Below are 229,891 nucleotides of genomic sequence, written 5' to 3'. Positions count from 1 at the left end.
GCTTCTGTTTTGGTGTATACATCCGTTTTCTCTGCTTTTAGGTCAATACGATTAGATTGCTGATTGATTGTAGTTTCCATTTTAGAAAATTTACTATCAAAATCAGCAGTCGCTACTTTCTTGGCAATCTCACCAACAAGCTGATCATAGTTGGAATAGTCTTTCGGATTCTCCATGAAACTAGAAGGTGTAATACCTTGTTGTAATTGCGGTTGAGAAACCCAAAGTCTACCGTTTTTTCTAATAACCACTACGAAACGTATCGTAGTAACACCGGATACGGGAGCTGGCATAGTTACACTAATAAATTTCCATGATCCATTAGTCAGTAACGGTACAAGTTGTATAACTTTATTCGTAACCCAAGTAGAACCATTGTAAAATTCAATCATTACAAATGCTGTATTATCTATGGTAGCAACTGCATCTGTGTAGAACCATGCAGATAACACATAATCACCGGAGTTAGGAGATACAGGTAATGATTGATAGAAAGCTGCATTTCTGTCTACTGTCTGCCCGGACGATTCTAATTTAACGGAATTCATACCGTCATGGTTTCTCGCTGTTTCTGGCACAGCTGTAAAGTTACTGCCGTTTGGACCAACACTCCATTTAGAAATACTTGGTTTTCTGCTTGTTACAACTCCTGTAGTAGCGTTTATTACTCGGTCTTCAAATGCAGCATTAAACAGTAAGTTCGTACTTCCTAATCCACCTATATATTCTTGCATTTGAGTATCTGTTACTTTGGATTTGATTTGATTATTCAACTGTGTGATATCACTCGTGTTTTGTTGTATAATTTCTCCTTGTTTGCCTTGCGTCTGAGATAGGGTTGTAATGGTTTGTGAATTAGAATCCGTTGTTTGTTTAACTTGATTCAAGGTAGTTTGCATTGCACCTTGGTCTTTTTGAACAGTTGATACAGTGGTTTTTACACCGTCCACACTTTTTTCAATCTCGGTTGTTTTCTTGGTGAATTCATCGGTTGTTACTTGATCTTGATAAGCTCGTTTGTATCCTGTCGCAATATTACCTCTTTCTATCTGTACGTTTTTGAAGTTAAGCCACGTGCCATTTGATGTTACTACGCGTCCGAAATAAATACGAAACATAATAGAAGTGGTGTCATTAGGGATTTTGAATGTGAAACTTCTTCTCTTCCAAATCTTCAATTCTTTGTAAAGTTCGCCAACAAATGCTCTCCAGTTATTACCCTCTGTATTTGTTGCGTAGAACATTTCAAAGTGATAATCGACTGACTCACAATTGATATCAGCAGAGATGGTTACTTCTTTACCAGGTTCTAAACCGTGTAATGATTTCTCATAACCTCCAATTTGGTAAAATGCATCTGTATGTCTGTTACATTTAATAGCAAGATGTTTTTCGTAGTATCGAATATCATCAACACCACCAACTTGACTTTCGCCTGGTTGGTCAAACATTCGAGGTTTTTCGTTATCACAAGATGAATTGATAACAAGGTTGTTAACTCCAATATCAATATTCTCAACTTTACTATTAATTTGTTCCATTCGTTCTTTGGTACGTCCAGCTTCTTCTTTAATTTCAGTTGTTGTTTTCTTAAGCTCACTTGTTGTTTGCTGCACATCAGAAATAGTCTTCTTTGTACCTTCTACAGTTTGTTCTACTGTATTTAATTTATTGCTAATATCATTATCTTTTTTAGTTAACGATTCAATAGAAATTTTAAATCCATTAGAATCCTGTTCAACCTGGGTTACTTTTTTATCAATTTCACCTTGTTTGTTCTCAATACTGGAAATCGTACGGCTCACACCTTGTAAGCTTTCCTTCACCTCGTTAAACTGTCCTGTTGCTTGATTCTGTGCTTCTTGAACCTTTTGATTTAGCTCCGTTTTAGCTGTTTCAATATCTTTCTTAACATCTTTAATACTTTGCTGTAATGGTCCTGTATCAGGGACGACAGGTTCCCACATTGTGCCTGTCCATATTTTTAAAATACCCGGCTTACCATTACTAATATCACGCCATAGCGTTTTATTAGGTTTAAGGCCAGTAGTAGGTGGATTAGCACCTTCTATAATATCTACAAGGTTTTGATCCATATAATATTTAGTCTTTTCTGCTATATCCTTTGCCGCTTTACTTTCTTTTTGAGCTTGTTCGGCTGTATCCTTCGCTTCTTCTGCTAACTTTTCTAGTTGTTCTAATAGTTCTTTATTGGCTTTATTACCTAAAGAAGCAAGTACTCTATTGTATAGTTTTCGCATTTCTTCATTCGGATCGGTAATTTCACGATAGTCGCCAAATATATATTTATCTTGTGAAGGGTCTGTAAATGACTCATCACCAGCAATTGCACGGGCTTCTAAATACAGTTTAGGAGTAAATCCAGTATCTTTAATTCGAATTGTATCTCCTTCATTAATTAGCTCGTGAGATAGTCCAAATACACGCCCTATAGCTGCTGCTTCTACATCGTAAACAACAGAAGTATTAACGCGTTTTGCGAACTCTGTTTTCATAAGAGTTAAAAGACGTTGCGGTGTCATATTTTGTTCTTCTGTCTCTGGAGAATAGAAGCCGAATTTATGTTTCCCCTTCTCATTCCAACGTTGAAAAGCATCGCTATCAGTAATATAAGGTAAACCATCGTTAATTTTTTCAACTGTGATAATAGTATCTCCTTCACCTTTGACGAATCCAACAAGGGCGGTGCAAACATCTCTAGAATGCTCGATACGTCTAACACCGACTAAATCCTTCCCTAAAGTTACTTCCTTGCCAGTGTCTCTACCGCGTTTTTTCACCATATCCACGTACCAGCCAACAATCTGTGAACCGACTACTTCTACACGGTATTGAATCTCTAATTCAAATAAAGAAGCTATTTTCTTTAAAAAGGTAAGAGGATCTATAATCGTATCGATGGTCATTGTATGGAAACCAGCATACTCTGTTTTGCCACGTTTCCATTTCATACCTGCAAGGGCCATATCCATAAACTGATTTACGGTTTTACCTTCTATACGTTGCGGCATGATATAACCGTCTTTTGCTATCTGAATCCATGCTCCAGAAGCACGTACAGTAAGTGATCTATCTCTTGAATCCTTTTCAGCTTCATTATTTATAACGTAAGGAACAATCCGTCCATCACGCACTTCTTTTAATACTAAATTTTGTTGCATGAGTGTAGCTGCATGCTCTGTATTATCAAACACTTTAAATTCTAAAGTATCAATATTGTTCTTAATCTCCCAATGACGTATATCATCCCAATAATCTTGCGGCTGGATATTAGCAACAATTTGATCTGTTTTAAAATCAATGACATGAAGTGTGCCGCTAGGTGCTCTCATCGATATCTCTCCCTATACGTTACTTTGGCTATTCCTACATCGGAAGGCATAATTTCAAGTTTGTTCGACCCCTTGTTAATAACTGGATAATCACTGAATATATCTTTTAGATTAATAGCTTTTTTACCATTGATTGATACAAGACTTCGCTCGGTATCAATAACTACTTTATCTCCAACATCAAAAATATAAGGCGGATTATCTTGGGTATTCATATTGACTTTCCAAATTTTCAAATCATCAATGCTCATATCTGTACAAAACATGTTATCCGAAAATTGACTAATGCTAATTTGAACTTGCGCTACCTTATCCATGTTCACATTGTTTTCGTCTTCCCACACGACAAAGCGTTCCGAATCATCCTTTTCGGTATTCCATAAAAACTTAGAAATATAAGCTTCCCACCTATTACCGGTGCGAGCTAACCATAATCGGCCGCGATATTGATTCCATGTAGTAGGATGGTCTCCTGGTTCATTTATAAGTACTCGCTCGCTGACAGGTTTCTTTTTGTTGCCGAGTTTAGCAAAACCTGTATTTTGTTCAGCTTGCCAATGGACATCATTCATAGAAATACGAGCTACATAGTCGCTATTTTCATCCAACAAACCAATCTCAACACGTCCCATTTGATCGGGATGCGAGCTTCTTACCCCAACATAAGCCTGCATAATAAAATCCTGTAATGGTCCTTGTGGGATGTTCTTTTTAGCTATGCAACCATGCCATCCTTTTATGTTTGTTTCACCTAAATAAACCGGAACTAGGCGTGAGCCTGCATCCACTTTGAACGCTCCGCCCCCTACCATATCTTCTGCATTCGGAACATTCGTCCAACCTACAGTTGTAGACATTTCATCCCACATAACACGCTGGTTCCTTTCAACGGGTACCTGATCCATTCTAAGTGGCCATCCGATACGAAAATAATTATCTCCATTCCAAACATCAAGAAAAGTGGAAGGTTTCGTTACTTCAATTTCAATAATCGGGTTAGATTCGACACTCCCTTTGTTTTGAATATTTGCCACTAGTTCATGCTCATCCGCTTGAAATTCTACGGTTCTTGTAGGACCTAATTTATAAGGCATTGGACAAATAAACTTCAAAACACCTTTTCCAATATCTACAAATTCATCAATATTGAATTCTTCATCCACAACAGCTAAATAGGTCCTTTCATTTTCTATATCGAAAATAAGCTCTGCCGGTTGTTCTGTAATTAACCAGGATGCTATTTCTTCTTTTAATCTTTCTAAACCAATGCCATTTGGCGCTATAATTCCAACAGGTACAGATAAAACACGCATATCAGTATCTGTACTTAATAGTCTCGCTCCTTGATAGCTTGGAGCATTTAACAAATTTCTTCTTAATGGTGCCCATGCTGGTCTTTTCCATCCTCTTTCTATGTGAATGTAACTTTTTCGTTCCCCATTAAATGAAAAAGAGCTCATTATTTACCTCCTTTTATAAAAAAGAAACTCAAATCTAAAAGACTGAGTTTCTTTCTTTTTCTCTATTCTGATATTCAGTTACGTAAGGATGGCTTACGCGAGCTATTTCTCTTCCATCTAGTACGACTGGAATTTCAATATATGTTGGGCCTGATTTTGTATATGGTTGTTTATCTGGATTATCATTATCAGGTCTATATTGAACGACATTAGGATTGTCAGATAGCACTTCTCTCCATCTAGAAAGGTTCCCGACATCATAAATGGAGAGCCCTTCGAACCGTTCCATTTGACGACCTATTTCTCTAACCATATCACGCATGCTTTCAGGAATATGTGTAATCCAATCATTTTGCCAATCTCCATCTACAAAGATTGCATTAAAATATTTAGTTAATGGATCATCACCTTGAAAACTAAATATTTCTTCGGGTTTTAAAGAACGTATACTATTAACAGCTCCTGATACTGTATCTTGTAATGCATCTCGTACGACAGAATATTGCGTTTTAATCCCTTCTGCAATTCCGTTTGCCATTTGAACGCCTGTAAATAGCATTTTATTCGAACTACTCCCTAATGCCAATTCATTTACTAAAGCATTATTTGCCTTTGAACCAAGCGTACGACTCTCACGTTCAGCCATATAAGATCCCTTTTGAATACCTAGAGCAAACCCTTCACTAAAAGGTTTTCCCCCTTGATCCCTAGTTAGCTTTGACGGAGAGTTCACATTTAATGTAGCTTTTAAAGCTTCAAATGCACCTCGTGCTAAACTTGACGCTACATTTTGTACATTCCATTCACCATTAGAAATACCTTTAGCAAATCCACTAGAAAATGCTTCACCAGGACTAACTGAACTAACGCTTTTCAGACCAGAATTACCGCTTTCCGCTACATTAGAACCGCTCGATCTCGCTTGCCCTTTTGTATTTTCCATACCTTGTGCAAACTGACTGCCACCTTTTTGACCTTGTGGAGTACCATTGATTGTATTAAAACCAGCATGAGCTGAGGTAACAGCTTCTAAAGCGCTGCCTCTGATATAGCCTTTTTGATTAACAATACCACTTCCAACACCTTGTCCACCTTGATTACCTGCTGGGTTTCCATTAATAGTACTAAAAGCATTATGAGCACTAGCAACAACCTGTAATGCGCTTCCTCTAATGTAACCATCTTGACTTACTATCCCTTGCCCTAGTTCACTGCCACTCTTACTTCCACCGCCACCATCTGTAGTACTTCCCATAATCCCTTCTACAGCTTGTTTCTTTCCTGTTGCCGCATTCTCAGGAGCCATATTACCAGAAATACCATTAGCCTGCGTTTGACTAATATCAAATCCAACTTGCGTTAAATCTAACTTCGCTCCATTTTCAACTAGTAAAGCAATTGCTTTCGCTGCTAGTTCAGCGTTAATGGATCCATTTTGCATACCTTGAACGAGTGTCTGTACATTAAATTGTCCTGCTTCACCAAGATCCACTTGAACATTACTTTTAATATCTAGCCCCATAGTCTGTGCGACTTGTGGTAAAGATAATGCCCCAATTTGCATTCCATTAATTAAAGTTTGAATGTTATTCTGACCTTCTTGAGTAGCGTCGACATTCATTCCGTTTTTAACGTTTTGTTGAAAGAATTGAAATACAGTATCAAAAGATAAAGTCCCTGTTTGAAGTCCTGTAATCCACGAGTCCATTGTCATTTTCCCGTAGATTCCTAAATCAATTGTGGTATTACCTTGCATATTTTTACTTAGGAATTCTCTTACTTCACCAGTATCTTTTGTTTTAATACCATCGATCCATTTTTGCATGGATTCAATACCACTTTGTGATAAATCCACTTTATAAACTTCTTTTAATTTATTAGCATTTGCGGTTGCTACAGCTGAAGAATCTAATTCACCCTTTTGAAGCTTCTGTAAGAATGTATCAATTGTGAATTGTCCAGCTGGCCCTAAATCAATTTTCATTTTGCCATCAATTTCTTTTGCCATTGATTCGGCTAATAATCTAGATGATTCTGTACCCTTTTGTAATTCAGAAAGATACATTCCTATACTTTCAATTTTAGATTTGCCATATTGCAACTCGTATCGAAGTAATTTATCTTGATAATCTTTTTCAGCTTTCTCTTGATCACTTCTAAAGCGTTGTTCCAAATCAGCCGATTTTTCACGGAATCCATATGCCGCTTTGAACCTTGCGCCCCATCCCTTATCTTCCGCTTCTATCCTTTTAGCTTGTGATGCCAAAACTTCTGAATCTTCTTCCTTCATATGTTGCTGTAACACTTTAAATCCATCATTTCTAATTGTCTGCAAGTCATTTACATGCTTCGATTCATAAAGTGCAATAGCATCTAATGTCGCTTTTCTTTCTTCCGGTTTAATTTCGCCTAATTTAAACGCTTTTTCTACATTTTCGCGCCAACCTTTGGTTTGCTTTTCTAAAGATTTAACACCATCTTCATATACCTTTATGATGCTTTCAAACCGTTTTTTGCCAGCATCTAAAGATAGCATCCCTCCAGCTTCAATTTCTTTCGAAATAGACGTGATTTCCTTTGCTTTTGTGTAGAATTGTTGAACGTTTTTATCAGCAACCTGTAATGCTTGTTCGAATTTTTGAGCGAAATCTTTTGGCATTTTCATGGTATCTCCTTGATACCTTTTAATACCCTCTTCCAAAATCTTTTCCGCTTGTGTAGCAACTTCAATCTCTTTATTAATAGATTCAATGACATTATTTTTCACTTGTTCTAGGGTTTGTTTAGCACCCTCAGGAACAGTTCCCATCAACTGACTAAACATTTTATTGAATTCGCTTTTCTTTCCTTCTAACTCTTTAATAACTTCATTTGTCATTCTTTGAAAAGCTTTAATAGTTTCGTCCGCTGCTTTATTCGCTTCTTCACCTGTTTTAAGTTTTAAATCCATCATGTTATTGATAGCTTTATCTTTTAAGTCCACATAAGCACCAGCTGCTTTACTCGTTGCGTCACTTACTCTTTGACCAAACTTATCCATATCATTTTGTGCCTGTTTGGATTTTTCGTTCAGATCGACTATTGCTATACCTAGCGCCCCTACAGCAAGAACAGCTCCAGTAATAGCTAAAGCAATCGGGTTTGCTAATAAAGCACCTATCCCCATTGCTAAAAATCCTACAGCTGTTGTTACCCCTGCTATCCCGAAAGCCAATAAAGCACTTTTTGCAATCATTTGTTGTGTCGATTCATCTAAATTGTTAAACCAATCTACGACACCCTGAACACCAGATACTACATCAACTAAAATAGGTAATAACGCATCACCAAATGACTTTTTAAGAGTGTCTACAGCACCACTTAATTCTTCAATTTTTCCTTTTGTTGTATTCATCTTTGTCTCAGCAACTTCTAACGCTGTTACCTTTGACATTTCCGTATACATATTTTTCACACCATCTGAGCCCTCTTTATAAAGAATATTAGCGGCACGAATGGCATCAGAACCAAACAATGTATACATGTACGACTGTCTTTGCTCAGCCGTTAATCCTTGCATTGCCATTTGAAGAATTTCAGCAATATCAGACATTTCTTTCAAATTACCATTTGAATCGAAAAAGGCATTTGTCATAATACCCGTTTCAAAAGTTAATTTTTGAAACGCCTTCTCCGCTTTTTCAGATCCAACCTTCACACCGGCTTGTTTTGCTGCGAACTCAGATAAAGCACCAGTTACATCTTTAAATGAATTTGAAGTTGGTTTAATCCCTCTTTCTCCAAGAAACTGCATTGCTTTGCCAGTATCGATTGTTATTAATCCCAAATCACTAAACATATCGTAAGCTTCATTAGATTTTGGAATTAAGTTTGCTAGCATTGTCTTCAATGACGTACCTGCATCAGAACCTTTTAAGCCGTTCTGTGCAAATAAAGCTAATGCTGTTGTTGTATCTTTAAAACTAAGTCCCACACCAGCTGCAACCGCTGAAACCATTGATAACCCAAACTTCATTTCTCCAACACTAGTTGCTGAAGCATTTGCTGCACCAGCTAATAGATCAGCCGCTTGTGCTACTGATAAGTTATCATCCTTAAATGCATTTAAAGCTGTAGAAGCAATTTCTGCTGCATCCCCCAATTCTAATTCCCCAGCTGTCGCTAAGTTCAAGGCACCCTCTAAACCACCGTTAATAATGTCAGTTAGGCTTACCCCTGCTTTAATTAGCTCTTCAATACCTTGCCCTGCTTCCACAGATGAATATTTTGTTTTTTCTCCCATCTGTACTGCAAGTTCGCTAATTTTCTTCATTTCATCGCCAGTTGCACCAGAAACTGCTTGAATATCAGCCATTTTCTGCTCGAAATTCATAGATTCCTTTACAGCCATCGCAAGTCCAGCACCAATAACCCCAGTCATGGCTGCAAAGGTAGTACCAACCTGTCCACCTACATCTTGCATTTTATTTCCTGTATCGCGCATCCGTTCTCCGGTACGATGAAGACGATTTTGTTGCTCGGCTAATTCACGGTTCGTTTCTCTTATTTCATTTTGAATTCGCTCTTGAGCTGTTTCAGCACGATTCATAGCAATCGTATTGTTATCGATTTGCGTATTTAATCGTTGAAGCGCTTGACCGTTAGATGTGTATTCAGCTTGAAGTTGTTTTAATTCTTGCTTTAATTGTTTGGCTTCTTGGGAATTACGTCCGAAATTTTGTACAGCCTGATCATACTGTGTTTCAAGACGTTCCATAGATGCCGCCAATGTTAAATTTGAAGCTTGTAATTGTTCTTGTTTTTGTCTTGCTTGTTCAATCTTTTGGCGGTAATGTTCTACCTTTTGTCCTTGTAATGTGAATTTTTCATTTAAATGAGTTAACTTATTTTGTAACTGTTCAACAGAATTACCAAGTAATCTAGCTCTTTCACTCGTTAAATTGAACTCTGAATCTAATAAACGTAAACCACGATTAATTCCTGCTACTCCATTTTCAAAACGTTGGGTATCCAACGTGACTCGCGCGCCAATTTCCATATCTCCAGCCATTTATCTCACCTACCTTTACAACCAATCTGGTGCTTGATTTGCTGTACGGACTACATTTTTATCTTCTTGTTTTTTCTTATAAGCTAACGTTTTAAAGAAAAGTACTAGATCCATCTGATTAATATCCGCTTGGGACATGCCAGAATCTTGTAACATACTATATATCCCTAACATCATTTCTGTAGGTTTGAACGGTTCTTTCTGTTCCTCTGTCTCTTTTTTTTTGCTACATTTGTCTTTGAGTCAATAGCATTAATAACTGCCACAGCCTCAGCAATACGACCTACAATTGCTAAACAAATTGCATAAATAGTTGATGTTAAAAACCAAATGTGTACTCCCTCAAGAAACTCTTCCACTGTAAAGCGATTTCCAAACACTTTAACAACAAAATGAGTAGCTTCTTTTAGTACATCAAAACGAACATTTTCAACATTTAATTTTTCTGTCCATTCAGCTGCTTCAAATCCGTCAGTAGATGAAATGTATGTTGGTAAAAAGAAAGTTTTTTTACCAGCGGGTAGATTTAAAACCAATTTAAACGATTCTGTTTTTTGATTTTCTTGCATAATTGAATCTCCTTTCATAAATAAAGGGCACAGCATTAAGCTGTACCCTTTTTATAATTTTATCTGCTAAGTGATGGTGCTGTTTCTGTTGGTGGTGTTGGAACTGTTTTAAACCAGTTCGATGCAACAGTTGCATCGTATCCTGTTTCTTCTTCATCTAAACGATGTCTCCAGTTTCCATCTGAACGTTGGATCGCTTTGCATTTAATTTTAGCTGATTGGAAAGTCGGTTTGTCTTCAGCTGTCTTGTGTTCATCTTCAGGAATTTCAAACTTCGTTTTGTAGTAGCAATAAAAACGATTTTTCCCATTGTCTTTTGGTAAACGATATAATAACGCTACATATGGAGCAACATCATTTACATTATCAATTACCTGACCTTTAATTAGTTTCTTCCCTAATAATTCAGCGTAAGTAGATAATGAAATATCCGCTGTTTCTAGTTCAATCTCCACACCACCAAAGGCACTTGCTGTTGCTAGCGGCCCTCCTTCTGCATAGAACGTTACGGATTCATTTTTAGGTGAAGCCTTGCCACTTACTGCATCTCCAATTTTCTTAGGTGCTGCATACGTAAACTTACCATCTGGTGTTTCTGTCAAAATCGCATAATGTAAATCTCTAAAATCGACTGCAATTGCCATATTTGTTTTCCTCCTAAATTTTTAATTCTGTACGAAACCTCATACCATAATGATAGATTTTCGTATCTGGTTCATATAAATTTGCTGTTGTAATACGCTGAAATCCTATATTTTTCATAGAAGTGTTTACCGCTTCTTTTAAATCACCCTTTACAGGGCTAAAGGACCAAATATCTACTTGAAATAAAATAGTGCTAGTAGATTCCGCACCCTCCGCGTATCTGCTAGCACTATTATCTAACTCAGAATAAGTAATCCATGTTTTTCCGTTATCGTCACCACGAACCATATTGTAGATATATTCTCCACCAATTTTTTCTACAATAAAAGGCGTTGTAAGTGCACGTAACACATCTTTTTCTAAAAATCTCATACACTATGCAACGCTACTGCAAAGACATTTCGCATCTCATGAACTGCCTTTACTTCCGTGTGAGTTACTGTCTTCTCTATAAACCCTTTATGTGGTGGATGTGGCATTTTACTGGTTCCCCAGTTTTGGAATTTCATATAAAAGTGTGGGGAATTATCATCTCTTTCCCACCCCACACTAATTGATTTGACTCCATTCCGAGTTTTTATTTTTCCGACAAGCACCTCGTCCTTTGCATGTTTACCTGTTCTCCATGATTCTTTTGGTGAAGGTGGTTTCGGATGTGCACTTACTGGACTTTCTACCTCTAGAGCATCCCTTACTACCTCAGCACCTTTCTTTAATGCTGAGTTTTCAATTGTTTTTACACTTCTTCCTAAAGCTTCAAAACGTTGAATAGCTTCTTGTATCCCAAAGGTTGTTACTTCTGCCATATAGATCGCTCCTCGCACACCAAGCATGTCTCTTTATGTTGTTCATCAACATCTACAACAGCTTTTATTTCAAAGAGTCGGTCATCATACAAAACTCGCATTTTCGAATCAATTCCCCTACGAAATCGCATAAAAAAATTCACTGTACGTACCGCATTTTCGGTATTTCCAGCGAATATTTCATAGTTAAATCCCTTTCCAAATGGTGTTTTTGCTCTTGCCCAAACAGTGACAACATCTTTCCATTCTGGTGGAATTGGATTCCCTTCTTCATCTTTTTTATTTGTAATTTCCTGTTGAATTGTTATTCGTTTATTTAATTTACTTGGATTCATGATTACCACCGTTATTATAGTCCCTTAATTGTAATATAGTAGTTTCTAATGACTGTTTTAACGCAAGGACATTTAATGATTTATCTTGATTCTCATAGTTTAATAAAACATGTGTAATTACCGCTATTTTGTAAAGGGCCTTTTCACTTTCAGGAACACCAGAACCTAGTAAGGCTTCTTTTGCTCCATCAATTAGAAGTTGGATAACTGTATCCTCTTCATTCCCATCAATTTTTAATTTTCCTTTTATAAGCTCCAGCATGCTATCACCTACGATCCTGAAGCGCTTGTTTTCGCTGATAATTCAACGCTTAATGTTGAACTTAATCCGTTATTTCCAACAGCTTTCACTTGATAAGAATATGTTGTATCACCTGTTAATCCTGTATCTTTATAAGTTGTTGCTACTGACGTTCCTACTTGTTTGCCATTACGTAATATTTGATATTCTCTAATGCCCCCATCATACACAACAGGAGACCAACTAATGTTGGCCGTTGTTACTGTTGTAGAATCAACTTTTAATCCTGTTGGTTCTTGGGGAGGATTAGGGTGTAGTCTGTACTTCAGCAATACGGAATGCTGATTTCAGTTTGATTTTATGATCAACCCAAGCTGTTAAAACAAACAATTCAATGCCTGTTTTCACATCTTTGTCACGATCATAAATCATATTTGGATCGTAGTTGAAGTGAGAATACCTAAAATCACCCACAATAGGGTTCACTGCTGAATCACAGAACTTAACTGGTTTCCCTAAAACTTGTTCTGGTTGAGCATTATATAAAGTAGCACTACCATTAGCCAGTGTTTCAATTATTTCTAAATAATCCGCGTAACGCATTTCAATAGTTGCATTTGCACGGAAATCTTCATGTAAATCTGCAACTGCCGACTTAATAGCTTTATATAAAGTAGCACCTTTAACACTTTTAATGCCAGCTTTATAGAATGACATGGATTCTTCTCCAGCTTTAGGAGTTGTTGTAAATGCCACTTTCTTTTCTTTTGCTGCTAAACCACTTTCTAACGCCTGATCTACAACTTGTACTAAGTTTGTATCTGTTGACGCTAAAATAGTTTCTGAGATAGGTACAAAAACCTTGAATTTGTGACGTCCGAATATTACAACATCACCTTCTGCTTTTAGTTCCTTCGCTGTATCTGTATCAGCAATAAAATCATCATCATCTAATGTAAATGTAACTTTAGGAATTTCAAGATTCGTTACACTTGTAAATGTAGATACTTCCCTTAATGGATTTTTAACGAATGGTTCATGTAATAATTCATTCGTCATTGTGCTTGGGAGAATTTTTTCTCCACCTGTTGAGTTCTTATCACCAAGAGCTGCCCGTGCTTCTTGCGATAAAGTACCACCGCGAATTGTAGCGCGAACTAACTCTGCTTTCGCTGCAATTACCTTTTGCTTTGGATCTTCAATAGATTGTAAACCAGTTTGAGTTTGAAATTGTGCTTTTTGTTCAGCTTCCATCGTGTCATGTTGTTCTTTAATTACATTGAAGCGCATTTGAAGATCTTTCTTAGATTGTTGTAACGTTTGTAGACTTTCCATGGTTGCGGATGGATCAATTGCCTTCTGAGAAAGTTCACTCTCTACTTTTTGGAGCTGTTGACCAATAGTAGATAAATTTTGTTTTAATTCAAATAATGTATTTTTTGAAAAGTATTGAAAGTTACCAAGGGATAATCGAAATTTATTTTTCATTTTCATGAATGAATTCCTCCTAAAATTGTTTTTATATAGTCCGCATTAGCTTTCGCTTCTTCGGCAATTTTTTGTCGTTCTAACATTTCGTTTGATGATATGTTAGCTTGTGCATTAACTAATTGTTGTGGAATATTTTTGTATTCCTTCATCCACTTTTCATCTAGACATGCTGCTGCGTTATTTGCTGAGATAATTTCATCACAAAGTCCATACCCCATTGCTTCTTCAGCTGATAACCATGTCTCTGCATCTAGTAATTGTTTTAATGTATCTTCATCTAACTTGTCACCAGCACGGGTTAGATAGTGTTGTACCATCGATTGGTTAATACGTTCAATATCATCTGCTGCTTTACGTAACTGATCGGCATTTCCTGATGCATATGTCCATGCATTGTGTATCATCATCATTGAATTAGCATACATAATAATTTTGTCTGAAATCATTGGTAATACTGACGCACATGAAGCGCCTATTCCATCAATATAAGAGATAACCTTCGCCTGATGCCTTTGTAACATTGCGATAATAGCCATCGTTTCAAAGACAGATCCACCTGGACTATTGATGTAAAGGTTAATCGTTTCAATATCGTCACCTAATTCATCAAGTTCATTTTTGAACGTAATAGAAGATACTTCTCCATACTCTTCCCATGCATACTTTGTAATTTCTCCATAAATAAAAACATCGGCCGTTTTACCATTGGTGGATGCTTTCATTTGAAAAAACTTATTCTGTTTGTTCTTTGCCACCGTTTTTCACCCCCTTCCGTTGAGTTGGGTCCATATCAATCGGATATAAATCACCACTTACCCAAAGTTTTGAAGCATTACCACCCACAGGCGGTTCATCTTCTTTTTGACGAACATCATCTTGTGATAACCATCCACTCCTAATTGCTGCTTGGTAATAAGCTGTTCTTGAAGCTGTATCACCTCTTAACAGCCCTCCAAGGTTGAATTTAAAGTAATGGCCTTCTTGCCGTTCTTTTTTATTCAGCAACTTACGATTCATTTCTTGCTCATACTGACGAACAATAGGAGTCAAAGTCATTTGAACAAACTGAATCATCAACTGTTCATTACTGCTATAACTTTGCCCTTCCGTGTCATTTAAAAATGTAACCGGAACATTAAAAACGTTAGCAACCCGTGAACGTGTAATTCGTTCGGATGCTAACGTGTCTGAAGCGAAGTATTTCCGCTCCATCTCTTCTATATTGACACCTGGTTCCCTGAATAAAATACCACCATTCTCTTGATAAAACCGTCTAAAATCATCAATGATTTTTTGTCTCTTTTCATTATCTACCTGCGTCGCATAATCCAAAATAAAACTATCTTTTTTCTGCATTTCTGACAAACTAAATTCTTGTACTGCCTTATCATATTCAAGAGTATTTCTCAAAACATCAATGGGACAAATACCTTTCCATCTTGAAATACCTGTGATGTGTTTGACATGAAACATGTTCATATTGTGGATATAATACGTTCCTTCAATTCCACGTACCTCATACCACAAATTATTATCATCCGTATTTAAAAAAGGCGTTACATAAGCAGACTCAATAGGGATTAATGATTCTACTTGAAATCTAATATCACGAATAATAGCTGCATATCCATTTCCAGTTTCATTTCTTGAAACTTCAATTTTATTTATCCATTCAAATCCGGTCATGTTTGGATTAGGTTCATTCATCACAACATCAGACACTTGATTAACAACAGTGTCATAATCCTTATAGAGCTTTAATGGCAAAGATGCTACCGTATTAGATAATCTGCTAATCACACTAAAAATCGTCTCATTTGTAGCTAACTTCGCATTATCAATACCCCAAAACTTCCTTCCAAACCATGAAGTGAAGTCATATCCAGCACCTTTCCATCCCAATGAAGCTCCTTTGATTGCTCCCTTAACACGATTAATCAGTTTCAATTTCTCACCGCCTTTCTATTTAAAAAGATCGTTAACTGATATAAATTCAATATTTCCATCACCTTGTAATTGAGATAACATAGGGATTACTTCCGTATGAGCGTTTAAAAACGCTGCAAATCCATCAATCTTTCGATATTTACTCTGTTTAGATGGTAAAAAGTTCCCATTTCTGTCTTCCACAAGCTTTACATTATTCATATACCAACGAAAAAGACGGTTTTTATTACTGATTATTTTTCCATCCAACAACAATTCTTTTACATCCTTTAATGCTGGGCTTAAAGTTAAATGCCCTTGTCGAACTGGTTCGGTTTTAAATCCATATGCTTTCAAATCTTCATTTAAACGGTAAGCATTGGCTGGATCATAAGTGATTTTCTTTATAAAATATTGTTCAGATTGCTCGACAAACCAATCATACACATACTCATATTTCACATACTCACCAGGGATAATAGTGAGCCAACCTTTGTCTTTAAATTCTTTGAAACTAATATTCTCGTTATCACGATCAACTTTAGCCTGCGGAACCCAACTATGAGATAGCACAAAAACATTTCCATCATCTAAAGGGAACTCTAAACAAGCGCTTGTAAAATCTTCTGTTGCGGATAAATCATAACCTGCAACACATTCTTTACCAGCTAATGTCTTTATATCAATAACTTCTTCATTTCTTTTTAATATCTCAATACCTACAAAGGACATTTCATCATTATCAACAAAGATGTTAAATTGTTTTGTAATCCAGTCATTCTTTTCCGCATCTGTATGCTTGTCTGTATTCCAGTCATCAATAAGCGATGGAAGATCTAGCGAAACTCCCATATTAGGATTTGCTTTAATCCATAGTTCAGGATTCTCAATTTCATCCACACTATCCATTTCGGCCATGAAATAAAACTTTCTATCTTGGTCGATAACTCCTTCCAAAACATCAGTTGCAATTTCATAGTATTGAACAAGTGGTCCTTCAAGCTGATATCCTGCCGTAGTGATATAAACAATCATTGGTTGTTTACGTGCACCACGTGATTTTTTTATAACATTAATTAACTTAAAGTTTTTGAATTCATGTATTTCATCAAAAATACCAAGATGTGTATTTAATCCGTCTAGTTTCTTACTATCTGATGCACGAGGTTCAATTTTAGAATGCGTTTTATCATGGAAAATACCTTTCTGATTTTCGCGTAAATGTTTCCGAAGAAGGGGTGATTTTTGAACCATTGCACGACTTTCATCAAATAACTCCCCAGCTTGTTGTTTTGTATTTGCTAAAACATAAACACGAGCACCTGGTTCATTATCTTTAGCAACAGCATAATTAGATAAGCCAGAAATCATTGTAGTTTTTCCATTTTTACGTCCAATAAAAATAAGGCCCTCACGAAAGCGCCTATAACCTGTATCTTTATGAATCCATCCATACAAAGAACCTATAACAAAGTGTTGCCACGGTTGAAGAACCAACCTTTTATAATCACCTTTTGATGGACGACAAAACTTTTCTATATATCGTATAGGTCGATGCGCTTTTTCTTCATCAAAAACCCAGGGGAACTCCTCAGTCCCCTGTCTCCTCAAATCGTTTAGATGACGTTGACAAGACAAGACATTTTTCTTACTAGCTATTATGTTTCCTTTCACAACTTGTTCTGCATACCAAGTTGTTCTTAGTTCAGGAGATGGATCTACCAAAATATTAAAGTGCTGTATCTGCTCATTTCGCCAATTTTTATACCACTTAGCTATTTCAGAGGGCTTAGAAGTTGTCGTAATCATCATCAGAATCTCCAGTTAGCTCTTCCTGAAGCTTTTTTCGACTTGCCCCAGTCAACCCTAGCTCCCCTAAATATTGTCGAATCTGTTGTAAATATTTAGGTATCTCTGGTATCAAAGTGTGCTTAGTCAGATTTGTAGCACCAGCTTTATTTGTATACTCCATCGTCAGGCCTTCTTTTTTAACATTAGCTGCCATCTCTCTAAACATTTGATAACTGAAGGCAATCGCTTCAACTACAATAGGATCATTGATATCAGCCTTTCCTTCAACTTCTAAAACAGACCAAATACGAATCCAAGTATCTTTTCCTACCTTTTTTAAATGCGTAGGCGGTTTCCTCTCAATCAATCCTTTATCCACGATATCACCTCACTTACATTTTATGGATAAAAAGTACCAATTCAGAAATAAAAAGCTCTTATTTTCAGGCTTTACCCCCCTTTAGAAACATCACTTGCGCTACCCACGAAGGAGGCGTCCGGTCTGGGCGGAAACGGCTCTCAACAATAAAAGGAGGGGGGCTATATGAATTCTTTGTTTGCTTTTACTTTTACGAATTGAATCTTCCTTTTACTTTTCTTTTTTCCTCCACCCTTTTCAGGATGTTCTTTGTTGTGACATGCATTACATAAACTAATTAAATTATCTAATGTTAATGCAAGTTCAGGATACTCATTTCTTTCTTTGATATGATGAACCATATCAGCAGGTATTGGCATCAATGGATCGTGCTTCATGCACTCTTGGCAACGGTAGTTGTCTCGTATCAATGCTAACTCTCTACACCTTCGCCATGCTGTGCTGTCGTAGAATTTCTTCGCTTCTTTATCCCTTTTATACTTATCGTAGAACTTTCGTTGTTGTGTTGTTTTATTTTCAGTCATCACTTTGAACTATCGTTTGAGCTACAGCTTTACCATCAAGATATAATTCAACGGTTTCAGCTTCACCTGTATACTTGTTCATAACCTTTTCTAACCTCTCAAACGCACTTACACATTCGTTGATAGCTAATGTAAGTTCTTCGATATTCGCCTTCGCTTCTGTCGTATCAATATCGATTTGAGCTGAAACAATATTTTGTTTTTCCATCCTTCATCCCTCCAAAAATAAAAAGCACCCGAATGGATGCTTTTTTCTCAATTATTCATTTATATTTCAATTGTGGTACGTGAAGTTTTATTCTTTTTCCAATCACCTAATGTTGTTACATTCATCTGCTTCAACATTATTAAGTAACTGGAAGAAGAGCAAAAGCTCTCCTTATTAACGGTAACATTCAATCAGTACCATCTGCTGGTTTCGGATTTTATGTGCCGTCATTATGAAGCCGTTTAGAAATTTAGAAACAACATAGTGAGTTGTGTTTTCCGCCACTTCTCACAATACAAATATATCATGTTAAAAACCAAAACGTGTCCGTAAATAGTTCGCAGATTGTCCGCGAATAGTTCGCGTTTTTAGTTGAACTTTAATAACTGTTTGATATCTTTCTCATTTAATATCTTAACTATCTGGACCTCTCCATCTATAAGATATTCTATCTTACTATTATCTAAAGATTCTCCATTCCAATACCTCTCAGCTTTTTGCTTAACTGTATTTAAAGATAAACCTTGTCCATTCACAAATGATGCGTCTCCTTTGAACACCTCACCTGCTACTTGAATCTCAGCAACTTGATATTTCGGATGATTAAATTCTTCAATCCAATATCTCAATCCTTCCTCTGAAGTAGCAAATAAACATTTATGTCTTGATGGTAAAGAAGGGAAACTTTCTTTTCTCACCTCTTCAAAAGCAGTCTCCCTTGCAAAATGCCAATAATATCCCAACAATCGAATTAAATGAGCTTGATTACTCGAAAAATACATATCATCTTTATAATATGGTGCCATGAATGGATTCAATTCTTGGCCACATTGAATTATTTCTCCTTGTTTCATCTCATTATGTATTGCTGTATTCCTTATATGATATATTTTATCCACTATTATCATCTCCTTTATATCTCACATTTTACCAAAAAAAATCATACATTTTCCTCACCTTTTTCCATGGTTTTTAGTATTTATGATTCATAATCTATAAAAATGAATTAGCTATAAACTAGATTGTGTTGAGTTAGCCTATCCTGTTTTTTCTTAGAGCTATCAAGCTTTCTGGCATTTCATCAAAATGAATTTGACACTTTCAGTTTAAAGCTAATTCAATAAGTGATAAAAAAATACAAGAATTAGATTCTAAATTTCCTTTGATAATCATTTAATGTATCTTGTTGGATTCCTATATATCTTAATGTCTCTTTCTGATCTGTGTGATTTAACATTTGTTGTAAAGCAACTACATCTTTAAACTGTTTATAATGATGATACCCATATGTCTTTCTAAGTGAATGAGTCCCAATACGTTCTAATCCAAACTCCTGCGCTGCTTGATTCAATATGACGTATGCCATCGATCTCGTAATTGGCTTGTTCTTACCATTCCTACTTTTGATGAGAAATTCATTCTTTAGTTTTCCTTTTGTATAATCTCTTAATGCTTTCTTTAAATCAGATGGCATCTTTACATCTTTAATCTTATTCGTTTTCTTTTCACGAATAAAAATATTCCATCCTTCAACGTCACGTACTCGCAAGCGTAGAATATCTGAAATACGTAATCCTGTATTAATACCAAGAAGAAACAGAATGTAATTACGTTCATTCTGTTCCTTGAAATATTCTTTTAGTTCTTTAATCATTTCTTTGTCTCTTATCGGCTGTACAATGTTCATACTACTTCTACCTCTTCAGTTTGTGCCTTCTGTTTATACACTTCTTTTCGCAAACTGAAAGCTAAACGTAATAAAGCTTTCCCTTTCACTTTATAATACGTAGTTCTACCTAATCTCACTTCATCCATTATGTCCGGATTATAGCCCTTCTCTTCTTCCATATAATACATATGAATGATCTGTCTTTCTCTTTTTGGTAATCTGTTTACAGCTCTATGAACCCAATTCATAAATTTATTTCTAGCCATTTCATATTTTAACCTTTCAATCGCTATGTTTTCTGTAGAACTGTTGAATTCATTTGTTACGGATGGAGGAACAATTGAATACGATGCAGTTACTTTTGGTAAAATGTCACTTGGCATTTGAGATAAATACATACGATACTCCTCAAATACTTTTTCAACTTCATTTTTTGTCTCTTCTTCATCTAAAACAGGCATTTTAAATGATAATTGTTTATTCATATTAAATTCCTCCATTGTTATTATTTTTGTCTTACTGCTCCACGTCTGTGTTCATAACGTGGCCCATGAACTCCCATTAACTCTTCAATTTCACGAGTACTAAATTTCTCTTTTCGCTTTTTCTTGCATTTCTTCTTTGCTGATTTGGATTGCTTTTTCCACTCACGTGACTAATCCTTTAACACCTTCATTTCCCCATCTCCCTTTTCAAAATAAAAAGGACACCCATTCTAAAACAGCTTTAATTGCTGCTTTAATGAATTGGTGTCCTCTAGTTTTCTAGCCGAACTTTATTCTTTTTTATATTTATTCCTTATTTTCTTTGACTAAGTAAATTCATAATATAAAACTTTCTTCAACATAATTATTATACATTTAATCTTACTTTTCAAGCTGTTTAATTGATTTACTAAGTATACAAATTAACAAAAATTCATACAGCTAAATATAGAATTCATATAAAAAGAGATTGCCTTTAAAAGTAATTCTATAAATACTTTTTGACAACCTCTTTTTACAACTATTTTTTAACCAAGACATATATTAAATACTATTCGAATGTAATACCTGCACTCACAAATCCTGCAATAACAGAGGCTAAACTTAAACCGAGTGTATTTGTAGAAACAACTAATAATATTTTGTCTTGTGCAGCTACCGGAATCGCTTGTGCACTTATACCTGTCGAAGTAGTACCAATATTAATAATATTCAATGCTGGAGCTAATAACAACGGTGTACCTACTGGAGTAAAGGTATTGCTTGTCGCTGGTGCGCTGTACAATTGCAATTCAATTTGCACGTTACCTAGTAAAGATATTGCTGCTGTTGCACTGAAGAAGCCAGCTAATGAAGTAATTGTACCCGCTCGAGGTGCCACAAATGCAAAATCAGTAATTAATGGACTTAAGTTGATTGAGCCACCACCTACTTGAACACCAACAAACGAGTTTCCAAACCCTAGAACTGTCCCTGTATCAGCTAGCCCTCCAAGAACCGTTACTAGTACTGCTGGAATTCCAGATGCGTAAGGAATGATGGACCCTGCTCCCGCACCTCCTGTTGCTCCTGTTGGACCTGTCGGGCCTGCTAAACCTGTGTCTCCTGTTGGACCTGTCGGGCCTGCTAGACCTGTGTCTCCTGTTGGACCTGTCGGGCCTGCTAGACCTGTGTCTCCTGTTGGACCCGTCGGACCTGCTGGACCTGTGTCTCCTGTTGGACCTGCTCCACCACCAGTCCCTGCTGGACCTGTCGGGCCTGTCGCTCCCGTTGCTCCTGTTGGACCTGTCGCTCCTGCTCCTGGAGTAGCACCAATTAATTGAGTTAATAAGTTTAATAGGAGTTGTAAACTTGCAGGGTCAAGAATTAATGAGAAGAAGAATGGTGCAAGTGCACTATAAAATTGTTGTAACAACGATGCTAATTGACCTAGGTCTGGGTTTGGAGATTGTAGTAAAGTTATTATACTTTGAATTAATTGTTTTAAATAATTACCTTCTGGAGATGGTGCTAACGAATTGAGTAAATCTAGTAGTTGAGTAAATAAATTGAGTAATGTTAATCTATTTGCATCACTTGGATCTGCAAAGAATGCAGCGATAGCTGTTATTAATGAGTTTAATAATGTTATTAGTTGTCCCAATTGCTGACTAGTAATTGGTACTGTTTGCGGATTATCACAACAGTCTGATGTAAAAACGATTGGATTACAATTATTGTGACCAAAACAATTATTACTATTCATTTGTTTCCTCCTTATTTAATATTTTGAGAGATTATTTTTAAACTAAGAATTATTTTTTAATACCAATAAATATCTAGGCACCTGAATTTTCCTTAGAATAAAAATAGCTACTAATAATCAAATTGGAAATTCAAGTTGATTACGTTCACAGCTCACATATTATAATTATACGTACGAATATATTTAATGCTTAGATTAATCCCCTAATATAAACGTGTATTTTTCCAAAAATCACTTTAACTCCGCCAACTAATTATTTTTCATTTTCTACAATATTTTTAAAAAATATCGTATATAGTACATAGAATCCTTACTTGTTGAAACATTCATTTGTTCATGACTCACAAACATTAACATTATATGAATGTTATAGTGATTCATCAAAGAGCGCCTTTAAAAGGCGTTCTTTTCATTTTTCCAATCTAAAATTATGTGAATAATACAAACACACTCTATTTGTTTATCATAATTTAAGGGAATAGATACTTCTCACTAATTATTTTTCTATTTTTCCACACCAATTTTTAAAACATTGCATATAGTACATAGAATCCTTACTTGTTGAAACATTCATTTGTTCATGACTCACAAACATTAACATTATATGAATGTTATAGTGATTCATCAAAGAGCGCCTTTAAAAGGCGTTCTTTTCATTTTTCCAATCTAAAATTATGTGAATAATACAAGCACACTCTATTTGTTTATCATAATTTAAGGGAATAGATACTTCTCACTAATTATTTTTCTATTTTTCCACACCAATTTTTAAAACATTGCATATAGTACATAGAATCCTTACTTGTTGAAGCATTCATTTGTTCATGACTCACAAACATTAACATTATATGAATGTTATAGTGATTCATCAAAGAGCGCCTTTAAAAGGCGCTCTTTTTTTATTTTCTCTTATCTACAAAAGGATTATTTTGTTTGAATTTATCTTGTAGCACCATCAAGAAAGACAAGTGCTGAAATAAAACAAGATGCTATTAGTAACCCTAGCGCTGGCTCATATCCGAAAAACATCATAATTCCAGTAATGGACCAGTAAATAAAGGCTAACCACTGTACTACTTTCATTTTTCTCTACCTCCTTTTTAGTATCGAAAAGAAATATAACTCGGATTTACCACAATAGTTACAAATGATTCGCTATAAAAATACTTTGGTTTAACATGAAACCTCTTGCAAAGCACTTGTATTTGATTAAACGATGGAATGATTCTCGATCGCTCTATCTCAATCAACTTATTAATATCAACACTTAACAATTCAGAAACTTGTCCTTGGGTCATTCCGAATAAATGCCGAAGTTCCGTTAACTTCTCCCCGTTAAAATTACTCACAATATTTTGGTCCCTTCTGAATAAAACTCAATATTTCGTTAACACTATAGGTGAGGAATTTTTATATACCCATTAATTCCTTCCTTTCTTTAAGGGTTGGACAGTTAGCTTGCGCTAACTGTCCTTTATTCATTTGAATAATTACCATAACTTTGTACATACTATTCATAAGCTGCTTTCTTAACAGTGTTTGCAGCCTGGAACCTTTTCTTTTGGAATGGAGCAGTTGGCTTTTACTAGCTGCTCGTTTTTTGGCGGTACCTTTTTATATAAACACGCATATTTTAGATAGAGTAAATTTTGATACACCTCCATTTATAAGTTTACTTGACTATTCACTCCGAGAAAGAGCACTGTTCGAAGGTGCTCTTTTTTTGATTTTTATACATCTGAATATTCCTTAATATTAAACACATACTATATATGGGCGATAGGCCAGAATTCATTTAACCGTCCATGTATTCCTTCACTTCTTCTTTGTATCCAGCAGTTAGCTTTTGCTAGCTGCTCTTTTATTTGTGACTGTTATAAGTAGGATTTTATAAAAAATATAGTCAATCCTTTCTTGTACCAACCTGAGCTCGTCACTTTCATTATAAAAATAGATTATATCCTATAACCTGTTTCAGGAATCGTTCATATTTTATTTATGAAAAAGTTGCTCTGTTTTATAAAAAGGTAGTTGCGGAAACAACCGCCTTTTTATTTATGGCAAAATGAATTTTTTGTTTAGTTGAATAAACATCTACCTAGCCACATAAAATACCCAAAAATCAGGAGTTAAGTAATGAAAACATCCCTCAAAATTCTTAAATATTTTTTATTTATGCTTTTAGTTATATTCTCACTTTTTTTAGGCTACGTATGGTATTTTTAATCTCCAACCAGATAGCATTTTTATTAAATTTTTTCACCCTTATAAAAATCTCACATATAATACCATGTACCTCTACCAGCAAGAGGGATAGCTTTTATCCAGAGCACTTCTATAAGTGCTCTTTTGTACTTCATGATTAAATAACGTCTTTATATAAAAACTTTTCACCTTTTAATCAGACAAGCATATAATATTGTGTAGGGCACTCCAGTCCATACGTTCAAACCTTTTAGTCTAGAAGCACACTTATATGTGTGCTCTTTTTTTATTTACTTTCAAATAACTATTTTGTTGTAAATCACTCGAATTCGTACGCTATTAACTCATCTATCTCTTCCTTGAAAATTGGTATCTCAAAGTAATTGCCATTCTCAATGTTATTAAACTTATTTGGATCAAAAACAAACCACTCTTCATCCTGATCTGTTTGTTTTTCTAGAATTCCCTCATCTTCTAGATGTTTATATAGAAATGGACAAAGTAGGACATTTGTTAAAAATGCATAAGCATCATTTCCCTGTTGCTGCCATTCTGCATTGATTTGACTTAATACATGATTTGTAACTGTAGCCATTTCTCATTCCCCTTTATCGTTTTAATAATGACAAATCATAATTTGTTTCAATGAATTTGATGCATAGTGGTCTAGCAACGTCATTACCTAGCCTGTCATAAATAAGTTCCATATCAGCTTTACTGAAGTTTGTCCCTAACAACTCATTGAATCTTTTTAATATGATTCTAGCTTTGTAGTCACTCAAGCTCTTCGTAATTGGTCTCGATAACCAAGCCATCATCTTGCATTTAAACTCTAAAACTGTTTCTACATCATCTAATCTGAAATAAAGGTTAGAACGTCTGTCGAATATCAATTCATTGTTTCTGTTAATAAACGCACCTTTGAATACTTCTTTTGTGATATCTATAAATTTCATTAAATCATTGATTGGTTTTACTTCTTTTTCAACACTATCTAAATGAACTATCTGAAGATACTCCGCTAGAAAATAACCACTGAAACCTTCTAAAAACACAACTTGAGATCCGCTACTCGCTTCATATTGATCTGTTTTACAAGTCCAAATCTTACCGTTGTAATGCCCCGCTTCTCCGCATGTATGCATTACAACTTTATCGCCCTTTTTCAACATGATTCATTCCCCTTTTCGATTAAAATAACGCTTTTGTTTAGTTATGTTAATGATTCAGTTGCTATTCTGTTCACATTTTTAACAATGGCATTGTCTACTCCATTCGTTATTCCTTTTATCAAATTTAACGATTCCTGATATTTTTCATTGCGCATTTCGTACTCTTTACATCCCTTTGATGCTTGCTCTAAATTCCACACGCAATTTAAACGATAATTATTTATGTCATAAGCTAAACTGAGTAATTCATTTAAGTCAGATAAGCTTACCTCGACTATGGTTTTTCCACCCTCAAAGCGAGCTTTCCCAGTAGACAGTTTCTCTTTGATTAAATCAATCTTTTTCTCCATTTCACACAGCCCCATTTCTTAATAAAATTCAAATTTTGTCTTACTTTACATCTACACGTGCTTGGCTTGCTTCTCTACTAAAACCATCCGGATATCTTTTAGCTAATTTTGCAATATTCATTTGAGCGATATCTTCTAAGGTATATCCCATTTCGTGAGACATAATCGAAATGTAGTATAAGATGTCTCCCAGCTCTAAAGCGATTTTATGCGTATTCCCTTCTTCTTCTCCTGGACAATGAGCCGGATCAAATCCATGACCGTGGAAAATAGCTTTTTTTACAATATCAGCAACCTCACCAGCTTCTCCCGAAATGCCTAATGCTGCATTTAAAACACGTCCACCAAAATCCTGATTTGTATTCCATGTACGTAATGCCGCTTCTTGATATTGATCTAATTCAGAAATTTGATTGTTGTTCATTAAGGCTTGTCCTTCCTTTGCTTTGCTCATTAATTTCGTTGCTTCTAATACACCGTTTCCCATTATTTTCATTTTCATCTACTCCTCTTAAATAATATTTTTCTTTTTCGCCTTAGCTGGTGTTGTAGCTGCTTTTATCGGTTCCCATCCATAACTCAATCTAGATCTGAAAGTACTTACGCTGATGCCATGGGATTCGGCAATCTTAACAAGTTCCTTCCTGTCCATTTGTTTACGCGTCGGAATACTTGCTGCATCTTTAGGATCCCAACCATTATTTACCCTGCTATAAAAAGTACTTGAATTGATTCCGTTTTCCGTTGCCAATTCCAACCACTTATTGCTTTTCCCTTCGTTCATATGCCAATATGTTCTTGGTGGTGTGGTCAATGCTTCTTGTAGTTCCCAACCGTATCTGTACATTCTCATGTAAAGAACCCTTCTGCTAATACCGTTTGATTCAGCTTGCTGATATTCCTCATCAGTTAACCAACGATTGAAAGCCATCACTTTTCCTCCTAATCCAGTGCCAGAAATTCAGCTCTGGTACGATTCGAATGAGTTATCCTAATCTTCTGAATACCTTTTCCATGCTCTTCTATTGTTGCATTCCAAGCGTCAGTTTCAGTTTTAGCATCAAAACAATCCATCTTTTGCCGTTCCTCTTTATCGTAAAAATGGACCTCATAGCTTGGATTCAAAAACTTTTCACTGGTGCTTATCGCGTTGTAATTGAAACTACCTATAACATCATCGATTGTTAATTGCTTCATAATCGCATCCCCAGTTATTTAATTTTTTCTGTGATCGTAGTTGAAACACGATCAACTTTTCCGCCTTGCCAAGTGATTACTTGTTCCCCGAACCCTGTTACTGGAGGATTCAGTGGCGTAACCTCACCATTCTTGACCACATAAATTTTATTATCAGTAACATCGATTTCAACTTTCGTAGGCTTCATACGACTGAAATCCCCCTTTTCTTGTTAGCTAACTTTTTGTTGCTGTTTACGTTGTAATTCTTGTTTCATTGACTCGAATTTAATTAAGTACGCTTTCCAACGCTTATCGTTTTCCGCTTGCTGTCGCTTTGCCACTTCACAATTACAACCGTTCGTTTCAATTACACCTGGATAAGTTTCTTTACGAATAATCCCTGTATCATGACATAATACGCACATTTTTATTTCCTCCTTTTATACTTCAATAAACCTTTGTAAACGTTGCTTTGCTATCTCTCTTCTATAACTCGCCGCTTCATTTTTTACAGTTAGACTTGTTTCAACCATTCGGTCATATGAACGTTTTCCAACTTGATTTTTCAACTCTTTTGGTTCCAAATTACTCGTATATAAAGTAGGGAGTTCTTTTCTATACCGACCATCAATAATATTAAACAATTTTTCTTCTACCCATTCCGTAGTTTTTTCCGCTCCAATATCATCTAATATAAGTAAGTCGCATTCTAAAAGAGCTCTCATAATTTGTGTTTCATTTTCTTTGTTTTCGCTGTTAAACGTGCTGCGAATACGTTGTAATAATTCTGGAACGCTTTGAAATACGACAATGTATCCTTTTTTAGAAAGCTCATTTACAATCGCGGCTGCTAAGTGTGTTTTACCATTACCAGGTTCTCCCCAAAGCATTAATGATTCCCCGTTCCACTCTTTAAAAGTCTTCATGTATTTCACTGCTACTTTATAAGCTGTCTCTGATCCATTTCTATCTAGAAACGATTCAAATGTACTTTTGGAGAACCTTTCTCCTAAGTTACTAATGCTGAACAACTTTTCTATTTCTCTCTTCTTAGCAAAATTTTGAGCTTCACGTATTTTAGCTTCTTCACGTTCTACAACACACTCACATGTAGGAAGTATTTTATTTTTAATACGTAACTGCGGAACTTCTACAGTAATTGCTGCGATATATTTATTACAGTGTTCGCATGTATATCCTTCCGTTTCTTCACTACAAGCCGATGTATTCACTATCCGAGTCATCACTCTTCCGATTGATTCCGACACGCTTTTTCACTCCTTTATTTCGTTGATATTCCGCTTCTAAAGCTTCAACATCTTTTAAAGTCTTCACGTTATTGTTAATCCACTGTTTTAAAATACCCTCAGCATAGTTCCATTTCTTCTGCTGTTTCAAAGTACGCTCCATAGCTGCTTGTACAAGTTCTTCACTTGTATCGTTTATCCATTGCGAAATACTCTCGGCTATGAATGAATTTAAAATACCGAAATTATTTTCGTAGAAAGAGAATATACTACTACTTACATTCTCTGTAGTATTCTTTGTAGTAATCTCTGTATTTGTCTTACGTTTCAATGTAGGAGGCTCTTCCGTTTTATCGTAAGAGGGTTGTACATTTGGTTGTAATACCCTCTTACGTTCTAATGTAGGAGGGGTGCCATTCTCCCAATATAAAATTGATATTTTTTGTATTTCTTCAGGAATGGGCTCTATAAACATTACATTGTTACATCTAGTTCCATTTACAAATACCGTACGAAACTCGATACGGACTAACCTTCTGTCCTTCAAATAATCACATGCATCTTTTACTTGTCTTTTTGTAAAACCAAATGAATCTGCAAATTGCTGATAACTCTTTTGAAGCGTATCCGCTTTAAACTTTTGTTTATATCTCACATTATTTGAATGCTCATCTCTTACTTCTGTAGGTTTGTACCAATAAACAACCTCTCCTAATATGGAAATCGCGACCATATTTGGTTTTCCGTTATCTAGTGTGAGTGTTTTAAACCAACCATGATCTATGACATTTCCACGGAAGTTCATCTGTCCTATTTGTAAAACTACGTTGTTCAAATCAGCCACTTCCTTTCACAAATCGCTATGTACGATTCGCCACTTCTAATAATTTTCTTTATTTTGTAATGCGGATAACCGACCTTGAAATACTGTTCAATCATTTGCTTTAATTCATCCTTGCTCTCTGCTAAGTTCCAGAACTTATTAGGTAATAGTACTTGATATTCGATTAAATCCATGTACTATTCCCCTACTTTCCGTGGTATACTTATAACAGATTGTTTTTCTTAAAGGACCCACTGCCATGGGTCTTTTTATTTTGTTTCACGTCACTCCAAGCCCATCGTTTTATTGGTTCGTAAGTAATATAAAGCAACAATGCACTGCATACGATAAACATTGCGAATATAACTAACGATATTGTATCTTCCACAAAATCACCTCCTTATTTATCAAACGGTAATTTTGTTAAAAATCCGAAATTCAATTTTAACTAGCATTTGCTCCCACCTTTTGTGCTTCTACCCATTTAAGAAAATCTTCCGCTTTAACCCGTTTACTTTTTCCAATCACAATTGTTGGGAAATCCTTTCTCTTCATAAGTGCATATGCTGCTGATCGAGAAATATTTAAGAATTCTTGGACATCCTCTGCTTTCAGTGAGAATGGTAATTGTTTTATTTGGTACATGTTTTTAGCTCCTTTTCATTTTTTATTTAAGCCATCCTACAATTGAACTTTTCAAAATAAAGTTTGATTTTCTTGAACTTCAACACCTAAAAAAAGATTATATATGTCTTCTTCTAATATTTGCGCTATTTGCATTGCATCATCTAATGTTGGAGTTGCGTAGCCAGTTTCCCAATTACTGATTACCGTTTTTTGTTTATTTATCAATGCTCCTAGTTGTTCCTGGGTAAAATTTTTACGTTTGCGAGCTTTAATTAAATTATGTCGTTTCTTTCCCATGATGACACCTCCTAAAATCCAACTTTCTTGAACTTGTTACACTCATTATATATCCAAGTTTTTTGTACTGTCAATAATAATATTTGAGTTTTTTGGATTTTTAAACAAAATTTTAAAAAACTAATGCAAAACTTTTACAAACAAAGTACAATTTAATTGTACTTTCAAATTAGAAAAACAGTTTACGGTTTTGGATATAATATATATGGGGTGAATTTATGACTATTTTAGGGCAGAGAATAAAACTTTCTAGAAAGAAACGTGGATTAACACAAGATGCATTAGCATTAAAAATAAAAGAAAAGTTGGATACGGAAACTAAAGTAACAAAAACTACAATTTCTAATTATGAAACAGGCTATAGTTCACCATCTAATGAAACTTTAGTTATCATTTCAGATGTATTAAACGTATCTGTCGATTATTTATTAGGCCGATCTGATGATCCAGAATTAAATGCAGTTCAGTTCACTGAATTAAGAAAAGAATTTAACGAACTAATTGACATGTTAGAAAAAATGCCAAAAGAAAAACAAGATATGTTACTGGATATGATGAAGGCTGCTGTAGGCCATAATAAAAAATGATTGTCAGCAATTGGGCTAACAATCATTTTTTTCTTTTTTTACTATATTTTTTATATTCTCTACCAATTTTTTTTCATTCTCATCTGTAGTTAATGCTCCTAATTTTAACATTTCCCATAAAGTGCTCTCTAGTACATTTTCCATCTTCGGTTCCCCCATCATCCTTAATTATTCAAAAATATCAAATTGTAGAAAATGAATAACCCCTTAAACGTACGAAATGCCATTGCACCCTTAGATGCAATGGCATTTTAATTTATTTGTTATCCTAAAGTACCTGGATCCATTTTCATTAGTTGTACTTCTTTTACTTTTCCTGTTGCTTGATTATCTTTAGTTGGTACCGAACTAATCGATAACACTGATAATGCGAGCGTACATGCAATAACTACACTAGCAATTATTTTTTTCATTCTCACTGTCCCTCACTTTAAGATATCAAAAATTTTTATGTAGAATAAGTTTCCGTCCTTTAAGAACCGGTGATATGCCTTTTTTCTCAATTCTTCATCATTCATCGCAATCGATAAATAAAAATCTTGAGTTGCAGTTCGATTGTTGATTTGATTTAATATCTTGCAAGCTTCACTGTTCTTGTTTTGACGAATACACTGTAACGCAATTTCAGCGTCGTCATGTATATATTCTAATTTTACAGGAATATTATGAATAATACAACAGAAAGCGGTTGTATTTTCCACTAATTTTCTTTTTAGTAATGATTTGTTATTCTTAATCTTTCTTAATTCTAAAAGCGATAATTCAAAAAAATACAATGCTTTATCAGGATTACTGAAAATATAACTCTCAGCAAAAATACTAAGTGCTGTAGCTTTCAATAAACGCGGAATCTCTTGTTTCTCTAGTACATGCTGTAATAATTCCCTTGCCGTTTTTACTTCGTCTTGCATTAAACGTGCATATGCACAGATTATATTTAATTCCACTTCGTTTAATGTCTTTTCTAAGCCTTTTGGCATTTCATCAATTTTCTCCTGAATAATTCCTTGGAGAACAGTTAATACATTATATGCCCCTAAATCAAAATAACCATATACACTTAAGGTATTCACAAGAATATTCACACCTGTTTTATTTAAATTCACTTTTGTACGTAATGTTTCAATTTCTTTAAGAAACGCTCCCGATCTCAATGATTGAGTTTGTCTATCCAAACAAACTCGGAATATATCTCTATAATTATTAGTTACAGATTGTTTATAATCGTTCTCAACAAGATTATGAAGTAATTCTGTATAACCTGACTGATATAAATAATACATTGCAGTTCTTATATCAGCTTCTTTATCTGTATACTTTAAAAATTCTTGAACCACTGCCATCTTCTGTTCTTCAGAGTCAAGACCACTCAATATCTTAACTAATTTTGCGAAAGTCATAGGTACTTTTCCATTCAATGTTTTCCATAAATTTGACTGTGATAAATTTGTGATTTTTGAAAGCTTTACTGAATTCAATTCATCATCTAAAACAATACCACTTAAACTAGATACTTTATTCATAACGAAGCCTCCTTGAACGCGAGACACCTTCCCTGAACTTTCTCAATAGAAAACCTATACCATTCAAGTTTTTTTTAAGTTTATATGTTATACTTGTGCTGACTCATGGCAAGTATTTTCCCTACCGTATTAGGGGAACAGCATAAGAGTGGCTGCACACTACTTTTGCTGCGCTATGGGTCTTTTTTGTTCTTATTTTTATACTTAAAATCAGTTTATCACAAGATTTAGAATCTTCCATTCGGTTTATTATCAAATCATGTTGAGAAAGTTTTTTTCGAAAATTCCTTTTTCACTAAGAATATTTTACTATTAAAAGAACACTTGTTCTAGTGTATTTTAAAATACAGTCCAAAAAATTAAGCAAATATAATATTTAAGGCAAATTATTTGGTATATATAGTCTAAAAATAATGCCTTATTTATAATAAAGGCATGAATACATTTGGAGAAAATTTAAAAAAATTTAGGAATGCCCGCACTTTAACACAAGCCGAATTCGGCGATAAAGTCCAATTAAGCCGTAGTCAGATTAGTAATTTGGAAACTAATTTTAATGAGCCGGATTTGGATTCGCTAGATCGTATCGCGTCATTTTTTGATATCTCTGTCGATACACTAATGGGCCGAAAATTCACGACAAGTGAAAAGCACTTAAAAAATGTTCTCGATGAAATTCAAACGGTTTTCGCAGGCCTAGATGAATCCCAACGAGAACAATTCTGTAAACAACTCAAGTTTTACACGCAATTCTTAAACGAGAAAAAAGAATTGTTATGAGTCGATTGTAGTAGAAAACATTTCCAATCGCAACGGTAAAAATTAACAAAATTTCATCAACAAAAAAAGAGAGCACTTAGCTCTCTTTTTTTATATTCCTGTGCCTGGATCTTTTATGTATCCTCCACCTGCCCCAGGATCATACATCCCCATTCCGCCACCTGGATCTTTCCAATACCCTCCACCCGGATTTGGATCATACTTCAATTGACTTCTACCTAAACCGCCTGGATCAAAGTTATCTCGTTTCATTTTCTTAAGCCTCCCGGTTCTTTTCGCCATCCACCACCTGGATCAGTTGTATATCCCCCGCCTGGTCCTGGATCGAAAATCCCCACACCCACTCCTGTCCCCGGATCGTATAACTTCCATCCTGTACCAGGTTCCTGTGATTCTTTAGAGCGTAACAACATAATTACCATCCTCCTGGATCAGTATTATTTTTTAAGCCTCCACCACCTGGCTCATTCATCCTATGGCCACCTGGTTCTATTTTTAATCCTGCGCCCCCATTACCTGTATCAAGTACTAATGGACTTCCACCTGTTCCTCCTGGATCAGAAATTACCTTTGAACCTCCTGGGTCTTGTATGTAGCTTTTCATAATCTCACTCTCTCCTTTCTTTTATATACCTGTCCCTGGACCATAAATTGGTTTCCATCCTGTTCCTGGATCTTCGTCATATTTCCAACCACCACCGCCTGGCTCGTTATGCCAACCTACACCAGGATCAACTACTCTGTGACCACCAGGGTCCTTTGTGAATTCTCTCATCTCTTTACCCACCTTTCTATGTATATTGTAGCTCTATTCTCATATAAATTCACTTTTTACAATCTATAATCATCCGACAAATAGCGACAAAATATACGTGGTATTTCAAATATAATAATTATGTATTTCAAATAAACAGATAATTAGGAGGAAACTATGAAAGAAATAATTTATTTAGACACAGATTTAACAAACTCATTACTCGCACAACTAGATCAAGGTCTTATCACTAGCTTCTCTGCTGAACAAAACTCGCAAGAAGGTTTAACAGAGGGGCAACAATCTAGTTTTGCGAAGCAAGGAACTGTAAAGGGAGGCATTCACCTAGGAGGACTTCTTTTTGGCAAAACTGGAATAGACGGGCAAGTCACTACAACCTCTACCGAAACAACCAGTGATTCTAGAACATTTCTAGAAGGGGAAAAAGACATTTTGAATAAAGCTTTTCATGACTATTCATTAAATATTCTAGAAAACAAATTAGTGGAACAAGAGCATCTTAAACATGGACCAGATTTTAATGTGGGTGATTTACACTTAGGAGAAGCAACGTACCAATACTACGATTTTGATCTTATTAATAAAATTTCTAATGTTGAGGCATTAGGGGAAATTATGTCATTTGGAACACCTGGTCATGTTCTTAGTATGGAGGAAGCTTTTCAACTTCATAACAAAAAGATCACTAAACAGACCAGTAACTTAGAACTCCAAAAGATTAACGAGGCAAAATCAATGGTAGAAAATTACGAATCTTTAAGACCTTTCCTTAGAACTCTTAAACAAATGGAAGTCTACAGCTCGTATACAAATACTGTATTTGGGGGCGCATCGGTAATTAAAATGGGGAATAAACTCGGATTACTTAAGAAAAAATATCTTAGAGAAGGTTCCGAATCTTTATCTCTACGTACAGATGACAACCGAAAGTTAAAATTTTTAGTACGAATTATTGGCTTAAAAGAAGACGTACAAATTGGAGACCCTTCCAAATTAGTGGACCCAAGTCAAATGAATGTAATTCCTAGTATAATTTTTGACGTTGTATTAGGTTCTATGAACATAATAAAAGAGGGTGATGTTCTAGTTACACCTTTAGCTATTTACTACGAATAAAACTAAACATTCCATTTTTACCTTGTTTATTCGAATGAAATTTTTTAGATTTCATTTGAATAGCGGATCTAATTTCAGATGACTTAGTACTATTTTGAGCTTTCATTTTTTCGTATTCGTCGTTCATTTCATTAATTTCATTTAATGCCTTATTGAATATATTATTAGCTTTTTTAGTAAGCATGCTAAAACACCTCCAGTAATATTATTATCTTATTACTTTATAAATTATTCAAGCACTAAAGAATCGGTGTTAACACAAATACATTTTTCAATATTTTTTATAAAGGGGGATCAAAGATAATCCCTCTTTATAATACATACGCCATTTTATATTATATTTCCTTTTACATAAATTAGACTCACATGCTATCATTTCTTATACCACTACCACATATCACAGCTTGTATCTGGAAAACGACTATGACGAGGTGAAAAATCATGGCATACTTTCGTAAACGTGGTGAGAAGTGGTCTTTTACTATGGATGTCGGCAAAGACCCTATCACAGGTAAACGGAAACAAATCACTAAAGGTGGTTTTAAAACAAAGAAAGCTGCTCAAGAAGAAGTAGCTAAAGTAACAAATGATTTAGCAAATGGGGATTATGAGAATAGTGATATTCGCTTTTCTCAGCTCGTAGAAATCTGGATGCAAGAAAAAGAATCATCATGTAGACCATCAACATTGTATCAATACAAACGCATTCTACGCTCCCGTGTTATGCCTGAATTTGGTGAAAAGAGGTTATCAGATATAAAACCTCTAACTGTTCATAATTTTCATCAGAAGCTACTTAAAGAGGGTCTTACTACGAAATACATTTCATCCGTTGATGTTATGTTAAAACAAATCCTTGATAAAGGCGTCGAGCTAGAAATGATTAATTCTAATCCAGCTAAGAAAGCAAAGCGGCCAAAGGTTAAAAAGAAAGCGCAAGCTAGTTGGACAGTTGAAGAAGCGATGAAGTTTATGGAGTATGCAAAAATACAAGGAAGCTACTATATTGCGTTTGTTTTAGCTTTGCATACAGGTATGCGTATCGGTGAGGTATTAGCTTTACAGTGGAAGGATATTAATTTCGAAAGCAAGGTCATTCATGTACAAAGAACATTAACGCTTGTGGATGGTAAGTATGAACTAGGTGAAACAAAAACCGAAGCATCTAATCGAATGATTCCAATGACTGAAGAATTAATGGGAGAGCTGTTAGAATATCAAAGTCATAAAAAAGATAATTCTTTCGACCTATTAATTTGTACAAGAAATAAAAAAATCGTGCATCCATATACGATACGTTACCAAATGAAAGCTTTGTGCGAAGCAATTGCCGTACCGTATATTAGATTCCACGATATCCGAAGAACGTTTACAACTATTTTAATCGATTCTGGCGCAAATGCAAAGGTTGTTTCAAAATTACTTGGTCATACAAATGTTTCTACAACTTTAAATATTTATACTGATGTTTATGAAGAACGGCAAATTGAGGTAACTGAAATGCTAGGAAATGTACTGAAAAGTGGTCGAAGTGGTCAAAAAGTGGTCGATGAAGAAAAACAAGAAGGTTAAACCCTGCGGTATAAGTGATATAATGCTTTTATAGTGTAAGTTTTTTCTTTACACTATAATGAAGTCATCATAGTAAATAATATATAGAGTATCACGTTTTTCAAAAAGATGCTACATCGAAAGGAGAGATTACCATAAAAGCTGGTGGTATTGTTGTTGAATATAACCCTTTTCATAACGGTCATCTTTATCATGTGCAACAGACAAAAAAGTTAACACAATCCGATATAATAATTGCCGTTATGAGTGGTCCTTTTTTACAGCGTGGTGAGCCCGCACTCATTTCCAAATGGTATCGCACTAAAATGGCCTTAGCAAACGGCGTAGACCTTGTTGTAGAGCTTCCATACGTCTTTGCAACACAAAAGGCTGAAACCTTCGCAAATGGTGCTATTTCCATTTTAAATGCCCTACGTGTTTCCGAAATTTGTTTCGGTAGTGAGGATGGACAAATCGAAAATTTTTATAATACCATCTCCATACAAAAAAACGAAGAAGAGACTTTTAACTGCCTTGTAAAACAATTCATGGACGCTGGTAATAGTTATGCAAAAGCAACATCGGATGCTTTCTCACACATTTTAACATCTGAAAAAAACATAGATATGTCACAACCAAATAATATTTTAGGCTTCCAATATATGAAAGCAATTCTGTCACAAAATAGCTCTATACAAGCTCAAACTATAAAAAGGTTTGCCTCTCATTATCATGATGAAACATTTAATGACCAACATATTGCAAGCGCGACAAGCATCCGAAAACAACTCTTTAGCGAAGAAGGATCATTTACCACAATTGAACCTTTTCTCCCACAGGCAACCACTTCGCTTTTAGCAAATTACAAACAAAACTACGGGATATTACATAATTGGGAACAATACTTTTCATTTTTTAAATATAGACTCATGACGATGTCTCCAGGGGACTTACGACATATATATGAAATAGAAGAAGGTTTAGAGCATCGTATTTTATCAAAAATACAAAACAGTTCCTCCTTCTATTCATTCATGGAAGCATTAAAAACAAAACGTTATACATGGACTAGATTACAAAGAGCTTGTACACACATTTTAACAAACACAACAAAAGAGGATATACGTAGTGCAAATATAGAACAACACGCACCATATATTCGCCTGCTAGGCATGTCACAAAAAGGACAAACTTACCTTTCAAAAAATAAGAAAAAAATCGAACTTCCAATCCTTACTCATACAAAAACATTCGACCATGCCGCTTTAGATATAGAGAAAAAAGCAAACTCTGTATATTTCTCCATCATGCACGAACCGTTACGCACACAACTATTAAAACAGGATATAACACACCATCCTGTTCGCTATGATGAAACAACTACAAAATTCCTATAAAAAAACCTCTCTATTTCAGAGAGGTTTTTTCCTTATCCATCTTTTCTAAATATGTTAACGCATCATCCAGCGTATCCACTGGTACAATTTTCATTTTTGTTTTAATATCCTTTGCAGTCTCAAGTGCATCTTTATAGTTCGATTTCTCCGCACCTTTTTCATTTGGCGCAAAGAACACTTCAGCCCCAGCATCGCTAGCAGCCACCACTTTTTGATTTATACCACCAATCGGGCCCACTTCTCCTTTTTCATTAATTGTACCTGTTCCAGCTATTTCACGTCCTTTCGTTAAGTCTTCTTCCACAAGTTGATTATATATTTCTAATGTGAACATTAAACCTGCGGATGGTCCACCAATTTCATGAGAATTAATTTTCACTTTCGGATCGACCACTAATTCTCTTTCCGTAACGATAGAAACACCTATACCGACACGTCCATTCCCATTAGGAATCGTCTTTACATTTAAATTCTCTTTCAATTGTTTTCCATTTCTCATGTACTCAATACTTACAGCATCGTTTTCTTTTTTCCCTGTCATATATTCAATAAATTGCTCCGTCTTTTCAAACGTTTTTCCGTCAACAGCTATAATAACATCACCAAGCTTAAGCTTTCCTTCTGACGGCATTCCTTTTGCCACACCAGCAACTAACACACCTTTATTTTCAAAAGATACTGAGCGATTTGCACGTTTATATGCATTATAAATTGCTGCATTTTGTGAATCTTTCATCGCATAATTTTGGCGAAATTGATATTCTTCATCACTCTCACCTTTTTGCAATATTTCTTCCGCTTTCGAAATATGTGTATATTTATTAAACTGTGCCGCTATTAAATTCACCACATTTGCTGGTCCCATTGAAACCGTAACAAGCATAAAATCACCAGATTCTTTCGTTCCACCCTCAACTTGAACATAAGGCTCTAATTTGGCAGCCATTCCTGGTTTTGTTATATAATACGGTAAACGTACGTAAACAAGTAACATCGCCAATATAACCCCTATTAAGATTGCATATATAAACCGAAAACGCTTAAACATTATGTTTCTCCTTCCACTGCTCAATTAATAAATAAATATTTGAAATATGTTTTTCTGCTTCTACTTCTCCAACTCGAATAATGTCTTCAATGTTTGTAAAAGCACGTGAACTAAATTGCTCTACAGCTGGTCGCATCATTAAATCCGATGCAATTTGCCGATTCATTACAAGCTCATGCTGCATAATTTCAATACTTTGCATGATTACATCATAAATGGACGTAACATCGCCATTTACCTTAATTGGAGATACATCAACAGCGATAACAATATCGGCCCCTAACTCTTTCACAACCGATACTGGGATGCGGTCAATGACTCCACCATCCACTAATAATCTTCCATCTATTTTTTCTGGTACAAACACTCCAGGAACAGATATGCTAGCCCTCACCGCATCTGCAACTGGCCCACTTGTAAAAACCACTTTTTCCCCCTTCAATATGTCAGTAGCCACAACAGCCGTCGGGATATCTAACTCTTCTAAATTTTTATTATATGTAAACATTTTAATCATATCTTTGACACGTTTTCCAGCAATAAATCCCATTTTCGGTACCGTGAAATCTAAATAATACTTCCGCTTAAAAACAGATGCCAATTTATACAATCTTTCAACGTTACTACTTGCCGCATAAAACGTACCTATTAGCGCCCCCATACTACTTCCTGCAATCATGTGAATAGGGATACCCGCTTCCCTTAAAACCTTTATTACACCAATATGAGCAAACCCTTTCGCTCCTCCAGACCCAAGTGCTAAACCAATCTTTGGTTCTTTCATTTTTCTCACCCTTTAATTTTTTTCATTCCTTTTTCATACTTATGGTCTAAATTCACTACGTATCCACGTATACTGAAATGAACGTTTTTTGGGACAAAGGGGGATTTACTTACATGTATGAAAAATGGAAAACCGCTTTCCTTACCATATCAACGCTATTTTTAACCTTTTCTCTTGTACTCCACCCCCAAGCCGCTTTGCAAGCTTCTATTCGCGGGTTAAATATATGGTGGGAAGTTGTATTCCCTTCACTACTACCGTTTTTCATCATTGCGGAACTTCTAATTAGTATCGGTGTTGTAAAATTTATTGGCGTTATATTAGAACCACTCATGCGCCCACTTTTTCGCGTTCCAGGGATAGGCGGATTTGTTTGGGCGATGGGAATGGCTTCTGGTTTCCCTGCAGGCGCCAAATTAAGCGCTAGACTACGAAAAAGCAATCTTTTAACTCAGATTGAAGCGGAGCGCCTCGTTTCTTTCACAAATTCTTCTAATCCACTTTTTATTTTCGGTGCTGTGTCTATCGGTTTTTTTAATAATCCGAAATTAGGAATTATATTAGCCGCTGCCCATTATTTCAGTAACTTTGCTGTCGGATTAATTATGCGTTTTTACGGCGATAATACCGCTTACAAAATTAATACACACACTACAAAAAAACGTCGCTTTCAAAACCCTTTTTTAATCCTTCACGAGACACGCTTACAAGAAAAAAGACCAATTGGTAAATTACTTGGGGATGCCATTGTTTCTTCTATTCAAACATTACTTATGATTGGCGGATTTATTATTTTATTCTCTGTGTTAAATAAAATGATTACTGTATTTCACATTACAGCAGCTCTTTCTTTTATTATGCAACATATTTTATCATTCTTCCAACTAAGTACAGATTTTAGTATACCTATATTATCAGGTATTTTCGAAATGACACTCGGAAGCCAAATGATTAGTCAAATAAATGAAACACCGCTCTTACAGCAAGCTATGGTAACAAGCTTCATTTTAGCATTTAGTGGTCTTTCTATTCAGGCACAAGTTGCTAGCATATTAGCTGAAACAGATATCCGATTTAAACCCTATTTTTTCGCACGAATTATTCAAAGTATTCTTGCCCCTATTTTTACATTTGTATTTTGGACACCATTTTATGAGAAAGTGAGTTCTTTCTCGCCTATGCCAAAAGATATTCCTGTATTTTTATCCGAGCATCCTTCTATACTACATGAAATTTGGACATCTTTTATACATTATGGACCAATTTTCACATTATTTTGTCTATACTTATATGTTATTTTATTATTTTTGCGCACATATAAAGAAAAACCCCGTTCACTTTAACGGGGTTTGAAACTTTTCTTTTAAAGCACGTTCTACAATAGGGGGTACAAGATCTACTACACTTCCTCCATACCTCGCAACTTCTTTTACAATACTCGAGCTTAAAAATGAATATTGATTGTTTGTCATAATAAAAAATGTTTCAATATTTTCATCTAATTTTCGATTCATAGAAGTAATTTGCATCTCATATTCAAAATCAGAAACTGCTCGTAAACCACGTAATATTGCATTTGCATTACGCATTTTTGCATACTCTACTAATAGCCCACTATGCGAATCTACTTTTACATTCGGGATATCCTTTGTCGCTTCTCGAATTAATTCTAATCGCTCTTCAACTGAAAAGAATGGTTTTTTTGATGAATTGTTTAAAACGACTACGTACACCTCATCAAATACTTTTGCTCCCCTTTTAATAATATCCAGATGCCCAAGGGTAATTGGATCAAAACTTCCTGAAGAAATAGCTATACTTGTCATTCTGTCCCCTCACCTTCATACTTATAAATCGATATTGCAGTAATCCCATAATTCTCAGCTCGTACTTTTACAAGCCTTCCTATTGAATTAGGTAAAACTACATCATTACCATGCTCTGCCATAATTAATCCATCACTATGTAGCAATCCATGTTGATCCATTATACTAATTAAAGATACAATTTTTTGCTCTTTATATGGAGGATCTATCAATATAAGATCGAATGACATTTCACGTTTTATTAGCGCCTTTACTGCACGTTCAGCATCATTTCGATATACTTCAGCTTGTTCCTGTACTCTACAACTTTCTAAATTTTGATGAATTACTTTTATCGCTTTACTATCCCGATCAACAAAAATTGCTTTATCAATCCCTCTGCTCAATGCCTCAATTCCAAGACCACCACTACCACCAAATAAATCAAGGGCGATACCACCATCAAAATAAGGACCTATCATATTAAAAATAGATTCTTTTACTTTATCTGTCGTTGGACGTGTTGTATTACCAGGAACCGCTTTAAGTGGGTGTCCTTTACATTTTCCTGAAACTACTCTCATCTGTTGTCACTACCTTTATTTCAATCTATCGAGCGATTATAGAAAGCCATTCCCACTTCGGTAACCGTTAACAAACCACATTCACCTAACTATAGGAAAACTCGGCCTCAAATAACCTCTCGTTATTTTTATGTATTCATCTCATCATTCACTAATATGAACCCAATATGTATATTAGTTCCACTTTATCTTTTTTATCCTATCACAAAATAAAAAAAAGAAAAATAAAAAGCCCAACATAAAATTTAATTTCATTATGTATATCTTCATTTAGATTGGACATAAATAATTATAACAACATCACCTTCGATGTTGTTGCCAACCGCGGAGAAGACTTACGTTTCCCCATAAGTTCTTCCTCCGGTTTCTCCTCTCCCTTTGCCTTCTTACTAGTACATGCTAGTATAAGAAGGGCCCTGCTATGCAGGGTTTTTTTTCTTTGTGTGCTTTTCATTTAAAAAGTGAAATGGTACAGTAAAAGAAAGAGGAGGAAAAGATATGATTCAACGCTTTATAGAACTTGGAGAAGGCTACTCTGATTTATATGAATTACTTGAAATTGCCAAAACAAATCAAGAACGTATAGCACATATGTTACAATTTGAAACGATAAAAAACGATAAAAAAGTATGTTCGCTTGTTGTAATATTAAAACCAACTACTACTGGTGATTTCCAACCATTATACATATGTCGTGAAGGCATTCCTGTATTTGAAAATAAAAAAAGTAAACGTGTCATTTTATTTGAAGAAACGGCAGAACAACTCGGAAAAAAAGTGGCTACCTTTACTGTAAAACCATCTACAACTTTCCCAGAAAAAGAACTATTTTTTAATCATTTAATTGGTATTTTACGAATGAACAATTTCATTCCTCCGATGAAATAACACGTTATTTCAAGTGAAAAATCCCCGGCTAAATTTAGCCGGGGATTTTTTCTATTAGCTATAATCGTATTCTTTTGCTCGATCAGGACGGGAATTTTCAAATTCCGTTTTTAAATACGGGCGATACGACTGTTCTATCTTTTTCACAAAAGGAAGTTTGTTCAACTTATGCATCATATGCTCAATTTGTTCCATATCACAATATACTACAGCATATTTTAATCGTTTTGATATGTAATGTATGTTACCATATTTCCTTAAAATCTTGGCATGTTTCAATGAATGTAAATAAACAATCATACTTTGTCGTTGCCCGAACATAATCTTCTCCATCTTCTCCTTTTAAAAACATATATTTTATATTCTATGAAAACCAATCAGAAATTTATAACATTACAGGACAAACTCTGTATACGTTTTCTTCCAACTTCTAAAAAACGGGGTACATCACCCCGTTTTTTTACAACCACAACCTCCGCCAGTACCACAACCTCCACCACAGCCACCAGCATCAAAGAATGGATTTCCTGTTGGCACTTTAATGGAAGAAGACACTTCCGAACCGATTGCTACACTAACTTCGTCTAATAACTTCTGCAAAGCAGTTTCTGCTCTTTTAAAAGCTGCAACCTTATCATGTAAGTCCACAGAACGCTTTAATTCTCTCATTTTCATTGACACGGTAGTATAGTCAGGATGGTATTTTCCAAAACGCTGTACTTCCTCATACCGTTCTTTCATCGCTGTAAATTGCTGAATGAGCGTCTGAAGTTCCATATCTTCATGTAATTCTCTATAATACTTACGATAATCTTCTGCTATATCTGAACAGGTAATCGCTTTTGCAAGCTGCTCTGCCTTATCTAATATTAATACGCTTTCTAGCGTCGCTACAATCATGAGAGACACCTCCGAGTATCCATCATACCACATTTAGATTAGAACTACTAATTGAAGTGACTTACTCAAAAGAAAGATATAATGAAACTATTTTTACACTATATCCGTACACACTTATACATTAATATGTTCCGCTATATTATATTTAAGAACATCCCACTTTCCACTATTTTGTTTCACATAACTAATACACGCATTTTTTAATGGTGTCTTAAATGTAATTTCATCTGGTTCAATGGCATGTAAAATCGCTTTTATCGCGTGTGAGTGAGCAACAATAATAATACGTTTGCCAAAATGAGTTGTCGCAACATCTTCTAAAGCAGCAAAGCAACGAGCTACAATCTCTTCATCTCGCTCCATACCTTCTACTTTACCTTCAGCAATCAACTCTCTAACAGCCGCAACCGGCTTCCCTGAAGCTTCTCCAAAATTCCGTTCAACAAATCGCTCATCTAATAAAATCGATTGTAATCCAACTGTCTTTGCAATTTCATTAGCCGTTTCTTGCGCTCTAATTAACGGGCTACTTATAATGATATCCCACGTTTCTTCTTGTAAAGCAGCTGCACTCTGACTCGCTTGCTTCTTACCAACTTCATTAAGCGGAATATCTTCTCGCCCCTGAATAATTTCTTGAAAATTCCAATCAGTTTGTCCATGTCGTACTAAACAAATTTCCGTCATGCTGCAACTCCTTTTTAAATAATCAACCTCTATTGTAACAAAAGTTCTGCATGACGGACATATTTTTCACTTCCAATTAGGTTGCATTTTGTTGCTTCATATACTGAAACATATCAATCATGATCGAAGCAACGGCCAATTGATTTTGAAACTTTTCCACTTTATCTGGTATTGTTTTTTTGAAATGTTGCATCGCCGCTAACTCAAAAGCCTCTTTTTCTTCAGGATTTCGTGTTAATTTTCTATACCAGTACGGTTGCTCTCTAATATAGCGAGATAAATCCTCATCAGCCTTTATAAACTCCATAATTTCTGCTCTCATCATCTTTCCCCCTAATCCTTTTGAAAGAAAAATGGGTTATTTTCTGAAGTACTTTGCTCTTGCTGCGTACGGTTACCTTGAAATTGCTGAATAACTTGTTGCACGCTCCCGATTGCACTCGTCACATTGGCTAAATGGTTCTGCATTTGTTCCACGTCCAACTTTTTAAAAAAAGAAAGCATTTGCCCCATCACATCAGCAGTTTTTTCCTCTTCAGTTCGATTATCTTTTTCTTTTTTATTTTCTTTTACCGAAGAAAACGCAGGCGCTCCATCCGGTCTATAAGTTGCCCATATTGGATCTTCTTCACCAAGTAAGTACCATTCTTCATAAAATTGTTGCCATGTTTTATGACCACTTCTAACCTCATGAACCATTTTAGGGTGATGGTTTACAAATTCTTTAAACTGTTGAACCGATGGATGTAACGGTCCTTTTGTTGTTGGCATAATCCTCACCTCTCCATGTATATCTACTATATAGTAAGAAAAAAAAGGCGCATGGTTCGCCTATTTTTAGACGATTCATGCACCTTTTTTTCTGCTATTTGCATACGGTCAGATTCCCACCTACAATTCAGTGAATACGAAGTAACTAATTTGGTGATGTTAACACCCCACCGCTTACAATTTCACTTTATTTTCGAATAAAGTTTTGTGTATAAAATTTATCGTATACACCAACACCTAATCCTGTAAATTGTTCATTTAATAAATTCTTTCTATGCCCCTCACTATTTAACCAACCTTGCACTGCCGCAATTCCATCACTATGTTGCGCCGCTATGTTCTCACCAGCAAGTTGAAATCCTACTTTCCCGCGCTGCAAACGATCTCCTAGTGTACCTAATGTAGGTGAGTCATGAGAAAAATAATTATTGTCTTTCATATCTTTACTGTGACCAACAGCAACATCTGCTGTTTCCTGATCCCATGTTAATAATGGTAATTTATGACGACTTCGAATGATATTTGTTAAATCAAAAATTTGTTGCATATTCCCATTTTCTACTTGTTTTATTTTTTCTGGAGTCAATGGTTGTTCTGCTATTAATTCACCTGAATAAACGAGCTGATACGGTCTTTGGCGTAATAAAGTTTCATCATCCATATAACGAACACCAACAAGCTCATGTGTAAATTGATCAAAATACAATTGCGCCCATCCATCTTCTACAGGTATTAACGGTTGTTCCATGACTTCGGTATCAGATAGCTCAAATTGATAACTATTTTTCCCTCTTTTTAATGAAATTTCATGCGAAAGCGGACTTTTTTTATATACTTCTTCATATTTTTCATTTATATAATAAGGTGGAACCTTAACTTGTTCACCAGCTGCGTATGCCGTTACAACTTTACGTTCAGAAACTCCAAATTGAACATACTGAGTTAAATCCTGGTTGTATACCCACCATTCATATCCGTATGCAGATGGCTCTATTCGAGAGGGTTCTCCCCACTTCGCTAATAAGTTTTCAGAGTCTTCACCAATCATATTTAAAACAGTGTCTGAGGAGTCTTCCTTAATTTGCTTTTTCTTTTTCACAATTTTATTTTCTTGCTTTGATTGAGATGGGGTTAATATATATTGTGAAACGAGTAATTTCCCGTATAAATCAACAGCTAAAATTAAAAATGTAATCATTACGATACGCAATAATTTCTTCAAACGATATACCTCCTGAACAAAACATAAAATTGAGATATACACAAATCCTTTTCTTTCTTTTTGTGTGTACCGTACTCTTTTCACTATATCATATTTTTGTGAAAAAAGTCTGGATTATCCCTTTTCTCTCAATATGAATTGCACTTTCTTATTATTCATACTATTATAAAAATAATGGTGTAACATTAAAAAAGGAGGTATTATATGCAATTTACAAATACGAAATTTAATGGAGCCGTCGTTGAATTAACTCTTTTAACTGAAATCATGGAAAACAACCACTTCGTACTTGCCGGACAGTGGGATTATGAGCGAGTTACATACGATTATAAATTTGAAATATTAAAGGATGTTTATTATTTACGAGTGCAAGGAGTTGCTGTTGAAGGTGACATTGGCAGTAGACACGCTGAAGTAAAACTACTTCCCCCCTTATTAGGAAAACATTATTATCCTCACGGCGTTGAATATGGTGATGATGAGACTTTCCCAACGAATGTACTTCAAAAAAGCGAACAACTCCTACAAAATGTCGAAAAAGAGTTAAAAGAATTTCAAATTATTGATTAACAAAAACAAGCGCATCAATATGATGCGCTTGTTTTATTTCCCTTCCCTAAGAATGAATCGTTTTTTTTACTGGATATCCATAAATAGATCCATCTTTCACTTTAATCTCATCTTCCCAAGGAACCTTATATTTACCTTCAGCTAAATCTTTTACAAACGTATATGGATTTTCTTTCACCCCACCAGGAGTTGCTACATATCCTCTTGAACCTAGATTATATATATTATTTTCCAATCCCCATCCTAATCTAGCCTGATCTGCTAGTTCTGGATATACTTCAGCAGTAACAATCTCCCAAGGATTTCGATGTCCCTGTACTAAAGTAGTCCCATCAAAATTACATACTTGTCCTTCACCAAAGTAATAAAATACGCCATCATAACCCGCTAAGTTTACCGACAATGTATACATTAAATTCTGCCATGCATTTGAACGATTGGTTAGCATCCATTGTTCACTAACTTGTGTACTATATCCAGAAATACGAATTAAGACATTTGCACCTTTATAGGCCGCTTCACGAGCTACTTCAGGGAACATGCCATCATGACAAATACAAACAGCTAATTTACTTCCTCCAGGTCCATCACAAACAGGTAAGCCTAAATCTCCAGCTTTCCAAGGCTCGACTGGCACCCAAGGATTTAGCTTACGATACTTCAAAATCATTTCACCTTGTGGATCAATAATAACTGCTGTATTATATGGCTCTCCACCATCAGGATTTTTCTCCATTATTGAAAAAACACCATATACTTTAGATTCTTTACATGCCTCGGCAAATAAGTCTGTTTCTGGCCCAGGCACTGTGCATAAAAATTCTTCTGTAGTCCATTTTTTTGTATTGAGCCCTTGTGTACTATATTCAGGAAATACTATCAATTCTAAACCAGGGTAACCTGATTTGGTCGAATGAATTGTTTTTATAATTTGTTGAATTTGTTTATCAATGTCTGCACGCGATTCTACTACTGGTACTGGATATTGAATTAGTGCTGTCAAAAAACCACTAATCGGCTTTACCATACTTCCACTACTACCCATTTAAACTCCCCCTTAAAATAGTTCGTGTTTATTAAAGATAACAATATATAATTTGTAACTCTCTAAAAAACTTGCACTACATATGGAATTATTACGCATGAAAGCTAGTAGTAAATTTCATCTCCACTTTTAGTACACGCCTACACTAACTTAACATAAAAAGTTAGAAAATTCAATCTTTTCAAAGTAGCTAAAACTAAAAAGAAAAAGCGCATGGAATCCCATACACTTTTTTACTTAGTCTGTAAATACGGCGGCAATTGTTGCAACTGCTCCTTATCCTTTTCACGTTCTCTACGTGCCCATCTAAAGAATACATAGCCTATAATTGTACCGTACACTATTTCCTGGACAATTTTCATTATGATACCACCAGTTTGCTGGTCTTGTACGACTGGCATCCAGTGCAAAAATTCTGGTCCCGTTATATTTAAATCTGATAAAGTGCCCGCTGGTACACATAGTTCCATCGCTTTCATCCAAGCAGCCGGATCCGTATACGTTGCAAATAACGGGGCTGTCGCAAAAATGATTAACGCACAAGCAGGCGTTAATAATATACCATTAGCAAACATATAACCAAGTTTCTTTATATCACTTAATGTTTGATATTCTGGTAATGGATTTAACATCGGCCACCACATCATGATTGCTGTAAAAAACAATATAGCGAGACAAATAGGATGAGCTATTTGACTTTGTTTTACCGTATCAAAAACAACTGGTAAATGATAAAAAGAAAACAGGCCGTTAAATACAAATAACGCAATAAGCGGTTTAGCAAATGCCTTTAATATAATTTGAACAAACTTAAAAGAAGTAATGTAACAATATAACCAAATTGGTATACCAAGCAACAGTAACGGTGGAACTGCAATATACATGACTGCCATTTCAAACATATGAGCACTAAATATAATATGGCCAATTAAATCAATAGGCCCTCCCTTTACAAAATACAAAAGAACAATACCAGTCGTAAAATAAAAAATTTGCTTCTTACTTACCTTCGTCGCATTTTCAAATCGTATTCTATATGGCCCAATAATTAAGAAGTACCCAATAAGAATCGAAAGCATAAATAATAAAAAGATTGGACTCCATAAAGCCTGAAAACCAAATATCCACAAGTTACTCATTTTCACACCTACCTTCGTAAGGTTATCTCATAATATGAAGAGGGAGCTGTGACAACACAAGCTCCCTTATTTTTCACTTTTCAAATCCACACGATTGTCATAAAAGCTAAAATTGTAATTAACCCTATTAGCAGACCAGAGTAAAGAAAGAAACTTGCTGCTTCATGTCCTTTATGACTCATATGCATAAAATAATACAATTGAAAAATTACTTGTACCACTGCTAATAGTAAAATAAACGGTACAGAGAAAATCGGACTAAAAGTTTTTGGATACGCCACCGCTACAAATGCAACTAATGTTAAAAAAATCATTAATGCAAACGTAATAACTTGATGCCTCATTTCCTCCGCACTTTTTCTCTTCCGATAAACAAGATCAACTTTAGGATTATTCGTTTGCTTTATCGCCATTGTTTATCCCACCATTCCCATTAAATATACTACAGTGAAAATAAACACCCAAACTACGTCAATAAAGTGCCAATAAATCGATGCAACATAAAACTTCGGTGCATTGTATAAATTTAGACCTCTCTTCGCATTTCTAAAGATTAATGTTAGAATCCAACATAACCCAAACAATACGTGGAGTCCATGTGTACCAACAAGAGCATAAAACGCAGAGCCAAACGCACTACTTCTCATAGTATGCTTAAATTCATGTGTATAATGATAAAACTCATATATCTCAAACCCTAAAAACCCTAAACCTAGCAATACTGTTACTAGTAACCAAAGCTGCATTTTCTTAAAGTTAAAGTTTTTCATGTGATACATCGCATATACACTCGTTAAGCTACTCGTTAATAAAAGCATCGTCATAATGAAAACGAGTGGCATTTGGAACATCTCTTGAGATGTTGGTCCACCATTTGTAGAATTCTTTAACGCTAAATATGTTCCGAATAAGGAAGCGAACAACACTGTTTCGCCTCCAAGAAATAACCAAAAACCGACAAACTTATTTTTCCCTTCAAGGGTTGCTTTTTCAGGCTCTGCTGGAAATGTTTCATTCGTTAATTTTTCATCTATATGCATTATGCCTTGCCCCCCTTATCCTCTAAATCTTCTTTATGAATATGATACCCATGATCATCAATTACTGAACGTAGGAACATTGCGCCAAATGTAATGATTAAACCAATAATTGCTACTAATAACCAGAACTTATCTTTTCCGCCCTGCATATACATCGCACCAAATGCCGCTATAAACAATCCGAAAGAAATGACAAATGGTGAAAACGAAGGATTTGGCATATGAATATCACCAACTGGTTCCGCTGCTGTCATCTCTTTATTACCTTCACGTTTTTCAATCCAAAACGGATCTAATCCGCGAACAAATGGTAATTGTTTAAAGTTATATTCTGGTGTCGGTGCTGGCATTGTCCATTCTAATGTACGTGCATCCCACGGATCACGACCAGCTTTTTCTTTTGATACTGTCGTTTTAATTACATTGAATAGAAGAACAATCGTTCCAAGAGCCATAAACACCGCTCCGATGGAACTAATCATATTCCCCATTTCCAACCCTTGCCCTTCAAGATATGTGTAGTAACGGCGTGGCATACCAATCAAGCCAAGGAAATGCTGAATAAAGAAAGTTAAATGGAAGCCGATAAAGAATAGCCAAAACGTTATCTTTCCTAATGTTTCATTTAATACTTTATTAAACATCAGTGGCCAATAATAATGAGCTCCTGCAAGTAAACCAAATACAACACCGCCAACGATTACATAATGAAAATGCGCTACTACGAAATAGTTATCATGAAATTGATAATCAGCTGGTGCAGATGCTAGCATAACCCCTGTAACTCCACCCATTACGAATGATGGAATGAAAGCTACTGCCCACATCATTGGTGTCGTAAAACGAATACTTCCGCCCCACATTGTAAAGAGCCAGTTGAATATTTTGATACCAGTCGGAACCGCAATCGCCATTGTTGCGACCGAGAAAATAGCATTAGCAACTGGACCAAGTCCAACAGTAAACATATGGTGCGCCCATACCATAAATCCTAAAAATCCAATTAATACAGTCGCAAACACCATCGATGAATAACCAAACAATCGTTTTTTCGAAAATGTCGCGAAGATTTCTGAGAATATTCCGAAAGCTGGGAGTATAAGAATGTATACTTCTGGATGACCGAAAATCCAGAATAAATGCTCCCATATAATTGTATTCCCGCCCAATGCCGGATTAAAGAAACTTGTTCCAAATAAACGATCTAACATTAAAAGTCCTAATCCTACAGTTAACGGCGGAAAAGCGAATAATATAAGCGAAGATGTTACAAATGTCGTCCATGTAAACATCGGCATACGCATGTACGTCATTCCTGGCGCCCGCATATTAATAATGGTTACAAGGAAGTTAATACCTCCAATTAATGTACCAATACCTGAGATTTGCAAGCCGAGTACATAGAAATCAACACCATGACCTTTAGAGGCTAAAGCTAAAGATGCATAAGATGTCCATCCTGCATCAGGTGCTCCACCTAAAAACCAACTTAAATTTAAAAATACTCCACCAAAGAAAAATAACCAAAATCCGAGTGAATTCAAAAACGGGAACGCTACATCACGTGCACCAATTTGAAGTGGTACAGCGGCGTTCATAAATGCAAACACGAGTGGCATAGCTGCGAGGAAAATCATTGTTGTACCGTGCATCGTTAATACTTGATTATAAGCATCCCCAACAAGAAAAGCGTTGTTAGGAATCGCTAATTGAAGGCGAATAAATAGAGCTTCTATTCCGCCTATTACAAAAAACAATCCACCTGCAATTAAATAGAGAATGGCAATCTTTTTATGGTCTACTGTCGTTAAATAATCCCATATGACAGCACCCATCCCCTGTTTTTTTGCTACAGAACTCACGTTTTCAACCTCCCCTTCGCGAATAATCCCTCTTTACTTTTCAACTTTTAACGTTTGTAAGTATGCATTTAATGCATCAATTTGATCATCCGTTAAGTTGCCATATTTGCCAGTCATTTTGTTTCCTGGCTTCATATTTTCAGGATCTTTCAGCCATTTTTTTAAGTTTTCTTCATTGTTTTCGGCAATACCGGCAACCATATCGCGATCCGCAAAGTTTGCTAAGTTTGGTGCGATACGAGCGGAAGGTGGTCTACTATCATTAGATCCAACTGCGTGACAACCAATACAGCTTTTATTAAATATTTCTTGGCCCTCTTGCGCCTTTGTTGAAGCTACTTCTTTCTTCCCATCAATCTTCTTCATATCAGCAAGCCATTTTTTGTACTCGCTTTCATCTAAAGCTTTCACTTTAAATTGCATTAAAGAATGTGATGGGCCACAAAATTCTGTACAAAAACCATTATAAGTGCCCGATTTATCTGCCTTTAACCACATTTTGTTCACATTGTCTGTATTTGTATCCATTTTCCCTGCTAAAGATGGAACCCAAAATGAGTGTTTAATATCGGCACCCTTCAAATTTAAATACACTTTCTTACCTGTGGGGATGACCAAATCTTGCGAAGTTACTATCTTTTCTGATTTATAAGAAAATTCCCACCAATAAAGATTCGCTGTTACATCAACAACGATAGTATCTTTATCAATATTCTTTTTCTCCATCGCACTTACATCAGCAAGTTTGAATGTATATGTAACTGTTGGAACAGCTAAGATTAGTAAAAGAATAATCGGAATAACTGTCCATATAATTTCTAGCTTGTGATTCCCTTCAACTTGCTCTGGAATATAATCTTCCTGACCTTTCTTTTGTCGGAAACGCACAATTACATATAAGAAAATAATAGTAACTACTAGTACTACTCCTACCATGATTGCACTCGCCAGTAGAAGTAAATCATATTGCATTTTTGCTACTTCTCCTTGCGGAATTAAAGTAGATTGAAAGGCTTTACCGCATCCCCCTAACAGTAAAGCCAGCAGTGAAACGAACGAAAGCAGTCGCCACTGTTTCTTCATACAAACAACCCCCACTTTCCTTGTGAATTAGATTGTACTTTATAGTTAAGTAAAGTAAATCTCAACGTAAAGAAATCCAATTATGTCGTTGTCTTAGAAGAATGTAACTACAATCATTGATACAAATAAGATTGTTAAATAATTTAGGGAATAAACAAACATTTGCACGGACCATTTGATGTCATCTTTCTTACGGAAGCCATAAAATCCTAAAACGATCCATCCGATGTTAAGCAGTGTTGCAATTACCATAAATGTTATCCCTAGTCCACTCATATAAAATGGTAGTGGTAATAAACATACTGTCCAAATCATAATTTGGCGTTTCGTAATTTCAAATCCATGAACTACAGGAAGCATTGGAATTCCTGCATTTCGATATTCATCAACACGTTTCATTGCTAATGCAAGGAAATGTGGGATTTGCCAAATAAACATAATTAAAAATAACATCCAAGCAATTGGATGGCCTAAAGATGGATCGATTGCTGCCCATCCAATTAAAGGAGGAACTGCACCAGATATACTACCTACAACAGTATTTAGTGTATACTTTCTCTTTGTCCATAAACTATATAGAACAACATATGTGAAAGCACCAATAAATCCCATTAAGACTGCCATTGGTGTTGTTAATAATAAAAATACAAAACCAAGAAGTAATATGACTAGTCCAAATGTAAGTGCAAATCCTGGTTTATACTTTCCAGTAACCGTTGGACGGGTCTTTGTTCTTTCCATTAATGGATCGATGTCTCGATCAATGTAGTTGTTTAAACAACATACCCCTGCCATAACTAATCCAGAACCAACGATTGTAAAGAATAACTTATCCAGATTGTCCATTACACTTAATCCATTAAAGTGTAATGCCAACCAAAATCCTGTAAATACAGTAAGTGTATTTGAGTTTACAATCCCCATTTTAACGAGTGCTTTTAAATCTTGTAACCGAGTTGTTTCCGGTACACTTGTAACAGCGGACTCATCATGCAGCTCACTTGTTGCATGGTTCATCACTCTAACCCCCTCTTAAAACTTTCATCTTTCTTTTTGCGCATATTTCAAATGAAATAATTCGCTTCTATATAGCAATATTATTACAGTAGAAACATTGTTAACCCATTCTACTACTAATCTACGCTCATACTCCAATATATTAAATCATATTTCCCGAACATTTTGTGAAGAAAACATGAACTTTTTGTGTCGAATATAAAAAACTTCATTCTGACTTGTCCTTATCATAACATGATGTTACCTTCTATAATAAACTATTTTGTCCTATTTAACACGTATTCTCCCCATTTCTTTTCAAAATAGCCTATTTTTCACCCAAAAATTTCCTTAGGAACCCTGTTTTTACACCTATTTTCTCCCCATTTCCTTCCTCCTCCATTTCTTTGCTATTTTATTATTTTTTATATATCATAGGAACTAGCGCGTTTTATTCTATACATAATGGAATGAAAATATTTCGCAATAACTTCATAGCAGAAAGATGGTGAAAGAGATTGCAACGCTTTATTAAATGGTTAGCAGTCATTACAAGCCTTGATTTATTAATAGTTTTATTAGGAGGCGCTTTAGTTACAAAAACAGGTTCTGGTCAAGGTTGTGGTAAATCATGGCCACTTTGTAACGGTGAATTTGTTCCATCTAATTTATCAATGGAAACTATTATTGAACTTAGCCACCGATTAACATCAGGATCAGCTGGAATTCTTGTGACTCTCCTTTGTATTTTGTCCTGGAAATATTATAAACATGTGCGTGAAACAAAAACGTTAGCAATTTTATCCTTCGTATTTTTAGTTGCACAAGCATTAATGGGAGCAGCAGCAGTTGTTTGGGGCCAAATGCCCGCTGTACTTGCTATCCACTTCGGTATTTCCTTAATTTCATTTGCTTCTGTCATTTTATTAACGTGTCTTATCTTTGAAATTGACCAAAAATTTGATGCACGTTCACTTATTATGGACAAAAAAATGAAATTTCATATTTATGGTGTAACAATTTACAGCTATATCGTCGTCTACACAGGCGCTCTAGTACGTCACGAACGAGCTAGCTTAGCCTGTCCAGACTTTCCTTTATGTAGCAAAAACAGACCTATGCCAACTCAACTACATGAATGGGTTCAAATGGGCCATAGAGTTGCAGCGATGTTAATTTTCGCTTGGATACTATACGCGATGATTCTCGCTATTCGCCATTACAAACAGCAACCTGTAGTATATTGGGGATGGATCATTTCATTTATCCTTGTTACACTTCAAGCTGTAGTAGGAGTTTTAGTTGTATTTACAAACGCTAGTTTAGCAATGGCATTGTTACATTCTCTATTTATTTCTTGCTTGTTTGCCGTACTATGCTATTTAGTTATGTTAGGAACAAGAAGTAAAGTGAATGCAAAAGAAGCCGAATCAACTTCTAAACAAACAAAATAATATAAAACTAAAATCCCTTGCCAATTCGGCAAGGGATTTTTTTGCAATAAAAAAGAGCTGTATTTACACAGCCCTTTTTTTATTTTAGTGATCTAATTCAATAAGTAAATCACCCGTTTGAATCGCATCACCATCGTTAACATATACTTTCTTCACTTTACCATTGAACGGCGCTTGAACTGTCGTTTCCATTTTCATCGCTTCTGTAATTGCCATAGAATCGCCTTTTTTCACTTCATCGCCTTCTTTTACAACTACTTTAATTACCGTTCCTGGCATCGTTGCACTAATATGATTTGGATTCTCACGGTTTCCTTTCACACGTTGTGCAACTGTTGCTTTTACACTCTCGTCTTTCACGATAATTTCACGTGGTTGACCGTTAAATTCCAAGTAAAGGACACGATTTCCATCCGGCTGAGGTTCTCCAATTGATACTAGTTTAACCATCAATGTTTTACCCTGTTCAATTTCTACATCAATTTCTTCACCTAGTCTCATACCATAGAAGAACGTCGGTGTATCAAGTACAGATACATTTCCATAAAGCTCAGCAACTTTTTCATAATCCATAAATACTTTTGGATATAAAGCATATGCAACTACATCAAAAATCGTTACTTCGCGTCCAAGTTTATGGAATAATTCTTCTTTTAATGCTTCGAAATCTACTGGCTCTAGTAATTCACCTGGTCTTACTGTTAACGGCTCTTTCCCTTTTAAAATAATCTTTTGTAATTCTTTCGGGAAACCACCGTACGGTTGACCTAAATCACCAGAGAACATTTCAACAACAGACCCTGGGAAGTCCATCGCATGTCCACGCTCTAAAACATCTTGTTCTGTCAGATGGTTTTGAACCATAAATAATGCCATATCACCAACAACTTTTGATGATGGCGTTACTTTTACAATATCTCCAAACATGTCATTCACACGGCGGTACATTACTTTCACTTCATCGAAGCGATCTCCTAAACCAACCGCCTTCGCTTGTTGCTGAAGATTACTATACTGCCCACCCGGCATTTCATGCATATATACCTCTGTATGAGGCGCATTCATACCACTTTCAAACGGTGCATAGTATTTGCGTACATCTTCCCAATAATGAGATAGTTTTTCTAAAGAATCTATATTAACATCTGGTTGTCTTTCGTTTCCACCTAATGCATAGTATAGCGTGTTCGCACTTGGTTGTGACGTTTGACCAGCCATAGAACTCACTGCTACATCGACGATATCAACACCCGCTTCAATTGCCTTCGTATACGTTAATATACCATTTCCACTCGTATCGTGCGTATGCAGGTGAATCGGAATCGACACTGTCTCTTTTAATGCAGAAACTAAATCATATGCTGCATTTGGTTTTAATAAGCCCGCCATATCTTTAATACCTAAAATGTGAGCTCCTGATGCTTCTAACTCTTTTGCTAAATTTTTATAGTAATTTAAATCATATTTACTACGCAGTGGATCATGGATATCCCCTGTGTAGCACATTGTTGCTTCTGCAATTTTACCAGTGTCTCGTACAGCGTCAATTGCAACTCTCATGCCTTCCACCCAGTTTAAGCTATCAAAAATACGGAATACATCAATGCCTGCTTGAGCAGAACATTCCACAAATTTTTGAATTAAATTATCTGGATAGTTTTTGTATCCAACTGCGTTTGAAGAACGAAGTAACATTTGGAATAAAACGTTCGGCATTTTTTCACGAAGATCTAGTAATCGTTCCCATGGATCTTCTTTTAAGAAACGATACGCAACATCAAACGTTGCACCGCCCCACATTTCCGCTGAGAATAGGTTCGGTAACATTCTCGCTGTTGGCTCCGCAATTTGATGTAAATCTTTTGTACGAATACGAGTTGCAAGTAATGACTGGTGTGCATCACGGAATGTTGTATCCGTTAAAAGTACACGTTTTTGATCCTGTACCCATTTTACTAATCCGTCCGCTCCACGCTCGTCCAAAATTTGTTTCGTTCCATTTTGGATTGGCTCTGAATGTTTTAAACATGGAATACGAGCATCTGGGAATATTGGTTTTTCTTTTTTACCTACTCCTGGGAAACCATTTACTGTTACTGTACCAATGTAATTTAACATTTTCGTTCCACGGTCTTTACGTTTCGGGAACAAGAACAATTCAGGTGACGCATCGATAAATGAAGTATCATATTCTCCTGATAAGAAGTTTTTATGTTTTACTACATTCTCTAGGAATGGAATATTTGTTTTAATACCACGAATACGGAATTCTTTTAAGTTACGTTCCATTTTTGCAGCAGCTTGCTCAAAAGTAAGTGCCCAAGTTGTAACTTTTACAAGTAAAGAATCGTAGTACGGTGTAATAACTGCACCTTGGAAGCTATTTCCTGTATCAAGACGTACACCAAAACCACCGCCTGATCGATACGCCATAATTTTTCCTGTATCCGGCATAAAATTATTTAGCGGATCTTCAGTTGTTACACGAGATTGAATTGCAAATCCATGTACAACTACTTCCTCTTGCTTCGGAACACCTACCATTTTGCTATGTAATGAATGTCCATCAGCTATTAAAATTTGTGATTGAACAATATCTACTCCCGTAATCATTTCTGTAATCGTATGTTCTACTTGAACACGTGGATTTACTTCAATAAAGTAAAACTCATCATCTTTTACAAGGAATTCTACTGTTCCTGCATTTAAATAATTTACATTTTTCGTTAACTTCACAGCAGCATCACAAATACGCTGACGCAGATCATCTGAAAGTGATACACTCGGTGCAATTTCTACAACTTTTTGATGACGACGTTGTACAGAACAGTCACGCTCGTATAAATGAACAACATTGCCTTCTTCATCTGCTAAAATTTGTACTTCTATATGTTTAGGTTTTTCAACGAATTTTTCGACGTAAACTTCATCATTACCAAAGGCTGCTTTCGCTTCTGATTTCGCTCGATTATATGATTCTCCTAATTCCTCACTAGTACGCACAATACGCATACCACGACCGCCACCCCCAAGGGATGCTTTAATAATAATCGGGTAATCATACTTTTCAGCAAATTTTTCGACTTCTTCTAATGAATTTACTGGACCATCACTACCAGGTATAACTGGAATTTGTGCTAGCTGCGCTTGTGTTCTTGCTTTCACTTTATCTCCAAACATATCTAAATGCTTACTTTTCGGACCGATAAAGATAATTCCTTCTTCTTCACAACGTTTAGCGAATTGAATATTTTCTGACAAGAAACCATATCCAGGGTGGATTGCATCTACATGATTACTTTTTGCAATCTCAATAATGCCTTCAATATCTAGATAAGCATCAATTGGTTTTTTTCCTTCCCCAACTAAATAGGACTCATCGGCTTTATAGCGATGATAAGAACCACTATCCTCTTTAGAATAGATTGCAACTGTTTTTAATCCAAGTTCCGAACAAGCTCGAAACACACGAATTGCAATCTCTCCACGGTTAGCTACCAATACTTTTTGAATACGTTGCAGCTTTGTCATGATTTTCCCCCTCTACTTTCCTACCACTCTAGAGATAAAATATATACACACCTTAAAAAGCGTGAAGTTCTTCACTTTCCACATTATATTATACTTAGAAAGCTTCACTTTATTTTTATCCATCATACCTTATTTTTTAACAAATGATAAGTTTTCTGTGCAATTTGTTTCACAAAAATAGTATAGCATACCTCTTCCTTTTCTAACAACTTAATTGTATATCACATTAAACTAAATGTGATATATTGTTTAACCGGAAGATACATTAATACATCACATTTAAAACTACTTAAAAATAAAAACACATCATGCTCTAAAGCACAATGTGTTTTTATTTTACAACTACAAGATGTGGTCCATTTTGTTCTTTTTCTTTCATTAATCCATTCTGTTGTTTCTCTTGTCGTTTCACGTGACTAGCAATATTGAGTAGTATCCCCATCGCAAGTAGATTAGCTAATAAAGAACTACCACCGTAACTGACAAACGGTAATGGTACTCCGGTAAGTGGTATTACTCCAGACATACCACCAACATTAATAAACGTTTGAACTCCAAACAAGCTTGCAATTCCGATAGCTATTAAACTTCCAAATGGATCTGTACACTTTTGTGCGACTCTAAATGATCGAATAATTATAAGCAATAAACAAATCAAAATGATTGCTACGCCTATAAAACCAAGTTCTTCCGATATAATTGCCATAATAAAATCCGTTTGTGGTTCTGGTAAATAACCATACTTTTGCACACTATTTCCTAATCCCCTACCATTAAGCCCTCCAGAAGCAATTCCAATAAATGAATTCACCAATTGGAATCCATCCTTTTGAGGATCATTAAACGGATCAAGGAAAACAGAAAAACGTGCCTTTTGATATGGATTTAATGCATAATTGCCAAGAAGATATAGTGCCGGAATCCATACTATAGAAGTTAAAGCAATTCGTTTAATCCATAAGTTAACCTGTACTCCCGAACAAAGGAACATAATTCCTACTGTTCCTGCAATTAACAAATCAGTACCTAAATCATTTTGCTTTAATATTAAAAACATGATTATACCAACACCAATGAGTACTGGACCTGACCCTTTGAAAACAGGTGTATTCGTTTCTTGTCTTTTCGCAAAAAAATGAGCTAATATGAGGATAACCGTTATCTTTACAAATTCCGCAGGCTGTATTCCAAATATCCATCCGTTTGCACCGTTTACTGACTTAGTGAAAAAGGCAGCTGCAGCTAATAAAGCAACACTAGCACCGTAACTCCCCAACAAAAAAATTCGTTTTCTCCAAACTTTATATGGGATAGTAGCAATAATTATTAATACTATTGTCCCAACAACTAAAGTAATTAATTGTCTTTTAAAAAAGAAATTTGCTGGTTTATCAAATCGCGAAATCGCAACAATGGAACTAGAACTATATACCATTATTACTCCCAGCACACATAAGATAACAAGAGGAAGTAACAATGAATAATCCATTGATTTCCATACTTTTTTCATTTCATTTCCTCTTTCTGTTTCAATTTAATTATTGTTGTATTCCATATGTATATTGATTCTTCCTGCTTTATTATACAAATAAAAAGCTCAAACTAATTTAGTTTGAGCCCCCTTATTTGAACCCGTTATTGTTGTTTGTTTGTAAATGCTTCATGAAGTGCAGATAACTCACGTTCGAGCTCACCTAACATTGCTTTCCCTTGTTCTTCTGCAATAAGACCAAGGCGAACTGCAAAATCGACCTCGCGGGATAGTCCAAACATTTGTGTGTCTAACACTTCTTCATATAATGGACATTGCGGCATTGTAAGATGGTCCATTTGCACCTTAATAAGTCTTAAAATCTTCTCTGCATCCGCTTGTAGAAGGGCTAGTGCCTTTTCCTGATGATTTGCTACTGTCTCAGACGCCAAATTGATTCCCTCCGTTTCCGTCCTACTCTCCTCTATCCTATCTATTAATATTAGCGATAGTTTTAATAAATTGCAATAGAAACATTTTTTGTGACAACAGTGTCTAATACTATTATACTGAAAAGTGGGAGTATAACACAAATGGGGGAACAACAATGAGCGAAATTTTATTTATTAACGGAAAAGTACGTTTTCCAATCACTATTGATCCAACTGTTTGGATCTTTGATGATCGAAAAGTAGATTTGACAACTTACTTTGATGAAACTAGAGAAAACACGTCTGAACTAGAAACTTATTTAAAAAACACTTCAGAACATTGGGATCGCGAAATCCGTGATGGTGCCGCTTTTCCTCCAATACAACAAAGTGTGAAGAAATATAAAAAAGAACAGCTGATTACTGGAACATTTGGTATACCATTTCATCCATTCCTTGCTAACGCTGAAATTTTAGAGGACGCTACGCAAGTTGAAATTGAAACGGTAGATCATACAATGACACTTCCATTAGAAACTGTCAAAAATGCTATACTAGGCTTTTCAAAAGAAGGAAAACCATTAAAAGAAGACGGGCCTGTTCATCTCTATTTCAATGATGGATCTAATCAACAAAATCCAATCCGTAACATCCGTAAATTTACAATTATTTAAAGAAAAGGAGTGAGCTTAAGCTCACTCCTTTTTACAATAAATCTGCTGCTAGTTGAGCTAAATTAGATCGCTCCCCTTTAACAAACTTCACATGACCACTAATACGCTGTTCTTTAAACTTCTCTACAACATACGTTAAGCCATTATTATATTCATCTAAATATGGGTGATCAATTTGCTGAGGATCTCCCATCAATACAATCTTACTCTTTTCCCCTACCCTAGTTAATATCGTCTTCACTTCATGCTTTGTTAAATTTTGTGCTTCGTCAATGATAATGAACTGATCTGGAATACTTCTCCCGCGTATATAAGTAAGGGCTTCTACTTCAATCGAACCCATTCCAGCTAAAATAGCATCTAACTCTCCTGGCTTTTTCGTATTAAATAAATACTCTAGGTTATCAAAAATTGGCTGCATCCATGGTCTTAATTTTTCTTCTTTTTCTCCTGGTAAATAACCGATATCTTTTCCGACTGGAACAATTGGTCTTGCCACAAGTAATTTTTTATATAACCCTAAGTCTTCTGTTTGCATAAGTCCCGAAGCTAACGCAAGTAACGTTTTTCCTGTGCCGGCTTTCCCCGTTAGCGTTACAAGCGGAATATCTTCACGAAGCAACAATTCTAATCCCATAATTTGCTGCACGTTTCGTGGTCGTATCCCCCACACTTGTTCATTGTGAAAAATAAGTTTCTTTACCTTCTTCCCTAAGTGATCCACAATGCCAAGCGCAGAACTAGAGCCCCCTAATGCATCTTTCATTACTACAAATTGATTTGGGTAAAAAGGATGATTCGCAATTTCAGATAGAGGCAATTCACCTTTCTCATAAAAATAATCCAATTGTTCTTTTGATATATATCCTTCTAAAAAACCAGAATATATATTTTCTACTTCAATTACGCGATCACTTAAATAATCTTCAGCCTTCAAACCAATTGCATCAGCTTTTACCCTTACGAGTACATCTTTACTTACTAAAATAACAGACTTCCCGTCCTCTTTTTCCTGTTCTTCTAAAGATAGATTTTTTGCTACAGCTAAAATTCGATTATCATTTGTTTTTTCTACAAAAATATCTTGTAGTTGCACAAATGAACGATGGTTCAATTCAATACGAAATGTTCCGCCGTTTTCTAGCGGGATACTTTCATGCAGCTTTCCTATTTCACGAAATTTATCTATTAACTTAGATACATAACGAGCGTTTCTTCCTACTTCATCCATATAACGTTTTTTCGAATCAACCTCTTCTAATACAACTGCTGGAATCACTACTTCATTGGTTTCAAATGAAAAAATAGATAAAGGATCCTGCAAAAGTACATTCGTATCTAACACATAAATTTTATCCAACCTGTTACCCCCTGACTCCACTTTTAAATTTGTAGAACAAGGGTTTCATCCATAAAATATGGACGAACCATTGTTATAATTATATGTACCGTGTAAACGAGGTAGAATCGAAAATCATAGTCATTAAACCTTTTATTTATTCTTTATTCATTTCTATTCAATATATTACTTTTTATTATAATTATTAACGTTAAATCACAATAACCGACTACAAAAGTGAATAAACGAATTTCTTATTTAGCATCTTTATAATTCTCTTATCCCTACTAACACTTCGTTATCCAGCTTTTTCGCTGCCCGAAGATCATATGTTTTTTCATATGTTGGTTCAATTGCAAGTTTCGCTCCATAAAACATAACATCACGCACTTCTTGCACCTTTACTTCTATTACAGTTAATTTTAGAGAAATACCTTCCATTCTATCTGTCAAAATTTCACCTGCACCACTTATAGAAAATACGGATTCATTCGCCATTATAGTCAATACCACACCTGTATTATGACGTATATTTTCCACAATACGTGAACGTTGATCTACTGCAAATCGAATACTAGTTTCACTCACTGCATACACCCAAGAAATAGCACTTACGTTAGGAACTTGTTTTTCGAAATCTGTCGTTGCTATCATAACAATACACTCTTTACGCAACGTTTGTACTAAATCCTCTGTTAAGGTAGGCTCTACTACATTCGCCATATTTTCACCTCCAAATATACTTGGTATATCCTTATCATAACTTATTTTTTGAATTGCGAAAATATTATTTTTTCCCACTATTATTCAAAAACATTATACTTCCATGATATACTTATACTGATAGAATTCGTATTGAGGTGACGAAATGAGAGTCAAATGTATGATTTGTGATAAAAAAGATATGTTAGATGATGAAAATCCTATGGCAAAAAAACTGCGTAATCGCCCTATTCATACATATATGTGCATGGAATGTTCGGAACGAATTGCAGAGCGTACAATGGAACGTCATGCAAGTGGTAATTTCCGATTATATCGTGATAAAAAAATCGAAGATGATTGGTAAAATGTAAATAAGTCCTTACTCATATAGATAAGGACTTATTTATATTTTTCTGGTTCACGATTCATCTGATCCAAAAAACAATCAATGGCTTCTAACGGAAACCTTGCAGATTTCCGTTCTCCATTTATTTCATATGTAATTAAATACATTTCCTCGTTCTTTTCGACTTCCACATTTCTTAATTTATGTTCTTCATATACCATATTTTGGAATAACAAATATGTTTCTTTTGCAGCACTATCATCTGGACGTGCTTCCGCAACTGTTTTAATTGTTAACCAATTATATAGTGCATCTTGTACTGAACGCATGAAAACTCCCCTTTCTTATCCTGCTTTTTGTTGTTTCGCTTGACGCAAACGCAGTCTATAAATTCCAAGTACAATTGCCGCTACAACAAGTCCTTCTCCAACAGGTAAAAACACAGCAAAAAAGGTTAATACTGTGCATCCAATTGCTAATGATATGTATATCACAATATTTTTTAGTACAGACAACTTTCTAGCAAACCCTAAATTATAAACGAGAGCACTTAATATAATAATCGTCCCATAAAGTAACCACATTCCTAACTCTGGATTTTCATCTACCTTACACAATTTTGCAAAAAAAGACATCCTTTCTAACACACTCTTCCCCCCCTAGCAGTAAAATGCAATTTTCTTTATACACTTAATACAAGAGTAACTCGCAAAAAAAATACTGTCCACAAAAAAGAGTAAATATTCTAAAAAATAAACAAAATAAAAAAACAACGCCCTTTATAAAGGGCGTTGTTTTTTTATTTTTACGCTTCAACAGATTTCTTTTTCTTAGCAGCTCTTTCGCGCTCACTCTTATCAAGAATCTTTTTACGTAGACGAATTGATTCTGGAGTTACTTCACAGAACTCGTCATCGTTTAAGTACTCTAATGATTCTTCTAAAGTCATTAGGCGTGGTTTCTTCATTGTTGAAGTTTGATCTTTCGTCGCAGAACGAATGTTAGTTTGTTGTTTCATTTTCACAACGTTAACTGTTAAGTCGTTCTCACGAGTGTGTTCTCCGACAATCATACCAGCATATACTTCTGTACCTGGTTCAACGAAGATTACACCACGGTCTTCAACTTGCATAATACCGTATTGTGATGCTTTTCCTGTTTCAAGTGAAACTAGAACACCTTGGCGACGTCCACCAACTTGTCCAGCGTGTACTGGTTGGTAGCAATCGAATGTATGGTTTAAAATACCGTAACCACGAGTTAATGTTAAGAATTCTGTTGTGTAACCAATTAAACCACGTGCTGGAACCATGAAAGTAAGACGAACTTGACCGTTTCCGTTATTCACCATATCTAACATTTCACCTTTACGTGCACCCATAGATTCCATAATAGAACCAGTGTATTCTTCAGGTACATCGATTTGTACGCGCTCTACAGGCTCACATCTTACGCCATCAACTTCTTTAATGATTACTTCTGGCTTAGATACTTGTAATTCATAACCTTCACGACGCATGTTTTCAATTAAGATAGATAAATGTAGTTCCCCACGTCCAGATACGATCCACGCATCAGGAGAATCTGTATTATCTACACGTAAACTTACATCTGTTTCTAATTGTGAACGAAGACGCTCTTCAATTTTACGAGATGTAATGTATTTACCTTCACGACCTGCAAATGGGCTGTTATTTACAAGGAACGTCATTTGTAGTGTTGGCTCATCAATACGTAATAATGGTAACGCATCTTGATGTTCAACTGGACATACTGTTTCACCTACGTTAATGTCTTCCATACCAGAAACGGCTACTAAGTCCCCTGCTTTTGCTTCTTCAATTTCTTGACGTTTTAATCCCATGTAACCGAATAATTTCGTTACGCGGAATTGCTTCACGCTTCCGTCTACTTTCATTAAAGCAACTTGTTGTCCAACCTTCATTGTACCGCGGAATACGCGACCAACTCCAATACGTCCAACGTAGTCGTTGTAATCAAGAAGTGCTACTTGGAATTGAAGTGGCTCTTCGCTGTTATCAATTGGTGCTGGAATATGTTCGATAATTGTATCGAATAATGATTTCATATTCTCTTCTTGATTTGCTGGATTTGAATCTAAGCTTGCTGTTCCGTTCATTGCTGATGCAAATACAACTGGGAACTCTAATTGATCTTCGTTTGCACCAAGCTCAATGAATAAGTCGATTACTTCATCAACTACTTCATCTGGACGAGCGAAGTCACGGTCAATTTTGTTTACAACTACGATTGGAGTTAAGTTTTGCTCAAGAGCTTTCTTTAAAACAAATCGTGTTTGTGGCATACAACCTTCATATGCATCAACAACAAGTAAAACACCATCAACCATTTTCATGATACGTTCTACTTCTCCACCGAAGTCAGCGTGACCAGGTGTATCTAAAATGTTAATTCTTTTATCTTCATAGTGAATCGCTGTATTTTTCGCTAAAATTGTAATACCGCGTTCTCTTTCTAGATCATTTGAATCCATTGCGCGTTCTTCAACGTGTTCGTTCGCACGGAAAGTCCCCGCTTGACGTAATAACTGGTCAACAAGTGTTGTTTTACCATGGTCAACGTGGGCAATAATTGCTATATTACGTAAATCTTGTCGTTTTTTCAACATGTCCAACTCCTAATGTCTTTTTAATCCTTCTCTATTATAAGAGCGAAGGGGATACAATAGCAATTAAAATAAAAGCAAGAATGAAAATATAGTTGTATTCTTACTTTTGTGAAAGTAAAATGAGATTGGAGGGTGAAGAAATGGAACACATTCAATATCGCTTTTTATTAACTGCAATTATCGGTGTTATTTTCTTAATCGGTATCGGCATTATGATTGCTGAAAATAGTCCAATCGGTATTATTATTTGCATTATCGGCACATTTGTTACAGTTGGATACGGTTTTGTAACAAAAAGAAAAATGCGCAAATCACAATAACGCTAAAAAGTAAGAAGCTTATACACAGCCTCTTACTTTTTTTGTTGCTCTCATATAAACGATAACACTTCTTCATACACTCCTGGTTTTGCAACTAACACACTGCTCTTCTCTATGATAGAAAGTGGCGCTCCAGAGAATGTCGTCACCTTACCTCCAACTTCTTCTACAATTATCTGCCCTCCGCCAAAATCCCATGGTGATAATCTCGGCGTTACATATGCATCTATTCTTCCTGTTGCAACGTATACCATCTCTAATGCTGCACAGCCATATGACCTTGTGCCCCTTGCTTTCTTAACAAGTGCCATCATACTTTCCATATTAAGCAATGGATTATCTGTAAGCCATATCGCATTTAAAGCTACAATACCTTGCTCTACAGTTCCTTTTTCCAATGGAGGAATTGATATATCATTACAAAAAGCTCCAGATCCCTTGACTGCATGATATAGTTCATCATGCACTGGATCATATATAAGTCCAATCTTTCCGATACCGTTCTCATAAATCCCAATTGAAATCGCAAAATTTCTTTTTTGATGAACAAAGTTCATCGTGCCGTCAATTGGATCAATTAACCAAACAACCCCGTCAGAAGACGTTATCTCGTCTCCATAACCCTCTTCTCCTAAAATATTATGATTCGGGAATGTTTCTTTAATTTTCCCAATTAAAAACTGTTCTATCTCTCGGTCCATATTTGTAACTAAGTCAGCTGCATTTGATTTTGTTTCTATAATAAGTGCTTTTTTCATTGATGCCATTAAATGCTCTCCTGCATCCCGAATCCACCGTTTGGCGTGTGCATCGATGTCTTTCCATACTTCTTGCATGTTTAAACACTCCGATCTATACTGTTCACAGAAAAAACGAACCCTTTATAAGGTTCGCACCAACTAATTTTTTATACATATACTATTATTACGCTTCTAAACGAATCATTTCAAGTCTTAACACTTCTAACTTTTGTACACACTCTTCTTTTTTCTGGTTATCATCTTCCATCATCGCATCATATAAAGTTGCTAATTCATAATCTAGCTCCAAACGTAGCACCGGTATTCTCTTTTCAGCATCTGTTCTCTTTAACGCATTAATCACCTGTCTCATATTATTTGCCTCCTCCCAATATTCGTCTGCCCTCGGACTAGAATTAATTCAATTTTCTGATTTTTTGTTTTATACTATACTATGTTGGATAAATCATCTATGCAACAAAATTATATTTTTTTATTTAAATTTTTTTGTGCTGTTTTTTTTATGAATAGTACAAGCTATGCTAAAATAAAAGCAAAATAGGAGTTGGAGGAACAATCATGACAATACAAACATTCAAATCAACTGATTTTGATGTCTTTACAGTTGATGGTCTCGAAGAACGAATGAGTGCAATTAAAACGAACATTCATCCTAAGCTAGAAGCTTTAGGGGAACAATTTGCAGAATACTTATCCAAACAAACTGATGAGAACTTTTTTTATCATGTTGCAAAACACGCACGCCGCAAAGTCAATCCACCAAACGATACTTGGGTTGCTTTTTCAACAAATAAACGAGGATATAAAATGCTACCGCATTTCCAAATCGGCTTATGGGGTACTCATGCCTTCATATACTTTGGTTTAATCTATGAGTGTCCACAAAAAGTTGAGACGGCTCATGCCTTCTTAGAACATTTAAATGATTTAAAAACAAATATTCCAAATGACTTCGTTTGGTCCATTGACCATACTAAACCAAGTGTGAAATTACATAAAACACTTGAAACCGAAGACTTACAAAAGATGATTGAACGATTAGCTACTGTAAAAAAAGCAGAATTATTAGTTGGTATTCATATATCACCAGAGGAGTTTTCAGCAATGACCAACGAACAATTCCTTGCTAAGATTGAATCTACGATGCAATCACTCCTTCCTTTATATGCACTTTGTAATCGATAGTAGAAAACGGACAATTTATATTGTCCGTTTTTAGTTGTTATCACATTATATCACTTCAGTTTTTATTTTTCAAAATATTTTTTACATTTTTACAAGCTTTTGTTCTTCGACTTCTTTTGCCCTTTGAATAGCACGATATATAGAGTATCCACTTACCTCTTGAAATTCTTTATCAATTTTCTTTTCTTCTGCTTTCGATGGAACAATCTCTTTAAAACGACGATATAAACCCATTAACTCTTCTCTTATAATTCCTTTTTCATAAGCTTTCTCAATCGCTTCATAAAACTTCACCATTGTAACCATTTCCTCATTTGACCAATCATAATCTAACGGATATTGATATTCCATTTTGCACCTCATTTATCATTTCTTCTTGTTTCATTATGCTATCTTAAAGAGAATATTTTATTCTTCATTATAGCCACTCTGCATTATACACTATTTATTCATTTTAATGGAATTGTCTTCCTCTATTCATTAGTTGAGGCTAACTATTAAACATACTCACCTTAAAAAGATTTTTTTCTATACATCTATAATTATTGGTGATATAATGCTTTTGTTTTATAGAAAATAAAGTGAAGCTACCATCTCAAAAACGATTTTTTGAATGGCAGAAAAACAAGCCTTATTCTAAAAAGGGCTACACTTTTTTAGAGCAGGATTATATAAAACAAATTACACTAAATATTATGAAGAAGAAGGGGTGTATAGATTGTCCCAATACGAAACACCATTGTTTACCGCTTTAGTTGAGCACAGTAAGCGAAATCCAATTCAATTCCATATTCCTGGTCATAAAAAAGGACAGGGCATGGATCCTACATTTCGCGAATTTATTGGGCATAATGCATTAGCAATTGATTTAATTAATATTGCGCCACTCGATGATTTACATCATCCAAAAGGTATGATTAAAGAAGCACAAGATTTAGCAGCAGCCGCATTCGGTGCAGATCATACTTTCTTTTCTATTCAAGGTACAAGTGGCGCTATTATGACAATGGTGATGAGCGTTTGCGGTCCTGGTGACAAAATCCTAGTACCACGAAACGTGCATAAATCAGTAATGTCAGCTATTATTTTCTCAGGGGCAAAACCGATTTTCATGCATCCTGAAATCGATCCGAAGCTCGGTATTTCTCATGGAATCACAATTCAATCTGTCAAAAAAGCACTTGAAGAGCACTCAGATGCAAAGGGCTTACTTGTTATTAACCCAACGTACTTTGGATTTGCTGCAGACTTAGAACAGATTGTACAATTAGCACATTCTTATGACATCCCTGTACTAGTCGACGAAGCTCATGGTGTTCATATTCATTTTCACGATGAATTACCTATGTCAGCGATGCAAGCTGGTGCGGATATGGCAGCAACAAGTGTTCACAAATTAGGAGGCTCTTTAACTCAAAGTTCTATTCTTAATGTGAAAGAAGGCTTAGTGAATGTAAAGCATGTCCAATCTATTATTAGCATGCTTACAACCACATCAACTTCTTACATCTTGTTAGCATCCCTTGATGTTGCGAGAAAACGTCTTGCTACAGAAGGAACAGCACTCATAGAACAAACAATACAATTAGCTGAGCATGTTCGTGATGCTATAAATTCTATTGAGCATCTTTACTGTCCTGGAAAAGAAATGTTAGGTACAGATGCTACCTTTAACTATGATCCTACAAAGATAATTGTATCTGTAAAAGATTTAGGTATTACCGGCCACCAAGCTGAAGTATGGCTTAGAGAGCAATATAACATTGAAGTAGAACTCTCAGATCTATACAACATACTATGTCTTATCACTTTGGGAGATACAGAAAGTGATACAAATACACTTATTGCAGCATTACAAGATTTAGCAGCAACATTTAGAAATAGGGCAGATAAAGGTGTTCAAGTACAAGTAGAGATTCCAGAAATTCCAGTGCTAGCACTTTCTCCTCGAGATGCTTTTTATTCGGAAACAGAAGTCATTCCATTTGAAAATGCAGCGGGTCGTATTATAGCTGATTTTGTTATGGTTTATCCGCCAGGGATTCCAATCTTTACTCCGGGGGAAATTATTACACAAGAAAACTTAGAGTATATTCGTAAAAACTTAGAAGCAGGTTTACCTGTACAAGGTCCTGAAGATATGACATTACAAACATTACGTGTTATTAAAGAGTACAAGCCTATCAGTTGATAGGCTTTTTTTTCACCTTTTTTCCTTTTCTTCATACGATACTTAAGAATGTAACGTATAGGTGGGGATACTATTATGATTGTAATAGGCCGTTCTATTGTACATCCTTATATTACAAATGAATACGAGCCATTTGCAGCAGAGAAACAACAAATTTTATCAATAATGGCAGGAAATCAAGAAGTTTATTCCTTCCGAACAGCTGATGAACTCAGCTTTGATCTCAATTTACGAGTTAATATTATTATCTCTGCACTAGAGCTTTTTCAAAGTGGATTTCAGTTTCGTACATTTCAACAATCCTTTTGCAACCCCCAGTATTGGAAAAGAACGTCTCTTGGAGGATTCGAGCTTCTTCCAAACATACCACCTTCTATTGCCATACAGGATATTTTCAAAAACGGAAAACTATATGGAACTGAATGCGCAACCGCTATGATCATTATTTTTTATAAAGCTTTACTATCATTGTATGAGGAAGAAACTTTCAATCGTCTATTTGCAAACCTTTTACTTTATACATGGGACTACGACCAAGATCTAAGGCTCATAACAAAAAACGGTGGCGATCTTGTTCCAGGTGACCTCGTTTACTTTAAAAACCCACAAGTAAATCCAGCTACGATTGAATGGCAAGGAGAAAATACAATCTATTTAGGAAATTTCTTTTTTTACGGGCATGGCGTAGGTGTAAAAACAAAAGAAGAAATTATTTATTCATTAAATGAACGACGAGTCCCTTACGCTTTTATTTCAGCTTTCTTGACCGATACTATTACCCGTATCGATAGTCGTATAATGAGCCAATACGCTTCTTCTAGTACACCACAGACCTCCATAAGCTTTATTCCGATTAGGGATGATGCAATCGTTGCAACAGTTGGTCATACAACTACAATTTATTAAAAAAGCGCCTACACATGTAGGCGCTTTTTCTTATTATTAAGCTTTTGTATGTTCTTTATGGTCACATTCGCAATGAGATCCACATTTCCCGTATAGTACTGTTGATTTTTCATCTTCAAAATGTCCAATTGTTCCTTCACATACTTGGCATACGATTGTTCCCATTTTCATTTCCCCCTGAGTTTCAATAGTAATCTATTTATTTATCATTAAGCTTTCGCATTATCTTTTCTAGCACAGTCACAATTTGTTCCGCATTTTCCGTAAAGTACCGTCGTTTTCTCATCTTCAAAATGTCCGATTGTTCCTTCACATACTTGGCATACGATTGTTCCCATTTTTCATTTCCCCCTAAGTTTATGGTCCTAAAAACTTTTAGCTGTCCATTTCCTATCAATTATTGGGCTTTTGTATGCTCTGTGTGATCACATCCGCAAGATCCACATTTCCCGTAAAGTACCGTTACTTTCTCATCTTCGAAGTGTGCAATTGTACCTTCACAATCTTGACATACGATTGTTCCCATTTTTCATTTCCCCCTAAGTTTATAATCCCAAAAACTTTTTGTAACCGCTTAACTTTCTGTCTTTATTTTAATATGTTATACTTTTTACGTCAATAGGTTTTTAGTATAACACATTAAATATTTTAAATTTAAATTAGTATGCGATATTCAAATAAAAAACAGCCATATTTATAAGTACGACTGTTTCACATTAATTATTCTTCATATTCCGCATGTAAAGAAGTTGACGGAACTAGAAATTTGAAAAACTGAGCTAACTCCTTTGCTTCCTCTTCTGATCCTAATTTAAAAATCTCCTGTATATATTGAACATTCTCTACATCATCTCGTCCGAGTAAAGTAGACCTTCCTGTTTGCATACAAACAATGAGCGGCTTTCCAAAAAACATATTTGTATAAATAACACCAAAATCATAACGTGTATCATGTGTCATAAACCCTAAAAATCGTACCTTCACACTTTCATGCTCATCATACAATTTTTCAAACATTGGTTTCCACCTTTCTACATCACGTTTCATTAATAGTATATTAAACAAAACATGTAATACTCCTTTTAATTGTCAAAAAATTCAGTAGGATGTAGAATGATAGTATTCTACTAAGTTAGGGGGAACTTATATGCAACACGCCTTTATTACGCTTGTACCGAAATCCAACCAACAATCAGTTTCAATAGATGATATAAAACAACTTTTTCATTATTATAAAACAGTTACTTCTAAAACTGGTGCCCAAATTAATTACACGTATACAAATACCGCTTTTCCTTATGAAATTTTAGATACATCTACAACAACATTAAAACTTCAATCCAATCACGACCGGTATGACTCAATTTATATTGGTGTTGGTATAGAAAATGAACAATCTTTCATCCAAGTTTCTTTACCACCTAATGCAACATTTGGTGACAAAGGGAAAGCAAATGAATTTTGCCGTTTTTTAGCGAAGAAATTAGAAGGAGAGTTACAATTATTTAATGGAAGAACAATGTATTTTTATAAACGCTAATTTAAAAAATAGATAATATGATTAAAAATAATATACAATTCGAACATGTAAGAAATAAAGCTTGCTTTCTTACGTGCAATACAAAATATGCTATTACATAGGCTAAATATAGAAATACGAAAAAAAGAATAACTTTATAATGAAACTTATCACCATTCGATAATGTTAATACAGTGGAAAAGCCACTCCATAGTAGTAAATGATAAAATATAACATGTAATATTTTCATGGAACCTTCTCCTTTGACATGCTCTATTTTATTAATATATGGGGGTACGTTTGAATCAATTACATATTATAGGATGATATATATTACCTTTGAAGTAAGTTAAGCCGGAATCATTTGTTAAAGTATTATATATTCATTCGACAAGTACGTTTAAAGACCTTGCAAGTCATTTGATGAAAATAAAAATAGCCCCTCTCTTACAATAAGAGAAGGGCTATTTACATTACTTAAATTATTTTACAATGTGAATTGGCATTCCAAGAGCAACTTCAGCTGCTTCCATTGTGATTTCACCTAATGTTGGGTGAGCATGGATTGTTTGAGCGATATCTTCAGCTGTCATTCCAGCTTCGATAGCTAAACCAATCTCAGAGATAATATCAGAAGCACCTGCACCTGCAACTTGAGCACCTACAAGAAGACCATCTTCTTTACGTGTTACAAGTTGTAAGAAACCGTCAGTGCTGTTTAATGATAATGCACGACCGTTAGCAGCGAATGGGAACTTAGATACAGTTACAGTCATTCCAGCTTCTTCAGCTTGTTTTTTAGTGTAACCAACAGATGCTAATTCTGGATCAGTGAAGCATACTGCAGGAATTCCGATGTAATCGATAGCTGATGCATGGCCACTAATTGCTTCTACAGCTACTTTACCTTCGTAAGAAGCTTTGTGAGCTAATGGTGGTCCAGGAACGATATCACCGATTGCATAGATGTTTGGTACATTTGTACGACATTGCTCATCGATTTCGATGATGCCGCGGTCAGTCATTTTAACTCCAACTTGCTCAAGACCGATTTCTTGAGTGTTTGGACGACGACCTACAGTTACTAATACGTAATCTGCTTCTACAGTTTGGATTTCACCTTTAACTTCAAAGCTAACTTTTACGCCAGTTTCTGTTTCTTCAACGCCTTTAGCCATAGCTTTTGTATGGATATTTACGTTACCTTTTTTCTGTAGAGCACGTTTAACAACAGAGCTCATAGCTTTTTCGAAACCAGCTAAGATTTCGTCGCCAGCTTCTACTACAGTAACTTCTGTACCGAAGTTAGCATATGCAGTACCTAATTCCATACCGATGTAACCGCCGCCGATTACAACAAGTTTTTTAGGAATTTCAGGTAAGCTTAAAGCACCTGTAGAGTTGATAACACGTTTAGAGTATTTGAATCCTGGAATTTCGATTGGTGTAGAACCAGTTGCAAGAACAGCATTTTTAAACGTATAAGTTTGAGCTGCATCTTCAGTCATAACGCGTAATGTATTAGCATCTACGAAGTAAGCTTCACCGCGAATGATTTCAACTTTGTTACCTTTAAGAAGGCCTTCAACACCGCCAGTTAATTTCTTAACTACGCCGTTTTTCCATTCTTGAACTTTTGTAAAGTCAACTTTTACGTTTTCTGCAGTAATACCCATGTCATCAGAATGCATTGCATTCTCATAACGATGACCTGCATTGATTAACGCTTTTGAAGGAATACATCCAACGTTTAAGCATACGCCACCAAGGTTAGCTTTTTCAATGATTGCTACCTTTTGACCTAATTGTGCTGCACGAATTGCCGCAACGTATCCACCAGGACCTGCACCAACAACGACTGTATCTAATTCAATTGGGAAATCTCCTACTACCATTGTTATTACGCCTCCATTACTAATAATTGTGGGTCATTCAATAGACGTTTAATTTGGTTTAACGCTTTTTGAGCAGTTGCACCGTCAATTAAACGATGGTCAAAGCTTAGAGATAATGCTAATACTGGAGCTGCAACGATCTCACCGTTTTTCACAACTGGTTTTTCAGCGATACGGCCGATACCAAGGATTGCTACTTCTGGGTGGTTGATAACTGGAGTGAACCATTGTCCACCTGCAGAACCAATGTTTGTAATTGTGCAAGAAGCACCTTTCATTTCAGCTGGAGCTAGACGACCTTCACGTGCTTTACCAGCAAGATCATTGATCTCGTTAGAGATTGTGAAGATAGACTTACGATCTGTATCTTTAACAACTGGTACTAATAGACCTTTGTCTGTATCAGCTGCGATACCGATATTGAAGTAATGTTTATGAACTACTTCTTGAGATGCATCGTCTAAAGAAGTGTTTAACATTGGGTATTCACGTAATGCAGATGTTAAAGCTTTAACAACGTACGGAAGGTAAGTTAATTTAATACCTTTGTCAGCTGCTACTGCTTTGAACTTCTTACGGTGAGCAACAAGTTCTGTTACATCTACTTCGTCCATTAATGTTACGTGAGGAGCTGTGTGTTTAGAGTTAACCATTGCTTTCGCAATCGCTTTACGGATACCACTCATTTTCTCACGAGTTTCTGGATATTCACCAGCTGGGATTGGTTGTGCTTTTGGTGCTTCTTCTTTCGCTGCTGCTGGAGTAGCTTCTACTGCTGCTGGAGCCTCAGTTGCTGCTACAGTTTGTCCACCATTTGCAAATGCATCGATGTCAGCTTTTACGATACGGCCATTCTTACCAGTACCAGCTACTTTATGAATGTCTACACCTTTTTCACGAGCGTATTTACGAACAGATGGCATAGCGATTACGCGCTCATTTACTACTTCTGCAGTTGCTGCTGGAGTAGCTTCCGCTGCTGGAGCTTCTACTGCTGCTTCTTCAGCTTTTGGAGCTTCATCATGATCGTCACCTTTAAATTTAAGGTTTTCGTATCCAGGAGCATCAAATTTAATTAATGTATCTCCTACGATTGCAACTGTTCCTTCTTCTACAAGTACTTCAAGTACTTTACCTTTAACAGGAGAAGGGATCTCTACTACTGCTTTATCATTTTGTACTTCAAGAAGTACATCGTCTTCGTTTACTTCATCGCCTGGTTTAATAAACCATTTTACGATTTCACCTTCGTGGATACCTTCACCGATATCTGGTAGTTTAAATTCAAATGCCACGGAATTCAGCCCCCTGATTCATTTCATTATTATGGAATATGTACAAAAGAAACCAGCATGTGCTGATTTCTTTTGCACATGAAAAGCTAAAAATTAGAAGTTCATTACTTTGTTTACAGCTTCAACAATATCTTTGTGGTTTGGTAACCATACGCTCTCTGCTTGAGAGAATGGGAATACTGTATCAGCAGCTGCAACACGTACAACTGGAGCTTCTAAGTTTAAGATTGCACGGTCGTTAATTTCCGCTACAACGTTAGCTGCAATACCAGCTTGTTTTTGAGCTTCTTGAACTACAACTACGCGACCTGTTTTTTCAACAGAAGCGATGATTGTTTCGATATCTAATGGTTGAACTGTACGTAAGTCAACAACCTCTAAAGAGATACCTTCTTTTTCAAGTTCTTCAGCAGCTTTTAATGCAGCGTGAACCATAGCACCGTAAGCGATAACAGATACATCTGTACCTTCACGTTTGATATCAGCTTTACCTAAATCAATTGTGTAATCACCTTCTGGTACCTCTTGACGGAATGAACGGTACAATTTCATATGCTCTAAGTAGATAACTGGATCGTTGTCACGAATCGCAGAGATTAAAAGACCTTTAGCATCGTATGGAGTAGATGGAATAACAACTTTTAGACCAGGTTGTTGAGCCACTAATCCTTCTAAGCTATCAGCATGAAGTTCAGGAGTATGAACACCACCACCGAATGGAGAACGAACTGTTACTGGAGCAGTCCAACGTCCACCAGAACGGTAACGCATACGAGCTAATTGACCAGAAATTGAATCCATTACTTCATAAACGAAACCGAAGAATTGGATTTCTGGAACTGGACGGAATCCTTCAAGTGCAAGACCAACTGCAAGTCCACCAATACCAGACTCTGCAAGTGGAGTATCCATTACACGATCTTCACCAAATTCAGCTTGTAAACCTTCAGTAGCACGGAATACACCGCCGTTTACACCAACGTCTTCACCAAATACAAGTACGTTAGGGTCATTTTTCATTTCAACGCGTAAAGCATCAGTGATTGCTTGAATCATTGTCATTTGAGCCATGGCTTACTTCGACTCCTTTTCTTTGTAGATTTCATATTGTTCAGCTAAGTTGTAAGGCATTTTTTCGTACATGATTTCCATTAAATCAGTTACTTTTTGTTTTGGAGCTTGGTCAGCCTTAGCAATTGCTTGTTTGATATCTTCTTTTGCTTCTTCGATTACTGTCTCTTCAACTTCTTGAGACCATAGGCCTTTAGCTTCTAAGAACTTACGGAAGCGTACGATTGGGTCTTTTTGTTCCCATTCGTTTTCGATATCTTTTGTACGGTAACGAGTTGGGTCATCACCAGCCATTGTATGTGGACCGTAACGGAATGTTAAAGTCTCGATTAAAGTAGGGCCTTCGCCATTTACTGCGCGCTCACGAGCGAAAGCAGTTGCTGCGTATACAGCTAATGGATCCATACCGTCTACTTGAATTCCGTAAATACCTGCTGCTACTGCTTTTTGTGCTACAGTTTTAGCTGCAGATTGCTTTTCTACTGGAGTAGAGATTGCATAACGGTTGTTTTGAACAACGAAGATTGCTGGAGCTTTGAATGCACCTGCAAAGTTCATACCTTCGTAGAAGTCACCTTGTGAAGCACCACCGTCACCAGTGTAAGTAATTGCAACAGATTTTTTACCACGTAGTTTCATACCTAACGCAACACCAGCAGTTTGGATGATTTGCGCACCGATAATGATCTGTGGAGCTAATGCATTTACATTCTCAGGCATTTGGTTACCCATGAAGTGTCCACGAGAGAATAAGAATGCTTGGTATAATGGTAATCCGTGCCATACTAATTGTGGTACATCACGGTATCCTGGTAAGATGAAGTCTTCTGCTTCAAGTGCGAAATGACTTGCTAATTGAGAAGCTTCTTGTCCAGCTGTAGGTGCGTAGAAACCTAAACGTCCTTGACGGTTTAAAGAAATAGAACGTTGATCTAATACGCGAGTATACACCATACGACGCATTAATTCTTTTAATTGATCATCAGATAATTCAGGCATAGCTGCTTCATTCACAACTTCACCGTTTTCATTTAAAATTTGTAATGTTTCAAATTGAGCTGCGATAGCTTTCATTTGCTCATCAACATTAAATAGGGTCTTTTTTGTTTTAGTACCCATTCCGTTCACCTCTTCCTCTCTTGAACCATATTCTGAAACGCTTTCACTGGCTATTTTCCAGTTTAAAAAGCGCAACGATGTAAACCAACATGTTTGTATGTCGGTTGAGAATAATTTTGTGTACCTAACAATCTGTACTAATGTTTTTTCAGAAACATATTAATACAATCTTGATCACGTTTTTTAGTTTACAACTATTCTAATTACGATGTCAATTACTTTGAATACGTTTTTTTATAAATAATATGCAGGTTTCTACTACACAAACGTGTTTTTATTTTTTACATCTGTATTAGTAAGCATTGGCCTACTGTTATATTATTCCCTTTTTCACTTATTTTTTCTCTTAGAATAATATGTAAACGATTTAATTCTCTTTAGTTTTTCTCTCTTCGTAACAAAAATATACAAACTACTCTTCCTTTTTTAGGTAAATACCTATACATTTCTACCCTCTCTTCCATACATTATAGTAACCGCAGTATTAGCGGGAAATGATAAAGGAGGTCATCTCATGTACGGATACTCATATTGCTATCCAACTTGTTCATATCCTTCCTACGGTTATGGCGGTTCTTGTGGCGGGTCTGGACGCGGCTTCGCCTTAATCGTTGTGTTGTTTATTCTTTTAATTATCGTTGGTGCTGCTTGCATTCGCTAATTGTAAAACGAAACAACTATGGAAAGAAAAAGACGGCTTTGCCGTCTTTTTCTTTTTATCACATACATAACTACTCTATAATAGAACGATTTCCAAAATGCCTTCCCTTTCTTGCCGATGACTTTTTCCATCTCCTTTGGTAGACTAAAGAGGAAAGGAGAGATTACATATGCTTACAATGAAAGATGTTATTCGCGAAGGAGATCCTATTTTGCGCAACGTTGCAGAAGAGGTGTCCTTACCGGCAAGCGAAGAAGATACAACTACCTTAAAAGAAATGATTGAATTCGTAATAAATAGCCAAGATCCTGAAATGGCTGAAAAATATAGTTTACGCCCTGGAATCGGATTAGCGGCTCCGCAAATCGGTGTTTCAAAAAAAATGATTGCAGTTCATGTAACCGATGCGGATGGTACATTATATAGCCATGCATTATTCAATCCAAAAATCATTAGCCATTCTGTTGAACGTACATATTTACAGGGTGGTGAAGGCTGTCTATCTGTAGACCGCGAAGTACCTGGTTATGTTCCTCGTTATACAAGAATTACAGTAAAAGCAACTTCTATTAACGGAGAAGAAGTAAAATTACGTTTAAAAGGTTTACCAGCAATCGTATTTCAGCACGAGATTGACCATTTAAATGGCGTTATGTTCTATGACCATATCAATAAAGAAAATCCTTTTGCCGCTCCTGATGATTCCAAACCTCTAGAGCGATAATAATAAAAAGGCGGAAGTTAATCTTCCGCCTTTTTATTATTAAATGGGTTCCATATTCACTTATAGCAATCCAGCCCACTTTAGTCCATGATATATACCGTCTTCATTAACATCCTTTGTCACATGATTTGCAAGTTTTTTCAAGTCTTCATGGCCATTTCCCATCACAATACCTGTGCCAACGGCTTCGATCATTTCTAAATCATTTAAGCCATCTCCAAATGCATACACTTGATCACGATTAAAACCTAACTTTTCAATGTATTTCTCAATTCCTTTTGCCTTAGAACCACCATTCGGAATGATATCCATTGAATATGCATGCCAACGAATAAAATGAAAATCTGGATAATGATTAATAAACTTTTCCTCTTCATTTACTTCACAAAAAAGTAGTGTTTGATAAATATTACGTTCCTCATAAAAATTAGGCTCATATGCTGGATGCTCAAAGTTTAAGCTTCCAAAGCCTTCTTTCACATAATCATGATATTCCACTGATGCTCTCATATCTTGATGGTCAAGATATACAAGTGGATATCCTTCTTGTTTTGCAAACTGAGTAAACTTATGTAAAGCATCTGGATGTAACGGATTATTAAATATTACCTCATCTTCAAAGACAACATATTGTCCATTAAAACTAACATAATTATGTATATCAAGTTCCTTACGAATATCTTCGAACATAAATGGCGCGCGCCCTGTCGCAATTGCTACATGTACACCTTTTTCTTGTAACTGTTTTACTGCATCTCGTGTAGATTGCGGAATTTTTTTATCATGATCTAATAATGTTCCATCAATATCAAAAAAGACAATTTTATCATTCATTTGTCAAAATCCTTTCTGGCACTCTATATTCCTATTTTGAATATCACTTTTCAAATTCTAAAAAAAAGTATAACATATTAAACATCTGTGAAGAAAGCGTTCCCTTTCTGACCTTATTTGTAAACTTTGCATATATATATTAGTAAAACATGTGGATACTTGTTCGTATGAATTTTCTTTTCCATTCTTCCTCATACTATACCTATAACTAACGGCTACTAATCGTTACTATAGAATAACTTTCACTGTATGGGAAAGGACAAGATTCACCATTCACTTTTGTCCTATCTCTTATATCAGAGATAGAGTTTTCACTAGTAATAGGCATGTTTAAAATAAGGAAAGGAAGGAGTAATCATGCTGAAGAAGCTGAAGAAAAAGCTCAAGCGTTATTTAAATGGTCTAGTCCGTAAAAAGACAGTCGCTTAAATTGTGCCCATTTCGGGCTTTTTCTTCATTCTCATTCGAAAAAACATGAAAATCGTGACTGTTTGCTTTATAATAAGTAACAGATAATGCAAAACATAGACAAGGAGAGGTTTTCCAAATGATTTTTAAAGTATTTTATCAAGAAAAATTAACTGAGGTTCCAGTACGTGAAAATACAAAAGTTTTATATTTAGAGGCTACGTCTGAAAAGGATGTTCGTACAAAATTAAATAAGTTCGCATATAATATCGAGTTTGTTCAGTCTGTTACTGGCGCTCATCTTGAATATGAAAAAGAAAACGCTGATTTAACATTAGCGGAAATCGTATAGCGATATGAAATTTCTAAAAAACGACCAAGTTGCTGTATTTGCTCTCGGTGGGCTTGGTGAAATCGGTAAAAATACATACGCTGTTCAATTTCAAGATGAAATTATTATAATTGATGCTGGAATTAAATTTCCAGAGGACGAACTTCTCGGAATCGATTATGTAATACCAGACTACACTTATTTTGTGCGAAACGAAGATAAAATTAAAGGGTTATTCATTACACATGGTCACGAAGATCATATCGGCGGAATCCCTTACCTATTACGTCAAGTGAACATTCCAATTTACGGCGGAAAATTAGCAATTGCACTCATCAAAAACAAACTAGAAGAACACGGCTTACTTCGTAAAGCAAAACTTTACGAGATTCAAGAAGATGACGTTATTAAATTCAAAAAAACATCTGTATCCTTCTTCCGTACAACTCACAGTATTCCAGATTCGTACGGCGTTGTTGTGAAAACACCTCAAGGTCAAGTCGTTCATACAGGTGACTTCAAATTTGACTTCACACCAGTTGGTGAACCAGCTGATTTAACAAAAATGGCTGAAATCGGTAAAGATGGCGTACTATGTCTATTATCTGATAGTACGAACAGTGAAGTTCCAAACTTTACTATGTCTGAGCGTCGCGTTGGTGATAGCATTCAAGACATTTTCCGTAAAGTAGAAGGACGGATTATATTCGCAACCTTTGCATCAAATATTCACCGCTTACAACAAGTTGTTGAAGCTGCTGTTGAAAACAACCGTAAAGTAGCTGTGTTTGGCCGAAGTATGGAAGCAGCGATTGAAATTGGACAAAACCTTGGTTATATTCGTTGCCCGAAAGATACATTCATAGATGCATCTCAACTAAACCGCTTACCAGCTAATAAAGTTGTTATTTTATGTACAGGTAGTCAAGGTGAACCGATGGCAGCACTTTCACGTATTGCAAACGGTACACACCGCCAAATTCAAATTATTCCTGGAGATACAGTTGTTTTCTCTTCTTCACCAATTCCAGGAAATACAATTAGCGTAAGTCGTACAATTAACATGTTGTACCGCGCTGGCGCTGATGTAATTCATGGGAAACTTTCAAATATCCATACAAGTGGACACGGTGGACAAGAAGAACAAAAGTTAATGTTACGTCTAATTAAACCGAAGTACTTCATGCCAATTCATGGTGAATATCGTATGCAGCGTATGCACATGAACATAGCAAATGATTGTGGCATCCCTGAAGAAAATTGCTTCATTATGGATAATGGCGATGTTCTTGCTTTACGTTCGGATGAAGCTAGCGTAGCTGGAAAAATCCCATCTGGTTCGGTCTACATTGATGGAAACGGTATTGGAGATATTGGCAATATCGTATTACGCGATCGTCGTATCCTTTCTGAAGAAGGACTTGTAATTGTAGTTGTAAGCATTGATATGAAAGAATTTAAAGTTGCAGCAGGACCTGATATCATCTCACGCGGTTTCGTTTACATGCGTGAAAGTAGCGATTTAATCAATGATGCACAAACATTAATTACAACTCATTTAGAAAAAGTAATGGAGCGTAAAACAACACAATGGTCTGAAATTAAAAATGAAATTACAGACACATTAGCTCCATTCCTATATGAGAAAACGAAACGCCGTCCAATGATTTTACCAATCATTATGGAAATATAAGAAAAAGGACAATGCCATGAAGGCATTGTCCTTTTCTTTTCTCTTATCTTAAAAAGTGTTTAAATCGATCCACTTCATCGTCATGACCAATGACAATTAATATATCTCCTGCTTGAATATTCTCCGTAGCTCGAGGGGATACGATAACTTCTTTGCCTCGTTTAATTGCTACAATATTCAATCCAAACTTCGCACGAATATCTAATTCAATTAAAGAGTGCCCATCAATTTTTTTATTCGCAATAATCTCTACAATACTATGCTCATCTGAAAGCTCAAGGTAGTCTAGCACATTGCTTGATGCAATATTATTAGCAATCCTTTTTCCCATATCACGTTCTGGATGCACAATATGATCTGCACCTATTTTACTTAACACTTTTTCATGATAATCATTTTGAGCTTTTACAGTAATATTTTTCACACCCAACTCTTTCAAAATCAAAGTCGTTAAAATACTTGAATTTAAATTATCTCCAATAGCAACGACTACGTGATCAAAATTTCGAATACCAAGGCTTTTTAATACCATCTCATCTGTTGAATCTGCAATTACAGCATGCGAAGCTATATTTGCAAATTCATTAATTTTATCCTCATCTGAATCGATTGCCATTACTTCCATTCCTAATTGAGCTAGTTCTCGGCAAATACTTCCACCAAAGCGACCAAGTCCAATGACAGCAAATTCTTTTTCTTTCTCACCCACGGGAATTCCTCCAATAACTTCAAGTACTATTTATTTTCAGTGTAACACACTTTATATGCGTCACAAAAACTGTAATTAGCTCTTATTTTTGTTTTTGTATATAAAAATATTGTTGCAAGTAAAAAGCGATACCAACAAGTAGCATAGCAAATACAAATATATTTCCAAAAGAACTAAATGTTTCAAAAACGAATAATAATGTTTCTTGACCAAAAAAGGCAAATAGAAGCTGTGTGAATGCAAATAACAACGCCCATATGTAATGATGTTGATGGAATAAATAATGCGTTGCACCTAAAAAAGCAATAAACGAAAAGATAAAGATCCACCAATTTTCTAAAAATAGTTGCCAATTAGAAAATTGATATCCATTTACTAATATCGCAATAAGCGCGATAACTACCATCGTCGGCACACTCCAAAATAATGCCCGTCCTCTAAAGAAACGAGTGCCTTTAACATCTCCTTTTTCATGTGCAATATATGTTAGTACTACTGTGCTTATATACAAAACAGAAAGAATTGTTAAAACGATAATAAGCCAAAAATGTAATTGATAATATTCATGCTCTATATTTGTCACGATTGCAGCTAACATGCACGGAATTAACATTCCCGTCCAACCATCTACTTTTCTTTCATTCCAAAAGACCGTATTACCAATCCTTATTCCTAACAACATAAAAATAATGATACCCAATACAAATAACGTAGTTTTATTCCCTACTAAACTCGTTGAAAAAGCAATTAATCCAATAAATAAAAAGAGCACAAACCCATTCATAATTTCTAGTACAGGTGATAAATATCTCTTCACCCATTTGTATGTTTCGTCATATTCATTATTATCTACTAGACGATAGGCATAAAAACTTATCCCAAAATAAACCGCCGCAATAATAACATACGCATATAAGACGAAACATAAAATCGCACTGCTAATTTGCACGTAATTCCCCACCCTTTTTTCTATGTTTCACATTGATTTTACACACTTTTCATACTAAAAGTAAACATATATAAGTTAGTCAAATAATTAATAATGAGCAGTGGCTAAACCCCCTGCTCATTATTAAAACAGTACAATTAACTTTAATTCTTCCATTTGTATGTAAATGTCTAAAATCAATCTATACGAGCGTTACTTACACCTCAGAACAAAAAGTTTTTTGGAACCTTCAAGAAAGTGGAAGTTTCATTTTCTATTCCCTTTCCACTTTACATATTGGCTTAAAAATGTAATTGCCTTTTCAATCACTTCTTCGTCTGGTTTTAATTTTGCATGATGTAAACCATATTCTGAATTTACTCCAAGCCAAAACATAAATCCAGGGATTTCTCGAAGCATATAACCAAAATCTTCACCCGTCATTGCCTCAGTACATGTAATAACATTCATATCAGTTTGTTTATGTACAAATTCCATAAACTCTCTCGTTAACTCTTCATGGTTATATACTTGATGATACATTGCTCCGTAATCTATAATCGCCTCACACTGGAAAGAAGCTTCGATACCTGCAACAATTGACTCAATTCTGCTTTTCACACGCTTCATTGATTCCACTGATAATGTTCGAATCGTTCCTTCTAAACGAGATTTTTCTGCAATAATATTTTGAACCGTACCACCAGTAATTTTCCCGATTGTAATTACTGCACTATCAAGAGGATTTACATTGCGACTAATAACGGATTGTAGCTGTGTAACAAGATGACTCGCTGCAACAATCATGTCATTTGCAGTATGCGGATAGGCAGCATGGCCACCTTTCCCTTTTAAATCAATATATAATTCTGAAGTATTGGCAAATAACAGTCCTTCTTTCGTTGCAATTGTCCCCACAGCGTATTCTGGTGCAATATGAAGACCAAGAATTATATTCGGTTTCCATTCTTTTAACTCTTCACTTTCTAACATAGGAAGAGCACCGCCTGGTCCTTCTTCTGCTGGCTGGAATAGAAATACAAGGTCATCATCTATTCTTTCGCTCACAGCTTTCGTTAGAAGGCCTAAACCGATTGTTGTATGTACATCATGGCCACATGCATGCATCATTCCTTCGTGAATAGAAGCAAACTCGTATCCAGTTTCCTCTGTAATTGGTAAACCGTCTATATCTGCACGATAACCTATTATTTTTTCGGGATTTTTTCCATTTACTTTAACGATTACACCCGTTTTCCATGTCTTCACTTCCACAAATTCATGAGAAAGTGTTCCTATATAATCTAAAATATACTTTTGTGTTTTCCATTCCTTAAATCCGATTTCTGGAATTCTATGTAGATCTCTACGAATTTGGACAAATTTGCTTACTGTCATTTTTGCACCTCTATCTATAAAAAGCGTAAGAGCCCATTTACGCTCTTACGCTTTTTTTACTTTTTATTTCTCTGGGTTTAATTGACGAAGCTCTTGTTTAATTTCTGTTTTTGCTTTTGTCTTCTCATCAATTTCTTTAATTACACGTGCTGGAGTACCTGCAACAACTGTGTATGGAGGCACATCTTCTGTTACAACAGCTCCCGCTGCTACAACTGCACCTTTACCTACTGTAACACCCTCTAAAACAACTACATTTGCACCGATTACTACATCATCTTCAACGATAACTGGTTTTGCAGAAGGTGGCTCAATAACACCTGCAAGTACAGCACCTGCACCTACGTGACAGTTTTTACCGACTGTTGCACGTCCACCAAGTACTGCGTTCATGTCGATCATAGAACCTTCACCAATTACAGCACCAATGTTAATTGTTGCATTCATCATAATTACAGCGTTGTCACCAATTTCAACATGGTCACGAATAATAGCACCTGGCTCGATGCGAGCTTTAATACCTTTTAAATCAAGCATTGGGATTGCAGAATTACGACGATCGTTTTCTACAACGTAGTCAACGATGTGCTTATTATTCTCATCAAGAATTGTCTTAATTTCAGACCATTCTCCGAATAATACACCTGATTTTTTATTCACAAATGCTTGTACTGTTTCAGGGAATGTTACTTCTTTTAAATCCCCTTTTATGTATACCTTTACAGGAGTTTTCTTTTCACTTTTTTGAATAAACGAAATAATTTCGTTAGCGTCCATCATTTTCATTCTTGTTGCCTCCTAAATCCATTTATAATGTTACTCTACCAAACGAAAGAGCGAGTAGCAAGATAATAATCTTATTTTCCCCTTTGAATTTCTTCTATAATTTCTAAAAATGCTTGTACTTGCTTCAACTGCCTTGCCGAGTCACTTGTTAACAACCATGTTTCTCTCGTCAGTTGAACAGGTGTTTTATACATATTTTCCTGTACTTCCTTTAAAACAGTAGAAGGTAAAAGGGCATAACCTATACCATTTAAAACAAGTTGTTTACATGTTTCAATTTGGTCAACTACAATCGTTCGCTTAGGCGGATTAGAAAATAAACCATACCACCAATTTTGTATTTGTCCATAATAAGTCGAGTCACTTTTAAATTGAATGAACGGCCTATTTGTTTCTTTTAACATCGAAATATCTTTTATTTCTTTATCAACTAAATACAGTTCATCTTCAAATAATTGTTGCTTCTGACCTTTATATTCTTGTGTTCCCCTCAGTATAGCAACATGCACGTCTCCTTCATAAAACTGCTTTTGCACTTCACTACTCCATCCAGTAAACAGCGATATCTTTACAGAAGGATATTTATGCACAAACTTTTTCAAAACAGGAGGGAGCCAATATTGACCAATAACTGATGCAACAGCTATTTTTAACGTTCCATGAGTTTCCGTTCTGAAAACAGCCAGCTCACTTTTTATATCTTCTTCCCTTTGCAACATTTCTTTGGCATAATTTGCAACTTTTTCCCCTTCAGGTGTAATTGTCAATCCTTTTTGTGAGCGAATAAAAAACTTCATTCCCCATTGTTTCTCCATAGATTGTAATCGTTGACTCAGCGCAGGTTGGGAAACAAATAAACGTTCCGCCGCTTTTCTCATATTTGATTCCTGAGCTAACACAACCATCATTTGAAAATCATCAATTTGCAACTTTCTCCCTCTTTCCTTAGCTTCCATACACCTTATTTCAATAAGCTTTTCATCCTTAATTTACCCGAATGCTTTCATTCAGAAAATACAATTGTCCAGCGCAAACTTTCCTTATGTTTTATGTCTTTTTAAATATAATACATACACAAGTGATATGCACGAAAAAAAAGTGACTTCTTCGTTTCTATGAAGTCACTTTTTTCACTTTATCGATTATGTTGCCTTACTTTCTTATTCAACAATTTTAAAATAGCCCGACGTGTTAAAATCCCCTCAAAATAGCCTTCTTCATTAACAGCGCAAATAAAAGGATGATCAATTGTCATTTCTAAAGCTTTTGCAAATGAATCGTCTAATTTAAGAACAGGTATATCTTCTTTCATCACCTGCTCTACTTTCATATCATCGAGCCTTTCAAACTCAATACGTTCTAATCCTAACATACCATCTAATATCATGGCAGTACTAATCAAACCATGTAGTTTATACATTGGATCTAAGACAGGTATCGCTGAATATCCAGATTTTACAAGAACGAGTAAAGCATGTTCTAAACTATTTCCAATTTGGACATGAGCTACTTTTTCCGATGAAATCATTAAATCCTTCACAAGAATTTGTTGAAATTCGTCTTTCGGAATACTAATCATATTACATCCCCCATTTTCCCTTTTTCCTGCTTATGTTCACAACTCTATTCACATTTTATGACAGCGTTTTCATATTATTATTTTGTCCTAAATTTATTTCAATAAAAATACAATCACACAGCTATTTTAGCATACCGCACAAAAAAAAGACTACCATTCCGGTAGCGCTTAATACCCTTTATTTTTTAATCTGTAAAATAACCTTGTGATTTTTTTATATTGCATCACATCTGTCTGTTTCAAACCATTCTCAATATCTGTAAGTTCCACAGCTAAAATTTCACTTGCGTAATTTTGCTGAAATAAAATATCTAGTAGTAAACTTTCTTCTTCCTTCGTTAAAACAACTTCCCTTTGCATATACCCCTCTCCTTACACTCGCATCGTTACTCTTATTATATAAAAAATTCAACCTATTTAATAGATGTAATATTCAGTTTTTATTAAAAGATATGTAACAATCGTACACATACAAAAAAATCATTTCGTATATCGATTTGCATAGCTAAACGCCGCATAAGCATCCGGCTTAATTTTTGCAGTTAATCCCATCGCTCGAATTTTTTCTGTCATATCTAAAATAAATTCTTTTGTTAAGCCATCATTCCCAATGTCTAAATGAATTTCCATTATGAATCCAGCCCCATCTTGAGCATAAGGATGCAATAACTCCCATATTGTTTGTATATGAGTAGGCGTAAATAGACATGCGATTTCTTGACTAAACTGCGTTTCTAAATATATTTTCTCACGTAAGGTCGCTGGCTTATCTTTTACTGATCTATGGTGTAAACAACCCCAGGCACCTTTTCCAACACGATGAATATGGATTGCTGTAATAAACCTCGTATCCTTTTGATGCGCTTGCGAGTCTGTCCCAATGGATAATCGATACAAATTTCGCGGATCCTTTTCAATGAAACTACAAATACGGTTAAAGACCATATCAAAATTTAAATGTCTCTCTGAAACATTGTAAAATTTATGTGCACCGTCCACAGAGTCACGTCCTTTCAATTAGACAGACTTTTCGTATTCTCATTGTATGGGACAAAAACTAAAATTATAACTTCCTATCCTTTATTCGTTTCAATATTTCGAATTACAAAGTGACAAACTTGGCACGTATAAATTACATTTTGATTAGATTGAGCCGTTAATACATGAATAATCTCAGCAGAACTTTGACAATTAGGACAAATCACAACTGGTAAACGTTCCATACGATAACCTCCTAGTTATATTTCTCCCGCTATTTGCAAAACCCAGCGATAGTGAGAAGTTTAGCTTCACATATTCACCCGGTTGACGGGACTAATTATCCACATGGATAAGCAAACTTGCACGGATTAAATTTTCATTTTAATACCATTGTAGGAAAAATAAAAAACTTCTATACATTATGCTAGAAAGTAATAGAACTAAAAAAGGTACTGCCATGTGGCAGTACCTTTTTTATATGTATCAAGAAATGATATCGTAAATCTCAATTGCAACCATGTCGATATTATCGAATTGATATACTTGAGGTTTTTCACCTTGTTGATACACTTCTAACTCATACATTTCACTTTTATCGAAAAATTTCACGCTACATTTGCGCTCACCGTTCACTTCAAAATAGCGTTGTGCTACTTCACCGCTTTCAGCTTGTTCTTGTAGACTAACAAGTCGAGTTAAAATTCCTTGGAGTAGAGACATGAAATCTCTCCTTTCTCTGATCTTCCTACCAATAGGTTTTACAGCTATACTCATTCTATCCGTCATAACAGAAAAAATGTTCCACACTCTAGGATAAAGGTTATTGGCCAGAAACTCAACTAAAAATTTGTCGAAATGCGAAGGAAAAAACAGAAAGAACATATTTCTCCTTCATTATTGCGGTTTTTATACTGGAAGAATATAATAAAAAACAGAAAAAAGGAGGAATTACAATGAAAAAAATTGAGGTTTATACACAACCCGATTGTCCGCCATGTGTTATTGTAAAAGAATTTTTGAAGCATAATAACGTTGCATATGAAGAATTTGACGTAAAAAAAGACGCTGCTGCTCGCAATCGTCTTTTAAACGACTATGATTCCTATTCAACTCCAACAGTCGTAATTGATGGCGAAGTAGTTGCAGGTTTTCAAATTGAAAAGTTACAACAACTACTCAATATAGAATAGGAATAGGTAAATACCTATTCCTATTCTTATCCCGCTGTTTGTAGGTAGTAAAACTCCCACTAATTAAAAGTTTCACTTTATAATTGTTGCAACCTTTTTATTTCAGTTAAAAGTTCCTGACTTTCATGATATCCTGCTAACTTCCATTTATCTTGATCCCTTTTCAATGTTACAATTTGATATTGTCCACTTTTTGTCCGCTCATATACATATAAATTTTTATGTTCTTCATCATACGACATTTTCGTTTCTGAATTAAAAGAAAACGGTGCTTCTTTTGCCGGAAGTAAATATTCACCACTTTGTTTATCACTTCTGCTATTTTCATCTGTAAATACTTGAAGGAAATTATCTGTAAAATACGGTGATAACGTCTCTATCATCTTATTCATCGGCAAATGCTTCCCACGAATTGAAAACTGGGTTTCATAGCCTTTTTGTATCGTTGTAAATACTTCTTTCCGATCGACTTCCACTTCCTCTTTTCCTAAAACAGTCGTAACACTATAACCAACTAGAAAGGCAACACATACAAATAGAACAAGCCATATTCCATATTTCCTCATTTTTTCACCTTCCTTTTAAAAGAACTTGTCTTTGTAGTATTCATTGTAACAATGATTATGCAAAGAAAGGACAGATTTCGTTCGTAAAATCTTTACAACGATAGACAGCATTTTCATCACCATTTTCACTATTACCAATTTATGATAAAAACAAACAAAAAATGCACGAATCTCTTCGTGCATTAAAATAAAACATCTTCTTCATATAAATATTCATAAGATAAATCTATAAATAAAAAGTTGTCATCATCAATCGGGAAAGAAAATGTTCGTACCATTTCTCCCGTTTCAATATCTGCATATAAATCTGAAAGCCTCGCCTTATTCTCAAAACGCATTTTCATTATATTCTCGAGAAAATACGGGCGCCAGCTCCAGTTCTTCATATAATAATCCGGCATCACAATCCATTCTCCATCTTTTTTCATAACATTTCCTGATTGTTGGAAACCATCTTCATTACAAATAAATATACGAAAACTACACTGTGATACACTTTGACTAAATTGTAATAACCAATCATTTATATCTTCATTCTTTTTTTGTTTTGATAAAACATCGCCAATGCGATCGCGTAACATCTCTGTTAAATTATAAATTTTTTGTAACTTCTTCTTTTCATGCTGAATAAACTGATGACATTCATTACCTAGTCGCTCTTTCAAAACATTCGTTTCAATAAAATCAGGTAAACATTCTTTTAAATAATTACCTTGATAATATCTTCCGCCGTTCTTCCAAGCATATTGCAGTTGATAAAAAGCATCTATTTCTTCATATAATAAAGTTGCACCAATTCTTCTAGCAAGTAATGATAAAGAATATAAAATATCTTGATAAGATTGTAAAAGTGCTGTTTGCCTTAAGTTCGTTAAATCTACTTTTAAAATATCAGGTGCTAACACGCTAATACGCTCTAAATTACTTGTACCCGTTCCGACTTTATTAATCGAAATTTGAATACCATATGTACGATAATACATAAGCAAATGATTAAATTGCTCTATATCTTCTTTACATTCATGCTCTGTAATCTCTAAAACAATTTGTTTTAAATTTAAACCTTGTTCTTCATACCTCAATAAAAGTTGAAGCAAGCTTTCATCATCATCATTCATTAATACATTAGCATTCCGATGTATAAATAATAATAATTTTTGATCGCTTTCTAAATAACGATTTAAAGCTTTTTCTACTATAATATTATCCGCTTCCAGTTGAAATTCACTTGGAATCGAATCATCGTGAAAGAAAGAAGCTAAACTTTGTATGCCCTCTTCTGTTTGAATACGTCCTACTACTTCATATCCAATTACAGTATGCTCATCAGCACTAAAAATAGCTTGATAATAAGGAAGGACTTTATCCAAGTTACTCATTACATCTAATGCATCTATCAACGTGCTTCCCTCCCTTTACTTTTCAAAAATTATAACATGATATTTACGGAAAAATAATAAAAAATCCCTTCAGTTTTCCTGAAGGGATTAGAGGGGTAAAATGCTAAGGGGAATTAGCAATTCTACTATGAAGAAAAAAGAGGTCTTAAATATAACGTATATATGACCTCTTGTAAACACTTTTCTTTCATATGTCACAATTCCGTCACATTTAACCGTAAAAAAATGAATCAAACATTCATTTTTTTATCCCTTTTAAAATGGATATTGATGTAAATGTTGTCCTCCATCCATTGTCATGCAAGTTCCATTTATGTACGCAGCTTCATCTGAGCATAAATAATAAGCTAGACCAGCGATTTCTTCTGGCGTACCCAGCCTTCCAAGCGGAACACTTTGTATCGTACGCTTAGCCATTTCTTCTGAAATCCATAATTTATCAGCACCGCCCGTACGTTCAATTGGTCCTGGAGCGATAGCGTTAACTCGTATTCCATATTTACGTCCCCACTCAACAGCGAGCGTCTTCGTCATCGCTAATACTCCTGCCTTCGCTGCAGCCGAATGAATAACTCCTGGACCTGCATCCCATGCATATGTTGCTACCATGTTAATGATATTCCCTTTTATACCTTTTTCAATCCAATATTTTCCGACAGCATGGCTACAGTAAAATGTACCGTTTAATACAATATTAATGACCGAATTCCAGCCATTCACGGATAAATCTTCTGCTGGACAAATAAAGTTTCCAGCTGCATTATTTATTAAAACATCAATTCGACCAAACTTCTCATCAATCTGTTCAATCATTTTCTGAATGTCATCCGTATTTCTTACATCCATTTGTACAGGTAATACTTGCCCTGGAAATTGTTCAATTTCCAACTTTGTTTCCTCTAGTTTTTCTTTTGTACGTCCTGTAATAACAACTCGTGCCCCTTCTTTTGCAAAGCGAGTCGCCATTCCTTTTCCCATTCCACTCGATCCACCTGTTATAATAACTACCTTTTCTTTCACATACATCCCCTCCAAAAAATGAATACACATTCATTTTATCACTTTATTTAATAGAAATCTTTATATTTTTAAACTTTTCTGATATTTTAATGTAAAGAACTTTCTTTTTATTCATTTTTTTCGTAATCTATACTAATTTTTTATTATGTAAAGTATATTTTTAAATAAACTGAAAGGAGATTTGAGTAGCCTGTAAATGGAATAAAAACATTGAGGTATACTCATATTTTTATGACGCACATTACAAGAAGAAATTTTTTGAAAATTGGTATGCGTACTTGTCTCTATTCATTTATAACCAGTGGCATCGGATACTACTATGCTAAATATATAGAACCCCATTTCATTTCTTTTACACAGCACACATTAAAATCACAACTCATCCCAAAAAGTTTTCATGGTATGAAAATTCTTCAATTCAGCGATTTACATCTCGGATACTATTTCTCGCTTCAACATTTATCTCAAGTTGTTTCTAAAATTAATGCTGTAAATCCAGATATTGTCCTTTTTACCGGAGATCTCATTGATAATTATCAAACGTATACTGACACTCCTTTCGTCGCATCCATTTTTAAAAATATACAAGCCCCCTTCGGTAAATTCGCTATTTATGGTAACCATGATCACGGTGGATATGGAACTGAATACTATGAGCACATCATGCGTGAATCAGGATTTGAACTATTGCTAAATAGTGAAAAAAGAATTCGTCTAATGGATAATAGTGAAATTTCTATTTTCGGTCTCGATGATATACTACTAGGCAAACCAAAAATAGAGAAAACATTACAACATGCACGGCAAAATACTTATAACATCGTTCTTGTTCACGAGCCAGATATCGCGCCGCAAATTTCCAAATATCCAATCAACTTGCAACTTTCTGGTCATAGCCATGGCGGACAAGTACAAATTCCTTTTTTAGGAGCTATTATTACACCATCACTCGCCAAAGACTATATTGAAGGCTTCTATACGATGCAGGATTTAACTCTCTATGTCAATCGAGGCCTCGGAAGAACACGTGTCCCATTTCGTTTCATGTCAAAACCTGAAATCACAATTCTCACACTCCAACATTCGTAATAATTCGCCTATTTTCTTACATATCCTTTCTTGTACGCGCTCATCCATGTTTCGTTTACCATATGATAAAAGTGAGTCCAATAAAGGAGGTATGTTCATGTATCCATATTATCAACCAATTCCAGTCCGTTCAGCACCTATTGGTCCAGTAGGCGACTCACGCTTCTTCCCGTTTTTTGGCGTTCCCTTTCTAGCTGGAATTGCTGGTGGATTGCTCGGCGGAGCATTAGCTTTCGGCCCTCGACCATTTTATCCACCTTATCCACCACCTTTCCCGCCGCCAGCACCTTATCCTTGTTACGGTGGACCATGTCAGCAACCATACTATTACTAGGTTAAAGTAACGATTCTTTCAAATATTATTCTCTCAACGAGCCATCTCATTACACGCTTATAATAAAACTATTGTTTCTACTCATCCTTCCATTTTGGGAGCATATGAGTAGAAAAAAGTAAAAACCTCTTATGGACATAAGAGGTTTTTACTTTTTTTCATTATTCAGCGTCTGTATTTTGATACGCCATCTTAAACAACTTCACTTGGCTATCAATTTCTTCTGTACTACCATTAATAACATAATAGTAATCACCATCTTTATTTTGTTCACGTGTTTTCACATTATCAGCTAATGTAAGCTGTAAAATCGCCTTAATTCGTGCCTTCATTTCAATATCTAATATCGGGAAAGATATTTCCACTCGCTTCTCCATATTTCGCGTCATCAAATCAGCTGAAGATAAATATATTTTCTCCTCCCCATTATGATGGAAATAATAAATACGGCTATGTTCTAAATATCTTCCAACAACACTAACTACACGAATATTTTCACTTACATTTGGAATACCAGGTCGTAGGCAACATGTTCCTCGAACAATGAGCTCTACCTTTACTCCAGCTTGTGATGCTTCGTACATTTTTTTTATTAACGGTTTATCTGTTAATGAATTCATCTTAGCGATAATATATCCATTTCCATATTGTCTATGATAACGGATTTCTTCATCTATTAAATCCATAAATTGCTCTCTTATATCAAATGGAGCAACCGATAAATGGTGAAAATGTGGCTTTGTTGTATAACCACTTAAATAATTAAAGAAATTGGTTGCATCAACCCCAAAGTCTTTTCTTGATGTAATATATCCAAAATCAGTATATAACTTCGCTGTTGCATCATTATAGTTTCCAGTTCCAAGATGTACGAACCTTTCGATTTTTCCGTTTTTTCTTCTTACAACTAACGTAATTTTACTATGAGTTTTCAAGTGACTTACACCGTAAATAACATGACAGCCTGCCTGTTCCAATTCTTTAGCCCAATGAACATTGTTTTCTTCATCAAACCTTGCCTTTAATTCAACTAATACCGTCACTTGTTTTCCCTTTTCAGCCGCTATTTTTAACGCCTGAATAATCGGTGAATCACCACTTACACGATATAACGTTTGTTTAATCGCAAGTACATTCGGATCGTCTGCCGCATCACGGACAAAATCAACTACCGGCTGAAATGATTCAAAAGGATGATGTAATAAAATATCATGCTCAATTGCTTTTTCAAATACATCTTCTTCATCACCTAAATCTTGAGGCGGTTGCGGAATAAGAGCCGGATATACAAGATGTTCATATAAAGGAGCTAGTTTTTTATATAAAGAAAACAAACATGTTAAATCTAATGGACCATCCATTATATATACATCTTCATCTTTTACTTCCAGAACCTCATATAATAACGCTAATACTCTTTCATCAATGTGTTCTTTCCCAACTTCTAAACGAACAGCAGCCCCCCATTTACGCTTTTTTAATTCTTTTTCAATTACCTTTAATAAATCTCTCGCACCTTCTTCATGAATCGTTAAATCTGCATTGCGTGTAATACGGAAACGAGTAACAGATGATACTGTATATCCCGTAAATAATTTATGAGTGAAGCTACTAATTACGTCTTCTAATAAAATAAATTTATGGTTTTGCCCTTCGCTCGGTAAAATTATGAAGCGCTCAAGTAATGAAGGAACTTGTACAATCCCTAACTTCGTCCTGTTTTCTTCTTCCGCTTGCTTCTCATCATATAAAAGAGTAGCCAAATTCAAACTTTTGTTTAATAACATTGGAAATGGACGATATGCATCAATAGCTACAGGAGTTAACACCGGGAAAATTTGCTCGTCAAAATACTCTTCTATAAATTCTCGCTGCTCTTTCGTCAAATCATTGAATGTTAAACGTTCAATCCCCTCTAACTCAAGCGCTGGTAATACATAATTTTTAAATGTATCATATTGTACTGTCATTAGTGCATGGGCTTTTATCGCAATTTTATTTAATTGCTTTTTCGGTGTTAAGCCAGCTTTATTTTCTGGTTGATTAAATCCAGCACTCACTTGATCCTTTAATCCCGCTACACGTACCATAAAGAATTCATCTAAATTCGAACTAAAAATACTAATGAATTTCAATCTTTCCAAAAGTGGATTATTTCCATCTTGCGCTTCTTGTAGTACACGTTCATTAAATGCTAGCCAGCTTAACTCTCGATTATTGTAATAAGCTGTATCATTTAAATTTACTGCATTCCCCTTCGATAATTCCATTCTCTTCACACTTCCCCTTGAAACTTTTTTACTATAATTTAGTTAATTTCATTTTATCAAATTACAATATTACAAAGTGTAAATTTTTCGTAAAGACATCCGTACAACCTAATGTTTTAGTTCAAATAATAAATTAATATTCGTTTTTAATACTCTTTCTAACTGTTTTTTTTGTTTTTCAGCTTGCACTTTTTCTGCTAAGGCAGACTGTTCACATAAAACTTTAAACGTTAATCCCTCTTCGCTTTCTGTTATAGATATGGTATCAACAAGCGATCGTTGCCTTACATTTAAAGCAGCTGAAAATTGTAAAACAGCTCCTAATAGGCGGATTTTTTTTTGTTCACTTTTATCAAACCAACCTTCAAATGGAGATAAATATTGTTTAAATAGCATTTTTGATTTATAAGATGCAATAAGTGCTAACCTCACTCTATCTTTATGCATCATGCCATCAATTGTCTTATTCGCTAATAAATAAAACGTATGTAAACGGCTCGCTTCTTCGTCTATATATTTGCCTATATTAAATACTTTCGCAGCTTGATGGAACACTTCCCAGTCTTTTACTGACATAGAAATAAGCCCTATTTCCTCAAGTTGTTTGCAAATTAGTCTTCCATGTTTAATAAGTTGAATAACAAATTCCATGTCCATTTCGTATTCATGTGATAGTAAATGCAAACTTTCTTCAACTACGTTCGGATAATATGAAATCCCCAAATCTTTTGTCAACTCTTCATAGAAAACACCTTCTCTTAACCCTTTTCTACTTAATACAAATGCCGGTGCCTCTATAACATTAACAAGTGTATGAAATACTTCAACCGCTGGAATAATCGTATCTGCTCGATCTTTTGCTAATCCTTCCAATTTCTGAAGTTCTATGAACGACAATTTTTCCAATTCCTCTTTTACACTTTCAATATCTTCTTCTTTCATCTTGTATAAATGTAATCCTGCTATAGGATAACATATTAAATTTTGATGGATTTTTACTAAGTTCCTAGCACTACCACCAATTGCAATAAGAGGCAATTTCTTATTGATTAACCATGGTAACGTTCGAAATTGAAACTCTAAATACTGTTGCATTCCCTCTAACTCATCTTTAGTAGGAATATCACCTTTAATAAATTGTTGCTTTAAAGAAAGTGCCCCAAAAGGAAAACTATGGTACTCTAAAATCTCTCTATTTCTAAAGTATGTAACTTCCGTACTTCCCCCACCAATATCTACCGTTATTCCTTCTGAAAACGATGTAGAATTCATAACCGCCAAGTATCCGTAACGCGCTTCCTCATACTCTGATAATACTCTAAGAGTAAAGTCCGTTTGTCCTTCAACAAGCTTTTTAATTTCCTCTTGATTCTCCGACTGTCTAATTGTTGCTGTTGCAACACAAAGTACATGATGCAACTGATGGAATCTTGTACTTTCTTGAAATTGAAATAATGTCTGTAATAATACTTCTATTCCCTCTTCATTCAACACACCATCAATTAAGTAATTCCTTAACCTAGCAACAACTTTCGTATTTTCAATCTCTTTATAAAAACCTCCATTTTGCTTTTCATAAATAACTAAACGCATTGTATTAGATCCAATATCTATAATGGCATACTGTTGTTTTAATATTTCTTTCAAACTTCTCACTCTTTCATTATCAAATTTCAAAAACATATTCTATTACTATTATACAAAATAGTTGTTTTTTGTAACAATATTGCTTTAATATTGAAAATATATACAATCACTTTTTGCGTATAATAAATACCTATTTTATTTATGGTATAATAATGAAAAATTGAAAGGAGATTCAATATGAAACCTTCACAACCACAATCTCAATTACAAAACCAACATTCTATTAATCGACTAGCTCAATCTATTTTCGTTGTGAATCGTCATGCTAAAGCAGCTACTAATCCTAAATATTTATACTGGTTAAAAAAGACAGCTTTAGAACGTTTGATTGCTGAAAAAAAAGCAATTAAAGAAGGATTACATTTTTCTAGAAACCCACGTTTTAGCCAACAACAATCTGATGTCCTTATACGTTTAGGCGATTATTTTTTCCACATCCCTCCTACGAAAGAAGATTTTCGAATTCTACCGCATCTTGGTCATCTTGAATCCTCCTATCGAAATCCGAAAACAACCTTATCTTTAACAGTAGCAAAAAAAACACTTCAAGATTATATTGGTCCTGAAGCATTAAAACAAGAAAAAAAATTAAGTGAGCCTGTTCCATGGTATAGTCGTACTTATACAAAAAAATAAAACAGTTTGGCCAATTGTAGGCCAAACTGTTTTATTTTTTCTCTTCTTTAATTTTAATATTTGCTTGTTTATAAAAAGCTACTTTTTCTGTATTATAAGACTTTGTAAATTCATTAAATTTATCTTTTTCTGACTCAATATCCTTATAAGATTGATTTACTACTTTTACTTTTTCACTAATATCTTTTAATTTAGTACCTTTATCTTGTAACATTGTATATAACTCTTTTTCTTGTTTTAAAGATTTGTTATAGCTGTCATACATTTTATTAAATGAATCGTGGCGTTTCTCATACGTGCTTTTCACTTTATCAGCTTGATCTTTCAATTTCTTATCTTCAATTTTCTTCACATACTTATCAGCTGACTTCACTTCTTCTTGCGCTTTATTTAAAACTTCTTTTTCTTTTGTAAGCACTTTTTCTCGTTCAGTTGTATTTTTCACTGCTTGATTCAGTTTTTCTTTAACAGTTTGATTATTATCTTTTCCTTCTTGAACAATCTGGTTATATAATTCTTGTCCTTCTTTCTCTAAAGTCTCAAGTTTTTTTGCATCTTCAAACATTGTTTTTTCTTGTTTAGCAGCGTTTTCAAACGCTACATATAATTCTTCTTCTGGTTTCGGACCGAAACAACCGGCTAATAAAATCATTGATAATGTAGTTACAATTGCTAATTTACTATATTTCAACATCTCTTCCTCCTACTTATAAACGACCATCGTGTAATATAAAAAAGTTATAAAATATGTAATTGTTCTATACACTCGCATCTTTTTTACGAAGATCATTAATATTGTTTGTACAAATTATTACTTGATATTACATTATTCTTTTTAAATTATTTAGCAATTCCATATCCATCTTTAAGTATACTACTTCGTGTTTTTTAAGGCCTGTTCACACTATGTATTACTTTAATATCCACGGAATTTCACCTCAGTCTTAATAAGACTATAATAGTTCACCTGATAAAAGGTGATCGCTCCGCTCTCACGTCTATCATTCCCTTTCCAGCTTTCTATCAATTAATCTCTTTGTTCATTTTACACAGTACAATCGATATCTCGCAACAACTTACAAATATTCTTTTCATTTCCTAAAAAGGAAAAGTGTAGAGCTTGCTTTCCTCTACACTTTTAAAATAAAACACACTGTGCAAATTGCATTGGCACTACCATCATAATTATATGCTTATTTCATATATTTTTAAAGACTTTTATTACAAACGTGGCGTTTTTTTGTAATAAAAGTCAAAAAAATGTTACAAATAAAACATCTTCCTATCATATATCTTCAAATCAAAGCTTCACTCATTTTCTTTCAAATTTCTATACTGGTACAATTGATTTTGCGACTTTCTCAACAGTTCTTCAAACGTTTTTCCTTCTACTGGATAGCTAGCTGCTCCAAATAAAAGAGTGACACTGAGTAAATCACCTTCTATTTCACTTTCAATATTTTTCATTAATCGTTTTGTTATTGTTGATGTTTCATGACCATTATCAATTGCTACAATAACGTACTTATTTTCATCCCACTTTGTAACAACATCGCCCTTCCGAATTGTCTTTACAATGGTACTCTCTAATTTTTGTACTAACACTCCCAACTTTTTTTCTTGCAACGTGTCTTTTAATCCTTCCCATTCTTTTACAGAAAGAATGTACACTGTAATATTACGAGAATCTCTTTCAGATAAAGCAGCTACTTTCCCAAAAAAATCAACAACAAAATCATTGCTTGCCATTCCTCCTACTTCCATACCCATACGCTCGTTCGCTCTTTTATCGTACCAATGTCCAAAATAATAACTTAGTATCATTTGCAATATATAAATAATAAAGACGGTATAAAATGATCGTGAATCCAGTTTTGCAATTACATCCTGAAGTGCAATCCATTCTGTAACTGCCACAGTATTGCCAAGCAATAATCCACTAATTTTCCCTTTATGTTTCATACTTTTCCCCCTTTTATACCAATATATGTTTCTATATCAATAATGTTTTTCTACAAAATAAAAAATGTACATATGCAATGTACATTTCTGCTTAAGCTTGTATACCTTTTCTACTCTATTTCATATATATAATATATAACTTTTATAGAAAGGAGTAATCTATATGCTACAAAAAGAGAATCTATCAGATGCTATGCGTTTACTAGCTGGTTTTCTATTATCATTAAAATTATTATTTACCTCTTTCGGGATACACTTTATTACAAACGATCAAATCGACGCTATTGTTAATGTTGTTTCATTTTTATTTATTCTATACTTTGGCTACAAAAATAACTATGTAGGAAAAAAAGGAATAGAGCAAAAGAAAATACTCAAAAAACACAACCTTCACTAAAAAAGGAACCTTTTGTACAGGTTCCTTTTTATCATTGACGCACAACAACTTCATTTGTTTGCAGTGGGCCATATGATATCTCTTTATCTTGAAATGTATATGTAGCCTGAAAGAATGTTTGTTTAAGAGCTTTATCTTTATTAGCTTTTATTTTACAACGTAGTTCCACCTTCTCATTCGGTAACAAATCATCAATTCGCCATCTAACAAGCTGGAATAAAAACTCACTTATCCCCTTATCAACTTTTAAAGAATTAGGAATATAAGCAAAGTAATCTCGAATCATATGACTTACAACAACTCTCGAAATCATTTCTACCCCTTTATTTTCCACTTCAATTCGCATAATAAGTATGTCGTTTACATCGTAGGTCAATTCATACGAAAACTGTTCTGTATACATACTACCAATTTGTAATGTAACGGCTACTTGAGGAAATTCGTTTTCCTTTTTCGATCCGTCAATCCACAATACTGGTTGTAGCGGTATTGAATACTTTCCTGTATCCGAAATTCGTCCCCATATTTTCATAATATATATTCACCTCATTTCAGATGTAACATACACACAATGAATTCCCCAAATTACTAAAGCTTGCTACAAGCAATGTTTAATATTTCTCTTCCTTTTATCCTATTCGACAATATGAAGAAAAAACCATTTTTCATCTATTAACAGAAGGAGTTCTTTATGAAATTTTTTTACAATTTACTTCATTCCCTTCATAGCAATATTCAGTATGGCTCACTTGTTCTCTACTCATACGAAAGAATATTTTGACGTAAGAAAAAGTTTGCCTTATAGTCAAATTTGACTATAATATTCTTTATGGCATATAAGTGCACTTATGGAAAAGAAATTAACATCAACTATACATTTAAATTTTTTATCCACTGCACTCAAAACTTAATATAGTTTACTTATTTCTAAAGGAGGGTTATATTTGGAAACTCAACCATTAAAAAAAGAAGCCAACAAGACAAAATTTGTTGTTGCTGGTTTACTGCTTGGTATATTAATGGCCGCAATGGATAATACAATCGTTGCAACCGCAATGGCAACAATCGTTGGAGACCTAGGAGGATTTGATAAGTTTGTTTGGGTCACATCAGCTTATATGGTAGCAACAATGGCAGGGATGCCTATCTTCGGGAAACTTTCTGATATGTACGGGCGGAAACGTTTTTATATTGGGGGCCTCATTCTTTTCTTATTCGGTTCTGCTCTTTGCGGAACAGCTTCAAGTATTGAGCAATTAAGTATTTATAGAGCTATTCAAGGGATCGGTGGTGGTGCCCTTATGCCTATCGCCTTCACAATTATGTACGATATCTTCCCACCAGAAAAACGCGGGAAGATGACAGGACTATTCGGTGCTGTTTTCGGGACATCTAGTGTATTCGGTCCTTTATTAGGTGCTTATATTACAGACTATATAAGTTGGCATTGGGTCTTCTATATTAATATTCCATTAGGACTTATCTCCTTTTTCTTCATTACTAAATACTACAGTGAGTCTCTAGAATTTAGAAAACAAAAAATTGATTGGGCTGGTGCTATTACACTTGTCATAAGTATCGTTTGCTTAATGTTCGCATTAGAACTTGGTGGTAAGGAATATGCCTGGAATTCTACTGTAATTATTGGCTTATTTACAACAGTAGTTATTACGCTTATTATTTTCTTCTTTGTAGAACGAAAAGCAACCGAGCCTATTATTTCATTCCATCTATTTAAAAAACCTTTATTCGCAGCTAGTCAAGGAGTTGCCTTTTTCTATGGTGCCGCTTTCATTATCTGTACAGTTTATATTCCAATCTTCATTCAAGGCGTTCTTGGAGGTTCCGCCTCTAATGCTGGATTAATTTTAACACCAATGATGGTTGGTTCTGTAATTGGAAGTCAAACAGGAGGACAATTAGCTTCTCGAACAAGCTATCGTAACATTATGATGGTATCTGGTGTCTTCTTCGTTCTTGGTATTTATTTGTTAAGTACTTTAACAATGGACACACCTCGTTTACTCGTAACACTATTTATGATTCTCGCTGGGCTTGGTGTTGGTTTCTCATTCTCAGTATTAAGTATGTCTTCTATTCACAAGTTGGAAATGCGGGACCGTGGTTCGGCGACATCAACAAACTCATTCTTCCGATCACTCGGTATGACTCTTGGTGTAACGATTTTTGGTACAATTCAAAATCATATTTTTACAGATAAACTAAACTCTGTATTCCCCCCTGAACTAGCAAAATTAGCTCCAAAAGGCGGAGACACAAGTTTCTTATTATCACCAGGCGCTACCGCAAAAATTCCTGCTGAAATATTAGCGGGTATTAAGGAAGCTCTCGCTACATCTATTGCGAACACATTCTTCTGGGCACTCATCCCGGCTGTACTAAGTATTATTTGTATTTTACTTATGGGAAATGAACGCCTCTTTACAGGCCCTAAAAAGAAAGAAAAACAAAAGCAAGTTAGTTAATATAAAAAAGAAGCGGCATATCCCTTTATGAAAAAGGATATGCCGTTTATAATATGTATAAAGTTTTTATATACAGGAGTTGAGACAGCATGAGCATGAAATTAGTCATTCTCGGCTTACTACTCGAAGGAGATAAACATCCATATGAAGTGCAGCATATTATGAAAGAACGACAAATGGATTGTTACATTAAATATGCTAAAGGATCACTTTATTACGCCTTCGAGCAATTAGAAAAGCAAGGGGCAATTCATATTACAAATGTAATTAGAGACACAAATCGACCTGACAAAACGATTTTTCATATAACAGAAGAAGGCAAAAAACTATTCCACACTTTACTATTAAAACAATTCGAAGCCAAAAACCAAATATATAAACCTATTTATTCCGCCTTATCTTTCGCTCACTTTAGCAATGATCACGAATTAGTTCCTATTTTAGAAAAAAAGAAAAACGATACTCTTCAATATTTACATACTATGCAAACGATATATGATTGTAATAAAGGAAAGGTTCCACGTGCACAACTATATATTTTGCAAAGTGTAATTGAGCATATTACAGTTGAATTACAATGGCTAAACACCCTCCTTAAAGATGCTATAGCAGGCCGACTTTCAGAAGTTGCTATAGATGAAGATTGAGCTATGAAAGAAGACATCCCTACTTCTTTCATAGCTCAATTTCTCTTTTCATACTGTAATATTATTCGTTACTCCAGAATATAAAAAGTCAGAATACTAAGAAATAAAAACTTTAGAATTTTCTTATTTTAAAACAGTAGACAAAATTCCAAAAATTATGTTAAAATTTGTTTCAATATCATATCGCTTGTTAAATTCCTTTCAAAAGGAAAATAGGTACACGAAAGTTTTGTTTCGTGTTTAAAAGGGAAGCTTGGTGAAACTCCAACACGGTCCCGCCACTGTAAATGCTGAGATTTCTTTTTGGTGCCACTGTGAAAACGGGAAGGTAAAAGAAATTATATGAAGCATAAGTCAGGAGACCTGCCTGTTTTAACAACACTGATAGATTCACGGATGATGATGAGGTGTTAAAACAAAAAGGAAGGCTTATTTTCTATGTCTTTGTACTTTTTGTTATAGGTATTTCCTAGTAAACGGAAATGCTTACTTTCAATTAGGGAGGAATTTAAAATGGCAATTCAAACAAGTAACTTAGGTTATCCACGTATCGGACTACAACGAGAGTGGAAAAAAACATTGGAAGCTTTTTGGTCCAATAAAATCGATGAAGAACAATTTTTAACAACAATGAAAGAAATTCGCCTTCAACACGTAAAAGTACAGCAAGAAAAAGGGATTGAACTCATTCCAATTGGCGACTTTACATATTATGATCACGTTTTGGATACTGCCTATATGCTAGGATTTATTCCATCACGTTTTTCTGAGTTTACATCTTACCTTGATGTATATTTCGCAATGGCGCGTGGCTCTAAAGATCACGTAGCTTCCGAAATGACAAAATGGTTTAACACAAACTATCACTATATCGTTCCTGAATATGAAGAGGGATTACAAATCTCTTTAAAAGATAATCGTCCACTTCGCTTATACGAAGAGGCAAAACAAGAATTAGGAGTAGATGGAAAGCCTGTTATTTTAGGACCATATACTTTCTTAAAATTAGCTAAAGGCTATACACAAGAACAATTTCCTACCATTTTAAAACAGTTAGTTGCACCTTACGTACAACTGCTTTCAGAACTACATGCAGCTGGTGCACCAGCCATTCAAGTTGATGAACCGATTTTCGCTTCTTTAACTAAAAAAGAAGTTCAACAAGCAAAAGAAATTTATGAAGCTATTCGTAAAGAAGTTCCAAATGCGACTCTTCTTTTACAAACATATTTTGATAGCGTAGAAGAAAACTATGAAGAAATTATTACATTCCCGGTATCCGGTATTGGATTAGATTTCATTCATGGTAAAGAAGGTAATCTAAATGCTATTTCAAAATATGGATTCCCAGCTGATAAAACTTTAGCTGTCGGTTGTATAGATGGCCGTAACATTTGGAGAGCTGACCTTGATGAAGTTCTTGAGTTATTTACAACGTTACAAAAACAAGTCCAAACGAAAGATATCATCGTTCAGCCTTCTTGTAGCTTATTGCATACACCAATCGATAAAACAGAAGAAACTCACTTATCGACTGAGCTGTTTGATGCGTTAGCATTTGCAAATCAAAAATTAGAAGAGTTAGTTCTTATTCATTCCGCTCTCACTCAAGGTACAGAAAGCATTAGTAATGAGCTGGAAACATATCGAAACGTACATCATACAATTCGTTCATCTGCTGCACGTAACCGAGAAGATGTCAAAGCAGCACGAACAGCACTAAAAGAAGAAGATTTTTCACGTCCTCTTCCATTTGAAAAACGATACGAATTACAACAAGTTGCTCTAGAGTTACCGCTATTACCAACAACGACTATTGGTAGCTTCCCGCAAACAACTGAAGTTCGTCAAACGCGAAAAGAATGGCGTAACGGTGTTATTTCAAATGAACAATATGAACAATTTATTGAAAAAGAGACAGAAAAATGGATTCGTTACCAAGAAGAAATTGGGCTTGATGTCCTTGTACATGGTGAATTTGAAAGAACTGACATGGTCGAATATTTTGGTGAGCGCCTTGCTGGTTTCTCATTCACTAAAAACGGTTGGGTACAATCATACGGTTCCCGCTGCGTAAAACCACCTGTTATTTATGGTGATGTAGCCTTTATTAATGGCATGACTATTAAGGAAACAGTTTATGCGCAAAGCTTAACAGAGAAAGTTGTAAAAGGAATGTTAACCGGACCTGTTACAATTTTAAATTGGTCCTTCGTTCGAAATGATATTCCAAGAAAAGAAGTTTCGTATCAAATTGCACTAGCTCTTCGTCACGAAATTGAACTACTTGAATCTTCCGGAATTAGAGTAATCCAAGTCGATGAGCCCGCACTTCGTGAAGGAATGCCACTAAAAGAAAAAGATTGGGATGCTTATATTACATGGGCAGTACAATCCTTCCTTTTAGCAACTTCTTCTGTAGCAAATGAAACACAAATTCATACTCATATGTGTTACAGTAACTTCGAAGATATTGTTGACGCGATTCGCGCATTAGATGCAGATGTAATTTCTATCGAAACATCAAGAAGTCACGGAGAATTTATTGATACATTAAAACATACAACATATGAAAAAGGAATCGGCCTAGGTGTATATGATATTCATAGCCCACGTGTACCGAGTAAAGATGAAATGTATAAAATCGTAGAACAATCTTTAGAAGTATGTGATCCTAAATATTTCTGGATTAATCCTGATTGTGGTTTAAAAACGAGAAGAACAGAAGAAGTTATTCCAGCTTTAGAACATATGGTGCAAGCAGCGAAAGATGCTCGTTCCCTTTTAAAAACAAACGCATAACAAAAATGGGTTATCCTTTTCTCAGGATAACCCATTTTTCATTCTTTACTTTCAAAAAAGAATTCATATTGTATTTTATATAATTCATCATCCGTTGGCTCTTCAAGAGGAATTGCTTGTAATACAACTGTATACTCACCATTTGGAATAGGTATTTGAAATTTATTAGAAAGAATACTCGTTATAACGATACTTTCATTTTCAACTGTAAAAGGAACCGTAATCGTTCTAACTACTTCTTCTTTTTCAATATGTTTCCCTGGGGTCACTTTCACTTCACAAGTATAATCAGAAAGTGCTTCAAAAATAACAGTTCCATCTGCCTTAGCATAACCTCTTTCAAAATCTTCATCAGTCCAATCTACATAAGGCTGCTCACCGTCATAGTTCATCAACATTAATTGCGAATAAGAAATCGTTAACTCCATAGTTCCCCTTCTCCTTCATTATGAAATATACAACTACTACTTCACTTCAAATTTTACTCGCGTACCATCTGGGTATTTATCTAACTTATTCCCTACCCAAGAGCCTGCTCCGCGGTTATCCGCCGGACTTATATATTCAATATGTGCTCCTTTTCCGCCTTCCTTGCACATCGCCATTGGCCATTCATCACGATCATACCCTTTTTTTGATGGATATGGTGCTAACGACAATTTCCTTCTATCTGCAGCACCACCACGATCGATTGTACAAACTTCTGAATGCCCTTCTCTTATAGCATCCGTAATATGTTTTCCTGTCTCTGGATAACGTTCTTTCGGAAATTCTAACACTTGATCATACGTATTCGTTTTCTTTACACTTGTTTCCTCTGGCACAAGTACTTCATAAACTGCTACTAAAATAGACAGAATTGCGATAATTGAAATGATAATACCTTTTAATTGCTTCATGTATACCTCCATGTTTCTACCAGTTTCTTTTCCTCCGTTATTATAACAAACTTCTCCTGTATATGTTTTCAGACATTATTTTAGTTATTCCTTGCCATTCCGCCAAAAATTTTCATTTTTTCACTAATGCTGTAGAAAACTAATAGCCTTCCGACATTCTTTTTCAAAGGAAGTCCTCATAAAAGATTGAAATGATATATACGATACTTTTTGGGGAGGAAATATGATGGAAGCTACCTATAAAACGAAAGATGTCACGAATAAAACAGGCATCCCAAAACATATAGTTCGCAAATATAGTCAACTGTTAGAGGAACATGGTTATATGATTTCCAAAACAGCTGATGCTCGTATTTATAAACTTGATGATTTAAAATTATTGAAATCTATACACGAAAGAGCTGCTACATTACAAGAAGATATTTCAGAAACGATACCGATTATTTTAAAAGAAAAAGAGGCCCCACCTGTACCAGTTATACAAGATAAGCAAGAGATACAAACGAAAGAAAAAGAAGATGGGCGTAACTTTGAGGAGTTCATGTTAAAACTTGAAATGCTAGCTCAATTAAATGAGGCAATTATTCATCAAAATTCTACTTTAATTACACAAAATCGTTTAAAGGATGAGAAACTAGACGAATTGATGCAACAAGTTTATGTAAAAGAAGGCTCTCAAGAAAAAATGCTTCAAGAGTTAGTCGATCACGCCGCTCAAACAGATGCACTGCAAAAAGAAAAGATGGACTTATTAATGAATCATATGTATAAACGAGAATCCAAACAGGAAGAAAAAATGAATAAACTTGTTAGTCAAATTTATAATAAAGACAGTAACCGTGATGCACAGCTTATGCAAGTTATTCGAGAAATTCAAGAAACAAAAAGAATGGTTGCTGCCTCAAAAGAGCAAAGCTTCTTTCAATCATTTAAAAGTTTATTTAGCCGAGCAAAACAAGAAAAAACAAATGAATAAACAATATAAAATAAAAAGTTACCTTTCATCGGTAACTTTTATTCCTTATTTTGTACAGCTGGTAATATAATAATTGCTTCAGTGCCTTTTCCACTTTCACTCTTATATTCCAATGTACCATTATGCGCTTGTAAAATACTAAATGTTACCATAAGTCCTAATCCTGTCCCTTTTTCTTTTAAAGAATAATATGGTTGCCCAAGCCTTGCTAACTGTTCTTTCGTCATACCAACACCACTATCTTTAACTCTTATTATGATTGTTTCATCTTTTTGAATAGCTGTTACTTTTAAATATCCTTTATTTCCTTGAATTGCTTCAATACCATTTTTAACAACATTCATAATAGCTTGCTTCAATTTTGTCTTATCACCAATCGTATAAAGACTTTCTGAAATTTCAACTTGTAAATATACACCTTGCATCGCTGCAAATGACGACATAAGAGTGGTCATTTCTATTAATTGGGCTGATAAACAAATGTGTTCTTTTTTCTCAATTTGCGGCCTTGCTAAATTTAAGTAATCTGAAATAATTTGTTCCGCCCGATCCAATTCAGCTAATACGAGACGCATATAATCCTTATTCTTCACATCTTCCGTACTTTCTAGCAATTGGATAAATCCACGAACAACAGTTAGTGGATTTCGAACTTCATGTGCCACACTTGCTGCTAACTCACTTACAATATTAAGCTTTTCTGATTTTTGCATCTCTGTACGTAGCAATGCATTTTCATTTAAATATTCAGTTAAATACACCTGGAATACCATTGTCATGACCATGATAAGCGAGGCAAATATAAATCCGCTATATATTTGCGAAATATACGGTGTAAATCCTGTTTCCAAAAGAACATTAATCATGCCTAATACTAAAGAAACAAGCACATAAAATGATGAAATCATAAATGCTAAAATTAATTTCTTATCCCTTGAAAAAAGAGACCATTTCTTTGATAAAAATAGCGGAACTATCAATAAAAATATTACTTCTAAAACTGGAAGAAAGCTCATTCCCTTTAGTAACCATTCGTATGCAACAAAAATAACCGCTGGGATTAAACCAACAATCCCACCATATAAAAAACCACTGACAATTGGAATGGGGTGAAAGTTATACCCACACACATTGCCAAAACAAATAGAGTATGTCATGGAGAGAACGAGCGTAACGCTAGATAAAAACATAATAAAGTAACGATTTGGCTTCGGAGGCATTTCTTGATAGCGATTTAAACGAATCGCTTCATATAAAAATAGTGGCAAAATTATGATGGCAATTTGAATCAATAAATCACGGATAAGCTCCATAACCTCTCATCCCCTATATGTATTTTGATATGATTATATCATTTTATAGGTGTATTTGTTTTAAAATTTTGATTTTTCTTAACATATTTGTTAATTCTTTGTTAACAACTCATAATAATTGTTACAGATTTTCGAAATGATTGTAAACCCTGTACCAAATTTCCTTCGTGCAGTATACAATGAATACGGATTACAAAGAAAATATAAAAATACTTTTTTAGACGGACAACTATAGCAAAATACAGCATATAATCCATACTATCTATGTTTACAAATAAGTGATCATTACTTTAGTAGGAGGAAGATAAATATGGCGGGTACTACGCTTGTTTTAAAAGAAGAAAATTTGGTTGTTCTAGAAAATGTTGAAAAATCAGTATATGAAGAGTTACAGCATAAAGCGGGAGAAGAAAACTGCACATGTGCTGTGAACGAATCAGTTGTTCACCTTGGCAAGGTATCCTCTGTACTCTGGAATGAAGATGAAATAGATTGGGAATACGGATATTAAAAAGTCGCTTATAGCGGCTTTTTTTCTCTTTTCTCTCTCTTTCTAAATAACATATACAAAGCGTAATCATAGAAAATATGATAAAATGAACTTAATTTTCAAACGGAAGAAAGGGAGATACAATGGAACAATTCATTAACCCTAGAGTGAAGGATATCCAAATTTCTGGAATCCGTCAATTCTCTAACATGATTCAAAACTATGATAATTTGATTTCTTTAACAATTGGACAACCCGATTTCCCTACACCTTCTCTCGTGAAAGAAGCGGCAAAACGGGCGATTACAGAAAACTATACAAGCTATACACATAACGCTGGTTTACTAGAATTACGTAAGGCAGCTTGTAACTTCGTAAAAGATAACTACGATTTACATTACTCACCTGAAAACGAAACCATCGTTACAATCGGTGCTAGCGAAGCAATTGATGTTGCATTCCGAACGATTTTAGAGCCAGGAACAGAAGTAATTTTACCTGCTCCTATTTATCCAGGTTACGAACCCATTATTCGATTATGCGGTGCAACGCCTATTTTTGTAGATGTTCGTGAAACTGGATTTCGTTTAACAGCTGAAGCGCTTAAAAATGCTATTACAGAAAAAACAAGATGTATCGTACTACCGTATCCTTCTAATCCAACTGGTGTAACTTTATCCACAGAAGAATTAAAAGATATTGTAGATGTTTTAAAAGATAAAAATATTTTCGTCCTTTCAGATGAAATTTATAGCGAGCTTGTATATGAACAAAAGCATACATCTATCGCACATTTCCCAGAAATGCGTGAAAAGACAATTGTCATTAACGGTTTATCTAAATCACATTCTATGACTGGCTGGCGTGTTGGACTTTTATTTGCACCAAGCTATTTAGCAGGACACATATTAAAAGTTCATCAATACAATGTAACGTGTGCTACTTCAATCGCTCAATACGCTGCAATTGAAGCATTAACAGCAGCTAAAGACGCACCAAAAATGATGCGCCACCAATATAAAAAACGCCGTGATTACGTATATAATAGACTCACTCAAATGGGATTAACAGTTGAAAAGCCAACAGGTGCATTTTACTTATTCCCATATGTTGGTCATTTGACATCTTCATCATTTGATTTTGCACTTGATCTTGTCAAAGAAGCGGGACTAGCTGTAGTTCCTGGAACAGCATTCTCTGAATACGGTGAAGGCTACCTTCGCTTGTCCTATGCGTATAGTATCGAAACTTTAAAAGAAGGCTGCGACCGATTAGAAGCCTTTCTAATGAAAAAAGCTAAGAGTTAAACTCTTAGCTTTTTTATGCATAATGATCACAAGTTTGACGTTTTAGTAATTTATGAGGAATAATGATACACTTTGCAGTGGATTCTGCATTCTCTACTTTATCAACTAAAGCTTTTGCCGCCTCATATCCTAGCTGATAAATATTCACATCAACTGTCGAAAGTGGAGGGCTCGCAATTTCCGATAATAAAGCATTATTAAAGCTTACAATAGAAACATCTTTCGGTACAACGAATCCTTTTTTAGAAAGAGCACTTAACACACCAAGTCCAATTAAGTCATCCGTTGCCATAATTGCCGTTGGCGGTTGCTGCAGTCCCATTAATTCCTCAACAGCTTGTTGACCACTTTCCCTCGAAAAATCAAAATGTAAAATATATTCTTTTGGTAATACAATGTCTGCTAATTTCAAGGCATCACTCATACCAGCTAAACGATCTCTCGTTACAAGTAAATCTGACCCACCACCAATGAACGCGATTTGTTTATGCCCTAATGAAATTAAATATTCTGCCACTTCTCTTGCAGCTGTATAATTGTCATTATCCACATATGTAATTTCATCTTTTCGATCATATGGTTTTCCTATTAAAACAAACGGGAAATTCTGTTCATGTAAATATTGAATAATCCGATCATTCTCCCTTGAATATAAAAGAATAATGCCACCAATTTGGCGTCCTTGTACCATCTTTACGACACCATTAAAAATTTCTTCTTCCGTTTCACCTGTCGACATGTAAAGCGCATAACCTTCTACGTGTGCAAATGAACTAATCCCTCTTATAACTTCTGGGAAAAATGGATTTTGAAAAGCTTTACTTGCAGAACTTGGCATAACAAGACCAAGTGTTTTCGTCGTTTGGTTCGCAAGATTTCTCGCATTTAAATTGGGATGATACCCTAATTCACTCATCACTTTCCTAACACGCCGCTTTGTCTTTTCACTTATACTTGGATTATCAGCAATTACACGAGAAACTGTTGATGGTGCAACATTCGCTTGCTTCGCCACATCTTTAATTGTAACTGTCATAAAAATCCCCCTCCTCTCATTTCTCTGCCATTTTTCATATATTTTATCTCGCACTCATTGCAAGTCATAAACTTTCATTTCTTATATCTTGCAAAACTAATCCTATTCTCCCTCTTCATGTATTGTAAGGGATATAGCTATTTTTTCCTATACTATAATATACTATTTATTTCACTTCTTTTCACATGTGATGTCAAATCTCTTTTCATCTCCCTATAAAGTTATTTATAGGGAGATGAAAAGAAAAATGGGACGTAATGTCCCATTTTTCATCCTTTTGTACCTCCAGCTGTTAAACCGGAAACAAAATATTTTTGTAGTGATAGGAATAAAATTGAAATCGGGATCGCAATTAACACAGAACCCGCTGCAAACGTTGTAAATTCATTACCGAATTTCTTCGCAACCATTTCATATAATCCAACTGCTAAAGTATAATTTTCTGGTGTTCGCAAAATGATACTCGCTAAAATGAAATCTGTAAATGGACCAATGAAAGTAAATAATGCTACAACCGCTACGATTGGCTTTGCAAGTGGCATAATGATTTGCCAGAAAATACGGAAATGCCCTGCTCCATCCATTCGAGCTGATTCATCCAACTCTTTCGGAATCGTATCAAAATACCCTTTCATAAGCCATGTATTCATCGGAATTGCTCCGCCCACATAAATTAAAATTAATGCAAGATGTGTATCAAGTAATCCTGTTAACTGAGCTAATATATATAGTGCGATTAACGCTGCAAAATTCGGGATCATTTGCAGAATTAAAAATGTTAATAAACCATTCTTTCTTCCAACAAAACGATATCTCGAAAATGCATAAGCAGTAAAACTAATGGCTAGTACAGAGAAAATCATCGTCATTACGCTAACTTTCAAAGTATTTTTATACCAAAGTAAGTAATTACTTGAATCGAGATCAAGTAGCTTGCGATAATGATCTAATGTAGCATTTTGTGGAATAATACTTGATCCAGATAAACTATCACCCGGATTAAACGATGAGCCAATAATCCATAATAACGGATAGAAAATGATGGCACACATTACGAAAATAACTAAATAACTTAATGAGAGACGTAACATCTTCTGTCTTTTAATATTCATTTACATCATATCCTCTTCTTGGAATGATTTTGTTCTCTTAAATTGCCATAACGCAACTGTAATAACAATTAACGATAATATCATTGTAAGAGCTGCTGCTTTTCCATACTGCGCTGAAGTCATCGTTAACTTATAAATCCATGAAATTAAAATATCCGTTCCACCTGCGTCTTGTCCAGCTACAGCAGGACCTCCACCGTTAAATAGATAGATGATACTAAAGTTATTAAAGTTAAACGTATATTGCGTAATTAATATTGGTGCTGTTGCATATAACACAAGTGGCAATGTAATTTTGCGAAACTGTTGCCAAGCTGTCGCTCCATCTACTGTAGCCGCTTCATATAATTCTCCCGGAATCGATTGCAGTATACCTGTTGTCATCGCAAAGATAAACGGGAACCCAAGCCACGTTTGAATCATAATTAAAGCAATCTTCGCCCAAAATGGATCTGTCATCCAAGCAATCTTTTCAATTCCGAATAAAGCTAATACTTGATTGTTAATCGCTCCGAATGTTTCATTAAACATACCAGAGAAAACAAGAATAGATACGAATGCTGGAACCGCCCACGGTAAAATGAAGATTGTTCGAATAATCGCCTTTCCTTTAATACCGGGCTGATTTACGATAATCGCTAAGAAAATACCAAGTGCAACTTGTAATGTTGTTGCAACGAATGTCCAAATAACAGTCCAAGAGAATACACTTACAAATGTCTCTCTCCACATCGGTAAAGTGAAAATATCAATAAAGTTTTTAAAGCCCACCCAATCTACTAATTTAGCTGGAGGAGAATGATATAAATCATAGTTTGTAAATCCAATTAAAATTACGAAGATGATTGGAAATACAACCACAAAGATAAGTAGTAGAAAACCTGGTGAAACCATTAAATAAGGAAAACCTTGATCTAACAAATTACGGTATTGCTCTTTTACAGAATTTAACGGTGTTCCGCTATCACGTTTCTTTCCATTTTGGTATGCATCATATAAGTTAAATGCATATATGCCGAGCCCAAAAGCGATAACGATAAGGGCCAAGATTCCTTCTACTAATAGAAAAACAGAATGGTCACGTGGAACTTCTGTACCAAGCGTTACAATACCCCATAATCCCATATTTAATAAATCAGCAAAGGCTACAATAAATGAACCTGTTAATACTAGAAAAATAAGACCTTTTACAAATTGTTTATTATACATTTGGCCCACGCCTGGAATGATTGATAACATGGTTGCTATTTTCCTATGCTTTGAATGGTTTAACCCATTTGCTGGTTCCATAGATGTTTGCATGTTCCTTCCCCCTTTTTTCTTCCTACATGGAAGGGAGAGAATTCGTGCCTCTCATATTCGAGGCACGAATTTCACCTTATTTTTTCTTGTTATGATTTGCCTCAATATTACCTTTAATTTGTTTCACTGCACTATCAAGCGCCGCTTTTGGTGCCTCTTTATCTGTAACAACTAATTGAAGCGCATCTCCAGCTGGTTTCCAAACTTCTTGCATTTCTGGAATGTTTGGCATTGGAATTCCATTTTCAGATTGCGTTGCAACTGCTTTTGCAGCTTCGTTATCTTTAATAATTGGATCTTCCATTACTGATTTTACTGGAGGAATTTCTTTTGTTTTCTCAAATCGAATTTTTGCGTTTTCTTCATTTGTTACCCACTCAGTGAATTTTGTAGCTAAATCATTTTGTTTAGAGAAACTTGTTACATGCCATCCTTTAACCCCAACAAACGTTTTCATTGGTTGACCATTTGGTAATTTCGGCATTGGAGCAACGCCATAATCAATCCCGTTCTTTTCCATTGCTTGGAACGCCCATGGGCCATTCATGATAGAAGCTGCTTTTCCTTCATTGAATAGTCCATCAGCAGCAGGCCCACCTGATTCACCGATAATACCTTTTGGGAATAATTTTTCCTTGTACCATTTTTGAAGATATTCAGCACCTTGTACTGCTCCGCTATTATTTAATCCAACATCACTTGCATTTGGCTTTCCATCTTTTTCACCAAATACATAACCGCCCATACCTGCCATGAATGCATTAGCAAAGTAGAAGTTATCTCCTAATGCTAAAAATCCGTACTTGCCATCTTTCGTAAATTCTTTTGAGAAGTTAAACAGCTCGTCCATCGTTTCTGGCGCTTTTGGCATTAGTTTTTTATTGTAAATAAAGACTGGTGTCTCAATTGCTTTTGGTAAACCATATAATTTCCCATTATATGTCTGTGCTTCTATTGATGAATTAGTAAATTTACTCTTTACAGCATCATCTGCTTTCACTTCAGAAAGTAAACCTTCTGTTACTGCATTTCCGATTTGATCGTGTGGCAATGTTACAACATCTGGTCCAGTCCCCGCTGGCCCATCAAGGCGTAACTTCTTCACTTGATCTGTCATTTGCATTTCAACAACTTTTACTTTTACTTTATATTTTTCCTCAAAGCTTTTCACTGCTGGTTCTAAACCAACACCTTTTTTATCATCTTCCCAAACAAGAAGATCATAGTCTTTTTTCGCTTTACTTTCCTCTTTTTTCCCTGAATCTTTCGGCCCACATGCAGATAACATACCAATAGATAATGCTGAAACCGTTAATAATGATAATGCTTTCTTCATCCCAAAAACCTCCCTAAATTGTCTATGTACCTCAGTAACTGAAAACGTTTGCATTTAATAGTTTAATTGAAGCGCAAACAATATCTCAATCTATGAAAACGTTTGCGCTATTTGTCTATCATTATACATTCTTTTATTCATTTTGCAAATATTAATTTAAAAATTATGTCATTATACTCTTTATACATTGACTTTATATGAAATGAATACTACTCTTATAAGCAATATTAAAGCTACGAGAAAGGCAATCGTTTGCAATATAGGCTTTATTATTACACTTAAGGGAATACTATGTATAGAGATATTGAAGGGGGATTTTCTATATGTTTAAAGAAGCCATTTATCATAGGCCGAAAGATAATTATGCATACGCTTATGATGAACAAACAATTCACATCCGAGTACGTACTAAGAGAGATGATATTCAAAGCGCCGATCTTATTTACGGTGATCCTTACGAATGGAAAGACGGGAAATGGATATCAGCAAGTACACCCATGAAAAAAACGGGTTCTACTGCATTATTTGATTATTGGTTCATTTCAATCGAACCAAAATTTAAGCGCTTACGTTATGGGTTTGAATTAAAATCTGAAACAGACACTCTTATTTATGCAGAGCGAGGATTCTTTTCTAGCATTCCAAATGATGATGTTGGTAACTTTTTCTGTTTTCCATTTATTCATGCAGATGATGTATTCAAAGCACCATCTTGGATTAAAGACACCATTTGGTATCAGATTTTCCCTGAGCGATTCGCTAATGGCGATAGTACGCTGAATCCAGAAAACACCCTCCCTTGGGGAAGTGCGAATCCAACTCCAACTAACTTTTTCGGCGGAGATTTTTCTGGTGTTATTCAAAACCTTGATTACCTTGTTAAGCTTGGCATTTCCGGAATATATTTCACACCTATTTTCAAAGCTCATTCAAACCATAAATATGACACAATTGACTATATGGAAATTGACCCACAATTTGGGACGAAAGAAACTTTTAAAGAGCTCGTTGAAGAATGTCATAAGCACGGTATAAAAGTAATGCTCGATGCTGTGTTTAATCATAGTGGATACTTTTTCGAGAAATTTCAAGACGTACTAGAGAATGGTGAGAAGTCCGCATATAAAGAGTGGTTCCACATTCATGAATTTCCGATTATAACAGAACCACTTCCAAATTATGATACTTTCGCCTTTACACCGTATATGCCAAAATTAAATACAGCTCATCCAGATGTAAAAGAATACTTACTTGAAGTAGGACGTTATTGGGTACGAGAATTCAATATAGATGGCTGGCGCCTTGATGTCGCCAATGAAGTCGATCACAACTTTTGGAGAGAATTCCGAACTGAAATAAAGACACTAAATCCTGAAGTATATATTTTGGGAGAAATTTGGCACGATGCCCTTCCGTGGCTACAAGGCGATCAATTTGATGCTGTCATGAGCTATCCTGTTACAAACGCTCTACTTTCTTACTTTGCTAACGATTCCATTAAAGCAAGTGAATTCATGAAGCAAATTACAGAATCTCTACATTCCTACTCTATGAATGTAAATGAAGCAGCATTTCATTTATTAGACAGCCATGATACTCCAAGAATTTTAACAACATGCAACGGAGATAAAAATAAGTTGAAATTGCTCTATGTATTCCATCTTTCTTTCATCGGCTCTCCTTGTATTTATTACGGAGATGAAATTGGTATGGATGGCGGCATGGACCCTGATTGCCGTAAATGTATGATTTGGGATACTAAAGAACAAGATCATGCATTATTTACCCATATACAAACATTGATTTTATTACGGAAACAACATAAAGCATTTGGAGGACATGGTACTTTTCAATTCATCGAAGCAAATGATGAACATAATTATATTTCTTATACGAAAACATATGAGGATGAAACTATCTTTTTCGTTTTAAACCCTACTAATAGTGAAGTTACAGTTTCACTCCCTCTTCATGTTACTGGTAAGAAAATAATTAACATTTATACAAACGAAGAATTTTCAGCAGAAGCAAGTGTATTACAAGTTACACTTCCTCCATATGGATTCTCCATATTAAAATGGTAATCCAAAAAAGCCTTATGCCAAGTTTGAAGTGGCATAAGGCTTTTTCTTATTTCAATTTGAACACTATCGCTTCATACGGACGTAATGGAATGTTATCTATTGATCCGATTTCTACATCGTAATTGTGTATAAATAACTCTGATTCACTATAACTAATATCCTTAGGCATTTCAAATACACTTTCATCCGCAGTAAAGTTTGCAATGACAAGTAGTTTTTCATCTCCATATGTTCTTACATAAGCAAAAATAGAAGGGTCATTATCTAATATTAAATCATATGATCCATACACAACTATTTCATTATTTTTGCGTAGTTCAATTAATTTCTTATAGTAATAAAAAATTGAACCTTCATCTTGGATTGCTTGTTTCACATTAATCTCTTTATAGTTAGGATTTACAGTAATCCAAGGTTCACCTTTTGTAAATCCAGCGTGATTCTGATCATTCCACTGCATCGGAGTTCTAGCATTATCACGACCCTTTATATAAATAGATTCCATTACTTTTTCTATATCTTCACCATGGTCTATCACTTTTTCTTTATACATATTTAACGTTTCAATATCTCGATATTCATCAATTGATTGGAACCGAACGTTCGTCATTCCGATTTCCTCTCCTTGATAAATATATGGCGTTCCTTTCATCATATGAAGAACTGTCGCTAACATTTTTGCTGATTCAATGCGATACATTCCATCATTACCAAAACGAGATACAACGCGAGGCTGATCATGATTATTCCAATAAAGGCTATTCCATCCGGTATGCTCTAATGCTTTTTGCCACTTTGTTAAATTCTCTTTTAAAGTAAGAAGTGAGCATGGTTTTACATCCCACTTTCCACCTTCTCCTGAATCTAAATCCATATGTTCAAATTGGAATACCATTTGCAATTCTTTTCGTTCTTCTCCAGTATACAATTTCGCTTCTTCTGTCGTTACACCAGGCATTTCACCAACCGTCATAATATCATAATGCGATAATACTTCCTCATTCATTTCATGTAAATATTTATGAATGTTTGGACCGTTCATAAAATGCTTATGACCTGAAACATACCCCTCTTCTTCTGTTTCAACAGCTGGTAATCCCTCTTCTTTAGAAATAAAATTAATAACATCCATACGGAAGCCATCAATTCCTTTTTCTAACCAAAACTTCATCATTTCATAAACATCTTGTCTTACCTTTTCATTATCCCAATTTAAATCTGGCTGTTTTTTAGAAAACAGATGTAAATAATATTCATCTGTCATTTCATCATACTGCCATGCTGATCCACTAAACGCTGCTCCCCAGTTATTCGGCTCTTTTCCTTCTTTTCCAGGGCGCCATATATAGTAATCTCTATATTTATTATCTTTTGATTTACGTGATTCAATAAACCAATTATGTTCATCCGAAGTATGATTAACAACTAAGTCCATCATAAGTTTCATATTACGTTCATGCATTTCATGTAATAGCTCATCCCAATCTTCCATTGTTCCGAACTCGTTCATAATTTTACAATAATCGCTTATATCATAACCATTATCATCATTTGGAGATTCATAGACTGGTGATAACCAAATCACATCAATCCCTAACTCTTTTAAGTAATCTAGCTTTGAAATAATCCCTTGAAGATCTCCTATACCATCACCATTACTATCCATAAAGCTACGAGGATAAATTTGATATACTACACTTTCTTTCCACCATTGTTTTTCCATTATGCTACCCCATTTCATTCATCATTCATTTTTCTCTTTTTTAAGGCGCAAACGTTTTCATTAATGAATGATAACAGATTCTATCTCAATTTAAAATAGCGCTTACAATTTTTATTGTTCTTTTTCTAAGAAAACATATGAAAACCACTAATAAATCTCCAATAAATGAAAACGTTTTATTTTTTTATTTATTTTTTGAATCTATTCGTTTATAATGAACTCAAAGAAAACGTTTGCATAATTATTTCTAGGGGGAAATACCATGGCAGAACTTAAATTAGAAAACATTTATAAAATATATGATAATAACGTAACAGCTGTAACTGATTTTAATTTACACATTCAAGATAAAGAATTTATTGTATTTGTCGGTCCTTCTGGATGCGGAAAATCTACAACATTACGAATGGTAGCTGGACTTGAAGATATTTCAAAAGGCGAGTTTTCAATTGATGGTAAACTAATGAATGATGTTCCTCCAAAAGATCGAGATATCGCTATGGTATTCCAAAACTACGCTCTTTATCCACATATGAGTGTATATGATAATATGGCATTTGGATTAAAACTTCGAAAAATACCAAAAGATGAAATCGATCGTCGTGTGAAAGATGCAGCAAAAATTTTAGGACTTGAACAATATTTAGATAGAAAACCGAAAGCATTATCAGGTGGACAGCGCCAACGTGTTGCTTTAGGTAGAGCAATCGTTCGAGATGCAAAAGTTTTCTTAATGGATGAACCATTATCAAACTTAGATGCTAAACTCCGTGTTGCAATGCGCTCAGAAATTTCTAAGCTACATCATCGTCTTGGAACAACAACAATTTATGTAACACATGATCAAACAGAAGCAATGACTATGGCTTCGCGTCTTGTCGTTATGAAGGATGGAAAAATCCAACAAATTGGAACTCCAAAAGAAGTATATGAAACACCAGAAAACATTTTCGTGGGTGGATTTATCGGCTCACCAGCTATGAACTTCTTCCGTGGTAAATTGACTGAAACCGATTTCGTTATAGACAATACTATAAAAATTAAAGTATCTGAAGGAAAAATGAAGATGCTACGTGAACAAGGCTATGTAAATAAGGAAATTGTTTTAGGTATTCGTCCAGAGGACATTCATGATGAACTACTATTTTTAGAAGCTTCACAATCTACTGCCTTCACAACAAAAATTGAAGTTGCTGAGTTATTAGGTGCTGAATCCATTTTATATATGAAACTTGGGAATCAAGATTTTGCGGCACGTGTAGATGCAAGACATACGTTTTCACCTGGTGACCAAATTAAATTAGCATTTGATATGAATAAAGCGCATTTCTTTGATAACCAAACTGAACAACGTATTCGCTAAAAAATTTATCTTTACTATACACATACAAAAAACCGTCCACATATATTGAGGGCGGTTTTCATTATTATACTAGGGCTTCTACTGTATGAAATGATTGTCCTTTCGTGCTAATAATACCGAAAATCGGTAAATCACTAAGCACCACTTCTTCTTGCTGTTTCATAAAAGATGACGTTAATTGTTTTATCTCTATCCAAACGTCATTAATACAAAGTACATTGGAATCGTTCTCTTGTTGGCGAGAAAAAATAGAATCTATTTTATATAAACCAGCATTTTGAAAAAGCATATCAATGCGACTGAATGCATTCAAAGTAATGCTAATAACGCGTTGCCAATCTCCTTGCTTTCCCATATCATAGGATACAAAAAGTGCTTCTCCGCCTAGATTCATAATTTCCTCCACTGTTGCTTGTCCACTCTCTTGATCAATGTCCGTCACAATAACTTTTGCGCCTTGTTTAGCCAACAAAAGAGCTGTATTACGTCCAATACCGATGCCACCGCCAGTTACGATAGCAACTTTTCCTGCAAGCTTCATTTTCATTACCCCTTCTATAAGTCTTACCGTCATTCAGTATACTCCTTTATAAGATTAATCTGCAAGCAAGAAAAATTGCTATTTAATTTGTAAACGTTTACTTTTTATCCTTCTTTTTTCTTATTATTACGCTGATCGAAAACTAGACCGATAAAAATGAGAATACCCCAAAAAATTATGCTACCTCCTGTCATTTTAACTTCCCCCTTATTATATAAAGTGAAATTTTACTCAGCCCCAATATGGCGGAATAAAGATATTATTTTTAATCATTATATCATTTTCTTAATTTTCAATCTATTACAAATAGAAATAATACATTTTGGCTTTTCCTTACTGTAAACATTCCCCATATACTTATAAAATCAAAAAGACCCTTTTATATATAAAAAGGTCTTTTTTTCATTATACAAGACTTATTACTTTCGTTTTTGTAATTAAATCCTGAAAACCACAATTATCTTTGCGGAACAACATCATATATACATTACATATTAATGGAATTCCTAATAGCAATACGTTCGGTAATAACACTACAAAAAATCTTATAATTAATGTTTGCAATGTTAGCTTTTCACTCTTCAATGAAATTAGTTTTATTCTCGTTATCTTTTTTCCAAGTGTAACACCGTTCCAAAGAAAGGGTAATACAATAAAATATATCGCCATTAATATGAAAACTACTGCAAAATCATATCTAAAATCACCTAAGCTTATATTAAAGCGCTTAAACATAGCACTATAGTTTCCGGTCATAATAGCTACTACTGCACCATACATAACCGAGATTAAAAACATGTCAATTAGGGAAGCACCTATGCGATTCATTACAAGCGCTGGACGATGCATCTTTAACTTCATTTTATGTCGACTCCTTCATATCCTTCTTTACCCGTCTCATCGTACCACTTCTAAAAAACATTGTAAACTAGCGTTTCTCTTACTTTTCTTGTACAATTTGTTACAATAGCATTATAAAGGAGGTTCCCATATTGAAAAAATGGATAATCCTATTCGTCGCCTTCCTATTAACTGGTTGTGCAGGAAACACAAGTCACTTAACTTATATGGTTAACGATGAATACGAACTCATACGTACTTCTGGAAATGCATTTGAACTTTTCCCCTCGCAAGATGCTGTATATGCCACACAATACATCCCTGCAAAAATTACAGACATTGCTTGGGATGATAAATACATTATTGCAAAACAAACTGAGGAAAAATCAGATCCAAATAACCCTGACGCAGCAATTGCAAATAAAAAAAGTGAACATTATTGGATTATTGATGTAAAGCACAATAAACGTTTCGGTCCCTACAATGAAAAGCAATTTAATGAACAAAAAGATGCGTTTAAAATTAAGGTGCCTTTTCAAAATGTAGATTCATACATAAAAGAAATAAAAAAACAGTCAGCATAATATTTGTATGCTGACTGTTTTGTCTTACATTATTTTAGTGAGATGTTAAACGTTTGTGGCTCTTTTACAACATCTTGTGTTTCTGAATCTCCTGCAAGTAAATCATCAGTTGTAAACTGAATATCCTTTACCTTGTCTTTTCCATCGTCAAGTATTAAACCAATAATACCATCTCTTATTTCACCAGGCTTATAGTCTTCTCTTGATACATTTTTTGTACCAACTAACGTATCTTCGTCATATAAAAAGTTTTGAGTGGCTACTTTAAAATGTTGCTTACCATTAATCATAACATCATTCATAGAGAAAAATTGCATATTTTTATTTCCGCTATTCTCCACTTTATATGTAATCTCAACGTAACGAATTGTATTACTAATCTCTGTTCCACTTAGCGATGCATATAATTCTGCATCTTCTTGGCTTACTTTATCCCCTAATCTACGTTTTACTTCTTCAGGAGTTAGTGCCGTATATACTTTCAATGTATTTTTTGCCTTTTCACTCATTTGTGATAAAGAGATTACTTTCACATCTTGTACGTGAATTTTCATTGGCGCTACTTCAAATGTTTGATTCACAGAATGCATCTGCTCTAACTTGAAAGTACCCCATCCTGTTTCTTTCACTTTTTGTCCTACTTTTTTCAGCTCACGCCCACCATATTCTTTCGTTTCAGGAATAGATTCTTTCTTCTTCGGTTCAGCTTTCTTTTCTTCTTGATGGAAGCAACCACTTAACATAAGAAGAAAACTACATAAAACAAAAATACTTTTCCATGCTTTCATCATTTCATTTCTCCTAACGCTATCATTCATGAATATAAAATTAGTCCCTTGCTTTGTAAACTATAGAAACAATGACAATTCCACAAAATGAACTTGTCAATCCAGATACTATTATACCTCCAATTTGGAAAATATGAAAATAGGGATCTAGGAACGCATGCACGATAAATATAAAAGCTGTCACAATGATTATCGAAACCCAATACTTTCTTTTTTCTAAAGCTACAATCATATCTTTCCCTGTTTCATCTTTATACTTCCATAGTACGTATAATAGCAATAATAAGCCAACACATGTACTCCCATGTTGCATATATTTATACAATGGAATACTGCGTAATTCAATTTGTAACAATGCTATTTTCATAACGAAATAGCCTGTATTATGAGTAAATGCATCCCAAACAACATGCGTGAGCATACCGAATAATGCAGAATAGCAAAATACAAAGAATTCTTTCCAGATATGTAGCCCCCACCTCTCATCTATTGCATATGAATAATAACCAGCAAACGGTTTAGGCAAATGCGTTATAAACGGCTTTTTTAAAATGTAATGATATATGTATGCGATTAGAAATACAAGCGGTAAATTTAAATATAAGAACCCAAGCCATGTATGGCCAATAACACCATAGGGTCTAAAGTGCAAAAAATATTCAAAATCAGGCGCCATACTACCTAATATAAGAGCCGTTACTGAAATATGTTTAGAATGCTTTTTCGCAAAAGGAAGAACTGCTGCTGGATGTGCAAATGTAAACGGCATACTTTAACTCCTTCTCACATTTTCAATAGAATACCATATATCATAACGAGAGAATGGATCTTCATGCAATATTTATTTTCACATTGGAATATGATAGTTTAAATGATATAATCCACATAAAATATTCAGAAAACAAGAAGGGATTCAGGTGTCATTAACACTTGTATTTGCTGCCTTTTTAAATTCAAAATCCGTTATGAATTGAGGTTTATATATTGATTGACGTACCCTTTTTACAAAATGTCACATTAAAAAAAGAAAATATCCCTAGTTTTTCCGCATATCCTTACTGCTTACCCGCTATTCGAACATTACAATCACTAGCTTTCCATCCAAATGTAACATTCATTATTGGAGAAAACGGAACAGGTAAATCAACATTACTTGAAGGAATTGCAATTGCGTTAGGTTTTAATGCAGAAGGTGGAACGAAGAACTTCCGCTTTAGCACAAACGATTCCCATTCATCTTTACATGAATACCTTCGCATTTCAAAAAGTTTCAATACACCAAACGACGGTTTCTTTCTTCGCGCTGAATCATTTTATAACGTTGCTTCTTATATTGATGAAATAGATGCTGATAGAGAAGCACGTGGGAATCCGGTTATCAACTCTTATGGTGGTATCTCACTACACAAACAATCACACGGTGAATCATTCTTCTCATTATTTATGAACCGTTTTTCAGGACAAGGTTTATACATTTTAGATGAGCCTGAGGCAGCTTTATCACCAATGAGACAACTTTCCATGCTCATTCGAATGCACGAACTAGCTGAACAAGGTTCACAATTTGTTATCGCGACGCATTCTCCTATTTTAATGGCTTATCCTGAATCCACTATATATTCTTTAACACAAGAGGGAATTCACGAATCCACATTAGAAGAAACTGAGCATTACCAAACGACGAAACTTTTCTTTGAAAATCGCGATCGATTATTCCATCATCTATTTGAGTCGTAAAAAAAGAAGCAGCAATAGCTGCTTCTTTTTTATAGTGCTTCTATAAATAAGGCAACCCCGATACCGCCACCGACGCATAAAGAGGCAATTCCTTTTTCTAACCCACGTCTTTTTAATTCGTGAATTAAACTTACTGTAATACGAGCCCCTGTACAACCAATTGGATGCCCAAGTCCTACGCCACTACCGTTTACGTTCACTTTTTCACGGTCTAAGCCTAACTCTTTCTCTACAGCTAAATATTGAGCCGCGAAAGCTTCATTAATTTCAAGTAAATCTGCATCTTCCAATGACCAATCTACTTTTTCTAAACCTTTACGAATTGCTGGTGCTGGTCCAATACCCATAATTTTTGGATCTACTCCAGCTACTGAATATCCAACAATTCTAGCTAACGGTTGTAAACCTTTTTCTTTCGCTTTTTCTTCGCTCATTAATACTAGAACTGCACTCCCGTCATTAAGGCCAGATGCATTTCCAGCAGTCACTGATCCATCTTTACGGAATGCCGGCTTCAATCCAGCTAATTTTTCAGCTGTAATATCTGCACGTGGATGTTCATCCTTCGAAAATACAACTTCTTTTCTACGCTCTTTTATTGTAATAGGAACAATTTGATCGTCAAAGTATCCAGACTCGATTGCCTTCAGTGCCAATGTATGACTGCGAAGAGCAACTTCATCTTGTTCCTCTCTTGTAATTTCATATTGTTCAACTAAATTTTCCGCTGTTTCACCCATCATAATATGGTGAATCGGATCTTCTAACACTTCCCACACCGTATCACGAATTTCTCCGTGCTGTAGACGTTGTCCCCAGCGGTGCTGTTTCAATGCATAAGGGCTCGAACTCATCGCTTCTACCCCACCTGCAACAACAACATCACTTACACCTAATTGGATTTGCATTGCAGCTGACATAATTGCTTGCATACCTGAAGAACATTGACGTTGGATTGTATATCCCGTAACTGTGTCAGGAAATCCTGCCGCTAATGCAGCTGTTCTCGCCGTATTTGCTTCATCAGTTCTTTGAATACAATGACCTAAAATTACTTCATCAACTTCATGTGGTTCTACCCCGCCTCGTTTTACAGCTTCCTGAAGTACAGGAACAGCTAATTCTACTGGCGTTACATTTTTTAGCGCTCCTCCAAAAGTTCCAATTGGCGAACGAACTGCAGCTGTAATAACAACATTATGCATTTTGCACTTGCCCCTCTCTTATGTACCCTAGTCAGTTTTTAGGTGAAATTCCATAAGATGTATATCTATAACTATCATACTATAAACATACTAAAAAATCAAAATATTTAATATAATAAAAATAGAAGGAATTAACCTTCTATTCTGTCAGCGCATATAAAAACTTTTGTAAAATTTTCTCTGTCGTTTCATTCAATTTTGGCAACTTATCTACTGGAAAATATTGAAGTTTTAACCCTTCATGATCGAGCTTTAATTCCCCGCTCACATGATGTGCCTGATACAGATGAATAACATTGAAAATTTCATCGCCATTCGGATAACGGAAATATACTTCTTTTCCAGATAGAACACCAAGAAATTGCATTATTTTTGCAGTTAACCCCGTTTCCTCAAATAACTCTCTACGTGCAGTTTCTTCTGTCGTTTCGCCCAGTTCCATCGCCCCACCAGGTACACCCCAATCATATGTATCTGAACGATATTGAAGCAATACTTCTTGATTATCGTTTAATATAATAATTGCTGATCCTACGAGAATAAGCGGCCTTGTACCAACGACTTTTCGTAACTCTTCAATATACCCCATATGTAAATTCCCCTTTCCCTAACCTCCCTTATCATAACAAAATTTTGCTCTTTTTGTTCATGTAATTTTAAAGAAAAAAAGAAGCTTTCGCCTCCTTTTTTTCACCTTTATTTCTTAAAACTTTCATATTTTACAGCTTCAAAAGCTTCCTCAATTTCATCATTACGATAATGGACATATGTAAAACGCCCCAATTCTACTAATCTTGCTATTTCCTGTAACGCTTTATGCTGCTCATATGTTTCTTTCAGCTTAATATGTACATAAAACTTCATTAACGGATGTTCATATAAAGGTTCTCCCACCTCTACATATACATCTTCCACCCCTTGTACAACTCTTACATAACTCGCAAATTGATAAAGTGCTTCTCTGTCTGAAACGATTTTTAATGTATACATATATTCTCCCCCTTTCCTTTACTATATCAAAAAGATGATCACACTACGTTATAGAACTATGAAATTTTTTCGACTTGTCATCTATATATTCAATAAAGAAGGCGTTTATCCATACATGACATCTTTTTCCCACATATATTATAGGAAGAACTTTTTTCATTTGAGGTGTTCCTTATGGATCCATACGTCAATATATGTATTTGTATTACTCCCGGCGCCGATATTTCTGATGACCGCATCGCAAAAGATTTAGCTGTTGCAGAATCAATTTGGCACCCCATTACATTTCAAATTCAAGAAGTAATTGTATTAAATGAACTTTTCCGTTTTTTTGACCGTGAAATCAGTTATAAAAATTCCATTCAAAGTCAAGAAAAGCTGGCATCCTTTTTCCAAACATGTGTAAATGAAGCTCCTGAATGCGACCTTTATATTTGTTATATTGGCAGTGATTATTTCAAAGAAACAGCAGTAATTGCCTGCGCTTACTCTTTAGCAAAACAGCAACAACTTACAGGATATATCGTTTTAACAAACTCAGCTGCTCCTATGAAAAATATATATACGCTCGCTCACGAAATCGGTCATATCTTATTTACAAGACGTATTCACGGAAAACTTACTCATGCAGATCCTCATTCCCCAACTGGCTCGGAGCACCATCCTTCTCCAACCAATCTTATGTATCCGATAGTCCCTCGTCCAGAAAACGTTCATATTCATTCCTTATTAACAGCAGAACAAAAAGCGCTCTCTTTACAAAGCTCTTTATTACAAAGAAAAAAACAGTAACCCTCATGTTACTGTTTAAAACGACTTATTCCAATCAACAAACCAAATCCCGGCTGCTAGAAATAAAAATAGACAACTAAATGTAAATGTAATCCCTCTAAAAATCCCTATATAATATTTCTTTGGAAATAATTTTTGGTGTATCCAGAGCAGCCCTTTTCCAATAAAACCGAAGAACAGAATATAACCCGATGTGTCATCTAATAAAGTATCGAAATAGTCATCATGTACCTTTTTCACAAAGGTAGTATAGAGCCCAAAAATCGTTAAACCTAAAAACACAATAGACAATATACCTAGAAATATACTTTGCATATTCGTTCCCCCCTTGATAAAAAATTCAGTTCGTTCACTTCACTATTAGTATAAAACTAGCTTATAGTTTTTTCCTCTTCATTTTTAAAAGACCATCTCATTAATACATATAAACTTCCGTACAGAAGTAAAGGCTCTAACATTCCCCAATATGGGTTTTGCTTCCCTAATTCTTTAAATACAAACATAATTAATAACGGTATGATAACAGCTAATATTCCAATCCATTCAAGTATGTACGCTTCACCAATTAGCAGTACTAATAAGATTATTCCAGCTAGTATATAACTTTGCATTGTAGTTAATTGCAATACAGGTGTCCCGTACCATTTATTCATAAACATTAATAACACTAATAATAAAATAGGTATCATTACTATTACATAAATAATTCCAAACTCTACTAATTTACTTTTAAAAGAAGACATTCTAAACGCAAAAACCGTTCCAATAATTGTAATAATTAAAACGATAGGATAACCAATTAACTGTACATTTGTTAACGTAAATTGTTGATTCGAATTTCCAAATAAAATATTGGTTAGTAACCAATACCCACCAATACCAATAATCATTCCTAAAACACTCTTTATACTTCCGCTTTTATCCTTCTCCATCTCTTTCGCTAATTCTTCCGCATACTCTTTTGGTGAGTCACCAAATATGTCCCTTACCGTCTTTCCCTTTTTTTCACCTTCTATTAAATGAAGTTCTGCATCTTCTAGAAAGGCGTTCACCTCTTCTTCTTTAATCCCTTTTGTTATTAAATATACTTTCGTATCGATTAAAAACTTTTCTCCTTCTTTAGAAACATTCATTATAACCCCTCCCTTATTTAACCATTTCTCTTCTATTCGTCTTCATCATAATTTCAAGGAAAATTAAAATAAACAAACTTCCGTATAAACATATAATTTGAAATAGCATTGGCATAAGATCTTCCGATGTAAATGTTTTAAACAGTAACATAATAGAAAGTGGAATGATTAAATATAAGTTTTTAAACCATCCTTCAAAATATATATTTATCGCTACTGTGATCATAAAAATCCCACCAGCTACTATATAACTTTGGACTTCGGTGAATGTGAGCATTTTTGTAGGATATATCACATCTAATATCGTAACAGCTCCTAATAAAAACAATGGAGCAATCATAACTAAAGACCACATGGAAAACCATGTTTTTGTAAAGCTTGTGACGAAGGTCATTTTGCGAAGTAGAAAATTAGGACCTATAACAACTAAAATCAATGAAAAACTGTAACCGATACACTGAATAAGTGAAATCTGTAACATTCCATGATTCACTATTAAGATAGAAGCAATAATCCAAAACGATACGATATTCATTACTGTAAAACCAATTTGCTTCCACGTTTCCTGTCTATCTCTTTCCATTACTTTGACAAGTTCATTTGCATATTCTTTCGGTGAGCTTCCGAAAATATCTTCTACACTTTTCCCATCACTCTCCCCCTCAATTAAATGGAGTTCCGCATCTTCTATAAAATTTTCAATATCGCTTTCTTTCACACTCTTTGCCGTCAAAAATAATCTCATATCTAACAAAAACTTTCGCGCTTCACTTGATAGCATTATTTTCTCCTTCCCTTCCCTTCAAGTAGACGTTCTACACTACTTTGCATCGTTTCCCAGCGATCCATAAATTCATCAAGTGCTTCCTCGCCTTTTTCTGTTAATGTATAATATTTTCTCTTTGGACCAGATGGAGATTCCTTCATTACGCTTGTTATTAGTCCTTCTTTTTGCATTCGTATTAATAACGGATAAATACTTCCCTCACTCGCCATTGTAAAACCATACTTCGCTAGCTTTTCACTCATTTCATAACCGTATATTTCGCCTTCAGAAATAATAGCAAGTAAGCATCCTTCTAAAATCCCTTTCAGCATTTGACTTGTCGACATAATTCAAATCCTCCTACTATCTTGCTTTACAAGATAGATAAGCGTAAGTATCTTGCTTTACAAAATAGTATAGCAAAGACTATTTTGCAAAACAAGATAGCTAACGATATTTTTTCCAAATGTTTGCAGGAATTTCATTATAGCTTCTCTAAATAGAGCACTATGAAAACTTTATTATGAAGGGATGTTTTTCATCATGGTTACAAATCGAGTTGTCTTTTTAACAGGTGCTGCAAGTGGCATTGGTTATGAAATGGGAAAGGCTTTTGCAAAAGAAGGTGCAAAAGTTGTGATTACCGATCGGCTTGAAGAACGCGCAAAAGAAGCTGCTGAACAATTACAAAATGAAGGTTTTCAAGCTATCGGTTTAAAATGTGACGTTACATCTGAAGAGGAAATTACAGCAGCAATTTCTCAAACAGTTGATCATTTCGGTTCATTACATATATTAATTAACAACGCAGGAATGCAACACGTTTCACCCATTGAAGACTTTCCAACTGAAAAGTTCGAGCTACTAATTCAAATTATGCAAATTGCTCCGTTTATTGCAATTAAGCATGCCTTTCCGATTATGAAACAACAAAAATATGGTCGTATTATTAATATCGCTTCTATTAACGGCCTTGTCGGGTTTGCTGGAAAAGCTGCCTACAATAGTGCAAAACATGGCGTAATTGGATTAACAAAAGTTGCCGCTTTAGAAGGTGCTACGCATGGTATTACTGTTAATGCCCTTTGCCCTGGTTATGTTGATACCCCCCTTGTACGTAATCAACTACAAGACTTAGCTACTACACGAAATGTACCACTTGAAAATGTTTTAGAAGATGTTATTTATCCACTCGTTCCACAAAAGCGCTTATTACAAGTACAAGAAATTGCAGATTATGCGATGTTTTTAGCGAGTGAAAAAGCTAAAGGTATAACTGGTCAAGCTGTCGTTATCGATGGTGGTTATACCGCTCAATAAAAATAAAGTTTGCTCAAGAAGAGCAAACTTTATTTTTTATCCCGAGGATCTTCGTACTTTAGTAATTGCCGCGGGAGCTTCTCAATTGCAACAATTACCCCCTCTAATTTACTTTCAATACGGTGGAGTAAATATAATGTTACAACAATTGGAAACCCTACATTACCTATCATCTTGATCCACTCTTCCACCCTCTTCCCCTCCTTTCATTATATAAGTAAGAGAAAACACTGCATTTAGGCATAAAAAAACAAGCTATTATGTATTAGCTTGTTTTTCAAATAATGATGCAATTTCTCGTTTATAGTCCCCGCGTATAATACCTTTCTCAGTAATAATTCCTGTAATTAATTCATTCGGCGTTATGTCAAATGCTGGATTATAAACATCCGTTCCAATTGGTGCTACTTGTTTTCCAAAGATTTTCGTAACTTCTGTTTCATCTCTTTCTTCAATAATAATTTCGGCTCCAGTTTCTTTCGTAACATCAAATGTTGACAGTGGCGCAGCAACGTAAAATGGGATATTAAAGTACTTTGCTAAAATAGCTAAATTCATTGTCCCTATTTTATTGGCTGTATCTCCATTTGCGACAATTCGATCCGCCCCCACAATAATTGCGTTTATTTCTTTCGTTTGAATAGCATGAGCTGCAGTATTATCTGTTATAAGGGTCACATCAATATTTGCTTGCTTCAATTCCCACGTCGTTAAGCGACCACCTTGTAAAACTGGTCTCGTTTCACACGCATATGCATGTAAACGCACACCTTTCTCTTTTCCAATATAAAAGGGAGCTAATGCAGTTCCATATCTGGCAGTTGCGATACTTCCAGCGTTACAGATTGTTAAAATATTATCGCCATCTTTAAAACATGTTAACGCATATTCCCCAATATTTCGACACACCTCTTCATCTTCCTGTTGAATGCGAAGCGCTTCTTCTTCTAATATTTTTTGTGCTTCTTTTATTGTAGTAATCTCTCGAATAGATTCTCTCATACGATCAATTGCCCAAAATAAATTTACTGCCGTTGGGCGTGATGTCCCTAAATAGTTACAGTCTCTATTAAACTTCTTTTGAAATTCTTCGATATGTAAAGTATTATATTTTTTCGCTGCAAGCGCCAAGCCAAATGCAGCTACAATTCCAATTGCAGGCGCTCCACGTACTTCTAACATTATGATACTTTTCCAAACCCCTTCAATAGTCGTTAATGTTTTGTATTCTGTGCTATGTGGCAATTTCGTTTGATTTAATACTGCAATTGCATCACCTTTCCAACTTACAGATCTCGGAACAGTAACAATTGTACTCATGCTTTTACACCCCTTGAAACTGTCTGTTGAAATAATGTTCGAAACAGTTGAATATCAGCACTTTTAGATTCATATTTTATTAGTTCTTTTCCTAAGGATAGCGCTTGTTTCTTAGCTTGAATTCTTGTTTCTTTATTTTCTATTTCATCTAAATCTGCTACATGAGCTAAACCAATTGTTCTACGAATTAGTTCACATCCGGCAAATCCAACAGCATCAGTAAAGATATTTTGCAAAATAATTGGTAACCATTGTTTTTCTTTCGTATATGCTTCTACACCTTCCCCAATCCATAACTTTGTAAAAGTCTCTACAAAATAACTCCACGTCTTTTCTATATGAAAAAATAGTACACTTCTCTTTTCTTCTTCTCTAGATAAAGCATTTAATAATAGATTTGCAATAAATTGACCTATATCAAATCCAAATGGGCCATATGTCGCAAATTCTGGATCAATCACTTTCGTTTCAGAAGGTGACGAAAAAATACTACCAGTATGTAAATCACCATGAATAAGAGTTTCTTTTCTTGTTAAGAACTTATATTTATATTGTGCTACTTTTAGTTTTAAAGTTTTATCACTCCAAAGTTCATCAACCACGAGCTGTAAATCTGGCTCATAATCATTTGTATCATAATGCCCAAAAGGATCTGTAAACACTAAATCCTCTGTAATTTTACATAGGTCCGGATTTACAAAGGTACCTTCTAGTATCCTCTTCTCTTCTGACTGTAAACCAAAATCTGAAGTGTAAAATAAAACATGTGCTAGAAAACGACCAATATGCTGGGATAAAAGCGGATATTCTTCTCCGTCTATTAATCCTTTTCTTGTAATTGTTAGTCTTGATAAGTCTTCTATTACCGTTATCGCTAACTCTTCATCATGACTGTACACTACTGGAACATAATCCGGTACATACTGCGCAAAAATTTGTAATGCCTTGCTTTCAATCGTTGCTCTTTTTATAGACAATGGCCAGCTTTCACCAACTACTTTAGCATAAGGCAGTGCTTGTTTTATTATAATGGATTTCTCTCCATCATCTAATTTGAACACGTAATTTAAGTTTCCATCTCCAATTTCATGACAAATGACATTTGCCTTCTCTTCAAAATAACCATGATCTTTCGCATATTGTACAGCTGTTATTTCTGTTAATGAATAATATCCCATCGTCTTCTCCCCCTTTTTAAATTCAGAGGTTTTTCTAACACAGAAAAACCTCTTTCCACTAAGAAAGAGGTTTGAAGTTTATCTTCTCCCCTCTTATCTGCCAGAAAGTTTTACTTTCTGCTGGAATTAGCACCGTGCCTTTTGGCGTAATAAACGCCCCATTTCACAATGGTATTACGGTCGGTTGCTGGGCTTCATCGGGCCAAATCCCTCCACCTGCTCTTGATAAGAGTTGTATAATTTTTTGAATTTTTAACTTTATGTTGATGACTATACCAAGAATAAAAATCACTTGTCAACATTTTATTTGTATAATTCTGGACGACGATCCGCAAAAACTGGAATTCCTTTTCGTACTTCTCTAATTTTCTCGAATACAAGCTCTCCAAATAAAATTGATTCCTCTTCATTCGCCTCTACTACAACTTCACCCCAAGGATCCACAATTAAAGAATGACCTGCAAACACATTATTCGGATCCTTTCCTGCTCTATTACACGCAACAACATAACACTGATTTTCAACTGCTCTTGCTTGCAATAGCAAACGCCAATGTGCTAAACGAACTAATGGCCATTCTGCTACAACAAATAATACTTTTGCCCCTTTAGCAGTATGAACACGCATCCACTCTGGAAAACGAATATCATAACAAATTGTTCCAGCGCATTCAACATCATCTAGCTTAAATTCGCCCGTACCATTACCAGCTATTAAATATTTATGTTCATCCATAAGCTGAAATAAATGTACTTTACTATATTCGTTGACTAACTGTCCTTCATTATTTACAACATACATCGTATTTGTAACGCCTTGCTCTGTTTGCTTTGCTATGGACCCACCAACAATATGTACATCATATTGCTTCGCCCATTCTATTAACTTTTCTTTCGTTTCCACTCCATCCCTATCTGCAATTTCAGAAAGTCTCGTTAAATCATATCCTGTTGTCCATAGTTCTGGTAAGACGATAACATCTGGCCTTTCCTTCATAGCTTCACTTATTTTATTTTTAGCATTCTCAATATTTTTTTCTACATCTCCAAAAACAATATCCATTTGAATACATGCGACTTTCATTTTTTCAGCCCCATTCTTATTTTTCTCTTTACAAAATACTGGAAAGATTATATCATTTGTCACTAGAATTGTAACAACTTTCAAAAGAGGTGGAAAGTATGAAATTATTTCAACCTTCTGAGATAGTAACATCATTGCCAACACAATTTTTCGCTTCACTTGTTGCAAAAGTTAACAAAGTCGTTGCAGCTGGTCACGATGTTATTAATCTAGGTCAAGGTAATCCAGATCAACCAACACCGCAGCATATCGTAAAAGCTTTACAAGATGCTGCCGAAAAGACCATTCATCATAAATATCCGCCATTTCGCGGACATGAAAGCTTAAAGGAAGCCGTGGCTACATTCTATAAACATGAATACGGCGTGGAATTAAACCCAAAAACTGAAGTTGCTATTTTGTTTGGAGGGAAGGCTGGACTAGTAGAATTACCGATTTGTTTTACAAATCCCGGTGATACGATTCTCGTTCCGGATCCAGGTTATCCAGATTATTTATCCGGGGTTGCTTTAGCAAAAGCACACTTTGAAACAATGCCGCTTATTGCAGAAAATAACTTTTTGCCAGATTATACGAACATTAATGACTCTATTGCAGAGCGTGCAAAATTAATGTTTTTAAACTATCCAAATAATCCTACCGGTGCTACTGCATCAAAAGATTTTTTTGATGCAACCATTCACTTTGCTAATAAACATAATATATTAGTTGTTCACGATTTTGCTTATGGCGCTATCGGATTTGATGGTCAAAAACCTGTTAGTTTCTTGCAAGCAGATGGTGCGAAAGATATAGGAATTGAAATTTACACATTATCAAAAACTTTCAATATGGCTGGCTGGCGCATCGCTTTTGCTGTAGGGAATGAAAGTGTGATTGAAACAATTAACCTATTACAAGATCATATGTATGTTAGTATATTCGGTGCAGTTCAAGATGCTGCTCGAGAAGCGCTATTAAGTTCACAGTCTTGTGTAATAGACCTTGTAAATAGTTACGAATCTCGAAGAAACGCTCTTATTTCAGCCTGTCACTCAATTGGTTGGAATGTAGACATTCCAACAGGATCATTCTTTGCATGGCTTCCCGTTCCAACAGGATATACCTCTGAGCAATTTTCTAATATTTTACTAGAAAAAGCACATGTCGCAGTTGCTCCTGGTGTTGGATTTGGTGAGCATGGGGAAGGGTATGTCCGTGTTGGTCTCTTGCATACAGAAGATAGATTACGAGAAGCCATTAATCGAATTGATAAATTAAATTTTTTCAAAAAGTAATTGACAACACGAAAAATATCTGACAAAATTCAGTTATCTTAAAAATTTAAACATTTCTAAATACTTCTTATCAAGAGCAGGTGGAGGGACGAGCCCGACGAAACCCGGCAACCGATCTACAATTGTAGACACGGTGCTAATTCTCGCAGCATTACGCTGACAGATAAGGAGCTGGTTGTAAAAAAACCTCTCCTTAGCTGAGAGGTTTTTTTATTTAACTAGGAGGTTATAACAATGAGCGGAATTATAGCGACGTATTTAATCCATGATGATTCACATAACTTAGAAAAAAAAGCTGAGCAAATTGCACTCGGTTTAACAATTGGCTCTTGGACTCATTTGCCACACTTATTGCAAGAACAATTAAAGCAGCATAAAGGCAACGTCATTCATGTTGAGGAATTAGCTGAACATGAACATACCAATTCGTATTTACGTAAAAAAGTAAAACGCGGAATTATTAAAATCGAATATCCGCTATTAAACTTCAGTCCAGATTTACCAGCGATTTTAACGACTACATTTGGAAAGCTATCACTTGATGGCGAAGTAAAACTAATTGACTTAACTTTTTCAGACGAGTTAAAAAAACATTTTCCTGGTCCAAAATTCGGGATAGATGGTATTCGAAATCTTTTACAAGTGCATGATCGTCCCCTTTTAATGAGTATTTTTAAAGGAATGATTGGACGAAACATTGGGTATTTAAAAACGCAATTACGCGATCAAGCAATTGGTGGTGTAGATATAGTAAAAGATGATGAAATATTATTTGAAAATGCATTAACACCCCTTACGAAACGCATTGTATCTGGAAAAGAAGTTTTACAATCTGTCTACGAAACATACGGTCATAAAACGTTATATGCCGTAAATTTAACAGGGCGAACTTTTGATTTAAAAGAAAATGCTAAACGTGCAGTGCAAGCTGGAGCTGATATTCTATTATTTAACGTATTTGCTTACGGACTAGATGTACTACAATCACTTGCAGAAGATGATGAAATCCCAGTTCCTATTATGGCACATCCTGCTGTAAGTGGTGCTTATTCAGCATCCAAGTTATATGGAGTTTCATCTCCATTATTACTTGGAAAGCTACTACGTTATGCTGGGGCTGACTTTTCATTATTCCCATCTCCATACGGAAGTGTTGCGCTAGAAAAAGAGGAGGCTCTTGCTATCTCAAAATATTTAACTGAAGACGATGCATTTTTCAAGAAGAGCTTTTCTGTTCCGTCTGCTGGTATTCATCCTGGTTTCGTTCCCTTTATTGTACGAGATTTCGGTAAAGATGTTGTTATTAATGCTGGCGGCGGGATACACGGACATCCAAATGGAGCGCAAGGCGGCGGTAAAGCTTTTCGTACTGCAATTGATGCTACTTTGCAAAATAAACCACTCCATGAAGTAGACGACATAAATTTGCATAGTGCACTACAAATATGGGGAAATCCCTCTTATGAGGTGAAATTATGAGTATTCAAGTATTTTGTGATTTCGATGGCACGATTACAAATAATGATAACATTATGTCCATTATGGAAAAATTCGCACCACCAGAAGCCGAAGAAGTAAAGAATAAAATTTTATCACAAGAACTATCCATTCAAGAAGGTGTTTCTCAATTATTTCAATTAATACCTACTAATCTGCACGATGATATTATTCAATTTTTAATAGAAACTGCTGAAATCCGTAGTGGTTTTCATGAGTTTATACAATTCGTAAAGGAAAATAACATTTCTTTTTACGTGATATCAGGTGGAATGGATTTCTTCGTCTATCCACTCTTACAAGGAATCATTCCAAAAGAGCAAATTTATTGTAATGAAACAGACTTTTCAGCGGAGTTTATTACAGTTAAATGGCCTCATTCTTGTGATGATCATTGTCAAAATCATTGCGGATTATGTAAATCATCATTAATCCGTAAATTAAGTGATACAAATGACTTTCATATTGTAATTGGAGATTCTATTACTGACTTACAAGCCGCGAAACAAGCTGATAAAGTATTCGCTCGCGATTTTCTTATTACAAAGTGTGAAGAAAATCATATTGCTTATACACCGTTTGAAACATTTCAAGATGTGCAAGCTGAATTAAAACTTTTGTTGGAGGTGAAGGCATGAAACAACTTTTCCGTCAATGGTATGACTTAAGCGAGATAAAAAAAGAGTTAACAATACGAAATTGGTTCCCAGCAACAAGTGGTAATATTTCTATAAAGGTTAGTCATGAACCAATTACTTTTCTTATTACAGCAAGCGGTAAAGATAAAACAAAAACCACTCCAGATGATTTTCTATTAGTAGATCATGTAGGAGTTCCCGTTTTAGAGACTGAATTACGCCCTTCAGCAGAAACAATATTGCATACACACATTTATAACAATACGAATGCCGGGTGCGTACTTCATGTTCATACAACCGATAATAATGTCATCACAAATTTATATAGTGATGCAGTCACCTTTCAAAATCAAGAAATTATTAAAGCTCTCGATATTTGGGAAGAAGGTGCAACAATTCAAATTCCTATTATTGAAAACCATGCCCATATCCCAACGCTTGGAGAAAACTTCCGAAAGCATATACAAGGAGATTCGGGTGCAGTATTAATCCGTAACCACGGTATTACCGTATGGGGCCGAGATAGCTTTGATGCAAAGAAGAGATTAGAAGCTTATGAGTTTCTATTCCAATTTCATATAAAACTATTATCAATTCAAGGAGGCGTTTCTAATGGCGCAAATTCGTATTCATGAAGGAAATACTCGTATTGAAAATGAAGTGGAAGTATCTAAATTTCTACAAGAGGAAGGCGTTTTATATGAGAAATGGAATATTTCTAAACTTCCTACTCATTTAAATGAAAATTATTCGTTAACAGATGAAAACAAAGCTGAAATATTAGCTGTGTTTTCAAAAGAAATTGCTGATGTTTCAGCACGCCGTGGTTATAAAGCACATGATGTAATTTCACTTTCAAATAGCACCCCTAACCTTGACGAATTATTAATTAATTTCCAAAAGGAACACCATCATACAGATGACGAAGTTCGCTTTATCGTCAGTGGTCATGGCATTTTCGCTATTGAAGGAAAAGATGGGAAATTCTTTGATGTTGAACTTGAGCCAGGCGATTTAATATCTGTTCCTGAAAATGCAAGACATTATTTTACTTTGCAAGATGATCGCCAAGTTGTAGCTATTCGTATTTTTGTGACAACTGAAGGCTGGGTTCCAATCTATTAAGGTAGTTAGTTGAATAAAAGGACTTGGATCCCCTTTTCCAAACTTTTATTCACTCTACATATATACATCCTCCTATGGAACAGGCTTATTTCATTTTGAAATAAGCCTGATTTTTTATTTACTTGAAGTACCATTTCATCACAAATTTAACACCTTGATTTTTCAAGTGCATTTTTTGAACTTTCTTTGAACATTTATTGAATTTTTTCTGAAAATTCTGTTTTGTATGTGATATACTACAATTAACTGAGAAGGAAAATAATATCGCAAACAGAGGGGGATAATCATGAGCTTACTTATCGCACTTATACTTGGGGTTACATGTGGAGCATTTCCTGTTATTTTAGGAGCTATTATGGAAGAGTTAGAAATTGGTGTTTTAGGATTTGTCGCATCTTGTGTAAGCGCTTTATTGTTTGGTTTATTCGGTGCTATTCCTGTTTCAATTCTGTGTGCTTTTTATATAATACGCCATGCTCGTACAAAACAATTTGGTCCTAATCATATCGCACAAATTATCCCGTTCCCGGTTGAACGATGCCGCCGGGCTTCTAACTTATAATTATAAAAATTAAAGATGACTAAATAAATAAAAGTCCTCATTTGAGGACTTTTATTTATTTTCTTCTAGAAATTGAAACAATTCTTGTAGATGTAGGGCATCTTCACCATAGCTAATAGATACATAAAATATGCCGTCAATCTCAGCTTGCATATAAAGATCCACTCCATCACGATCATATTTCAATGCTAAATAAAACTCCATTTCTTCTAACATCTTTTTTGAGGTTCGAATTACATAATGCCCCTTCTCATCTCTTCCATATTCAAATTCTGGTTCAAAATCATATTTTTGTTTAAAAGCTTCTTTTTGTTTTTCATTAATTTGCATACAAGTAGCTCGCTGTACAGTATCAATCATCTCATCAAACTTTTGAAGGTCCACCTCGTTTACCCCCTTATATATTTTTTATATAGTACTTGTGTTCCACTATTTTCTTCGCCATCCTTAATTAACTCTTCATACAATTCTTTCGCCAAACTTAAGCCTGGGACTGGTAATTGTAATTTTTCTGCTTCCTCTAAAGCAATTTTCATATCTTTCATAAAATGCTTTACATAAAATCCTGGCTCAAAGTCTCCTTTTAACATTCGAGGAGCTAAATTACTTAATGACCAGCTACCTGCTGCCCCTGTTGAAATACTCTCTAACACTTTATCTGGATTCAGTCCAGCCTTCTTCGCGTAAGCAACAGCTTCACATACTCCAATCATATTGGAAGCAATCGCAATTTGATTGCACATTTTTGTATGTTGTCCACTCCCAGCTGGTCCTTGTAATTGAATGTTTGTTCCTAACTTTTCAAGTAAAGGTAAGCATCTATCATATATTTCTTTCTCCCCACCTACCATAATTGCGAGTTTTGCCTCTTTCGCACCAACATCTCCTCCTGAGACAGGTGCATCTAACGTATATATATTTTTGCTTTTTGCAACTTCATTAATCCGTTTTGCTAAAGTAGGTGTAGATGTCGTAAAGTCAATTGCTATCGTACCTTCTTTTGCATGTTCTATAATTCCTTCTATACCAAAATACACTTCTTCTACATCATGTGGATATCCAACCATTGTCATTACAATATCAACTTGCTTCACTAACTCTTTTGGCGTATTACACCAATTTGCACCATCTTGCACTAAAGAATCTGTTTTTGCTTTCGTTCTATTATATACATATACTTTATGACCATCTTGCATTAAGTGATAAACCATACTTTTTCCCATTACGCCAATCCCAATGAAACCTATTGATAAAGTTTTATGTTCCATTTTCTCATCCCCTTTGTTCTAATAAATCATTTACCATCTTTCGGAACTCTTTATTAAAGTCATCATCCATACTATTTTTCACATTTGAAAATAAAATAACAAAAGTTCCTTTTTCTTTATTAAAATTATTGAAAGTGTTCCAACCAGATAATACACCATGATTATGAAAATAATCTGGATATATATATAAACTAAATGCATATTTCCGTTCTGCTGAAGGTGAAAACATTGCCTGTATACTTTGTTCAGAAAGAAGTTTTCCATTTATAATTGCTTCGTCTAATTTCTTCATATCTCCAACTGTCGTATACATCTCACCACAACCATATAGCCAATCCATGCCTAACTTCTGCGCTGGTACAAGCTCTTGATCTTTTTTCACATAACCCTTTGTAAAATTTTTATCTCCAGGTACCATATTTCCCATACCGGATTCATGCATATCTGCTTTTACAAATATGTTTTCTTTTATGTAATCTCCTAAAGGTTTTTTCGATATATGTTCTATTATATAAGCAAGCACCATATAATTATAATCTGTATATCTCCAACCTGTTCCTGCAGGAAATTCTAAATTTTGACGTCCAATCCAATTAATTAATTGTAAGCGGGAAGCCGCATTAATATTGCCTTTTGCGTGTTCAGGTAAACCAGAGGTATGCGTTAATAAATGATATAGCGTAATATTTTTATTCTCCGGAAATGAAGGAATATATTTATTTACATTATCTTGAATATTCAATTTCCCTTGTTCTTGCAGCTGTAAAATAGATGTGGCAACGACTGTTTTCGTAATAGAACCGATACGATATTTTGTTTGAGGCGTATTTTCTATTTTATTTTGAACATCAGCATACCCATATCCTTTATTCAATATAACATGCTCTTTATCTGTTACCAAAACTGTTCCATTGAATTGCTTTCCGACTAAATATTGATCTAATTTTTGAGATATGCTAGCATAATCAATTTGTTGCTCTTCTTTTTCTTCTATATTCCCTTGTACTTCCGATTCAATAGTAGGATTCACTTTCGTTGTTAATACAGTGTTTTCCTTTATATTGGGGCTAACAAGAAAATAGTATACTCCGCCGCCAACTATAGCAGACAGTGAAGCCACCACCATTACTTTTTTTATCATATTAATCCTCCATAATTCCTTCGCTAAAAATTGTCCCCCTATTCTATTATCAAACAATAAAAAAAAATCGCAACAATTTGTTGCGAAAAATCACATTTTTTCTTTTCTATACACACATACTTGATTCTTTCCATTTTTTTTCGCTTCATATAATGCAATATCCGCTCGTTGCATTAATTCTTCTCTTGTAGTTCCTTGTTCATATAACGCAACTCCAAAGCTAGCTGTTAACTTCGAAATTCCAGTGAATTGCTTTGTTTCAATGAAGAATCGTAATGATTCCGCAACTTGAAATGCTTCCTTTTCTACTGTATTTGTCACTAATATAATGAATTCTTCCCCTCCCCATCTTGCAAATACATGTTGCTGCTCCACTTTAGATTTCATAAGCTCTGCAAGTTGTATTAATGCCAAATCGCCAAAATCATGACCATATGTGTCATTAACTGTTTTAAAATTATCTATATCAAATAAAATAATTGCTATTTTCTCATCATTACGTATTACCTTTTCCCATTCTACCTCTAGTATTTGTTGAAACTTTAAACGATTATAAATCTCTGTCAATGAATCTATCATAGCAAGTCTTTCTTGTTCTTGATAGATTTCATCTAATTCTGTAATTTCCGTGCACTTTACAATAAATCTTGATAAATCTTCTGGCAATGGTGTCGCACGTAATAGAAAAGTAGATACTGCCCCTTCATAATTTGACATCTTAATTCTTCTACCGCTTGATAAAGTATCGTCTAGCCATGTTATATCATGCGTCGTCGAGTAGTATCCATTTTCTCTAATAAAATGTTCAGCAAATACTAAATGTTGCTCGCGATAGGCAAACAAATTTTCATATCCGAAAAACGTTAAAAAATTTGTATTACAATCAACAATTTCATCATCTTCTACTATAAATAATAAATCATTTTGAAAATCAAACATCGTTTGAAGCAGTTCCTGTTGTAAACTAACTTGCCTTACCAAAGAAAGTTGATACAAACTCTTATTCACTTCTTCTAACACTGCTTGCGGAGTTACAGGGGCTATTACAATATTACGTATTCCTAATGCAAGTACATCTGTAAATTCTTTTGTTATTTGTTGATCCCAAATGACAATGAATGTACTTTGCGAGGTATACATATTCTTTATATATTTTATTTGAGAATAATCTGTTACATACATAATTATAATGTGCGGTTTCGTTCTTTGAAATAATAGTTCACCCTCTTCAAAACTATTTGCTATAAACATACATTTTGGATGGATATTTTCTATCGTTTGTTGATGTTTACATCCATTTTCTATATAAAGGACATTTAACTGCAGATCTTGTAACACATTTTGGAAAACCGTATTCTCTAATAAAAAATGTAGTATGTTCATCACTAGTCTTCACTCACTTCATATATCTTGTTCTACTGAATTCCTCACAAATATTTTTAAAAGACTGTTCTCCAATAAACTTTAATTTGTGAGAAATACATATTAACAAGCTAATTGAGAATGTTATCTTCCCTTTTCACTCTATAAATTCCTTTTTTAGTGTATGATTATAGGAATTATATCGTTTGTATGAATGCCCTAGCTTATTTCTTAAAACTTGACAATTAAAATAAAGATATTATATTCTTAAATTCGATAACTTACAAAATGTAAGTAATATACATTGCGTTTTCCTGATAATTTTATATACAATTTGGAGGATATATTATGACAAACGACAACTTTTTTAACGTTCTATATGAACGCACATCTACACGTGCATTCAACCCAAATAAAGAAATCTCATCTACAGAATTACATGAGATTTTAAAAGCAGCAGCACAAGCACCTTCCGCTTGGAACTTACAACACTGGAAATTCCTTGTTTTTCAAGGTGAAGATGTACAAAAACGATTACATCCAATAGCTTATAACCAACAACAAATTCTTGATGCTTCTGCAGTAGTCGCTATTTTAGGTGATTTAGAAGCTTATAAAAATGTTGAGCCAGTATATGGTCCAATTGTAGAACAAGGATTTATGAAAGAAGAAGCAAAAGAACGCTTAGCTAAAAATATTGAATCTGCATATGCTCGTGAACAATTCCCAAGAGATGCTGCCTTTTCAAATGCATCTTTAGCAGCAATGCAACTTATGCTTGCAGCTAAAGCAACTGGTTGGGATACTTGTGCTATTGGTGGCTTCAATCCACAAGCACTGACAGACGAATTTAACGTTTCATCTCGTTACGTTCCAATTATGCTTATTACAATTGGTGAATCAACTTTAAAAGGCCACCCTGCACCTCGCATGAGCGTAGAGCAAGTGAGCGAGTGGGCAAAATAATAAAAAACGAAGGCAACTACATTGCCTTCGTTTTTTTATTCCCTGTCATACTTTTGTAATATTACTACAAATCATTCGACATTTATACTTATGGAAAAGTATATTCTATTCCCTTCTCATAAATAAACGTGACGTTTCGTGTCGAATTTTGTTAAGGCGTTGAAATATACCCGTGTATTTTTGTTACAATTGTGATACAATGATAACAAATAGATAACAAGAGAGGGATTTTCATTGAGTTCATACGGAAGCTTTATCGCACTTTTATGTTACATAGTAACTGTACTGCTTCTATATTTTATTGGTGATGCCGCAAACATCTCCATTTTACAATTTCCAAAAGAAGAAGCATTCCAATTAGAATCAGAAAAACATACTGCACGATCCATTGTACCACTACTCCTAGCTCTTCCTGTATATATCATCGTTTTATATAAAAGTAAAAAAGTGTAAAGGCTACCCATTTCATTTATTTCGGTGGTTTTTACATTTTTTTGTTATATTCCCCCTATTTTAAACATCATTCCATACTAAACACCCAGCTAGTCATTTAAAATGAGAAAATCCCCTAGAAAAAATTCCACTCTCTGTCCAGTCACTAACTACCGAACTTACATAGATTATAAGTGTGAAGGGGGTGATGAGGATTATGTTTGGATCATTTGGATGCTGTGATAACTTTAGAGAATGTCATCATCATGAAAGAGAGCGCGACCATCGCGAGAAAGAGAGAGAGAGAGAGGTTAGACCACAACAACCAGCTGTATGTAACGTACTTGCTAACATTTCAGTTGGAACAGAACTTTCTCTTTTAAGCATTAGAGGTAACGGCACATTCAACAATGTTATTTTTGAAGGTTTCGCTAACGGTGTTGCTCTTTTCTCTGCTTTAGCTCGTAATGACAAAGACAACAAAGATAACAATAAAGACGATAAGAACAATCAAAATCGAAATACTTTTACTGGTATTTTACGTGTATGCCCAACTGATATCGTTGCAATCGCTATCTAATTCTGTCTCTTATCCTCGATAGTAAGCAAATAAGATTTACTTTTCTCATAGAAAAAACCTGAGACCGATTTCAAATCGACTCAGGTTTTTTTATTAATTATATGCTTTTAACTAGTTCAACAACTTCTTCAGCAGTTGACATCATTAATGCTTTTTCTGCTAATGTTTCCATTTCTGCTTTTGACAACTTGCTTAGCTGTGTTCTTGCAGGAAGAATAGATGTTGCACTCATACTGAACTCATCTAAACCTAATCCTAATAATAATGGGATAGCAAGTGAATCGCCCGCCATCTCACCACACATACCAGCCCATTTGCCTTCTTTATGAGCAGCATCGATAACCATTTTTACAAGACGTAAAATAGATGGGTTATATGGTTGGTATAAGTATGATACTTGTTCGTTCATACGGTCTGCAGCCATTGTGTATTGGATTAAATCATTTGTTCCGATAGAGAAGAAGTCAACTTCTTTCGCGAATTGATCTGCTAATACTGCTGAAGCTGGAATTTCAACCATCATACCAACTTCAATAGAATCAGAAACAGTTGTACCCGCTTCTACAAGTTTCGCTTTCTCTTCTAATAAAATCGCTTTCGCTTGACGGAACTCATCAAGAGTTGCAATCATTGGGAACATAATTTTTAAGTTACCGTATACGCTAGCACGAAGTAATGCACGAAGTTGTGTACGGAACACATCTTGCTCATCAAGACATAAGCGAATTGCACGGTATCCTAAGAATGGGTTCATTTCTTTTGGTAAATGTAAGTATGGAAGCTCTTTATCTCCACCGATGTCAAGTGTACGAACAACGACTGGCTGACCTTCTTTTACACCTTCAAGAACTGCTTTATACGCTTCGAACTGCTCTTCTTCTGTTGGAAGATTGTCACGGCCCATGTATAAGAATTCTGTACGGTATAAGCCAACGCCTTCTCCGCCATTATCGATAATACCTTGTACATCATTTGGTGTTCCGATATTTGCAACAAGCTCAACGTGATGTCCGTCACTTGTTACAGTAGCTTGGTCTTTTAATTTAGCCCATTCAGCTTTTTGCTCTTCAAATTTCGCTTTCTTTTCTTCAAACGAACGAAGAGTTTCTTCTGATGGGTTTACAATTACTTCTCCATCTAAACCGTCAATGATAACGATATCGCCGTTTTGGATTTTCTCCATAACAACTTTCGTACCAACAACAGCTGGAATTTCCATAGAACGAGCCATAATTGCAGAGTGAGATGTACGTCCACCGATATCAGTAGTGAAACCTTTTGCATACTTACGGTTTAATTGAGCTGTATCAGATGGTGTTAAATCTTCAGCAATGATGATTACCTCTTCAGAAATTGTACCAGGATTTGAGAAGTTAATTCCTAGTAAATGTGCAAGAACGCGTTTTGTTACGTCACGAATGTCCGCAGCACGTTCTTTCATATATTCGTTATCCATGTTTTCAAACATAGAAATAAACATTGATGCAACTTCATCCATTGCAAATTCAGCATTTACTTTTTCGCTATTTACTTTATCTTTTACTGGATTTACTAGTTCTGGATCATTTAACACTAATAAATGTGCTTCAAAGATCGCAGCTTTGTCAGCACCTAGCTCAGCAAATGCGTGGTCCTTAATAGCTTCTAATTCAGTTTTTGCTTTCTCAAGCGCAGCGTCTAAGCGTGCAATTTCTGCAGCTTCGTTTGTAATTGATTTCTTTTCGATGTTAAATTCAGGATTTTCAAGTCTGAAAGCCTTTGCAATAGCAATCCCACTTGATGCAGCGATCCCTTGAATGTTAAGAGTCATTATTCTCCTAATCCTTCGTTTTTCATAGTTTCTTCGATAGCTGCTAGTGCTTGAGCTGCATCATCACCATTTGCAGTGATTTTAATTTCTGCGTTTTGTTGAATGCCTAAAGACATAACGCCCATGATTGATTTTAAGTTAACGTTCTTTCCGTTATACTCTAAGTTAATGTCAGAACCGAATTTGCTTGCAGTGTTTACAAGTAGAGTTGCTGGACGAGCATGAATTCCTGAGTCGCTAGTTACTTTAAAGATTTTTTCCATGATAATTTATCTCCTTTAAATTACAGTATTTTTTAGTTGTATAGACGTGAGTACTACATCATCTATTGTATATAATAGGCGATGTTCGGTCAACCACATCGCCTATTATAATTATAAACATTTTGCGTCAAATTCCTACTGAATGTCAATAATAGCGGTTTCGCCCTTCTTAACATTTCCATCTTTTTTCAATTCGACTTGTTGCCCTTGTTGTAAGTTTGTAAAGACAATTGGTGTAATGATAGATGGTGCATTTTCTTTTACAAATGCAAGATCTACTTTTAATAATGGTTGGCCTTGTTTCACCTTGTCGCCTTGTGCTACAAGCGCTTCAAAACCTTCACCATTTAATTTTACAGTATCAATACCGAAGTGGATTAAAATTTCTTTTCCGCCTTCAGATTGAATACCAATCGCATGTTTTGTAGGGAATACATTGACAATCTCACCGTTCACTGGAGAAACTACTGTTCCTTCAGTTGGCTCAATTGCAAATCCGTCTCCCATCATTTTTCCTGAGAATACTTGGTCAGGCACTTCTGTAATTGGTAAGATTTTCCCTTCGATTGGTGATACAATTGTTTCATTTTCATCAACTTTTTGAGGAGTTTCTTCCACTTTTACAGGTTCTTCTTTTTCAACATGAGGTGTACGACCTGACATAATATCATGAATTTGTGATTTTAATGTGTCAGATTTCGGTCCGAAAATAGCTTGAATGTTATTTCCAACTTCAAGTACACCAGCTGCTCCAAGTTCTTTTAAGCGGTCTTTGTTTACATTCTTTTGTTCGTTAACTTGAACACGTAAACGAGTAATACAAGCATCTAAAGAAGCAATGTTTTCTTTACCACCAAGTGCTACTAATACTTCACGAGGAAGTTCGCCTGCTTCTGCTTTTCCTGCGCCGTCATTTGCATTTGCCACTTCACGACCAGGTGTTTTTAGATTCCATTTACGAATTGCAAAGCGGAATCCGAAGTAGTAAATAACTGCTAGTACAAGACCAACAATAATTACCCACCACCATGCTGTACGGCCTGGTAGTACACCGAATAATAGGAAGTCAATTAAACCACCAGAGAATGTCATACCAATTTTAACACCTAAAATTTGCATTGTCATAAATGATAGACCAGCAAATACAGCGTGAATTCCGAATAATACTGGCGCTACGAATAAGAATGAAAATTCAAGTGGCTCTGTAATACCTGTTAAGAAAGATGTTAATGCTGCAGAACCTAAAATACCTGCTGCTAATTTTTTATTTTCTGGACGTGCTTCATGGTACATTGCTAAAGCTGCTGCTGGAAGACCGAACATCATGAACGGATACTTACCAGTTGTAAATGTACCTGCTGTTAATTCTACACCGTCTTTTAACTGTGCCATAAAGATTTTTTGGTCACCACGGATTAATTCGCCAGCTGCATTTGTATACTGACCGAATTCGAACCAGAACGGTGAATAGAAAATGTGATGTAATCCAAATGGAATTAATGAACGTTCAATTAAACCGAATATAAATGCTGCGATTGTTCTATTTGCATCAATCATTTGATGTGAGAACGTATTTAAGCCACCTTGAATGTATGGCCAAACGAAGCACATGATAATACCTACTATTAAAGAGAATGTTGCAGTTGCGATCGGTACGAAACGCTTACCTGCAAAGAAACCTAAGTATGATGGTAATTCAATGTTGAAGTATTTATTATAGCAATATGCCGCTACTATACCGACGATAATACCACCAAATACCCCTGTTTGTAGCGTTGGAATACCTAATACGTTCGCATACGCTGGATCTGCAAATCCAATTTTTACTGGGTCTGCTCCAGAACTTGTTACTTTCACTAGCTTATCTACTTCTAAGAACACACTCATCGTTTTGTTCATAATTAAGTAGCCGACGAATGCTGCTAAACCAGCTACTCCGTCTCCACCAGCTAAACCAATTGCTACCCCAACTGCGAATAATAATGCAAGGTTAGCGAAAATAATATCACCAGATTGTTCCATAATTTTTGCAACCATTACGAACCAATCTGCTTTTAAAGCAGGAATAACATTTGTTAACTGTGGATTTTGAAATGCATTACCAAATCCAAGTAAAATACCTGCCGCCGGTAAAATCGCTACTGGAAGCATTAACGCTTTTCCGACTTTTTGAAGAACACCAAAGATATTCTTAAACATGGAAACCCTTCCTCTCTTATCTATATTGATACCTTCCGACAAACGCCAAAAAGACATGAGGAAAAAAAGATAGAACGATAGCTATACAAAGGGTAGTATATCCCTTTCTCTAGCTTACATTCCTTACTTTTCTCCACTCATGCCTGATCGAATCAGTAACACGTGTCAAAAATAGGTTTACGTATAAGTTCACTATAATTAAGGCAAACGTTTTCGTTACTCACCTTAATGTGTTTGTCGAAATTTGTATAACTTTGCAATAGTTATTATACATAACTATTGTAAGCGATTCAATCATTTTTTTTAACGTTTTCATTTTAGACAAAAATATATGACTTTTTACACATGCTCTGCCTTTACTAAGCGTTGCAAGTGCATCGTTAAATAAATACTTTCAGCTTCATATACAGGTAGTTGCAACTCTTTTTGCATGACCTTAACTAGCTTCCAAGCCAAGTTATAGCAAACTGGATACTCCGCCTTTAATAAATCAGCAAAACTTTGCGATTCCTCTACTTTTTCTCCTTTTTTCACCCTCTCAATAGCATATTGAAGATGACGAATAAGACGTAAATAATGAATGCTCTCTTGATCTAATGTAATTTGTAAGTTTGTCTCAATTAAAGATACAAGTTGTGCAATAAGACGGGAGTTTTGATTAACTGAAGATAAATCAGAATTTGTAAGCGAACTGTAAATGTGCAGTGCAATAAAACCAATTTCTCCTTCAGGCAATGTAATTTGCAAACGAGAATTTAAAAGTTCTACAACACCTTCCGCAATTTCATATTCCTCTGGATAGAGCATTTTTGTTTCAACTAAAAAAGGGTTATCAATTGTAAGTCCTTGTTTTAACCTTTTAATCGCAAATGAAATATGATCTGTTAACGCAATATGAATATGTTCATTTAGTGGAGATTTCGCTTTTCCTTGAATGTACAGCATAATATCGTTCATCAATTCAATTAATTTTTCACTAATATGCGGCACTAATAATTTGTATTGTTCACGATCACGTTCATTTTTTAAGACAAACATTTTTTCGATTTGTTCTTGCTCCAATACATCTTTCGCTTTTTTCCCAAATCCAATTCCTTTACCAATCACTACTACTTCCTCGTGTTCCGGATGGCTAGCAATGATGACATTATTATTTAAAACTTTTTTAATTTCTAGATAATTACTCATATAACACCACCCTCGTACTTAAATAGCCTACTTTTATGTTACAGAATATTCTTCTTTGTCGTCAATGTAAAACATCTGCCATTTAATAAAAATTCATTTTTTAGACATGTTTATATATGATGCGTATAATGTAAGAGCAACTGTACATAGAAAGGAGATAACAGCATGATTAAAATGTTTGTAAGTGATATCGATGGTACAATGATGCAACACGGAGGTCTTATTGATGAACAAGATGTTGCGGCACTGCGCAGCCTTGCCGAACAAAATGTTATTCTTTGCTTCGCTTCCGGAAGACTTGATAATGAAATTGCAGACTTAATGAAAGCTGTAAATACAAATTTTCATCGTATTAGTGTAAATGGTGTTTTTGTATATACACATGAAAATAAACAACTATTATCTGCAACTTTTGATTCCAGCATACTTCCCGATTTGTTAGCTATGACGAATGAAGAGCCTTATTTCCGTTATGTAAGTGATGAGCATAATTATTACATTGAAGAGAAAACACCTTTTATTCAAGAACTTGAACAACAAGTAACTATGACTTCTGTTGAAGAACCAAACTTACTACAGAAGATTGATGATACAATTTTCCCAAATAAAATTTCTGTCGGCGGAACAAAGGAGAGCTTACAACTCCTTCAGAAAAAAATTGATGAAAAATTCCACGGGAAAGTTAGTACTTTCATCTCAGCAGAACAATGTTTAGATGTAATGCCACCGAATGTTAGTAAAGGCTCTGCCATTTCTGTTTTATTAAATGAGTTTCAAATAAGACCTGAGGAAATTGCTTGTATAGGGGATTCTTACAATGACATTCCTATGTTTTCTTTAACTCCTCACAGTTTTGCTATGTCACAAGCAGATGATGCAGTAAAAAATCACGCTCACTATGTAGTAAATCACGTCAAAGATGCTGTTAACCACGTAATTGCTCATAATAAAAATACGACTCATTCCTTATAAGGATGAGTCGTATTTTTATTTCTTTACATGTTAACCATTTTCAATTCCACTGTACTTCACAAACTGAAATATACTATTTGTTACGTGCGATATTCGTAATAAATTTATAACGATCTCCACGATAAATACATTTCACGTACTCTAGCGGTACCTCACCTTCTGAATATGACCATTGACGCATTACAAGTACAGGCGCCTTTTTAGGAATATGCAGATGTTCAGCTTCATTTTCCGTCGCAACGGAAGCTTCAATTGACTGAGTAGCGCTAACAAGTTTAAAGCCCAGTTTTTTCTCTAAATGTTCATATAAAGATTGTTGCAATATCTCTTCGTTAATATCTTTTACAAGAGCTGGCGACAAATATGTCGTCTCAAAAGCAATCGGTTCATCATCAGCTAAGCGAATACGCCTCACTTCATAAACCGATTCCCCCTCCTGTATTCTCAACCGGTCTGCTATTTTAGCAGTAGCTGGAACTAGGCGGAAACTAAGTAATTGACTACTTGGGTTCATCCCACGAGAAATCATGTCTTCTGTGAATCCCGTCATTCCTTGCAATTTTTGTTCCACTTTCGGAAGTTGGACAAATGTTCCAATTCCACGCTTCCGATATAAATAGCCTTGTTCCACTAAATTATTAATCGCCTGTCTGATTGTCATTCGACTCACTTCGAACTTATCACAAAGTTCATTCTCAGATGGGATTTTATCTCCCGGCTTCCATTCGCCGTCCTCAATTAGCTGTTTCACCCACTCTTGAATCTGATAATAGATCGGAAATGGTGAATACTTGTCGATGTTCATCAGCAATCGCCTCACTGCATAAAGATAGAGCTTCTTGATCAGCGATTACGGTTACATTCGGATGACGTTGTAAAACTGTAGCCGGACACTCTTCACTATATTCACCTTGCAATAATTCTTTAACAGCTTCTGCCTTTTTAGAACCCATAGCAACAAGTAGAACTTGTTTCGCTTTCATAATGCTTCCAATTCCCATTGTAATCGCATGAGTTGGCACATCTTCTTCTTTTTCGAAGAAGCGAAGGTTTGCTTGGCGTGTAGATTCTGTTAATTCAACAATGTTTGTTGGAGAATTAAACGGTGTTCCTGGCTCATTAAATCCGATGTGACCGTTTTCACCGATTCCAAGAATCTGTAGGTCAACTGGGTTAGCAGCTAGAATGCTCTCGTAACGTTTGCACTCTTCCTCTAAATCACTTGCCATCCCGTTTGGTACATAAGTTTGTTTAAATGGAAGATGATCAAACAACTGTTCTTGCATGAAATAGTGATAGCTGTTTTTATCTTCATGTGGTAAATTTACGTACTCATCTAAGTTTACAGTGGTTACACGGCTTGTATCAAGTTTATTTTTTCGCATTTCTGCATAAATACCTAATGGAGAGCTTCCTGTAGCCATTCCTAATGTTGGATTTTCTTTTGTTTTTACAACTTCTTCAATTAATTTATAACCTGCTTCTGCTAGTTCTTCTGGAGTTTTTACAACAAGAATATTCATTTAATTACTTCCCTTCCTTCATATGAATTCCTAAACGAACCGTATCATATACATGTAAATCTTCATTCATCACAACAAAGTCTGCATCTTTTCCTACCGCTAATGCACCTTTATTATTTAATCCAAACTCTTCTGCTTGGTTAACTGATGTCATCAGTACTGCATCTTCGATTGAACAACCTGTAAATTCAATTACATTTCGGAAAGCTTGATCCATTTTTAGAATACTACCAGCTAACGTTCCATCTTCTAATCGAGCACTACCATCTTTTACATGTACTGGCTGTCCGCCAAGCTCATATAATCCATCTTCAAGACCTTTTGCACGCATTGCGTCAGTAATAACACTTACTTTTTTTGGTCCTTTTAACTTATATGCTAATTTCACCATATCAGGGTGAATATGAATACCATCTGTAATTACTTCAACCATTACATCTGGATTTAATAACACATGACCAACAACTCCTGGTTCACGGTGATGTAATCCACGCATTTGATTGTATAAATGTGTTGCATGTGTAATTTTTCTATTTTTTAGTTGCCCATCAATTGCATCTGTATGCCCCATTGTGCCAACTACACCAGTTTCAGCAAGATATTGTTCAAACTCTAATGCTCCCTCTTCTTCTGGTGCATATGTTACTAATTTAATTAAATTCCCACTTGCTTCTTGCCATTGTTTAAATTGCTCAATATTTGCAGGAACGATATGTTCAAGTGGTTGTGCACCTGCACGTTTCTTTGAAACATAAGGTCCTTCTAAGTGAATATATCCGAAATGCGCTCCTTTTTCTTTTGCTTCTTTTGCAGCAGTTAACGCTGCTTCAATTGCCTCTGGAGCTTGTGTCATTGTTGTTGGGAAGTAAGTTGTAACCCCTTCTTTTAACATTTCTTTACCTAGAGTTACTAACCCATCGCTATTTGCATCCATCGCATCAATATCGTATCCACCATGAATATGAACATCGATCATACCTGGAATTACAATCTTCCCTGTAGCATCAAAAACAGTTTCATTTTCTTGTGGTACATATTGAGCCATCAAACCAATTTCTTTAATGGTTTCTGCGTAACGAATAAATCCGTTTTCCACTATTTCTTGACCTGTGTAAATTTTGGCATTGATGACAATTTGCGTTTTCATTTTCATCGATCCTTTCCCATGAATTACCTACTTGTTATTATTACCTTATTCGCCTAGTTCCATCTTAATATACACACGAGTAGTTGTCTATACATTCTAATAAAATTTCCTTTTTATTCAACAGAAAAGGAAATTTCTTACGTCTCTTATAATTATAATATATATTATTCATTTTTCCAAAAAGGGACAGTATCGCCCCTAATATAGAAATCACTTCAATAATGGCATTAACCCGCTAGACTCTAACATAATATGTTCACCATCTGTTTCCATTTCTACTGTACTTTTATTCGTTCTATATACCATTATACCGTGCCTTTTTAAGCGTTTCACTACACTTTGGTGAGGATGTCCATACGGATTACTACTCCCGTACGACAAAATAGCAAACTGCGGTTCCACTTTTTTTATAAACGTTTCACTTGTTGAAGTATATGAGCCGTGATGCCCCACTTTTAACACATCTGCATGGACATCAAATTGTTTTAATATTTCATGTTCTGTCCGTACATCCGCGTCACCCATTAATAAAAAATCCGCTTTTCCATATCGCACCTTTAAAACAATTGAGGATTCATTATTTTCATCTTTTGATTTCCCGTTGTTTAATACTTGTATAGAAACATGTGGATCCAGCGGTATATATTGTCCTTCCTTTACTGAAACGAAAGGTATCCCTCTTTTTTTTATATTATTCCGATACGTATGATAAGTAAGAGAACTATATGTTTTTCCGCTATCTAATATAAGCGATACCGGCATTTGCTCTACAATTGGAATTAACCCCCCTATATGATCCATATCGGGATGCGTGCTGACGATTACATCTAAATGATTAATCCCTTTCTCAATTAATTTCTGAATAATAACCTCTCCTGCTTCATAAGGTCCTCCATCAATTAACATTGTTTGTCCATTTGGCATTATAATAAGTGTTGCGTCACCTTGCCCCACTTTTAAAAAGCTCACTTTCATTTTACTAAGATGTTGCCGATGCATATGTAAAGGAGACGTAGTATGAATGGACATCATATACCTTTTAGCTGATGCGCTATTTAAAGAAAAACATAATAAAACAGAAACTAATAATAAAATAATCCGCATACCTCTCATAACTCGTCTCCTTTTTTCATTTAGTATGGCACTGTAAATAATTGATATACAAAAAAAGCTTAGCAAAATGCTAAGCTTTTATTTCGATATCTCTTGTAAGGAACCGAAGAATAAATCTGCTTCATTCATTTGTTCATTCTCTTCAGAAAGCGGTGGTAAATCATCTAATGTTTTCAATCCAAATGTGTCTAAAAATTCTTTTGTTGTTCCGTATAAAATAGGACGCCCTGGTCCTTCTGCTCTTCCCATTTCTTTTATAAGTAAATGTGAAACCAACGTTTGTAACGCCTTATCAGTTTTAACTCCTCTAATCTCTTCCATTTCAGTCCTTGTGATTGGTTGGCGATATGCAACAATCGCTAACGTTTCGAGGGCAGCTTGTGAGAGTGAAGCAGCTGTTGGTGTATCTATTAATTTTTGATAATATGAAGCATGTTCTTTCTTTGTAGCAAAACGATATACTTTTGCATACTGTACAATTTGCAAACCACGGTTTGCACCTTCACATTCTTGTTGCATTTCTTCTAAAATATTAATTGCTTCATTCATTTCAATTTCAAGAACTTTCGCTATTTGTTCTGGATAAATCCCTTCATCACCAGAAACAAATAAAAGGCCTTCAATAATTGACTTTTGTTCTTTCCTATCCATTTCACGAGCTCCTTCCTTCTATTTTCTCATAAAAATACACATCAAAAAACCGAATCACAATTAATGCGTTCGGTTCAATATTTTTTCTCTTGTTCCAAACGATACATTAAAACATAGCATGAGATAAAATGTTGCTATCCCATTTTCACATACTTGCTCTATGCAGATTTATTAGAGCTTGATACGAAAATTTCATCAAAATTATGTTCTTGCTCAATTATGATTTGTTGGTTTTTCATAAGTTCCAGAACTGCTAAAAATGTTACAACCATTATTTCACGTTCATCATCAACAAACAAATCATAAAAACTTTGGCGACCACCCTTTATTTTTAACTGTTTTAAAATATCAGTCATTCGCTGTTCAATTGGTATTTCTTGACGAGTAATACGTGTTGTTACAGGTTTTTTTGCCTTTTTACGGCGCATTAATTTTTGAAATGCTGCTAGCATATCATATAACGTAACATCAAGAGGTAAGCTTGTCTCCTCTTCTTGTTGCAACGATGTAAAGTCAATTGGTGGACGTGTATATAGCTGTGCTCTTTCTTGTTCTCTTTCTTTTAACTCAGTAGCAACTTGCTTATATTTCTTATATTCAATTAACCTCTCCATCAATTCTTGACGAGGATCATCTATAAAATCATCACCGTTATCAAGTACATCTTCTTCATGTTTCGGCAACAACATCTTACTTTTAATTTGTAATAACGTTGCAGCCATTACTAAATACTCACTTGCAACATCTAATTGAAGTTCTTTCATCGTATGCACATAAGATAAATATTGCTCTGTAATATCTGCTACAGGAATATTATATATATCAATTTCATAACGATGTATTAAATGTAACAATAGATCTAACGGCCCTTCAAAAGCCTCTACTTTAAAATTATATTGCACAAAGCATCCCACCACATTTTTTCTATAACAACATAAGTATAGAGCATACTCATGTTCTATCCAACCTTTTTAAGAAATTTAATTAAAAATAGACCGATGCCTATGTCATCATGCCCACCACTTCATATGATAACAGTGTAGTAAGAACAATGTAGGAGGTCAAAAAACTATGGGTCACGTTGATTGTGGTTTTAGCGGTGGGTTCGCATTACTTGTTGTACTGTTTATTTTACTAATTATTGTAGGAGCAGCTTGCTTCTGCTAATATGAACAATAACGGCTAGGGGGAAACCTCCTAGTCGTTTATTGTTCATATTTCTATGATACACTTATATGTATAACCGTTAGATAGGAGCGAGAAAACATGTATCCTACCGAATACATACAATTTTTAATTCATTTCCATGGAGATTATGACTATTTTGAATGCCACGAAATACTAGAAGAGTATTGGAAGACAAAACCAAGAGGTAATCGTGATCATTACTTAGTTGGTCTCATTCAAATTGCAGTTTCTTTATACCACCAAAGACGTGCTAATTGGAATGGTTCTACAAAAATGATGAAAAGCGCAATTACAATTTTAGAAAAAAGCGGTGTGCCTTTACAACGTTTAGGAATTAATCAAGTACAACTTCTTTCCTTGCTCAATGAAAGATTGCAATCTATCCATAAAAAAGAACGTTTTGTACCTTTATTTTTACCCTTATCAGATTCATCGTTAGAGAAGCAGTGCATAGAGTTATGTCAAAAACAAAACCTCTCTTGGAAAGACTTGAATGCTATCCCAGGTGAATATATTATAAACAAGCACACTTTGCGTGATCGCACAGAGGTCATTACTGAACGAAACGAACAATTACAAAAAAGAAAGCAGAGATAATAAACTACTTATCTCTGCTTTCACGAATGTATATTTTGTTCTAGCCCTTTACATTTTTCGCAAAAACTTGCTGTTTGCTCATTTCCGCAAATTGTAAACTCAAGAAATTTACTCTTTAACTCTTGAACCATCTTCGTCCCAATCCCCACATGACGGTGAGACGGGTTCACACTCAAATGCTGAATTTCTAATACTTGATTCTCTTTTTTTACAATCCCCATTATTCCAACAAAATCTTCATTTTCTTTCCACAAATACAATTGCCAATCATCTTTTGCTTCATATTCTTTCATTGTCAATTGTAATGTTTTCACATCTTTTTCAGTTGGCATAAACGAAAGAAGCCCCATTGCAATTTTTTCATAACTTTTTTTAAAACGAATTAACATAACCCTTATCCCTTCTTACAAAAGTTACAAACTAGTAATCCCCTCAATCACTCTTTTCATATCACATTCATTTTACAATATTTTGAACAGAGTGAGAAGAGTCTAAAACAACTTGATAATCATACAAAGCGAAAAGAAGAAAGTCAAATCTATGTTTCAGCACTATTCCTTTAATAAATAGAGTTAAAAAAAGAAAATTTTATATGGAATGGAAAGAAACATATCATTCAACAGCACTTCATTTATAGTTACTCTAAAGCAGCACAATTCTAGCAAAATTAATATAACAAAAAATATTTATTGAAACATATAATGTAATGTATTCTATGTAATTGGTTAAAGGTTTGTTCTCACAAGCAATATATTTTAGCAACACTACTACTTGTATGATGAGCTGTAGAAGTAGTACTCAATCTCATTAAAAATAAAAAAGAGAGCAAAAGCTCTCTTTTTCCTTACCTTATTCTTCCCAAACTTTAACTTCTTTCATTACATCGCCTTGACGCATTTTTAATACTGTTTCAATACCGCTTGTTGCTTTACCGAATACAGTATGAACACCATCTAAATGCGGCTGTGGCTCATGAACGATAAAGAATTGGCTACCGCCTGTGTTACGGCCAGCGTGAGCCATAGAAAGTGATCCTACAAGGTGTCTATGAGGGTTTCCATCAGTTTCACATGGAATAGAGTAACCTGGGCCACCTGCACCTGTACCTGTTGGGTCTCCACCTTGGCTTACGAAGCCAGGAATAACACGGTGGAATGTAACACCGTCATAAAATCCTTGCTCTGCTAATTTTTTAAAGTTTTCTACTGTTTTCGGTGCTTCTTCTGGGAAAAATTCCAAGTCGATTTTTTCACCGTTTTCCATTAATATGTATCCTAAAGTTTTCATACGTATATGTCTCCTTTCAACTATCTCAGCACTATATTACCACATTCATGACTAGAAACAAAAAGAATCCGACAATCTAGATACTTCTTTTTTGAAATGTGGAAAAAGCTAGGTGACAAATAAGAAATATATACTATAATAACTTTGTTGCCCGAAAATTTTAGAAAGAGAAAGGGAGCGATTTTTCGTGAAAACGAAATTACTAGCTCTGCTATTAGCTGTAACGGTATTTATGATGCCAACAGCTTCGTTTGCAGACATCATCGAGGGAGAATCAATTGTTACATTAGGAGAGAACTTATCTGAACAACAAAAACAAGATCTGTTAAAAGAAATGAAAGCACCGAAAGATGCTACAATTATTACTGTATCTAATGCGGAAGAACATAAATTTCTAGAAGGCATTGTTCCAAAAGCACAAATTGGTACGAGAGCAATTTCTTCTTCTATGATTACATACACAAAACCAGGATCTGGTCTTATTGTACGATCAAAGAACATTAACTGGGTAACAGATGCAATGTACACTAACGCTTTGATTACAGCAGGTGTAAAAGATGCAGAAATTCAAATTACTGCACCTTTTAAAGTTTCAGGAACTGCAGCTTTAACTGGATTAATGAAAGCATACGAAACTGCGTCCAATAAACAAATTCCTGAAGAAGTTAAAAAAGTAGCGAATGAAGAAATGGTACAAACAGCCCAGCTTGGTGATAAAATTGGTGAAGAAAAAGCAGTTCAACTTGTTGCAAAAATTAAAGAAGAAATTGCAAAAGAACAGCCAAAAACAACAGAAGATTTACGTTCATTAATTAAAAAAATTGCTGATCAACTCGGCATTACATTGACAGATGAACAGTTAGATAACTTAGTATCGTTATTTGATAAAATGAAAAATCTTAATATCGATTGGAATCAAGTTGGTAGTCAATTAAACAAAGCAAAAGAACACGTTTCTGCCTTCTTAGGTTCTGAAGAAGGACAAAGTTTTCTAGATAAAGTGAAAGATTTCTTCTCAAGTATCATTGATTTTGTAAAATCTTTATTCAAGTAAAAAAGAAGCCCGCCAGTGACGGGCTTCTTTTTTATACAAGTAATGGTAATTTCATAACAGCCTCTTCAACCGAACGCACTATATGATTTGCTTTCTCCTTTACATATGGATGGGCATGATGAAGAGTAAATGAATGCGGGGTTACTTCAAACATAGAAATATCATTGAAAGAATCTCCAATACAAGCAACTTCATTTGCTTCAATTTGCAAATGGTCCATTAGTCGCTTTAGAGCACTCCCCTTACTCACGCCTCTTGGCATAATATCAACATAGCGTTTACCTGATATAAAAACTTCCGCTTCGCCTTGAAACGTATCTCGTAGCTCTTGATCTAACGTCACAATTTTCTCTTCTTCTCCAAAAACAAACAATTTTGCAGGTTGTACAGTCTTACCAAACTCTTCTTCTAACGCTTCAATTTCAGCGATATGCACGCCCATATACGCTTCAAAATTATGGTGATGTTCATTCTTCCTTTTTGTATATCGCTGCTCATTTGCACAAACAATATCCGCTAGTCCTTTTTTATGTATATATCGATATATTTCCTGGGCAACCACATTTTCAAAACTCGATTCATGAAATAAATTTCCATCCGGAAGCAACATTGTCGCTCCATTTAAGCCAGTTGTATAATATGGGAATGAAAACCTTTTTACAACTTCATCAATTCTGTGTGTAAAGCGGCCAGAGGCAAAACAAATATTTGTCCCTTTCTCAGCTAACCAACACAGCGCACGTTCATCTTCTTTTTGCATATGATTCACATCGTAAACGAGCGTGTCATCTAAATCACTTACAAATAATTTAATCATGTCCTCTTCCCCTTCCATACACAATATCTACTCTAAGTGTACACAAAAAATGTTTGATTTTTGTTAAAAAATAATAAATTTTTGCTAAAAAAAATAAACGGGTGTATAATCCCGTTTATTTTTGTCTTTTTACATTTTGAGGTCTTACAATACTTGGTCGTACTTTTAAACTAGACATCGTTGGACGGAGTAAAATTTTTGTTAATGCGCCCCAATCAAATGGTAAAAACGGCCATAAATAAGGTGTTTGTAAACTTTTTATAGACGTTAAAAATAAAATTAATATCGTCATACCAATTACAAATCCCATCTCATGGAAGAGGCCTGTTAAAATAATAACAAACAATTTCCCAACCTTATTCCCTAATCCTAATTCATAACTCGGTGTTGCATATGCACCAATCATCGAAACTGCTACATACAAAATTACTTCTGGCACAAACAAACCTACATCAATTGCAATTTGACCAATTAATATAGCGGAAATCAACCCTGCTGCAGACGATAACGGCGTTGGAGTATGAATGGCTGCCATCCTTAAAAACTCAAGTCCGACCTCTGCCATTAACACCTGTAATAAAATTGGTAAATGCGTCATCTTAGTCGGTCCAATAAAAGCAAGATTTGCTGGCAAAAGAGTTGGATCAAATACAAACACTAACCAAAATGGTAATAAAAATAACGAGAATATAACACCTAAAAAGCGCACCCAGCGTAAAAATGTACCGACAGCTGGATTTTGTCTAAACTCTTCCGCGTGCTGTAAATGATGAAAATATGTTGTCGGTGTAATCATAGCACTTGGCGATGTGTCAACAAGTACTAACACATGTCCTTCTAGTAGATGATTTGCTGCTACATCTGGCCTTTCTGTATATCGAATAAGTGGAAATGGGTTATAGCTTTGCTTTACAACAAATTCTTCTACTGTTTTATCCGCCATCGTAATTCCATCTACATCGATGTTATTTAATTCTTGTTTTATAATCTTTACTAAATCCGGATTTGCAACATCTTGAACGTATGTAATGCAAATATCCGTTTGTGATCTATCTCCCACTCGAACCATTTCATTTCGAAGACGTGGATCTCGAATTCTTCTACGGATTAATGCTGTATTTACAACGATATTTTCAACAAATCCATCCCTTGCACCGCGTACTACCTTTTCGGTATCTGGTTCTGTCGGCGTTCGCCCTGGATAACTACGAACATCGATTGCGAACGCTTCCGTTTCACCTTCCACAAATATCACGATGAGTCCTGATAATACTTGGAGCATTACCTCATCCATCGTTTTCACTTTACTTACTTGTTGATGGATTAAGCGATTCTCTAAAAGCTTCACTGTATCTTCTTCTACATCCCTTATCTCATTTGTATCCACCGCTTCTTCTAAAATAGGGATAATATAATTTGTATCACAAAGTCCGTTTACAAATAACACACCAATTTCTTTATTCAAAATTTGAAATTTACGAATGCCAACATCGTATGTAACGCCTAGCCCAACTGTCTGCTTTAAATAATTTTCATTGTCACTTATGAAAGTTGATATAGGGATATCCACTTTTTTAGGCTTCGTCATAAAAACCACTCCTTTCCAAAATTAATTGAATTGCTTTCTTCGTAATAGGTGATCCCCTCTCCCATTCATCATTTCCACACATCTTACCAATGTCACCGACTCCAACGATGACAGGAACATTCAAGTCATCTAAACAATAAATTGTATCTCCGCTAATTCTGCCAATTTCCCCATCTGGAAGTCCAAATTTATCAACACCGTATTCGGTTAAATTCCCATTCCGATCTACACTTACATCTACACGTGCCCATTCCCAATGATGCGTATTAGACGCTACCGCTAAAATACCGAGCACATCAATTTGTTTATGGGTAGCCACATATTTTAAAGCCTTTTCACCAGATCCTTCTCCAATAAATCCACTGTCATCAAACATGACAAATACAGGGTCATATGGCGTTTGCATAATAAGCTCAACAACTTTTTTCCCTGTCAATTTGGTTGGATTACTTTGTGATGCTGAAATACACCTTCCCCCAAATTCCTTCGTTAAAAGCTCAATTGTCCGCTTTGCATATTCATCTCCATCTGTGACCAAAACAACCCTTCGTCTCATTTGATTTATCCTTTCGGTTTACATATAAGTGCTATAAAAAACGAAAACAATATCGCTGCGGAAATGCCCGCAGACGTTAAACTAAACATGCCAATACCAATTCCTAAATATCCATGTTTTTCTGCTGCATGCATTGCTCCGTGCAATAGTGAATGTCCAAAACTTGTAATAGGGACTGTTGCTCCAGCACCTGCAAACTTTATTAGTTTATCGTACAATCCAAATCCATCTAAAATTGCTCCGATGACTACAAAAGTTGCCATTAAATGAGCTGGTGTTAACTTTACGAAATCTAACAATAGTTGCCCAATTAAACAAATAACTCCACCTACAAGAAATGCATATATAAAATCCACAATTCACTCTCCTTTAACTCTCTCAAATACGACACCATGTGCAATTGTTGGAATCGTTTCCTTCTGTTGCATCATCATCGGGCTTAATAATGCACCAGTCGCAACGACAAAAATTCGTTGTAAATTCCCTTTTTGCATCTCGTGTAATAAATGACCATATGTGACAACTGCTGAACAAGCGCAACCACTACCACCTGCAAACACTTCTTCTTGACTTGATTCATAAATCATCAATCCACAATCATTGTATATATGCCCAAGATCATAACCTTCCTCAAGTAAAAGTTGTTTCGCAATCGGCGTCCCAACAGCTGATAAATCACCCGTAACAATCAAATCATAATCATCGGCACTTCTTCTTAAATCTTCAAAATGTTGTTGAATTGTATGAGCTGCTGCTGGAGCCATCGCTGCCCCCATATCCAAAGGATTTGTAATTCCTAAATCTTGCACTTTTCCAATTGTAGCCGACGTAATTTTAATTGCACTTTTTTCATTGCTAATTAATATAGATCCTGCACCAGTCACAGTTGAATTTGCTGTCCCTGGCTTTTGTCCACCGTACTCTGTTGGATAGCGAAATTGTCTTTCAGCCGTTGCATTATGACTACTTACTGTAGCTAAGACACGATTTGCAAATCCACCGTCTATAAAAGCTGAGCCAACTGCTAAAGTCTCCATAGACGTCGCACAAGCGCTAAACATTCCTAAAAAAGGAATGCCCCACTTACGCGCAACATAATTTGCTGTCACTGTTTGATTTAATAAATCTCCCGCTAAAAAGAAATCAATTTGCGATGTTTTTATATTCCCTTTTTGCACTGCTTGTTGAATTGAGTCTGACATTAATCTTCGTTCGGCAAGCTCCCAATTTTCTTCTCCACAATGCAAGTCACCATATGAAATATCAAATTCTTTCCCAAGAGGGCCCTCAGCTTCTTTCGGACCGACAGCAGTACCCGTTGCATTCACATATATATCATTTTGAAATACCCACGTTTGTTTTCCGGTCAACCTCATACTAGCCCTCCTTTAAGACATAAAAATTTTAAAGGTATACCTTATTAACCCAATGATATATGCACCAACAACCCCAAATACAATCACACTTCCTGCCAGTTTAAACATATTTGTAGCAATCCCTAGAACAACCCCTTCGCTCTTATGTTCTAAGGCAGCGCTCGCCATAGAATTTGCAAATCCTGTTACCGGTACCGCTGATCCTGCTCCAGCAAATTGACCGATTTTATCATATACACCACACCCTGTTAAAATCGCGGATAATAAAACAAGGGTTGCAACAGTTGGGTTTCCTGCCTCTTGTTCACTGAAGTGAAAATAATGTATATAAAATTTCATCAATACTTCTCCAACTGTGCAAATGAGTCCACCTACAAGAAATGCTTTAATACAATTTAGCAAATAGTTTGGCTTTGGATGATACTCCTTCACTTTATTTATGTAATCATCCTTCAATTTCTGACTTGTCATTTATATACTGCCTCCTACTTTACGAAATAAATCCAGTGAAACAACGATCCTATTACTTTCCCAAGTACAAGAGCGACGAGTAAAACAATAATCTTCCCCTCTACCCCTACTCGTTTCGCTAAAATAGGTAGAACATTTAGCACCTCTGTTAATGCTGCAGCAAGCATTCCAATGAACGTGCCACAAAATATCCCTAATATAACGAGCCAATATTGCGACGTTTGAAATGTAATGTTTTTCAAACTGCACCAAGCCCCTGTTAAAGTACCTGCAATGACTGCCCACTCAAAATATTGAATATGCTTTCCACTTCTCGTTAATTGGGCTAAACGGGGGATTATACCAAGTACAGCTAAAAATGCGACATATCCGCTACCTACCGCAATCCCTCCAGCTAAACCAATTAAAATAACAAATCCAGACTCAATCATCGGTAAGTTGTTTCATATTATCCTTGTTTTCATTAACGATTACATACTGATCAAGTGACTGTTGGTATTGAAACATCTCAACTTCTAGCGGACTTGGCTCTTCATTAATTCGCTTTTGAAATACATGATTAAAGAATAAAACCATCCCTAAGCCAAGACCTAAAGAATAAGGAATTTGAAATAAAAGTGGTTGCGCATTAAATTCTCCAGTAATCATGTAATATAACCGTTGATGTACTTGTTGCATACTTACATCTTCATGGAAATAAATGATCGCAAGGGCGGCTCCAATGAACAGTAACAGCCATACAAGCCCGAAAAAAATTGGGTGCGCCTTCTTTTTTTCGTATATAATTTCAACAAGAGTTTGTCCAGAACCGAGTAAATTAATTTGTACATGAGATGCTTTCTGTTGAATAATCTCAATTACTTTCATAACATCAATTACAACATGCGTCTTATCATGCACTGTTATTTTGTAAACTATCTCATTTTGTAACAACTCAACTACGGAAGAATCTCCGGCAAGTTGAGCAACATCGCCCAGCTTTACTTCATAAGTAGGAGAAACTTTTAAACGATTGCGCATTTTAATATAAATCGTTTGTTCCAACTTTCATTCACCCCTTCACTCTTCCTCGTAGTTGTAGTATGGTTATTGAATTTTTTTCTAATACAATTTTTTCATAAAAAAACATCTGCACCATTTCGGTACAGATGTTTTTTACTTATGCCTTTTTCTTAAATAAGTTTGCAATACTTAATGCAAGCCCTCCCCAAATGACTACTATTCCAATAACCATCATCATAATTGCTGATCCACTCATTATGAAACACCTCGATCTTTCCATTCTTTTTCAAGCTTGGCAGAATCCGAATGTATTTGTGCATTCCATTTCTTTAGACTAATAATTAGCGCAACAATAAGGAAGGCTGCTGCTATCGACCAACCATACGTTACAACAAACTCAGTCGGATAATCTCCATAATTCTTTTTAATATTTTGGATTGTACCATCAATTAGCATATACCCTAACATAAGCGGAGTAATAACGAGTAAACTCACTCTCCAAAACGTTCCTAATTTAATATCAGATACAAAGTTTGCATGATTTTGATAAACTGGTAAACGACGTAAAATGAGCCCTATCGTCACTACTTCCGCAAGTGCAATTGTAATTAATCCGAAATTATTAGCGAAATAGTCGACAACATCTAAGAACATAAGCCCACCACGTGTTGCAAATACAAGAGAAACTAACACGAGAAGGGTTCCCATAATTCCAATGGTTTTTTCCCGACTTAAACTGAATTTTTCAGATACAGCGGCAAAACATACTTCCGCGAGTGAAATAAGTGATGTGATTCCAGCAACCGTTAACGATAAGAAAAATAATACACCAAACAACGGTGACATCGGCAATTCATTAATAATTTGCGGAAATACTACGAACGCAAGCCCAACGCCAGCACTTGCTACTTTATCAACCGGTACTCCCATATTATTCGCCATAAATCCAAGAGCTGCAAAGACCCCAATACCTGCTAATAATTCAAATCCTGAGTTTGCAAATCCAGTAATAAAGGCATTATTTGTTGTATCCGAGTTTTTCGGTAAATAACTAGAATACGTAATCATAATTCCAAATGCTAAAGATAAACTAAAGAATATTTGACCATAAGCAGCAAGCCATACTTTCCCATCAAAAATACGACTCCAATCTGGTTTAAAGAATGCATCTAGTCCTTGCATAGCACCTTCCATCGTCACTGCACGAACGACGATAATAAGGAACATAACAACTAATAAAGGAATAAATATACGGTTAACAACTTCTATTCCTTTTTTAACTCCTTTAAATGCAACGCCAAGTACAATAATCCAAACGAGAGCTAATGGAATTAATACTTCCGGTACAAGTCCTCCAAATTGCCCTGGCTTATCTGCAACATGTAAGTACTCTTTAAATAAAAATGATTGCGTGTCTTTTCCCCATGCTCCAGTAATTGCAAAGTATGTATACGATATAGACCAAGCAATAATCACTGCATAATATGTTGAAACGATAAATGTTACGCACATTTGCCACCATCCAATAAATTCGGCACGCGGGCTAATACGGAAAAATGTAAGTGGTGCTGAACCACGATGACGATGACCAAGGGCAAACTCAAACGCTAACAATGAAATACCAGTCGTTAATAATGCAAATAAGTACGGTAAAAAGAATGCTCCTCCTCCATTTTCATACGCTGTATAAGGAAAACGCCATATGTTTCCTAATCCAACGGCAGATCCGACCGCTGCAAAAATAAATCCAGCTCTCGTTCCCCATTGTTGCCTCGTTTCCATGTTTCCTTCCCCCTTTATGACAAGTTCATACTTGGATTATATTTTAAATTGACTAAATTATCAATAAATTCTGTTAATTTTTGCGAAAATTAACATCTCTCTCCTATTAACGGCATAAAAAAATCGAATAGACAATTATTCGTCTATTCGATCTTTCATCTGTTTTAATATTTTCTTTTCAAGTCTTGAAACTTGTACTTGCGAAATGCCTATGCGCTCTGCTACTTCTGACTGTGTTTGATCTTTATAGTAACGCAAGTATACAATTAAGCGCTCTCGTTCATCTAGTTCTCTAATCGCTTCTTTTAAAGCAATTTTATCGAACCATTTCGTTTCAGATTGATCTGCAATTTGATCTAAAATAGTGATTGGATCTCCATCGTTTTCATATACAGTTTCATGTATAGATGAAGGGGCCCGGCTCGCTTCTTGTGCTAGCACAACTTCCTCTGGCGTTAGTTCTAGTGCCTCTGCCACTTCATTAATCGTTGGAGCCCTTCCGAATTCTTTCGAAAGCTCATCTCTCATCTTTCGAATTTTGTTTCCTGTTTCTTTTAAAGACCTACTAACTTTTACTGATCCATCATCGCGTAAGAAACGTTGTATTTCACCAATAATCATTGGAACTGCATATGTTGAAAATTTCACGTCGAAAGATAAATCAAATTTATCTACCGATTTCAAGAGCCCAATACACCCAATTTGAAATAGGTCGTCTGGTTCGTATCCTCGATTAAGAAACCGCTGTACAACCGACCAAACGAGGCGCATATTACTTTGAACGATTGTATCTCTCGCTTGTTGATCTCCATCTTGACTTTTTTGAATTAACGCTTTTAGCTCGTGGTCCTTTAACTGAGGTTTCTTCTTCTCATTTTTGACCTCTATGTCCATAGGCTATTCTCCTTAATTGCATAGAGCGTTACTATTTGATAAGTATTTTGTCAAATGGATTGTTGTCCCGAAAGATTCGTTTGAAATAACTTCTACTTCATCCATAAAATTTTCCATGATAGTAAATCCCATTCCGGAACGCTCTAATTCAGGTTTAGTTGTAAAAAGGGGTTGTCTCGCTTCATCTAAGTTAAAGATTCCAATCCCTTCATCTCGAATCGTGAGTTTCACCATTGCTTCTTCCAAAATTACAGAAATATAAACAATACCTTCTGCATTTCCTTCGTATCCATGAATAATTGCATTTGTAACCGCTTCTGACACAACTGTTTTAATCTCCGTTAATTCTTCCATCGTTGGATCTAGTTGTGCAATGAAAGCCGCCACTGTAACGCGAGCGAATGATTCATTTTGACTTAATGCTGAAAATTGAAGGTTCATTTCATTTCTCATCTATGCCACCCCCAACGTCGCGAGCGCGTGCGCTTCACTTTCTTCTAAGCGAACGATTTTGAATAAGCCCGACATTTCAAATAAACGCTTAACAGGCGGTGAAATTGCACAAACAACCATTTCTCCACCTAATCCCTTTACGTGTTTATATCGGCCTAATATAACACCTAGACCAGAACTATCCATAAAAGATAAGTTCTCTAGGCTCAAAACAATATGATGAACACCATGTGTCTCAATCATATCTGTTACTTTCGTTCGCAACTCTTCAGCCGTATGATGATCTAATTCACCCTCTAGTCTCACACATAGGACGTCACGTTTTACTTCTAATTGCATGGAAAGACTCACACGATTTCCTCCTTATGCTCAAACTTTACTTATTCACATACATAAAGATTTTCGTGATACAAAATAAGAATCCTTCCTGCTGACAAAAGAAGAACTATTTCGTCATAAAGTGAAACCTTTCAGCATTATTCACTTACATACGAATAGAAAAGCGGCAAAATATTTGCCGCTATTTTGATGTTGAAAACATCCCAAAACTTCTTTTAAATAACTCCCACCAGCTCGCTGCAGCAACATCTTCTTTTGCTACAATTGTTTGTTTTAATAAAACATCTTTATCTTTTTTAATAACAAGTGTACCAAGCGCGTCACCTTTTTTAATCGGTGCTCTTACTTTCTTTTCAGCAATTACTTCTTGTTTTACCTTGTCCATATTCTCGCCCTTCTTCATAAGAAGAGAAACATTATCTGATGCAACTAAATCTACTTTTTCTTTTTTCCCTTTTCCTACTTGAACTGTCTTAATTTTTTCGCCGCGCGTATACAATTTCTTTGTCATATATTGTCCAAATGCATAGTCAAGAAGCTTTGTCACTTGGTTGTTCCGTTCTTTTGATGTTGGTGCTCCCATGACAACTGAAATGACACGCATACCATTTTTTTCAGCCGATGCTGTTAAACAATATTTCGCTTCTGTCGTAAAACCTGTTTTTACTCCATCTACGCCAGGATAAAAACGTACTAGTTTATTCGTATTAACGAGCCAAAACTTTTTATCCGTATCTTCACGTAAATAATCTTCGTACTTACCTGTGTATTTACGAATAAGTGGATACTTCATCAATTCTCTCGCCATTATAGCCATATCATTTGCTGTCGAATAATGGTCTTTGGCCGGAAGACCTGTTGGATTTTGAAAATGTGTATTTTTCAGCCCTAAATCTTTCGCCTTTTTGTTCATCATATTTACAAATCCTTCTTCTGAACCTGCGATGTGCTCGGCTACTGCAACAGATGCGTCATTTCCAGATGCAATTGCAATACCCTTTAACATCTCATTTACAGTCATCTCTTCCCCAGGTTCTAAAAAGATTTGCGATCCACCCATTGAAGCTGCATGTTCGCTTGCTCTAACTTTATCGGTCAGTTTTAGTTTTCCTTTTTCAACTTGTTCCATAATTAAAAGCATTGTCATAATCTTTGTCATACTAGCAGGTGGTAATTTTTCATTTGGGTTTTTATCAAATAAAACTTTACCTGTATCTTGCTCAATTACGATTGCTGACGACGCTTGTTCCGCTAACTTCGGCGTTGTTTCTTCTGTTTTCTCCTGCTTCGTTTTTTCAGATTGCGCAAAACTCACTGAAGTTCCAGAAAGCAATAACATGAAACAAACAAGTATTCCAAAAACTCGCTTCATGACTAACCCTCCATTCTATATCAGACCTATTTTTTCCAATTTCCCTTTTTTTAATACCAATTTTTTCTATTATTTTCAGTTGACAAATATATTCGTCCCCTATATTGTATTAAGTGTATTACACATAGTAGTACACTTAATACATATGAGGAAGGAGACATTGCTCTTGCATATTCAACTTGACCCAAGAAGCAACACTCCGATATGGGAACAAATTGTTCAAAATATAAAAGAACTCGTATTGAAAAACATGTTGGCTCCAAGTGATAAACTTCCTTCTGTACGCGAACTCGCTTCTTTACTCGTTATAAATCCAAATACAGTGAGTAAAGCGTATCAAGAGTTAGAGCGACAAGGAATTATTGAAACGTTACGAGGAAAAGGAACATTTGTATCCCAATCGATTACCCCAACATTAGACGAAAGGAAAATCGCTATGGTTGAAAAGCAATTTCATCAATTACTATTAGAAGCCTCTTATCTTGGTATTACGAAAGATAAAATTCATGATTGGATAGATTCATACTATAAAGAGATTGGAGGAAATACAGATGCTGAAAGTGACAAGCCTGAAGAAAACAATTGATAATCAAACGATTTTAGACGATGTTTCTTTCACATTGCAAAGAGGGAGTATCATCGGATTACTTGGAAGAAACGGCGCGGGAAAAACAACTTTATTACGAACGATAGTCGGCATTTTAGACCCAGACGAGGGAACTGTTACATATGAGGATATCGACATCCATAAAAATCCTGAAACGAAACAAAAAATCGTATATGTTCCGGATTCTACTAACATACTGAACGGTTATACAGTAAAAGAAATCGTGAAGTTTTATAAAGCAGTTTATACAGCATTTGATGAACCATATTTCTACGAACTACTAGAACGTTTCAACTTACCAAACAAACGAATTCGTAGCTATTCAAAAGGCATGAAAGCACTGCTCGCCATCATTTTAGCTGTTTCTACAAAAGCAGAATATATCATTTTAGATGAACCGACAAATGGACTTGATCCTATCGTGAAAAGGAAAATTTTACAGTTTCTCGTTGGAGAAGTTGCAGAAAAAGAGATTACCATTTTCATCTCCACCCACCATTTAGATGAAGTAGAACAAATTGCAGATACAATTATTATATTAAAAGGCCATACTATCTCGTCTATTACATCACTAGACGATGCAAAATCACGATTTGCTAAAATACAAGTTGCTTATGAACGTTCATTACCTCAAAAACTAGAAAACTTAAGCAATATTAAAATATTAAATCAAACAGGAAAAGTATATACAATCTTAATCGAAGGAAATGTGGCTACAACACTGGAGAAGTTTTACAAAGAACAACCTATACTTATTGAAGAATTAACAATGTCACTTGAAGATGTCTTCGTTACGACACTGGAGGAGGATGGGTATGTTTCATAAAGCGTTGTGGATGTGGAATTGGAAACGCGGGAAATATGCTGTGTTGCTATTCTTCTTTAGTTCCCTTTATCTTCTATCTCTCGGATACTATAGAAGTGCTCAGATGGAACTCGATAAATATTACGAATTACAAGAAAAAGGGAAACAGTATTATTATTTTTATACCTTTTCTTCAGGAGAAGGTAATAGTTTTTGGTTAACTCTTCTTATCATTGCTTTAGCTTGCTTATTGATAGGTTGGGAACGTAGTAACCAATCTAATACACTACTTATGACGATGCCGTTTAAAAGAAAAGATGTTTTCTTATCGAAATGGGCTTTCGGTTCATTTTGTATTGTGAGCTCATTACTTATAAATTGGATTCTTATGTATGTTATTTATAGAACAACTATTCATTTTGATTATCAATCATTTAGTCCATTTCACCGATACTTTCTTTATGCGATTGTTTCTTATGTTGCAGTATATACAGCTGCATTATGCATCGGCACTTTTACTGGAAGTGTTGTTTCACAGCTTGTTTTTTGTATTCCGTGGTTACTAGCGGGAGTTACATTTACTACGTTATTATACACTTTCACAATAAACCATTTAAATGCCATGGATACTAGGAATCCAAATTTTTATAAACAACTTCATGAAATCAATCAAAAAACGAATATGGTTGCACCAATTAAGCACTTTTCTATCACTTATCAGTATGATCCAGAATCTCGTAAGAGTGAGAACGATCCAACTATTTTAAGAGATCCAGCATCTCATACGTATTATTCAGCTAAATCAATGTTAGTCCCTATTTTCTATACAATATTTTATTTACTACTTGGAACATATTTATATACACGATCACCAAATGAAAACAGTCAAAAAATATTTATTTTCCAGAAGCATTTACGAATATGGGTATGGGGAACAACACTATATTTCACTTTACTTGGTGGCTATAAAATATACAGTTTAAATTTCTTGTTTAGTTACTATATTGGTATATTTGCCGCTGGAATAATCACATATTTTATACTATCACGCCTAACAAATTATAAAGTTTTTTAGGAGGGATCCTATGTTTCAAAAAGCATTATGGCTAAGAACGTATCAACAAAGTAAATATGTTATATGGCTATTGTGGCTCAGCAGTTTCTATAATTTATCATATATGTACTATATGACCTCCATTGAACAACAACAATATTTACAGATGGACAAAGCGTGGAACTATATATATCATTACTACTTTAATTTAACACTTTTAAAACCTGTCATGTTGTTAGGTAGTATACTTATCGTTCTAGCCTGCACGTTAATTGGGTGGGAAAGGCAAAATAACTCTAGTGACTTGTTATGGTCTATGCCCTTTAAACGTTCGCACCTCTATATAACAAAATGGTTGTTTGGAATCTGCAATATTGCAGCAATTGTCGTTTTAAACTGGGGATTGTTTGCCATTATGAAAAAAACAACTTTTCATAATAAATATCAAATCTTTTCCCCATTCCATACGTACTTTCTATACATGTTAATTGTGCTAATTGCTATTTATACACTTGCATTATGTATAGGAACGATTGCTGGAAATATCGTATCCCAAGGAATTATCACTGCTATTATAATCGTTTTCCCATTCTTACTTCCCTCTCTTATCGTAGGGGTAATTAGTGTTCATTCAAACGCGGATGGGGAAAAGATTCATACTAAAATAAACAATATGACGGAAAAGGTACGTATTTCTAGCCCAGCAGAAGAATTTAATATTGTATTTAATTACAATCCACAAAATGCTTACACCGATCCTAAAGGAGGTCATCATGATGAGCCAAATTTTTCATACATTCCTTCAGCTAAAACATTAATTGGACCTATTGCACATATTATTCTTTTATTACCACTTGGGATATATTTATATGCCCGTTCAGTAAATGAGCGAAATGGTAACTACTTATTATATCCAAAACTACAAAAAGTAGTATTGGCTTGTGCAATTTTCTTTGGTGGTACCATTGGAGGTTTAATGTTAAGTGGCGCGCAGTCATTGTCCAGCTTTTACATCGGATTTTTAGCGACTAGTTTCCTTACATATTTCTTCCTACCAAAAATATTAAAATGGAAAGTCTCTTGGAATTTCAAATAAAATAACCTCCTCTAGATGAGGAGGTTATTTCACATTCTCTCTTCTTTTCCCATACTCTTTTTCTTGCTTCGTTCCAAAACCGTCACCATTTGCGACAATTTGATCTGTTGGGGCAACTATGCTTTCAGCAATTCTCCATTCTCCTCCTTGTTGAATAAACACTTGCATAAAATAATTCATGCCATTTAACTGATACGGATTTTCTTTTTTCACTTCGTAACGCGCTGCAACATAATACACTTGCACATTCTCAGCTTCAAACTTAGAAATATATTGCGATAATCTTGGGATATACTGGGATGCTTTCTGCAGTGGCAGCTGTTTTACTTTTACAAGAGAAGACTTTGTTACATTACTGATCGTATCTTCATGCCGAATGTTATCACTATGATGAAATAAAATAGCATTCTGCATTGAACGAATCCATAGTTTTGAATATAAAACAGGTTGCTTATTTGAAATATGTTGTAATTCTTTTTGAACGACTTGAAGGGGCGTAGCGGCATCTGCGAATTGATTAAAGCAGAAAAAACTTCCCATCATAATGAAAAGCATAGAAATACGTTTCATAATTTTTCACTCCGATTCTTTTTAATTAAAGTATCGGAGTTTCAAAATATTTTTATTCAAAAGAAAAAGGATAGGAATGCTTTCGCTTCCTATCCTCATTTATTATAATACGCGGCCAAATAGTTCTAAGACCATTTCTATTTCTTGGTCGCTCCAACCTTTAAATCTCTCTTTATAATATTCTTTACGCACAGCTTCAAGTTTTTCAGTTACTTCTCTTCCGTGCTCTGTAATTTCTAAGTACACGATTCGACGATCTGAATTAGAACGTTTTCTTTCTACTAATCCTTTTCGTACGAGACGATCTGTAACAGCTGTAATATGACTGGAGGTTACGTTTACTTCACTCGCAATTTGCGAAGCCATCTGTGGACTCTTTAAAAATAACGCACGTAATACAGAAAATTCATTATATGGCATATGTTCTGCAAAACGTGTATTAATATCATTTTGTAATAAACGTATCATTTTTCGAAATGATGCAGATAAATCTAAAATCAGTGTTTCTCTTTTTTCGTTCAATAGCCTCGTCCCTTTTTTATCATATTTACACATATTATAATCTATAAATACCTATGTTGTATATGCTTTCTTTCCTCAACATTCTCATTTATGTAACTTTTTTCATATAAATTTCTTTTTTGTTCACACATATACATATAAAAAGGATGGTGATGGAAAATGCAGGGTGGAATGAATCCTTATTTACACAACGTACGCACAGCTAATACTGGTAAAGAAGCTACTATTACTGTACAAGGGGAAGGCGTCGTTAAAGCAAAACCGAATGTTGTTATATTAACGCTTGGCATTCGAACAGATGATAAAAATGTAAAACAGGCTCAAGAAGAAAATGCAGTGCAATCCAAACAATTGCTGGATGCACTTAAACAGCTTGGTATTGCCGATAAAGATATAGAAACGATTTCTTATACGATCACTCCTCAATACGAATATGTAAATGATAAAGCATTGCTACAAGGATACCGCGTGGAGCATTTGTATGAAATTACCGTTTTAAATGTACAAAAAGCTGGGGAAGTATATGATATAGCCGTTTCAAATGGTGCAAATGTAGCAAAAGGTTTACGTTTCCGAGTATCTCATCCAAATAAATATTATGAGCAAGCTCTCATTCAAGCTCTGCACCAAGCAGTAGAAAAAGCTCGTGCTATTGCGAGTACATATAATTTAAATATTAATCCTGTTCCCCTCTCATTCGTTGAAGAATCTGCCCAATTACCAAGGGAGGTTACGTCTTATGCTACTTTACATGCACAAGCAGCCCCGCCTATTCAATCGGGTGAATTAGAAATCATTTCATCCATACGGGCTATTTTTACGTATTTATAACGAATTCTCTTTACAAGTAAACGTTATCATTTTACTTGTTGTAAAAACATGATGTTCTGATATAATAAAGAACGGTGAGCTCTTACGAAAGAGATATCACGGGTGGGAGAGGGATATGAAAAAGAAGGTTTAACATGAAAGGAATACTTGAAAGAACATTTAAATTAGGTTTACACGAAACATCACCAAAACAAGAAGTTTTAGCTGGAGTTACGTCATTTTTCACAATCGTATATATTATGATTGTAAATGCGTCAATCTTATCAGATGCTGGTATTCCTCTTGAAGCTGGAATTTTAGCAACTGTTTTTAGTTCATTTGTCGGATGTCTACTCATGGCATTTTGGGCAAATGCACCTGCTATTCTTGTCCCGGGTATGGGTGTAAATGCATTCTTCACGTACACAGCTGTGCATACGCTTGGACTAACTTGGCAAGAAGCATTGGCTGCTGTCTTTATCTCTGGTATTATTTTTGCAATTGCCGCTTTTACACCAATCGCTCGCGTGCTATCAGTATCAATTCCAAAGTCATTAAAGGAAGCGATTACTGTCGGCATCGGATTATTTTTAGCGTTTATCGGATTGCAAAAAGGTGGTTTAGTCGTTTCGAACCCAAATACTGCTGTGGCAATGGGGAAATTAAGTAATCCTGTCGTTCTTGCGACATTACTTACTCTTATCATTGCACTTGTATTATTTATTCGTAACGTACGTGGAAACTTTTTATGGACGATTGCAATAGGAACTGGTATCGCATGGTTATTTGGTCTTGTGGATACGAGTCAAGTGGGAAATAGTTCATTCTCATTCGCTAATTACGGTGATGTGTTTGGAGCTATGTCATTTGGGAAACTTTCTTCCTTACCATTTTGGATTGCAACATTCTCTTTAAGCATGGTGCTTATCTTTGAGAACATGGGACTTCTGCACGGTTTATTAGAAGATGATCGTAAATTCCCACGTGCTTACCAAGCCAATGCAATTTCAGCAATGACATGTGGTCTATTTGGCACAAGTCCTACCGTTTCAACAGTAGAAAGTGCCGCAGGTATTACTGCAGGTGGTAAGACAGGTCTGACGTCTATCGTTACTGGGTTGCTATTCTTTGCATCACTGTTTGCTCTTCCATTTGTCAAATTAATTCCTGATAGTGCCATTGCACCAATCTTAATTATTATTGGCGGGCTGATGATTACAAGCATCCAACAAATTCCTCTGAATGACTTTTCAGAAGGATTTCCAGCATTCTTAATTATCGTTATGATCCCGCTCACATATAGTATCGCTGATGGCATTGCGTTCGGATTTATTGCTTACCCTATCTTAAAAGTTGCTCTTGGAAAGCGTAAAGAAGTCGCACCATCTATGTATATCATTACATGCTTATTCTTAGCTATGTTTGTATTACATGCTATTGGTTAAAAAAACACCGAGGAAATCCTCGGTGTTTTTTTACTTAAACCATCCTTTTTTATAAAACCAGGCCATCATTCCGCCGCCAATTAGTGCCATGATAAGTAGACAAATAAAATAACTATATTGTCCACCAAGCTCTGGCATATGCGTAAAGTTCATTCCATATACTCCCGCAATAAATGTTAATGGCATGAAAATAGTCGAGAATACAGTTAATGTTTTCATAATGTTATTCATATGATGTGAGTTTAATGAAAAATAACTATCCCGAATATCTGCTGTTAACTCTCGACTTGCCTCAATCATTTCTGTTAGTTTAAGCAAATGATCATGTATATCTTTAAAGTAAATTTCATGATCGCTTATACCATAAAAACGAGTCGAATTTAAAATACGATATAATAAATCACGCATTGGAATGATTGTACGCCTTAGCTTTGATAAATCTGCACGTATATCAAATACCTCTTCTAATACGCTTCCTGCTGTCTCCCCGGTTAAATTATCATCAATTGCATTTAAATGATCCTCAATGTAATATACAGGCGCAAAATAGTCATCTACAATTTGGTCAATAATTGTATGAGCTACGTGTAAAGGACTATTTTTAATACGCTTCTTTTCTCCAAGTGTTTTCCATACTCTTTCGATTGCATTGTTATGAGAAAAGTGGAAAGAAACAATATAACGATCACTAATAAATAAATCGATTTCGTGCGGTTCTAGTCCATCTTCCCCAAATGCATGAAGAACTAAAAAGTTATATCCATCATAAAAATCAACTTTTGGCCTCTGTACGTATTCTATACAGTCTTCAATTGCAAGGGGATGGAACTTAAAATGGTCCTGCAGAATATATGTATACTCTTCTTTCGTTGGCTTATATAAATCTAGCCAATACCATACAATATGGTCTTTCTTTGTTTCTTCTAGAGAAACATCATATAATACTTCATCTGTTTTTGTTACTGCACAAATTCTAATCATAATTTCACCCATTATTATTATAAACAAAAAATAGTAAAAAAAGCCAAGGAGAAACCTCCTCAGCTTTTTTTATTACTTCGTTACGATACCGTGTACTAAAGTTGGTGCATCTACGTGTTCTTTAGAGATCTTCATGTTCTCATAAATTTTCGCTTTTACATCTTCAACATTTTCGCGGTTTGCGTAAATTGTAACGAGAGATTCACCTTGCTTCACGCTATCGCCTACTTTTTTGCGCAGCATTAGACCAACTGCTAAATCAATTTCAGACTCTTTCGTTGCACGTCCTGCTCCTAAAAGCATTGCTGCTGTTCCGATTTCGTCTGCAACGATTTCTGATACATATCCGTCTTCTTTCGCTTCCACTTCAATTTTAAATTGTGCTTGTGGCAATTTAGAAGGGTCATCAACAACAGATGCGTCACCGCCTTGCGCTGATAAGAACGTTTTAAATGATTCTAGCGCTTTTCCGTTGTTCATTACTTCAATTAGCTTTTCACGTGCATCTTCTAAAGATGAAGCTTGTCCAGCAAGGTACACCATTTGACTTCCAAGTGTTAAACATAGCTCTTCTAAATCTTTCGGCCCTTTACCTTGTAATGTATCAATTGCTTCTTGAACTTCTAATGCGTTACCGATAGCTTCACCGAGTGGTTGACTCATATCAGAAATAACTGCCATCGTATTACGACCAACGTTATTACCGATACGTACCATTGCTTCTGCTAAACGTTTTGCATCTTCATCCGTTTTCATAAATGCACCTGCTCCAGTTTTTACATCAAGAACAATTGCATCTGCACCAGCAGCAATTTTTTTACTCATAATCGAACTTGCAATAAGCGGAATTGAGTTTACTGTTGCTGTTACATCACGAAGTGCATATAGCTTTTTATCAGCAGGTGTTAAGTTACCACTTTGACCGATAACAGCGATTTTGTTTTCATTTACAAGACGCATGAATTCATCGTTTTCAATTTCCACATGGAATCCTGGAACTGCTTCTAATTTATCAATTGTACCACCAGTATGTCCTAAACCGCGTCCAGACATTTTCGCTACTGGTACATCTAAAGCAGCTACTAATGGACCTAATACAAGTGTCGTTGTATCACCAACACCACCTGTTGAATGCTTATCTACTTTTACACCTTCAATAGCCGATAAGTCGATTGTATCACCGCTATTTACCATTGCCATCGTTAAATCAGCACGCTCTTGATCGTTCATATCTTGGAAGAAAATTGCCATTGCAAGTGAACTTACTTGATAATCAGGAATATCACCATTCGTATATCCTTCAACAATAAAGTTAATTTCTTCTGTCGTTAATGCATGTCCGTCACGTTTTTTTGCAATTAGGTCCACCATTCTCATTGTGAAGTCACCCCTTCATTTGTTTTACGATTGCTTTTACTAATGCTAAGAAGTTAGCTTTAACACGTTCTGTCGTTTCAATTACTTCATCGTGGTGAAGTGGTTGATCCAAAATACCAGCTGCCATATTTGAAATACAAGAAATACCTAATACTTTCATACCAGCATGACGCGCTACAATTACTTCAGGTACTGTTGACATACCAACTGCATCTCCGCCAAGTGTACGAAGCATACGAATTTCAGCAGGTGTTTCATATACAGGACCTGTCATTCCCACGTATACACCTTCTTGTACTTTAATATTTAAGTCTGCTGCAACTTGTTTCGCCATTTCGCGAAGTTCTACTGTATATGATGTAGACATATCAGGGAAACGTACGCCCATTTCAGAATCATTCGGTCCGATTAATGGATTCGTACCCATGAAGTTAATGTGGTCTGAAATTAACATAAGATCGCCTGGCTCAAATGATGTATTTACACCACCAGCTGCGTTTGTTACAACTACTGTTTCTACACCTAGTTCTTTCATAACACGAACTGGGAATGTTACTTTTTGCATGTCGTATCCTTCATAGAAGTGGAAACGTCCTTGCATTGCTACTACTGTTACACCTTGAAGTGTACCAAATACTAGTTGACCTGCATGGCCTTCTACAGTTGATACTGGGAATTCAGGGATTTCACTGTACGGTACTGTTACTGCGTTCTCAATTTCGTCTGCTAATACACCTAGTCCTGATCCAAGGATTAGTCCTACTTGTGGTGTCTCTTGAAATTTCTCTTTTAAGTATGAAGCTGATTTTGTAATAAGTTCACGATTCATTTGTTTATCCCCCTATTTCTTTAGCTCATTTAAGAAGCTTGTTCCGTATTCTGGCATTTTCACACCGAAGTTTTCTGCTACTGTTGCACCAATATCAGCAAATGTTTGACGAAGTGGTAACTCGTGTCCGCCTTCTTTCATGCTTGGGCTATATGCTAATAATGGTACATATTCACGTGTATGGTCAGTACCAGGGTGAATTGGATCATTACCGTGGTCTGCTGTAATTAATAATAGATCATCTTCTTTTAGTTTTGCGAATACTTCTGGAAGACGTGCATCATATTCTTGCAGAGCTTCTCCGTATCCTTGTGGATCACGGCGGTGGCCGAATAATGCATCAAAGTCAACTAAGTTTAAGAAGCTAAGACCTGTAAAGTCCATATTTAATGTATCTACAAGCTTATCCATTCCATCCATGTTAGACTTCGTACGAAGTGATTCCGTTACCCCTTCGCCATCATAAATATCAGAGATTTTACCAATAGCAATTACATCGTAGTCACTATCTTTTAATTCATTCATTACTGTACGACCGAATGGTTTTAATGCATAGTCATGACGGTTTGGTGTACGTGTAAAGTTTCCAGGTTCACCAACGAATGGACGAGCAATAACACGACCTACCATGTATTTCTCATCTAATGTTAATTCACGTGCAATTTTACAAATTTTATATAATTCATCAAGTGGCACTACTTCTTCGTGTGCTGCAATTTGCAATACGCTATCAGCAGAAGTATAAACGATTAAAGAGCCCGTTTCCATTTGCTCTTGACCAAGTTCATCAAGAATCTCAGTTCCAGAAGCTGGCTTATTACCGATAATTTTACGGCCTGTTTTTTCTTCTAATTCATCAAGTAATTCTTTCGGGAATCCTTCTGGGAACACTTGGAATGGTGTATCAATGTAAAGGCCCATGATTTCCCAGTGACCTGTCATTGTATCTTTACCAGTAGATTTCTCTTGCATTTTTGTGTAATATCCAAGTGGTTTCTCTACTTTAGAGATACCTTTCATTTCTCGAATGTTACCAAGACCTAATTTCACCATGTTAGGCATTTGTAACCCATTCATATGTTCAGCAATGTGACCAATTGTGTCAGATCCTAGATCACCAAATTGCTCAGCATCTGGTGCTTCACCGATTCCCACAGAGTCCATTACGACTAGGAATATACGTTTATATTTATTCATAACTGCGACCTCCTATAAGTTCAGTTCTACTTCTTGTAGTATGTTCAAAACGCTATAAAGTGAAACTGTTATCCAAAAGAATTCTCATTGTCAAACAGTACTTCTTTAAATCATTTTCTAACCTATTTCGTTTACTTGAAACGATTCAAAAACATTTCTAGTTTTTTCTAAGTCAGATGTCAGACATCTGATACTGATATCATAACATGTTTACGCTTTCTTTTTAATACATTTTCGTAGAATTTCTCATTTTCTTCACACTTCTATTGTAATCCATTCTGCAACGAAGTGCTAATTTTTTTATGATTTATTTCTTCATATTAAAAATAAAAAGTAGCTCTAAAGAGCTACTTTTTATTTTACTTCTATTGTTTCTTCTTTATGTTCATGCAATTCGCCTTTTCTTACATGTACTTTCACTTTGTAAGCACCGTTCTCTTTGAAAGTATGTTTCGTTTCATACTCTCCTTTATTCCCTTCTTTCGCTGGAATAAATTCGTGTTTTTCAACACCATCTTTCCAAATCTCTAGTTGTACTTCAGCACCAGTTAATGCTTCTTCTTTTTGCTTTAAATGAACTTTCATTGTAGATTCAGCATTTGCCTTTATGTCTCCAGCCATAAGATGGATCATTGTGTCACTTTTATGATCTCCATGTCCTGCACTGTGATCACTATTTTCTTTTTTCGCATCTTCTACTTTCGCATTTCCTACAGCAACTTTTACTTCTGGCATAACGTGCATTTCACGTGCATTTGTGTGAGCGATAATATGGTATACTCCATCCGTTTCAAATGTTTTCTCTACTGCATAAACACCTTTTCCTTTATGTTTGCCATCTAACATCTCGTGCTTTTCGTCGCCATCTTTCCAAATTTCAAACTTTACATCATCGGCATCCGTTACTTTTTCTTTCCCCTGTGTAACAAGTGCTTGTACTTCTGTTTTTTCACCTGGTTTAATTTCTTTCGGATTTGTTTGGACTGCTACTTTTACAGCTTCAAGTTTCTGTTCTTTTTTCGGTTCTTCTTTGTTTGTATTACAGCCAGCCAACGCTAGCATCGCGATAAATAAAGTTATAATCAGTTTTTTCATCATCATTTCCTCCTTTATACTTTATTTAGTATAGAGGAAATACATTGTAATATTCCAGTCTTCTGCTGAAAACAATATACGAAATGTTTGTGAAGTTTCTGTGAAACGGTCTTCCCCTCTTAATCTATGAGAAAAAGAGCATAGTAACTATGCTCTCGGATGAAACTGTTTATATACATCTTTTAATCTAGTTTTTGAAACGTGCGTATAGATTTGCGTAGTTGAAATATCTGCATGTCCAAGCATTTCTTGTACAGCACGTAAATCTGCTCCATTTTCTAATAAGTGCGTAGCAAACGAGTGACGCAACGTATGAGGTGTAAGTTCTTTTTCAATATTTGCCTCTTTCGCTAATCGTTTTAATATTTTCCAAAATCCTTGTCTTGATAATCGATTACCATGATGGTTTAAAAAGAGTGCATCTACTACTTTTTTCCCCATTAATTCTCTTCTTCCTTTTTCAATATACTTTTGAATCGCTTCCGTTGCTAAACTTCCTAGTGGAATAATTCTTTCTTTATTCCCTTTCCCTATGCAACGAACAAATCCCATCGTTAAATGTACATCTTCTAAATTGAGTGCAATCAATTCTGAAACACGAAGTCCTGTCGCATACAGTAACTCTAGCATCGCCTTATCACGAATACCAAAAGCACTTGTCATTTTTGGTGTTTGAAGTAACGCCTCTACTTCATCAACTGATAATACTTTTGGTAATTTCCGTTCCCCTTGTGGCGTTTCAATATGTACGGATGGGTCGTGTTCTACCGCTCGTTCACGAAGTAAAAATTGGTGGAACGAACGAATTGATGCGATATGACGCGCCAATGTTTTCGAAGATTTTCCGTTCTCTTTTAAATACTGCAAAAAGTTAACAATGTGTAAACGGGTCACTTCATGAAAAGTTTTCGTCTGTTCCACATTTTGCAAATACTTTACGTAGCTTTTTAAATCCCGTTCATACGATACTACTGTATTCTTTGCTAATCCTTTTTCGACAACCATATAATGAATAAAATCTTTTAATTGATTTTCCACTCTACACTACTCCCCATTTTCATAGAAAAACATCATTCTATTTACGAAAGCATCCTTTGCCGGTTCTTCATTCCCTGATACTTTTTCTACAGTCTCTTCTTTAGGTTTTTCATAACGATGATAGCTTTCATATTCTTCATTTATCCATAGTATAGCGAAATAAAACAAAATCGTACAACTTGTAAATAATAAAAATACTTTTATTCCATCAAAAGTTAATTTTAAAGCTCGGCGCATTGTAAATTCCTCCAAAATATAAGTTATTACAACATATGCCAAGCTTTCACCAATTTATACCTTATTCAAATAAAAAACCTCTTCCTAGATAAATAGGAAAAGGTTATTTTTCATCCGTTTCATTTTCTTGACAATTTTTACAAATCCCATGGAATGTTAAACGATGATCTTTCACCTTAAAGCTCCAGTCTCGTTCTACTTTCCTTTCCACTTCACCAAGTAAATCTTCTTGTATTTCTTGTACAGCACCACATTGTGTACAAATCAAATGATGGTGGAAACGCTGCGCACCTTCTTGGCGTAAGTCATAGCGTGAAACACCGTCTCCGAAGTTAATCTTATCGACAACTTTTAACTCAGATAATAGTTCTAAAGTTCGATAGACGGTTGCTAATCCGATCTCTGGCGACTTTTCTTTTACAAGGAGGTAAACATCTTCTGCGCTTAAATGATCTTCTTCATTTTCTAGCAGCACACGAACTGTTGCTTCACGTTGCGGTGTTAATTTGTAGCTCGCTGCATGTAATTGCTTCTTAATTCGTTCAATTCTTTCTTCCATTCGGTACTACTCCCTCCTCGCCACTCTTACACCATTATATCAGAAGAAGGGCTTCTGTCAAAAGAAAAAACAATAAAAACAAATTGATAATTATTCTCAAAAAGTATTTATTTTTTATTAATAGCCTCAACGACTTCTTTCATTAAAACTGGTGATGCGTAAGCCTCCACACTAGAAGCAAGTGCTAACACCACTCCAATTACGAGAAAGAAGCATGTATAACGGATTAATAATGGTAATAGTGGCTCGGTTATTTTTCTAATAAATTGATGCCTAATCATCCGTAAAGAAAAACTTGCAGCAATGGTTGTCATAACGAGAAAGACTGGAATGATAATTAAATTTTGTGGCAAAACAGATACAAATGCTAATAATAGTCCATTCCATCCATGCTGACTTACTAAAAAACCAACTGTAAATCCAACGACAACTCCTTTTACAAATAATAAAATAAAAATAAGTGGTAATCCAATAATTGAAATTCCTAAAATCCAAATAAATCCGATGTATTTTAATTGCGAAAAGTAACTTTCTCGAAACATTTCGCCCGCAATGGCAAATTCTCCTTTAGAGACTTGTCCAAAAAAACGTTGTAAATAAAATGATAAATCTTGTTTTTGATTGATTTGTAAACTATTCACGAGAATGGCTCCGAATATTACTCCCATCAATAATAAAACAGCGTTAAATATATATAATGAAGAGTTTTCCTGTATGTGAGACATTACACGGTCTTGCCAATTTTTTCGCCACATTTTTCTTCCCTCCGTTCACACTCTTATTAAAAATGTATGAAAGAAAGAAAAAAGTATGACGAATTAACATTGAAATTCCGCTCTACTTTGCTAAACTAAAAAGTAGAGAATAGGAGGGATTTCTCTTGAAACCATTATTATTAGATTTTCCAACATTATTTCAAACTGAACGCTTGCAAGTTCGTAAACCATTTCCAGGTGATGGTGCAGAAGTATATGAAGCAATCCAAGCTTCTCTAGAAGACTTAGTACCGTGGATACCAATTAACGCTGAAACAGAAGAGAGTGCTGAAGAAATTGTTCGCGAAGCTCACGGACAGTTTTTACTTCGTGAAACACTTGATTTTCACTTATACGATAAAGTATCTGGTACATTCATCGGAGCAATTACACTAAAGCCTGAAAACTGGGATATTCCAAAGTTTTCACTTCACTTCTGGCTACATAGTGCCTATACAAAACAAGGCTATATGACCGAAGCTGTTAAAGGTGCAATTCAGTTCGCCTTTGATAAACTAGGCGCTAGAAGAATTGAAATTCGTACTGATGCAACAAATATAAATGCATGTAGCTTAGCAGAACGTCTAGAATTCATTCTAGAAGGGACAATGGAAAATGATTTCCTAGCACCAGATGGTAGCTTACGTGATGCACGTGTATATGCAAAAATCAATTAAAAAACACTCGCCTTTGGCGAGTGTTTATTTTTGTAGTTGTAAATATTGTACTGCAAACATCGTCTTCGCATCATGAATACGAAGATCTTTCATAAGAGTAATCGCTTCTTCTAACGATACTTCCATTAATTCCACAAACTCATCTTCATCTAACTCAGCTTTATTTTCTTTTCTTGTCAAACCTGTCGCTTTATATACATATAAAATTTCATCTGCGAATCCTGGAGATGTATAGAAAGAAGTAATGAGCTCCATATTTTCACATACATATCCTGTTTCCTCTTCTAATTCACGAACTGCTGTTACCTCAGGTTTTTCACCAGGTTCTAACTTGCCAGCCGGAATTTCTATAATCGCCTTTTCAAGTGCTTTACGATACTGCTCAACAAGCACAATTTTCCCCTCATCAGTAATAGCAATAATAGCAACTGCACCAGGGTGATTTACAATTTCACGTTTACTCATTGCTCCATTTGGTAATACTACATCATCAACACGAACTTTTATAACTCTACCATCAAAAATTGGCTCAGTTTTTACTGTTCTCTCTGCAAGATTACTCATACTACTTCATCTCCCTGTTCTATTTCCTATTCTTTCCTCATACATTTTACCACATTGAAAGGAGCGTGATAGAAATGAAAGTTTATATTTTACCAAATCGCGTCACTTTAGTCGGAAAAGCATGGCAAATTCGCCATAAGCTAAAGCAATATAGCAAAGAGTATACAACTGTACAAGAGTGGATTACAGCAAATAAAGTGAAACATTAATCATGCTTTTACGGGCAGTTAATGCGAAGCGGAAAGTAAACGTTTGTCAACCTCTTTTCCCTCTCGTACAATAAAGGTAAGGAGGTTGACCTATGAAAAAACGTCAATTAGGAAACTCAGATTTGTTTGTTACAGAAATGGGCCTTGGCTGTATGTCTCTCGGTACATCTGAAACAGAAGCTATGCATATTATCGATGAAGCGATCGATTTAGGAATTAATTTTTTTGATACAGCAGATTTATATGATTACGGATTAAATGAAGAATTTGTTGGAAAAGCCTTGAAGGGAAGAAGAGACCAAATTGTACTTACAACGAAGGTTGGAAATCGTTGGACAGAAGAAAAAAATGGCTGGTCTTGGGATCCTTCTAAAGCTTACATAAAGACTGAAGTAAAGGAAAGTTTACGTAGACTTCAAACTGATTATATTGACCTTTACCAACTTCATGGCGGAACAATTGAAGATCCAATAGATGAAACAATTGAAGCTTTTGAAGAATTGAAAAAGGAAGGGATTATTCGCCATTACGGTATTTCTTCTATACGCCCAAATGTCGTTCGTGAATATGCAAAACGCTCAAACATCGTTAGTGTACTAATGGAATATAACCTTTTAAATCGTCGTCCAGAAGAATGGTTCCCCCTTCTAAATGAACACCAAATTAGCGTCATTGCCCGCGGGCCACTTGCAAAAGGAATTTTAACTGACAATAATGCAAGAAAGATAGAAAGAGTAAAGGAAAAGGATTATCTCTCTTATTCTTACGATGAATTACATGCAACTCTAGCAAGTGTAAAAGAAATGATTGGAGAACGCTCTTTAACAGGAACAGCTATTCAATATTGCTTACATAATAAGACTGTTGCAGCTGTTATACCTGGTGCAAGCTCTCTTCAACAATTACAGGAAAATATACGAGCTAGTCAACAGTTACCTTTAACGAAAGAAGAATATATACAACTTCAAAAGATTGTTAAATATGACACATATGCTTTGCATCGTTAAAAATATCGAATTACCGATAAAACAGAAGACTGTCTCCAGTATTAGGAGACAGTCTTTTTTATAACGTATCATATTTATCAGGATTCGTTCCTACATGTAAATCACGATTCAACGTGTTAATTTGACGTATCTCTTCTTCAGTTAGTGCAAAATCAGAAATAGTAAAGTTTTCTTTAATACGAGATGGTGTAACAGATTTAGGAATTGTAACAATCCCGCTTTGAATATCCCACCTTAATATAACTTGTGCAGGTGTTTTTTCATATTTGTTAGCAATAGCCTGAATGATTGGATGCTGGAATACTTCTCCGCCCCTCATTAACGGACTCCATGCTTCCATTTGAATTTGCTCATCTTGACAATAATTTCGCAACTCAAATTGCGTCAACATCGGATGAAGTTCCACTTGGTTTACCATCGGCTTCACTTTGCAATTTGGTAATAATAGTTCTAAATGATGTTTATGAAAATTAGAAACACCAATCGCACGCACTTTACCTTCTTCATACAATTTCTCTAAAGCTCGGTACGTATCAACATACTTCCCTCTTACCGGCCAATGTATTAAATATAAATCTACATAGTCCATTTGTAATTTTTTCAAACTCTTTTCAAACGCCTCGAGTGTCTCCTCATATCCTTGATCGTCGTTCCATACTTTTGTTGTAATAAATATATCTTCCCTTGGAATTCCTGATTCACGTATCGCCTCTCCGACACCGCTTTCATTTTCATATACAGTTGCTGTATCAATCGAACGGTATCCAACCTCTAACGCTGTTTTTACTGCTTGCTTTACTTCGTCTCCTTCTTTCGCTTTATATACGCCTAGACCAATCATCGGCATTTTCACGCCATTATGAAGTGTAGTTGTTGGAATATGCACAGTCGTCTCCCTTTCATTGTTACATTTTTTATAAGCCACAATTTTATTTCAACAAGATTCATCCCAAAAGTCAAAACATACGTACAGTTTACATAACACTTTTATATAGCCAAAAAATAGCGTGAACTCATTCATTCACGTTATTTTTTCTCCATTCTTTCGCTTTTTCATCCACATTGCGCACAAACTCATTTTTTCCTTCCGTATATAACGCGCCATCATATGTATACTTTTCGGCTAATTCTTTCTTTAAGGTTGCATATGCCTCTGCTTCTTCACAATGAGCCATCATATAATCACGAAATGCTAAATGCCTTACTATCTCTGGATTTCCTTTTTCAAACACGTGTAAATGATACGAGCGTTTTTCTTCAGTTCCATGAATAAAATATCGGCGTCTTGAAATACCATTTTCCCCTTTTACGATGTAACCAAGCTCTATAAATCGTTCATTCCACCCATCTACTCTTTCGATATTTTCTACTTCCATGATCATATCAATAATAGGTTTAGCTGCCAGTCCGGGAACTGACGTACTTCCAATATGATGAATTTTTACCGTTTCTGGCATCGCTGATTTTAATCTTTTAGCCTCCATTTGAAATTTTTCACTCCAATGGTTTTCATGTGGAACAACGACAATTTTTCTCATTCTAACTCCCCTTTTCTTACAAGCTCGTCAAAAAATGATCAGTGGTATTTCACTGATCATTTTTTTATTATTTAAAGTCTTTCCAAGTAAGGTTACTTTCACTTAGCAGTTCTTCAAATGATTTATTCTTTTCACGTTCTTTTTGTTCTTGGCGCTTTCTTTCCAGTTCAGCTGCCTCTTTTTCCTCTTCCCTCACTTGCAACTCTTTCTTCTTACTCTTTAATTGTTGCATGAGTGAATCATTTAATTGATCGCCTAATGTAAGTGTTTCTTTCTTTGGTTGATTCACTTGTGATTGTCTTTGCATTTGTCTTTGTTTCTTTTTCTTCATGCTACTCACCTTTTACTTTTTTCTCCATTATAGTAGATACACAATGAAATCGACAATAAAAAAGGGTCTTTACTCTATTATTCACTTTTTGTAAATATGTTAATTTTTCGAAAAGACTAAATTTTTATGTAGCTATAATCCTATGAATCTATTAAAATTATGTCGTATGATGTCAGATTATAAAAAAGGAGAATTATATTATGTGGAAAAAAATTATTCCTGCCGTTGCTGTTTTAAGCACCATTACTTTTTCAAGCGTATTTGCCGCTCCCCCATCTCAGAATCCAGCTGAACAAAACCGCTACATAGACTTACAAATGCTTGGTATTAATGATCTCCATGGACAACTAGATACTGTTAAAAAAATCAATAATAAAGAAGCTGGTGGCGCTGATTACTTAGCTACTTATTTAAAAGAACATAAAAAACAAAACCCTAATACACTTCTCGTACATGCTGGTGATATCGTCGGAGCTAGTCCACCAGTTTCAGCATTATTACAAGATGAACCGACGATTGAATTTTTAAATGACTTAAAATTTGATGTCGGTACAATCGGGAACCATGAATTTGATGAAGGCATTGATGAAATGAAACGCCTCATTTACGGTGGATATCATGAAAAAACAGGAAATTTCAAAGGGGCTAACTTCCCCTATGTAGCTGCTAATTTCTATAACAAATCAACTGGCCGCTTATTTTTACCACCATTTACTGTAAAAATGGTAGATGGTGTTCCTGTAGGATTCATTGGGGTTGTTACAACTGATACACCAAATGTTGTTATGCCTACGATGCTTAACAATGTACAAATTACTGATGAAGTAGAAGCAATTAATAAATCAACACAACAATTAAAACGCCTCGGCGTTAAATCTATCGTCGTTCTTGCTCATGTCGGTGGAACAACCGATGAGTCTGGGGTAACAAATGGCGACCTTACTCGAATTGCAAATGAAACAGACCCAGAAGTTGATGTTATCTTCGGTGGACATAGTCATACGTATGTAAATGGTACAGTAAATAATAAACTAATTGTCCAAGCAAATTCATATGGAATGGCTTTCTCAGACGTCGATGTAACAATTGATCGGAAAACAAAGGATATTGTAAAGAAAAAAGCTGAAGTTGTTACAACGTATCATGAAGGTGTAGAACCTGATAAACAAGTAAAGAAAAAACTAGATCAATATAAAGAAAAAATCGCACCACTTGTAAATGAAGTGGTCGGAAAATCTACAGCACCTATCGACCGTAAACAAAATGATGCTGGTGAGTCCACTCTTGGAAATTTAGTTGCCGATGCTCAGCGTCAAACGATGCAAACTCAAATCTCCCTCATGAATCCTGGTGGCATTCGTAATGACTTAGATGCTGGTGATATTACGTGGGGTGAGTTATACGGCATTCAACCTTTTGGAAATCAATTGATTAAAGTAAATTTAACAGGTCAAGACATTCGCGATATTTTAAATCAGCAATGGCAAAAAGGAACAACAAGAATGCTTCAAATTTCAGGTATTCAATATACGTGGGATGCAAATAAACCAAACGGTGAAAAAGTTACAAATATACGTTTAACAAACGGAGAAGAATTATCTCCATCTACAACGTATAGCGTAGTTGCAAATGCCTTCTTAGCTTCTGGCGGTGATGGATTCGTATCATTTAAAAATGGTAAAAATGCAGAAACTGGGCCAAACGACTTTGAAGCGTTAGTCAATTACGTAAAACAATTAAAAGAACCAATTCAGCCAGTTATTGATGGAAGAATTCAAAAAGTAAATTAAGTGTTTCTCTAATAATAAATTTCATTTTTCACGCATAAAGGATTTGTACTGATCCTCTATTTTATACGTAATATACATCATAAAAAGGATACTCGTTCTTCTAATGAACACAGTATCCTTTTCTTTAGTTATCAAAATGTGATGTTTTGTCAACTTCATATTGCTGTAAAAATTGTTGCAACGCCTCTTCTACAAGTTTAGATTTTTGAATTCCTTTCGATTCTGATATAAGGTCCAATCTTGCTAATATTTCTGTATTAATAGAAAAGGTCCGTCTCTTTTTCTCTGTACTTTTACTCACAATTGGTGCAATTACTTCTTCTCTTTTTCTTAATAACTCATAAATGCTTTGTAATTGCTCATAAATTAATAATTGATAATCTGTTTTCTCATATTGAAGGGCGGTCGCTTCTTGGAGTTGTAAGTGACGTGGTTCTTCTCCATCTCCTACAAAAATACGTTTCTTCTGCTCTCCATCATATTCGTATCCAATCAATCTTAATTTCTTCGATAATGTATACGGGCTTATTTCAAGACGTTTTGCTATAATAGCGATGGATTCACGTCTATTTAAACCATCTATAATTTCTCCAATCGTCACAATTTCCCTCCTCCCGTGTTGAAATGACACTAGTATGGTATGTTACAATGATTTTCTAACAGTATATGCAAAATGAATAGCCTGTGCGATTCATACGATTTCACAAAAGGAGGTTTTCAATATGCTTTTTCGTAGCTACACCCCTCAGTTCTATAACGAAAACAAACAACTTATTCCTAATAGTATCGCTACGATAGAAAGCGTTATGATTAATAATCGAAAACAAACTCTCCTTATGCGTGGACAAAACGTAGAGCAACCTATTTTATTATGCTGTCACGGCGGACCTGGGATGGCACAAATCGGATTTATTCGCCATTTTCAAAAAGAATTAGAGAAGCAATTTATTGTTATTAATTGGGATCAGCGCGGGGCTGGTAAATCCTTTTCAATGAAAGATTTCGGAGCAAATTTCACAATCGAACAATTCGTTTCCGATGCAAAAGAAGTGATTCAATATGTACTTAAAAGGTTCAACAAACAAAAACTATTTCTCGCTGGTCATTCTTGGGGAAGTATTATTGGGCTTAACATAGCACATCAATATCCAAAGTATATCGAGGCTTACATCGGTATTGGGCAAATTGTACATATGAAACAAAATGAAGAATTGCTATATCAACATTTAATTCATTCTGCAAAAAAACATGATCATAAAAAAGCATTAGCTTCCCTTTTAAAATTAGGCAAACCACCATTTTTAGATACGAGACGTCTCATTATTCAAAGAAAGTGGCTTGGCACATTTGGAGGCGCAATCCAAAACGGATCTTCCTTTTCTTTCATACGAAAAGGTTTCTTTTCTCCTGAATATACGCTATTAGATTGGTTCAAGTTTCTCGCAGGAAATTTAAAATCTGGTGTTTTATGGGAAGAAATGCTGACAATCGATTTCTTTTCTTCTATTTCAAGTTTATCTATTCCAGTTTATTTTTGTTCTGGTCGCTATGATTATCAAACTCCTTATGCACTCGTTCAGGAATATTGCGATATTATTGAAGCGCCTATAAAAAAGATGATTTGGTTCCCAAATTCAGCACATTCTCCTGATTTAGAAGAACCAGAATTATTCGCTAATTCTTTACAATCAATTAAACAAGAGCTAGCTTTTCAGCATTAGTAACAAAAGGCTCTTTTACATTTCATAGAAAACATTTTATAATAATATGTCGCAAGCATGTATAAACATAGCAAAATGTTTCATATTTACTTGTCTTAACAGAATAAAAATTTAGGGAGATTACATTTATTATGAACGCTGTACTCGTCGCAGTAGCAATTATGCTATTGCTTAGTTTGTTACGTGTCCAGGTCATTGTCGCCATCATTGTTGGAGCTTTAACAGGCGGACTTATCGGCGGACTCGGTATTTCAGAAACGATTAACACTTTTACAACTGGTCTTGGAAACAGTGCTCCAATCGCTTTAAGTTATGCAATGCTTGGTGGTTTCGCTATTTCCCTTTCCAAAACAGGACTTCCAGATGCTATGATTCAAACTTCATTAAAATGGATTGGCAATGAACAAGACACGAAAAAACAAGTTTATTCTAAAATACTTATTTTATTCATTATTTTAACGATGGCTTGTTTCTCACAAAATGTGATTCCTGTTCACATTGCTTTCATCCCCATCTTAATTCCAGCACTTTTAAAAGTATTAAATGAGCTGAAAGTGGATCGCAGACTTGTCACATGTATTATTACATTTGGATTGATTACTCCTTATATGTGGATCCCTGCAGGATTCGGAAAAATTTATCATGACGTATTACAAACCAACGCTGCGCAAAGCGGCCTTACATTTGATGTCACACTTATTCCAAAAGCAATGACTATTCCAGCAATTGGTATGATTATTGGATTATGTGTAGCGGTATTTATTACGTACCGAAAACCTCGTACGTATGAAACAGAACAAATTCATACTACCGAAAATGAAATCGTTCCCTATACAAAACGTAGCATTACTTTCGGTTTATTATCTATCATTGCTACATTAACTGTTCAATTAACAACAGAATCAATGATTTTCGGTGCTTTAGCAGGTATTATCGTCTTATCAGTTAGTGGCAGTCTACCACTTAAAGAAGCAGATGCGATATTAACAAGCGGAATGCGTATGATGTCCTTTATTGGCTTTGTTATGATTGCTGCCGCTGGATTCGGCGCTGTTCTTCGAAAAACAGGACATGTTGAATCTCTAGTGCAAACGAGTGCACATATAATTGGAAATAACAAACCACTCGCTGCATTTCTTATGCTCGTTATTGGACTTCTCGTTACGATGGGAATTGGTTCATCCTTTTCAACCATCCCTATCTTAACAACCATTTTTGTACCTCTTTGCATTCAGCTTGGATTTAGTCCAATGGCCACAATTGCAATTATCGGTACAGCCGGAGCACTAGGTGACGCAGGATCTCCAGCATCGGATAGTACCCTTGGACCAACATCCGGTTTAAATGCTGATGGTCAGCACCATCATATATGGGATACATGTGTACCCACTTTTCTACATTACAATATACCGTTACTTATATTTGGCTTTATTGCCGCAATTACATTATAAAAAGGTGCGTATAAAACGCACCTTTTACTTTTTTATTTTTCCTTTTAATTGTTGAAAAGCTACTTTTCCGTTATCTTTGACATAGCTTTCAATTGTCGGTAGTGATGAACCTATCCATTCACACTCTATACTCCCATTCGGTCCAACAATTTTTAATTTATCTGGTATATGTATATTTAGAAATCTCGCTGACCGAATTAACTCAATAGCAATCTGATCACTTGAGGCTACAATTCCATCTATATACGGATTGTTTTGCAATAATGTAATAAATTGTTTATTTGTATACCCTTGTACACATTCTTCTCGATAAGAGATTCCTTCATCCCAAACAGCGTCTAAAAACCCTGCTATATGATCTTCCATTTCTTCACTTTCTTCTCCCTCACCGAAATATGCAAGAAAGTGACACCCTTTCTCTTTTAATAAAGAAACAGCTCTCTGTCCACTTTCATAATAATTTCCATGTGATTGTTGCTCATCGATCACAACAAACGGAAATGGAATTTCTCCTACACTTTTAAAAACTGCTCTCGTCAAAATAACACCTGCAATGTTATTTTGCTTCAGCATATGTATGTATCTATCTTTATTCTCTATATTACAAATAATGATTTGATAGCCTTCTTTATATGCTATTTCCTCAATACAATGTAGCAAAGTGATGTTTGATTGGTTACATAAATTATCTACAAGTAATGCAATTATCGTTGAACTCTCTTTAAATAGTGGCTTCGCTGCACTGTTTGGCCTATAACGTAATTCTTCAATTGCTCCCTTTACTTGTTTTACTGTGTCCTCATGAACGTATCCTTTTTCATTAATAACTCGTGAAACGGTTGCGACTGAAACACCTGCCAATTTTGCAACATCACGTATAGTTGCCACATCGTCACCCCTTAATATGGTAATAGATTACAATTTTACGGTAACCTAAATTACACTATCCGTCAAGATTAATAACTCATATTTCTGAAAATTGTTACATCATTTCACTAAACGATACTCCAACTGAATTTCATGTAAAATTGGGATATTATCATATCCAATACGTGGAATTTCTTTCTTTATTTTTCGTGCCTCCTCTACCGCATTCACATATAAATTAGTCATTACAAAATTACGTTTTTGGTAAAATCGTAACGCATTCATATTATCATTTGTTGTAATAAGCCAAACCTGTCTGCACCGTTCTTCTTCTGCAACTTGTAATACACAATCCACAAGTTTCGTCCCTATTCCTTTTCTTTCTTCAAAGCTATCTAGCGATACAATTTCGCACATATTTCCGGTCACTTCATACGTTATAATTCCGATTATTCTGTCATCTGAGAGCGCAACAAATCCTGGCAACTCTTCTAACTGATGTCCCTTACCACGTGAAACCATCAATGAACTTCCCCAGTTCTCACACATGAACATTCGGATTGTTTCTTTCATCGCTGGCGTAATTTTTTGTATATGCAGCATTTCCTATTTCTCCCCTTTTATATCATTGTGATACAATATAAGTGTATCACATGTAACGGTATTTGGAGGATGAGGTAAAGTATGAAACGTTTTTTTGCAGCATTGTTTACTATACTAGGTGCAATAACTGCCCTTGGGATTTTCTTTACAAATAAAGTGATGTACTTAAAGAAAAAAACAGAGGAAGAAGTACTCGAAAGAGAAACGAAAAAACATTTTCGTATAGAGGATTTTGATGCTCTTCATAAAGAAGAAATTCATATCCCTTCACAATTCGGATACGACCTTCACGGATATTACATTCCTGCCGGTCATTCCACCAATAAGTTTATGGTTTTTTGCCACGGTGTAACTGTAAATAAAATAAACTCTGTAAAATATGCAAACTTATTCTTAAAAAGGGGATATAACGTCCTCATTTACGATCATCGTCGTCATGGTAAAACTGGCGGAAAAACAACAAGCTATGGATACTATGAAAAACATGATTTAAAATCCGTAGTTGACTGGCTAAAAAACCGTTTTGGCACCAATATTACACTTGGTATTCATGGTGAATCTATGGGAGCTGCAACACTTCTTCAATACGCAGGACTTGTAGAAGATGGTGCTGATTTCTATATTGCAGATTGTCCTTTCTCTGATTTTCACGGACAATTACAGCACCGTTTAAAGGTTGAATTCCATTTACCAAAATGGCCTTTATTACCTTTAGCAAACGCATTTTTGAAAGTTCGTGACGGTTATACAATTCGTGAAGTTTCACCAATCGACTGTATAAAAAACATTAACAATCCCGTTCTCTTTATTCATAGTAAAGATGACGACTATATTTTAGCTGATATGACAAAAGCGTTATATGAAGCGAAAGAAAATAATAAGCAGCTTTATATTGCAGAACACGGTGCACACGCTTGCTCTTATAACGAAAATAAAGAAGAGTACGAAGCAGCCGTCGATCAATTTTTAAACACATATGTGAAAGAAACAAAAAACAGGCTTGCATAAGCCTGTTTTTTATTGCGCTAAAACGTCTGTAACTTGTTCCATATTTTCAGAAATCCATTGCATTGCATCATCTAACGTTGGGAATTCTGTCGTTTGAAATGTTACTTCATCTTGAAGTAACCAAACATCCTTTGCCTCTTGCCCTACACCTGCAATGGACCAATGTAACAAACTATATGGATGATTATCATTCAAAAATGATGCCCACGTGCGCTCATTTGCAATGTTTCGTAATGTATGTAATTGTTTATCCATCTCTCGTCACCTTACTCTAGTCAATTATGAAAACTATTATAACACTCTCTTCTTTCTCAAACAAAGTGCTCTTTTTATATTGTCAAGCACTTCCCTTGATTATATGATGAAATTAAGCGTTTGGGAAGGAGGGATAACGTTGGCAAAAGTACAAATTAAAGTAAATGATAATGGCTCTTTTCGCGTTACAGGGGACGTGGAATTAGTCGACTCACAAGGGAATGTATTCCCAGCAAAACCGGCATTTTCTTTATGCCGTTGTGGTTTATCAAAAAATATGCCTTATTGCGACGCTTCGCATAAAGGTAAATTCGAGTCTGTTGTTAGAGCACCAGAGGCAGAATAATTTTACATGTGACATGCACATTTTTTTGTGCATGTTTTTTCTTTTTAGCAACTCCGTTATATCCCTTCTCCTTACAACATTTCTAATACTTTTATTTCCATTCCAGCCTGCATATATTTTCACACAATTCTTCACATTCAAATATTTTTTACTAGCCTTTTATTTTTTTTGTGCTATAATTTGAGCAAACAGCATCCTTCGGGGTCGGGTGAAATTCCCAACCGGCGGTGATGAAGTGAAAACTTCTAAGTCCGTGACCCGTTTTCAACTCGAAAACGGTGGATCTAGTGAAACTCTAGGGCCGACAGTATAGTCTGGATGGGAGAAGGATATGTTTCTAGTTTTTTATATAGTGAATACACTTTTATTTCAGTATGCATATTTTTAAAGATTCATTTTGATTCTTTATATATGTTTAATTTTCTATACTTATTTTTTATACTGAAATAAAAAGAGACAACTAGCGTTTAAAAATTCGATATTTTGCTAGGTTTTTTCCTTATGCAGAAATATCAATTATCGTTAGGTTTCTTTCCTATGCTTTCGTATTCAAACTATATTTCTAGAAATCACGTCTCCCAAACCCCAAGGATATTAAATCCTTGGGGTTTTTTGATTTTTTTAGGAGAGGTGAAGAAAATGACAGATCAAGAATATATGAGGATTGCCCTGCAGTTAGCAGAAGGGACATCAGGACAAACAAGTCCAAATCCTATGGTTGGTGCTGTTGTTGTAAAAGATGGAAACATCGTTGGTATGGGGGCTCATTTACGAGCTGGTGAAGAACACGCAGAAGTTCATGCCCTTCAAATGGCTGGTCAGAACGCCAAAGACGCTACCGTTTATGTAACACTGGAACCGTGTAGCCACTTTGGAAAAACACCACCTTGTTGTGAATTGCTTATCGAAAAAGGAGTTAAGCGTGTTGTAATTGCTACTCTCGATTGTAATCCGCTCGTTTCTGGTAACGGAAAAAGAAGATTAGAGGAAGCTAGAATTGAAGTAACTACCGGTGTTCTTGAAGCAGAAGCAGTTTTATTAAATCGCTACTTTTTTCACTACATGAAAACGAAGCGCCCTTTTGTAACAATCAAAACAGCGATGAGTTTAGATGGAAAAACAGCAACTGTAACTGGTGAAAGTAAGTGGATTACAGGTGAAGAAGCACGTGCTGATGTTCACCAATATCGCCATACACATGATGCAATTCTTGTTGGAGTGAATACAGTTATAGCTGATAATCCTCATTTAACAACAAGAATTCCAAATGGTGGGAAACATCCTATTCGTGTTGTTTTAGATACCCATTTACGAACGCCACCATCTTCTCATGTTATAACAGATGGTTTAGCACCGACATGGATTATTGTCGGTAAGGATGTAAAGAAAGAGAAGATATCTTCTTATGAATCTAAAAATATAGCTATATTCCAAATGGAAACGAAGCATATAGAAATCGAGGACCTTCTTTCCTTTCTTGGAGAAAAACAAATTCTTTCTCTATTCGTTGAAGGTGGCCAATCGATTCATGCAAGTTTCTTAAAAACAAACAATTTTAATGAAATTGTAACCTATATAAGCCCGAAATTAATTGGTGGGAAAGATGCTCCTACTTTATTTGGAGGAAATGGTTTTTCAAAATTACAAGATGCGCTTTCTTTGAAAATTCAAGAGATGAAACAAATTGGTGATGATATAAAAATTGTTGCGAATGCCCGAAACGAGGTGACGGAATGTTTACAGGAATTGTAGAAGAATTAGGAACGATAGCAAACATGCAACAAAGCGGAGAAGCGATGAAATTAACGATTCATGCAAAAAAAATTTTATCAGATGTTCACTTAGGTGATAGTATCGCGGTTAACGGTATTTGCTTAACTGTAACAAGCTTTACAACTACTTCATTTACAGTTGATGCAATGCCTGAAACGATGCAGTCGACATCACTTCGCATGCTTAAACCGCACTCTAAAGTAAATTTAGAGCGCGCAATGGCTGCAAACGGACGATTCGGTGGACATTTCGTTTCAGGACATATTGATGGAATCGGAACGATTTTAAATAAAAAACAACATTACAATGCCGTCTATTACAAAATAGCAATTTCTGATGAACTACTGCGCTATTGTTTGCAGAAAGGGTCCATTGCTGTTGATGGAACGAGTTTAACGATATTTGATATAGACGAATCTTCCATAACGATTTCACTCATCCCGCACACAATAAGCGAATCTGTCATTGGAGCAAAAAATGCCGGAGATATCGTAAACATTGAGTGTGACATGATTGGTAAATATATCGAACGCTTTATTACTAAACCTACAAAACGAATAGGTTCAATGACTGAAAGCTTTTTACAAGAAAACGGATTTCTATAAGGGGGAAGAACAATGTTTCATCGTATTGAAGAAGCTCTAGAAGATTTAAAACAAGGTAAAGTCGTTATCGTATGTGATGATGAAAACCGAGAAAATGAAGGCGATTTTATTGCTTTAGCAGAGTACATTACACCAGAAACAATTAATTTTATGATTACACATGGCCGTGGTCTCGTTTGTGTACCGATTACAGCAGGGTACGCAGAACGTCTACAATTAGAACCAATGGTATCTCATAATACAGATTCACATCATACTGCGTTTACAGTGAGCATTGACCATGTTTCTACAACAACAGGGATTAGCGCTCACGAACGTGCAACTACGATACAAGAATTGTTAAACCCCGCATCAAAAGGTGCTGATTTCAATCGACCTGGACATATCTTTCCATTAATTGCGAAAGAAGGCGGTGTCCTGCGTCGTGCAGGTCATACAGAAGCTGCTGTTGATTTAGCAAAGCTATGCGGTGCCGAACCAGCTGGAGTTATTTGCGAGATTATAAATGAGGACGGCACGATGGCACGTGTACCTGATTTAATAGAATGCGCAAAACAATTTGATATAAAAATGATTACAATAGAAGATTTAATTGCTTACCGCCGCCATCATGAAACACTTGTGACGAGAGAAGTGGAAATTACATTACCTACAGATTTCGGTACTTTCCACGCAATTGGCTATTCTAACTCATTAGATACGAAAGAACATATCGCACTTGTAAAAGGTGATATTTCAACAGGTGAACCGGTACTTGTACGTGTTCATTCTGAATGCTTAACAGGAGATGTATTCGGTTCACATCGCTGCGATTGCGGACCACAACTCCATGCAGCACTTGCTCAAATTGAGCGTGAAGGAAAAGGTGTTCTTCTTTATATGAGGCAAGAAGGAAGAGGCATTGGGCTTCTTAATAAGCTTCGTGCTTATAAATTACAAGAAGAAGGATTCGATACTGTAGAAGCAAATGAAAAACTCGGCTTCCCTGCTGATCTTCGTGATTACGGTATCGGTGCTCAAATATTAAAAGATTTAGGTTTACAGAGTTTACGATTATTAACGAATAACCCAAGAAAAATTGCTGGCTTACAAGGTTACGATTTAGAAGTAGTCGAGCGTGTACCGTTGCAAATGCCAGCAAAAGAAGAGAATAAATCGTATTTACAAACGAAAGTAAACAAATTAGGACACTTACTAAACTTATAATTAAAGGAGAGATTTATTATGGTATTCGAAGGTCATTTAGTTGGTACAGGATTAAAAGTTGGAGTTGTTGTTGGACGTTTTAACGAATTTATTACAAGTAAGTTACTTGGCGGCGCTTTAGACGGATTAAAGCGTCACGGTGTAGAAGAAAATGATATTGATGTTGCTTGGGTTCCTGGTGCATTTGAAATTCCTTTAATCGCTAAAAAGATGGCTAGTAGCGGAAAGTATGATGCTGTTATTACATTAGGTACTGTAATCCGAGGTGCTACAACTCACTACGATTACGTTTGTAATGAAGTAGCAAAAGGTGTTGCGTCTTTATCACTACAAATGGACATCCCAGTTATTTTCGGCGTATTAACGACAGAAACAATTGAACAAGCGATTGAACGCGCAGGTACGAAAGCTGGTAATAAAGGATATGAATCAGCTGTTGCTGCAATTGAAATGGCTCACTTATCAAAACAATGGGCATAAAAAAAGAGGCTGCGGCCTCTTTTTATTTTTTCACCTTTTTTTGTACATCTTTTATTAATTCATTCATCGTTTTTCCTTCTGTTTTTATATGAAGAGCTTGTGCCGTTCTCCATACATTCTCTCTTTTTTTCGCTTCTTCTATAATAGTAATTTCTTTTCTAACTTCCTTTAAATCTTTTCCTTCCGTTTTCAATCCAAAATGTTCAGCTTTCGTTCGAAAGTGTTGTTCGATTCTTTGTTGCATTTCTTTTTGTTCAGGATTTTCAGCAGCCTTAACTGGATCAGAACTTATTGCTTTTATTAAAATTAAACAAGTCATAATCGCTAATATGTATTTGTACATGTAAAATCCTCCAACCCAATATAAATTACATATTTACTATGTACAACTAGGGCTTGGAAAATTCGTCCACAAAAATTCTTTTTTTCGCTTAAAAACCAATAATATCAAGCGTTCACAACTATTTATTACATTTTATTTACAAAAAAAGCAAACCCTTTTACAAGTTTGCTTTTTCATCTATCTTATAATGCACATTCTTCAATCTCAAATCCTAAATCTGCAATCATACCCCAGTCCGCAGTCGGCTCTTGTCCAGCTGTCGTTAAGTAGTCCCCGACAAAAATAGAGTTTGCTGCAAATAAACCGATTGGCTGTACAGAACGTAAATTGATTTCACGTCCTCCTGAAATACGAATTTCTTTTGTTGGGTTTACAAAACGCATCATTGCCAGTACTTTTAAACATTCTACTGGAGTTAACTCTTTTTGTCCTTCAAGAGGTGTCCCCTTTACAGCAACAAGGAAATTACAAGGGATAGAATCTGCATCTATACGTTGTAATTCAAATGCAATTTCAGCACGCTCTTCAATTGTTTCTCCCATGCCAAAAATCGCTCCCGAGCATGGGGAAATGCCCGCTTGTTTTGCTTTTTGAACTGTATCAACACGATCATCATACGTATGAGTTGAACAAATACTATCGTAATTATTTGCATGTGTATTTAAGTTGTGGTTATAACGATGCACGCCTGCTTCCGCTAAACGTCCTGCTTGATCTTCATTTAAGAAACCTAAACAACAACAAATCTTCAAGTCTGTCGTTTCACGAATTTCCTTAACTGCTCCAATTACGTGATTTACCTCTTTATCCGTCGGACGACGACCAGACGCTACAATACAATATGTACCTGCTTTACGGCGTATTGCTTCATGTGCCCCTTCTACAATCTTCTCCTGCGTTAACCATGCATATTTATCAATCGGTGCTTCTGAAATAATAGACTGTGAGCAATATCCACAATCTTCAGGACATAATCCAGATTTCGTATTAATAATCATATTCAATTTTACTTTCTTACCAAAGTGATGATGGCGAATAATGTAAGCCGCATTCATAATTTCTAAAACTTCGGTATCATCAGCTTCTAATATCGCTATTGCATCTTCTTTCGTAATCATCTTCTCTTCCACTACGTCGTATGCAAGTTTTTTCCAATCCCTTTTTGTTTGTACTTGTTTCATTTCATCTCTTCCCCTCTTTTGTTATATGTATAAATAAAGCATGATACGTTGCCATTATCCCTTCATTTCCCGTGAAGTCTCTTTCGTATATGCGTAGCATCGCACGAAAGAGTGAGGGACTTTGACAATATGATCCTTCATTGCTATTAGTTGCTCCTACTTTTCGAATAGAATGCAGAAACTCCTTAACTTCTGTAAAACTCTCTATGTAACATGTTTCAGAAACATGCACATCCCCTGTTTCTATCTTACATATATGAAGCAACTGATCTTTTGAATAAAAACGTTGACCAATCGATGTTTCATTTTTTATATTTCTTTCTTCTTTCGCACGTTGGAACGAAGCATGCAATTCTTGAAACGTTTCATGTCCAAACGTTGAAAAGAGTAATATCCCATCTATAGACAAATGTTGAAATAAATTTCTTAACACTTGTTGTAAATTATTTAACCATTGAAATGTAGCATTTGAAATAATGACATCATATGATTCTTCTAATCGTAATCGCTCAATATCTTCACAGTGAAACGTTACATTTTTTACATTTTGTCTAGTTTGCGCAATCGCAATCATACTTTCAGCAAAATCAACTGCTGTAATATGTGCTTTCGGAAATAACTGTGATAATTGCTCTGTTACATACCCCGTCCCGCATCCCAGTTCTAAAATACGTATTGATGCCGTTTCACTATATCGTTCCTTTAAGATTGAAAGTAATGAATGTGCCATCTTTTTTTGTACATTTGCATATCGATCGTAAGATACGGCTGCCCCATTAAACCGTTTTTGTAGTAACGTTTTGTTGATCATGTCGTATCCCCTCTACAAATTGAATTATCTCATTTGCGCAATATTCAAAATTCGTCACACATAATGCATGCCCTGCTTCACTTACTACTTTCAGCTCGCTGCTGCTATTTTCCGTCATACTACGTGCCGCAGACAATGGGCATATTACATCCTGTTCTCCGTGAATAAGTAGTATAGGTACTTTAATTTCTTTTAGTTCTTCTCTCATATCTGTTTCTATTAAATAATCCAAACCTAGTTGTAAAGACTGAATAGAATCACCTTTAAAACGGTCTACAATGTCTTCAAAGTTTTTATTCTCTTTTAGCTCATCTTTCGTAAACATATTTTCATAAAACCGCTTGAGCGTATCTTCTTTCCTTCTCGCCAAATTCCTTTTCAACCGTTCTACATGCAAAGCATTCCATCCGTTACTGTAATCGCTCGTATTTGTAAATTTAGCAGTACCACCAATTAATACGATGCCTTTTGCCTGAATCTTTTTATAAGCTTCAACTGCTGCTAACGCTCCTAGTGACCATCCAACCAATATTACGTTGTCATTATGCGCTACATCTATAATTCGTTCCGCAAATTCACTTCGTTCTTTCACATTACGCCAATCTATGCATTGAACAGAATATCCTTTAAAATACGGAAGTACTAAATCCCAAATATTCTCTTCCATTCCCCATCCGGGGATAAAAATAATCTTTAGCTCATTCATACGAAAAGCTCCTCTTCTTTCGCAATGTGAATAATTCGGTCAATAGCCCATTTTAAATCAGCTATTGTATGTTGCGATGTAACTGCAAAGCGAATTCGAGAACTATGAACCGGCACAGTTGGCGGACGAATTGCAATAGCCGCAATCCCTGCCTCTTGCAACCTTTTACTAAACCGTAAAGCATGTTCATTTGAACCGACTACAATCGGTACAATATGAGTTGAACTATTCCCAATATCAAAACCAGCATCCCTTAATTTAGTTCTGAAGTATTCTCCGTTTGCTATAAGGTTCTCTCTTCTTTCGTTATCTTCTTTTACAATTTCAATTGCTTTTTGCACAGCTCCTAACGTACTTGGTGGTAAAGCTGTAGTAAAAATAAAGCTTCTCATCATATTTTGTAAATACTCTATATAAATTTCATCACCTGTCAAATACGCACCATAACACCCTAAAGCCTTGCTAAACGTCCCCATATGTATATCAATTTTTTGAGAAAGATTTTTTTCTATATGAGATAACCCAGCTCCGCCGATTCCATATATTCCACTCGCATGTGCTTCATCGACTATAATGATTGCCCCGTATTTCTCTTTCAGCTGTACTAAATCTCTCAAATACGCAGTATCACCATCCATACTAAAAACGGTATCTGTTACGATTAATTTCCTTTTTTCAGGTGACGCTGTTTTCAACAGCTTCTCTAAATGATCCAAATCATTATGACGATATCTTTTATGCTCTGCCCCGCTTAATATGATTCCATCAACAATACTTGCGTGATTTAACTTATCACTAAAAACAATATCGTGCCGAGAGGCTAAAGAAGATATGACACCTATATTTGCCGTATACCCACTATTTACAATTAAAGCTCTTTCAGTACCTTTCCAGTCACATATGCTTCTCTCAACCTCTTCATATAATGGATGATTTCCTACAACGAGACGAGAGGCAGTCGCTCCAGTTCCATATCTTTTTGTACAGGCAATAGCAGCTTCTTTTAACCTTTCATCTCCAGCTAACCCTAAATAATTATTTGACGCTAAATTTAACATCCTTTTTTTATCTCGAATAAGCCAAGTCTCTTCTACCTTCTCTGTTACATGCAAATCACGATACTGCCCTTGCTCATGTAATTGTTGTAATTTAGATTGAAGGTGCGCCCGCCACGTTTGATTCATTTTGGATAAACTCCTCTAATTTTGAAATCATAATATGTTCTTTTGCAGATTCTAATACTTCTTCTTTCGTAAACTCACCTTCAAAGAATGGTAATAATCCTAAAACTGATACCCCGCTCAGCTCTTCAATCATCTCTTTATTTTCTTGCACTCTTTCCATTTCACATTCTTTGCAACCTGATAAAATGACACCCGCTACGGTTAAGCCATGCGCCTTTGCGTAAGCAATCGTTAACACTGTATGATTTACTGTTCCTAATGTAGGACGAGCTACTACAATAAGAGGCAACTGTAATTCTTTTGCAAAATCAATTACTAAAGCATCTTCTGTATATGGAACAGCAAGCCCACCTGCTCCTTCTACAAATAAGCTATTAAACTCTTTTAATAGTTCATTATAGCAATCAGTAATTTCTTTTAACTTTACTACTCTTCCAGCTCTTTTCATGGCAAGTCTCGGAGCAAGTGGTTCTTCAATAGAATAAGGGCAAATTTCATTTTCTTGTGTCGGTACACCTGATAATGCTTTTAACCTTGCCGCATCTCCCTCAGGATTTGATGCAACATGCCCACTTTGTAACGGTTTATACACACCTACGTTATATCCTAATTCTCTAAATACACCTGCTATAGCACCTGCAACTACTGTTTTTCCAACTTCAGTATCGGTTGCTGTTATGAAAAAACCACTCATTATTCTCCCTCCGTAACATCCGAGATTGCCTTATATAAAATGCGTAACATATCATCAATCTCTTCAAAAGTAGAAGCAAGTGGCGGCATAAATACAATCGTGTTACCTAGCGGTCGTAAAATCATACCCAGCTCTCTTGAGCGTTTACATACTTGGACACCGACTCTCTCTGTCCAGTCAAACGCTTCTTTCGTTTCCTTATTCTTCACAAGCTCAATACCAACCATTAATCCGCACTGACGAATATCACCTACATGTTTATAAGCAAAGAGCTTTTCTAATTGCGCTGCCACATAATCCGTTTTACGTGCCACTTCTTCTATTAAATTTGTTTTTTCATATAGTTCTAGATTCGCGATTGCTACGGCACACCCTAACGGATTGCCTGTGTAGCTATGTCCATGGAAAAATGTTTTTTGTTCTTCATATTCTCCTAAGAAGGCATTATATATTTCATCTGTCGTTACCGTAACTGCAATTGGTAAATATCCACCTGTTAAACCTTTCCCAGCAGTTAAAATGTCTGGCGTCACATTTTCATGTTCACAAGCAAACATTTTCCCTGTACGCCCAAATCCAGTCGCTACCTCATCTGTAATAAATAATACATTGTACTTAGTACATAAATCGCGCAGTCCTTTTAAATATCCTTTTGGCATTGTAATCATCCCGCCAGCACCTTGCATTAATGGCTCTACAATGATGGCAGCTACTTCTTCATGCTTTTCTTTCAACAATTCTTCCATTTCTTCTAAATGGCTTTTTACAATTTCCTCCTTATTATTTCCGTAAGGAGAACGATATGTATATGGATACGGCATTTTAATCGCATCAAATAAGAGCGAACTATACACTTGGTGAAACAAGTCTATTGCTCCTACCGAAACAGCTCCAATTGTATCACCGTGATATGCTTCTTTTAATGTAACGAATCTTTGTTTCTTTCGTTTCCCTTTATGCTGCCAATATTGGAAAGCCATCTTAATTGCAATTTCAACAGCGGTAGAACCTGAATCAGAATAGAATACCTTCTTCAATCCATCTGGTACAACCTCAATAATTTTTTCTGCTAATAAAATAGATGGAACGTTAGCAAGTCCTAACATAGTAGAATGAGCAATTTTATTTAATTGCTCACGAATTGCTCCATCTAATTCCGGTACTTGATGTCCGTGAACATTTAACCATATAGATGAAACACCATCCCAATATTCATTACCATTTACATCGTATAGCTTTCTTCCCTCTCCACGTTCAATAATGACAGGATCTTCTTCTAAATAATCTTTCATTTGTGTAAATGGGTGCCATACGTAAGCTTTATTTTTCTCTGCTAATTCTTCATATGTATAAAATGATTTTTCAATCGTTTTACTATTTATTGTCACAATTGTCACCCCTAATGTTAACTTATTTATAAATACAGTTAACATTAAATTTGAATGACTGTCAATTATTTTAAAATCAAATAGTTCTTAAAAAAGAACAACTTATCATACGATAAGTTGTTCTACTTTCCATGCTGTATCTTTCCAATTTCTAAAATAATTTCTTCATCTTTTTTCCCCTCTGTATCAATTCCAAGTTGCTTAGCGTGCTCAATTAATAAATCATGACGCTTCTCAAATCTAGCGGTATTTACTTCTTTCGTAACCTCTTCTTTTGTTTTCCCCTCAGTAGAAACTCCTAGTTTTTCTGCTGCTTTTTCCATTGATTTCTTCTCTTCTATTTCTTTTACTTTCTTCACTTCTGACTGTTGTATTTGCTTTTGTTTCAACTGCTCTGATTCAGCCGCAAAAGCTGTGTAAATTCCAGCACTTCCTCCAATAACTAATAAAGTGGTAAAAAGAATTATTTTTTTCTTCACTCTTTCCTCCCCCTTTCAAATTCATTATAACGTACATTTTTACAGCGTTAAAAACAATTATCCTTTATTTCCCTAAAAAAACATTTAATATTTTTATTGACATGTAAGATGAAAATATGATAAAAATTTAACTAACATCATATGAATCGGCGTTGATAGGATTTAGTAGTATTTCGATTTCTGATTTCAGAGAGCTGGTGGTCGGTGCGAACCAGTACAGAGCGAATTATGAATTACCCCCTGGAGCTTCTTTTACGAAACGTGAGGAGTAGTGAAAGACGGTTATAGACCGTTATGTCTAAAGAGTGGTGAAACGACACTGTTTCACAATTTAGGGTGGTACCGCGAATTTTTCGTCCCTGCATATATTGCAGGGGCGTTTTTTATTTTATAAGCGCATATCATATGACCCTTTATTTTGTGATACATTCATTTCACAAGCTAGGGTGGTACCGCGATTTCTTCGTCCCTGCATAATTATATGCAGGGACGTTTTTTTATCCAATCATTTCCGTATCATATAGAAGAACAAACAATTACCGGTAATTTGTCACAAAATTCTAAATTTTAGAAGGAAATATACAATATTGGCGAATTTTATATAAAAAAGAGCTATTTCATATTACTTAGGAGGGGAAAACAATGGTTTCAAAAATTGAGTCTGTTCTTTTAACAATTTTTATCTTTTTCTGTATTGGTTTTAGTGTTATTCAATTAGAAGTTTCACCACACATCCCAATTTTATTTGGTATCGTTCTTTTATTAGCATTTGGATTCTTGAAGAGAATCTCTTGGTCTACTATGGAGAAAGGGATGATTAGTAGTATTTCAGCTGGTATTCCATCTATATTTATTTTCTTACTTGTAGGCGTATTAATTAGCGTTTGGATCGCAGCCGGAACTATTCCGACTTTAATGGTATACGGCTTCCAACTTGTATCTCCAAAAATTTTCGTTCCAACCGTTTTTGTTGTTTGTGCAATTGTTGGAACGAGTATCGGTAGTGCTTTTACAACTGCTGCAACTGTAGGACTTGCTTTTATGGGAATGGGTACTGCCCTTGGATACGATCCAGCTCTTATTGCTGGTGCAATTATTTCTGGTGCATTCTTCGGAGATAAAATGTCTCCTTTATCTGATACAACAAACTTAGCGCCTGCTGTAACAGGTGTAGATTTATTTGAACATATTCGTAACATGCTTTGGACAACAGTGCCAGCTTTCATTATTGCTTTTATCGCATTTTTCATTTTAGGAAGCGGATCTGGTGGAAACGTTGATTTCTCAGCATTTATTAACACACTAGAAAAAAATGCAACGATTTCTATCGTTACACTGATTCCTATTTTATTACTGTTCCTATTCGCATTTAAAAAGGTTCCCGCAGTTCCAACATTACTTGCAGGAATTGTGGTAGGGATTATTATTCTCTTTATTTTTAAACCTAGCACTTCTTTAGCTGATTTAATAAAAATTATGCAAGACGGTTACGTTTCTAAAACTGGTATCAAAGACATTGACAGCTTATTATCTCGCGGTGGCCTGCAAAGTATGATGATGTCAATTGCTCTTATTTTCCTAGCTCTTTGTATGGGAGGATTATTACAAGGAATGGGCATTATAGCGCAGCTGATGAATATTATCTCTAGCTTCGTAAAAACTAGTACACGCTTAATTATTTCTACTGCTTCAACTGCAATCGGTGTAAACTTCTTACTTGGTGAGCAGTACTTATCCATCGTTTTAACAGGACAAGCATTTGCTAATAAATACGATGAAGTCGGTTTAGAACGTCGTAATTTATCACGAGTATTAGAAGATGCTGGTACAGTAATTAATCCACTCGTACCATGGGGTGTAAGTGGCGTATTCTTAACAAACGTTCTTAGCGTTCCAACATTCGATTACCTGCCATACGCAATCTTCTGTTTAGCATGTCCAGTCGTAACCATTATCGTCGGCTTTACTGGATTCGGTCTTTCATGGAAAAAAGAAAAAGCAGTACCAGTTTCATAATATAACAAAAAGGATTACCAAATCGGTAATCCTTTTTATATTTCTTGACTATCTATTCGCTTTCTTTCTTCTAAATAACATAAGTAATCCCGCTCCAACAAACGCAAGACCAGCTCCAATTGTAGAAGCAATACTTGCACCTGTTTTCGGTAAATCACGTTCATCTTTTTCAGCTTCTTTATTTTCACTTACAGTTGTTGTTGTTTCTTTTGTATTTTGATCATCTGTTGTAGTTTGTCCAGATCCAGTATTGTTTCCATCTTGCTTTGGTTCATTTCCATTATTACCTTCTTCTGTTGGTGGTATTGAGTTTTCTCCATTACCTGTTGGCGGTGTCGTCGGATTTTCTCCATCACCTTTCGGCGGTGTCGTTGGATTTCCTTCACTAGTTTCTTTATCATCATTCTTCTTCGTTATATCAATTGCATATTTAGCAAATTCATTTTCAGATGGTCCAACATATGAAATCTTTCCATCTTTCTTTATATACTTTTGTGCATTTGGTGAAGAATCAAATGTTGTATTTAATTTATCTGCAACAATTGGTTTAAACGCCCAGTTTTGATCAGCTGCTGGATCAATATCTTTTATTTTTTGCATATACTTCACAATAATTTGACGTGTTTCATCTTGTGATTGGTATACAACTTCCCCTTTACTTACACCTGGGAACGTTTGGCTACTTCCACGATAGTTATTTGTAGCGACGATGAACTCTTGATTGTCAGCTACTGGCTTACCTTCATATGTCATATTTACAATACGATTCGTATTTGCATTTACAACTTTTCCATCTTTATCGTATTTCGCCGGTTGTGTTACATCAATTTCGTATTTTAAGCCATCTAAAATATCGAAGTTATATGTAGGATAGCCTATATTTACTAACGGCTGTTCTTCTGTTTTCTTTGGATCAATTTGATTAAACTGACCTGCAGACATTTCAAGCCATTCTTTCACTTGTGCCCCATTTACTTTTACAGCATATAACGTATTTGGATATACATATAAATCTGCAACGTTTTTAATTGCTAACGTTCCAGCTGGAATATCCGTATAATATGTCGCACCGTTTCGGCCACCTGCTTTAAATGGTGCGCCTGCAGATAAAACCGGAATATCTTTAATCTTTTCGTACTCTGGTTTTTGAAGTTCTTGTTCTACATACCATTTTTGCGCATTTGTCACAATTTGTACGGAAGGATCATCTTGTACTAATGAAAAATAACTATTAATTGGTGCTTTCGTTTCACCTACAGGTGTATTTACATAGTCGATTGTCGCTTGATGCTCATCTTTAATTTCATTAACTAATTTTTGATCAGATTCTACTAATGGGGTACCTTTACTATTAGCAATCGGGCGAAGTTGTGGCTTAGATTGATCTTTTTGTACTTCCCATTTTCCGTTTACCTTTTTCAATTGCATATCAATAATACCTAAGTTACTTCCAAAGACACCAGGCATTACAACTGGGACACCATTAAATACATCCTTCACTTCAGTATGTGAATGTCCCATTAATACTGCATCTACGCCAGGAACTTCTGTCGCTAAATAAAACGATGAATTTTCCATTCCTTCGTTGTATCCACTCTTATCAACACCTGAATGCGCTAGTGCAACTATAATATCCGCACCTTGCGCCTTCATTTCCGGAACTAATTTTTTCGCTGTTTGCACAATATCTTTTGCTTTTACTTGTCCTTCTAAATTCGCTTTATCCCAGTTCATGATTTGTGGTGGAACAAATCCCATTACACCAATTTTCACTATTTGTTTTTGGCCTGCTTCATCCACTACTTCTTTCTTTAAAATATGATATGGTTTAAAATAATTTTCATCGTTCTCTTCCTTATCATCATGGTCATCTTTATATACATTCGAGTTAATAACCGGGAAATCCGTTTTTTCAATCACTTTGTTTAAATAATCTAAGCCGTAGTTAAATTCATGATTCCCAAGAGAGATGACGTCATACTTCATTAAATTCATTACACGATATAATGGATGTGTATAACTAGGATCCACAGGATTCTTCGGATCTTTTATTTTATTTGCTACATAATCTCCAAGCGGTGTCCCTTGTAATGCATCTCCATCATCAAATAGGACAGAGTTTTTCGCTTCTTCACGTGCTTTATTAACGAGTGTTGCAGTTTGCACGAGACCTACTTTATTATCTGTTTTCGTTTGATAATAATCGTAATTCATTAAGTTAACGTGAATATCTGATGTTTCTAGAATTCGTAAGTTAACTGTACTCTCCCCAGTGTTCTCATCTGCATGAGCTGTTGTTGGCATTACTTGCGGTGCTATAACACCAATCGCAAGAGTTGCTCCAGCTAGCATTTTTTTTGACTTTTTCACAAAAAATCCCCCTTATACAATTACCAGAAATAATGAAATGAATCCCTATCTGTCTCTAACCACATACCTTTTTTCTTCTATTAGAGACACCATTTTCATTTCACCCTGCGCTAACGAGTAGTCCCCTTAAACGCCCGATTGATGAAGACTATTAATTAATAGGAAATAAAGCTCCCACTCATTAAAGTTTCACCTTATCTGACATTATCATATATAAAGTTCTTTCCTATCGTCAATATTTTTTGACAAACTTCAACAAATTTTCTGTAAAGTTATTATAAACTTTTCATAAACATATAATATGCCCTTACATTGCTAATACTGCTGAATATGATACAATTACCAATTACAAGGAGGATGAATTTATGAAAAAAGTCATCTTAACAATTGTTTGTCTCCTCCTTCTGATCATTTCTTATTCTTATTTTGAAAAGAACGACGAGACAAAACAAAATGAATCTGAAGAAAAAACAGAAAAAACATCTGCCCCAAATTGGATTGATAAGCAAACAAACGAATCTTTTTATCATCTTGTATTAGGTGATTCACTCGCTAAAGGATATGGATCGACACAAGGTGGATTTGCCGAATTAGCTTCTAAGCAAATAGAAGCACAAATTCATAAACCAATTACAGTAGAAAACCTTGGGGTAAACGGTCTTACAACAGATCGTCTCGCTAAAAAAGTTCAATCAGAAGATGTAAAGGAAAAAATTAGAGCAGCAAATATCATTACAATTAATATTGGAGGAAATAATTTATTTCGTTTAAATCGTGATGTTGGTGTTATAGATGGTATAAAAATGTTAAATAAAGAAAAAGCCCATTTTGAAGCGGATATAAAAAGTATTGTAAAGACAGTTCGAGATCAAAATCCGGACGCTTTACTCATTCTCTCAGAACTCTATAACCCGTTACAACTCGATGACTCCATCGCAAGTTATGCAGATATGTTTTTAGATGGCTGGAATGAATCTGTTTATTCCATTGCAAAAGTGAATCAACCATCTATCGTTTTGCCAATTCGTAAATTAATATCGAATGATAAAAAAGAATTGCTCTTTGACCAAGTACACCCAAATGATAAAGGCTATACGATTATTGCCGATTCATTTACAAAAAAAGTATTGGCCTACAAATATTAAAATTACCATGAAACAATTCTATTTTTATAACATGTCTTTTTTGTTACAATGATAGTGGAAGGGGGCCTTTATATGGAATCACGCGAGTGGGAACGTATTGTTGATCATCTTCTTTCGCTAGTGCCTCTTTTTTATCGCAAATTTATGCTTCCTGGAGAATTTTCTTCTCAAAGACATATGCCGCCATCACATACACAAGTATTACTGCTTTTGCATGAAAACGGCACATTAGCAGTTTCCGAAATCGGCAAGCGGCTAGCGATTTCACGGCCTAACATGACACCTCTATTAAACAAACTTATTCAAGAAGAACTAATAGAGCGTCATTATAGCGAAAAAGATCGACGGGTCATTTTAATTTCCCTAACAGCTGAAGGGAAATTATTAGTAAATCAGTATCAGCAATTCATTTTAGACAAACTAAAAGAAAATTTCCAAACATTATCTGAGGAAGAGCGCGAAAAGCTCATTCATTCTCTTCAAACCATTCAAAATTTAATTTTGAAAACAAACGTATAAAGCTGCTTCTAAATAGAAGCAGCTTTATGATTCGTAATAGTTACCATAGTATACATTGGAATATGGCCATGTTGTTAAATATGGTTTTTTTTCCTGTGTAGGCTGTTGTGTTGGTAATTGTGGTATTTGTGATAATTGCTGTAATTGTTGTTGCCGATATAATTCGTATTGTCTACTCGTATCATAAACCGGATAATAATTTACATATGGATATACTTGAGGCACGTAATAATAATACATTATCCTCTCCTCCTTTTTCTTAAACATATTCAAAGGAGAAAATGAATGTGACATTGTTTATAATTGTACAAGTGGTTCTCTCACTCGTTTCTTCCTTTTCTTCAAACGTAACTTACGGTTCTTTTCGTATAAATAATGCACAACGAAATATGAAATGAGACCAAACACAACTCCTAAAATCGTCATTCCAATTAATACATACACTTCACTTTGTAATAAGCTCTTTAATATCGTAAAAATGTGACTTGAAAACAAGTCCGATATCGTAAATGGTTCATGATGAATTTTCTGTACATGAAATGGATAAATCATTTTTCCTAGCGCATACGCAAGCGGAAATAAAAATACTGGGAGAAACGATATTTTCCCAATAATATTGCCAATAACTGCCGCAGGAAAAGATCCCTTTGCTAACCTGACGATTGGATAAAATATTACATATACGAGCGATGCCGTATAAATGACTAACATTTCTAAGCCGAATCCTATAGCAAACCCTAACGATACTTTCTTTGCGCCTTCTGGCGATCGAAGCAACTTATAATATTGAAACTTTAATATTCTCCACATCCGCTGGAAAAACGAATATGTTTTCTTAGTTGTTTTCACCCTCATCATCTCTTTAACTATATTTTTATATGTAGTATGTCCTTACACACTCTGAAAAACAAATTTAGTTTTCTCTTTTATTATAAATGATATCGAAATGGTTAACCAAATATACATCCGACATTTTAATATAAAAAAACCTCCCTTTTAGGAAGGCTCTTCTACATTTTTAAATAAACTCACTAATAACGCTTTTTGAGCATGCAATCGATTACCAGCTTGCTCAAAGACGATAGAATGTGGTCCATCTATAATTTCTCCTGTTACTTCTTCTTCACGATGGGCAGGTAAACAGTGTAAGAAACGATATGTTTGCTTCGCATGCTTAGCAAGTTCGTTATTGATTTGGTATGGCTGAAATAAAGTACATTTCTCTTCTTCGCCCTCTTGCCCCATGCTCATCCAAACGTCAGTATAAATGAAATCAGCTTCATTCACCGCTAATTCAGGATCATGCAAAACTTCAATTTCAGCTCCTGTTTCCTTGGCAATCGCTAACGCTTTTTTTACAATCTCTTCATTCGGTTCATATCCTACAGGCGTTGCAACAGTCATATGCATTCCGACTTTTGCACTCGCTAGCAACAATGAATGACATACATTATTTCCGTCACCTACGTAAGCCAATTTTATTCCTTTAAATGTATTTGTTTCTTCATATATCGTCATGAGGTCTGCCAATGCTTGACAAGGATGATGATCATCCGTTAAACCGTTAATAACAGGAATACTTGATTCTTTTGCAAGCTCTTCTACATCCGCGTGGGAGAATGTACGTATCATGATCCCGTCAATATACTGCGATAATACTTTCGCAGTATCTGAAACGGTTTCTCCTCTCCCCATTTGCATCTCTTTCCCACTTAAAAACATACCATGTCCCCCGAGCTGTACCATTCCCGCTTCAAAAGATACGCGAGTACGAGTTGAATGCTTATCAAAAATAAGCCCTAATATTTTGCCTTGTAATAAAGGCTCTTGCTTATTCTTTTTTAAATATATAGCGAACTCAATTAAAGAAATAATTTCTTCTTTCGTTAATTCTTCTAGTGTTAAAAGATCTTTCGTATTTAATTTCGGTACTTGTACAGTTGACATGAAACTTCCCCCTTATATGATTGATACGTTTTTTGTACAAACTACTTTTTTTATTATATATACTGCCTGTTCTAATTCTTCATTCGTGACAATGAGTGGCGGTAATAGTCTTATAACATTAGGGCCTGCTTGTAATACGAGAAGTCCTTCGTTTTCTAGTTGTTCTATAAAACTTGCAACTTCATGCTTACACTCAATCCCAATCATAAGCCCCTTACCACGTATATTTTGAATACATTCGACATGCTGTAATTCCTCTTGCAACTTCTCTAATACGTACTCGCCTTTTTCTTGTACTTCTTTTAAAAACGATGGTTTTTTACTCACTTGCAATACTTCTTTCGCTGCAGCCATCGCGATGTAATTCCCGCCAAAAGTTGAACCGTGTGATCCTGCAGTAAACGACGTTCCGAGCTCTTTCCCGCCAATCATCGCTCCGACAGGAATCCCATTCCCAAGTGCCTTTGCAACGGTAACGATATCAGGCTCTATTCCCACTTGTTCATAAGCGAATAGTGTTCCAGTTCTTCCTATCCCCGTTTGTACTTCGTCTATAATAAATAAGGAACCGAACTTATTACATAATGTTTCAATCTCTTTCAAAAAAGATAGATCAGCAGGTATTACTCCTCCCTCTCCTTGAACTACTTCTACCATTACCGCCGCAACTTCTTCATTCATTACTTCCTCTAATGCTTTAATATCGTTAAAAGGGATATGTAAAAAAGATGGAAGTAATGGACCAAATCCTTCTTTTACCTTATCTTGGCCTGTTGCACTCATCGTTCCAAATGTTCTACCGTGAAAAGACTGCTGGCATGTTACGACGAGAGATTTTCCAGTATGCTTACGTGCTAACTTTAAAGCCGCTTCATTTGCCTCTGCCCCACTATTACAGAAAAACACATAATCTAATGCTCTATTTTCTGTTAATAATGACGCAACTTCTTCTTGTAAGCTGTTTGTAAACAGGTTAGATATATGCCATATATCATCAAGTTGCTCTTGTACACCTTTGAGAACAGTAGGGTGGCAATGTCCTAAATTACATACGCCAATTCCTGATGTAAAATCTAAATATTCCTTACCTTTATTATCAATAACTTTCGTTCCAGTTCCCTTTACAAACTCAATAGTTCTTCTGCCATACGTTTGAAAAAGATGACTCGTCATGCAATACTCACGCCTTTCGTTACCGTCGTTCCAATACACTCTCCCGTAACCTCAGTAAAATCTTTTGTACCATTCACAATACTTATCTTTTGCACTCCCATTTTTAATGATGCTAGTGCCGCCTGTACTTTCGGAATCATCCCACCTGTAATAACACCTGTTTCTATAAAAGTTGCAATTTCAGATTCATCCGCTTCCTTTACCAAATTCCCTTCATGTAATATTCCATCTACATCCGTAATAAAAACCAGCTCTTTTGCCCCTAACGCGGCCGCAATCCCAGCCGCAGCATTGTCCGCATTTATGTTATAAATTTCATTACCATTTACCCCGATTGGAGCAATAACAGGAATATACTCCATATTTATTAATCCTTTTAATAAAGCTGTTTCTACATAACTTACTTCCCCTACATATCCTATCTCTTCGCTGACAGGTTGAATTTGAAGTAAATTGCCGTCACACCCTGAACAACCTACCGCAAGTAAATTATGCTTTTGTAAATTCATTACGAGTTTTTTATTCGTACTTCCGCATAGCACCATTTGAACAACATCCATAACTTCTTTTGGTGTTATCCGTAATCCATCTCTTTTTTCTACGTTGATGTTACAATCTTTTAATTTGGCATCAATTTCTGGTCCACCACCATGAACAATCACTACTTTATACTTCTGTTGCAATTTCTTTATACATTCAAAAAACACATCATTTAATTGATTCAACATACTACCGCCGCATTTCACTACAATATAATCGCTCATCTTCTCTCTCCTTATGTACGATAACAAGCATTTATTTTCACATATTCATAGCTTAAGTCACAGCCCCAAGCTGATCCTGTCTCTTCACCTAAGTGTAAGTACACATTAATGACTATTTCATCTTCTTGTAACCTCTCTTTCATTTTTTCTTCAGAAAATGTTTGAGGCTCACTATTTTTTAATACCGATATAGATTGAAGAGTAATGTCAATTGTGTTCGGATTAATAGCTACTTCACTTTGTCCAATACTGCTAATAATTCGCCCCCAGTTTGGGTCTTCACCATGTATTGCTGTTTTCACAAGACTCGAACCGACTATTTGCTTTGCAATTTTTTTTGCCTCTTCATTCGTTTGAGCTCCTAGCACATTTACTTCTATTAACTTCGTAGCGCCTTCACCATCTTGCGCAATTTTTTTCGCTAAATCTTCACATACCTTCTGTAAAGCACCTACGAAAGTTTCCCAATCTGTATGTTCCATATTTATCGGCCTTGTTTCTGATAATCCACTTGCCATAACGATGACCATATCATTCGTAGAAGTATCTCCATCCACCGTAATTTGATTAAATGTATGATTCGTTATTTGTGATAACGCTGTTTGCAATACGTTATGCTCTATATGAGCATCTGTCGTAATAAAACTAAGCATCGTTGCCATATTCGGATGAATCATCCCTGAACCTTTGGCGACACCCGCAATCACCACTTTCTTCCCATCAATAATCATTTCATAGCAAGTTTCTTTCGTGATAAGATCCGTCGTTAAAATTGCTTCAGAAAAAGAATATGCTTCACTTTCTTCCTTCGTCGGTATAAGAGTTGCAACCCCCTTTCGGATTATATCCATCGGCAGTGGAACACCAATTACACCTGTTGAAGCTACTGCAACGTAATTTTCTTTCATCCCAAAATGTTCCGCCCCTAACACGCGCATCTCGTATGCGTCTTGTAATCCTTGCATTCCAGTACAAGCATTTGCATTTCCACTATTAACGATAATTGCTTGTAACTTCCCTTCTGCCGTTATACTATCCTTCGTTACTTGCAAAGGGGCTGCTTGTATTTGATTCGTTGTATACACAGCGGCACATGATGCTGGTACGTCACAAACGATTGCCCCTAAATCCTTTTTCTCCTTTTTCAGACCATTTACAGTACCAATTGCCGAAAAGCCTTTCGGCGTTACAATTGAACCATTTTCTAATTTTGTAATAGACGCTACTTTAATCATCATGTCCCCCTTATAGATAAAGCGGCATATGTTGTAAACCTGTTGTCTCTTCTAGTCCCGCTATTATGTTTGCATTTTGAATCGCTTGCCCAGCCGCGCCTTTCATCATATTGTCTATAACAGAAACGACCGTAACTCTTTCAGTTCTTTCATCGTAAGCTATGCCAATATCACAATAATTTGAGCCTCTCACTTCTTTTGGACTTGGAAATTTCCCTTGCGTACAAATTCGGATGAAAGGCGATTGTTCATACGTTTCTTCATACAATTTTTGAAGTTGCTTTATTTCCATCTTTTGTTTTACTTTTGCATAAAGTGTAATCATAATTCCTCGTGATATCGGTATTAAATGTGTGCTAAATGTAATTGGCTGTGATTCACTATTCCATTCTGTAAGCATTTGCTCAATCTCCGGAACGTGCTGATGCTGGTTTACTTTATAGATATGTAAGTTATCGTATAGCTCAGGAAAATGAGTCATTGTTGTTGGTGTTTTTCCTGCTCCTGATACCCCTGATTTCGCATCAATAATAATCGAATCTTCTTCAATCATGCTACTACGTATTAACGGCGCTATCGCTAGCAATGTGGCTGTAGCAAAACATCCTGGGTTTGCAATTAAATTTGCCTTTTGAATCTCAGTCCTTTTCCATTCACTTAACCCATACACTGCTTTTCTAAGAATTTCTTCTTTCGCTGCTGGCCTTTTATACCACAGTTCATATGACGAAGGATCTATCATACGAAAGTCTCCAGATAGGTCAATTACTTTTAAACCTTCTGCTACTAACTTGGGAGTTAACTCCGCCGATACTCCTGCTGGTGTTGCTAGAAATACGATTTCTGCTTCTTTCCCTATTGTCTTCACATCAATTTCTTGTAACGTATGAACGAGAACATTTCGAAGATGCGGATATACATTTGTTATACACTCACCAACTTGCGAAAAAGAATGAAGAGATGCTATCGAAAAATATGGATGTTGTTCTAATAAACGAATTAATTCAATGCCCCCATATCCAGTGGCTCCAATAATTGCGACTTTCATAAGTTCCTCCTCAAATCGATTCTTTAAATTAAGTATGATTATAATATTGTATATTTATAGAGTCAATTAAATATTTATAAATTTTAAAATCTAAAAAAACTTAATTTTATTAGAAAAATAATATACTCAACCGAATTTTTATACAAAAATAGTGCATAGTAGTTTTTTTATTTCACTTCAAGTACAATAAAACAATACATACGTACATACAGGCGGGAAAAAATATGAACGAAAAATTAATTGAGAAAATGATTATAAAAAGTTTTCAGCAATATCAATGCAGTCCAATATCAAAAGAAGATCAGGAAATGCTAGTGAAACATATTCAAACGGTGACTCATTCAAATATTGAAATTGATTTATACGAGGAGATTGAGGATATTGTTTATGATTATGTGACTGGAAAACAATAAAAAATAGGAGATTTCCATGTGGAAATCTCCTATTTTTTACTTAATGATTTACCTGCTACACGTTCAAATAAACCTGGGAATAAAGCATAAAGTTTTGGACCAATTCCCATCCACTTCGGTAAGTTTACTTCACGTTTTTTCGTGTGCATCGACTTTACGATTTGTTCTGCTACGTATGTTGGTTTTAACATGTAACGTCCCATATTCTTTACATATGTACCAGATTGATCCGCTATTTCAAAAAAGTTTGTATCTATCGGACCCGGATTAATTGCTGTAACATAAATATCTGTATTCGCTAATTCCATGCGTAAACTATTCGTAAATCCTAATACAGCATGTTTCGTTGCTGCATACGCACTTGATTTCGGAGTTGCAATTTTTCCGGCAAGTGAAGCAATATTAATAATATGTCCTTCGTTCTTGTTTACCATATAAGGTAGTACCGCTTTCGTACATGCTACTAATCCAAATACATTTACTTGGAACATATCTTTTACTTCACCCATTGACGCATCTTCAAACGTTTTAAAAATACCAAATCCCGCATTGTTTACTAATATATCAATACGTCCCACTTCTTGTAATACCTTTGAAAAAACAGACTGTACTTCCATCTCTTCACTTACATCTAATACATAATAATAGCAAGGCGTATTATAAGTTTCTTTAATTTTGTCTACTAACGCTTGTAGTTTCTCTTCTGTTCGAGCCATTAATACTGGAGTCGCTCCCTGTGCTGCAACTTGCATTGCAACTTGCTCACCAATCCCACTAGAAGCACCTGTAATGACGATTACTTTATTTTGTAAACGTCCTGTCATTGCTGTCACCTACTTTGCATAATAAATCAATTGTTGCGATGACTCATCAATCATCACTTGTTGATTATATGCTAAATAGTCCAATTGTCCAACCGTTTCTGAAATAGTAAGTGGTAATTGTTCTTTATATAATACCGGAAATAGTTTTACACATACTTCAAATGCTGTCATTGGTTTTTCCTTTAATAACTCAAGCACTTTAAAAGCACGTGTTTCTTGCTTTTGTAATCTCGTTTCAATAAGTTGTTTCACATTTAGAACATCTTCCCCATGCCCTGATAAAATGCGTGAAATATTCATTTCGCTTAAACGCTGTAATGTTTGATTATATTGTAGTAATGGGCGTGCCCGCTCTGTTTGCCCTTCATATGGCGGTTCTAGTATTGGATTCGAAGAAATATGACTAATGAGAGCATCTCCACCAATTAATATTCCATCAGATTCTCTATATAAAGAAATATGAGTAGAAGCATGACCTGGTGTTTCAAGTACTGTAAATCCAGGCAAAGAATCAATACGATCTCCTTCTCTCACAGTATGCGTTAACGATCTATTACAAGAATATTTAAGTGTCCTCGTCGTCAATAACGACTCGTCTTTCAAAAATGCTGCTGGCACACCAAACTGTAAGGCCGTCTCTCTAAAAAATTCATGATACCGCTTTAAAAATTCTGGATTTTGTGTAATCCAAGGCTCATTCCAAGGATGTCCAATAATATTCGTCTTCTCAGAAAATATATTTAAAAGTCCACAATGATCTGCATGATGATGCGTAATGACTACTGTTTCAATATCTTCTATCGTATGTCCTAATGCACCTAATTGACTTTCTAACGCATTCCTTGCCTCTTCTGTATTCGTCCCTGTATCAATTAATGTTAATGTCTCCCCCTCAACTAAAAACACATTCACAGTTTCCACTGCAAATGGTACAGGAATCTCCATTCGGTGAATCGCCGTCATGCTTAGCCCCCCTGTCTCTTTCCGGTTCAAAAATGAATACTTCTTCAGTTTACAACTTCTATATATATTTGTCATTATTTTCAGATAAAAAGAGGTGTTTCCTATAAAAAAACGAATGTATGTACATTTATAAGAATTTCTAACCAAAATTAAAGGAGGAACATCATGTCTATTCAAAACATTTCCTTTCTCGGTGCAGGCTCTATTGCCGAAGCTATTATTGGTGGCTTGTTACATGCAAATGTCGTTAAAGGTGAACAAATTACTGTAAGTAATCGTTCTAACGAGACAAGATTACAAGAGCTACATAAAAAATACGGTGTCAAAGGTACTCATAATAAAAAAGAATTACTTACTGATGCAAATATTCTTTTTCTAGCAATGAAACCAAAGGATGTTGCAGAGGCGCTTACCCCTTTTAAAGAATACATAAATAATAACGTGCTTATTATTTCATTACTAGCAGGTGTTTCTACTGACTCAATTAGAAAACTACTTCAAAAAGACGTTCCAATTATTCGTGCAATGCCAAATACATCCGCAGCCATTTTAAAATCAGCTACCGCTATCTCCCCTTCAAAACATGCAACAGCGGAGCATATTCGCACTGCAACATCTTTATTTGAAACGATTGGTCTCGTCTCTGTTGTAGAGGAAGAAGATATGCATGCTGTCACTGCATTATCCGGAAGTGGACCTGCTTATATTTATTACGTAGTGGAAGCTATGGAAGAAGCTGCAAAAAAAATTGGTTTAAAAGAAGATGTTGCAAAATCACTTATTCTTCAAACGATGATTGGTGCTGCTGAAATGCTAAAAGCAAGTGACAAACACCCTTCTATTTTGAGAAAGGAAATTACTTCTCCTGGTGGAACTACCGAAGCAGGTATTGAAGTATTACAAGAACATAAATTTCAACAAGCACTTATTTCTTGTATTACACAGGCAACGAAACGATCACATAATCTTGGAAAAACATTAGAACAACTAACAAAAGAAAAATAGAAAAAGGAGCTCAAGTTTATTTGAGCTCCTTTTTCTATAATTACACTTAGTTATTGTTCTTCCCAAAAATCTCTTCTTGCAGGCGACGACCAGTCGGCGTTGCTGCAAGTCCACCTTCTGCTGTTTCACGAAGTGCTACTGGCATCGTTTGTCCGATTCTAAACATTGCCTCAATTACTTCATCACATGGAATTGTACTCGTTACACCAGCTAATGCTAAATCTGCTGAAATCATCGCATTCGCAGCTCCTGCTGCATTACGTTTTACACAAGGTACTTCTACAAGTCCTGCAACAGGATCACACACTAAACCAAGCATGTTCTTTAATGAAATTGCCATCGCTGTAGCTGCTTGATCTTGTGTTCCACCAGCCATCTCAACTGCAGCTGCAGCCGCCATTCCACTTGCTGAACCAACTTCAGCTTGGCATCCTCCCGCTGCACCAGAAATACAAGCGTTATTCGCAACAACCATACCGAAAGCTCCTGCTGTAAATAAGAATTCAATCATTTCTTCACGTGTAGGCTGCAATTTTTCTCTTAGTGCAAATAGTACACCTGGCACTGTTCCAGCAGAACCTGCTGTTGGTGTTGCACAAATAATTCCCATCGCTGCGTTTACTTCATTTGTTGCAACAGCTTTGCTTACTGCATCCAAAATCGTATCTCCAGATAAGCCTTTTCCGCTCTTCATATACGCTTGAACTTTTACAGCATCTCCACCAGTTAAACCAGTTGGTGATTTCACGCCGCGAATACCACGTTCTACTGCTTGCTCCATCACGACTAAGTTCTTTTCCATACCAGCAATTACTTCTTCACGTGAAATACTTCTTGTTTCCATTTCACATTGAATCATAATTTCTGCGATTTTTACATTTTGTTCTTTAGCTTGCGCCACTAGTTCCGCTGCGTTCCGAAACATGGTGTGTCCCCCCTGCAATTATTCCATAATAGTTACTTGACAAATATTTTGTTGCGCTTTTATTTCTTCAATTACTTCATCTGCTAATAATTCATCTGTTTCAATGACCATAAGCGCTCTTCTTCCTTTTTCTTTACGAGAAACACTCATTGTGCTAATGTTAATCTCATGTTTCGCAAGGATTGAAGCTACCGCTGCAATAGCACCGAAGCGATCGTTATTTACAATAAGTAGTGCTGGGCTCGTGCCTGATAATTGAAGATCGAATCCGTTTAATTCTACAACTTCAATTTTACCGCCACCAATTGAGCAAGCAACAACTTCAATTTCATCTTCACCTTTATACAAACGAATTCTCGCTGTATTTGGGTGAGGTGCATTGGCATCTTCTTCAATGAATTCCACTTCAATTCCGCGCTCTTTTGCTATTTCTAGCGCCTCTGGAATACGTAAGTCATCTGTTTCAAATCCTAATATTCCACCGATTAGTGCTACATCCGTACCATGCCCTCGATACGTCTTTGCAAATGATCCATATAACGAAATGCTTACTCTTTCTGGTTCATGACGAA

268 protein-coding genes, 4 riboswitches and 1 other annotated feature (2 of these 273 cut by a window edge) are annotated in these 229,891 nt (G+C 35.3%); of the genes, 73 read left to right on the top strand and 195 right to left on the bottom strand.

Translation table 11 applies throughout. The features are described from left to right. From MKY38_RS02630 to MKY38_RS02445, 38 genes are all read right to left on the bottom strand, one after another. Window positions 1-3,353, bottom strand: the 5' portion of a protein-coding gene (locus tag MKY38_RS02630) for a phage tail spike protein (protein ID WP_341047997.1). Its footprint begins 1,177 nt before the window's first position; only the first 3,353 of its 4,530 coding nucleotides appear in the window; its start codon is at window positions 3,351-3,353; the stop codon falls past the left edge of the window. After that, window positions 3,350-4,813: a distal tail protein Dit gene (locus MKY38_RS02625; RefSeq protein WP_231009414.1), complete on the bottom strand. Its 1,464-nt coding sequence runs from the start codon at window positions 4,811-4,813 to the stop codon at window positions 3,350-3,352. The genes MKY38_RS02630 and MKY38_RS02625 overlap by 4 nt, the downstream gene beginning before the upstream one ends. Window positions 4,814-4,847: 34 nt before the next feature. Beyond that, window positions 4,848-9,863 (bottom strand): phage tail tape measure protein, encoded by a 5,016-nt coding sequence (locus MKY38_RS02620; protein WP_098218083.1) that lies wholly within the window; start codon window positions 9,861-9,863, stop codon window positions 4,848-4,850. A gap of 15 nt (window positions 9,864-9,878) precedes the next feature. Further along, complete coding sequence (locus MKY38_RS02615; RefSeq protein ID WP_000938713.1) at window positions 9,879-10,019, bottom strand: hypothetical protein; 141 nt, start codon at window positions 10,017-10,019, stop codon at window positions 9,879-9,881. Window positions 10,020-10,036: 17 nt separating this feature from the next. Next, entirely contained in the window at window positions 10,037-10,432 is a 396-nt protein-coding gene (gene gpG / locus MKY38_RS02610) for a phage tail assembly chaperone G (protein WP_142317748.1), read from the bottom strand. A gap of 59 nt (window positions 10,433-10,491) precedes the next feature. Next, on the bottom strand, window positions 10,492-11,076 hold the full coding sequence (locus MKY38_RS02605) for a major tail protein (RefSeq protein WP_231009413.1): 585 nt from the start codon (window positions 11,074-11,076) through the stop codon (window positions 10,492-10,494). A gap of 13 nt (window positions 11,077-11,089) precedes the next feature. Beyond that, a complete protein-coding gene (locus tag MKY38_RS02600; protein WP_098218084.1) occupies window positions 11,090-11,449 on the bottom strand; it encodes a structural protein in 360 nt (119 codons plus the stop codon). Next, window positions 11,446-11,883 carry an HK97-gp10 family putative phage morphogenesis protein gene (locus MKY38_RS02595; protein ID WP_231009411.1) on the bottom strand — a complete coding sequence of 146 codons (438 nt, stop codon included), beginning with the start codon at window positions 11,881-11,883 and terminating at the stop codon, window positions 11,446-11,448. Before MKY38_RS02595 ends, MKY38_RS02600 begins: the two co-directional genes overlap by 4 nt. After that, window positions 11,871-12,218: a phage head closure protein gene (locus tag MKY38_RS02590; RefSeq protein WP_140161590.1), complete on the bottom strand. Its 348-nt coding sequence runs from the start codon at window positions 12,216-12,218 to the stop codon at window positions 11,871-11,873. Before MKY38_RS02590 ends, MKY38_RS02595 begins: the two co-directional genes overlap by 13 nt. Further along, window positions 12,205-12,480 carry a head-tail connector protein gene (locus MKY38_RS02585; RefSeq protein WP_098218087.1) on the bottom strand — a complete coding sequence of 92 codons (276 nt, stop codon included), beginning with the start codon at window positions 12,478-12,480 and terminating at the stop codon, window positions 12,205-12,207. Before MKY38_RS02585 ends, MKY38_RS02590 begins: the two co-directional genes overlap by 14 nt. An 8-nt stretch (window positions 12,481-12,488) precedes the next feature. Next, the gene (locus MKY38_RS02580) at window positions 12,489-12,791 is read right to left on the bottom strand and encodes a fibronectin type III domain-containing protein (RefSeq protein WP_142317750.1); all 303 of its coding nucleotides are present in this window, start codon (window positions 12,789-12,791) and stop codon (window positions 12,489-12,491) included. Then, on the bottom strand, window positions 12,766-13,953 hold the full coding sequence (locus MKY38_RS02575; protein ID WP_059303835.1) for a phage major capsid protein: 1,188 nt from the start codon (window positions 13,951-13,953) through the stop codon (window positions 12,766-12,768). Before MKY38_RS02575 ends, MKY38_RS02580 begins: the two co-directional genes overlap by 26 nt. Further along, window positions 13,950-14,705 carry a head maturation protease, ClpP-related gene (locus MKY38_RS02570; protein WP_231009410.1) on the bottom strand — a complete coding sequence of 252 codons (756 nt, stop codon included), beginning with the start codon at window positions 14,703-14,705 and terminating at the stop codon, window positions 13,950-13,952. The genes MKY38_RS02575 and MKY38_RS02570 overlap by 4 nt, the downstream gene beginning before the upstream one ends. Beyond that, window positions 14,683-15,897: a phage portal protein gene (locus MKY38_RS02565; protein ID WP_098451263.1), complete on the bottom strand. Its 1,215-nt coding sequence runs from the start codon at window positions 15,895-15,897 to the stop codon at window positions 14,683-14,685. The genes MKY38_RS02570 and MKY38_RS02565 overlap by 23 nt, the downstream gene beginning before the upstream one ends. Window positions 15,898-15,912: 15 nt before the next feature. After that, window positions 15,913-17,685 (bottom strand): terminase large subunit, encoded by a 1,773-nt coding sequence (locus tag MKY38_RS02560; RefSeq protein WP_231009409.1) that lies wholly within the window; start codon window positions 17,683-17,685, stop codon window positions 15,913-15,915. Further along, window positions 17,666-18,046, bottom strand: a complete 381-nt coding sequence (locus tag MKY38_RS02555) for a phage terminase small subunit P27 family (protein WP_000357492.1) — start codon at window positions 18,044-18,046, stop codon at window positions 17,666-17,668. Before MKY38_RS02555 ends, MKY38_RS02560 begins: the two co-directional genes overlap by 20 nt. Before the next feature lie 161 nt (window positions 18,047-18,207). Next, window positions 18,208-18,570, bottom strand: coding sequence for an HNH endonuclease (locus MKY38_RS02550; protein WP_231009445.1), 363 nt, complete (start codon window positions 18,568-18,570; stop codon window positions 18,208-18,210). Beyond that, complete coding sequence (locus MKY38_RS02545) at window positions 18,563-18,778, bottom strand: hypothetical protein (protein WP_231009408.1); 216 nt, start codon at window positions 18,776-18,778, stop codon at window positions 18,563-18,565. Before MKY38_RS02545 ends, MKY38_RS02550 begins: the two co-directional genes overlap by 8 nt. 368 nt (window positions 18,779-19,146) lie before the next feature. Then, window positions 19,147-19,677, bottom strand: a complete 531-nt coding sequence (locus MKY38_RS02540) for a DUF2441 domain-containing protein (RefSeq protein ID WP_231009407.1) — start codon at window positions 19,675-19,677, stop codon at window positions 19,147-19,149. A 245-nt stretch (window positions 19,678-19,922) separates the two neighbouring features. After that, window positions 19,923-20,465, bottom strand: a complete 543-nt coding sequence (locus MKY38_RS02535) for a tyrosine-type recombinase/integrase (RefSeq protein ID WP_001028523.1) — start codon at window positions 20,463-20,465, stop codon at window positions 19,923-19,925. After that, on the bottom strand, window positions 20,462-20,932 hold the full coding sequence (locus MKY38_RS02530; protein WP_061685176.1) for an ArpU family phage packaging/lysis transcriptional regulator: 471 nt from the start codon (window positions 20,930-20,932) through the stop codon (window positions 20,462-20,464). The genes MKY38_RS02535 and MKY38_RS02530 overlap by 4 nt, the downstream gene beginning before the upstream one ends. Before the next feature lie 550 nt (window positions 20,933-21,482). Further along, complete coding sequence (locus MKY38_RS02525) at window positions 21,483-22,676, bottom strand: exosporium glycoprotein BclB-related protein (RefSeq protein ID WP_098208026.1); 1,194 nt, start codon at window positions 22,674-22,676, stop codon at window positions 21,483-21,485. A 939-nt stretch (window positions 22,677-23,615) separates the two neighbouring features. Continuing rightward, window positions 23,616-23,759, bottom strand: coding sequence for a hypothetical protein (locus MKY38_RS02520; RefSeq protein ID WP_231009406.1), 144 nt, complete (start codon window positions 23,757-23,759; stop codon window positions 23,616-23,618). Between the two features lie 17 nt (window positions 23,760-23,776). Next, window positions 23,777-24,025, bottom strand: a complete 249-nt coding sequence (locus tag MKY38_RS02515; protein WP_074602616.1) for a helix-turn-helix domain-containing protein — start codon at window positions 24,023-24,025, stop codon at window positions 23,777-23,779. Window positions 24,026-25,200: 1,175 nt separating this feature from the next. Continuing rightward, window positions 25,201-25,476: a hypothetical protein gene (locus MKY38_RS02510; protein ID WP_231009405.1), complete on the bottom strand. Its 276-nt coding sequence runs from the start codon at window positions 25,474-25,476 to the stop codon at window positions 25,201-25,203. Between the two features lie 13 nt (window positions 25,477-25,489). Further along, on the bottom strand, window positions 25,490-26,053 hold the full coding sequence (locus MKY38_RS02505) for a hypothetical protein (protein WP_231009446.1): 564 nt from the start codon (window positions 26,051-26,053) through the stop codon (window positions 25,490-25,492). A 41-nt stretch (window positions 26,054-26,094) separates the two neighbouring features. Beyond that, the gene (locus tag MKY38_RS02500) at window positions 26,095-26,403 is read right to left on the bottom strand and encodes a hypothetical protein (protein WP_231009404.1); all 309 of its coding nucleotides are present in this window, start codon (window positions 26,401-26,403) and stop codon (window positions 26,095-26,097) included. Between the two features lie 40 nt (window positions 26,404-26,443). Beyond that, window positions 26,444-26,899 carry a nucleoside triphosphate pyrophosphohydrolase family protein gene (locus tag MKY38_RS02495; protein WP_098678686.1) on the bottom strand — a complete coding sequence of 152 codons (456 nt, stop codon included), beginning with the start codon at window positions 26,897-26,899 and terminating at the stop codon, window positions 26,444-26,446. A gap of 15 nt (window positions 26,900-26,914) precedes the next feature. Beyond that, the gene (locus MKY38_RS02490; protein ID WP_098785606.1) at window positions 26,915-27,334 is read right to left on the bottom strand and encodes a hypothetical protein; all 420 of its coding nucleotides are present in this window, start codon (window positions 27,332-27,334) and stop codon (window positions 26,915-26,917) included. Window positions 27,335-27,345: 11 nt separating this feature from the next. Next, complete coding sequence (locus tag MKY38_RS02485) at window positions 27,346-27,600, bottom strand: hypothetical protein (RefSeq protein ID WP_000811854.1); 255 nt, start codon at window positions 27,598-27,600, stop codon at window positions 27,346-27,348. A gap of 14 nt (window positions 27,601-27,614) precedes the next feature. After that, a complete protein-coding gene (locus MKY38_RS02480; RefSeq protein WP_000805174.1) occupies window positions 27,615-27,788 on the bottom strand; it encodes a DUF3954 domain-containing protein in 174 nt (57 codons plus the stop codon). Between the two features lie 24 nt (window positions 27,789-27,812). After that, window positions 27,813-28,007, bottom strand: a complete 195-nt coding sequence (locus MKY38_RS02475) for a hypothetical protein (protein ID WP_098785605.1) — start codon at window positions 28,005-28,007, stop codon at window positions 27,813-27,815. A gap of 15 nt (window positions 28,008-28,022) precedes the next feature. Further along, window positions 28,023-28,826 carry an ATP-binding protein gene (locus MKY38_RS02470; RefSeq protein WP_231009444.1) on the bottom strand — a complete coding sequence of 268 codons (804 nt, stop codon included), beginning with the start codon at window positions 28,824-28,826 and terminating at the stop codon, window positions 28,023-28,025. After that, window positions 28,795-29,664: a DnaD domain-containing protein gene (locus MKY38_RS02465; RefSeq protein WP_098785604.1), complete on the bottom strand. Its 870-nt coding sequence runs from the start codon at window positions 29,662-29,664 to the stop codon at window positions 28,795-28,797. Before MKY38_RS02465 ends, MKY38_RS02470 begins: the two co-directional genes overlap by 32 nt. Next, on the bottom strand, window positions 29,661-29,846 hold the full coding sequence (locus tag MKY38_RS02460) for a hypothetical protein (protein WP_231009403.1): 186 nt from the start codon (window positions 29,844-29,846) through the stop codon (window positions 29,661-29,663). Before MKY38_RS02460 ends, MKY38_RS02465 begins: the two co-directional genes overlap by 4 nt. 29 nt (window positions 29,847-29,875) lie before the next feature. After that, window positions 29,876-30,040 carry a hypothetical protein gene (locus MKY38_RS02455; RefSeq protein ID WP_341047975.1) on the bottom strand — a complete coding sequence of 55 codons (165 nt, stop codon included), beginning with the start codon at window positions 30,038-30,040 and terminating at the stop codon, window positions 29,876-29,878. 56 nt (window positions 30,041-30,096) lie between these two features. Then, window positions 30,097-30,297, bottom strand: a complete 201-nt coding sequence (locus tag MKY38_RS02450; RefSeq protein WP_000284332.1) for a helix-turn-helix domain-containing protein — start codon at window positions 30,295-30,297, stop codon at window positions 30,097-30,099. A 51-nt stretch (window positions 30,298-30,348) separates the two neighbouring features. Beyond that, the gene (locus MKY38_RS02445; RefSeq protein ID WP_000516834.1) at window positions 30,349-30,576 is read right to left on the bottom strand and encodes a helix-turn-helix transcriptional regulator; all 228 of its coding nucleotides are present in this window, start codon (window positions 30,574-30,576) and stop codon (window positions 30,349-30,351) included. Window positions 30,577-30,794: 218 nt separating this feature from the next. On the opposite strand from MKY38_RS02445, the gene MKY38_RS02440 reads away from it, so the two are divergent. Continuing rightward, complete coding sequence (locus MKY38_RS02440) at window positions 30,795-31,163, top strand: helix-turn-helix domain-containing protein (protein ID WP_000153812.1); 369 nt, start codon at window positions 30,795-30,797, stop codon at window positions 31,161-31,163. Between the two features lie 15 nt (window positions 31,164-31,178). Here the strand turns inward: MKY38_RS02440 and MKY38_RS02435 are convergent, their stop codons facing one another. The 3 genes from MKY38_RS02435 to MKY38_RS02425 form a co-directional block, all read right to left on the bottom strand. Next, window positions 31,179-31,307: a hypothetical protein gene (locus tag MKY38_RS02435; RefSeq protein WP_000432511.1), complete on the bottom strand. Its 129-nt coding sequence runs from the start codon at window positions 31,305-31,307 to the stop codon at window positions 31,179-31,181. A gap of 119 nt (window positions 31,308-31,426) precedes the next feature. After that, a complete protein-coding gene (locus MKY38_RS02430; protein WP_000719898.1) occupies window positions 31,427-31,576 on the bottom strand; it encodes a hypothetical protein in 150 nt (49 codons plus the stop codon). A 12-nt stretch (window positions 31,577-31,588) separates the two neighbouring features. After that, window positions 31,589-32,686 (bottom strand): AimR family lysis-lysogeny pheromone receptor, encoded by a 1,098-nt coding sequence (locus MKY38_RS02425; RefSeq protein ID WP_205190450.1) that lies wholly within the window; start codon window positions 32,684-32,686, stop codon window positions 31,589-31,591. Between the two features lie 435 nt (window positions 32,687-33,121). Between MKY38_RS02425 and MKY38_RS02420 the strand changes: the two genes are divergently transcribed. Continuing rightward, the gene (locus MKY38_RS02420; RefSeq protein ID WP_205190449.1) at window positions 33,122-33,466 is read left to right on the top strand and encodes a helix-turn-helix domain-containing protein; all 345 of its coding nucleotides are present in this window, start codon (window positions 33,122-33,124) and stop codon (window positions 33,464-33,466) included. A gap of 90 nt (window positions 33,467-33,556) precedes the next feature. On the opposite strand, the gene MKY38_RS02415 is transcribed toward MKY38_RS02420, so the two are convergent. The 4 genes from MKY38_RS02415 to MKY38_RS02400 are packed head-to-tail and all read right to left on the bottom strand — an operon-like array spanning window position 33,557 to window position 34,241. Beyond that, a complete protein-coding gene (locus MKY38_RS02415; protein WP_231009401.1) occupies window positions 33,557-33,718 on the bottom strand; it encodes a hypothetical protein in 162 nt (53 codons plus the stop codon). Next, complete coding sequence (locus tag MKY38_RS02410) at window positions 33,715-33,879, bottom strand: hypothetical protein (protein ID WP_231009400.1); 165 nt, start codon at window positions 33,877-33,879, stop codon at window positions 33,715-33,717. Before MKY38_RS02410 ends, MKY38_RS02415 begins: the two co-directional genes overlap by 4 nt. A gap of 2 nt (window positions 33,880-33,881) precedes the next feature. Then, window positions 33,882-34,070 (bottom strand): hypothetical protein, encoded by a 189-nt coding sequence (locus MKY38_RS02405; protein ID WP_231009399.1) that lies wholly within the window; start codon window positions 34,068-34,070, stop codon window positions 33,882-33,884. Window positions 34,071-34,091: 21 nt separating this feature from the next. Then, the gene (locus MKY38_RS02400) at window positions 34,092-34,241 is read right to left on the bottom strand and encodes a hypothetical protein (protein ID WP_231009398.1); all 150 of its coding nucleotides are present in this window, start codon (window positions 34,239-34,241) and stop codon (window positions 34,092-34,094) included. A 156-nt stretch (window positions 34,242-34,397) separates the two neighbouring features. Between MKY38_RS02400 and MKY38_RS02395 the strand changes: the two genes are divergently transcribed. Continuing rightward, a complete protein-coding gene (locus tag MKY38_RS02395; RefSeq protein ID WP_341047963.1) occupies window positions 34,398-35,357 on the top strand; it encodes a DUF6414 family protein in 960 nt (319 codons plus the stop codon). Here the strand turns inward: MKY38_RS02395 and MKY38_RS02390 are convergent. Continuing rightward, complete coding sequence (locus MKY38_RS02390) at window positions 35,341-35,541, bottom strand: hypothetical protein (protein ID WP_231009396.1); 201 nt, start codon at window positions 35,539-35,541, stop codon at window positions 35,341-35,343. The two genes, MKY38_RS02395 and MKY38_RS02390, sit on opposite strands and share 17 nt — an antisense overlap. A gap of 257 nt (window positions 35,542-35,798) precedes the next feature. On the opposite strand from MKY38_RS02390, the gene MKY38_RS02385 reads away from it, so the two are divergent. Together MKY38_RS02385 and MKY38_RS02380 are read left to right on the top strand one after the other, a co-directional pair. Then, window positions 35,799-36,929, top strand: a complete 1,131-nt coding sequence (locus tag MKY38_RS02385) for a site-specific integrase (protein WP_231009395.1) — start codon at window positions 35,799-35,801, stop codon at window positions 36,927-36,929. Window positions 36,930-37,123: 194 nt separating this feature from the next. Beyond that, a complete protein-coding gene (locus MKY38_RS02380) occupies window positions 37,124-38,305 on the top strand; it encodes a nucleotidyltransferase (protein ID WP_065222950.1) in 1,182 nt (393 codons plus the stop codon). 10 nt (window positions 38,306-38,315) lie between these two features. Here MKY38_RS02380 and MKY38_RS02375 read toward each other — a convergent pair whose 3' ends face one another. Together MKY38_RS02375 and MKY38_RS02370 are read right to left on the bottom strand one after the other, a co-directional pair. Further along, a complete protein-coding gene (locus MKY38_RS02375; RefSeq protein WP_065222949.1) occupies window positions 38,316-39,353 on the bottom strand; it encodes a SepM family pheromone-processing serine protease in 1,038 nt (345 codons plus the stop codon). Continuing rightward, entirely contained in the window at window positions 39,346-40,137 is a 792-nt protein-coding gene (locus MKY38_RS02370) for a patatin-like phospholipase family protein (RefSeq protein ID WP_000662588.1), read from the bottom strand. The genes MKY38_RS02375 and MKY38_RS02370 overlap by 8 nt, the downstream gene beginning before the upstream one ends. 113 nt (window positions 40,138-40,250) lie before the next feature. On the opposite strand from MKY38_RS02370, the gene ylbJ reads away from it, so the two are divergent. After that, complete coding sequence (gene ylbJ, locus MKY38_RS02365; protein WP_000273082.1) at window positions 40,251-41,480, top strand: sporulation integral membrane protein YlbJ; 1,230 nt, start codon at window positions 40,251-40,253, stop codon at window positions 41,478-41,480. On the opposite strand, the gene coaD is transcribed toward ylbJ, so the two are convergent. Together coaD and rsmD are read right to left on the bottom strand one after the other, a co-directional pair. Beyond that, entirely contained in the window at window positions 41,472-41,963 is a 492-nt protein-coding gene (gene coaD / locus MKY38_RS02360) for a pantetheine-phosphate adenylyltransferase (RefSeq protein WP_000200601.1), read from the bottom strand. The two genes, ylbJ and coaD, sit on opposite strands and share 9 nt — an antisense overlap. Then, on the bottom strand, window positions 41,960-42,526 hold the full coding sequence (rsmD, locus tag MKY38_RS02355; protein WP_001266978.1) for a 16S rRNA (guanine(966)-N(2))-methyltransferase RsmD: 567 nt from the start codon (window positions 42,524-42,526) through the stop codon (window positions 41,960-41,962). Before rsmD ends, coaD begins: the two co-directional genes overlap by 4 nt. A 498-nt stretch (window positions 42,527-43,024) precedes the next feature. On the opposite strand from rsmD, the gene MKY38_RS02350 reads away from it, so the two are divergent. Further along, entirely contained in the window at window positions 43,025-43,414 is a 390-nt protein-coding gene (locus tag MKY38_RS02350; protein ID WP_000616017.1) for a DUF7147 family protein, read from the top strand. A gap of 54 nt (window positions 43,415-43,468) precedes the next feature. On the opposite strand, the gene MKY38_RS02345 is transcribed toward MKY38_RS02350, so the two are convergent. The 6 genes from MKY38_RS02345 to MKY38_RS02320 form a co-directional block, all read right to left on the bottom strand. Then, the gene (locus tag MKY38_RS02345) at window positions 43,469-43,735 is read right to left on the bottom strand and encodes a YlbG family protein (protein ID WP_002082261.1); all 267 of its coding nucleotides are present in this window, start codon (window positions 43,733-43,735) and stop codon (window positions 43,469-43,471) included. Between the two features lie 126 nt (window positions 43,736-43,861). Continuing rightward, window positions 43,862-44,314 carry a YlbF family regulator gene (locus MKY38_RS02340; protein WP_114555475.1) on the bottom strand — a complete coding sequence of 151 codons (453 nt, stop codon included), beginning with the start codon at window positions 44,312-44,314 and terminating at the stop codon, window positions 43,862-43,864. Window positions 44,315-44,428: 114 nt separating this feature from the next. Further along, window positions 44,429-45,001: a histidine phosphatase family protein gene (locus MKY38_RS02335; protein ID WP_000134946.1), complete on the bottom strand. Its 573-nt coding sequence runs from the start codon at window positions 44,999-45,001 to the stop codon at window positions 44,429-44,431. 76 nt (window positions 45,002-45,077) lie between these two features. Further along, window positions 45,078-45,323, bottom strand: coding sequence for a YlbE-like family protein (locus MKY38_RS02330; RefSeq protein ID WP_001200990.1), 246 nt, complete (start codon window positions 45,321-45,323; stop codon window positions 45,078-45,080). Window positions 45,324-45,334: 11 nt separating this feature from the next. Continuing rightward, the gene (locus MKY38_RS02325) at window positions 45,335-45,772 is read right to left on the bottom strand and encodes a YlbD family protein (protein ID WP_001143346.1); all 438 of its coding nucleotides are present in this window, start codon (window positions 45,770-45,772) and stop codon (window positions 45,335-45,337) included. Window positions 45,773-45,959: 187 nt separating this feature from the next. Then, window positions 45,960-46,994, bottom strand: a complete 1,035-nt coding sequence (locus MKY38_RS02320; RefSeq protein ID WP_000735378.1) for a CAP domain-containing protein — start codon at window positions 46,992-46,994, stop codon at window positions 45,960-45,962. A 204-nt stretch (window positions 46,995-47,198) separates the two neighbouring features. On the opposite strand from MKY38_RS02320, the gene MKY38_RS02315 reads away from it, so the two are divergent. Next, window positions 47,199-47,564, top strand: coding sequence for a YugN family protein (locus MKY38_RS02315; RefSeq protein ID WP_001160947.1), 366 nt, complete (start codon window positions 47,199-47,201; stop codon window positions 47,562-47,564). 46 nt (window positions 47,565-47,610) lie between these two features. Here the strand turns inward: MKY38_RS02315 and MKY38_RS02310 are convergent, their stop codons facing one another. From MKY38_RS02310 to ctaB, 7 genes are all read right to left on the bottom strand, one after another. Further along, a complete protein-coding gene (locus tag MKY38_RS02310; RefSeq protein WP_000535802.1) occupies window positions 47,611-48,609 on the bottom strand; it encodes a formamidase in 999 nt (332 codons plus the stop codon). Between the two features lie 233 nt (window positions 48,610-48,842). After that, on the bottom strand, window positions 48,843-49,748 hold the full coding sequence (gene ctaG, locus MKY38_RS02305; protein WP_341047951.1) for a cytochrome c oxidase assembly factor CtaG: 906 nt from the start codon (window positions 49,746-49,748) through the stop codon (window positions 48,843-48,845). Window positions 49,749-49,828: 80 nt separating this feature from the next. Next, window positions 49,829-50,161: a cytochrome c oxidase subunit IVB gene (gene ctaF / locus MKY38_RS02300; protein ID WP_000985706.1), complete on the bottom strand. Its 333-nt coding sequence runs from the start codon at window positions 50,159-50,161 to the stop codon at window positions 49,829-49,831. Between the two features lie 3 nt (window positions 50,162-50,164). Further along, on the bottom strand, window positions 50,165-50,788 hold the full coding sequence (gene ctaE, locus MKY38_RS02295) for a cytochrome c oxidase subunit III (RefSeq protein WP_114555474.1): 624 nt from the start codon (window positions 50,786-50,788) through the stop codon (window positions 50,165-50,167). Next, the gene (gene ctaD / locus MKY38_RS02290; protein ID WP_153579316.1) at window positions 50,788-52,623 is read right to left on the bottom strand and encodes a cytochrome c oxidase subunit I; all 1,836 of its coding nucleotides are present in this window, start codon (window positions 52,621-52,623) and stop codon (window positions 50,788-50,790) included. Before ctaD ends, ctaE begins: the two co-directional genes overlap by 1 nt. A 60-nt stretch (window positions 52,624-52,683) precedes the next feature. Next, the gene (gene coxB / locus MKY38_RS02285; RefSeq protein ID WP_000745268.1) at window positions 52,684-53,733 is read right to left on the bottom strand and encodes a cytochrome c oxidase subunit II; all 1,050 of its coding nucleotides are present in this window, start codon (window positions 53,731-53,733) and stop codon (window positions 52,684-52,686) included. A gap of 93 nt (window positions 53,734-53,826) precedes the next feature. Then, on the bottom strand, window positions 53,827-54,750 hold the full coding sequence (gene ctaB, locus MKY38_RS02280; protein ID WP_001015058.1) for a protoheme IX farnesyltransferase: 924 nt from the start codon (window positions 54,748-54,750) through the stop codon (window positions 53,827-53,829). 497 nt (window positions 54,751-55,247) lie between these two features. On the opposite strand from ctaB, the gene ctaA reads away from it, so the two are divergent. After that, window positions 55,248-56,183 carry a heme A synthase gene (gene ctaA / locus MKY38_RS02275; protein WP_001188744.1) on the top strand — a complete coding sequence of 312 codons (936 nt, stop codon included), beginning with the start codon at window positions 55,248-55,250 and terminating at the stop codon, window positions 56,181-56,183. 84 nt (window positions 56,184-56,267) lie between these two features. Here ctaA and pyc read toward each other — a convergent pair whose 3' ends face one another. From pyc to MKY38_RS02260, 3 genes are all read right to left on the bottom strand, one after another. Next, entirely contained in the window at window positions 56,268-59,714 is a 3,447-nt protein-coding gene (pyc, locus tag MKY38_RS02270) for a pyruvate carboxylase (protein ID WP_000164087.1), read from the bottom strand. A gap of 331 nt (window positions 59,715-60,045) precedes the next feature. Next, the gene (locus tag MKY38_RS02265; RefSeq protein WP_000758402.1) at window positions 60,046-61,224 is read right to left on the bottom strand and encodes an FtsW/RodA/SpoVE family cell cycle protein; all 1,179 of its coding nucleotides are present in this window, start codon (window positions 61,222-61,224) and stop codon (window positions 60,046-60,048) included. 125 nt (window positions 61,225-61,349) lie between these two features. Beyond that, entirely contained in the window at window positions 61,350-61,637 is a 288-nt protein-coding gene (locus MKY38_RS02260) for a YlaN family protein (protein WP_000135694.1), read from the bottom strand. Window positions 61,638-61,792: 155 nt separating this feature from the next. Here MKY38_RS02260 and MKY38_RS02255 point away from each other — a divergent pair, with 155 nt between their 5' ends. After that, window positions 61,793-62,290, top strand: coding sequence for a hypothetical protein (locus MKY38_RS02255; RefSeq protein WP_001289809.1), 498 nt, complete (start codon window positions 61,793-61,795; stop codon window positions 62,288-62,290). Between the two features lie 31 nt (window positions 62,291-62,321). On the opposite strand, the gene MKY38_RS02250 is transcribed toward MKY38_RS02255, so the two are convergent. Next, window positions 62,322-63,650 carry a PhoH family protein gene (locus MKY38_RS02250; protein ID WP_000358083.1) on the bottom strand — a complete coding sequence of 443 codons (1,329 nt, stop codon included), beginning with the start codon at window positions 63,648-63,650 and terminating at the stop codon, window positions 62,322-62,324. 246 nt (window positions 63,651-63,896) lie between these two features. Then, the gene (locus MKY38_RS02245) at window positions 63,897-64,352 is read right to left on the bottom strand and encodes a pyridoxamine 5'-phosphate oxidase family protein (RefSeq protein ID WP_000024593.1); all 456 of its coding nucleotides are present in this window, start codon (window positions 64,350-64,352) and stop codon (window positions 63,897-63,899) included. A 145-nt stretch (window positions 64,353-64,497) separates the two neighbouring features. Here MKY38_RS02245 and MKY38_RS02240 point away from each other — a divergent pair, with 145 nt between their 5' ends. Continuing rightward, window positions 64,498-64,698 (top strand): YlaI family protein, encoded by a 201-nt coding sequence (locus MKY38_RS02240; RefSeq protein ID WP_002082250.1) that lies wholly within the window; start codon window positions 64,498-64,500, stop codon window positions 64,696-64,698. A gap of 35 nt (window positions 64,699-64,733) precedes the next feature. On the opposite strand, the gene MKY38_RS02235 is transcribed toward MKY38_RS02240, so the two are convergent. From MKY38_RS02235 to typA, 3 genes are all read right to left on the bottom strand, one after another. Continuing rightward, a complete protein-coding gene (locus tag MKY38_RS02235) occupies window positions 64,734-65,009 on the bottom strand; it encodes a hypothetical protein (RefSeq protein WP_001258151.1) in 276 nt (91 codons plus the stop codon). 15 nt (window positions 65,010-65,024) lie between these two features. Continuing rightward, window positions 65,025-65,327, bottom strand: a complete 303-nt coding sequence (locus MKY38_RS02230) for a YlaH-like family protein (RefSeq protein WP_000893662.1) — start codon at window positions 65,325-65,327, stop codon at window positions 65,025-65,027. A 158-nt stretch (window positions 65,328-65,485) separates the two neighbouring features. Continuing rightward, window positions 65,486-67,330: a translational GTPase TypA gene (gene typA / locus MKY38_RS02225; protein WP_000914762.1), complete on the bottom strand. Its 1,845-nt coding sequence runs from the start codon at window positions 67,328-67,330 to the stop codon at window positions 65,486-65,488. A gap of 140 nt (window positions 67,331-67,470) precedes the next feature. On the opposite strand from typA, the gene MKY38_RS02220 reads away from it, so the two are divergent. After that, window positions 67,471-67,650 (top strand): DUF5325 family protein, encoded by a 180-nt coding sequence (locus MKY38_RS02220; protein WP_000400127.1) that lies wholly within the window; start codon window positions 67,471-67,473, stop codon window positions 67,648-67,650. 50 nt (window positions 67,651-67,700) lie between these two features. Here the strand turns inward: MKY38_RS02220 and MKY38_RS02215 are convergent, their stop codons facing one another. Together MKY38_RS02215 and MKY38_RS02210 are read right to left on the bottom strand one after the other, a co-directional pair. Further along, window positions 67,701-68,486, bottom strand: coding sequence for an inositol monophosphatase family protein (locus MKY38_RS02215; RefSeq protein WP_001158701.1), 786 nt, complete (start codon window positions 68,484-68,486; stop codon window positions 67,701-67,703). 88 nt (window positions 68,487-68,574) lie between these two features. Next, entirely contained in the window at window positions 68,575-68,763 is a 189-nt protein-coding gene (locus MKY38_RS02210; RefSeq protein ID WP_001250165.1) for a hypothetical protein, read from the bottom strand. A 206-nt stretch (window positions 68,764-68,969) separates the two neighbouring features. On the opposite strand from MKY38_RS02210, the gene MKY38_RS02205 reads away from it, so the two are divergent. Then, complete coding sequence (locus MKY38_RS02205) at window positions 68,970-69,596, top strand: YktB family protein (protein WP_000155317.1); 627 nt, start codon at window positions 68,970-68,972, stop codon at window positions 69,594-69,596. Window positions 69,597-69,677: 81 nt separating this feature from the next. Here the strand turns inward: MKY38_RS02205 and MKY38_RS02200 are convergent, their stop codons facing one another. Beyond that, window positions 69,678-69,947: a UPF0223 family protein gene (locus MKY38_RS02200; protein WP_000456562.1), complete on the bottom strand. Its 270-nt coding sequence runs from the start codon at window positions 69,945-69,947 to the stop codon at window positions 69,678-69,680. Window positions 69,948-70,314: 367 nt separating this feature from the next. On the opposite strand from MKY38_RS02200, the gene speA reads away from it, so the two are divergent. Beyond that, entirely contained in the window at window positions 70,315-71,787 is a 1,473-nt protein-coding gene (speA, locus tag MKY38_RS02195) for an arginine decarboxylase (protein ID WP_000084899.1), read from the top strand. A gap of 75 nt (window positions 71,788-71,862) precedes the next feature. Continuing rightward, window positions 71,863-72,693, top strand: coding sequence for a protein-glutamine gamma-glutamyltransferase (locus MKY38_RS02190; RefSeq protein ID WP_000635337.1), 831 nt, complete (start codon window positions 71,863-71,865; stop codon window positions 72,691-72,693). A 36-nt stretch (window positions 72,694-72,729) separates the two neighbouring features. On the opposite strand, the gene MKY38_RS02185 is transcribed toward MKY38_RS02190, so the two are convergent. The 4 genes from MKY38_RS02185 to MKY38_RS02170 all read right to left on the bottom strand — a co-directional run bounded on the left by MKY38_RS02185 (window position 72,730) and on the right by MKY38_RS02170 (window position 73,710). After that, window positions 72,730-72,858 (bottom strand): GapA-binding peptide SR1P, encoded by a 129-nt coding sequence (locus MKY38_RS02185; protein ID WP_000536796.1) that lies wholly within the window; start codon window positions 72,856-72,858, stop codon window positions 72,730-72,732. A 44-nt stretch (window positions 72,859-72,902) separates the two neighbouring features. After that, window positions 72,903-73,031: a GapA-binding peptide SR1P gene (locus tag MKY38_RS02180; RefSeq protein WP_000536803.1), complete on the bottom strand. Its 129-nt coding sequence runs from the start codon at window positions 73,029-73,031 to the stop codon at window positions 72,903-72,905. Window positions 73,032-73,090: 59 nt separating this feature from the next. Further along, complete coding sequence (locus MKY38_RS02175) at window positions 73,091-73,219, bottom strand: GapA-binding peptide SR1P (RefSeq protein WP_000536778.1); 129 nt, start codon at window positions 73,217-73,219, stop codon at window positions 73,091-73,093. Between the two features lie 194 nt (window positions 73,220-73,413). After that, a complete protein-coding gene (locus tag MKY38_RS02170; protein WP_000462038.1) occupies window positions 73,414-73,710 on the bottom strand; it encodes a DUF3055 domain-containing protein in 297 nt (98 codons plus the stop codon). Window positions 73,711-73,840: 130 nt separating this feature from the next. Here MKY38_RS02170 and MKY38_RS02165 point away from each other — a divergent pair, with 130 nt between their 5' ends. Then, window positions 73,841-74,233: a DUF1885 family protein gene (locus MKY38_RS02165; protein ID WP_001163299.1), complete on the top strand. Its 393-nt coding sequence runs from the start codon at window positions 73,841-73,843 to the stop codon at window positions 74,231-74,233. 1 nt (window position 74,234) lies between these two features. Here MKY38_RS02165 and MKY38_RS02160 read toward each other — a convergent pair whose 3' ends face one another. The 5 genes from MKY38_RS02160 to pdhA form a co-directional block, all read right to left on the bottom strand. Then, on the bottom strand, window positions 74,235-74,462 hold the full coding sequence (locus MKY38_RS02160) for a hypothetical protein (RefSeq protein WP_000697469.1): 228 nt from the start codon (window positions 74,460-74,462) through the stop codon (window positions 74,235-74,237). 232 nt (window positions 74,463-74,694) lie between these two features. After that, window positions 74,695-76,107: a dihydrolipoyl dehydrogenase gene (lpdA, locus tag MKY38_RS02155; protein ID WP_000260104.1), complete on the bottom strand. Its 1,413-nt coding sequence runs from the start codon at window positions 76,105-76,107 to the stop codon at window positions 74,695-74,697. Window positions 76,108-76,112: 5 nt separating this feature from the next. Beyond that, window positions 76,113-77,402, bottom strand: a complete 1,290-nt coding sequence (gene pdhC / locus MKY38_RS02150; RefSeq protein WP_000863419.1) for a pyruvate dehydrogenase complex dihydrolipoyllysine-residue acetyltransferase — start codon at window positions 77,400-77,402, stop codon at window positions 76,113-76,115. A 93-nt stretch (window positions 77,403-77,495) separates the two neighbouring features. Beyond that, the gene (pdhB, locus tag MKY38_RS02145) at window positions 77,496-78,473 is read right to left on the bottom strand and encodes a pyruvate dehydrogenase complex E1 component subunit beta (RefSeq protein ID WP_000068168.1); all 978 of its coding nucleotides are present in this window, start codon (window positions 78,471-78,473) and stop codon (window positions 77,496-77,498) included. Window positions 78,474-78,476: 3 nt separating this feature from the next. Continuing rightward, window positions 78,477-79,592 carry a pyruvate dehydrogenase E1 component subunit alpha gene (pdhA, locus tag MKY38_RS02140; protein ID WP_000536895.1) on the bottom strand — a complete coding sequence of 372 codons (1,116 nt, stop codon included), beginning with the start codon at window positions 79,590-79,592 and terminating at the stop codon, window positions 78,477-78,479. A 514-nt stretch (window positions 79,593-80,106) separates the two neighbouring features. Here pdhA and MKY38_RS02135 point away from each other — a divergent pair. Together MKY38_RS02135 and def are read left to right on the top strand one after the other, a co-directional pair. Next, a complete protein-coding gene (locus MKY38_RS02135) occupies window positions 80,107-80,253 on the top strand; it encodes a YjcZ family sporulation protein (protein WP_000274562.1) in 147 nt (48 codons plus the stop codon). Window positions 80,254-80,422: 169 nt separating this feature from the next. Beyond that, on the top strand, window positions 80,423-80,977 hold the full coding sequence (gene def, locus MKY38_RS02130) for a peptide deformylase (RefSeq protein ID WP_000957048.1): 555 nt from the start codon (window positions 80,423-80,425) through the stop codon (window positions 80,975-80,977). A 60-nt stretch (window positions 80,978-81,037) separates the two neighbouring features. Here the strand turns inward: def and MKY38_RS02125 are convergent, their stop codons facing one another. Then, window positions 81,038-81,811, bottom strand: coding sequence for a Cof-type HAD-IIB family hydrolase (locus MKY38_RS02125; RefSeq protein WP_000998268.1), 774 nt, complete (start codon window positions 81,809-81,811; stop codon window positions 81,038-81,040). A gap of 547 nt (window positions 81,812-82,358) precedes the next feature. Here MKY38_RS02125 and MKY38_RS02120 point away from each other — a divergent pair. Continuing rightward, window positions 82,359-82,571 (top strand): DNA-dependent RNA polymerase subunit epsilon, encoded by a 213-nt coding sequence (locus MKY38_RS02120; RefSeq protein ID WP_000576435.1) that lies wholly within the window; start codon window positions 82,359-82,361, stop codon window positions 82,569-82,571. 4 nt (window positions 82,572-82,575) lie between these two features. Continuing rightward, window positions 82,576-84,243 carry a ribonuclease J1 gene (rnjA, locus tag MKY38_RS02115; RefSeq protein ID WP_000670377.1) on the top strand — a complete coding sequence of 556 codons (1,668 nt, stop codon included), beginning with the start codon at window positions 82,576-82,578 and terminating at the stop codon, window positions 84,241-84,243. A 43-nt stretch (window positions 84,244-84,286) separates the two neighbouring features. Here rnjA and MKY38_RS02110 read toward each other — a convergent pair whose 3' ends face one another. The 10 genes from MKY38_RS02110 to MKY38_RS02065 all read right to left on the bottom strand — a co-directional run bounded on the left by MKY38_RS02110 (window position 84,287) and on the right by MKY38_RS02065 (window position 91,344). Continuing rightward, window positions 84,287-84,952: a potassium channel family protein gene (locus MKY38_RS02110; RefSeq protein ID WP_000504032.1), complete on the bottom strand. Its 666-nt coding sequence runs from the start codon at window positions 84,950-84,952 to the stop codon at window positions 84,287-84,289. 82 nt (window positions 84,953-85,034) lie between these two features. Then, window positions 85,035-85,901, bottom strand: a complete 867-nt coding sequence (locus MKY38_RS02105) for a cytochrome c oxidase assembly protein (protein WP_001167324.1) — start codon at window positions 85,899-85,901, stop codon at window positions 85,035-85,037. Between the two features lie 246 nt (window positions 85,902-86,147). Continuing rightward, window positions 86,148-87,278: an N-acetyldiaminopimelate deacetylase gene (locus MKY38_RS02100; RefSeq protein ID WP_065222943.1), complete on the bottom strand. Its 1,131-nt coding sequence runs from the start codon at window positions 87,276-87,278 to the stop codon at window positions 86,148-86,150. A 63-nt stretch (window positions 87,279-87,341) separates the two neighbouring features. Then, window positions 87,342-88,064, bottom strand: coding sequence for a 2,3,4,5-tetrahydropyridine-2,6-dicarboxylate N-acetyltransferase (gene dapD / locus MKY38_RS02095; RefSeq protein WP_000783241.1), 723 nt, complete (start codon window positions 88,062-88,064; stop codon window positions 87,342-87,344). Between the two features lie 71 nt (window positions 88,065-88,135). Continuing rightward, a complete protein-coding gene (locus tag MKY38_RS02090) occupies window positions 88,136-89,020 on the bottom strand; it encodes a LysR family transcriptional regulator (RefSeq protein WP_002026259.1) in 885 nt (294 codons plus the stop codon). A 179-nt stretch (window positions 89,021-89,199) separates the two neighbouring features. Beyond that, window positions 89,200-89,643: a cyclic-di-AMP-binding protein CbpB gene (cbpB, locus tag MKY38_RS02085; RefSeq protein WP_000623579.1), complete on the bottom strand. Its 444-nt coding sequence runs from the start codon at window positions 89,641-89,643 to the stop codon at window positions 89,200-89,202. 168 nt (window positions 89,644-89,811) lie between these two features. Then, the gene (gene abbA, locus MKY38_RS02080; protein ID WP_001188692.1) at window positions 89,812-90,003 is read right to left on the bottom strand and encodes an antirepressor AbbA; all 192 of its coding nucleotides are present in this window, start codon (window positions 90,001-90,003) and stop codon (window positions 89,812-89,814) included. Between the two features lie 120 nt (window positions 90,004-90,123). After that, window positions 90,124-90,642, bottom strand: a complete 519-nt coding sequence (locus tag MKY38_RS02075; protein ID WP_000348489.1) for a ribonuclease H-like YkuK family protein — start codon at window positions 90,640-90,642, stop codon at window positions 90,124-90,126. A 74-nt stretch (window positions 90,643-90,716) separates the two neighbouring features. Next, window positions 90,717-90,866 (bottom strand): hypothetical protein, encoded by a 150-nt coding sequence (locus MKY38_RS02070; protein WP_000440540.1) that lies wholly within the window; start codon window positions 90,864-90,866, stop codon window positions 90,717-90,719. 241 nt (window positions 90,867-91,107) lie between these two features. Next, window positions 91,108-91,344 (bottom strand): YkuJ family protein, encoded by a 237-nt coding sequence (locus tag MKY38_RS02065; protein ID WP_000055151.1) that lies wholly within the window; start codon window positions 91,342-91,344, stop codon window positions 91,108-91,110. 233 nt (window positions 91,345-91,577) lie between these two features. Between MKY38_RS02065 and MKY38_RS02060 the strand changes: the two genes are divergently transcribed. Continuing rightward, a complete protein-coding gene (locus MKY38_RS02060) occupies window positions 91,578-91,814 on the top strand; it encodes a glutaredoxin family protein (RefSeq protein ID WP_000717873.1) in 237 nt (78 codons plus the stop codon). A gap of 77 nt (window positions 91,815-91,891) precedes the next feature. On the opposite strand, the gene MKY38_RS02055 is transcribed toward MKY38_RS02060, so the two are convergent. The 3 genes from MKY38_RS02055 to fadH all read right to left on the bottom strand — a co-directional run bounded on the left by MKY38_RS02055 (window position 91,892) and on the right by fadH (window position 94,800). Next, on the bottom strand, window positions 91,892-92,380 hold the full coding sequence (locus MKY38_RS02055; protein WP_001233804.1) for a DUF3993 domain-containing protein: 489 nt from the start codon (window positions 92,378-92,380) through the stop codon (window positions 91,892-91,894). Between the two features lie 182 nt (window positions 92,381-92,562). After that, window positions 92,563-93,780, bottom strand: a complete 1,218-nt coding sequence (locus MKY38_RS02050) for an EAL domain-containing protein (RefSeq protein WP_000564306.1) — start codon at window positions 93,778-93,780, stop codon at window positions 92,563-92,565. A gap of 255 nt (window positions 93,781-94,035) precedes the next feature. Next, window positions 94,036-94,800, bottom strand: coding sequence for a 2,4-dienoyl-CoA reductase (fadH, locus tag MKY38_RS02045; RefSeq protein ID WP_000660913.1), 765 nt, complete (start codon window positions 94,798-94,800; stop codon window positions 94,036-94,038). Between the two features lie 231 nt (window positions 94,801-95,031). On the opposite strand from fadH, the gene MKY38_RS02040 reads away from it, so the two are divergent. After that, a complete protein-coding gene (locus tag MKY38_RS02040; protein WP_341047945.1) occupies window positions 95,032-95,889 on the top strand; it encodes a metallophosphoesterase in 858 nt (285 codons plus the stop codon). A 97-nt stretch (window positions 95,890-95,986) separates the two neighbouring features. Then, window positions 95,987-96,223 (top strand): hypothetical protein, encoded by a 237-nt coding sequence (locus tag MKY38_RS02035; protein WP_000283738.1) that lies wholly within the window; start codon window positions 95,987-95,989, stop codon window positions 96,221-96,223. 161 nt (window positions 96,224-96,384) lie between these two features. Here the strand turns inward: MKY38_RS02035 and MKY38_RS02030 are convergent, their stop codons facing one another. Together MKY38_RS02030 and ppx are read right to left on the bottom strand one after the other, a co-directional pair. Then, window positions 96,385-98,493 carry a polyphosphate kinase gene (locus MKY38_RS02030; protein WP_070180474.1) on the bottom strand — a complete coding sequence of 703 codons (2,109 nt, stop codon included), beginning with the start codon at window positions 98,491-98,493 and terminating at the stop codon, window positions 96,385-96,387. 108 nt (window positions 98,494-98,601) lie between these two features. Next, the gene (gene ppx, locus MKY38_RS02025; protein WP_065222941.1) at window positions 98,602-100,176 is read right to left on the bottom strand and encodes an exopolyphosphatase; all 1,575 of its coding nucleotides are present in this window, start codon (window positions 100,174-100,176) and stop codon (window positions 98,602-98,604) included. 141 nt (window positions 100,177-100,317) lie between these two features. On the opposite strand from ppx, the gene MKY38_RS02020 reads away from it, so the two are divergent. Next, window positions 100,318-100,776 (top strand): YkyB family protein, encoded by a 459-nt coding sequence (locus tag MKY38_RS02020; protein WP_000804864.1) that lies wholly within the window; start codon window positions 100,318-100,320, stop codon window positions 100,774-100,776. Between the two features lie 31 nt (window positions 100,777-100,807). Here MKY38_RS02020 and MKY38_RS02015 read toward each other — a convergent pair whose 3' ends face one another. Both MKY38_RS02015 and MKY38_RS02010 read right to left on the bottom strand, forming a co-directional pair. Beyond that, a complete protein-coding gene (locus MKY38_RS02015; RefSeq protein WP_000922498.1) occupies window positions 100,808-101,470 on the bottom strand; it encodes a YkyA family protein in 663 nt (220 codons plus the stop codon). Window positions 101,471-102,084: 614 nt separating this feature from the next. Further along, window positions 102,085-102,738, bottom strand: a complete 654-nt coding sequence (locus tag MKY38_RS02010) for a diguanylate cyclase domain-containing protein (RefSeq protein WP_065222940.1) — start codon at window positions 102,736-102,738, stop codon at window positions 102,085-102,087. A gap of 163 nt (window positions 102,739-102,901) precedes the next feature. Between MKY38_RS02010 and MKY38_RS02005 the strand changes: the two genes are divergently transcribed. Beyond that, entirely contained in the window at window positions 102,902-103,135 is a 234-nt protein-coding gene (locus MKY38_RS02005) for an SPP1 phage holin family protein (protein ID WP_000939446.1), read from the top strand. 31 nt (window positions 103,136-103,166) lie between these two features. Here the strand turns inward: MKY38_RS02005 and MKY38_RS02000 are convergent, their stop codons facing one another. Beyond that, window positions 103,167-103,667: a hypothetical protein gene (locus MKY38_RS02000; RefSeq protein WP_000708120.1), complete on the bottom strand. Its 501-nt coding sequence runs from the start codon at window positions 103,665-103,667 to the stop codon at window positions 103,167-103,169. Window positions 103,668-104,079: 412 nt separating this feature from the next. Between MKY38_RS02000 and MKY38_RS01995 the strand changes: the two genes are divergently transcribed. The 3 genes from MKY38_RS01995 to metE all read left to right on the top strand — a co-directional run bounded on the left by MKY38_RS01995 (window position 104,080) and on the right by metE (window position 109,070). Further along, window positions 104,080-105,621: an MDR family MFS transporter gene (locus tag MKY38_RS01995; RefSeq protein WP_000449912.1), complete on the top strand. Its 1,542-nt coding sequence runs from the start codon at window positions 104,080-104,082 to the stop codon at window positions 105,619-105,621. 89 nt (window positions 105,622-105,710) lie between these two features. After that, window positions 105,711-106,268 carry a PadR family transcriptional regulator gene (locus MKY38_RS01990; RefSeq protein WP_000062062.1) on the top strand — a complete coding sequence of 186 codons (558 nt, stop codon included), beginning with the start codon at window positions 105,711-105,713 and terminating at the stop codon, window positions 106,266-106,268. Between the two features lie 197 nt (window positions 106,269-106,465). Further along, a riboswitch (cobalamin riboswitch) is annotated at window positions 106,466-106,653 on the top strand. Window positions 106,654-106,781: 128 nt separating this feature from the next. Continuing rightward, a complete protein-coding gene (metE, locus tag MKY38_RS01985; protein WP_001007608.1) occupies window positions 106,782-109,070 on the top strand; it encodes a 5-methyltetrahydropteroyltriglutamate--homocysteine S-methyltransferase in 2,289 nt (762 codons plus the stop codon). Window positions 109,071-109,108: 38 nt separating this feature from the next. On the opposite strand, the gene comJ is transcribed toward metE, so the two are convergent. Both comJ and nucA read right to left on the bottom strand, forming a co-directional pair. Further along, window positions 109,109-109,498 carry a competence protein ComJ gene (comJ, locus tag MKY38_RS01980; protein WP_000424030.1) on the bottom strand — a complete coding sequence of 130 codons (390 nt, stop codon included), beginning with the start codon at window positions 109,496-109,498 and terminating at the stop codon, window positions 109,109-109,111. Window positions 109,499-109,534: 36 nt separating this feature from the next. Beyond that, a complete protein-coding gene (nucA, locus tag MKY38_RS01975; RefSeq protein ID WP_065222939.1) occupies window positions 109,535-109,969 on the bottom strand; it encodes a DNA-entry nuclease in 435 nt (144 codons plus the stop codon). Window positions 109,970-110,195: 226 nt separating this feature from the next. Between nucA and MKY38_RS01970 the strand changes: the two genes are divergently transcribed. Next, window positions 110,196-110,945, top strand: a complete 750-nt coding sequence (locus tag MKY38_RS01970; protein WP_000388471.1) for a DUF3967 domain-containing protein — start codon at window positions 110,196-110,198, stop codon at window positions 110,943-110,945. A gap of 38 nt (window positions 110,946-110,983) precedes the next feature. On the opposite strand, the gene kinB is transcribed toward MKY38_RS01970, so the two are convergent. Beyond that, window positions 110,984-112,258, bottom strand: a complete 1,275-nt coding sequence (kinB, locus tag MKY38_RS01965) for a sporulation sensor histidine kinase KinB (RefSeq protein WP_000420369.1) — start codon at window positions 112,256-112,258, stop codon at window positions 110,984-110,986. 310 nt (window positions 112,259-112,568) lie between these two features. Between kinB and MKY38_RS01960 the strand changes: the two genes are divergently transcribed. Then, on the top strand, window positions 112,569-112,769 hold the full coding sequence (locus tag MKY38_RS01960; protein WP_000929280.1) for a hypothetical protein: 201 nt from the start codon (window positions 112,569-112,571) through the stop codon (window positions 112,767-112,769). A 122-nt stretch (window positions 112,770-112,891) separates the two neighbouring features. Next, window positions 112,892-114,055 carry an aminotransferase A gene (locus MKY38_RS01955; RefSeq protein WP_000434578.1) on the top strand — a complete coding sequence of 388 codons (1,164 nt, stop codon included), beginning with the start codon at window positions 112,892-112,894 and terminating at the stop codon, window positions 114,053-114,055. A gap of 13 nt (window positions 114,056-114,068) precedes the next feature. On the opposite strand, the gene malR is transcribed toward MKY38_RS01955, so the two are convergent. The 4 genes from malR to MKY38_RS01935 all read right to left on the bottom strand — a co-directional run bounded on the left by malR (window position 114,069) and on the right by MKY38_RS01935 (window position 118,841). Further along, window positions 114,069-115,091, bottom strand: a complete 1,023-nt coding sequence (gene malR / locus MKY38_RS01950; RefSeq protein WP_000219053.1) for a maltose operon transcriptional repressor MalR — start codon at window positions 115,089-115,091, stop codon at window positions 114,069-114,071. A 269-nt stretch (window positions 115,092-115,360) separates the two neighbouring features. Further along, window positions 115,361-116,203 carry a maltosaccharide ABC transporter permease MalD gene (gene malD / locus MKY38_RS01945; RefSeq protein WP_341047936.1) on the bottom strand — a complete coding sequence of 281 codons (843 nt, stop codon included), beginning with the start codon at window positions 116,201-116,203 and terminating at the stop codon, window positions 115,361-115,363. Beyond that, window positions 116,204-117,505, bottom strand: coding sequence for a maltosaccharide ABC transporter permease MalC (gene malC, locus MKY38_RS01940; protein WP_070179473.1), 1,302 nt, complete (start codon window positions 117,503-117,505; stop codon window positions 116,204-116,206). It lies immediately after the preceding gene. Between the two features lie 76 nt (window positions 117,506-117,581). Then, the gene (locus MKY38_RS01935; RefSeq protein WP_000709923.1) at window positions 117,582-118,841 is read right to left on the bottom strand and encodes an extracellular solute-binding protein; all 1,260 of its coding nucleotides are present in this window, start codon (window positions 118,839-118,841) and stop codon (window positions 117,582-117,584) included. A 323-nt stretch (window positions 118,842-119,164) separates the two neighbouring features. On the opposite strand from MKY38_RS01935, the gene MKY38_RS01930 reads away from it, so the two are divergent. Next, window positions 119,165-120,925: an alpha-glycosidase gene (locus MKY38_RS01930; RefSeq protein WP_000471775.1), complete on the top strand. Its 1,761-nt coding sequence runs from the start codon at window positions 119,165-119,167 to the stop codon at window positions 120,923-120,925. Between the two features lie 46 nt (window positions 120,926-120,971). Here the strand turns inward: MKY38_RS01930 and malL are convergent, their stop codons facing one another. Next, window positions 120,972-122,648, bottom strand: a complete 1,677-nt coding sequence (gene malL, locus MKY38_RS01925) for an oligo-1,6-glucosidase (protein ID WP_000415178.1) — start codon at window positions 122,646-122,648, stop codon at window positions 120,972-120,974. 262 nt (window positions 122,649-122,910) lie between these two features. Between malL and MKY38_RS01920 the strand changes: the two genes are divergently transcribed. After that, entirely contained in the window at window positions 122,911-124,011 is a 1,101-nt protein-coding gene (locus MKY38_RS01920) for an ABC transporter ATP-binding protein (protein WP_000818931.1), read from the top strand. Window positions 124,012-124,075: 64 nt separating this feature from the next. Here MKY38_RS01920 and MKY38_RS01915 read toward each other — a convergent pair whose 3' ends face one another. The 3 genes from MKY38_RS01915 to MKY38_RS01905 all read right to left on the bottom strand — a co-directional run bounded on the left by MKY38_RS01915 (window position 124,076) and on the right by MKY38_RS01905 (window position 125,413). Continuing rightward, entirely contained in the window at window positions 124,076-124,585 is a 510-nt protein-coding gene (locus tag MKY38_RS01915) for an SDR family NAD(P)-dependent oxidoreductase (protein WP_000218410.1), read from the bottom strand. A gap of 71 nt (window positions 124,586-124,656) precedes the next feature. After that, the gene (locus MKY38_RS01910; protein WP_000145636.1) at window positions 124,657-124,746 is read right to left on the bottom strand and encodes a hypothetical protein; all 90 of its coding nucleotides are present in this window, start codon (window positions 124,744-124,746) and stop codon (window positions 124,657-124,659) included. 211 nt (window positions 124,747-124,957) lie between these two features. Beyond that, the gene (locus MKY38_RS01905; RefSeq protein WP_000769082.1) at window positions 124,958-125,413 is read right to left on the bottom strand and encodes an RDD family protein; all 456 of its coding nucleotides are present in this window, start codon (window positions 125,411-125,413) and stop codon (window positions 124,958-124,960) included. A 131-nt stretch (window positions 125,414-125,544) separates the two neighbouring features. Here MKY38_RS01905 and MKY38_RS01900 point away from each other — a divergent pair, with 131 nt between their 5' ends. Continuing rightward, window positions 125,545-125,976: a DUF3997 domain-containing protein gene (locus tag MKY38_RS01900; protein WP_000758787.1), complete on the top strand. Its 432-nt coding sequence runs from the start codon at window positions 125,545-125,547 to the stop codon at window positions 125,974-125,976. Between the two features lie 29 nt (window positions 125,977-126,005). On the opposite strand, the gene MKY38_RS01895 is transcribed toward MKY38_RS01900, so the two are convergent. Both MKY38_RS01895 and MKY38_RS01890 read right to left on the bottom strand, forming a co-directional pair. Next, window positions 126,006-126,767 (bottom strand): hypothetical protein, encoded by a 762-nt coding sequence (locus MKY38_RS01895; protein WP_000973899.1) that lies wholly within the window; start codon window positions 126,765-126,767, stop codon window positions 126,006-126,008. Window positions 126,768-126,804: 37 nt separating this feature from the next. Further along, a complete protein-coding gene (locus MKY38_RS01890) occupies window positions 126,805-127,533 on the bottom strand; it encodes a DUF4184 family protein (protein ID WP_341047934.1) in 729 nt (242 codons plus the stop codon). 215 nt (window positions 127,534-127,748) lie between these two features. Between MKY38_RS01890 and MKY38_RS01885 the strand changes: the two genes are divergently transcribed. Then, a complete protein-coding gene (locus tag MKY38_RS01885) occupies window positions 127,749-128,501 on the top strand; it encodes an AAA family ATPase (protein ID WP_000567998.1) in 753 nt (250 codons plus the stop codon). A 29-nt stretch (window positions 128,502-128,530) separates the two neighbouring features. Here MKY38_RS01885 and MKY38_RS01880 read toward each other — a convergent pair whose 3' ends face one another. From MKY38_RS01880 to MKY38_RS01870, 3 genes are all read right to left on the bottom strand, one after another. Then, window positions 128,531-129,706, bottom strand: coding sequence for an acetyl-CoA C-acetyltransferase (locus tag MKY38_RS01880; RefSeq protein WP_000552078.1), 1,176 nt, complete (start codon window positions 129,704-129,706; stop codon window positions 128,531-128,533). Window positions 129,707-129,845: 139 nt separating this feature from the next. Further along, complete coding sequence (locus MKY38_RS01875) at window positions 129,846-130,295, bottom strand: NUDIX hydrolase (protein WP_000540529.1); 450 nt, start codon at window positions 130,293-130,295, stop codon at window positions 129,846-129,848. Window positions 130,296-130,402: 107 nt separating this feature from the next. Then, entirely contained in the window at window positions 130,403-130,696 is a 294-nt protein-coding gene (locus MKY38_RS01870; RefSeq protein ID WP_000288330.1) for a DUF3928 family protein, read from the bottom strand. Between the two features lie 174 nt (window positions 130,697-130,870). Here MKY38_RS01870 and MKY38_RS01865 point away from each other — a divergent pair, with 174 nt between their 5' ends. Next, the gene (locus MKY38_RS01865) at window positions 130,871-131,488 is read left to right on the top strand and encodes an ImmA/IrrE family metallo-endopeptidase (protein WP_000371605.1); all 618 of its coding nucleotides are present in this window, start codon (window positions 130,871-130,873) and stop codon (window positions 131,486-131,488) included. Window positions 131,489-131,503: 15 nt separating this feature from the next. Here MKY38_RS01865 and MKY38_RS01860 read toward each other — a convergent pair whose 3' ends face one another. Genes MKY38_RS01860 through MKY38_RS01845 form a run of 4 tightly spaced genes read right to left on the bottom strand, consistent with a single transcriptional unit; the run spans window position 131,504 to window position 133,734 of the window. Further along, entirely contained in the window at window positions 131,504-131,803 is a 300-nt protein-coding gene (locus MKY38_RS01860; RefSeq protein ID WP_001190643.1) for a hypothetical protein, read from the bottom strand. Between the two features lie 56 nt (window positions 131,804-131,859). Then, window positions 131,860-132,621, bottom strand: coding sequence for a DUF1129 domain-containing protein (locus tag MKY38_RS01855; RefSeq protein WP_341047930.1), 762 nt, complete (start codon window positions 132,619-132,621; stop codon window positions 131,860-131,862). 13 nt (window positions 132,622-132,634) lie between these two features. Next, the gene (locus MKY38_RS01850) at window positions 132,635-133,402 is read right to left on the bottom strand and encodes a DUF1129 domain-containing protein (RefSeq protein WP_000952889.1); all 768 of its coding nucleotides are present in this window, start codon (window positions 133,400-133,402) and stop codon (window positions 132,635-132,637) included. Next, complete coding sequence (locus MKY38_RS01845) at window positions 133,402-133,734, bottom strand: PadR family transcriptional regulator (RefSeq protein ID WP_000107982.1); 333 nt, start codon at window positions 133,732-133,734, stop codon at window positions 133,402-133,404. The genes MKY38_RS01850 and MKY38_RS01845 overlap by 1 nt, the downstream gene beginning before the upstream one ends. 196 nt (window positions 133,735-133,930) lie before the next feature. On the opposite strand from MKY38_RS01845, the gene MKY38_RS01840 reads away from it, so the two are divergent. Then, window positions 133,931-134,707 (top strand): 3-hydroxybutyrate dehydrogenase, encoded by a 777-nt coding sequence (locus MKY38_RS01840; protein WP_000258427.1) that lies wholly within the window; start codon window positions 133,931-133,933, stop codon window positions 134,705-134,707. Window positions 134,708-134,736: 29 nt separating this feature from the next. Here the strand turns inward: MKY38_RS01840 and MKY38_RS01835 are convergent, their stop codons facing one another. The 4 genes from MKY38_RS01835 to MKY38_RS01820 form a co-directional block, all read right to left on the bottom strand. Then, a complete protein-coding gene (locus MKY38_RS01835) occupies window positions 134,737-134,898 on the bottom strand; it encodes a YvrJ family protein (protein WP_000393336.1) in 162 nt (53 codons plus the stop codon). 67 nt (window positions 134,899-134,965) lie between these two features. After that, window positions 134,966-136,027 carry an S-methyl-5-thioribose-1-phosphate isomerase gene (mtnA, locus tag MKY38_RS01830; RefSeq protein WP_000104624.1) on the bottom strand — a complete coding sequence of 354 codons (1,062 nt, stop codon included), beginning with the start codon at window positions 136,025-136,027 and terminating at the stop codon, window positions 134,966-134,968. Then, entirely contained in the window at window positions 136,024-137,205 is a 1,182-nt protein-coding gene (gene mtnK, locus MKY38_RS01825) for an S-methyl-5-thioribose kinase (RefSeq protein ID WP_000542682.1), read from the bottom strand. The genes mtnA and mtnK overlap by 4 nt, the downstream gene beginning before the upstream one ends. Before the next feature lie 90 nt (window positions 137,206-137,295). Continuing rightward, a riboswitch (SAM riboswitch) is annotated at window positions 137,296-137,437 on the bottom strand. Between the two features lie 71 nt (window positions 137,438-137,508). Then, entirely contained in the window at window positions 137,509-138,372 is an 864-nt protein-coding gene (locus MKY38_RS01820) for a carbon-nitrogen family hydrolase (RefSeq protein ID WP_016123295.1), read from the bottom strand. 14 nt (window positions 138,373-138,386) lie between these two features. Between MKY38_RS01820 and MKY38_RS01815 the strand changes: the two genes are divergently transcribed. From MKY38_RS01815 to MKY38_RS01790, 6 genes are all read left to right on the top strand, one after another. Then, window positions 138,387-139,565, top strand: coding sequence for a pyridoxal phosphate-dependent aminotransferase (locus tag MKY38_RS01815; protein ID WP_341047925.1), 1,179 nt, complete (start codon window positions 138,387-138,389; stop codon window positions 139,563-139,565). Window positions 139,566-139,629: 64 nt separating this feature from the next. Next, window positions 139,630-139,735, top strand: a riboswitch (SAM riboswitch). 64 nt (window positions 139,736-139,799) lie between these two features. Continuing rightward, entirely contained in the window at window positions 139,800-141,044 is a 1,245-nt protein-coding gene (mtnW, locus tag MKY38_RS01810; protein WP_000014180.1) for a 2,3-diketo-5-methylthiopentyl-1-phosphate enolase, read from the top strand. Then, on the top strand, window positions 141,041-141,700 hold the full coding sequence (locus MKY38_RS01805; protein ID WP_061663482.1) for a 2-hydroxy-3-keto-5-methylthiopentenyl-1-phosphate phosphatase: 660 nt from the start codon (window positions 141,041-141,043) through the stop codon (window positions 141,698-141,700). The genes mtnW and MKY38_RS01805 overlap by 4 nt, the downstream gene beginning before the upstream one ends. Then, window positions 141,697-142,335, top strand: a complete 639-nt coding sequence (locus MKY38_RS01800; protein ID WP_070180480.1) for a methylthioribulose 1-phosphate dehydratase — start codon at window positions 141,697-141,699, stop codon at window positions 142,333-142,335. Before MKY38_RS01805 ends, MKY38_RS01800 begins: the two co-directional genes overlap by 4 nt. Beyond that, window positions 142,313-142,825: a 1,2-dihydroxy-3-keto-5-methylthiopentene dioxygenase gene (locus MKY38_RS01795; protein WP_000057300.1), complete on the top strand. Its 513-nt coding sequence runs from the start codon at window positions 142,313-142,315 to the stop codon at window positions 142,823-142,825. Before MKY38_RS01800 ends, MKY38_RS01795 begins: the two co-directional genes overlap by 23 nt. Window positions 142,826-143,111: 286 nt before the next feature. Then, the gene (locus MKY38_RS01790) at window positions 143,112-143,387 is read left to right on the top strand and encodes a hypothetical protein (protein ID WP_000054659.1); all 276 of its coding nucleotides are present in this window, start codon (window positions 143,112-143,114) and stop codon (window positions 143,385-143,387) included. A 51-nt stretch (window positions 143,388-143,438) separates the two neighbouring features. Here MKY38_RS01790 and MKY38_RS01785 read toward each other — a convergent pair whose 3' ends face one another. The 4 genes from MKY38_RS01785 to MKY38_RS01770 form a co-directional block, all read right to left on the bottom strand. Further along, complete coding sequence (locus tag MKY38_RS01785) at window positions 143,439-143,771, bottom strand: DUF3909 family protein (protein ID WP_000365620.1); 333 nt, start codon at window positions 143,769-143,771, stop codon at window positions 143,439-143,441. Between the two features lie 5 nt (window positions 143,772-143,776). Further along, on the bottom strand, window positions 143,777-144,655 hold the full coding sequence (locus MKY38_RS01780; RefSeq protein WP_000400431.1) for an NAD(P)-dependent oxidoreductase: 879 nt from the start codon (window positions 144,653-144,655) through the stop codon (window positions 143,777-143,779). Window positions 144,656-144,659: 4 nt separating this feature from the next. Then, on the bottom strand, window positions 144,660-145,796 hold the full coding sequence (locus MKY38_RS01775) for a serine hydrolase (protein ID WP_025709089.1): 1,137 nt from the start codon (window positions 145,794-145,796) through the stop codon (window positions 144,660-144,662). A gap of 90 nt (window positions 145,797-145,886) precedes the next feature. Continuing rightward, on the bottom strand, window positions 145,887-147,179 hold the full coding sequence (locus MKY38_RS01770) for a GGDEF domain-containing protein (protein ID WP_001023185.1): 1,293 nt from the start codon (window positions 147,177-147,179) through the stop codon (window positions 145,887-145,889). Window positions 147,180-147,506: 327 nt separating this feature from the next. Here MKY38_RS01770 and MKY38_RS01765 point away from each other — a divergent pair, with 327 nt between their 5' ends. The 3 genes from MKY38_RS01765 (at window position 147,507) to MKY38_RS01755 (ending at window position 149,136) form a co-directional block, all read left to right on the top strand. Beyond that, entirely contained in the window at window positions 147,507-148,124 is a 618-nt protein-coding gene (locus MKY38_RS01765; RefSeq protein WP_000180387.1) for a nitroreductase family protein, read from the top strand. Between the two features lie 234 nt (window positions 148,125-148,358). Continuing rightward, window positions 148,359-148,577, top strand: coding sequence for a hypothetical protein (locus tag MKY38_RS01760; protein ID WP_000100485.1), 219 nt, complete (start codon window positions 148,359-148,361; stop codon window positions 148,575-148,577). A 196-nt stretch (window positions 148,578-148,773) separates the two neighbouring features. Then, entirely contained in the window at window positions 148,774-149,136 is a 363-nt protein-coding gene (locus MKY38_RS01755; protein WP_000468040.1) for a DUF3915 domain-containing protein, read from the top strand. Between the two features lie 97 nt (window positions 149,137-149,233). Here the strand turns inward: MKY38_RS01755 and ptsP are convergent, their stop codons facing one another. The 4 genes from ptsP to glcT form a co-directional block, all read right to left on the bottom strand. Then, the gene (gene ptsP / locus MKY38_RS01750) at window positions 149,234-150,946 is read right to left on the bottom strand and encodes a phosphoenolpyruvate--protein phosphotransferase (RefSeq protein ID WP_000174207.1); all 1,713 of its coding nucleotides are present in this window, start codon (window positions 150,944-150,946) and stop codon (window positions 149,234-149,236) included. Further along, window positions 150,946-151,209 carry a phosphocarrier protein HPr gene (ptsH, locus tag MKY38_RS01745; protein ID WP_000411080.1) on the bottom strand — a complete coding sequence of 88 codons (264 nt, stop codon included), beginning with the start codon at window positions 151,207-151,209 and terminating at the stop codon, window positions 150,946-150,948. The genes ptsP and ptsH overlap by 1 nt, the downstream gene beginning before the upstream one ends. Window positions 151,210-151,344: 135 nt before the next feature. Next, entirely contained in the window at window positions 151,345-153,408 is a 2,064-nt protein-coding gene (gene ptsG / locus MKY38_RS01740) for a PTS glucose transporter subunit IIABC (RefSeq protein WP_000475799.1), read from the bottom strand. A gap of 339 nt (window positions 153,409-153,747) precedes the next feature. After that, entirely contained in the window at window positions 153,748-154,596 is an 849-nt protein-coding gene (glcT, locus tag MKY38_RS01735) for a glucose PTS transporter transcription antiterminator GlcT (RefSeq protein WP_000073858.1), read from the bottom strand. 165 nt (window positions 154,597-154,761) lie between these two features. Between glcT and MKY38_RS01730 the strand changes: the two genes are divergently transcribed. Further along, a complete protein-coding gene (locus MKY38_RS01730) occupies window positions 154,762-155,568 on the top strand; it encodes a Cof-type HAD-IIB family hydrolase (protein WP_065222919.1) in 807 nt (268 codons plus the stop codon). Window positions 155,569-155,641: 73 nt separating this feature from the next. Here the strand turns inward: MKY38_RS01730 and phnF are convergent, their stop codons facing one another. The 6 genes from phnF to scpA form a co-directional block, all read right to left on the bottom strand. Next, complete coding sequence (gene phnF, locus MKY38_RS01725) at window positions 155,642-156,373, bottom strand: phosphonate metabolism transcriptional regulator PhnF (protein WP_021727649.1); 732 nt, start codon at window positions 156,371-156,373, stop codon at window positions 155,642-155,644. Beyond that, window positions 156,303-157,091, bottom strand: coding sequence for a glucosamine-6-phosphate deaminase (nagB, locus tag MKY38_RS01720; RefSeq protein ID WP_001024210.1), 789 nt, complete (start codon window positions 157,089-157,091; stop codon window positions 156,303-156,305). Before nagB ends, phnF begins: the two co-directional genes overlap by 71 nt. A gap of 4 nt (window positions 157,092-157,095) precedes the next feature. Further along, entirely contained in the window at window positions 157,096-158,238 is a 1,143-nt protein-coding gene (gene nagA / locus MKY38_RS01715; RefSeq protein WP_341050233.1) for an N-acetylglucosamine-6-phosphate deacetylase, read from the bottom strand. Window positions 158,239-158,448: 210 nt separating this feature from the next. After that, a complete protein-coding gene (locus MKY38_RS01710) occupies window positions 158,449-159,351 on the bottom strand; it encodes a ComEC/Rec2 family competence protein (protein WP_001214830.1) in 903 nt (300 codons plus the stop codon). Between the two features lie 78 nt (window positions 159,352-159,429). Continuing rightward, window positions 159,430-160,002 (bottom strand): segregation/condensation protein ScpB, encoded by a 573-nt coding sequence (gene scpB, locus MKY38_RS01705; RefSeq protein WP_000375168.1) that lies wholly within the window; start codon window positions 160,000-160,002, stop codon window positions 159,430-159,432. A gap of 158 nt (window positions 160,003-160,160) precedes the next feature. Then, window positions 160,161-160,904 (bottom strand): segregation/condensation protein A, encoded by a 744-nt coding sequence (scpA, locus tag MKY38_RS01700; protein WP_001199753.1) that lies wholly within the window; start codon window positions 160,902-160,904, stop codon window positions 160,161-160,163. Between the two features lie 169 nt (window positions 160,905-161,073). On the opposite strand from scpA, the gene MKY38_RS01695 reads away from it, so the two are divergent. Both MKY38_RS01695 and MKY38_RS01690 read left to right on the top strand, forming a co-directional pair. After that, window positions 161,074-161,169, top strand: a complete 96-nt coding sequence (locus MKY38_RS01695) for a YjcZ family sporulation protein (RefSeq protein WP_000510194.1) — start codon at window positions 161,074-161,076, stop codon at window positions 161,167-161,169. Window positions 161,170-161,268: 99 nt separating this feature from the next. Further along, window positions 161,269-161,787, top strand: coding sequence for a DUF309 domain-containing protein (locus tag MKY38_RS01690; RefSeq protein ID WP_000283597.1), 519 nt, complete (start codon window positions 161,269-161,271; stop codon window positions 161,785-161,787). Between the two features lie 20 nt (window positions 161,788-161,807). Here MKY38_RS01690 and ribT read toward each other — a convergent pair whose 3' ends face one another. Then, a complete protein-coding gene (ribT, locus tag MKY38_RS01685; protein WP_000908401.1) occupies window positions 161,808-162,176 on the bottom strand; it encodes a GNAT family N-acetyltransferase RibT in 369 nt (122 codons plus the stop codon). Between the two features lie 460 nt (window positions 162,177-162,636). Next, window positions 162,637-163,074: a peptidylprolyl isomerase gene (locus MKY38_RS01680; protein ID WP_000853782.1), complete on the bottom strand. Its 438-nt coding sequence runs from the start codon at window positions 163,072-163,074 to the stop codon at window positions 162,637-162,639. 187 nt (window positions 163,075-163,261) lie between these two features. Between MKY38_RS01680 and MKY38_RS01675 the strand changes: the two genes are divergently transcribed. After that, a complete protein-coding gene (locus MKY38_RS01675; protein ID WP_000850515.1) occupies window positions 163,262-164,128 on the top strand; it encodes a DUF1002 domain-containing protein in 867 nt (288 codons plus the stop codon). A gap of 31 nt (window positions 164,129-164,159) precedes the next feature. Here the strand turns inward: MKY38_RS01675 and MKY38_RS01670 are convergent, their stop codons facing one another. The 14 genes from MKY38_RS01670 to dacF all read right to left on the bottom strand — a co-directional run bounded on the left by MKY38_RS01670 (window position 164,160) and on the right by dacF (window position 174,778). Beyond that, on the bottom strand, window positions 164,160-164,963 hold the full coding sequence (locus MKY38_RS01670; RefSeq protein WP_065222916.1) for a Cof-type HAD-IIB family hydrolase: 804 nt from the start codon (window positions 164,961-164,963) through the stop codon (window positions 164,160-164,162). Window positions 164,964-165,060: 97 nt separating this feature from the next. After that, on the bottom strand, window positions 165,061-166,533 hold the full coding sequence (gene spoVAF / locus MKY38_RS01665) for a spore germination protein SpoVAF (RefSeq protein WP_000165595.1): 1,473 nt from the start codon (window positions 166,531-166,533) through the stop codon (window positions 165,061-165,063). Continuing rightward, window positions 166,520-167,089 carry a stage V sporulation protein AE gene (locus MKY38_RS01660; protein WP_001254415.1) on the bottom strand — a complete coding sequence of 190 codons (570 nt, stop codon included), beginning with the start codon at window positions 167,087-167,089 and terminating at the stop codon, window positions 166,520-166,522. Before MKY38_RS01660 ends, spoVAF begins: the two co-directional genes overlap by 14 nt. 5 nt (window positions 167,090-167,094) lie before the next feature. Beyond that, window positions 167,095-167,445 carry a stage V sporulation protein AE gene (gene spoVAE / locus MKY38_RS01655; RefSeq protein WP_000345916.1) on the bottom strand — a complete coding sequence of 117 codons (351 nt, stop codon included), beginning with the start codon at window positions 167,443-167,445 and terminating at the stop codon, window positions 167,095-167,097. A 3-nt stretch (window positions 167,446-167,448) separates the two neighbouring features. Further along, window positions 167,449-168,465, bottom strand: coding sequence for a stage V sporulation protein AD (gene spoVAD, locus MKY38_RS01650; RefSeq protein ID WP_065222915.1), 1,017 nt, complete (start codon window positions 168,463-168,465; stop codon window positions 167,449-167,451). 12 nt (window positions 168,466-168,477) lie between these two features. Continuing rightward, window positions 168,478-168,936: a stage V sporulation protein AC gene (gene spoVAC / locus MKY38_RS01645; RefSeq protein WP_000203810.1), complete on the bottom strand. Its 459-nt coding sequence runs from the start codon at window positions 168,934-168,936 to the stop codon at window positions 168,478-168,480. 14 nt (window positions 168,937-168,950) lie between these two features. Further along, window positions 168,951-169,367 (bottom strand): stage V sporulation protein SpoVAB, encoded by a 417-nt coding sequence (gene spoVAB, locus MKY38_RS01640; RefSeq protein WP_000572936.1) that lies wholly within the window; start codon window positions 169,365-169,367, stop codon window positions 168,951-168,953. Further along, window positions 169,360-169,980, bottom strand: coding sequence for a stage V sporulation protein AA (locus MKY38_RS01635; protein WP_114555467.1), 621 nt, complete (start codon window positions 169,978-169,980; stop codon window positions 169,360-169,362). Before MKY38_RS01635 ends, spoVAB begins: the two co-directional genes overlap by 8 nt. Window positions 169,981-170,095: 115 nt before the next feature. After that, window positions 170,096-170,194 (bottom strand): methionine/alanine import family NSS transporter small subunit, encoded by a 99-nt coding sequence (locus tag MKY38_RS01630; protein WP_000016826.1) that lies wholly within the window; start codon window positions 170,192-170,194, stop codon window positions 170,096-170,098. Beyond that, window positions 170,194-171,720 carry a sodium-dependent transporter gene (locus MKY38_RS01625; RefSeq protein ID WP_000450089.1) on the bottom strand — a complete coding sequence of 509 codons (1,527 nt, stop codon included), beginning with the start codon at window positions 171,718-171,720 and terminating at the stop codon, window positions 170,194-170,196. The genes MKY38_RS01630 and MKY38_RS01625 overlap by 1 nt, the downstream gene beginning before the upstream one ends. Before the next feature lie 135 nt (window positions 171,721-171,855). Then, a complete protein-coding gene (gene sigF / locus MKY38_RS01620; protein WP_000350729.1) occupies window positions 171,856-172,614 on the bottom strand; it encodes an RNA polymerase sporulation sigma factor SigF in 759 nt (252 codons plus the stop codon). 12 nt (window positions 172,615-172,626) lie between these two features. Beyond that, a complete protein-coding gene (spoIIAB, locus tag MKY38_RS01615) occupies window positions 172,627-173,067 on the bottom strand; it encodes an anti-sigma F factor (protein ID WP_001243398.1) in 441 nt (146 codons plus the stop codon). Further along, complete coding sequence (spoIIAA, locus tag MKY38_RS01610; RefSeq protein WP_000059135.1) at window positions 173,068-173,418, bottom strand: anti-sigma F factor antagonist; 351 nt, start codon at window positions 173,416-173,418, stop codon at window positions 173,068-173,070. A gap of 169 nt (window positions 173,419-173,587) precedes the next feature. Next, the gene (dacF, locus tag MKY38_RS01605; RefSeq protein WP_065222913.1) at window positions 173,588-174,778 is read right to left on the bottom strand and encodes a serine-type D-Ala-D-Ala carboxypeptidase DacF; all 1,191 of its coding nucleotides are present in this window, start codon (window positions 174,776-174,778) and stop codon (window positions 173,588-173,590) included. Window positions 174,779-174,944: 166 nt separating this feature from the next. Here dacF and MKY38_RS01600 point away from each other — a divergent pair, with 166 nt between their 5' ends. Genes MKY38_RS01600 through MKY38_RS01585 form a run of 4 tightly spaced genes read left to right on the top strand, consistent with a single transcriptional unit; the run spans window position 174,945 to window position 178,340 of the window. Beyond that, a complete protein-coding gene (locus tag MKY38_RS01600) occupies window positions 174,945-175,364 on the top strand; it encodes a GntR family transcriptional regulator (RefSeq protein ID WP_065222912.1) in 420 nt (139 codons plus the stop codon). Further along, a complete protein-coding gene (locus MKY38_RS01595; protein ID WP_065222911.1) occupies window positions 175,330-176,211 on the top strand; it encodes an ABC transporter ATP-binding protein in 882 nt (293 codons plus the stop codon). Before MKY38_RS01600 ends, MKY38_RS01595 begins: the two co-directional genes overlap by 35 nt. Further along, on the top strand, window positions 176,201-177,265 hold the full coding sequence (locus MKY38_RS01590) for an ABC transporter permease subunit (protein WP_065222910.1): 1,065 nt from the start codon (window positions 176,201-176,203) through the stop codon (window positions 177,263-177,265). The genes MKY38_RS01595 and MKY38_RS01590 overlap by 11 nt, the downstream gene beginning before the upstream one ends. Window positions 177,266-177,275: 10 nt before the next feature. Next, window positions 177,276-178,340: an ABC transporter permease subunit gene (locus MKY38_RS01585; protein WP_065222909.1), complete on the top strand. Its 1,065-nt coding sequence runs from the start codon at window positions 177,276-177,278 to the stop codon at window positions 178,338-178,340. A 24-nt stretch (window positions 178,341-178,364) separates the two neighbouring features. On the opposite strand, the gene MKY38_RS01580 is transcribed toward MKY38_RS01585, so the two are convergent. Both MKY38_RS01580 and MKY38_RS01575 read right to left on the bottom strand, forming a co-directional pair. After that, window positions 178,365-178,910, bottom strand: a complete 546-nt coding sequence (locus MKY38_RS01580) for a hypothetical protein (RefSeq protein ID WP_048530901.1) — start codon at window positions 178,908-178,910, stop codon at window positions 178,365-178,367. 102 nt (window positions 178,911-179,012) lie between these two features. Then, a complete protein-coding gene (locus MKY38_RS01575; RefSeq protein WP_001003305.1) occupies window positions 179,013-179,432 on the bottom strand; it encodes a MarR family winged helix-turn-helix transcriptional regulator in 420 nt (139 codons plus the stop codon). A 159-nt stretch (window positions 179,433-179,591) separates the two neighbouring features. Here MKY38_RS01575 and MKY38_RS01570 point away from each other — a divergent pair, with 159 nt between their 5' ends. After that, on the top strand, window positions 179,592-180,263 hold the full coding sequence (locus tag MKY38_RS01570) for an SIMPL domain-containing protein (protein WP_001161448.1): 672 nt from the start codon (window positions 179,592-179,594) through the stop codon (window positions 180,261-180,263). A gap of 134 nt (window positions 180,264-180,397) precedes the next feature. Beyond that, entirely contained in the window at window positions 180,398-181,687 is a 1,290-nt protein-coding gene (locus tag MKY38_RS01565) for an NCS2 family permease (RefSeq protein WP_000676240.1), read from the top strand. 30 nt (window positions 181,688-181,717) lie between these two features. Here the strand turns inward: MKY38_RS01565 and corA are convergent, their stop codons facing one another. The 9 genes from corA to spoIIM form a co-directional block, all read right to left on the bottom strand. Then, a complete protein-coding gene (gene corA / locus MKY38_RS01560) occupies window positions 181,718-182,680 on the bottom strand; it encodes a magnesium/cobalt transporter CorA (RefSeq protein WP_002000765.1) in 963 nt (320 codons plus the stop codon). A gap of 60 nt (window positions 182,681-182,740) precedes the next feature. Next, a complete protein-coding gene (locus MKY38_RS01555) occupies window positions 182,741-184,045 on the bottom strand; it encodes a pyrimidine-nucleoside phosphorylase (RefSeq protein WP_001243069.1) in 1,305 nt (434 codons plus the stop codon). A 7-nt stretch (window positions 184,046-184,052) separates the two neighbouring features. After that, window positions 184,053-184,874, bottom strand: coding sequence for a purine-nucleoside phosphorylase (locus tag MKY38_RS01550; protein WP_001078446.1), 822 nt, complete (start codon window positions 184,872-184,874; stop codon window positions 184,053-184,055). A 12-nt stretch (window positions 184,875-184,886) separates the two neighbouring features. After that, complete coding sequence (gene deoB, locus MKY38_RS01545) at window positions 184,887-186,071, bottom strand: phosphopentomutase (protein WP_065222908.1); 1,185 nt, start codon at window positions 186,069-186,071, stop codon at window positions 184,887-184,889. A 354-nt stretch (window positions 186,072-186,425) separates the two neighbouring features. Next, window positions 186,426-187,166, bottom strand: coding sequence for a FixH family protein (locus MKY38_RS01540; protein ID WP_000733456.1), 741 nt, complete (start codon window positions 187,164-187,166; stop codon window positions 186,426-186,428). 147 nt (window positions 187,167-187,313) lie between these two features. Then, window positions 187,314-188,204, bottom strand: a complete 891-nt coding sequence (gene xerD / locus MKY38_RS01535; protein WP_065222907.1) for a site-specific tyrosine recombinase XerD — start codon at window positions 188,202-188,204, stop codon at window positions 187,314-187,316. 6 nt (window positions 188,205-188,210) lie between these two features. Next, window positions 188,211-188,441 (bottom strand): YqzK family protein, encoded by a 231-nt coding sequence (locus MKY38_RS01530; protein WP_001250432.1) that lies wholly within the window; start codon window positions 188,439-188,441, stop codon window positions 188,211-188,213. Window positions 188,442-188,544: 103 nt separating this feature from the next. Beyond that, window positions 188,545-189,000: a ferric iron uptake transcriptional regulator gene (gene fur, locus MKY38_RS01525; RefSeq protein WP_000392657.1), complete on the bottom strand. Its 456-nt coding sequence runs from the start codon at window positions 188,998-189,000 to the stop codon at window positions 188,545-188,547. A 107-nt stretch (window positions 189,001-189,107) separates the two neighbouring features. Beyond that, on the bottom strand, window positions 189,108-189,725 hold the full coding sequence (spoIIM, locus tag MKY38_RS01520; RefSeq protein WP_013142149.1) for a stage II sporulation protein M: 618 nt from the start codon (window positions 189,723-189,725) through the stop codon (window positions 189,108-189,110). A 155-nt stretch (window positions 189,726-189,880) separates the two neighbouring features. Between spoIIM and MKY38_RS01515 the strand changes: the two genes are divergently transcribed. Continuing rightward, window positions 189,881-190,432 (top strand): GNAT family N-acetyltransferase, encoded by a 552-nt coding sequence (locus tag MKY38_RS01515; RefSeq protein ID WP_000803479.1) that lies wholly within the window; start codon window positions 189,881-189,883, stop codon window positions 190,430-190,432. 24 nt (window positions 190,433-190,456) lie between these two features. Here the strand turns inward: MKY38_RS01515 and MKY38_RS01510 are convergent, their stop codons facing one another. After that, the gene (locus tag MKY38_RS01510; RefSeq protein ID WP_000067042.1) at window positions 190,457-190,996 is read right to left on the bottom strand and encodes an NUDIX hydrolase; all 540 of its coding nucleotides are present in this window, start codon (window positions 190,994-190,996) and stop codon (window positions 190,457-190,459) included. A gap of 74 nt (window positions 190,997-191,070) precedes the next feature. On the opposite strand from MKY38_RS01510, the gene mciZ reads away from it, so the two are divergent. After that, window positions 191,071-191,205, top strand: a complete 135-nt coding sequence (gene mciZ, locus MKY38_RS01505; protein WP_000870302.1) for a Z-ring formation inhibitor MciZ — start codon at window positions 191,071-191,073, stop codon at window positions 191,203-191,205. A gap of 92 nt (window positions 191,206-191,297) precedes the next feature. Then, window positions 191,298-192,212, top strand: a complete 915-nt coding sequence (locus tag MKY38_RS01500; protein ID WP_000747210.1) for an aldo/keto reductase — start codon at window positions 191,298-191,300, stop codon at window positions 192,210-192,212. Between the two features lie 58 nt (window positions 192,213-192,270). On the opposite strand, the gene MKY38_RS01495 is transcribed toward MKY38_RS01500, so the two are convergent. From MKY38_RS01495 to MKY38_RS01485, 3 genes are all read right to left on the bottom strand, one after another. Continuing rightward, window positions 192,271-193,098 (bottom strand): aldo/keto reductase, encoded by an 828-nt coding sequence (locus tag MKY38_RS01495; RefSeq protein ID WP_000547993.1) that lies wholly within the window; start codon window positions 193,096-193,098, stop codon window positions 192,271-192,273. 127 nt (window positions 193,099-193,225) lie between these two features. Then, entirely contained in the window at window positions 193,226-193,750 is a 525-nt protein-coding gene (locus MKY38_RS01490) for a GrpB family protein (RefSeq protein WP_001227186.1), read from the bottom strand. Between the two features lie 67 nt (window positions 193,751-193,817). Further along, window positions 193,818-194,081: a YqkE family protein gene (locus MKY38_RS01485; protein WP_000727561.1), complete on the bottom strand. Its 264-nt coding sequence runs from the start codon at window positions 194,079-194,081 to the stop codon at window positions 193,818-193,820. A 200-nt stretch (window positions 194,082-194,281) separates the two neighbouring features. Here MKY38_RS01485 and MKY38_RS01480 point away from each other — a divergent pair, with 200 nt between their 5' ends. Then, window positions 194,282-195,871 (top strand): bifunctional metallophosphatase/5'-nucleotidase, encoded by a 1,590-nt coding sequence (locus MKY38_RS01480; protein WP_065222905.1) that lies wholly within the window; start codon window positions 194,282-194,284, stop codon window positions 195,869-195,871. 124 nt (window positions 195,872-195,995) lie between these two features. Here MKY38_RS01480 and MKY38_RS01475 read toward each other — a convergent pair whose 3' ends face one another. Beyond that, on the bottom strand, window positions 195,996-196,472 hold the full coding sequence (locus MKY38_RS01475; RefSeq protein ID WP_000151931.1) for a ribbon-helix-helix domain-containing protein: 477 nt from the start codon (window positions 196,470-196,472) through the stop codon (window positions 195,996-195,998). Between the two features lie 121 nt (window positions 196,473-196,593). Here MKY38_RS01475 and MKY38_RS01470 point away from each other — a divergent pair, with 121 nt between their 5' ends. Together MKY38_RS01470 and MKY38_RS01465 are read left to right on the top strand one after the other, a co-directional pair. Next, entirely contained in the window at window positions 196,594-197,592 is a 999-nt protein-coding gene (locus MKY38_RS01470; RefSeq protein ID WP_000898973.1) for an alpha/beta fold hydrolase, read from the top strand. A gap of 131 nt (window positions 197,593-197,723) precedes the next feature. Continuing rightward, complete coding sequence (locus tag MKY38_RS01465; RefSeq protein ID WP_065222904.1) at window positions 197,724-199,043, top strand: Na+/H+ antiporter family protein; 1,320 nt, start codon at window positions 197,724-197,726, stop codon at window positions 199,041-199,043. Window positions 199,044-199,067: 24 nt separating this feature from the next. Here MKY38_RS01465 and MKY38_RS01460 read toward each other — a convergent pair whose 3' ends face one another. Both MKY38_RS01460 and MKY38_RS01455 read right to left on the bottom strand, forming a co-directional pair. Further along, on the bottom strand, window positions 199,068-199,931 hold the full coding sequence (locus MKY38_RS01460; protein ID WP_065222903.1) for a LacI family DNA-binding transcriptional regulator: 864 nt from the start codon (window positions 199,929-199,931) through the stop codon (window positions 199,068-199,070). A gap of 99 nt (window positions 199,932-200,030) precedes the next feature. Then, window positions 200,031-200,513, bottom strand: a complete 483-nt coding sequence (locus tag MKY38_RS01455) for a GNAT family N-acetyltransferase (protein ID WP_000902437.1) — start codon at window positions 200,511-200,513, stop codon at window positions 200,031-200,033. 81 nt (window positions 200,514-200,594) lie between these two features. Here MKY38_RS01455 and MKY38_RS01450 point away from each other — a divergent pair, with 81 nt between their 5' ends. Further along, a complete protein-coding gene (locus MKY38_RS01450; RefSeq protein ID WP_000819234.1) occupies window positions 200,595-201,521 on the top strand; it encodes an alpha/beta hydrolase in 927 nt (308 codons plus the stop codon). Window positions 201,522-201,530: 9 nt separating this feature from the next. On the opposite strand, the gene MKY38_RS01445 is transcribed toward MKY38_RS01450, so the two are convergent. Further along, the gene (locus MKY38_RS01445) at window positions 201,531-201,776 is read right to left on the bottom strand and encodes a DUF2552 family protein (protein WP_000360793.1); all 246 of its coding nucleotides are present in this window, start codon (window positions 201,774-201,776) and stop codon (window positions 201,531-201,533) included. 139 nt (window positions 201,777-201,915) lie between these two features. Here MKY38_RS01445 and MKY38_RS01440 point away from each other — a divergent pair, with 139 nt between their 5' ends. The 5 genes from MKY38_RS01440 (at window position 201,916) to ribH (ending at window position 206,186) form a co-directional block, all read left to right on the top strand. Further along, a complete protein-coding gene (locus MKY38_RS01440) occupies window positions 201,916-202,122 on the top strand; it encodes a CDGSH iron-sulfur domain-containing protein (protein ID WP_001151582.1) in 207 nt (68 codons plus the stop codon). Window positions 202,123-202,312: 190 nt separating this feature from the next. Next, a riboswitch (FMN riboswitch) is annotated at window positions 202,313-202,456 on the top strand. 305 nt (window positions 202,457-202,761) lie between these two features. After that, window positions 202,762-203,874 (top strand): bifunctional diaminohydroxyphosphoribosylaminopyrimidine deaminase/5-amino-6-(5-phosphoribosylamino)uracil reductase RibD, encoded by a 1,113-nt coding sequence (gene ribD, locus MKY38_RS01435; RefSeq protein WP_029443258.1) that lies wholly within the window; start codon window positions 202,762-202,764, stop codon window positions 203,872-203,874. Further along, a complete protein-coding gene (gene ribE / locus MKY38_RS01430; RefSeq protein WP_065222902.1) occupies window positions 203,856-204,500 on the top strand; it encodes a riboflavin synthase subunit alpha in 645 nt (214 codons plus the stop codon). The genes ribD and ribE overlap by 19 nt, the downstream gene beginning before the upstream one ends. A 12-nt stretch (window positions 204,501-204,512) precedes the next feature. After that, a complete protein-coding gene (gene ribBA / locus MKY38_RS01425; RefSeq protein ID WP_000468983.1) occupies window positions 204,513-205,706 on the top strand; it encodes a bifunctional 3,4-dihydroxy-2-butanone 4-phosphate synthase/GTP cyclohydrolase II in 1,194 nt (397 codons plus the stop codon). An 18-nt stretch (window positions 205,707-205,724) separates the two neighbouring features. Next, a complete protein-coding gene (ribH, locus tag MKY38_RS01420; protein WP_000230895.1) occupies window positions 205,725-206,186 on the top strand; it encodes a 6,7-dimethyl-8-ribityllumazine synthase in 462 nt (153 codons plus the stop codon). A gap of 22 nt (window positions 206,187-206,208) precedes the next feature. On the opposite strand, the gene MKY38_RS01415 is transcribed toward ribH, so the two are convergent. The 8 genes from MKY38_RS01415 to MKY38_RS01380 form a co-directional block, all read right to left on the bottom strand. After that, window positions 206,209-206,529: a hypothetical protein gene (locus MKY38_RS01415; RefSeq protein WP_000280032.1), complete on the bottom strand. Its 321-nt coding sequence runs from the start codon at window positions 206,527-206,529 to the stop codon at window positions 206,209-206,211. Between the two features lie 182 nt (window positions 206,530-206,711). Continuing rightward, entirely contained in the window at window positions 206,712-207,710 is a 999-nt protein-coding gene (bioB, locus tag MKY38_RS01410) for a biotin synthase (protein ID WP_000815856.1), read from the bottom strand. A gap of 1 nt (window position 207,711) precedes the next feature. Then, window positions 207,712-208,521 (bottom strand): malonyl-ACP O-methyltransferase BioC, encoded by an 810-nt coding sequence (bioC, locus tag MKY38_RS01405; RefSeq protein WP_065222901.1) that lies wholly within the window; start codon window positions 208,519-208,521, stop codon window positions 207,712-207,714. Further along, on the bottom strand, window positions 208,487-209,227 hold the full coding sequence (locus MKY38_RS01400; RefSeq protein WP_001004172.1) for an alpha/beta fold hydrolase: 741 nt from the start codon (window positions 209,225-209,227) through the stop codon (window positions 208,487-208,489). The genes bioC and MKY38_RS01400 overlap by 35 nt, the downstream gene beginning before the upstream one ends. Continuing rightward, the gene (gene bioF, locus MKY38_RS01395) at window positions 209,224-210,411 is read right to left on the bottom strand and encodes an 8-amino-7-oxononanoate synthase (protein WP_065222899.1); all 1,188 of its coding nucleotides are present in this window, start codon (window positions 210,409-210,411) and stop codon (window positions 209,224-209,226) included. Before bioF ends, MKY38_RS01400 begins: the two co-directional genes overlap by 4 nt. Then, complete coding sequence (bioD, locus tag MKY38_RS01390; RefSeq protein ID WP_065222898.1) at window positions 210,377-211,105, bottom strand: dethiobiotin synthase; 729 nt, start codon at window positions 211,103-211,105, stop codon at window positions 210,377-210,379. The genes bioF and bioD overlap by 35 nt, the downstream gene beginning before the upstream one ends. Then, the gene (gene bioA, locus MKY38_RS01385) at window positions 211,105-212,538 is read right to left on the bottom strand and encodes an adenosylmethionine--8-amino-7-oxononanoate transaminase (RefSeq protein WP_065222897.1); all 1,434 of its coding nucleotides are present in this window, start codon (window positions 212,536-212,538) and stop codon (window positions 211,105-211,107) included. The genes bioD and bioA overlap by 1 nt, the downstream gene beginning before the upstream one ends. 77 nt (window positions 212,539-212,615) lie before the next feature. Next, entirely contained in the window at window positions 212,616-212,972 is a 357-nt protein-coding gene (locus MKY38_RS01380; RefSeq protein WP_000726902.1) for a hypothetical protein, read from the bottom strand. Between the two features lie 143 nt (window positions 212,973-213,115). Then, window positions 213,116-213,336, top strand: a binding site (T-box leader). A 278-nt stretch (window positions 213,337-213,614) separates the two neighbouring features. On the opposite strand from MKY38_RS01380, the gene nhaC reads away from it, so the two are divergent. After that, a complete protein-coding gene (gene nhaC, locus MKY38_RS01375) occupies window positions 213,615-214,988 on the top strand; it encodes a Na+/H+ antiporter NhaC (RefSeq protein WP_000253736.1) in 1,374 nt (457 codons plus the stop codon). A 48-nt stretch (window positions 214,989-215,036) separates the two neighbouring features. Here the strand turns inward: nhaC and cpdB are convergent, their stop codons facing one another. After that, window positions 215,037-217,358 (bottom strand): bifunctional 2',3'-cyclic-nucleotide 2'-phosphodiesterase/3'-nucleotidase, encoded by a 2,322-nt coding sequence (cpdB, locus tag MKY38_RS01370; protein ID WP_341047900.1) that lies wholly within the window; start codon window positions 217,356-217,358, stop codon window positions 215,037-215,039. A 365-nt stretch (window positions 217,359-217,723) separates the two neighbouring features. Here cpdB and MKY38_RS01365 point away from each other — a divergent pair, with 365 nt between their 5' ends. Then, window positions 217,724-218,503 (top strand): GDSL-type esterase/lipase family protein, encoded by a 780-nt coding sequence (locus MKY38_RS01365; protein WP_114555464.1) that lies wholly within the window; start codon window positions 217,724-217,726, stop codon window positions 218,501-218,503. A gap of 72 nt (window positions 218,504-218,575) precedes the next feature. Further along, the gene (locus tag MKY38_RS01360) at window positions 218,576-219,022 is read left to right on the top strand and encodes a MarR family winged helix-turn-helix transcriptional regulator (protein WP_000445819.1); all 447 of its coding nucleotides are present in this window, start codon (window positions 218,576-218,578) and stop codon (window positions 219,020-219,022) included. 24 nt (window positions 219,023-219,046) lie between these two features. Here MKY38_RS01360 and MKY38_RS01355 read toward each other — a convergent pair whose 3' ends face one another. The 7 genes from MKY38_RS01355 to argC form a co-directional block, all read right to left on the bottom strand. Beyond that, window positions 219,047-219,262 carry a hypothetical protein gene (locus MKY38_RS01355; protein WP_000291957.1) on the bottom strand — a complete coding sequence of 72 codons (216 nt, stop codon included), beginning with the start codon at window positions 219,260-219,262 and terminating at the stop codon, window positions 219,047-219,049. Window positions 219,263-219,319: 57 nt separating this feature from the next. Beyond that, window positions 219,320-219,880 carry a DUF2062 domain-containing protein gene (locus MKY38_RS01350; RefSeq protein WP_002005691.1) on the bottom strand — a complete coding sequence of 187 codons (561 nt, stop codon included), beginning with the start codon at window positions 219,878-219,880 and terminating at the stop codon, window positions 219,320-219,322. Window positions 219,881-220,018: 138 nt separating this feature from the next. Next, complete coding sequence (gene argF, locus MKY38_RS01345) at window positions 220,019-220,969, bottom strand: ornithine carbamoyltransferase (RefSeq protein ID WP_063246012.1); 951 nt, start codon at window positions 220,967-220,969, stop codon at window positions 220,019-220,021. 12 nt (window positions 220,970-220,981) lie between these two features. Further along, the gene (locus MKY38_RS01340; RefSeq protein ID WP_065222894.1) at window positions 220,982-222,142 is read right to left on the bottom strand and encodes an acetylornithine transaminase; all 1,161 of its coding nucleotides are present in this window, start codon (window positions 222,140-222,142) and stop codon (window positions 220,982-220,984) included. Beyond that, window positions 222,139-222,906 carry an acetylglutamate kinase gene (gene argB / locus MKY38_RS01335; RefSeq protein WP_065222893.1) on the bottom strand — a complete coding sequence of 256 codons (768 nt, stop codon included), beginning with the start codon at window positions 222,904-222,906 and terminating at the stop codon, window positions 222,139-222,141. The genes MKY38_RS01340 and argB overlap by 4 nt, the downstream gene beginning before the upstream one ends. A gap of 11 nt (window positions 222,907-222,917) precedes the next feature. Beyond that, window positions 222,918-224,141: a bifunctional glutamate N-acetyltransferase/amino-acid acetyltransferase ArgJ gene (gene argJ, locus MKY38_RS01330; RefSeq protein WP_000598402.1), complete on the bottom strand. Its 1,224-nt coding sequence runs from the start codon at window positions 224,139-224,141 to the stop codon at window positions 222,918-222,920. 10 nt (window positions 224,142-224,151) lie between these two features. Beyond that, the gene (argC, locus tag MKY38_RS01325) at window positions 224,152-225,189 is read right to left on the bottom strand and encodes an N-acetyl-gamma-glutamyl-phosphate reductase (RefSeq protein ID WP_000861258.1); all 1,038 of its coding nucleotides are present in this window, start codon (window positions 225,187-225,189) and stop codon (window positions 224,152-224,154) included. A 224-nt stretch (window positions 225,190-225,413) separates the two neighbouring features. Here argC and MKY38_RS01320 point away from each other — a divergent pair, with 224 nt between their 5' ends. Next, window positions 225,414-225,602 (top strand): YqzH family protein, encoded by a 189-nt coding sequence (locus MKY38_RS01320; RefSeq protein WP_001003222.1) that lies wholly within the window; start codon window positions 225,414-225,416, stop codon window positions 225,600-225,602. A 29-nt stretch (window positions 225,603-225,631) separates the two neighbouring features. On the opposite strand, the gene MKY38_RS01315 is transcribed toward MKY38_RS01320, so the two are convergent. Both MKY38_RS01315 and MKY38_RS01310 read right to left on the bottom strand, forming a co-directional pair. After that, window positions 225,632-226,426 carry an SDR family NAD(P)-dependent oxidoreductase gene (locus tag MKY38_RS01315; RefSeq protein ID WP_000147794.1) on the bottom strand — a complete coding sequence of 265 codons (795 nt, stop codon included), beginning with the start codon at window positions 226,424-226,426 and terminating at the stop codon, window positions 225,632-225,634. A 9-nt stretch (window positions 226,427-226,435) separates the two neighbouring features. Next, window positions 226,436-227,389 (bottom strand): MBL fold metallo-hydrolase, encoded by a 954-nt coding sequence (locus tag MKY38_RS01310; RefSeq protein ID WP_000125119.1) that lies wholly within the window; start codon window positions 227,387-227,389, stop codon window positions 226,436-226,438. Window positions 227,390-227,554: 165 nt separating this feature from the next. On the opposite strand from MKY38_RS01310, the gene proI reads away from it, so the two are divergent. Next, complete coding sequence (gene proI, locus MKY38_RS01305) at window positions 227,555-228,394, top strand: pyrroline-5-carboxylate reductase ProI (protein ID WP_000027249.1); 840 nt, start codon at window positions 227,555-227,557, stop codon at window positions 228,392-228,394. A 46-nt stretch (window positions 228,395-228,440) separates the two neighbouring features. Here the strand turns inward: proI and sdaAA are convergent, their stop codons facing one another. Together sdaAA and sdaAB are read right to left on the bottom strand one after the other, a co-directional pair. Then, the gene (gene sdaAA, locus MKY38_RS01300) at window positions 228,441-229,319 is read right to left on the bottom strand and encodes an L-serine ammonia-lyase, iron-sulfur-dependent, subunit alpha (RefSeq protein WP_000489461.1); all 879 of its coding nucleotides are present in this window, start codon (window positions 229,317-229,319) and stop codon (window positions 228,441-228,443) included. Between the two features lie 18 nt (window positions 229,320-229,337). After that, window positions 229,338-229,891: the 3' portion of an L-serine ammonia-lyase, iron-sulfur-dependent subunit beta gene (sdaAB, locus tag MKY38_RS01295; RefSeq protein ID WP_000877450.1), read on the bottom strand. The gene runs 106 nt beyond the window's last position; the window shows 554 of its 660 coding nt (coding positions 107-660); the start codon falls outside the window, past its right edge; it ends in the stop codon at window positions 229,338-229,340.

The sequence above is a fragment of the Bacillus sp. FSL R5-0585 genome (genome assembly GCF_038004545.1).
In the GTDB taxonomy this organism is placed as follows: Bacteria; Bacillota; Bacilli; order Bacillales; family Bacillaceae_G; genus Bacillus_A; species Bacillus_A cereus.
This window is presented reverse-complemented; position numbering and strand designations above follow the sequence as displayed.

Bases quoted from the DNA above. Each gene is read 5' to 3' on its own strand.
- MKY38_RS02625 (WP_231009414.1), bottom strand. From the start codon at position 4,813: ATGAGCTCTTTTTCATTTAATGGGGAACGAAAAAGTTACATTCACATA.
- MKY38_RS02620 (WP_098218083.1), bottom strand. From the start codon at position 9,863: ATGGCTGGAGATATGGAAATTGGCGCGCGAGTCACGTTGGATACCCAA.
- MKY38_RS02615 (WP_000938713.1), bottom strand. From the start codon at position 10,019: ATGTTACAAGATTCTGGCATGTCCCAAGCGGATATTAATCAGATGGAT.
- gpG (WP_142317748.1), bottom strand. From the start codon at position 10,432: ATGCAAGAAAATCAAAAAACAGAATCGTTTAAATTGGTTTTAAATCTA.
- MKY38_RS02605 (WP_231009413.1), bottom strand. From the start codon at position 11,076: ATGGCAATTGCAGTCGATTTTAGAGATTTACATTATGCGATTTTGACA.
- MKY38_RS02600 (WP_098218084.1), bottom strand. From the start codon at position 11,449: ATGAGATTTTTAGAAAAAGATGTGTTACGTGCACTTACAACGCCTTTT.
- MKY38_RS02595 (WP_231009411.1), bottom strand. From the start codon at position 11,883: ATGGCAGAAGTAACAACCTTTGGGATACAAGAAGCTATTCAACGTTTT.
- MKY38_RS02590 (WP_140161590.1), bottom strand. From the start codon at position 12,218: ATGAATCCAAGTAAATTAAATAAACGAATAACAATTCAACAGGAAATT.
- MKY38_RS02585 (WP_098218087.1), bottom strand. From the start codon at position 12,480: ATGCTGGAGCTTATAAAAGGAAAATTAAAAATTGATGGGAATGAAGAG.
- MKY38_RS02575 (WP_059303835.1), bottom strand. From the start codon at position 13,953: ATGAAAATGAAAAATAAATTTCGATTATCCCTTGGTAACTTTCAATAC.
- MKY38_RS02560 (WP_231009409.1), bottom strand. From the start codon at position 17,685: ATGATTACGACAACTTCTAAGCCCTCTGAAATAGCTAAGTGGTATAAA.
- MKY38_RS02550 (WP_231009445.1), bottom strand. From the start codon at position 18,570: ATGACTGAAAATAAAACAACACAACAACGAAAGTTCTACGATAAGTAT.
- MKY38_RS02545 (WP_231009408.1), bottom strand. From the start codon at position 18,778: ATGGAAAAACAAAATATTGTTTCAGCTCAAATCGATATTGATACGACA.
- MKY38_RS02535 (WP_001028523.1), bottom strand. From the start codon at position 20,465: ATGAACATTGTACAGCCGATAAGAGACAAAGAAATGATTAAAGAACTA.
- MKY38_RS02530 (WP_061685176.1), bottom strand. From the start codon at position 20,932: ATGAATAAACAATTATCATTTAAAATGCCTGTTTTAGATGAAGAAGAG.
- MKY38_RS02525 (WP_098208026.1), bottom strand. From the start codon at position 22,676: ATGAATAGTAATAATTGTTTTGGTCACAATAATTGTAATCCAATCGTT.
- MKY38_RS02520 (WP_231009406.1), bottom strand. From the start codon at position 23,759: ATGAAAGTAGTACAGTGGTTAGCCTTTATTTACTGGTCCATTACTGGA.
- MKY38_RS02510 (WP_231009405.1), bottom strand. From the start codon at position 25,476: ATGGCTACAGTTACAAATCATGTATTAAGTCAAATCAATGCAGAATGG.
- MKY38_RS02505 (WP_231009446.1), bottom strand. From the start codon at position 26,053: ATGTTGAAAAAGGGCGATAAAGTTGTAATGCATACATGCGGAGAAGCG.
- MKY38_RS02500 (WP_231009404.1), bottom strand. From the start codon at position 26,403: ATGGAGAAAAAGATTGATTTAATCAAAGAGAAACTGTCTACTGGGAAA.
- MKY38_RS02495 (WP_098678686.1), bottom strand. From the start codon at position 26,899: ATGAAAATAATGGGAAACGGTGTATTAGAAGCAACGAAATTAATGAGC.
- MKY38_RS02490 (WP_098785606.1), bottom strand. From the start codon at position 27,334: ATGGCTTTCAATCGTTGGTTAACTGATGAGGAATATCAGCAAGCTGAA.
- MKY38_RS02485 (WP_000811854.1), bottom strand. From the start codon at position 27,600: ATGAAGCAATTAACAATCGATGATGTTATAGGTAGTTTCAATTACAAC.
- MKY38_RS02480 (WP_000805174.1), bottom strand. From the start codon at position 27,788: ATGAAGCCTACGAAAGTTGAAATCGATGTTACTGATAATAAAATTTAT.
- MKY38_RS02475 (WP_098785605.1), bottom strand. From the start codon at position 28,007: ATGTGCGTATTATGTCATGATACAGGGATTATTCGTAAAGAAACTTAT.
- MKY38_RS02470 (WP_231009444.1), bottom strand. From the start codon at position 28,826: ATGACTCGGATAGTGAATACATCGGCTTGTAGTGAAGAAACGGAAGGA.
- MKY38_RS02460 (WP_231009403.1), bottom strand. From the start codon at position 29,846: ATGGATTTAATCGAATATCAAGTACTATTACCTAATAAGTTCTGGAAC.
- MKY38_RS02450 (WP_000284332.1), bottom strand. From the start codon at position 30,297: ATGTACCAAATAAAACAATTACCATTCTCACTGAAAGCAGAGGATGTC.
- MKY38_RS02445 (WP_000516834.1), bottom strand. From the start codon at position 30,576: ATGGGAAAGAAACGACATAATTTAATTAAAGCTCGCAAACGTAAAAAT.
- MKY38_RS02440 (WP_000153812.1), top strand. From the start codon at position 30,795: ATGACTATTTTAGGGCAGAGAATAAAACTTTCTAGAAAGAAACGTGGA.
- MKY38_RS02435 (WP_000432511.1), bottom strand. From the start codon at position 31,307: ATGGAAAATGTACTAGAGAGCACTTTATGGGAAATGTTAAAATTAGGA.
- MKY38_RS02430 (WP_000719898.1), bottom strand. From the start codon at position 31,576: ATGAAAAAAATAATTGCTAGTGTAGTTATTGCATGTACGCTCGCATTA.
- MKY38_RS02425 (WP_205190450.1), bottom strand. From the start codon at position 32,686: ATGAATAAAGTATCTAGTTTAAGTGGTATTGTTTTAGATGATGAATTG.
- MKY38_RS02420 (WP_205190449.1), top strand. From the start codon at position 33,122: ATGAATACATTTGGAGAAAATTTAAAAAAATTTAGGAATGCCCGCACT.
- MKY38_RS02415 (WP_231009401.1), bottom strand. From the start codon at position 33,718: ATGAAACGAGATAACTTTGATCCAGGCGGTTTAGGTAGAAGTCAATTG.
- MKY38_RS02410 (WP_231009400.1), bottom strand. From the start codon at position 33,879: ATGTTGTTACGCTCTAAAGAATCACAGGAACCTGGTACAGGATGGAAG.
- MKY38_RS02405 (WP_231009399.1), bottom strand. From the start codon at position 34,070: ATGAAAAGCTACATACAAGACCCAGGAGGTTCAAAGGTAATTTCTGAT.
- MKY38_RS02400 (WP_231009398.1), bottom strand. From the start codon at position 34,241: ATGAGAGAATTCACAAAGGACCCTGGTGGTCACAGAGTAGTTGATCCT.
- MKY38_RS02395 (WP_341047963.1), top strand. From the start codon at position 34,398: ATGAAAGAAATAATTTATTTAGACACAGATTTAACAAACTCATTACTC.
- MKY38_RS02390 (WP_231009396.1), bottom strand. From the start codon at position 35,541: ATGCTTACTAAAAAAGCTAATAATATATTCAATAAGGCATTAAATGAA.
- MKY38_RS02385 (WP_231009395.1), top strand. From the start codon at position 35,799: ATGGCATACTTTCGTAAACGTGGTGAGAAGTGGTCTTTTACTATGGAT.
- MKY38_RS02375 (WP_065222949.1), bottom strand. From the start codon at position 39,353: ATGTTTAAGCGTTTTCGGTTTATATATGCAATCTTAATAGGGGTTATA.
- MKY38_RS02370 (WP_000662588.1), bottom strand. From the start codon at position 40,137: ATGAAAGAACCAAAGATTGGTTTAGCACTTGGGTCTGGAGGAGCGAAA.
- ylbJ (WP_000273082.1), top strand. From the start codon at position 40,251: ATGTATGAAAAATGGAAAACCGCTTTCCTTACCATATCAACGCTATTT.
- coaD (WP_000200601.1), bottom strand. From the start codon at position 41,963: ATGACAAGTATAGCTATTTCTTCAGGAAGTTTTGATCCAATTACCCTT.
- rsmD (WP_001266978.1), bottom strand. From the start codon at position 42,526: ATGAGAGTAGTTTCAGGAAAATGTAAAGGACACCCACTTAAAGCGGTT.
- MKY38_RS02350 (WP_000616017.1), top strand. From the start codon at position 43,025: ATGATTCAACGCTTTATAGAACTTGGAGAAGGCTACTCTGATTTATAT.
- MKY38_RS02345 (WP_002082261.1), bottom strand. From the start codon at position 43,735: ATGTTCGGGCAACGACAAAGTATGATTGTTTATTTACATTCATTGAAA.
- MKY38_RS02340 (WP_114555475.1), bottom strand. From the start codon at position 44,314: ATGATTGTAGCGACGCTAGAAAGCGTATTAATATTAGATAAGGCAGAG.
- MKY38_RS02335 (WP_000134946.1), bottom strand. From the start codon at position 45,001: ATGACGGAAATTTGTTTAGTACGACATGGACAAACTGATTGGAATTTT.
- MKY38_RS02330 (WP_001200990.1), bottom strand. From the start codon at position 45,323: ATGAGAGCAGAAATTATGGAGTTTATAAAGGCTGATGAGGATTTATCT.
- MKY38_RS02325 (WP_001143346.1), bottom strand. From the start codon at position 45,772: ATGCCAACAACAAAAGGACCGTTACATCCATCGGTTCAACAGTTTAAA.
- MKY38_RS02315 (WP_001160947.1), top strand. From the start codon at position 47,199: ATGCAATTTACAAATACGAAATTTAATGGAGCCGTCGTTGAATTAACT.
- MKY38_RS02310 (WP_000535802.1), bottom strand. From the start codon at position 48,609: ATGGGTAGTAGTGGAAGTATGGTAAAGCCGATTAGTGGTTTTTTGACA.
- ctaG (WP_341047951.1), bottom strand. From the start codon at position 49,748: ATGAGTAACTTGTGGATATTTGGTTTTCAGGCTTTATGGAGTCCAATC.
- ctaF (WP_000985706.1), bottom strand. From the start codon at position 50,161: ATGGCGATAAAGCAAACGAATAATCCTAAAGTTGATCTTGTTTATCGG.
- ctaE (WP_114555474.1), bottom strand. From the start codon at position 50,788: ATGCATATAGATGAAAAATTAACGAATGAAACATTTCCAGCAGAGCCT.
- ctaD (WP_153579316.1), bottom strand. From the start codon at position 52,623: ATGGGTGCTGTCATATGGGATTATTTAACGACAGTAGACCATAAAAAG.
- coxB (WP_000745268.1), bottom strand. From the start codon at position 53,733: ATGAAGAAACAGTGGCGACTGCTTTCGTTCGTTTCACTGCTGGCTTTA.
- ctaB (WP_001015058.1), bottom strand. From the start codon at position 54,750: ATGAACCATGCAACAAGTGAGCTGCATGATGAGTCCGCTGTTACAAGT.
- pyc (WP_000164087.1), bottom strand. From the start codon at position 59,714: ATGACAAAGCTGCAACGTATTCAAAAAGTATTGGTAGCTAACCGTGGA.
- MKY38_RS02265 (WP_000758402.1), bottom strand. From the start codon at position 61,224: ATGAAAAAAGTATGGAAATCAATGGATTATTCATTGTTACTTCCTCTT.
- MKY38_RS02255 (WP_001289809.1), top strand. From the start codon at position 61,793: ATGAGCGAAATTTTATTTATTAACGGAAAAGTACGTTTTCCAATCACT.
- MKY38_RS02245 (WP_000024593.1), bottom strand. From the start codon at position 64,352: ATGGCGAATGTAGTAGAGCCTACCTTAACAGAGGATTTAGTACAAACG.
- MKY38_RS02240 (WP_002082250.1), top strand. From the start codon at position 64,498: ATGAGAGTCAAATGTATGATTTGTGATAAAAAAGATATGTTAGATGAT.
- MKY38_RS02235 (WP_001258151.1), bottom strand. From the start codon at position 65,009: ATGCGTTCAGTACAAGATGCACTATATAATTGGTTAACAATTAAAACA.
- typA (WP_000914762.1), bottom strand. From the start codon at position 67,330: ATGTTGAAAAAACGACAAGATTTACGTAATATAGCAATTATTGCCCAC.
- MKY38_RS02220 (WP_000400127.1), top strand. From the start codon at position 67,471: ATGGAACACATTCAATATCGCTTTTTATTAACTGCAATTATCGGTGTT.
- MKY38_RS02215 (WP_001158701.1), bottom strand. From the start codon at position 68,486: ATGCAAGAAGTATGGAAAGACATCGATGCACACGCCAAACGGTGGATT.
- MKY38_RS02210 (WP_001250165.1), bottom strand. From the start codon at position 68,763: ATGAGACAGGTGATTAATGCGTTAAAGAGAACAGATGCTGAAAAGAGA.
- MKY38_RS02205 (WP_000155317.1), top strand. From the start codon at position 68,970: ATGACAATACAAACATTCAAATCAACTGATTTTGATGTCTTTACAGTT.
- MKY38_RS02200 (WP_000456562.1), bottom strand. From the start codon at position 69,947: ATGGAATATCAATATCCGTTAGATTATGATTGGTCAAATGAGGAAATG.
- MKY38_RS02190 (WP_000635337.1), top strand. From the start codon at position 71,863: ATGATTGTAATAGGCCGTTCTATTGTACATCCTTATATTACAAATGAA.
- MKY38_RS02185 (WP_000536796.1), bottom strand. From the start codon at position 72,858: ATGGGAACAATCGTATGCCAAGTATGTGAAGGAACAATTGGACATTTT.
- MKY38_RS02180 (WP_000536803.1), bottom strand. From the start codon at position 73,031: ATGGGAACAATCGTATGCCAAGTATGTGAAGGAACAATCGGACATTTT.
- MKY38_RS02175 (WP_000536778.1), bottom strand. From the start codon at position 73,219: ATGGGAACAATCGTATGTCAAGATTGTGAAGGTACAATTGCACACTTC.
- MKY38_RS02170 (WP_000462038.1), bottom strand. From the start codon at position 73,710: ATGTTTGAAAAATTGTATGATGAGCATGAAAGTGTGAAGGTACGATTT.
- MKY38_RS02165 (WP_001163299.1), top strand. From the start codon at position 73,841: ATGCAACACGCCTTTATTACGCTTGTACCGAAATCCAACCAACAATCA.
- MKY38_RS02160 (WP_000697469.1), bottom strand. From the start codon at position 74,462: ATGAAAATATTACATGTTATATTTTATCATTTACTACTATGGAGTGGC.
- lpdA (WP_000260104.1), bottom strand. From the start codon at position 76,107: ATGGTAGTAGGAGATTTCCCAATTGAATTAGATACAGTCGTTGTTGGT.
- pdhB (WP_000068168.1), bottom strand. From the start codon at position 78,473: ATGGCTCAAATGACAATGATTCAAGCAATCACTGATGCTTTACGCGTT.
- pdhA (WP_000536895.1), bottom strand. From the start codon at position 79,592: ATGGGTACTAAAACAAAAAAGACCCTATTTAATGTTGATGAGCAAATG.
- MKY38_RS02135 (WP_000274562.1), top strand. From the start codon at position 80,107: ATGTACGGATACTCATATTGCTATCCAACTTGTTCATATCCTTCCTAC.
- def (WP_000957048.1), top strand. From the start codon at position 80,423: ATGCTTACAATGAAAGATGTTATTCGCGAAGGAGATCCTATTTTGCGC.
- MKY38_RS02125 (WP_000998268.1), bottom strand. From the start codon at position 81,811: ATGAATGATAAAATTGTCTTTTTTGATATTGATGGAACATTATTAGAT.
- MKY38_RS02120 (WP_000576435.1), top strand. From the start codon at position 82,359: ATGATTTTTAAAGTATTTTATCAAGAAAAATTAACTGAGGTTCCAGTA.
- rnjA (WP_000670377.1), top strand. From the start codon at position 82,576: ATGAAATTTCTAAAAAACGACCAAGTTGCTGTATTTGCTCTCGGTGGG.
- MKY38_RS02100 (WP_065222943.1), bottom strand. From the start codon at position 87,278: ATGACAGTAAGCAAATTTGTCCAAATTCGTAGAGATCTACATAGAATT.
- dapD (WP_000783241.1), bottom strand. From the start codon at position 88,064: ATGAAAATGATGGACGCTAACGAAATTATTTCGTTTATTCAAAAAAGT.
- MKY38_RS02090 (WP_002026259.1), bottom strand. From the start codon at position 89,020: ATGGAAGCTAAGGAAAGAGGGAGAAAGTTGCAAATTGATGATTTTCAA.
- cbpB (WP_000623579.1), bottom strand. From the start codon at position 89,643: ATGATTAGTATTCCGAAAGACGAATTTCAACAAATTCTTGTGAAGGAT.
- abbA (WP_001188692.1), bottom strand. From the start codon at position 90,003: ATGCAAAGGGAAGTTGTTTTAACGAAGGAAGAAGAAAGTTTACTACTA.
- MKY38_RS02070 (WP_000440540.1), bottom strand. From the start codon at position 90,866: ATGGAACGTTTACCAGTTGTGATTTGTCCTAATTGTCAAAGTTCTGCT.
- MKY38_RS02065 (WP_000055151.1), bottom strand. From the start codon at position 91,344: ATGTCTCTACTCCAAGGAATTTTAACTCGACTTGTTAGTCTACAAGAA.
- MKY38_RS02060 (WP_000717873.1), top strand. From the start codon at position 91,578: ATGAAAAAAATTGAGGTTTATACACAACCCGATTGTCCGCCATGTGTT.
- MKY38_RS02055 (WP_001233804.1), bottom strand. From the start codon at position 92,380: ATGAGGAAATATGGAATATGGCTTGTTCTATTTGTATGTGTTGCCTTT.
- MKY38_RS02040 (WP_341047945.1), top strand. From the start codon at position 95,032: ATGACGCACATTACAAGAAGAAATTTTTTGAAAATTGGTATGCGTACT.
- MKY38_RS02035 (WP_000283738.1), top strand. From the start codon at position 95,987: ATGTATCCATATTATCAACCAATTCCAGTCCGTTCAGCACCTATTGGT.
- MKY38_RS02030 (WP_070180474.1), bottom strand. From the start codon at position 98,493: ATGGAATTATCGAAGGGGAATGCAGTAAATTTAAATGATACAGCTTAT.
- ppx (WP_065222941.1), bottom strand. From the start codon at position 100,176: ATGTTTTTGAAATTTGATAATGAAAGAGTGAGAAGTTTGAAAGAAATA.
- MKY38_RS02020 (WP_000804864.1), top strand. From the start codon at position 100,318: ATGAAACCTTCACAACCACAATCTCAATTACAAAACCAACATTCTATT.
- MKY38_RS02015 (WP_000922498.1), bottom strand. From the start codon at position 101,470: ATGTTGAAATATAGTAAATTAGCAATTGTAACTACATTATCAATGATT.
- MKY38_RS02010 (WP_065222940.1), bottom strand. From the start codon at position 102,738: ATGAAACATAAAGGGAAAATTAGTGGATTATTGCTTGGCAATACTGTG.
- MKY38_RS02005 (WP_000939446.1), top strand. From the start codon at position 102,902: ATGCTACAAAAAGAGAATCTATCAGATGCTATGCGTTTACTAGCTGGT.
- MKY38_RS02000 (WP_000708120.1), bottom strand. From the start codon at position 103,667: ATGAAAATATGGGGACGAATTTCGGATACAGGAAAGTATTCAATACCG.
- MKY38_RS01990 (WP_000062062.1), top strand. From the start codon at position 105,711: ATGAGCATGAAATTAGTCATTCTCGGCTTACTACTCGAAGGAGATAAA.
- metE (WP_001007608.1), top strand. From the start codon at position 106,782: ATGGCAATTCAAACAAGTAACTTAGGTTATCCACGTATCGGACTACAA.
- comJ (WP_000424030.1), bottom strand. From the start codon at position 109,498: ATGGAGTTAACGATTTCTTATTCGCAATTAATGTTGATGAACTATGAC.
- nucA (WP_065222939.1), bottom strand. From the start codon at position 109,969: ATGAAGCAATTAAAAGGTATTATCATTTCAATTATCGCAATTCTGTCT.
- MKY38_RS01970 (WP_000388471.1), top strand. From the start codon at position 110,196: ATGGAAGCTACCTATAAAACGAAAGATGTCACGAATAAAACAGGCATC.
- kinB (WP_000420369.1), bottom strand. From the start codon at position 112,258: ATGGAGCTTATCCGTGATTTATTGATTCAAATTGCCATCATAATTTTG.
- MKY38_RS01960 (WP_000929280.1), top strand. From the start codon at position 112,569: ATGGCGGGTACTACGCTTGTTTTAAAAGAAGAAAATTTGGTTGTTCTA.
- MKY38_RS01955 (WP_000434578.1), top strand. From the start codon at position 112,892: ATGGAACAATTCATTAACCCTAGAGTGAAGGATATCCAAATTTCTGGA.
- malR (WP_000219053.1), bottom strand. From the start codon at position 115,091: ATGACAGTTACAATTAAAGATGTGGCGAAGCAAGCGAATGTTGCACCA.
- malD (WP_341047936.1), bottom strand. From the start codon at position 116,203: ATGAATATTAAAAGACAGAAGATGTTACGTCTCTCATTAAGTTATTTA.
- malC (WP_070179473.1), bottom strand. From the start codon at position 117,505: ATGCAAACATCTATGGAACCAGCAAATGGGTTAAACCATTCAAAGCAT.
- MKY38_RS01935 (WP_000709923.1), bottom strand. From the start codon at position 118,841: ATGAAGAAAGCATTATCATTATTAACGGTTTCAGCATTATCTATTGGT.
- MKY38_RS01930 (WP_000471775.1), top strand. From the start codon at position 119,165: ATGTTTAAAGAAGCCATTTATCATAGGCCGAAAGATAATTATGCATAC.
- malL (WP_000415178.1), bottom strand. From the start codon at position 122,648: ATGGAAAAACAATGGTGGAAAGAAAGTGTAGTATATCAAATTTATCCT.
- MKY38_RS01920 (WP_000818931.1), top strand. From the start codon at position 122,911: ATGGCAGAACTTAAATTAGAAAACATTTATAAAATATATGATAATAAC.
- MKY38_RS01915 (WP_000218410.1), bottom strand. From the start codon at position 124,585: ATGACGGTAAGACTTATAGAAGGGGTAATGAAAATGAAGCTTGCAGGA.
- MKY38_RS01910 (WP_000145636.1), bottom strand. From the start codon at position 124,746: ATGACAGGAGGTAGCATAATTTTTTGGGGTATTCTCATTTTTATCGGT.
- MKY38_RS01905 (WP_000769082.1), bottom strand. From the start codon at position 125,413: ATGAAGTTAAAGATGCATCGTCCAGCGCTTGTAATGAATCGCATAGGT.
- MKY38_RS01895 (WP_000973899.1), bottom strand. From the start codon at position 126,767: ATGATGAAAGCATGGAAAAGTATTTTTGTTTTATGTAGTTTTCTTCTT.
- MKY38_RS01890 (WP_341047934.1), bottom strand. From the start codon at position 127,533: ATGCCGTTTACATTTGCACATCCAGCAGCAGTTCTTCCTTTTGCGAAA.
- MKY38_RS01880 (WP_000552078.1), bottom strand. From the start codon at position 129,706: ATGCATAATGTTGTTATTACAGCTGCAGTTCGTTCGCCAATTGGAACT.
- MKY38_RS01875 (WP_000540529.1), bottom strand. From the start codon at position 130,295: ATGGGGTATATTGAAGAGTTACGAAAAGTCGTTGGTACAAGGCCGCTT.
- MKY38_RS01870 (WP_000288330.1), bottom strand. From the start codon at position 130,696: ATGTATACATTAAAAATCGTTTCAGACAGAGAAGCACTTTATCAATTT.
- MKY38_RS01865 (WP_000371605.1), top strand. From the start codon at position 130,871: ATGGATCCATACGTCAATATATGTATTTGTATTACTCCCGGCGCCGAT.
- MKY38_RS01860 (WP_001190643.1), bottom strand. From the start codon at position 131,803: ATGCAAAGTATATTTCTAGGTATATTGTCTATTGTGTTTTTAGGTTTA.
- MKY38_RS01855 (WP_341047930.1), bottom strand. From the start codon at position 132,621: ATGAATGTTTCTAAAGAAGGAGAAAAGTTTTTAATCGATACGAAAGTA.
- MKY38_RS01850 (WP_000952889.1), bottom strand. From the start codon at position 133,402: ATGCTATCAAGTGAAGCGCGAAAGTTTTTGTTAGATATGAGATTATTT.
- MKY38_RS01845 (WP_000107982.1), bottom strand. From the start codon at position 133,734: ATGTCGACAAGTCAAATGCTGAAAGGGATTTTAGAAGGATGCTTACTT.
- MKY38_RS01840 (WP_000258427.1), top strand. From the start codon at position 133,931: ATGGTTACAAATCGAGTTGTCTTTTTAACAGGTGCTGCAAGTGGCATT.
- mtnA (WP_000104624.1), bottom strand. From the start codon at position 136,027: ATGAGTACAATTGTTACTGTTCCGAGATCTGTAAGTTGGAAAGGTGAT.
- mtnK (WP_000542682.1), bottom strand. From the start codon at position 137,205: ATGGGATATTATTCATTAACAGAAATAACAGCTGTACAATATGCGAAA.
- MKY38_RS01815 (WP_341047925.1), top strand. From the start codon at position 138,387: ATGAAATTATTTCAACCTTCTGAGATAGTAACATCATTGCCAACACAA.
- mtnW (WP_000014180.1), top strand. From the start codon at position 139,800: ATGAGCGGAATTATAGCGACGTATTTAATCCATGATGATTCACATAAC.
- MKY38_RS01805 (WP_061663482.1), top strand. From the start codon at position 141,041: ATGAGTATTCAAGTATTTTGTGATTTCGATGGCACGATTACAAATAAT.
- MKY38_RS01800 (WP_070180480.1), top strand. From the start codon at position 141,697: ATGAAACAACTTTTCCGTCAATGGTATGACTTAAGCGAGATAAAAAAA.
- MKY38_RS01795 (WP_000057300.1), top strand. From the start codon at position 142,313: ATGGCGCAAATTCGTATTCATGAAGGAAATACTCGTATTGAAAATGAA.
- MKY38_RS01790 (WP_000054659.1), top strand. From the start codon at position 143,112: ATGAGCTTACTTATCGCACTTATACTTGGGGTTACATGTGGAGCATTT.
- MKY38_RS01780 (WP_000400431.1), bottom strand. From the start codon at position 144,655: ATGGAACATAAAACTTTATCAATAGGTTTCATTGGGATTGGCGTAATG.
- MKY38_RS01775 (WP_025709089.1), bottom strand. From the start codon at position 145,796: ATGATAAAAAAAGTAATGGTGGTGGCTTCACTGTCTGCTATAGTTGGC.
- MKY38_RS01770 (WP_001023185.1), bottom strand. From the start codon at position 147,179: ATGAACATACTACATTTTTTATTAGAGAATACGGTTTTCCAAAATGTG.
- MKY38_RS01765 (WP_000180387.1), top strand. From the start codon at position 147,507: ATGACAAACGACAACTTTTTTAACGTTCTATATGAACGCACATCTACA.
- MKY38_RS01755 (WP_000468040.1), top strand. From the start codon at position 148,774: ATGTTTGGATCATTTGGATGCTGTGATAACTTTAGAGAATGTCATCAT.
- ptsP (WP_000174207.1), bottom strand. From the start codon at position 150,946: ATGACTCTTAACATTCAAGGGATCGCTGCATCAAGTGGGATTGCTATT.
- ptsH (WP_000411080.1), bottom strand. From the start codon at position 151,209: ATGGAAAAAATCTTTAAAGTAACTAGCGACTCAGGAATTCATGCTCGT.
- ptsG (WP_000475799.1), bottom strand. From the start codon at position 153,408: ATGTTTAAGAATATCTTTGGTGTTCTTCAAAAAGTCGGAAAAGCGTTA.
- glcT (WP_000073858.1), bottom strand. From the start codon at position 154,596: ATGAGTAATTATCTAGAAATTAAAAAAGTTTTAAATAATAATGTCATC.
- MKY38_RS01730 (WP_065222919.1), top strand. From the start codon at position 154,762: ATGATTAAAATGTTTGTAAGTGATATCGATGGTACAATGATGCAACAC.
- phnF (WP_021727649.1), bottom strand. From the start codon at position 156,373: ATGAACATCGACAAGTATTCACCATTTCCGATCTATTATCAGATTCAA.
- nagB (WP_001024210.1), bottom strand. From the start codon at position 157,091: ATGAATATTCTTGTTGTAAAAACTCCAGAAGAACTAGCAGAAGCAGGT.
- nagA (WP_341050233.1), bottom strand. From the start codon at position 158,238: ATGAAAACGCAAATTGTCATCAATGCCAAAATTTACACAGGTCAAGAA.
- MKY38_RS01710 (WP_001214830.1), bottom strand. From the start codon at position 159,351: ATGAGAGGTATGCGGATTATTTTATTATTAGTTTCTGTTTTATTATGT.
- scpB (WP_000375168.1), bottom strand. From the start codon at position 160,002: ATGGATAGGAAAGAACAAAAGTCAATTATTGAAGGCCTTTTATTTGTT.
- MKY38_RS01695 (WP_000510194.1), top strand. From the start codon at position 161,074: ATGGGTCACGTTGATTGTGGTTTTAGCGGTGGGTTCGCATTACTTGTT.
- MKY38_RS01690 (WP_000283597.1), top strand. From the start codon at position 161,269: ATGTATCCTACCGAATACATACAATTTTTAATTCATTTCCATGGAGAT.
- ribT (WP_000908401.1), bottom strand. From the start codon at position 162,176: ATGTTAATTCGTTTTAAAAAAAGTTATGAAAAAATTGCAATGGGGCTT.
- MKY38_RS01680 (WP_000853782.1), bottom strand. From the start codon at position 163,074: ATGAAAACTTTAGGATACATATTAATGGAAAACGGTGAAAAAATCGAC.
- MKY38_RS01670 (WP_065222916.1), bottom strand. From the start codon at position 164,963: ATGGAAGGGGAAGAGGACATGATTAAATTATTTGTAAGTGATTTAGAT.
- spoVAF (WP_000165595.1), bottom strand. From the start codon at position 166,533: ATGACGAAGCCTAAAAAAGTGGATATCCCTATATCAACTTTCATAAGT.
- MKY38_RS01660 (WP_001254415.1), bottom strand. From the start codon at position 167,089: ATGAGACGAAGGGTTGTTTTGGTCACAGATGGAGATGAATATGCAAAG.
- spoVAD (WP_065222915.1), bottom strand. From the start codon at position 168,465: ATGAGGTTGACCGGAAAACAAACGTGGGTATTTCAAAATGATATATAT.
- spoVAC (WP_000203810.1), bottom strand. From the start codon at position 168,936: ATGACAAGTCAGAAATTGAAGGATGATTACATAAATAAAGTGAAGGAG.
- spoVAB (WP_000572936.1), bottom strand. From the start codon at position 169,367: ATGATTGAGTCTGGATTTGTTATTTTAATTGGTTTAGCTGGAGGGATT.
- MKY38_RS01630 (WP_000016826.1), bottom strand. From the start codon at position 170,194: ATGAGTGGATCAGCAATTATGATGATGGTTATTGGAATAGTAGTCATT.
- MKY38_RS01625 (WP_000450089.1), bottom strand. From the start codon at position 171,720: ATGGAAACGAGGCAACAATGGGGAACGAGAGCTGGATTTATTTTTGCA.
- sigF (WP_000350729.1), bottom strand. From the start codon at position 172,614: ATGGACATAGAGGTCAAAAATGAGAAGAAGAAACCTCAGTTAAAGGAC.
- spoIIAB (WP_001243398.1), bottom strand. From the start codon at position 173,067: ATGAGAAATGAAATGAACCTTCAATTTTCAGCATTAAGTCAAAATGAA.
- dacF (WP_065222913.1), bottom strand. From the start codon at position 174,778: ATGAAGCGAGTTTTTGGAATACTTGTTTGTTTCATGTTATTGCTTTCT.
- MKY38_RS01595 (WP_065222911.1), top strand. From the start codon at position 175,330: ATGCTGAAAGTGACAAGCCTGAAGAAAACAATTGATAATCAAACGATT.
- MKY38_RS01590 (WP_065222910.1), top strand. From the start codon at position 176,201: ATGTTTCATAAAGCGTTGTGGATGTGGAATTGGAAACGCGGGAAATAT.
- MKY38_RS01585 (WP_065222909.1), top strand. From the start codon at position 177,276: ATGTTTCAAAAAGCATTATGGCTAAGAACGTATCAACAAAGTAAATAT.
- MKY38_RS01580 (WP_048530901.1), bottom strand. From the start codon at position 178,910: ATGAAACGTATTTCTATGCTTTTCATTATGATGGGAAGTTTTTTCTGC.
- MKY38_RS01570 (WP_001161448.1), top strand. From the start codon at position 179,592: ATGCAGGGTGGAATGAATCCTTATTTACACAACGTACGCACAGCTAAT.
- MKY38_RS01565 (WP_000676240.1), top strand. From the start codon at position 180,398: ATGAAAGGAATACTTGAAAGAACATTTAAATTAGGTTTACACGAAACA.
- corA (WP_002000765.1), bottom strand. From the start codon at position 182,680: ATGGGTGAAATTATGATTAGAATTTGTGCAGTAACAAAAACAGATGAA.
- MKY38_RS01555 (WP_001243069.1), bottom strand. From the start codon at position 184,045: ATGAGAATGGTGGACCTAATTGCAAAAAAACGTGACGGACATGCATTA.
- MKY38_RS01550 (WP_001078446.1), bottom strand. From the start codon at position 184,874: ATGAATCGTGAACTTATTACAAAATCAGCTTCATACTTAAAAGAGAAA.
- deoB (WP_065222908.1), bottom strand. From the start codon at position 186,071: ATGAATAAATATAAACGTATATTCCTAGTCGTAATGGACTCTGTGGGA.
- MKY38_RS01540 (WP_000733456.1), bottom strand. From the start codon at position 187,166: ATGAAAAAACTGATTATAACTTTATTTATCGCGATGCTAGCGTTGGCT.
- MKY38_RS01530 (WP_001250432.1), bottom strand. From the start codon at position 188,441: ATGCGCCGAGCTTTAAAATTAACTTTTGATGGAATAAAAGTATTTTTA.
- fur (WP_000392657.1), bottom strand. From the start codon at position 189,000: ATGGAAGAAAGAATTGAACGAATTAAGAAGCAATTACATGCAGCGAGC.
- spoIIM (WP_013142149.1), bottom strand. From the start codon at position 189,725: ATGTCTCACATACAGGAAAACTCTTCATTATATATATTTAACGCTGTT.
- MKY38_RS01510 (WP_000067042.1), bottom strand. From the start codon at position 190,996: ATGAGTAATCTTGCAGAGAGAACAGTAAAAACTGAGCCAATTTTTGAT.
- mciZ (WP_000870302.1), top strand. From the start codon at position 191,071: ATGAAAGTTTATATTTTACCAAATCGCGTCACTTTAGTCGGAAAAGCA.
- MKY38_RS01500 (WP_000747210.1), top strand. From the start codon at position 191,298: ATGAAAAAACGTCAATTAGGAAACTCAGATTTGTTTGTTACAGAAATG.
- MKY38_RS01490 (WP_001227186.1), bottom strand. From the start codon at position 193,750: ATGAGAAAAATTGTCGTTGTTCCACATGAAAACCATTGGAGTGAAAAA.
- MKY38_RS01485 (WP_000727561.1), bottom strand. From the start codon at position 194,081: ATGAAGAAAAAGAAACAAAGACAAATGCAAAGACAATCACAAGTGAAT.
- MKY38_RS01480 (WP_065222905.1), top strand. From the start codon at position 194,282: ATGTGGAAAAAAATTATTCCTGCCGTTGCTGTTTTAAGCACCATTACT.
- MKY38_RS01470 (WP_000898973.1), top strand. From the start codon at position 196,594: ATGCTTTTTCGTAGCTACACCCCTCAGTTCTATAACGAAAACAAACAA.
- MKY38_RS01465 (WP_065222904.1), top strand. From the start codon at position 197,724: ATGAACGCTGTACTCGTCGCAGTAGCAATTATGCTATTGCTTAGTTTG.
- MKY38_RS01455 (WP_000902437.1), bottom strand. From the start codon at position 200,513: ATGCTGCATATACAAAAAATTACGCCAGCGATGAAAGAAACAATCCGA.
- MKY38_RS01450 (WP_000819234.1), top strand. From the start codon at position 200,595: ATGAAACGTTTTTTTGCAGCATTGTTTACTATACTAGGTGCAATAACT.
- MKY38_RS01445 (WP_000360793.1), bottom strand. From the start codon at position 201,776: ATGGATAAACAATTACATACATTACGAAACATTGCAAATGAGCGCACG.
- ribD (WP_029443258.1), top strand. From the start codon at position 202,762: ATGACAGATCAAGAATATATGAGGATTGCCCTGCAGTTAGCAGAAGGG.
- ribE (WP_065222902.1), top strand. From the start codon at position 203,856: ATGTTTACAGGAATTGTAGAAGAATTAGGAACGATAGCAAACATGCAA.
- ribBA (WP_000468983.1), top strand. From the start codon at position 204,513: ATGTTTCATCGTATTGAAGAAGCTCTAGAAGATTTAAAACAAGGTAAA.
- ribH (WP_000230895.1), top strand. From the start codon at position 205,725: ATGGTATTCGAAGGTCATTTAGTTGGTACAGGATTAAAAGTTGGAGTT.
- MKY38_RS01415 (WP_000280032.1), bottom strand. From the start codon at position 206,529: ATGTACAAATACATATTAGCGATTATGACTTGTTTAATTTTAATAAAA.
- bioB (WP_000815856.1), bottom strand. From the start codon at position 207,710: ATGAAACAAGTACAAACAAAAAGGGATTGGAAAAAACTTGCATACGAC.
- bioC (WP_065222901.1), bottom strand. From the start codon at position 208,521: ATGATCAACAAAACGTTACTACAAAAACGGTTTAATGGGGCAGCCGTA.
- MKY38_RS01400 (WP_001004172.1), bottom strand. From the start codon at position 209,227: ATGAATGAGCTAAAGATTATTTTTATCCCCGGATGGGGAATGGAAGAG.
- bioF (WP_065222899.1), bottom strand. From the start codon at position 210,411: ATGAATCAAACGTGGCGGGCGCACCTTCAATCTAAATTACAACAATTA.
- bioD (WP_065222898.1), bottom strand. From the start codon at position 211,105: ATGAGTGGTTTTTTCATAACAGCAACCGATACTGAAGTTGGAAAAACA.
- bioA (WP_065222897.1), bottom strand. From the start codon at position 212,538: ATGTTAACTGTATTTATAAATAAGTTAACATTAGGGGTGACAATTGTG.
- nhaC (WP_000253736.1), top strand. From the start codon at position 213,615: ATGGTTTCAAAAATTGAGTCTGTTCTTTTAACAATTTTTATCTTTTTC.
- MKY38_RS01365 (WP_114555464.1), top strand. From the start codon at position 217,724: ATGAAAAAAGTCATCTTAACAATTGTTTGTCTCCTCCTTCTGATCATT.
- MKY38_RS01360 (WP_000445819.1), top strand. From the start codon at position 218,576: ATGGAATCACGCGAGTGGGAACGTATTGTTGATCATCTTCTTTCGCTA.
- MKY38_RS01355 (WP_000291957.1), bottom strand. From the start codon at position 219,262: ATGTATTATTATTACGTGCCTCAAGTATATCCATATGTAAATTATTAT.
- MKY38_RS01350 (WP_002005691.1), bottom strand. From the start codon at position 219,880: ATGATGAGGGTGAAAACAACTAAGAAAACATATTCGTTTTTCCAGCGG.
- argF (WP_063246012.1), bottom strand. From the start codon at position 220,969: ATGTCAACTGTACAAGTACCGAAATTAAATACGAAAGATCTTTTAACA.
- MKY38_RS01340 (WP_065222894.1), bottom strand. From the start codon at position 222,142: ATGACGAGTCATCTTTTTCAAACGTATGGCAGAAGAACTATTGAGTTT.
- argB (WP_065222893.1), bottom strand. From the start codon at position 222,906: ATGAGCGATTATATTGTAGTGAAATGCGGCGGTAGTATGTTGAATCAA.
- argJ (WP_000598402.1), bottom strand. From the start codon at position 224,141: ATGATTAAAGTAGCGTCTATTACAAAATTAGAAAATGGTTCAATTGTA.
- argC (WP_000861258.1), bottom strand. From the start codon at position 225,189: ATGAAAGTCGCAATTATTGGAGCCACTGGATATGGGGGCATTGAATTA.
- MKY38_RS01320 (WP_001003222.1), top strand. From the start codon at position 225,414: ATGAACGAAAAATTAATTGAGAAAATGATTATAAAAAGTTTTCAGCAA.
- MKY38_RS01315 (WP_000147794.1), bottom strand. From the start codon at position 226,426: ATGACAGGACGTTTACAAAATAAAGTAATCGTCATTACAGGTGCTTCT.
- MKY38_RS01310 (WP_000125119.1), bottom strand. From the start codon at position 227,389: ATGACGGCGATTCACCGAATGGAGATTCCTGTACCATTTGCAGTGGAA.
- proI (WP_000027249.1), top strand. From the start codon at position 227,555: ATGTCTATTCAAAACATTTCCTTTCTCGGTGCAGGCTCTATTGCCGAA.
- sdaAA (WP_000489461.1), bottom strand. From the start codon at position 229,319: ATGTTTCGGAACGCAGCGGAACTAGTGGCGCAAGCTAAAGAACAAAAT.